The 229367-nt window shown below is 42.2% G+C and carries 196 protein-coding genes, 6 tRNA genes and 1 riboswitch (1 of these 203 only partly in view); of the genes, 87 read left to right on the forward strand and 115 right to left on the reverse strand.

Features of this window, described 5'->3' with window-relative positions:
• A protein-coding gene (locus ACS8FB_RS09040) for a SpoIIAA family protein (RefSeq protein ID WP_439262296.1) crosses the window boundary here: on the reverse strand, positions 1-383 show its 5' portion. It extends 19 nt beyond the left edge of the window; 383 of the gene's 402 nt are visible here — the first part of the coding sequence; its start codon is at positions 381-383; its stop codon lies off the left edge, out of view.
• Positions 384-628: 245 nt separating this feature from the next.
• Between ACS8FB_RS09040 and ACS8FB_RS09045 the strand changes: the two genes are divergently transcribed.
• The 7 genes from ACS8FB_RS09045 (at position 629) to ACS8FB_RS09075 (ending at position 5591) form a co-directional block, all read left to right on the forward strand.
• A tRNA-Gln gene (locus tag ACS8FB_RS09045) sits at positions 629-704 on the forward strand.
• A gap of 166 nt (positions 705-870) precedes the next feature.
• Positions 871-946, forward strand: a tRNA-Gln gene (locus tag ACS8FB_RS09050).
• A 110-nt stretch (positions 947-1056) separates the two neighbouring features.
• The gene (locus tag ACS8FB_RS09055; protein WP_173239542.1) at positions 1057-2004 is read left to right on the forward strand and encodes a ribose-phosphate pyrophosphokinase; all 948 of its coding nucleotides are present in this window, start codon (positions 1057-1059) and stop codon (positions 2002-2004) included.
• 344 nt (positions 2005-2348) lie between these two features.
• Positions 2349-3032, forward strand: coding sequence for a 50S ribosomal protein L25/general stress protein Ctc (locus tag ACS8FB_RS09060; RefSeq protein ID WP_299218529.1), 684 nt, complete (start codon positions 2349-2351; stop codon positions 3030-3032).
• A 210-nt stretch (positions 3033-3242) separates the two neighbouring features.
• On the forward strand, positions 3243-3824 hold the full coding sequence (pth, locus tag ACS8FB_RS09065; protein ID WP_299218531.1) for an aminoacyl-tRNA hydrolase: 582 nt from the start codon (positions 3243-3245) through the stop codon (positions 3822-3824).
• A 184-nt stretch (positions 3825-4008) separates the two neighbouring features.
• The gene (panD, locus tag ACS8FB_RS09070) at positions 4009-4389 is read left to right on the forward strand and encodes an aspartate 1-decarboxylase (protein ID WP_010196068.1); all 381 of its coding nucleotides are present in this window, start codon (positions 4009-4011) and stop codon (positions 4387-4389) included.
• Between the two features lie 161 nt (positions 4390-4550).
• Entirely contained in the window at positions 4551-5591 is a 1041-nt protein-coding gene (locus tag ACS8FB_RS09075) for a calcium/sodium antiporter (protein ID WP_439262300.1), read from the forward strand.
• 46 nt (positions 5592-5637) lie between these two features.
• Here the strand turns inward: ACS8FB_RS09075 and ACS8FB_RS09080 are convergent, their stop codons facing one another.
• From ACS8FB_RS09080 to ACS8FB_RS09090, 3 genes are all read right to left on the reverse strand, one after another.
• The gene (locus ACS8FB_RS09080; RefSeq protein WP_439262302.1) at positions 5638-6294 is read right to left on the reverse strand and encodes an RDD family protein; all 657 of its coding nucleotides are present in this window, start codon (positions 6292-6294) and stop codon (positions 5638-5640) included.
• A 275-nt stretch (positions 6295-6569) separates the two neighbouring features.
• A tRNA-Arg gene (locus tag ACS8FB_RS09085) sits at positions 6570-6646 on the reverse strand.
• Positions 6647-6830: 184 nt separating this feature from the next.
• Positions 6831-6920: transfer RNA gene (locus ACS8FB_RS09090), tRNA-Ser, on the reverse strand.
• 357 nt (positions 6921-7277) lie between these two features.
• Between ACS8FB_RS09090 and ACS8FB_RS09095 the strand changes: the two genes are divergently transcribed.
• On the forward strand, positions 7278-8075 hold the full coding sequence (locus ACS8FB_RS09095) for a hydroxymethylpyrimidine/phosphomethylpyrimidine kinase (protein WP_439262304.1): 798 nt from the start codon (positions 7278-7280) through the stop codon (positions 8073-8075).
• Between the two features lie 139 nt (positions 8076-8214).
• Here the strand turns inward: ACS8FB_RS09095 and ACS8FB_RS09100 are convergent, their stop codons facing one another.
• The 5 genes from ACS8FB_RS09100 to ppx all read right to left on the reverse strand — a co-directional run bounded on the left by ACS8FB_RS09100 (position 8215) and on the right by ppx (position 14123).
• Positions 8215-8784 carry a YggT family protein gene (locus ACS8FB_RS09100; RefSeq protein WP_439262306.1) on the reverse strand — a complete coding sequence of 190 codons (570 nt, stop codon included), beginning with the start codon at positions 8782-8784 and terminating at the stop codon, positions 8215-8217.
• Positions 8785-8869: 85 nt separating this feature from the next.
• Positions 8870-9700, reverse strand: a complete 831-nt coding sequence (gene proC, locus ACS8FB_RS09105) for a pyrroline-5-carboxylate reductase (RefSeq protein WP_439262308.1) — start codon at positions 9698-9700, stop codon at positions 8870-8872.
• A 172-nt stretch (positions 9701-9872) separates the two neighbouring features.
• Entirely contained in the window at positions 9873-11423 is a 1551-nt protein-coding gene (gene tilS, locus ACS8FB_RS09110) for a tRNA lysidine(34) synthetase TilS (protein ID WP_439262309.1), read from the reverse strand.
• A 159-nt stretch (positions 11424-11582) separates the two neighbouring features.
• Positions 11583-12386: an acetyl-CoA carboxylase carboxyltransferase subunit alpha gene (locus tag ACS8FB_RS09115; protein WP_439262310.1), complete on the reverse strand. Its 804-nt coding sequence runs from the start codon at positions 12384-12386 to the stop codon at positions 11583-11585.
• 186 nt (positions 12387-12572) lie between these two features.
• Positions 12573-14123 carry an exopolyphosphatase gene (ppx, locus tag ACS8FB_RS09120; protein ID WP_439262312.1) on the reverse strand — a complete coding sequence of 517 codons (1551 nt, stop codon included), beginning with the start codon at positions 14121-14123 and terminating at the stop codon, positions 12573-12575.
• A gap of 382 nt (positions 14124-14505) precedes the next feature.
• Here ppx and ACS8FB_RS09125 point away from each other — a divergent pair, with 382 nt between their 5' ends.
• The gene (locus tag ACS8FB_RS09125; protein WP_439262314.1) at positions 14506-14922 is read left to right on the forward strand and encodes an Mpo1-like protein; all 417 of its coding nucleotides are present in this window, start codon (positions 14506-14508) and stop codon (positions 14920-14922) included.
• Positions 14923-14935: 13 nt separating this feature from the next.
• Here ACS8FB_RS09125 and ACS8FB_RS09130 read toward each other — a convergent pair whose 3' ends face one another.
• From ACS8FB_RS09130 to ACS8FB_RS09140, 3 genes are all read right to left on the reverse strand, one after another.
• A complete protein-coding gene (locus ACS8FB_RS09130; protein WP_439262316.1) occupies positions 14936-16672 on the reverse strand; it encodes an AMP-binding protein in 1737 nt (578 codons plus the stop codon).
• Between the two features lie 230 nt (positions 16673-16902).
• On the reverse strand, positions 16903-18204 hold the full coding sequence (hemL, locus tag ACS8FB_RS09135; RefSeq protein ID WP_439262318.1) for a glutamate-1-semialdehyde 2,1-aminomutase: 1302 nt from the start codon (positions 18202-18204) through the stop codon (positions 16903-16905).
• A gap of 77 nt (positions 18205-18281) precedes the next feature.
• A complete protein-coding gene (locus ACS8FB_RS09140) occupies positions 18282-18635 on the reverse strand; it encodes a zinc ribbon domain-containing protein YjdM (RefSeq protein ID WP_299186065.1) in 354 nt (117 codons plus the stop codon).
• Positions 18636-18943: 308 nt separating this feature from the next.
• Between ACS8FB_RS09140 and ygfZ the strand changes: the two genes are divergently transcribed.
• Entirely contained in the window at positions 18944-19696 is a 753-nt protein-coding gene (gene ygfZ / locus ACS8FB_RS09145) for a CAF17-like 4Fe-4S cluster assembly/insertion protein YgfZ (protein WP_439262320.1), read from the forward strand.
• A gap of 64 nt (positions 19697-19760) precedes the next feature.
• Positions 19761-21089, forward strand: coding sequence for a D-amino acid dehydrogenase (locus tag ACS8FB_RS09150; protein ID WP_439262322.1), 1329 nt, complete (start codon positions 19761-19763; stop codon positions 21087-21089).
• A gap of 161 nt (positions 21090-21250) precedes the next feature.
• On the opposite strand, the gene ACS8FB_RS09155 is transcribed toward ACS8FB_RS09150, so the two are convergent.
• Positions 21251-23479: a molybdopterin oxidoreductase family protein gene (locus ACS8FB_RS09155; protein ID WP_439262324.1), complete on the reverse strand. Its 2229-nt coding sequence runs from the start codon at positions 23477-23479 to the stop codon at positions 21251-21253.
• A 608-nt stretch (positions 23480-24087) separates the two neighbouring features.
• Between ACS8FB_RS09155 and ACS8FB_RS09160 the strand changes: the two genes are divergently transcribed.
• A complete protein-coding gene (locus ACS8FB_RS09160; protein ID WP_299218560.1) occupies positions 24088-24291 on the forward strand; it encodes a CsbD family protein in 204 nt (67 codons plus the stop codon).
• A 693-nt stretch (positions 24292-24984) separates the two neighbouring features.
• Here ACS8FB_RS09160 and ACS8FB_RS09165 read toward each other — a convergent pair.
• Positions 24985-25692 carry a ZIP family metal transporter gene (locus tag ACS8FB_RS09165; RefSeq protein WP_439262326.1) on the reverse strand — a complete coding sequence of 236 codons (708 nt, stop codon included), beginning with the start codon at positions 25690-25692 and terminating at the stop codon, positions 24985-24987.
• Between the two features lie 368 nt (positions 25693-26060).
• Here ACS8FB_RS09165 and ACS8FB_RS09170 point away from each other — a divergent pair, with 368 nt between their 5' ends.
• Positions 26061-26666 (forward strand): hypothetical protein, encoded by a 606-nt coding sequence (locus ACS8FB_RS09170; protein ID WP_439262328.1) that lies wholly within the window; start codon positions 26061-26063, stop codon positions 26664-26666.
• A 310-nt stretch (positions 26667-26976) separates the two neighbouring features.
• Here the strand turns inward: ACS8FB_RS09170 and ACS8FB_RS09175 are convergent, their stop codons facing one another.
• The 7 genes from ACS8FB_RS09175 to ACS8FB_RS09205 all read right to left on the reverse strand — a co-directional run bounded on the left by ACS8FB_RS09175 (position 26977) and on the right by ACS8FB_RS09205 (position 34026).
• A complete protein-coding gene (locus tag ACS8FB_RS09175) occupies positions 26977-27288 on the reverse strand; it encodes a YqfO family protein (protein WP_439262330.1) in 312 nt (103 codons plus the stop codon).
• A 49-nt stretch (positions 27289-27337) separates the two neighbouring features.
• Positions 27338-27985 (reverse strand): DNA-3-methyladenine glycosylase, encoded by a 648-nt coding sequence (locus ACS8FB_RS09180; RefSeq protein WP_439262332.1) that lies wholly within the window; start codon positions 27983-27985, stop codon positions 27338-27340.
• Positions 27986-28792: 807 nt separating this feature from the next.
• On the reverse strand, positions 28793-29506 hold the full coding sequence (gene purC / locus ACS8FB_RS09185; RefSeq protein ID WP_439262334.1) for a phosphoribosylaminoimidazolesuccinocarboxamide synthase: 714 nt from the start codon (positions 29504-29506) through the stop codon (positions 28793-28795).
• A gap of 94 nt (positions 29507-29600) precedes the next feature.
• A complete protein-coding gene (locus tag ACS8FB_RS09190; protein WP_227511675.1) occupies positions 29601-29924 on the reverse strand; it encodes a hypothetical protein in 324 nt (107 codons plus the stop codon).
• Between the two features lie 90 nt (positions 29925-30014).
• Entirely contained in the window at positions 30015-30920 is a 906-nt protein-coding gene (gene dapA / locus ACS8FB_RS09195; RefSeq protein WP_439262336.1) for a 4-hydroxy-tetrahydrodipicolinate synthase, read from the reverse strand.
• 307 nt (positions 30921-31227) lie between these two features.
• Positions 31228-32502 carry a hypothetical protein gene (locus ACS8FB_RS09200; protein WP_439262338.1) on the reverse strand — a complete coding sequence of 425 codons (1275 nt, stop codon included), beginning with the start codon at positions 32500-32502 and terminating at the stop codon, positions 31228-31230.
• A 144-nt stretch (positions 32503-32646) separates the two neighbouring features.
• Entirely contained in the window at positions 32647-34026 is a 1380-nt protein-coding gene (locus ACS8FB_RS09205) for a Do family serine endopeptidase (RefSeq protein ID WP_439262608.1), read from the reverse strand.
• Positions 34027-34809: 783 nt separating this feature from the next.
• Here ACS8FB_RS09205 and ACS8FB_RS09210 point away from each other — a divergent pair.
• Positions 34810-37131 (forward strand): cation:proton antiporter, encoded by a 2322-nt coding sequence (locus ACS8FB_RS09210; RefSeq protein ID WP_439262340.1) that lies wholly within the window; start codon positions 34810-34812, stop codon positions 37129-37131.
• Positions 37132-37325: 194 nt separating this feature from the next.
• Here the strand turns inward: ACS8FB_RS09210 and tmk are convergent, their stop codons facing one another.
• Both tmk and mltG read right to left on the reverse strand, forming a co-directional pair.
• Positions 37326-38033 (reverse strand): dTMP kinase, encoded by a 708-nt coding sequence (gene tmk / locus ACS8FB_RS09215; protein ID WP_439262343.1) that lies wholly within the window; start codon positions 38031-38033, stop codon positions 37326-37328.
• Positions 38034-38131: 98 nt separating this feature from the next.
• A complete protein-coding gene (mltG, locus tag ACS8FB_RS09220) occupies positions 38132-39397 on the reverse strand; it encodes an endolytic transglycosylase MltG (RefSeq protein WP_439262346.1) in 1266 nt (421 codons plus the stop codon).
• A gap of 170 nt (positions 39398-39567) precedes the next feature.
• Here mltG and ACS8FB_RS09225 point away from each other — a divergent pair, with 170 nt between their 5' ends.
• Positions 39568-40332 (forward strand): DpnI domain-containing protein, encoded by a 765-nt coding sequence (locus ACS8FB_RS09225; RefSeq protein WP_439262348.1) that lies wholly within the window; start codon positions 39568-39570, stop codon positions 40330-40332.
• A gap of 30 nt (positions 40333-40362) precedes the next feature.
• Here the strand turns inward: ACS8FB_RS09225 and ACS8FB_RS09230 are convergent, their stop codons facing one another.
• On the reverse strand, positions 40363-40890 hold the full coding sequence (locus ACS8FB_RS09230) for a hypothetical protein (protein WP_439262351.1): 528 nt from the start codon (positions 40888-40890) through the stop codon (positions 40363-40365).
• A gap of 163 nt (positions 40891-41053) precedes the next feature.
• Between ACS8FB_RS09230 and ACS8FB_RS09235 the strand changes: the two genes are divergently transcribed.
• Entirely contained in the window at positions 41054-41236 is a 183-nt protein-coding gene (locus tag ACS8FB_RS09235; protein ID WP_439262353.1) for a DpnD/PcfM family protein, read from the forward strand.
• Here ACS8FB_RS09235 and ACS8FB_RS09240 read toward each other — a convergent pair.
• Positions 41226-42248: an aminotransferase class IV gene (locus ACS8FB_RS09240; RefSeq protein WP_439262356.1), complete on the reverse strand. Its 1023-nt coding sequence runs from the start codon at positions 42246-42248 to the stop codon at positions 41226-41228. The two genes, ACS8FB_RS09235 and ACS8FB_RS09240, sit on opposite strands and share 11 nt — an antisense overlap.
• Before the next feature lie 2 nt (positions 42249-42250).
• A complete protein-coding gene (locus ACS8FB_RS09245; RefSeq protein WP_439262358.1) occupies positions 42251-42916 on the reverse strand; it encodes a hypothetical protein in 666 nt (221 codons plus the stop codon).
• Positions 42917-43525: 609 nt separating this feature from the next.
• Here ACS8FB_RS09245 and aroE point away from each other — a divergent pair.
• Positions 43526-44383 (forward strand): shikimate dehydrogenase, encoded by an 858-nt coding sequence (gene aroE, locus ACS8FB_RS09250; RefSeq protein ID WP_439262360.1) that lies wholly within the window; start codon positions 43526-43528, stop codon positions 44381-44383.
• A 24-nt stretch (positions 44384-44407) separates the two neighbouring features.
• Here the strand turns inward: aroE and ACS8FB_RS09255 are convergent, their stop codons facing one another.
• Positions 44408-45496, reverse strand: coding sequence for an FUSC family protein (locus tag ACS8FB_RS09255; RefSeq protein WP_439262361.1), 1089 nt, complete (start codon positions 45494-45496; stop codon positions 44408-44410).
• Positions 45497-45915: 419 nt separating this feature from the next.
• Here ACS8FB_RS09255 and ACS8FB_RS09260 point away from each other — a divergent pair, with 419 nt between their 5' ends.
• Positions 45916-47736 carry an acyl-CoA dehydrogenase C-terminal domain-containing protein gene (locus tag ACS8FB_RS09260; protein WP_439262363.1) on the forward strand — a complete coding sequence of 607 codons (1821 nt, stop codon included), beginning with the start codon at positions 45916-45918 and terminating at the stop codon, positions 47734-47736.
• 170 nt (positions 47737-47906) lie between these two features.
• Here ACS8FB_RS09260 and ACS8FB_RS09265 read toward each other — a convergent pair whose 3' ends face one another.
• Positions 47907-48281, reverse strand: coding sequence for a 5-carboxymethyl-2-hydroxymuconate Delta-isomerase (locus ACS8FB_RS09265; RefSeq protein WP_439262365.1), 375 nt, complete (start codon positions 48279-48281; stop codon positions 47907-47909).
• Positions 48282-48369: 88 nt separating this feature from the next.
• Entirely contained in the window at positions 48370-48858 is a 489-nt protein-coding gene (ybaK, locus tag ACS8FB_RS09270; RefSeq protein WP_439262367.1) for a Cys-tRNA(Pro) deacylase, read from the reverse strand.
• A 205-nt stretch (positions 48859-49063) separates the two neighbouring features.
• On the opposite strand from ybaK, the gene plsB reads away from it, so the two are divergent.
• Positions 49064-51769 (forward strand): glycerol-3-phosphate 1-O-acyltransferase PlsB, encoded by a 2706-nt coding sequence (gene plsB / locus ACS8FB_RS09275; protein WP_439262369.1) that lies wholly within the window; start codon positions 49064-49066, stop codon positions 51767-51769.
• A 95-nt stretch (positions 51770-51864) separates the two neighbouring features.
• Here plsB and ettA read toward each other — a convergent pair whose 3' ends face one another.
• Positions 51865-53526, reverse strand: coding sequence for an energy-dependent translational throttle protein EttA (ettA, locus tag ACS8FB_RS09280; protein ID WP_299218593.1), 1662 nt, complete (start codon positions 53524-53526; stop codon positions 51865-51867).
• A gap of 424 nt (positions 53527-53950) precedes the next feature.
• Here ettA and ACS8FB_RS09285 point away from each other — a divergent pair, with 424 nt between their 5' ends.
• The 5 genes from ACS8FB_RS09285 to ACS8FB_RS09305 all read left to right on the forward strand — a co-directional run bounded on the left by ACS8FB_RS09285 (position 53951) and on the right by ACS8FB_RS09305 (position 57444).
• Entirely contained in the window at positions 53951-54910 is a 960-nt protein-coding gene (locus ACS8FB_RS09285; protein WP_439262371.1) for an FAD-binding oxidoreductase, read from the forward strand.
• Between the two features lie 40 nt (positions 54911-54950).
• On the forward strand, positions 54951-55088 hold the full coding sequence (locus tag ACS8FB_RS09290) for a hypothetical protein (RefSeq protein WP_439262609.1): 138 nt from the start codon (positions 54951-54953) through the stop codon (positions 55086-55088).
• 18 nt (positions 55089-55106) lie between these two features.
• Positions 55107-56450 (forward strand): fatty acid desaturase family protein, encoded by a 1344-nt coding sequence (locus tag ACS8FB_RS09295; RefSeq protein ID WP_439262373.1) that lies wholly within the window; start codon positions 55107-55109, stop codon positions 56448-56450.
• Between the two features lie 56 nt (positions 56451-56506).
• Entirely contained in the window at positions 56507-56791 is a 285-nt protein-coding gene (locus tag ACS8FB_RS09300) for a GNAT family N-acetyltransferase (RefSeq protein WP_439262375.1), read from the forward strand.
• Positions 56792-57150: 359 nt separating this feature from the next.
• Positions 57151-57444, forward strand: a complete 294-nt coding sequence (locus ACS8FB_RS09305) for a 4a-hydroxytetrahydrobiopterin dehydratase (RefSeq protein ID WP_299218597.1) — start codon at positions 57151-57153, stop codon at positions 57442-57444.
• Between the two features lie 127 nt (positions 57445-57571).
• Here the strand turns inward: ACS8FB_RS09305 and ACS8FB_RS09310 are convergent, their stop codons facing one another.
• Positions 57572-57727 (reverse strand): DUF1328 domain-containing protein, encoded by a 156-nt coding sequence (locus ACS8FB_RS09310; RefSeq protein WP_021814049.1) that lies wholly within the window; start codon positions 57725-57727, stop codon positions 57572-57574.
• Between the two features lie 465 nt (positions 57728-58192).
• Here ACS8FB_RS09310 and ACS8FB_RS09315 point away from each other — a divergent pair, with 465 nt between their 5' ends.
• The 3 genes from ACS8FB_RS09315 to ACS8FB_RS09325 all read left to right on the forward strand — a co-directional run bounded on the left by ACS8FB_RS09315 (position 58193) and on the right by ACS8FB_RS09325 (position 61842).
• Positions 58193-59488, forward strand: a complete 1296-nt coding sequence (locus ACS8FB_RS09315; RefSeq protein ID WP_439262378.1) for a saccharopine dehydrogenase family protein — start codon at positions 58193-58195, stop codon at positions 59486-59488.
• A 517-nt stretch (positions 59489-60005) separates the two neighbouring features.
• Positions 60006-60821: a hypothetical protein gene (locus ACS8FB_RS09320; protein WP_439262380.1), complete on the forward strand. Its 816-nt coding sequence runs from the start codon at positions 60006-60008 to the stop codon at positions 60819-60821.
• Positions 60822-61239: 418 nt separating this feature from the next.
• A complete protein-coding gene (locus ACS8FB_RS09325) occupies positions 61240-61842 on the forward strand; it encodes a hypothetical protein (RefSeq protein WP_439262382.1) in 603 nt (200 codons plus the stop codon).
• Between the two features lie 129 nt (positions 61843-61971).
• On the opposite strand, the gene ACS8FB_RS09330 is transcribed toward ACS8FB_RS09325, so the two are convergent.
• A complete protein-coding gene (locus tag ACS8FB_RS09330; protein ID WP_439262384.1) occupies positions 61972-64488 on the reverse strand; it encodes a Tex family protein in 2517 nt (838 codons plus the stop codon).
• 570 nt (positions 64489-65058) lie between these two features.
• Here ACS8FB_RS09330 and ompR point away from each other — a divergent pair.
• Positions 65059-65820, forward strand: a complete 762-nt coding sequence (gene ompR / locus ACS8FB_RS09335) for an osmolarity response regulator transcription factor OmpR (RefSeq protein WP_439262386.1) — start codon at positions 65059-65061, stop codon at positions 65818-65820.
• A gap of 23 nt (positions 65821-65843) precedes the next feature.
• On the forward strand, positions 65844-66542 hold the full coding sequence (locus ACS8FB_RS09340) for an exopolysaccharide biosynthesis protein (RefSeq protein ID WP_439262388.1): 699 nt from the start codon (positions 65844-65846) through the stop codon (positions 66540-66542).
• Positions 66543-66593: 51 nt separating this feature from the next.
• Here the strand turns inward: ACS8FB_RS09340 and ACS8FB_RS09345 are convergent, their stop codons facing one another.
• The 4 genes from ACS8FB_RS09345 to ubiG all read right to left on the reverse strand — a co-directional run bounded on the left by ACS8FB_RS09345 (position 66594) and on the right by ubiG (position 69408).
• Positions 66594-66860: a DksA/TraR family C4-type zinc finger protein gene (locus ACS8FB_RS09345; protein WP_299218605.1), complete on the reverse strand. Its 267-nt coding sequence runs from the start codon at positions 66858-66860 to the stop codon at positions 66594-66596.
• 103 nt (positions 66861-66963) lie between these two features.
• Entirely contained in the window at positions 66964-67752 is a 789-nt protein-coding gene (locus tag ACS8FB_RS09350; protein ID WP_439262390.1) for a YciK family oxidoreductase, read from the reverse strand.
• Positions 67753-67855: 103 nt separating this feature from the next.
• Positions 67856-68566: an HAD family hydrolase gene (locus ACS8FB_RS09355; protein ID WP_439262392.1), complete on the reverse strand. Its 711-nt coding sequence runs from the start codon at positions 68564-68566 to the stop codon at positions 67856-67858.
• 14 nt (positions 68567-68580) lie between these two features.
• Complete coding sequence (ubiG, locus tag ACS8FB_RS09360; RefSeq protein WP_439262611.1) at positions 68581-69408, reverse strand: bifunctional 2-polyprenyl-6-hydroxyphenol methylase/3-demethylubiquinol 3-O-methyltransferase UbiG; 828 nt, start codon at positions 69406-69408, stop codon at positions 68581-68583.
• A gap of 455 nt (positions 69409-69863) precedes the next feature.
• Between ubiG and ACS8FB_RS09365 the strand changes: the two genes are divergently transcribed.
• Positions 69864-70484, forward strand: a complete 621-nt coding sequence (locus tag ACS8FB_RS09365) for a thiol:disulfide interchange protein DsbA/DsbL (RefSeq protein WP_439262393.1) — start codon at positions 69864-69866, stop codon at positions 70482-70484.
• A 176-nt stretch (positions 70485-70660) separates the two neighbouring features.
• Here the strand turns inward: ACS8FB_RS09365 and ACS8FB_RS09370 are convergent, their stop codons facing one another.
• From ACS8FB_RS09370 to mazG, 10 genes are all read right to left on the reverse strand, one after another.
• Entirely contained in the window at positions 70661-72322 is a 1662-nt protein-coding gene (locus ACS8FB_RS09370) for a S8 family peptidase (protein ID WP_439262395.1), read from the reverse strand.
• Between the two features lie 44 nt (positions 72323-72366).
• Positions 72367-72639 carry a hypothetical protein gene (locus ACS8FB_RS09375; RefSeq protein WP_299218612.1) on the reverse strand — a complete coding sequence of 91 codons (273 nt, stop codon included), beginning with the start codon at positions 72637-72639 and terminating at the stop codon, positions 72367-72369.
• A gap of 318 nt (positions 72640-72957) precedes the next feature.
• Complete coding sequence (gene yjgA / locus ACS8FB_RS09380) at positions 72958-73470, reverse strand: ribosome biogenesis factor YjgA (RefSeq protein WP_439262397.1); 513 nt, start codon at positions 73468-73470, stop codon at positions 72958-72960.
• Between the two features lie 119 nt (positions 73471-73589).
• A complete protein-coding gene (gene rapZ, locus ACS8FB_RS09385) occupies positions 73590-74549 on the reverse strand; it encodes an RNase adapter RapZ (protein ID WP_439262613.1) in 960 nt (319 codons plus the stop codon).
• A 282-nt stretch (positions 74550-74831) separates the two neighbouring features.
• Positions 74832-75707 (reverse strand): pantoate--beta-alanine ligase, encoded by an 876-nt coding sequence (panC, locus tag ACS8FB_RS09390; protein WP_439262399.1) that lies wholly within the window; start codon positions 75705-75707, stop codon positions 74832-74834.
• 58 nt (positions 75708-75765) lie between these two features.
• Positions 75766-76566, reverse strand: coding sequence for a 3-methyl-2-oxobutanoate hydroxymethyltransferase (gene panB, locus ACS8FB_RS09395; protein WP_439262401.1), 801 nt, complete (start codon positions 76564-76566; stop codon positions 75766-75768).
• A gap of 242 nt (positions 76567-76808) precedes the next feature.
• Complete coding sequence (gene folK, locus ACS8FB_RS09400; RefSeq protein ID WP_439262403.1) at positions 76809-77330, reverse strand: 2-amino-4-hydroxy-6-hydroxymethyldihydropteridine diphosphokinase; 522 nt, start codon at positions 77328-77330, stop codon at positions 76809-76811.
• Entirely contained in the window at positions 77323-79569 is a 2247-nt protein-coding gene (gene pcnB / locus ACS8FB_RS09405) for a polynucleotide adenylyltransferase PcnB (protein WP_439262405.1), read from the reverse strand. Before pcnB ends, folK begins: the two co-directional genes overlap by 8 nt.
• 166 nt (positions 79570-79735) lie before the next feature.
• The gene (locus ACS8FB_RS09410; RefSeq protein ID WP_439262407.1) at positions 79736-80110 is read right to left on the reverse strand and encodes a ComEA family DNA-binding protein; all 375 of its coding nucleotides are present in this window, start codon (positions 80108-80110) and stop codon (positions 79736-79738) included.
• Positions 80107-81003 (reverse strand): nucleoside triphosphate pyrophosphohydrolase, encoded by an 897-nt coding sequence (gene mazG, locus ACS8FB_RS09415; protein WP_439262409.1) that lies wholly within the window; start codon positions 81001-81003, stop codon positions 80107-80109. Before mazG ends, ACS8FB_RS09410 begins: the two co-directional genes overlap by 4 nt.
• Before the next feature lie 300 nt (positions 81004-81303).
• Between mazG and ACS8FB_RS09420 the strand changes: the two genes are divergently transcribed.
• Positions 81304-82785, forward strand: a complete 1482-nt coding sequence (locus ACS8FB_RS09420; protein WP_439262410.1) for a phosphohexomutase domain-containing protein — start codon at positions 81304-81306, stop codon at positions 82783-82785.
• A 120-nt stretch (positions 82786-82905) separates the two neighbouring features.
• Here the strand turns inward: ACS8FB_RS09420 and ACS8FB_RS09425 are convergent, their stop codons facing one another.
• The 23 genes from ACS8FB_RS09425 to sdhC form a co-directional block, all read right to left on the reverse strand.
• On the reverse strand, positions 82906-84297 hold the full coding sequence (locus ACS8FB_RS09425; RefSeq protein ID WP_439262412.1) for a UDP-glucose/GDP-mannose dehydrogenase family protein: 1392 nt from the start codon (positions 84295-84297) through the stop codon (positions 82906-82908).
• A gap of 276 nt (positions 84298-84573) precedes the next feature.
• Positions 84574-86241: a glucose-6-phosphate isomerase gene (gene pgi, locus ACS8FB_RS09430; protein WP_439262414.1), complete on the reverse strand. Its 1668-nt coding sequence runs from the start codon at positions 86239-86241 to the stop codon at positions 84574-84576.
• A gap of 3 nt (positions 86242-86244) precedes the next feature.
• Entirely contained in the window at positions 86245-87129 is an 885-nt protein-coding gene (locus ACS8FB_RS09435; protein WP_439262416.1) for a UTP--glucose-1-phosphate uridylyltransferase, read from the reverse strand.
• Between the two features lie 69 nt (positions 87130-87198).
• The gene (locus ACS8FB_RS09440; protein WP_439262418.1) at positions 87199-88722 is read right to left on the reverse strand and encodes a glycosyltransferase family 2 protein; all 1524 of its coding nucleotides are present in this window, start codon (positions 88720-88722) and stop codon (positions 87199-87201) included.
• Between the two features lie 12 nt (positions 88723-88734).
• A complete protein-coding gene (locus ACS8FB_RS09445) occupies positions 88735-89904 on the reverse strand; it encodes a nucleotide sugar dehydrogenase (RefSeq protein WP_439262420.1) in 1170 nt (389 codons plus the stop codon).
• Between the two features lie 56 nt (positions 89905-89960).
• Entirely contained in the window at positions 89961-91379 is a 1419-nt protein-coding gene (locus ACS8FB_RS09450; RefSeq protein ID WP_439262615.1) for a mannose-1-phosphate guanylyltransferase/mannose-6-phosphate isomerase, read from the reverse strand.
• 30 nt (positions 91380-91409) lie between these two features.
• On the reverse strand, positions 91410-91853 hold the full coding sequence (locus ACS8FB_RS09455) for a GDP-mannose mannosyl hydrolase (protein ID WP_439262421.1): 444 nt from the start codon (positions 91851-91853) through the stop codon (positions 91410-91412).
• Between the two features lie 46 nt (positions 91854-91899).
• On the reverse strand, positions 91900-93069 hold the full coding sequence (locus tag ACS8FB_RS09460) for a DegT/DnrJ/EryC1/StrS family aminotransferase (RefSeq protein ID WP_439262423.1): 1170 nt from the start codon (positions 93067-93069) through the stop codon (positions 91900-91902).
• Positions 93070-93993, reverse strand: a complete 924-nt coding sequence (locus tag ACS8FB_RS09465) for a GDP-L-fucose synthase family protein (RefSeq protein WP_439262425.1) — start codon at positions 93991-93993, stop codon at positions 93070-93072.
• A gap of 14 nt (positions 93994-94007) precedes the next feature.
• Positions 94008-95123 (reverse strand): GDP-mannose 4,6-dehydratase, encoded by a 1116-nt coding sequence (gene gmd / locus ACS8FB_RS09470; protein WP_439262427.1) that lies wholly within the window; start codon positions 95121-95123, stop codon positions 94008-94010.
• Positions 95124-95176: 53 nt separating this feature from the next.
• Entirely contained in the window at positions 95177-97027 is a 1851-nt protein-coding gene (locus ACS8FB_RS09475; protein ID WP_439262428.1) for an O-fucosyltransferase family protein, read from the reverse strand.
• A gap of 41 nt (positions 97028-97068) precedes the next feature.
• A complete protein-coding gene (locus ACS8FB_RS09480; RefSeq protein WP_439262430.1) occupies positions 97069-99720 on the reverse strand; it encodes a glycosyltransferase in 2652 nt (883 codons plus the stop codon).
• A 54-nt stretch (positions 99721-99774) separates the two neighbouring features.
• Complete coding sequence (locus ACS8FB_RS09485; RefSeq protein WP_439262431.1) at positions 99775-101046, reverse strand: hypothetical protein; 1272 nt, start codon at positions 101044-101046, stop codon at positions 99775-99777.
• 65 nt (positions 101047-101111) lie between these two features.
• Positions 101112-102140, reverse strand: a complete 1029-nt coding sequence (gene galE, locus ACS8FB_RS09490; protein WP_439262433.1) for a UDP-glucose 4-epimerase GalE — start codon at positions 102138-102140, stop codon at positions 101112-101114.
• 420 nt (positions 102141-102560) lie between these two features.
• Positions 102561-103436 (reverse strand): succinate--CoA ligase subunit alpha, encoded by an 876-nt coding sequence (gene sucD / locus ACS8FB_RS09495; RefSeq protein ID WP_439262435.1) that lies wholly within the window; start codon positions 103434-103436, stop codon positions 102561-102563.
• A gap of 134 nt (positions 103437-103570) precedes the next feature.
• A complete protein-coding gene (gene sucC / locus ACS8FB_RS09500; RefSeq protein ID WP_439262437.1) occupies positions 103571-104737 on the reverse strand; it encodes an ADP-forming succinate--CoA ligase subunit beta in 1167 nt (388 codons plus the stop codon).
• A gap of 198 nt (positions 104738-104935) precedes the next feature.
• Complete coding sequence (gene lpdA, locus ACS8FB_RS09505; protein WP_439262439.1) at positions 104936-106387, reverse strand: dihydrolipoyl dehydrogenase; 1452 nt, start codon at positions 106385-106387, stop codon at positions 104936-104938.
• A gap of 332 nt (positions 106388-106719) precedes the next feature.
• A complete protein-coding gene (odhB, locus tag ACS8FB_RS09510) occupies positions 106720-107973 on the reverse strand; it encodes a 2-oxoglutarate dehydrogenase complex dihydrolipoyllysine-residue succinyltransferase (RefSeq protein ID WP_439262441.1) in 1254 nt (417 codons plus the stop codon).
• A gap of 184 nt (positions 107974-108157) precedes the next feature.
• Positions 108158-111043, reverse strand: coding sequence for a 2-oxoglutarate dehydrogenase E1 component (locus ACS8FB_RS09515; protein WP_439262443.1), 2886 nt, complete (start codon positions 111041-111043; stop codon positions 108158-108160).
• Between the two features lie 937 nt (positions 111044-111980).
• Complete coding sequence (locus tag ACS8FB_RS09520) at positions 111981-112691, reverse strand: succinate dehydrogenase iron-sulfur subunit (protein WP_439262445.1); 711 nt, start codon at positions 112689-112691, stop codon at positions 111981-111983.
• Between the two features lie 179 nt (positions 112692-112870).
• Complete coding sequence (sdhA, locus tag ACS8FB_RS09525) at positions 112871-114721, reverse strand: succinate dehydrogenase flavoprotein subunit (RefSeq protein WP_439262447.1); 1851 nt, start codon at positions 114719-114721, stop codon at positions 112871-112873.
• 381 nt (positions 114722-115102) lie between these two features.
• A complete protein-coding gene (sdhD, locus tag ACS8FB_RS09530) occupies positions 115103-115489 on the reverse strand; it encodes a succinate dehydrogenase, hydrophobic membrane anchor protein (protein WP_439262617.1) in 387 nt (128 codons plus the stop codon).
• A gap of 20 nt (positions 115490-115509) precedes the next feature.
• The gene (sdhC, locus tag ACS8FB_RS09535; RefSeq protein ID WP_075103328.1) at positions 115510-115896 is read right to left on the reverse strand and encodes a succinate dehydrogenase, cytochrome b556 subunit; all 387 of its coding nucleotides are present in this window, start codon (positions 115894-115896) and stop codon (positions 115510-115512) included.
• Between the two features lie 1171 nt (positions 115897-117067).
• On the opposite strand from sdhC, the gene gltA reads away from it, so the two are divergent.
• Positions 117068-118363: a citrate synthase gene (gltA, locus tag ACS8FB_RS09540; RefSeq protein ID WP_439262449.1), complete on the forward strand. Its 1296-nt coding sequence runs from the start codon at positions 117068-117070 to the stop codon at positions 118361-118363.
• 94 nt (positions 118364-118457) lie between these two features.
• On the opposite strand, the gene ACS8FB_RS09545 is transcribed toward gltA, so the two are convergent.
• Together ACS8FB_RS09545 and ACS8FB_RS09550 are read right to left on the reverse strand one after the other, a co-directional pair.
• Positions 118458-119408: a hypothetical protein gene (locus ACS8FB_RS09545; RefSeq protein ID WP_439262451.1), complete on the reverse strand. Its 951-nt coding sequence runs from the start codon at positions 119406-119408 to the stop codon at positions 118458-118460.
• Between the two features lie 124 nt (positions 119409-119532).
• Entirely contained in the window at positions 119533-120057 is a 525-nt protein-coding gene (locus ACS8FB_RS09550) for a type IV secretion protein Rhs (protein ID WP_439262453.1), read from the reverse strand.
• Positions 120058-120370: 313 nt separating this feature from the next.
• On the opposite strand from ACS8FB_RS09550, the gene ACS8FB_RS09555 reads away from it, so the two are divergent.
• Together ACS8FB_RS09555 and ribBA are read left to right on the forward strand one after the other, a co-directional pair.
• Positions 120371-121660 (forward strand): replication-associated recombination protein A, encoded by a 1290-nt coding sequence (locus tag ACS8FB_RS09555; RefSeq protein ID WP_439262454.1) that lies wholly within the window; start codon positions 120371-120373, stop codon positions 121658-121660.
• Between the two features lie 92 nt (positions 121661-121752).
• Entirely contained in the window at positions 121753-122880 is a 1128-nt protein-coding gene (gene ribBA, locus ACS8FB_RS09560) for a bifunctional 3,4-dihydroxy-2-butanone-4-phosphate synthase/GTP cyclohydrolase II (protein ID WP_439262456.1), read from the forward strand.
• A 145-nt stretch (positions 122881-123025) separates the two neighbouring features.
• Here the strand turns inward: ribBA and ACS8FB_RS09565 are convergent, their stop codons facing one another.
• The 6 genes from ACS8FB_RS09565 to ACS8FB_RS09590 all read right to left on the reverse strand — a co-directional run bounded on the left by ACS8FB_RS09565 (position 123026) and on the right by ACS8FB_RS09590 (position 129369).
• On the reverse strand, positions 123026-123517 hold the full coding sequence (locus ACS8FB_RS09565) for an acyl-CoA thioesterase (protein WP_439262458.1): 492 nt from the start codon (positions 123515-123517) through the stop codon (positions 123026-123028).
• Positions 123518-123687: 170 nt separating this feature from the next.
• On the reverse strand, positions 123688-124632 hold the full coding sequence (locus ACS8FB_RS09570) for a hypothetical protein (protein WP_439262460.1): 945 nt from the start codon (positions 124630-124632) through the stop codon (positions 123688-123690).
• 77 nt (positions 124633-124709) lie between these two features.
• Positions 124710-125663: a uroporphyrinogen-III synthase gene (locus ACS8FB_RS09575; protein ID WP_439262462.1), complete on the reverse strand. Its 954-nt coding sequence runs from the start codon at positions 125661-125663 to the stop codon at positions 124710-124712.
• A 173-nt stretch (positions 125664-125836) separates the two neighbouring features.
• Positions 125837-126862, reverse strand: coding sequence for a hydroxymethylbilane synthase (gene hemC / locus ACS8FB_RS09580; protein ID WP_439262464.1), 1026 nt, complete (start codon positions 126860-126862; stop codon positions 125837-125839).
• A gap of 264 nt (positions 126863-127126) precedes the next feature.
• Complete coding sequence (locus ACS8FB_RS09585) at positions 127127-127864, reverse strand: LytR/AlgR family response regulator transcription factor (protein ID WP_299218690.1); 738 nt, start codon at positions 127862-127864, stop codon at positions 127127-127129.
• A 458-nt stretch (positions 127865-128322) separates the two neighbouring features.
• Complete coding sequence (locus ACS8FB_RS09590) at positions 128323-129369, reverse strand: sensor histidine kinase (protein ID WP_439262467.1); 1047 nt, start codon at positions 129367-129369, stop codon at positions 128323-128325.
• Between the two features lie 227 nt (positions 129370-129596).
• Between ACS8FB_RS09590 and argH the strand changes: the two genes are divergently transcribed.
• From argH to thiC, 3 genes are all read left to right on the forward strand, one after another.
• Positions 129597-130970, forward strand: a complete 1374-nt coding sequence (gene argH / locus ACS8FB_RS09595) for an argininosuccinate lyase (protein WP_439262619.1) — start codon at positions 129597-129599, stop codon at positions 130968-130970.
• 234 nt (positions 130971-131204) lie between these two features.
• On the forward strand, positions 131205-131495 hold the full coding sequence (locus ACS8FB_RS09600; RefSeq protein ID WP_439262469.1) for an oxidative damage protection protein: 291 nt from the start codon (positions 131205-131207) through the stop codon (positions 131493-131495).
• A gap of 90 nt (positions 131496-131585) precedes the next feature.
• Positions 131586-131702, forward strand: a riboswitch (TPP riboswitch).
• Between the two features lie 232 nt (positions 131703-131934).
• The gene (thiC, locus tag ACS8FB_RS09605; protein ID WP_439262470.1) at positions 131935-133920 is read left to right on the forward strand and encodes a phosphomethylpyrimidine synthase ThiC; all 1986 of its coding nucleotides are present in this window, start codon (positions 131935-131937) and stop codon (positions 133918-133920) included.
• Between the two features lie 87 nt (positions 133921-134007).
• Here the strand turns inward: thiC and ACS8FB_RS09610 are convergent, their stop codons facing one another.
• Both ACS8FB_RS09610 and ACS8FB_RS09615 read right to left on the reverse strand, forming a co-directional pair.
• The gene (locus ACS8FB_RS09610; RefSeq protein ID WP_439262471.1) at positions 134008-134898 is read right to left on the reverse strand and encodes a fructose bisphosphate aldolase; all 891 of its coding nucleotides are present in this window, start codon (positions 134896-134898) and stop codon (positions 134008-134010) included.
• 322 nt (positions 134899-135220) lie between these two features.
• Entirely contained in the window at positions 135221-136111 is an 891-nt protein-coding gene (locus tag ACS8FB_RS09615) for an EamA/RhaT family transporter (RefSeq protein WP_439262473.1), read from the reverse strand.
• A gap of 336 nt (positions 136112-136447) precedes the next feature.
• On the opposite strand from ACS8FB_RS09615, the gene ACS8FB_RS09620 reads away from it, so the two are divergent.
• Genes ACS8FB_RS09620 through ACS8FB_RS09630 form a run of 3 tightly spaced genes read left to right on the forward strand, consistent with a single transcriptional unit; the run spans position 136448 to position 139908 of the window.
• Entirely contained in the window at positions 136448-138355 is a 1908-nt protein-coding gene (locus tag ACS8FB_RS09620; protein WP_439262621.1) for an ABC transporter ATP-binding protein, read from the forward strand.
• A 36-nt stretch (positions 138356-138391) separates the two neighbouring features.
• Complete coding sequence (locus ACS8FB_RS09625) at positions 138392-139282, forward strand: alpha/beta fold hydrolase (protein ID WP_439262475.1); 891 nt, start codon at positions 138392-138394, stop codon at positions 139280-139282.
• A gap of 8 nt (positions 139283-139290) precedes the next feature.
• On the forward strand, positions 139291-139908 hold the full coding sequence (locus ACS8FB_RS09630; protein ID WP_439262477.1) for an alpha-ketoglutarate-dependent dioxygenase AlkB family protein: 618 nt from the start codon (positions 139291-139293) through the stop codon (positions 139906-139908).
• Positions 139909-139920: 12 nt separating this feature from the next.
• Here ACS8FB_RS09630 and ACS8FB_RS09635 read toward each other — a convergent pair whose 3' ends face one another.
• From ACS8FB_RS09635 to ACS8FB_RS09645, 3 genes are all read right to left on the reverse strand, one after another.
• Positions 139921-141846, reverse strand: coding sequence for an EcsC family protein (locus ACS8FB_RS09635; RefSeq protein WP_439262479.1), 1926 nt, complete (start codon positions 141844-141846; stop codon positions 139921-139923).
• 70 nt (positions 141847-141916) lie between these two features.
• On the reverse strand, positions 141917-142672 hold the full coding sequence (locus ACS8FB_RS09640; RefSeq protein WP_439262622.1) for an endonuclease/exonuclease/phosphatase family protein: 756 nt from the start codon (positions 142670-142672) through the stop codon (positions 141917-141919).
• Positions 142673-142927: 255 nt separating this feature from the next.
• Positions 142928-144040, reverse strand: a complete 1113-nt coding sequence (locus tag ACS8FB_RS09645; protein ID WP_439262481.1) for an AOC03_06830 family ribosome hibernation factor — start codon at positions 144038-144040, stop codon at positions 142928-142930.
• A 551-nt stretch (positions 144041-144591) separates the two neighbouring features.
• Between ACS8FB_RS09645 and ACS8FB_RS09650 the strand changes: the two genes are divergently transcribed.
• The 5 genes from ACS8FB_RS09650 to ACS8FB_RS09670 all read left to right on the forward strand — a co-directional run bounded on the left by ACS8FB_RS09650 (position 144592) and on the right by ACS8FB_RS09670 (position 149195).
• Positions 144592-146808 carry a M3 family metallopeptidase gene (locus ACS8FB_RS09650; RefSeq protein WP_439262483.1) on the forward strand — a complete coding sequence of 739 codons (2217 nt, stop codon included), beginning with the start codon at positions 144592-144594 and terminating at the stop codon, positions 146806-146808.
• Positions 146808-147065, forward strand: a complete 258-nt coding sequence (locus ACS8FB_RS09655) for a YheV family putative zinc ribbon protein (protein ID WP_439262485.1) — start codon at positions 146808-146810, stop codon at positions 147063-147065. The genes ACS8FB_RS09650 and ACS8FB_RS09655 overlap by 1 nt, the downstream gene beginning before the upstream one ends.
• Before the next feature lie 157 nt (positions 147066-147222).
• On the forward strand, positions 147223-147744 hold the full coding sequence (locus tag ACS8FB_RS09660; protein ID WP_439262487.1) for a hypothetical protein: 522 nt from the start codon (positions 147223-147225) through the stop codon (positions 147742-147744).
• 118 nt (positions 147745-147862) lie between these two features.
• Positions 147863-148183, forward strand: coding sequence for a hypothetical protein (locus ACS8FB_RS09665; protein WP_439262489.1), 321 nt, complete (start codon positions 147863-147865; stop codon positions 148181-148183).
• Positions 148184-148343: 160 nt separating this feature from the next.
• Positions 148344-149195, forward strand: a complete 852-nt coding sequence (locus tag ACS8FB_RS09670) for a hypothetical protein (RefSeq protein WP_439262491.1) — start codon at positions 148344-148346, stop codon at positions 149193-149195.
• A gap of 156 nt (positions 149196-149351) precedes the next feature.
• On the opposite strand, the gene ACS8FB_RS09675 is transcribed toward ACS8FB_RS09670, so the two are convergent.
• Positions 149352-150275 (reverse strand): glutaminase, encoded by a 924-nt coding sequence (locus tag ACS8FB_RS09675; protein ID WP_439262493.1) that lies wholly within the window; start codon positions 150273-150275, stop codon positions 149352-149354.
• Positions 150276-150517: 242 nt separating this feature from the next.
• Between ACS8FB_RS09675 and ACS8FB_RS09680 the strand changes: the two genes are divergently transcribed.
• On the forward strand, positions 150518-151399 hold the full coding sequence (locus ACS8FB_RS09680; protein ID WP_439262495.1) for a hypothetical protein: 882 nt from the start codon (positions 150518-150520) through the stop codon (positions 151397-151399).
• Positions 151400-152219: 820 nt separating this feature from the next.
• Here the strand turns inward: ACS8FB_RS09680 and ACS8FB_RS09685 are convergent.
• The 15 genes from ACS8FB_RS09685 to tpiA form a co-directional block, all read right to left on the reverse strand.
• Positions 152220-153245, reverse strand: a complete 1026-nt coding sequence (locus ACS8FB_RS09685) for an ATP-grasp domain-containing protein (protein WP_439262497.1) — start codon at positions 153243-153245, stop codon at positions 152220-152222.
• 856 nt (positions 153246-154101) lie between these two features.
• Positions 154102-156216, reverse strand: coding sequence for a polyribonucleotide nucleotidyltransferase (gene pnp, locus ACS8FB_RS09690; protein ID WP_439262624.1), 2115 nt, complete (start codon positions 156214-156216; stop codon positions 154102-154104).
• A 641-nt stretch (positions 156217-156857) separates the two neighbouring features.
• The gene (gene rpsO, locus ACS8FB_RS09695) at positions 156858-157124 is read right to left on the reverse strand and encodes a 30S ribosomal protein S15 (protein WP_299218723.1); all 267 of its coding nucleotides are present in this window, start codon (positions 157122-157124) and stop codon (positions 156858-156860) included.
• A 370-nt stretch (positions 157125-157494) separates the two neighbouring features.
• A complete protein-coding gene (locus tag ACS8FB_RS09700) occupies positions 157495-157671 on the reverse strand; it encodes a hypothetical protein (RefSeq protein WP_439262499.1) in 177 nt (58 codons plus the stop codon).
• Between the two features lie 102 nt (positions 157672-157773).
• Positions 157774-157938: a hypothetical protein gene (locus ACS8FB_RS09705; RefSeq protein WP_439262500.1), complete on the reverse strand. Its 165-nt coding sequence runs from the start codon at positions 157936-157938 to the stop codon at positions 157774-157776.
• Positions 157939-158031: 93 nt separating this feature from the next.
• Positions 158032-158556 carry a type 1 glutamine amidotransferase domain-containing protein gene (locus ACS8FB_RS09710; protein ID WP_439262502.1) on the reverse strand — a complete coding sequence of 175 codons (525 nt, stop codon included), beginning with the start codon at positions 158554-158556 and terminating at the stop codon, positions 158032-158034.
• A gap of 411 nt (positions 158557-158967) precedes the next feature.
• Positions 158968-160038 (reverse strand): tRNA pseudouridine(55) synthase TruB, encoded by a 1071-nt coding sequence (gene truB, locus ACS8FB_RS09715; protein WP_439262504.1) that lies wholly within the window; start codon positions 160036-160038, stop codon positions 158968-158970.
• Between the two features lie 9 nt (positions 160039-160047).
• Entirely contained in the window at positions 160048-160437 is a 390-nt protein-coding gene (locus ACS8FB_RS09720; RefSeq protein ID WP_058367855.1) for a ribosome-binding factor A, read from the reverse strand.
• A 149-nt stretch (positions 160438-160586) separates the two neighbouring features.
• The gene (infB, locus tag ACS8FB_RS09725; RefSeq protein WP_439262506.1) at positions 160587-163319 is read right to left on the reverse strand and encodes a translation initiation factor IF-2; all 2733 of its coding nucleotides are present in this window, start codon (positions 163317-163319) and stop codon (positions 160587-160589) included.
• A 190-nt stretch (positions 163320-163509) separates the two neighbouring features.
• On the reverse strand, positions 163510-164994 hold the full coding sequence (gene nusA / locus ACS8FB_RS09730) for a transcription termination factor NusA (RefSeq protein WP_299218735.1): 1485 nt from the start codon (positions 164992-164994) through the stop codon (positions 163510-163512).
• Positions 164995-165088: 94 nt separating this feature from the next.
• Positions 165089-165589 carry a ribosome maturation factor RimP gene (rimP, locus tag ACS8FB_RS09735; RefSeq protein ID WP_299218737.1) on the reverse strand — a complete coding sequence of 167 codons (501 nt, stop codon included), beginning with the start codon at positions 165587-165589 and terminating at the stop codon, positions 165089-165091.
• A 443-nt stretch (positions 165590-166032) separates the two neighbouring features.
• Positions 166033-166109 (reverse strand) — tRNA-Met (locus tag ACS8FB_RS09740).
• A gap of 122 nt (positions 166110-166231) precedes the next feature.
• Positions 166232-166316: transfer RNA gene (locus ACS8FB_RS09745), tRNA-Leu, on the reverse strand.
• A gap of 208 nt (positions 166317-166524) precedes the next feature.
• Entirely contained in the window at positions 166525-166833 is a 309-nt protein-coding gene (gene secG, locus ACS8FB_RS09750; RefSeq protein WP_299218738.1) for a preprotein translocase subunit SecG, read from the reverse strand.
• A 207-nt stretch (positions 166834-167040) separates the two neighbouring features.
• Entirely contained in the window at positions 167041-167856 is an 816-nt protein-coding gene (gene tpiA / locus ACS8FB_RS09755; protein ID WP_439262509.1) for a triose-phosphate isomerase, read from the reverse strand.
• Between the two features lie 319 nt (positions 167857-168175).
• Here tpiA and pilB point away from each other — a divergent pair, with 319 nt between their 5' ends.
• The 4 genes from pilB to coaE all read left to right on the forward strand — a co-directional run bounded on the left by pilB (position 168176) and on the right by coaE (position 172974).
• Entirely contained in the window at positions 168176-169879 is a 1704-nt protein-coding gene (gene pilB / locus ACS8FB_RS09760) for a type IV-A pilus assembly ATPase PilB (RefSeq protein ID WP_439262511.1), read from the forward strand.
• Between the two features lie 120 nt (positions 169880-169999).
• A complete protein-coding gene (locus ACS8FB_RS09765) occupies positions 170000-171223 on the forward strand; it encodes a type II secretion system F family protein (RefSeq protein ID WP_299218744.1) in 1224 nt (407 codons plus the stop codon).
• A gap of 7 nt (positions 171224-171230) precedes the next feature.
• Positions 171231-172130 carry a prepilin peptidase gene (locus tag ACS8FB_RS09770; protein WP_439262513.1) on the forward strand — a complete coding sequence of 300 codons (900 nt, stop codon included), beginning with the start codon at positions 171231-171233 and terminating at the stop codon, positions 172128-172130.
• A gap of 160 nt (positions 172131-172290) precedes the next feature.
• Complete coding sequence (coaE, locus tag ACS8FB_RS09775; protein ID WP_439262515.1) at positions 172291-172974, forward strand: dephospho-CoA kinase; 684 nt, start codon at positions 172291-172293, stop codon at positions 172972-172974.
• Here coaE and rlmB read toward each other — a convergent pair.
• Both rlmB and ppnP read right to left on the reverse strand, forming a co-directional pair.
• Positions 172937-173707, reverse strand: coding sequence for a 23S rRNA (guanosine(2251)-2'-O)-methyltransferase RlmB (gene rlmB / locus ACS8FB_RS09780; RefSeq protein ID WP_439262517.1), 771 nt, complete (start codon positions 173705-173707; stop codon positions 172937-172939). The genes coaE and rlmB overlap by 38 nt on opposite strands.
• Positions 173708-173831: 124 nt before the next feature.
• On the reverse strand, positions 173832-174167 hold the full coding sequence (gene ppnP / locus ACS8FB_RS09785) for a pyrimidine/purine nucleoside phosphorylase (protein WP_299218752.1): 336 nt from the start codon (positions 174165-174167) through the stop codon (positions 173832-173834).
• A 510-nt stretch (positions 174168-174677) separates the two neighbouring features.
• Here ppnP and recN point away from each other — a divergent pair.
• From recN to ACS8FB_RS09840, 11 genes are all read left to right on the forward strand, one after another.
• Positions 174678-176357, forward strand: coding sequence for a DNA repair protein RecN (recN, locus tag ACS8FB_RS09790; RefSeq protein ID WP_439262519.1), 1680 nt, complete (start codon positions 174678-174680; stop codon positions 176355-176357).
• 168 nt (positions 176358-176525) lie between these two features.
• Positions 176526-177089 (forward strand): YqgE/AlgH family protein, encoded by a 564-nt coding sequence (locus tag ACS8FB_RS09795; RefSeq protein WP_439262521.1) that lies wholly within the window; start codon positions 176526-176528, stop codon positions 177087-177089.
• A 68-nt stretch (positions 177090-177157) separates the two neighbouring features.
• Positions 177158-177679 carry a Holliday junction resolvase RuvX gene (ruvX, locus tag ACS8FB_RS09800; RefSeq protein WP_439262626.1) on the forward strand — a complete coding sequence of 174 codons (522 nt, stop codon included), beginning with the start codon at positions 177158-177160 and terminating at the stop codon, positions 177677-177679.
• Between the two features lie 129 nt (positions 177680-177808).
• Entirely contained in the window at positions 177809-178339 is a 531-nt protein-coding gene (locus ACS8FB_RS09805) for a hypothetical protein (protein WP_439262523.1), read from the forward strand.
• Between the two features lie 29 nt (positions 178340-178368).
• Positions 178369-178695 carry a sulfurtransferase TusA gene (gene tusA, locus ACS8FB_RS09810; RefSeq protein WP_439262525.1) on the forward strand — a complete coding sequence of 109 codons (327 nt, stop codon included), beginning with the start codon at positions 178369-178371 and terminating at the stop codon, positions 178693-178695.
• Positions 178696-178761: 66 nt separating this feature from the next.
• Positions 178762-179700: a site-specific tyrosine recombinase XerD gene (xerD, locus tag ACS8FB_RS09815; protein ID WP_299218764.1), complete on the forward strand. Its 939-nt coding sequence runs from the start codon at positions 178762-178764 to the stop codon at positions 179698-179700.
• Between the two features lie 44 nt (positions 179701-179744).
• The gene (locus ACS8FB_RS09820; RefSeq protein WP_439262527.1) at positions 179745-180089 is read left to right on the forward strand and encodes a DUF3817 domain-containing protein; all 345 of its coding nucleotides are present in this window, start codon (positions 179745-179747) and stop codon (positions 180087-180089) included.
• A 98-nt stretch (positions 180090-180187) separates the two neighbouring features.
• The gene (locus ACS8FB_RS09825; protein ID WP_439262529.1) at positions 180188-180451 is read left to right on the forward strand and encodes a hypothetical protein; all 264 of its coding nucleotides are present in this window, start codon (positions 180188-180190) and stop codon (positions 180449-180451) included.
• Positions 180452-180455: 4 nt separating this feature from the next.
• Entirely contained in the window at positions 180456-180719 is a 264-nt protein-coding gene (locus ACS8FB_RS09830) for a hypothetical protein (protein ID WP_439262531.1), read from the forward strand.
• A gap of 13 nt (positions 180720-180732) precedes the next feature.
• Positions 180733-181113, forward strand: coding sequence for a hypothetical protein (locus tag ACS8FB_RS09835; protein WP_439262533.1), 381 nt, complete (start codon positions 180733-180735; stop codon positions 181111-181113).
• A 202-nt stretch (positions 181114-181315) separates the two neighbouring features.
• Entirely contained in the window at positions 181316-181924 is a 609-nt protein-coding gene (locus ACS8FB_RS09840; protein WP_439262535.1) for a class I SAM-dependent methyltransferase, read from the forward strand.
• 77 nt (positions 181925-182001) lie between these two features.
• On the opposite strand, the gene lptG is transcribed toward ACS8FB_RS09840, so the two are convergent.
• Positions 182002-183210 (reverse strand): LPS export ABC transporter permease LptG, encoded by a 1209-nt coding sequence (gene lptG, locus ACS8FB_RS09845; protein ID WP_439262537.1) that lies wholly within the window; start codon positions 183208-183210, stop codon positions 182002-182004.
• Positions 183210-184412, reverse strand: coding sequence for an LPS export ABC transporter permease LptF (gene lptF / locus ACS8FB_RS09850; RefSeq protein ID WP_439262539.1), 1203 nt, complete (start codon positions 184410-184412; stop codon positions 183210-183212). Before lptF ends, lptG begins: the two co-directional genes overlap by 1 nt.
• Positions 184413-184930: 518 nt before the next feature.
• On the opposite strand from lptF, the gene ACS8FB_RS09855 reads away from it, so the two are divergent.
• From ACS8FB_RS09855 to sstT, 4 genes are all read left to right on the forward strand, one after another.
• Positions 184931-185536, forward strand: a complete 606-nt coding sequence (locus ACS8FB_RS09855; RefSeq protein ID WP_439262540.1) for a cysteine hydrolase family protein — start codon at positions 184931-184933, stop codon at positions 185534-185536.
• Positions 185537-185852: 316 nt separating this feature from the next.
• Positions 185853-187523 (forward strand): leucyl aminopeptidase, encoded by a 1671-nt coding sequence (locus tag ACS8FB_RS09860; RefSeq protein WP_439262542.1) that lies wholly within the window; start codon positions 185853-185855, stop codon positions 187521-187523.
• 21 nt (positions 187524-187544) lie between these two features.
• A complete protein-coding gene (locus ACS8FB_RS09865; RefSeq protein ID WP_439262544.1) occupies positions 187545-188024 on the forward strand; it encodes a DNA polymerase III subunit chi in 480 nt (159 codons plus the stop codon).
• Between the two features lie 282 nt (positions 188025-188306).
• On the forward strand, positions 188307-189509 hold the full coding sequence (gene sstT, locus ACS8FB_RS09870) for a serine/threonine transporter SstT (protein WP_299218779.1): 1203 nt from the start codon (positions 188307-188309) through the stop codon (positions 189507-189509).
• A 92-nt stretch (positions 189510-189601) separates the two neighbouring features.
• Here sstT and ACS8FB_RS09875 read toward each other — a convergent pair whose 3' ends face one another.
• Together ACS8FB_RS09875 and ACS8FB_RS09880 are read right to left on the reverse strand one after the other, a co-directional pair.
• The gene (locus tag ACS8FB_RS09875) at positions 189602-189925 is read right to left on the reverse strand and encodes a chaperone modulator CbpM (RefSeq protein WP_439262546.1); all 324 of its coding nucleotides are present in this window, start codon (positions 189923-189925) and stop codon (positions 189602-189604) included.
• 104 nt (positions 189926-190029) lie between these two features.
• On the reverse strand, positions 190030-191061 hold the full coding sequence (locus ACS8FB_RS09880) for a DnaJ C-terminal domain-containing protein (RefSeq protein WP_439262548.1): 1032 nt from the start codon (positions 191059-191061) through the stop codon (positions 190030-190032).
• Between the two features lie 337 nt (positions 191062-191398).
• Here ACS8FB_RS09880 and ACS8FB_RS09885 point away from each other — a divergent pair, with 337 nt between their 5' ends.
• Complete coding sequence (locus ACS8FB_RS09885; RefSeq protein WP_439262550.1) at positions 191399-191761, forward strand: septal ring lytic transglycosylase RlpA family protein; 363 nt, start codon at positions 191399-191401, stop codon at positions 191759-191761.
• 112 nt (positions 191762-191873) lie between these two features.
• Here the strand turns inward: ACS8FB_RS09885 and ACS8FB_RS09890 are convergent, their stop codons facing one another.
• Positions 191874-193895, reverse strand: coding sequence for an ATP-binding cassette domain-containing protein (locus tag ACS8FB_RS09890; protein ID WP_439262552.1), 2022 nt, complete (start codon positions 193893-193895; stop codon positions 191874-191876).
• Between the two features lie 543 nt (positions 193896-194438).
• Here ACS8FB_RS09890 and erpA point away from each other — a divergent pair.
• The 8 genes from erpA (at position 194439) to ACS8FB_RS09930 (ending at position 203007) form a co-directional block, all read left to right on the forward strand.
• Positions 194439-194819: an iron-sulfur cluster insertion protein ErpA gene (gene erpA, locus ACS8FB_RS09895; protein ID WP_299218789.1), complete on the forward strand. Its 381-nt coding sequence runs from the start codon at positions 194439-194441 to the stop codon at positions 194817-194819.
• A gap of 402 nt (positions 194820-195221) precedes the next feature.
• On the forward strand, positions 195222-196796 hold the full coding sequence (gene gshA / locus ACS8FB_RS09900; protein ID WP_439262554.1) for a glutamate--cysteine ligase: 1575 nt from the start codon (positions 195222-195224) through the stop codon (positions 196794-196796).
• 66 nt (positions 196797-196862) lie between these two features.
• Positions 196863-197384: a disulfide bond formation protein B gene (locus ACS8FB_RS09905; RefSeq protein ID WP_439262555.1), complete on the forward strand. Its 522-nt coding sequence runs from the start codon at positions 196863-196865 to the stop codon at positions 197382-197384.
• 428 nt (positions 197385-197812) lie between these two features.
• A complete protein-coding gene (locus ACS8FB_RS09910) occupies positions 197813-198472 on the forward strand; it encodes a copper resistance protein NlpE (RefSeq protein WP_439262557.1) in 660 nt (219 codons plus the stop codon).
• A gap of 262 nt (positions 198473-198734) precedes the next feature.
• Complete coding sequence (gene mpl, locus ACS8FB_RS09915) at positions 198735-200267, forward strand: UDP-N-acetylmuramate:L-alanyl-gamma-D-glutamyl-meso-diaminopimelate ligase (RefSeq protein ID WP_439262559.1); 1533 nt, start codon at positions 198735-198737, stop codon at positions 200265-200267.
• Between the two features lie 386 nt (positions 200268-200653).
• Positions 200654-200908 carry a GlsB/YeaQ/YmgE family stress response membrane protein gene (locus ACS8FB_RS09920; protein ID WP_439262561.1) on the forward strand — a complete coding sequence of 85 codons (255 nt, stop codon included), beginning with the start codon at positions 200654-200656 and terminating at the stop codon, positions 200906-200908.
• A 228-nt stretch (positions 200909-201136) separates the two neighbouring features.
• Positions 201137-201691 carry a peptide deformylase gene (gene def, locus ACS8FB_RS09925; protein WP_439262563.1) on the forward strand — a complete coding sequence of 185 codons (555 nt, stop codon included), beginning with the start codon at positions 201137-201139 and terminating at the stop codon, positions 201689-201691.
• 140 nt (positions 201692-201831) lie between these two features.
• A complete protein-coding gene (locus ACS8FB_RS09930) occupies positions 201832-203007 on the forward strand; it encodes a type III PLP-dependent enzyme (RefSeq protein ID WP_439262628.1) in 1176 nt (391 codons plus the stop codon).
• Positions 203008-203201: 194 nt separating this feature from the next.
• On the opposite strand, the gene dapB is transcribed toward ACS8FB_RS09930, so the two are convergent.
• Positions 203202-204032 (reverse strand): 4-hydroxy-tetrahydrodipicolinate reductase, encoded by an 831-nt coding sequence (gene dapB, locus ACS8FB_RS09935; RefSeq protein WP_439262565.1) that lies wholly within the window; start codon positions 204030-204032, stop codon positions 203202-203204.
• A 328-nt stretch (positions 204033-204360) separates the two neighbouring features.
• The gene (gene dnaJ / locus ACS8FB_RS09940; RefSeq protein WP_439262567.1) at positions 204361-205497 is read right to left on the reverse strand and encodes a molecular chaperone DnaJ; all 1137 of its coding nucleotides are present in this window, start codon (positions 205495-205497) and stop codon (positions 204361-204363) included.
• A 395-nt stretch (positions 205498-205892) separates the two neighbouring features.
• Here dnaJ and ACS8FB_RS09945 point away from each other — a divergent pair, with 395 nt between their 5' ends.
• The gene (locus tag ACS8FB_RS09945; protein ID WP_439262569.1) at positions 205893-206552 is read left to right on the forward strand and encodes a DUF2939 domain-containing protein; all 660 of its coding nucleotides are present in this window, start codon (positions 205893-205895) and stop codon (positions 206550-206552) included.
• A 115-nt stretch (positions 206553-206667) separates the two neighbouring features.
• Here ACS8FB_RS09945 and ACS8FB_RS09950 read toward each other — a convergent pair whose 3' ends face one another.
• Positions 206668-207744 (reverse strand): disulfide isomerase DsbC N-terminal domain-containing protein, encoded by a 1077-nt coding sequence (locus ACS8FB_RS09950; protein WP_439262571.1) that lies wholly within the window; start codon positions 207742-207744, stop codon positions 206668-206670.
• Between the two features lie 399 nt (positions 207745-208143).
• The gene (locus ACS8FB_RS09955; protein WP_439262573.1) at positions 208144-208848 is read right to left on the reverse strand and encodes a pseudouridine synthase; all 705 of its coding nucleotides are present in this window, start codon (positions 208846-208848) and stop codon (positions 208144-208146) included.
• Between the two features lie 223 nt (positions 208849-209071).
• Here ACS8FB_RS09955 and ACS8FB_RS09960 point away from each other — a divergent pair, with 223 nt between their 5' ends.
• The 8 genes from ACS8FB_RS09960 to ACS8FB_RS09995 all read left to right on the forward strand — a co-directional run bounded on the left by ACS8FB_RS09960 (position 209072) and on the right by ACS8FB_RS09995 (position 216804).
• Positions 209072-209668, forward strand: a complete 597-nt coding sequence (locus ACS8FB_RS09960; protein WP_439262574.1) for a YigZ family protein — start codon at positions 209072-209074, stop codon at positions 209666-209668.
• A 70-nt stretch (positions 209669-209738) separates the two neighbouring features.
• Positions 209739-210770 (forward strand): YheT family hydrolase, encoded by a 1032-nt coding sequence (locus ACS8FB_RS09965; RefSeq protein WP_439262575.1) that lies wholly within the window; start codon positions 209739-209741, stop codon positions 210768-210770.
• A 186-nt stretch (positions 210771-210956) separates the two neighbouring features.
• Positions 210957-212129, forward strand: a complete 1173-nt coding sequence (locus tag ACS8FB_RS09970) for a YheT family hydrolase (protein WP_439262577.1) — start codon at positions 210957-210959, stop codon at positions 212127-212129.
• A 48-nt stretch (positions 212130-212177) separates the two neighbouring features.
• On the forward strand, positions 212178-212720 hold the full coding sequence (locus ACS8FB_RS09975; protein WP_439262578.1) for an acyl-CoA thioesterase: 543 nt from the start codon (positions 212178-212180) through the stop codon (positions 212718-212720).
• A gap of 153 nt (positions 212721-212873) precedes the next feature.
• Positions 212874-213251 (forward strand): DsrE family protein, encoded by a 378-nt coding sequence (locus ACS8FB_RS09980; RefSeq protein WP_439262580.1) that lies wholly within the window; start codon positions 212874-212876, stop codon positions 213249-213251.
• A 251-nt stretch (positions 213252-213502) separates the two neighbouring features.
• Positions 213503-214546: an NAD(P)H-dependent flavin oxidoreductase gene (locus ACS8FB_RS09985; RefSeq protein WP_439262582.1), complete on the forward strand. Its 1044-nt coding sequence runs from the start codon at positions 213503-213505 to the stop codon at positions 214544-214546.
• Positions 214547-214918: 372 nt separating this feature from the next.
• Positions 214919-216433, forward strand: a complete 1515-nt coding sequence (locus ACS8FB_RS09990; RefSeq protein WP_439262584.1) for an MATE family efflux transporter — start codon at positions 214919-214921, stop codon at positions 216431-216433.
• Positions 216434-216552: 119 nt separating this feature from the next.
• Entirely contained in the window at positions 216553-216804 is a 252-nt protein-coding gene (locus ACS8FB_RS09995; RefSeq protein WP_439262586.1) for a DUF2798 domain-containing protein, read from the forward strand.
• On the opposite strand, the gene oppF is transcribed toward ACS8FB_RS09995, so the two are convergent.
• The 5 genes from oppF to ACS8FB_RS10020 all read right to left on the reverse strand — a co-directional run bounded on the left by oppF (position 216798) and on the right by ACS8FB_RS10020 (position 222748).
• On the reverse strand, positions 216798-217853 hold the full coding sequence (gene oppF, locus ACS8FB_RS10000) for a murein tripeptide/oligopeptide ABC transporter ATP binding protein OppF (protein ID WP_299218832.1): 1056 nt from the start codon (positions 217851-217853) through the stop codon (positions 216798-216800). The genes ACS8FB_RS09995 and oppF overlap by 7 nt on opposite strands.
• A gap of 2 nt (positions 217854-217855) precedes the next feature.
• Positions 217856-219004, reverse strand: coding sequence for an oligopeptide ABC transporter ATP-binding protein OppD (gene oppD, locus ACS8FB_RS10005; protein WP_439262588.1), 1149 nt, complete (start codon positions 219002-219004; stop codon positions 217856-217858).
• 12 nt (positions 219005-219016) lie between these two features.
• Positions 219017-219922 carry an oligopeptide ABC transporter permease OppC gene (oppC, locus tag ACS8FB_RS10010; protein WP_439262590.1) on the reverse strand — a complete coding sequence of 302 codons (906 nt, stop codon included), beginning with the start codon at positions 219920-219922 and terminating at the stop codon, positions 219017-219019.
• A 78-nt stretch (positions 219923-220000) separates the two neighbouring features.
• Complete coding sequence (gene oppB, locus ACS8FB_RS10015; RefSeq protein ID WP_058369054.1) at positions 220001-220921, reverse strand: oligopeptide ABC transporter permease OppB; 921 nt, start codon at positions 220919-220921, stop codon at positions 220001-220003.
• A 153-nt stretch (positions 220922-221074) separates the two neighbouring features.
• The gene (locus tag ACS8FB_RS10020) at positions 221075-222748 is read right to left on the reverse strand and encodes an ABC transporter substrate-binding protein (protein ID WP_439262592.1); all 1674 of its coding nucleotides are present in this window, start codon (positions 222746-222748) and stop codon (positions 221075-221077) included.
• A gap of 611 nt (positions 222749-223359) precedes the next feature.
• On the opposite strand from ACS8FB_RS10020, the gene ACS8FB_RS10025 reads away from it, so the two are divergent.
• From ACS8FB_RS10025 to ACS8FB_RS10040, 4 genes are all read left to right on the forward strand, one after another.
• Complete coding sequence (locus ACS8FB_RS10025) at positions 223360-224337, forward strand: zinc-binding dehydrogenase (RefSeq protein ID WP_439262594.1); 978 nt, start codon at positions 223360-223362, stop codon at positions 224335-224337.
• Positions 224338-224740: 403 nt separating this feature from the next.
• Positions 224741-225721, forward strand: coding sequence for a zinc-binding dehydrogenase (locus ACS8FB_RS10030; protein ID WP_439262596.1), 981 nt, complete (start codon positions 224741-224743; stop codon positions 225719-225721).
• A 53-nt stretch (positions 225722-225774) separates the two neighbouring features.
• A complete protein-coding gene (locus tag ACS8FB_RS10035) occupies positions 225775-226794 on the forward strand; it encodes a YhdH/YhfP family quinone oxidoreductase (protein ID WP_439262598.1) in 1020 nt (339 codons plus the stop codon).
• Positions 226795-226923: 129 nt separating this feature from the next.
• Positions 226924-227871, forward strand: coding sequence for a DUF5996 family protein (locus tag ACS8FB_RS10040; RefSeq protein WP_439262600.1), 948 nt, complete (start codon positions 226924-226926; stop codon positions 227869-227871).
• A 312-nt stretch (positions 227872-228183) separates the two neighbouring features.
• Here the strand turns inward: ACS8FB_RS10040 and ACS8FB_RS10045 are convergent, their stop codons facing one another.
• Positions 228184-229092, reverse strand: a complete 909-nt coding sequence (locus ACS8FB_RS10045) for a viperin family antiviral radical SAM protein (protein WP_439262602.1) — start codon at positions 229090-229092, stop codon at positions 228184-228186.
• Between the last annotated feature and the right edge of the window lie 275 nt (positions 229093-229367).

Below are 229367 nucleotides of genomic sequence, written 5' to 3' on the forward strand. Positions count from 1 at the left end.
CAAACCTTAGCAGCTGACTCTTTGTCAGGGTTAAAGCCTTTGATATCCAAATTTGGTATCATCCAACCTTCAATTTCAGCAACCTTTTGTAGCCATTGCTGCTCACTGATAACTGCCATCTTGCCAAAATACTTCATGGTTGCCCATAACTCAGGCATACGTCTCATCTCATCCATTACTGCTGAAAAAGATGGCATGGCAAAGCTATCAATGCGATAGAGCAAAGTGGCGTTTTGTAGTTCAGTATTTGGGTCAGCCTGAACCATAGACACCGTTGCCTGCACCCATTCATCAAGTAGACGATTCATATCATCACTATGTATTTTGCCATTAATGGTTAATTCAATGTGATTGTTACTGTGCTTGGTTAGAAGATAAGTCATATCACTTTCCTTATTCCGTACGTGCTGGTAGTGCTATCTATATTACCTTATTTTCTTTATGGTATTGAGTAAGACATGTGTATGAATGCGGCTTTGTTAAAACAACTATGGACAACGACTATGATTGCTTTTCATTACTGAATTGCCAAAACTACCTTAGAGTTTACTTTTTACGAATAAAAGGCAGAAAAGAACATAAATGACTTGCAAAATCTCAAAATTTACTTATAATAGGTCGCCACAATAGGGGTATAGCCAAGTTGGTAAGGCATCAGGTTTTGATCCTGACATCCGTTGGTTCGAGTCCAGCTACCCCTGCCATTTTTTAGTTTGGATTGCTGATTTATAGCAATTGACAACACCTTCCCAGTTTCGGTATAGTTCGCAATGAACACCGCTCGGGAACACCGTCTTAGACGGTTGAATAGGTAACGACGTCAGTCTAATATTTTATCAATATTTAGCTTTCGTACTACCTAGACATTACAGGGGTATAGCCAAGTTGGTAAGGCATCAGGTTTTGATCCTGACATCCGTTGGTTCGAGTCCAGCTACCCCTGCCATTTTTTACTGTAAAAGTAGTCTTCAATTATTTTCACCACTCTTTTCTTTATTTGGGCAGTTAGACACTGCTTAGTGGTCGCTGCTTGAGTCAATAAATAGGACTTCAGTCATGCCTTATTTGGCAATTTTTACGGGCAATGCCCATCCAGAACTTGCGAAAACCGTCGCCGACCACCTACACATCCCTCTTGGTAAAGCTGACATCACCCGTTTTTCTGATGGCGAAATTGCTGTGGAAATCAAAGAACACGTACGCGGTAAAGACGTGTTTATTATGCAGCCGACTTGTGCACCGACCAACGATAATTTGATGGAAATCATGATGATGGCGGATGCGCTTCGTCGTTCTAGTGCTGGCCGTATTACAGCAGTTATGCCGTATTTTGGTTATGCGCGCCAAGACCGTCGTCCTCGTTCTGCTCGCGTGCCTATCTCGGCCAAAGTCGTCGCTGACATGCTAAATATCGTTAGCATTGATCGCGTCATGACGGTGGATCTACACTCAGATCAGATTCAAGGTTTCTTCGACATTCCTGTAGATAACATCTATGGCACACCCGTCCTTTTGAACGATTTGCAAAAGCAAGACTATGACAACATCATGGTGGTTTCACCTGACGTTGGTGGTGTGGTTCGTGCGCGCGCAATGGCCAAGCAATTAGGCGACACTGATATGGCGATTATCGATAAACGCCGTGCCCGTGCCAACGAGTCACAAGTCATGCACATCATCGGTGATGTTCGTGATCGTGACTGCGTTATCGTTGACGATATGGTTGATACGGCAGGTACGCTATGCAAAGCGGCTGAAGCCCTAAAAGAAAACGGCGCCCGTCGCGTACTCGCTTATATCACCCACCCTGTCCTATCAGGTAATGCCCTAAAAAATATCAGCGAGTCGGCATTGGACGAAGTGGTCGTCACTGACACCATTCCATTGTCTCCTGCTGCGCAAGCATGTAGCAAAATCCGTCAAGTCTCTATAGCTCCGATGCTGGCTGAAAGCTTACGCCGTATCAATAATGAAGAGTCAATCAGCGCTATGTTTGATGCTTAAAGATTATATTTTTATTATTTGATATTTATGATTCTGATTACTTAATGATTAGCGCTAAAGGTTAACTTTAGCGCTTTTTTTTGCTTTAATATTTTTGCTCATGGTCAACCGTCTATCATTTGTCACGTAAGAGCTTCTTAATCTTCATCAAATTATCTAAGCCTTTATTATTGCTGCAAAAACACGTATAATGCGCGCCTATATGCGTTATTCGTAAGTTTTAAGCATTTGAGGCTTAGCGGTGTGACTCATACTATTTAAGGTATCGATTATCCGGTAGAAGACTGGTCGCAAGTCTTAGGTTACTGGTAGATACTTCACATACACTCTATAGGATTATATCCATGACTATCGATCATTTTGCAATTAATGCGGTTGACCGCTCTGCTGAACAACAAGGTAAAGGTGCGAGCCGCCGCCTACGTAAGCAGAACTTAGTTCCTGCTATCATTTATGGTGGCGGTGAAGAACCAACGGCTATCTCAATTAAATTAAATGAGATGGTAAAGTCGCTTGAATACGAAGCCTTCTTTTCACAAATCTTGACGATCACGACTGATAAAGGTGAAGAACATCAAGTCGTTATTAAAGACTTACAGCGTCATCCTGCTAAAGGCTTTCCAATGCATGCTGACTTTCAGCGCATTATCAAAGGCCAAAAGATCAACATGAACGTTCCTGTGCATTTCGCTGGTCGTGAAGAAGCTCCTGGTACAAAAGCAGGCGGTATCCTATCTACGTTGGTTACTGAAGTTGAAATCGTTTGCCTACCATCACAGCTACCTGAGTATCTAGAAGTAGATGTATCAGGTATGGAAATCGGCGATCTATTCCGCTTATCAGACATCGACTTACCTGAAGGCGTGATTATCTTTGATCTTGATATGGAAGATGCGCACGACCGTACTATCGTTAACATGCAGCCACCAACGGTTGAAGAAGTTGACGAAGATGCTGAGGAAGTTGATGCTGACGAAGTACCAGCTACCGAGCAAGCTGACAAAGCTGACGACAAAGACGCTGAATAATTGATTATCAATCAGTAGACACTGCTCTACTGTATTTATAATAGTAGCGAGTTTGTTGATAAAGAAACAGCAGGTGATCATTGTCTCCTGCTGTTTTTGTTAGTATTATTTACAAAAATAGCTGACAGCGTTATTTTTGTAAATAATATTCATTTTAGGCTATTTTACTCTTTGTAGTTAGCTTAACCCTCATTTTAGGCAAGGTATGTTATGGCGATAAAACTCATTGTTGGTCTTGGTAATCCTGGTGAGCAATATATGTTCACTCGCCATAATGCAGGTTTTTGGTTTGTGCAGCATATCGCTCATCATTTTAATATTGCCTTAAGCCCTGATAAGAAGTTCCATGGCGTGACCGGACGCGGACAAGTATATGGTCATGATGTGCGCTTGCTACTACCCCTAACTTTTATGAATAAATCGGGACAGTCAGTCGTGCCGATGGTCAATTATTACAATATCGCCAATGATGAGCTACTGATCGCTCATGATGAGCTCGATATTGATGCCGGTAGCATCAAGCTAAAAACGGCGGGCGGTCATGGCGGTCATAATGGCCTGCGTGATATTACCCCGCATATTGGAAACGACTTTCATCGCTTGCGCGTCGGTATTGGGCATCCAGGACATAAGTCTAAAGTGAGCGGACATGTACTCTCTAAAGCATCGCCTGATGAACAAATTGCGATCGATAGTGCACTCACGACAGCTTTTGAAGCGCTACCTTTATTATTAGAGGGCGATATTGAACGCGCGCGTTCGCAAATTAATAGTTTTAAACTACCTGCCTAAACGGTATGATACTTTTGGTTCAGACCTTATGACTTTTGCTTAAGTTTGTCTAAAACTGCTAACGCTATTTTGTGTTTATCAGTAATTAGCTAGTACAAACTTTGTAAGGTCTTGATTTAACCTTTAATTTTTACGTATCTGCCCCCATTAACTGATTACTTTTGTTACGCTAAGGAAGCAATTCATGCTACTTAATATGCTTAAATGCAAATTGCACCGTGCCCGCGTCACGCATGCTGAGCTGCACTACGAAGGCTCATGCGGTATCGATGGCGACTTATTAGATCTTGCTGGATTACGCGAGAACGAATCTATCGACATCTATAATGTCACCAATGGTAAGCGCTTTCGCACCTACGCTATTCGCGCTGAAGCAGGCTCTGGTATCATCTCATTAAATGGTGCCGCCGCTCATATGGCAGACTTAGGTGATATCGTCATTATTTGCGCTTATGCTCATTTTGACGAAGTTGAAGCCTCGACCTACCAGCCAAAACTGGTTTATTGTAATGAAGATAATACAGTCAAAGACACTGCAAATATTATCCCTGTACAAGTGGCTTAATAGTTCCGATAAAGAGTCAAAAGTGCCCATCTTTATAGTTAGCCTGTATTAGAATTTGCAAAACTATTTATTTCAATACAAAAGCTGAATCCAAATTGTGGTTCGGCTTTTTTTATATCAATCCAGACTTAATAATTCATTATTTTTGAAGGAAAGTACCCATGTGGTTGGCAGGTGTTACGATACTGATTGGTTTAGCCATTCTGGTTTGGAGTGCTGATGTATTCATTGATGGCGCAACCGCATTAGCAAAGACATTAGGTGTACCTAGTTTTCTGATTGGGGTGTTGATCTTAGGATTGGGTACCTCCGCACCTGAGATGGTGGTATCGATATTAGCAGCGCTAGATGGTAGTCCTGAGCTTGCCTTAGGTAATGCTTACGGCTCAAACATCATCAACATTGCGTTAGTCTTGGGGGCGACAGTCCTTATCAGTCCTATTATTATTCATAAAAGCATTATAGCGCGTGACTTACCTATGCTATTACTCATTACTGCTCTAGCAGCGTGGCAATTGCGTGATGGCGTACTAAGCTTGAACGATGGTATCTCATTACTAACCTTATTAGTCATGGTCTTGAGCATCCAAATCGTGCTGAGCCTACGTGAGGGCAGCTCAAAGCCGAAAAACGATGTCATCGAAGACAGCGATACAGTAAAAATTGTTCCGGTCACAAACAATACAATAGAAAGCTTAGGGATAAAAAGCACTGATTCAGGTTATATAGAACCAAGTTTGGCACGGGGTTTGGGTAGCTTGTTTGTGGGTATGCTGATGCTGGTCTTAAGCTCACGAGCGATTGTTTGGGGTGCAGTTGAGATGGCGACATTTTGGGGATTAAGCGAGTTGATTATTGGTCTGACCATCGTCGCTGTTGGCACGTCCCTACCAGAGTTGGTGGCAAGCCTCGCTGCAGCGCGTCACGGTGAGCACGATATGGCACTTGGCAACATCATTGGCTCCAATATCTTTAATACGTTAGGAGTGGTAGGGCTAGCGGCTGTTATCGCACCGATTACAACCAACCCAATGATTTTATCTCGTGATGTATTGGTAATGGCACTGATTACCTCTCTACTCTTTATAATGTGTGCATTTGCTTTTATATCTAATCGAAGATTTGGTCGTACCTCTGGCGTTACAATGATACTACTTTTTACTGGCTATACGGTATGGCTGGTTCAAACGGCCATTGTATAACAGGTGGTATCATCATCGATGGGCTGATGATGCTGATGTCTTTTGATTATTTGCTCTGCTTGCGGTTCTTAAAGCCACGCCATAGACCTTCATGCGCTACTTTTGGCATCTTTAGGGTAATGGTGTTTGATAGCATATCTTGCACTGCTAGGCCCCGACGATTAAACAAGCAAAATACATAGTTAAATACCAAACCCAAAAAGGCACTGGTCAGCAGGACGGCACGCGAGCCTCCTATCAGACTGCCGATAATACCAAAAATTAACGGCATTAGTGCAGCTGCCATAATGCGCTTAAATGATTGGCCCCACGTTAGCAAATGCCCCGCATTATTGACGGTTTTTAGGCGCCATGTTTGCATGCCTAGCGTTTGACCACCGCGACGCCAAAACACGCCATAAAAGGCTACTAGCGTCAGTATAAAAGAAGGTGTCATAATGACGTTCTGATACCATCTGGGTAGCGACTGCGCCTCTTCAGACTGCGTCCCTGTTTCCATGGTCAATAGCGTACCAATCACTGTCAGCATCGTCCCCACCAAAAACAATAATGCCAAAATCAACATCCCATCATATAAGATAGCAACGACACGGGTCGTCGGTTTGGCAATAGTAGGCTCTTCAATATGAGGGACATGCTGTTGAGAGGTGTTCTTTTTTGGAGACTTTGACTTAAGGACAGTCTTCGGTGTACTTTTTGACATGATACAAGCTCATAGCAAGCGAAAATAATGACACTATTGTACCGTAATTTGGGTGCTTATCGTACACTTATACCAAGCCCCAGAAGTATACATATTATAAAAATGATGATGCGTCGAAAACGTGTTGTAATATTTAAAACTTGAAGTATATAAAGATAAGACAAACAACCCTTATTACAAAAACAGCAGACATAAAAAAATCGCCAAATTGTCATAAGACAGGCGATTGATTTAGTTTTTAGCTCGAAGCTTAATAAGACAAGCTATTATGCAAATGGTGCGCCTGGAGAGATTCGAACTCCCGACCCCTTAGTTCGTAGCCAAGTGCTCTATCCAACTGAGCTACAGGCGCGTATTTTGCACATCATCCACTGTATTTTAAATAACATTTACAGTAAATTAGGTTGGCTATTATATAGATAATCCAGCTGATGTCAATATTTTTTATTCATTAAAATAAAATTTTTTTCTATTCTAATTACAAATATATCTGACATCGACTTACTGCATTACAATCTAACAATAAACCGAATAAATGGCGGTGAAGGAGGGATTCGAACCCTCGATACGCTTACACGTATGGTTCCTTAGCAGGGAACTGGTTTCAGCCACTCACCCACTTCACCGAACGATTTAAGACACTTATCGAAATATTTATTAAAATTGTTTTAAAAAATATGTCTTTAAACTAAAGTATCAATGCTTGTTGATACGTCTTATGTCGTGGGCGAGTATTATAACAAAGCCAAAACGAATTGCAAGCATTACCCGCCATTTTCATGACACTTTCTTATAATTTTTAAATAATATACTCTTTCAGAATCAAATAAGCTCTATTTTTCAACAGATTAGCTTTACTCCTTAATTATTTAAATTAAGTGAGAGTCAAGCAGCAGCTTACTGCTGTGGCTTTTTCGGTTTGAGATGGCTATAGTAATTAACAAGCCGTTTTCAACCATCATAAAAACAAATAAAGGAAGGTTATGCGACCAATAGTGTTATGTTTTTCTGGCTTAGATCCCTCAGGGGGTGCAGGGTTACAAGCCGATATTGAAGCGATAGGGGCAGCAGGTGGACATGCAGCTGTCGCATGTACTGCCATCACTGTCCAAAGCTCACAGCAAGTATTCGGTTTTGAGGCCTGCGCGGCAACCTTAGTAAAAGATCAGGCCATAGCGGTACTTGAAGATTTACCGGTTCGCGCGATCAAATCAGGCATGCTTGGCACCACAGATAATATCGCCATGCTGACGCGCCTATTTGCAGAGCAGACAATTAGCAGTGATACGCCCTTTGTACTTGACCCTGTACTCGTTGCCAATAGCGGAGGGAGCTTGGGCGATGAGCAAACGCTGGTCGCAGCTTTTAGAGAGCTGCTTCCCTACGCCACGCTTGTTACGCCAAACACGCATGAGCTAAGGGCGTTAAGCGGAGAGCAGGACTTACATAGTGGTGCACAAAAACTATGTGCACAAGGCACACATGCCGTACTGGTCAAAACCTCACATGACTTTGACAGCGGTGATATCGAGCAATACTTATACGTTAAAGGTGACATGGTACACCAAAGTACGTTGCCGCGCCTAAACGGTGAATTTCATGGCTCTGGCTGCTCACTGGCCAGCTTTATCGCAGGACGCTTAGCTCTAGGTGATGAGCTGATTACAGCTATCAAAGCTGCTGATCGATGGATTACGCAGACATTGGTGGCAGCAGATCGTCCACATCCTGAAGACAGCAGTGCCCAACTGATACCGAATCGCTTTATAGCTTTTAAGTAAGGGTAAGCTAGAAGTAAGTTTATAAAAATAGCTTTAACTAAAAATAAAAAAGACGCCCTATGATGAGAGCGTCTTTTTTGTATTAAGTAGTCTTTAGAATATATTTTAAAATAGTACTCAATACTAAATTAAATACAGCTTAGCCTAACATCGGCATAAAGCTTGAGGCCAAACCGCCGATAAACATCTCGAGTAAAAGAAAGGCAATAAAGGCAACCATCGGTGATAAATCAAGCATGCCTAAATTTGGTGTAATGCGGCGAAACGGCGCTAAGATAGGTTCAGCTAAATTAATAATAATACCAATGATCGGGTGCTCAGATCGGGTAAATACCACAATCCAACTTACGATAATAGAACCAATGACCAAATAGCGACACATGCGCAAAAAGTCTAAAACCAAACTGGTGGTACCAGCAAAAAACAACGGCGCAGGTGCAATACCTTTATGCATCAGCGCCGCTTTGCCAGAGATATCAACGAGACGGATTAAAAACATCAATACGATGGCCGCAATACTGATACGCCCTTGCGCAACTGTCGGAAAAATACGCCCAAACGTATCTACAATGCGCGTGGCCTTATAAGCAGGCGCAATCATAGGGTTTCTCTCATCCATTCCAGCAAACTGCAGCATAAAACGGATAAATACTAGCATCATAGCGAAGGTAGTCACTAAGTCAAAAATTTGCAACAACGTGTTGTTCATAAAACGCTACTCAATGTGCCACGAATAAATATTTTTAAGATGGTGGCTTATTTGTATTAAAGGAGAATTTTACTGGGCTAAATTCTTATTTGTTTTCTGTACTAAGCGCTTGACTACGGTCGTAACAAGCTTGCATGGCCTCGCCGATTTGGCGACCAATCTCATTACTTTGCATAGATTCGATAGCGGCTTGTGTGGTGCCATTCGGTGACATGACTTTACGGCGTAGCTCACTTGGACTATCATCACTCTCGATAGTCATTTTAGCTGCACCTAGTACCGTCTGCATAGCTAGAGCTGAGGCTTGCTCTTTGTCCAGACCGAGCGCCACGGCGCCATCAATCATTGATTCAATAAAATAAAACACATAGGCTGGTGCAGAACCAGAAACGGCCGTTACAGCATGCATATGTGTCTCATCATCTACCCACATAGCCAGACCTGACGCTTCCATCACCGCCGTTGCCAACTGCTTTTGCGACTCGTCAAGGTCAGCGGATGCATACAACCCAGTTGCCCCCATCTGTATTTTGGAGGGCGTATTGGGCATGGCACGTACGACATTAGGGTAGCCACCAAGCATACTAGAGAGGTCATCAGTCGATAACCCTGCTGCCACTGATATCACTAATTGGTTGTCTAAGACATCAGCAAAAGCGCTGACAACTTTATTCATGACTTGAGGTTTTACCGCTAAGACGACGACGTCAGCATCAATGATCGCAGCCTTTGGGTCTACACTTGCATCAACCGTATTCATCTTTTGATCTTCAAACTGCTGACGTGTCTCAGCGCTAGGTGCTGATACGGTGATTAGCTCAGGTTTGACACCGCAGGCAATAAGCCCACTTATCAAAGCTTGCGCCATGTTTCCGCCACCGATAAAGCTGATTTTTTTATTGTCGAGTACTGACATTATTATTCCTCACTAACAAAACGCAAAGTATCCAAAGGTATAGTTTTCAAACGTATATCATGACATCTAAAATGACACTTAGTCTACCATACTGCCACGAGCATTAAAGAAATTTATCTGTAGTCCAATCACCTCAAAAACCGATTAACGTAACGATTTTATTGCATACTGGCTATATGCTTAAGATATTTTTGATAGCACTAGCTAAGAAACCACTATCATTTTTAACGTTTTCCAACGATTTATCAGTCCCTAGCACCCAACTTTCAAATGGCGATACTAGCAATAACGGCAACGCTTCATCTTTATGAGCGAAGACAATACTAACAACCACCAAGCTATCACGCAGCCAAACAGGCACGCCAAGTGTTTGATAGAGTTTTTTTCCTGCTTGTGGTCGAGTGACTAGAGCCGTTTGCACGCGCTGCTGCCGTCCTAATGGTGTACACGTTAGCTCAATCTTATCTTTATTACTTATAAGCTTATCGCTGATGAATCTATCATTTATAAAGTGTATCAACGTATTGAGCGCGATTTCTAATTGCCAATCAATACCTTTGCCTGTGCGTAACATCACCATCATCGCATGCTTTTGAGGCAAGCTTGAACAAGGTAACATTTGGGTGTGTGCAGTAAGTGGTAGCGCTAGCCATGCAAGCCAACTACTGCTAAGACGATACAGCTGCTGACGATAACGGCGGATAGTGTAAGTCTGCTTACTGCCTTGCCAGTCTAATTGGGTTTGATGGTTGTGATCATTACGTTCAGTTAAGCTTAAAACATCATCGACAAGCTGCTTGGACGGCGGCAATGGCTCTTCTTGCGTGAGCCAAGTATGTATGAGTTGGCGTTGACGATAGATAGGCAATGAGTGCAGTTTGTCGATATTTAGCACACGTTGCGCTGGTGGATAATTCAACAGAATAATAGCGGTCTGCTGCAAGTCTTGTACGGCTTGATCGCTCACGATAGCTTGAGCATCTGCGAGTAACTGCGCACTGCGAGCAATGTTATCAATAACATTCGAGTTATACGTAGCAAGTGCTGGCATGATATCGCGGCGCAGCCCACTACGCATATTATCGCCGCTGTCATTGGTAGGGTCATCGATATACGGCAGCTCTAACTGCTGAGCATAGTGACTAATGATAGAGCGGCGTACCGATAACCAAGGCCGCCACAGTATGTTGCGTTGTGCGCTTTGTGACTGCTCTCGCCACGCCTGCATACCTGACAAGCCATTCACCCCCGCCCCTTGAATCAAGCGCATGAGTACCGTCTCAGCTTGATCATCAGCATGATGGCCCAAGAGTAGCACATCGTCTTGGTTAATATGGGCACGCATCACATGATAACGTGCTAGTCGCGCTGCTTGCTCATCATGACCGTCTACTTTTGCCATTAATACCTGACACGGTAGCTGCTGAATGTGTGCCCAGCTAGCGACATGCTCTGACCAATAACTACTATCTGCTTGCAGTCCGTGATTGACATGCAACAATTGCGGCAAAAACGGCAATTTACCCTGTCGATATAACTGTACACATAGCGCGGCCAATGCCAACGAGTCTCGGCCACCACTACAAGCCAACCAAATACGCCGGCCATGTAATTGACCACCATATTCAGCCATGCTAACCAATAACGCTTCTGCTAGATTATCATCGATCGGCAATTGGTCTACTGGCTTGATAGGATACTGTAAAATGGCGCTACTAGTCATAATCAATCTTATATGAGTAAAGTTAAAAACGAAAAAACGCGCTATCAAGTAGCGCGTTTTTATTCTATCACTTTTTAGTCTATCGCTAAGAGTAACCGTCTAGGACCAAAAGCATGTCATCGAACAAGAGTAATATCAGATCAGCCTTATATTATATACCTAACAAGGCAACATGACTTCTGAATTGAAGGTCTTGAGCTTTTCATAGCGCTGCTCACAACGAGCGTCTGCATCCATGTCTTTGATCTCATTAAGCTGTTCAAGCAGTAGCGCTTTAAGAGAATTCATCACTGGCTGGGGATGAATGTGCGCGCCTTCCCCTTCTTCGATGACCGCATCAATCAGTCCCAGTTGATACAAGTTATCTGCATTCAACTTCAAAGCTTCACTGGCGTCTTTCGCTTTTTCTGCCGTTTTCCATAAGATTGAAGCACAGCCTTCAGGAGAAATAACGGAATAAATACTGTTTTGTAGCATATTTACTTTGTCACCGACCCCAATGGCCAATGCACCGCCTGAGCCGCCTTCACCGATGATAGTAACAATAATAGGCGCTTTTAAACTCGAAAATACAGCAATACTCTCTGCTATCGCTTGCGCTTGCCCACGCTCTTCGGCACCAATACCAGGGTATGCACCTTGCGTGTCGACAAAGGTCATTACGGGAATATTAAAACGCTCCGCCATCTTTACCAAACGTATGACTTTACGATAACCCTCAGGGTTTGCCATACCAAAGTTATGAGCAATGCGCTCACGCGTACTACGACCACGATGTTGTCCAATGACCATGACTGGCATACCATCCAAACGGGCCAATCCACCTACAATTGCTTTGTCATCGGCATAGGCACGATCACCATGCAATACATCAAACTCTGTAAACAGCTGATTAACATAGTCCATAAATAATGGACGTTTGGCATGCCGTGCAAGCTGAACGCTATCCCAGACGGTACTCATAGACGTTTCCTTTCTATCGTTTTGTATAATTTATATGATACTACGTGTCATGATTTATTTGAGGCTAAATAAAGTACAGTTGTAAACTCAATAAAACTTATAGTAGCACAATTTATATACCGTGGCATTTAACAATGCTTTTGTAATGTAAATATTTGGCTGACTGGCCTAACCAAAGCCTATCAGCTAAGCGGATGCCGTAGCTTCGATAACACTGAGCTTAATACCCCATTTTGCAAACTGCTCAATCTCTACATAAAGGTCTGAAAATAAAAATGCATAATGTTTTTTGTCGGTACTGACAGTAAGTTGCCAGCAGTTGGTATCAGTGATGACAAGGCGCATGTCGGGTAGATCATACTCACTACGGCTACGATGCGCTAAGACCGCAAGCCTTAGTAGTAAGCATAGATAGACCAAGTCATCACCGCCAATGTTACACGTTTGCTCAAGCATATCGCTCTTAAGCTTGCGTCTATGGTTGAGCATCAGCTGTGCCATACGCTTTTGGTCGACTTGCGAAAATCCCGGAATGTCAGAGTATTCAAGTAAGTAAGCGCTGTGCTTATGATAGCTGCTATGGCTAATCGCAAGACCGATCTCGTGCAGGTATGCTGCCCGTCTCAATACGTCAGCATCATCATTGGTCAATTGCAAGTCATCTTTAACTTGTTTGAACAGATGGCGACTGGTTCTAACCACTTGTCTGGCTTGTTTTTTGTCCACTGAATAGCGTTTGATTAATGCAAGCACACTACGGTCACGGACATCCTCACTAGCCAAGCGTCCAAGCATGTCATACATCACTCCTTCTCGTAGCGCGCCGTCAGAATAAACGATAGTCTCAATACCAAGCACTTTCATGGTAGCACGTAGTACGGCTACGCCTGCTGGAAATACTGCCTTACGGTGCTCTTTCACCCCTTCTAACTCGATGTCATTTACATCACCGATTTTGATGAGCAGTTTTTCTAATTTTTTGACCCCTTGATAAGTGACGCGCTCTTGCTCATCTGACCAACCTTTGGATACCAGCACATTACGCACTGCTTTAATCGTACCACTAGAGCCAACCACACTACTCCAGCCTGTCTTTTGATATTGGCCATTAATAGCCAGTACTTCTTTGCGAGCTGCGACGATAGCACGATTAAAATTCTCTTTAGTAATTTGCCCATCCGCAAAAAATCTCTTTGTGAAAGCCACACAACCCATCTGTAAGCTTTCAGTCAATAATGGATCAAATCCTTGTCCGATAATAAACTCAGTAGAGCCGCCACCGATATCAATAACCAAACGCTTATCACTACTAGCATTGGTGTGAGAAACACCAAGATATATCAGTCGCGCCTCTTCACGTCCAGAGATGATTTCAATCGGCTTAGGTAGTATCTCATTAGCGCGTTTTATAAACTCATTGGCATTCTTCGCTTGACGCAGAGCATTTGTCGCAACGACACGTATGCGCGAAGGAGAGACTGAGTCAAGGCGTGCAACGAAGCGGCTAAGACATTCTAGACCTCGCTTTTCAGCAGCAGCGCTTAAGATATTATGTTCATCTAATCCTGCTGCCAGCTGTACTTTTTCGGACATGGAGACTACTTTTCGCACTTCACCATGATCAAGACGAGCAATAGCTAAATGAAAGCTGTTCGAACCGATATCGATGGCCGCCATCAGTTCATCATCAGCGAGTGGCGAATCTATAATGTCATTATTGAGCATAGGATTGAGCATAGGAAAAATCGTTATCCTGTAGGATGGTGTATAAGAATATAGTCGTAACCGCAAGTGTTGTAATAAATAATACTTGCCTTGGATACTAAGTTTTCAAGCCTTAAATTTTATCGTAGTGTCGCAGACAAGTTTTGCTATTAAAGCATTTCTATTAAGGTACATTCAATGACTTGTGTTCATTATAACCCTTTGCTACATTCTAAATAAGTCATATTATTAACCAGTAACATTGATAATTTAGAATAATTATTAATAACTGTAACTTCTATCTTGGTGTCCAGTTCATTGTTGCATTGCATTATTGATCCTCCTCTATTGATGTAGTCACCAAGTATTGATAGTTCTCTGTTAGTCCAAATAATAAGCAAAGGAAGCTGCCAAAATGAATCAATCTACGCGTACTCAATCTCGGGCTACTGCCAACACACCGATAAAAACTGCAATTGTTGGTACGGATATCACCAAAGTAGACCCTGTCTCTGAGCAAGGATTTTACGATTTTTATTTAAATGAACATCAAAACGTTATGTGCCGACGTCTGCATTTTGCTGGTAGCAGTTTTGGTCTATTAGGACTGGCAAAATCGGTCAAGACGCGCTCGCCGAAACCATTACTCAAAGGTATTGCTGCAGGATATGCCTGCGCCTGGGTTGGACATTTTTTCTTTGAAAAAAATAAGCCCGCCTCTTTTAAATTCCCACTAAAAAGCTTCGTCAGCGACTTTCGTATGTATAGTGACGTTCTACGCGGCAACTTAAGCTTAAAAGATCGTAAATTTGATAAAATCGGACGAAAGTAGTTTATTCATACTACTAACGTAAAGACTTACGCAGTATCTTACCTACCGCCGTCTTAGGTAATTCATCGATAAACTCGTATGACTGCGGGCGTTTATAACCTGTCAGACGCTCGCCAGCGAAAGCCTGCAACTCCTCTACGCTCAAGCTTGCCTCTTTTTTGACCACAAAGGCTTTTGGCACCTCGCCACTATGCTCATCTGCAATACCAATCACCGCCACTTCAAGTACTTTTGGATGCTCAGTCAACGCAGCTTCTACTTCATTAGGATAAACATTAAATCCTGAAACCAGTATCATATCTTTTTTGCGATCGACCAGCGTCAAAAACCCTTCTTCATTCATTACCCCGATATCACCTGATTTAAAATAACCATCTTTGGTAAAGGTGTTGGTATTATCTTGTTGCCAATAGCCGCGCATCACTTGTGGGCCTTTTATGCCTACCTCTCCAGGCTCGCCAATTGCACATGCTGAGTCATTTTCATCAATGATTTTGATATCCATCATGGCTAATGGTAGCCCTACGCTACCATTAAAATGGCTAATACCAGGTGGGTTAAAAGAGATAACAGGAGAAGTCTCAGACATGCCGTACCCTTCATTAATTATCATGCCAGTGACTTGTTGCCATTGATCAGATACTGCTTTAATAATCGCTGTACCGCCACCGATAGATAGCGCCAAGCGACTAAAATCAAGGCTGGCAAACTTTGGATGATGCAGCATACCAATAAACAAGGTATTGACCGATGGAATGACATGCGGACGATGCTGCTCAATGGTCTTGACTAGGCCATCGATATCGCGTGGGTTGGTGACCAATACATCTTCCCAGCCGCCATAAATGCCCAGCAAGCCGCAAACGGTAAAGGAGAAGATATGATAAAGCGGCAGCGGATTGAGTATCTTAATCTGCTCACGACGTCCCGCTTCAATCGCATTGCCAAACATCGCATAGCATTGACACACATTGGCCATGACATTATAGTGGGTCAGCATAGCGCCTTTTGGCTTACCAGTCGTGCCCCCTGTATACTGTAATAATGCCAAATCTTCACGCTCGATAGTGACGTCTTTAAAGTCTTCTGCGCGCTGCGATTGTAAGATGTGCGCAAATTTTATATGGTCCTTTGAGTCTAACGTATTAGCCGCCGCTGATTTGGTTATAGATGAGTTATCGACTGGCTTGGCGCTAAGCTGACTTAATAACGTGATGTCATTGTCCGTAGATGTAGCATTGAGATCGACAGAACATCTCACAACCCATTGCAGCTGCGCTTTGATATCATCGTCCAACTGCTCATAAGCTGAGTCCATACCATCTAGGATGATAAGACCACAAGCTTGAGCATCTGTCAGCTGATGCGCCAACTCATAGTGGGTATACATAGGATTGACATTGACCAGTACCGCTCCTGCCCGCAAACAGCCGAGCAATACCACGGCATACTGTAATATATTGGGCAGTTGAACAGCGATACGATCGCCTTTATGGATGCCTTGTGCTTGTAAAAAGGCGGCAAAGCGGCGACTAGCGATATCTAATTGCGCAAAACTCAGCGTGGCAGGACCCATACTAAAAGCCACAGAATCGCTATGCTGCTCAATCTTTGGTTGTAACAAATCTAGTAGGTTATGCTTATCTTCTAACACATTTAGATTGTTTCTTAGTTCATATCTTTCATACGCGGCTTGCCATAATGGAGGGACGGTACTACTGGGGGCATTGTTTTCAGAACTGGTATTCATCAGTTAGCATCCTTGCTTGGTTGTCACTATTAGTCTCAGAATAGCACAGTTTATTCTCTGTTTTACAAATGAGTAGAGCATGATTTTCTCTGGCTTCTACTCACTTTTTATGGTGAACGCGACTTAAAGTAAGAGCCAATCATTCACAAAGTACAATAAAAATTAGCCACAAAAAAACCAGCGCGATGGCTGGTTTTCTATTTTAAATACTTAAAGCTAGAACTGTCTAATTACGCTTTAGCCATTTGGGCAAATATCTCATCGGCCGCTTTGATCGAGTCTTCGATATCTGTATCGCTATGCTTAATAGACATAAAACCTGCTTCATAAGCAGACGGTGCCAAATAAATACCGCGATCTAACATACCATGGAAAAAAGTGTTAAACACGTCCATATCGCACTCTGTCACATCATCAAAGTTCTGAGGTACAGTCGTCTCATTGTCTCGAACAAAGAACATACCAAACATGCCGCCCAATTTATTGGTACGCAGATTAATACCATGCTTGTCAGCTGCCGCTTGAAAGCCATCAACGAGCTTGTCTACTTTCGCTGATAATTCATCATAGAAGCCGTCTGCCGTTAAGTCTTCAAACATCGCGATACCAGCACGCATCGCTAGCGGATTGCCTGACAACGTACCCGCTTGATAGACACCGCCAAGTGGCGCGATACAAGACATGATTTCTTTTTTGCCACCAAAAGCACCAACGGGCAAGCCTGCACCGATGATTTTACCAAAACAAGTCAAGTCAGGATCGATACCGAAGTGCGCCTGGGCGCCACCAAGGCCAACGCGAAAGCCTGTCATCACCTCATCAAAGATAAGTACTGCGTCATTAGCGGTACACTCAGCACGCAAGGTATCATGGAACTCTTGGGTTGGGATAACCATGTTCATGTTGCCAGCGATTGGTTCTAGGATAACGCAAGCAATCTCATCACCCCATTTCTCAAAGCAGTCTTTAATCGCTTGTGGATCATTATAAGGAATGGTGATGGTATGCTTAGCGAAATCTGCTGGCACGCCTTTTGAGGTTGGCTCACCAATATCCAGCATTCCTGAGCCTGCCTTCACTAGCAGACTGTCTGAATGGCCATGGTAGCAGCCTTCAAACTTGACGATTTTGTCACGCTGCGTATAGCCACGCGCCAGACGAATCGCACTCATGGTCGCTTCTGTACCAGAGCTGGTCATACGAATCATCTCAACGCTGGGTACGATGTCACAAATCTTATCGGCAACCGTGGTTTCAAACGGTGTTGGTGTCCCAAAGCTTAACCCATCATCAGCGGCTTTTTTGACCGCATCGATCACTTTTGGGTGCGCATGACCCAAGATCATTGGCCCCCATGAGCCAACATAATCAATATAGGCATTGTCTTCGGTGTCGTAGATTTTGCTGCCATTAGCACGGTGCATAAAGATGGGCGTACCACCTACCCCTGCAAAAGCGCGGACGGGTGAGTTGACACCGCCTGGAATATGTTTGCGAGCTTGCGCAAATAGTTGTTCGTTTTTAGTGCTCATGGTTATTCTCTATTGTTTTATTAAAAGTAAAATCTTTCACTTAAATATTATTGAACTTGTTGGTTAAACTTATCGTCTCAAGCCTTTTTAACGACTGAGGATTTAAGCTTCATGGGGCCATAGCCATCAAGTTTACAGTCAATATCGTGGCCATCGCTCGCATCTGGCAACAAGCGAATGCTTTTTGCCTTGGTGCCTACTTTGATAACGATGGATGAGCCTTTAACTTTTAAGTCTTTGATGACGGTCACGGCATCGCCATCTTGTAGCTCGTTGCCGACAGCATCGCGAATGACCGCGTCTTGCGCCTCTGCCTCAGCCGCGTCAGTCTCAGCTGCCGTCCATTCATGAGCACACATAGGGCATACCAGTAACGCACCATCTTCGTACGTATATTCAGCATCACATTTTGGACAATTGGGTAAGCTCATTATTTCCTCGGCAGCCATCATCATGTAGGTTTATTCTAGACTTAGCCTAGACCCCAGACTAGAGATAACATTGTACCGTAACTCGCTTGCTTTAACCAATTTGTACGGTTGAAAATTGGGCACTGCGCCCAATCTAAACCTTAACCATAGCGTTTCTTATGACAGTGCTTTTTATGGTACTCTTCAACCTCATTTAATTTTGTATTCACTTGTCTAATAGGGGATAAAAGCGCCAATTTGCTTCTTTTGTTCCTTATATCTAAGACCCAGTTATTCATAAGTAAGCTCTTATTAGAAGGATAATAACAATGACTCAATCTACCGACGTCTCGACTTTGCCGCAGTTTTCTCAATTAACTATCCAAGGTGAAGATGCTGAAAAATTCTTACAAGGACAATTAACTTGTGATGTGACCAAGCTTGGTCTTAGCTATCAGCCAACTGCCCTTAGCAACTTAAAAGGGCGTATTGAATTTGGACTTTGGATTAAAAAACAAGACGAAAAACATTATGACGTGGTGACTAGCGCTGATTGTGTAGACGCTTTACAGGCACATTTAAAGAAATTTGGAGCGTTTTCGAAGTTTGAGACCAGTGCAGCAACAGCCATTTATCCTTGTGTGCTCGCTGATGAGCCAACCTTTAGCCATAAGGATGAGCATAATACAGCAGAAGATACTCAAGCTTGGATGCAGCGAAGTATTGCTACTGGCAACTATTGGATCGTGGCGGCAACGCAGGGTGAGTTTCAGCCGCAAGAGCTGCGTCTGCATCAGCGCGGTGGTATGGACTACGACAAAGGCTGCTATTTGGGTCAAGAGGTCATCGCTCGCATTTACTTTAAAGCGGCGCCCAAGGCGTTTTTGCACTATGTTAGCGGGACAGGTGACGCGCCAGCAGCAGGGGATAAGCTTGATAAGATCCAAGTGGTCAATGCCATTGCTACCAATGATGGCTTTGAAGCGCTAGTCGTTGCACGTCCAGCCCATCTTGATGATAGCGACCTCACCCTATTGGAGTTGCCAACAGCACTTCAAGCTGATGTCGCACGTCCAAAGTAGCGTGGTCCAAACCGCAGTAAACTGCCCAACAAGCAGCTAAAACAGTCACTAAGAGATTTTACTCATGACCCATATTGCGGTACTCGGAGCAGGCGTGGTGGGCGTGACCACCGCATGGTATCTTCGCCAAGCTGGCTATGATGTGACTGTCATCGAGCGTGAATCTGCAGCGGGAATGCAGACGTCGTTTGCCAATGGCGGGCAGATATCGGTTTCGCATGCGACCCCTTGGGCCAATCCTACTACTCCAATGAAAGCGCTTAAGTGGCTATTTAAAGAAGACGCGCCACTATTGTATCGTCTGCGAGCTGACAAAGCGCAGCTTAGGTGGGCGATGCAGTTTTTGCAAGAGTGCCGTGCAGATAGAGCCGATGCCAATCTGATACAGATGGTGCGTTTGGGACTATATTCACGAGAATCTTTGCAGCAGCTACGTGCTGATATTGGTATCGATTACGAGCAGCAAAAGCGCGGTATCATGCATTTTTATACCGATCAAGCTGAGTTTGACGCTGCTATTGCGCCAACAGAGCGTATGCAAGCGCTAGGCTGTGAGCGTCATATCATTGACATTAATAATGCGGCCAGTCTGGAGCCCGCGCTCTATCCTATTGCCCATAAGCTCAAAGGCGCTACTTATACCAGCCGCGATGAATCGGGTAATGCCCATCTATTTACCCAGCGCTTAGCTGAGCGCTGCGCTAATGCTGGCGTACAGTTTTTATATGACACCGAGGTATTGGCATTAAACGCTGACGCCCACTCTAGTCGCCCGCATATCCATAGCATCAATATTCGTCCCAAAGGCGAAAATGTACAAACTTTTAGTGCAGACAGCCATGTATTGGCACTTGGTAGCTATAGTATCGCCTTGATGAAGCCGCTTAATATTCATCTACCGATCTTCCCTGCTAAAGGCTACTCGGCCACTTATCAGGTCAATCCCCGCGCCCCCCACCTAGCACCTTTTGTCAGTCTCATTGATGATGAGTTTAAGCTGGTTACCTCACGCCTTGGCGATAAATTGCGCGTCGCGGGCACAGCAGAATTTAACGGCTATAATTTGGACTTAAACACTATACGCTGCCAAGCCATTACGCGCCGTGTACAGCAGTTATTCCCAAAAGGCATCATTGCAAGCTCTGTGCAATATTGGACGGGGCTGCGACCGATGACCCCATCAAACGTACCCTTAATAGGACGCGCGCATAAAGGTCACATCCGTCATGGTAGTCACAATACAAGCGCTAGTTTCGATAATTTATGGCTTAATACGGGTCATGGTACACTTGGCTGGACGCATGCTTGTGGTTCTGCCAAAGCGATTAGTTTATTAATACAGGGCGAGACACCGCCAGTCGATTTTGACTTTGTAGGTGTAAACGCTCAATAGAGAACACTTACACCAGCCATACATATTTACTTTTCGTATAGTTAATCTGCCATAAAATAAGCATAGTACTACTGGTAAAAATTTTGCGTAGCCTCTGTCTGCGTAGGCACATAAGCAAGGAAAATTTGTACCAGTAGCACGTTATAGTTTTTGTACTTATTTTATGCAGCACTTCCTGATTTGATTTCGGAAGATTCGCGGTTAGCATCAACGCTTGAATCGGTAGTGTCCAAATCAAACCCTTCAGGCTTAATTGCTTCTAACTGCACCGGTACGCCGTTGACCGCTGCGTTACCACTTAACTGATCGATTAACGTATCATCCGTCAAATCATTGACACTGACACCAGCATGCGCCTGCGCAATCTTTTGTTTGACGCCTTTACGGCCGTGACCCCAACCATGCGGGATGCTCACCACGCTTGGCATCAGCTCATTCGTGACTTCTGCGATGATATTCACACTGCCAACGCGCGAGGTAACTTTGACGTTTTGACCGTCCTCGATACCGTATTCTTTGGCCGTTTCTGGATGCAACATGAGCGTACAGCGCGGCTTACCTTTTACCAAGCGATAGCTATTATGCAGCCACGAATTGTTACTACGTACATGGCGACGACCGATCAATAAAACCTGCTCATCATCATAATCCTGCATCATCTCCTGTACGCGCTCTAAATCTGCTTGATAAAAGTCCACATTGAGATGTATTTGCTTGTCTTTATGTTTTAACGCTTCTGGCAACATCTTTTTAAGCGGCCCTAAATCAACCCCGTGCGGATTTTTCTTCAACTTTTTTAGATTAAGACCTTTATAAGGCCCACGCTTTAAACCCTGATTGAGCACAAATTTCGGACCCAAAACCTTTACTAACAGACGCTCAACTCTGGTTGTAAGCGGCGCTTTTTTATCTAAACGCTTTGCCAGCTCTAAATAGATTTGCCAATCATGTTTGGCACTTTTTTTCTTACGGAATAGGGCTTTTGAGTATTTAGCTACGTTATGCACAGCAAAATTGTTGAAAGTGACATCATAATGGTCACGCTCTAGCGGCGATACGGGTGGCAAAATAATATCGGCATGACGACTGGTTTCTGTGACAAAATAATCGATCACAACCATAAAATCCAAGCTGGCAAAAGCCTCATCTAATTTTTCACCATTGGGCGTGCTGAGTACAGGGTTGCCAGCGACAGTCATAAATCCTTTTAACTGCCCTGCGCCCTCTACCAGCATCTCATCCGCCATCGCCACCACTGGATAATCGCCATTAAAATCAGGCAAATTACTCACGCGGCTATGGCGTTTACCAAGATAGCCTGGGCCTGAGTTATTGACCACATCGACTGCAGGATTAGGGAACATCAAGCCACCCATTTCATCTAAGCGACCTGTGACAATATTAATGACCATAATGAGATACTGACTTAATAAGCCAAACGCTTGTACCGATACGCCCATACGCCCATAGCAGACCGAACTTTCGGCTTCACAAAACTCTTTGACGAGACGTTTAATCTCACTTGCAGCAATACCAGTAATATCAGCTACGGATTCGGCGCTATAGTCTTTAGCAAAGTCTGCGAGCCGCTCAATCTCTGGCGCGAGGGCCGCCGCTCTATTATTTTTAGCGCGCGCTTTGTCCGCATAACCTTGCAAATAAATTTCATTGAGCATGGCGAGCAAGAGTAAGACATCGGTCGCTGGGCGAATAAAATGATGCTCGCTCGCAATATCTGCTGTTTCGGTGCGTCTTGGATCTATTACCACCACTTTGCCATCACGGGCTTTGATGTCTTTGAGCTTTTGACGCATGTTTGGCGCGGTCATAATACTGCCGTTCGACGCCAGCGGATTGCCGCCGATAATGAGCATGTATTGGGTACGATTGACGTCGGGCACAGGAATGCGCAGCATATGCCCAAATAGATGCATACTGACGATGTGGTGTGGTAGTTGGTCGATGGAAGTCGCAGAAAAGCGACTGCGCGTCTTTATACTACTAAGTAAATGCTTAATGGTCAGCATGCCGCCTAGGTTATGGACGTTTGGATTGCCTAAATAAATACCAAGGGCGTTTTTACCATGTTTTTTCTGTACCGACTGAATGCCAGCAGCAACTTTATCTAGCGCCTCAGACCAGCCAATCTCTTTCCAACCGTGAGTAGTTCTCTCAACGGGCTGACGCAGACGATCATTGTCTTCATGCAAGTCTTGTAAGGCAGTCGCTTTTGGGCAAATATAACCTTGGGAGAATGGGTCGTCTTTATCGCCTTTAATCGATAACACTTTTTCACCATCGTGCTTAATGACGATACCGCACATCGCTTCGCATAAATTGCAGGTTCTAAAATGGGTTTGCTCATTCGTCTTGGTTTGCTCGTTACTCATGGCACGCTCCTTGTGATTTTCCTACCGTCAACTCTATACCTATAATCAACTCTATATAAGTCAAATACGATATCAGGTTTATTCAACGTACTTTTGTACACATTTTTTGTGTTTACGCTCTCTTGAACTGACTATATAAATTTCGTTCTATCATATTTATAGCTTCAATTATTTTTAACGCAAGAGCACACTCTAGTAGTTATTGTAGCTATTGTTATAACAATAAGATTATATCTATTTAAGCGGCAGCTCTATAAATGAATATTTAACAAAGCATATTTATTTGGCTAATATGTCTTTAATCAAATCGCATATCTCAGCTCATGCGTTTAAAAACTATTTATTGTACTTACGCAATCTAAAGAAAAATCATGAACTCTTTACATAGATAAGGGGCTTCTAACAAAGGTATGCAGACAACCATAATGAAGTAACACTCTAAACATTGCATATACAGACAATGCAATTGTTAGCACCTATATTAGATATCACCAGTTGGCTTGTTGGTATCTACCAATGACAACTGTACGACGAATAAAATATTAAATAAAGACAGATGGAATGATTGTCTCAAAAATTAATTCAACAACAACAGAAGGAATATAATAATGAATGAACATACTCTAAAAGGCGAATGGAACCAAATGAAAGGCGCTGTTAAGCAAAAATGGGGCGATTTGACTGATGACGATCTTACCCATATTGAAGGCAGCCGTGATAAATTGGTCGGCCGTGTACAAGAGCGCTATGGTCATAGTAAAGATGACGCTGAACGCGAAGTAGACGATTGGCGCCGCGAACACAAATACTAAGATATTTTTTTACTAAAGAGTAGATAAATAGTATTTAAAGTATCTTAATCAGAAAATAAAAAACCGCATCAACGTTATGCGGTTTTTTAATGGTCAATAGCTTATGTACTGTCCAACCAATCTGCTTAATAAACTCGTTGAGAGACGTACTTAATAGACCAGAAAAATAATTTCTGATTGTAGTTCTGTTTTGCTTTTAGCCCGTTTATCTCATTGCCCAGTAAGTTAAAAAATTCTTTACTATAGCTATACTCTAGTAAAATGGAATTTTCTTAACCGTTAGACACGATAAAACCGCATAGCAATTTATTGTTATGCGGTTTTATTGTTAACTATCCATGTTACCTATCACGACTGACTGTTATACATCCTTGCATAATATTCAGTATGTTGTGATACTAGGCATCCTGCCCTTTTTACTACGACTATCACAGCATATACTGCTGCTCTCAGCAAAGGTTATATATCCTTACTCCACTTATTATTATCTTCCTGATGCTAACAAGTGAATCATTATCCTTAATGCGGTCAACTCAATCCTTGAGTCATACTCCCTAATGCCGTGTGACTATAGTGTCAAATTATTGCTTTCATGTTAAGTCGCGTAAGCGTCATTGCTTGTAAGCATATGCTTACACAGCGATTCTGCATATTCCTTATAATAGCTCGCTATACCCTGCAGTATAACCAAGATTAAATCAGTATCTCACCGATGATGCCCACTAAAAACCCGAGACAAGCGCCCAATGATGTCAAATAATGATGATCAAGTTTACTCTCAGGAATAAGATCTTGAATGAGCAGATATAAAATACCGCCACTAGCAAATATCATCAGATGGGCAGTCAAATCTGGATATGAGCTCAGTAAATAGTGACCGATGAGCGCTGAGATAATACCAAAAAAGCTTAAACCAAAAAATATCAATAAGGTTTTTTTAACACTAAAGCCACTTTGAACCAAATCACGAAAAGAGTTGAACGATTCTGGTAAGTTTTGTAGACCAATAAAGACCGCTAGTAGCGCCGCCATCTGTGGCTCGATAGAAAATACCGCTCCAAGCGCAATCGACTCAGGTACAAAATCCATCATCATCGCAAGTAAGGTCGCCTGCTGACCACCCGACCTGGCCAGACGCCGATCGATGAGCATAAACAGTATGGCTCCCATTAAAAATGATCCTATTACACCCCAGACGTCAAGCGTCTCCATTCCTTTTGGTACTAGTACCAATGCTAGCGCCGATAAAATAATACCAGCACAAAACGACATGAGCGTATGAGTGATTTCATACTTAACTGGACTGTCTTTAACATGATGATTGAACACATTGGCCAAAAGACCACCAACAAATACGGTGATACCAGCAAACCCTGAGAACAAAATAAGTTTTAGCAGCATAACTTGTTCTTTTATTATTCTAAACAGTCTTAGCGTTAGCTTGATATCATAATATTTACAAGATTATGCTCACTAAACGCGTAGTATTCTTACGAAAGCATCAGAATTACTTACAACTTATTAACGAAAACGACATCTGCTATGAAGTTTTGGCGCCTACCATAGTGAATGTAAAAAAATATTTCAGAATATTTTTGTTGATTAGTATTAGCTTAATAGATTAGCTGAATAACAACGTTATAAATAAGGCTAAATCGGTGAATGCCAATGACTAAGAACGCTAACAACTAAAATTGTTTGGTAAATAAAATCAAAACGCCATGCAACTGACTAACTGAAAAATAGTAATAAAAAAGAAGATACCTATAATGAGTACAAAAAACCGCACTACCTTAAAAACGATGACCGCATCCCTTCTAGGTGCCGCCCTACTTAGCACCGCTCTTGGCGGTCCAGCGATGGCATACGACCATGATGGCAACCGCTATGAAGGCAGATATAACCATATCTATAAAGATAAGAATTTTGGCAAAAATATTGGTAAATTGCGCGCTGATTTGCGCCGAAGTGGCTACTATGTGATGGATGTCGAACCAGTATCAGACTCGCGTATCAACGTCTATGCTAAAAAGAACAATCAGCCTTATAAGCTTAAATATACTTATCCAGGCTTAAAGCTTATCAGCTCTGACAAAAGAGAGTGGTCCACTATCTGGGATGATAGAAAACATCACGGCGACCACCATGATAAAAATGACATCGAAGAAACTATTAAAAACGAGTCACGCTACCCTAAGATCAAACAGCGCGCTATAAAAAAGCTAAACAACATGGGCTATCAAGTCGAAGATATCGAGATCGATGAAAAAAATGGCAAAGGTGTCTTTGAGATTGAAGCTACCAATAGTGGTCAAGACTATGAAGTAATCTTAGGCTATCCTAACTTAAACGTCATTAAACTTGAGCGTGACTAACAAACGCCTTGTATGACTAAAGCTTGCAATGATTTTCATAAGCTTGGAGCATCCTTTCGATTTAGGTACCCACCCTTTGGTACCGCCGGTCAGATAAGCCACTTTGGTCTTATCTGGCCGTTTTTTTATGACCATCATCATAAGACGCTATTATCATCGGTTGCGCCATTCCTAGCTACATTGCTTACGGAGATATTGTTGATGACAATTTACCTCATCAACATCTATAAAAAACATAAAAAGACCCTCAAAACCAAAGACAGTTAGCTTTAAGAGGAACTAACCTCAAAAAGTACAAATCTTGCTCGTACTAAAAGTCTAGCACCTCTATCACATCATAGGCAGGCGTCTCATATGGGTGTGCCTGCTTTAATGCATTGATCACCTCTTTGATGATTGATGTTTTAACCACCATTTCAATGCGCCACTCACTCACCTGCTCTAACGTATCCTGTGCGCCAATGTGCGGATTGCTGCCAGCAGTCGGCATAAACTGCCCCATCCCTTGCACTTGCCAGCAGCACTGCTCATAATTACCAATAGTACCAGCACCGGCGGCAAATAGCGCCGCTTTAACTGATTCCAAAGCACTATCTGGAATAAAAACCGTTAGTTTATACATTTGTTAATCTCCGAGTGTTGATGTAGATAATACAAAGCGCTAGCATGCCTTACTTTTTTGATAATGACGGATGATCTGTCCACACGTAGCGCAGTAGCCAGTCTTTGGCCTCACCAGCATAATCAATACCAATACGAGGACGTAATGTTAATGGCGGCTGACAACCATCATCCTCAATCCAAACGCCAGACTCAAAGGCAATAGGCGCGCCGTACAAATCGCGATCAATTTGTAAGCGCTTAGTCAGCTTACCTGGCCCTGCTAACTGTTTGATATGGTTCAGCTGTTTGTCTTTACTGAGCGCTTGCTCCTCAATTAAGCGATCACTGTCCTCACATAAAAACCCAGCGCGAATCAATACCGATTCAGGTGACTCAGCAGATCCACTGATGAGATTGAGCATATGATGCACACCATACGTCAGATAAACGTAAAATACGCCCCCTTGCTCATACATAATCTTAGTACGTGAGGTACGAGTACCTGCATGCGAATGACAAGCAGGATCGTCTTCACCAATATAAGCTTCAGTTTCTGAAACACGCATACGCAGCGTTTTAACGTTGCCATCAGTGTCTGTCATCTGTCGACATAAAATTTTGCCAATCAAATCTGCTGCCACCACGCAGGTTGGGCGGGTAAACCAATCAGGCATTAATATGGTAGATTTAGTCATTTGTTCTTGAGTCGTGGGCATGGAGGTGACCTTTTTATTTTTATGAATAACTTAGCATAAAAACTAAAAGGTCGTTGTGCTGGGAATGTTTGTGCTGTGTTTGCATTGACGTGGATAAAAGCTGTGCGTTAGCGAAGTTTGATGGTTGGTACTGACTGGTTTGTCTTTAGCAGTTGGTTTTAAGTGGTCTATTTATGTGGCTTCTGTAGGTTATACATTGAAAACTAACTGTTTCAGCTGTATTGTATGAACTATTATCGATAAATAAGCTTTTTAGGCTAACATGAAAAAGATTATTTACCCTGTTCTTTTATCATTTGAAAAAATAATAAGATTATATTTTCAAACCCTAGTAAAGACAATGACATCTCATAGTTGTAAGGACTAATAGACGTCTGTCCGTTCTGCTCCCTATACAGCCTATACATATGATATATATACAAAAAGTGAGGTAGTAGAATGCTTATATGGATTATTCTTTATATTCTTATTTGTTTATTGTTCAGATGGCTCATATTCTCTAATGCTAGTATGGCAGAGAGACTTGGCTCTTGGGGTTGGACTCCAAACCAAAACAAACTTTATTTTTCAATTATGTGGTTGTTCTCAACCTTTATATTTTTATTCGGAATATTTAACAGCGATTTTCGTAACTCCTTTCTGTTAGAGTATTTATTTTAAACGCCATTATAATATTTGATCTAATAACGACTATTAATTATTGTCAACTATGTTGTAGATTATCAACAGTACTAATCAGTAAGCGTAAACAGTAAGCATAAAAAAACTGAGCACATGGCCCAGTTTTTATTGAACATATAGATACCTTTAATCCATCGGTACCCCAATACGGCGGGCGACCTCTTCATAGCCTTCGATCACATCACCTAAAGATTGACGGAAGCGGTCTTTATCAAGTTTTTTCTTGGTCGCTTTGTCCCAAATGCGACAACCATCTGGTGAGAATTCATCACCTAAAACGATGCGGTCATGAAAGACGCCAAACTCAAGTTTAAAGTCAACCAAAATCAAATCGCCCTTGTCAAACAAGTCTTTTAAGACCTCATTGACCTGATAACTGATTTCTTTCATTTTTGCCAGCTGATCATCGTTCGCCCAGCCTAAAGTTACGGCCAGTGTTTCGTTGACCATCGGGTCGCCTAGCGCGTCATCTTTATAAAACAGCTCAAAGGTTGGCGGCGTCAATACCTGCCCCTCTTCTAACCCTAAGCGGCGCACCAGACTGCCCGCGGCGTAGTTGCGCACCACGCATTCAACGGGCAACATATCCATACGCTTGACCAGCACTTCATCGCTAGAGAGCTGTTTTTCAAAATGCGTCTCAATGCCAGCTTCGCTAAGTTTTTGCATAATAAAAGTATTAAAGCGGTTATTAACCTCGCCCTTACGTGCCAATTGTTCGATGCGCTTGCCATCGAGCGCCGAGGTGTCATCGCGAAAGTGCAAAATTAAAAAATCGTTGTCCTCGGTTTCATAGACAGATTTGGCTTTGCCTTTATAGAGCAATTGTTGCTTTTGCATGGTAGAGGATCCTGTTCATTCAAACTTAGGTAATAAAAACGTGCAACCACGGCCAAAGTATTGGCTGCAATATAGTACGTAAAAAACTAGATTACTAATTAGCAGGGGCAGCAGTTACTGGAACCGCGCGTTCAGGCTTTGGTAGCCGATACTGCTTGCCTGATTCATTCTGTAGCTTGAGCGTGTTTGCTCCAAGATTTGGCGTAGGGTACAAAGGCACAAATGGTGCTGCTTCTTGGGAGACAGGCATCTCTAATGGCGCAAGCTTTTTACTATCTTGGTATTCTAAGCTGCCATTGTCACGCTTGCCAAGTAGCTCTTTGGTAGCCTGACAGCCACTTAATACTAAAGTGCTACTTAACACTAAAGTCACTATGGCGGTCAATCGTTTTGGGGTCGTTAATGATGCTTTCATCATATTATCTCTCAGAGTTAGCAATCGACACTTATTTAGATACGGTACGAATACTGTGCCTACCATATCTAATGATTGGTTTTTAGCCGATGTTTATAATAAACCTGCCTGTTCTAAGGCAGTATCAATCGTGGCATGATGTTCTTTGGCCAGCCATACTAGCGGTAAACGAATACCTGTATCTATCATACCCATTTTATGTAACGCATATTTTGCTGGAATAGGACTCGACTCAATAAATAAATCACGGTGCAAATGCTTAACGACATCATGTACTGCATACGCTGTATCAAAATCTCCACGTAGAGCAGCTGAGAAGGTTTCACTCATCGCTTTAGGCGCGACATTGGCAGTTACTGAAATATTTCCTTTGCCGCCCACTTTCATCAAATCAAGCGCAGTGCCATCATCACCAGATAGAACCACCATTCTATCACCGACTGCTTTAATCAACTGCTCTCCGCGTTCAACAGAGCCAGTCGCATCTTTAATCGCCACAATGTTATCAATATCCGCTAGACGCTCTACGGTTTCTTGGGCAATATCGACAACCGTACGACCTGGCACATTGTAGAGCATCTGCGGCATATCCACAGCTTCGGCAATAGCCTTGTAATGCTGATACAAGCCTTCTTGAGGTGGCTTGTTATAGTAGGGTGCAACCAATAAAGCACAGTCCGCTCCAGCTTCCTTAGCATCTTGAGTAAGCTTAATCGCCTCCATGGTATTATTAGCGCCCGTCCCAGCAATGACTGGTACGCGGCCATTAACATGTTTGACGAAGTAGCAAATAACATCACTATGCTCTTGCATGGATAAAGTCGCAGACTCACCTGTAGTTCCAACTGCAACGAGACAATGAGTGCCTTGCTCAATCTGCCAGTCTATAAGCTTGGCAAGACGTTTATAATCGACCGTACCGTCAGGATGCATGGGCGTCACTAGGGCTACCATTGAGCCTTGTAGTCGGGTTTTGATATCGTCGTATGCTGTACTCATAACTGTGCCTTACTGTATTGTCTTAGCTTTGATTAAAGCTATCACATGATAGGTCGTATGCAAGGACTACTGTCCTGCTTCATATTAATGCTGTTCGCTCAACACTCAATTGTGATGAATGTTTGGCTAAATAAATATTATTAACTACTGTTATAAATGCTCGATAGTGTAGCATATTTTGATTTAGTCACTCACTAACAATTGAGCGTCAATTGGCTATTATTTGTAGAGAATAAAAACTTAAATCTTTTAGTATAGAAGTATGTTTAACAACCAGTATCAATCTTGATAAAATTTTTACTTACTTTTAACGAATCGTCAATACATCAATGGTAGGACGACGGAGACGAAATGGCAACCCACGCGTACCGATGCCACTACTGACGAATACTTGAGCGCTTGCATGTTGATACAATCCGCGCGTATTATTGAAGCCTGCATAAGAAAAAATAGTAGATTTGATGCTAGCACCATTATTAGCGCGTTGCGGCTTGGGTAGGTTGCTTAGTTTTTCGCTAGACTTTGCAGATTTTGCCGCTGCAGCAATCAATAACGGCCTTGGCTTTAATGCTTTTGGTAAATCCGTAATACTATCAAAGCGTGACGCAAGAATAACAACTGGCAATACCGACTCTTCAATTTCAGTACACAGCTCCGCTTTGTTAGCTACCATGGTAATGTCGCTATCAGTAGCATCATTCTGAGTCGGTTTGGGTAACTGAGATGTTTTTGCGACGGGATTCTTACCAGATTGCTTGCCATCAACTTGTTGACTTTTGCCTTTATAAGATGACGGCATATCCTGCCAGCCGCACAGCATCGCAACCTGCGGTGTCAGATTTGAGTTTTTTGGTTGCGCACTTGGTGTGATGTTTTTAGCAAGGGAAGTAGCAATTGGCGGTAGCAACCGGCATTGCTGACCGATATAGGTAATGTCGAGTACATCAAAAGCGCATGCCAAAGTATCTTCTAATAAAGGTTGACCCTGCTTGGTCGTATTCATCGATTGATAACGTAAATCCGAGATGCTCATGACGGTATAAACAGGCTTATTGACGCCTTTAAAAAGCATCAATTGCCCAACCAAATCCGCTCCCGGATAATAAAGCCAATCGCCAGTAATCAATACCGCATCTACCGATAGCTCGTTAATTGTCGCCACAAGCTTGCGTATGTGTCGCGGTTTGCCACTATACAATCCAATACGTAAATCTGCTAATACAGCTACGGTCATGGCTGCTTTTAAGTCGATATCTACTGTCTGACGATGTATACGCAAGCGATTGGGCTGCACGATAACCGTATAAAAATACAATCCCATAGCTACTAATGCGATTAATACTAGCGATAATGGTAACTGCGCCACTACTGAAGTCACGATTTGTGTTCGATCGATGATTAATAGTAGTGCCCAGATCGGCATGGTGTAGGCGGCATAATATAATGCCAATTTTGGCCAAATGCGCATAAAGCGCTTACTGGGGTTGGCATTAAAGGTTTGTATTCCTGACCACAATACCACGTACGCTAACAGTGCTGTTGCGGTAAGCATACTTAGCGTATAGAGGGTGTGGTCAATCATGAATACCTAGCTGTAATATAGACGTACAAAAATAAAGAAATACTGATTCTGACTAAAATCAAAAAACCAGCCATTATAAAGGGCGACGTCGATGATAAACAAGTCTCTTTAGCGACCCTTTATGACCAGTTATTATCACTGGCCCTACTCGATACGCAGTCCGATAATCGCTGGTATTCCCTGACGCATCACTTCAATGGTCACCACCCCTTTAGTCGGTAGCGACGAGATGGCATCAGAGAAATCGCTTGCAGTGGCTATAGGCTTTTGATTCAAATTGGTGATGATATCCCCTGCCATGATACCTGAACGCGCAGCCAGTCCTGTCGGGTCAACAGCGGTAACGAGTACGCCAGTCTTATCATCGGTTGCAAGCTCCGCTTGCTCATCTGGCGTGAGGTTACGCAGACGCAGGCCTACGCGCACTTCGTTATTTTGCTGATCACGGCCCTGAGCTTGGACATCACTTGGAGCCTGACTAAGCTTACCGGATAGCGTCAACTGCTTACCGTTACGTTGTACTTGTGCGCGAAAAGCGTCATTGGGACGCGCGCGATTAATGAGGTTTAATAGGTCTGATGCTCGCATGATTTTGCTATCATTATACTGCAAAATAATATCACCTGTTTTAAGCCCCGCCTTCTGCGCAGGTGAATCTGGCGATACGCGGGTCAACAGCGCACCTTGTGGCCGTGCCAACTGATAGACCTCGGCCAAGTTACGGTCGATATCCTGCGGATAGATGCCCAGATAAGCACGCGCCACTTCACCGTTAGATTTGAGCTGCTCATAAATATCTATCGCCGCATCTATCGGGATGGAAAACGACAAACCCATATAGCCCCCTGTACCGCTAAAAATCCGTGAGTTGATACCGATGACTTCACCGCGCTGGTTAAATAGTGGCCCACCTGAGTTACCAGGATTGAGTGCCACATCTGTTTGGATAAAAGGGACACTGGTCTCGCGTGAGAAGCTGCGCGACTTAGCACTCACAATACCAGCGGATGCTGAGTAATCAAAGCCGAATGGTGAGCCAATCGCCAATACAGGCTCACCGACTTTTATAAGATTAGAGTCGCCAATAGGTAGCGCTGGAAACTGCCTACCCGATACCTTTAGTACCGCTACATCTGAGCGCTCATCACTCCCAATCAGCGTCGCATCAAGCTCTGTACGGTCATTTAAAGTGACAGTAATGTTATCTGCGCCTTCTACTACATGATGATTGGTAAGCATATAACCGTTAGAGGTCACAAAAAACGCAGTGCCATAAGCATGTTCAATTGCTGGTATCACCGCCTGTTCAGGGATACGTACGCGGTCACCAAAGAACTTGCGCAATAAGTCAGCAGTCTGGGCTTTTGCCAGCTCAGCCTCACTGACGGTCTTGGTTACATTGACCCGTGCCACGCCTGGTGTTACTTGCTGTACAAGATCGGAGAAATCAGTAGTAATGACGGCAGCTTGCGCACTAGAGACAGTCATAACACTGATAGCTAACGCGCTGACACTTGTGGTCATCGCTGTGCTTAAGATCGCTGTCAGTATTCTGCGTTGTAGTTTGCCCTGTAGCTGATGAAATTGTGATTGGCCCTTCATCTCATTACTCTCCCTTTTAGACGTTTAAACATTTTGTCTTCTATTTTCTTGATTTACTTATATAGCCTGTTTGACCCGTTTTCTCTAGACTACCCAAACCAATACGCACTATGATTGGATAAACGCCGTTTGTATTATGCAGGAGAACAGTTGTCATGGCTATGTGCCTACTGCTTTATACATAAACAAGATGCCTAAACGAGTATATAGAAAAATTCGTTTGTAAGGTGTTAACTCGTATCGACATTCTCTACTACCACTGATTGCTTGTTGTGTTTATACCTATAACACGTTTCGCACAAGCAAAATAAAATCATGGTATGATAACAAACCAAATAAATTCAATAATAAACAAAAGTTTATAAATAATACGCAGTCATTTTCTATGAAATTATCATGTGCTAGTCTTTGTTTCTATTGGTTTGCCCTGTCTGTTTGTGCATTATAAGATGACTTGTAACTGCTTTTGAACGCTTTTTCCTATTATATAGATTTCTACTACTATTTTTGCCGATTACGTTATATGGCATAACTACCCCTGTATGATAACCAATCGTCATAAAAAAAACCGTTGTTACCGTTTGCAATAACTATTTACTATCATAAAAGTTAGGGTCTATTTTACGCTTATCAAGAGTCGCTGTTAGATTGTAAGCGTCCCCCTAACGTATGTGCAGTATGACAAGCTTATAAAAGGATTAATTTATGGATACCGCCCTATTGTTATCCGGCGTGGTTGGGATCGGCATCGCGGCCCAATGGTTGGCTTGGTACTTAAAGCAACCGTCCATTTTGTTTTTGTTGCTGATCGGCATTATTGTCGGTCCAGTATTGGGTTACTTTGACCCTGATTTGGTTTTAGGCGAGCTTATGTTCCCTATTATCTCTTTAGGTGTGGCCATTATTTTGTTTGAAGGCTCGTTGACACTTGAGTTTGATGAAATCAAGCAGCATGGAACCGTGGTGCAGATGCTGGTGTCAATCGGGGTGGTCATTACCATCGCGGTAGTGGCGCTATCGACCTATTTATTGTTCGATGTCGACCCTTTGATTGCGTTATTATTTGGTGCGCTGGTTTGTGTGACTGGGCCAACGGTGATTATGCCGTTACTACGTAGTGTACGTCCAAATAAAACCATCTCTAATATCCTCAAGTGGGAAGGTATCATCATCGATCCTATCGGTGCGATTGCCGTGGTATTGGTGTATGAGTACATCATCTCAGGCGGTGAGGCCAGCAGTCTTTTGCTATTTGCTAAGATTGTGGTTTTAGCGACAGCGCTTGGTATGGCGGGCGCGTGGGTATTGGCGTTCTTAATGCGTCGTCATATGGTGCCTGAGTTTTTACGCAATGTCTTTACCCTCGCCTTTGTCTTAGTACTATTTTCGATATCGAACCATTTAGAGCACGAGTCTGGTCTTTTAACCGTGACTGTACTTGGCGTGGCACTGGCGAACTGGCCAAACTTCCCGCGCGATACGATTTTGGAATTTAACGAGTCGTTGACTGTTTTATTGATCTCCGTATTATTCATTATTCTTGCGGCTCGTGTAGAGCTGGCAAGTCTTATGAGTGTAGGTTTTGCAGGGATTATATTGCTGGCCATCGTGATGTTCATCGCGCGTCCGCTCTCTGTTTGGGCGTCTTCTATTGGCTCCAACTTAAAGACCAATGAAAAGCTGATGATTAGCTGGATTGGTCCGCGTGGTATCGTCGCCGCCGCCATCTCATCACTGTTTGCCATTCGTCTACAAGAGTATGATATTCAAGGTGTTGAGCTATTAGTACCGCTGGTCTTTATGGTCATCATTGGCACGGTTATGATCCAAGGCTTGGGCGCAAAAATGGTTGGTAATTTGCTGGGCGTGCGTGAGCCTGCTACCAACGGCATTTTGGTCGTCGGCTCAAACCCCATCGCGTTATTAGTAGCGACGTCTTTACGAGATCAGGGCTTTGATGTGATCGTAGCGCACAACAACTATACCAATATCGCCGGTGCTCGTATGAGTGGCCTACGCACTTATTTTGGTAATCCAGTCTCGGATCACGCTGACCATCATCTCGATCTGATCGGTATCGGTCATCTGTTTGCCATGAGTACAGATAAAGAGCTAAACACCTTATCTGAGATACATTATCGTCATGAATTCGGTGAACAAAAGATATTTCGTCTAAAGTTCAGCGACGAAAAAGTCAAAAATGAGCGCGATACCAAACAATCAAACTTCCATTCTCAGTGGCTGTTTGGCAAAGACGTTACTTACACCAAGCTTGCCAGCATGCTATCTAAAAAAGCGCGTATCAAGATTACCAATATCACTGACAGCTATAGCTTTGAGCAATACAAAGCGGATAACAAACAATTTGTCCCTTTATATACACTCGATAAAGAAGGCAAGCTGAGTGTGATTACGGACAAATTCGATGGTGTTGTGCCCCGTGATCGTAAGCTGGTCGCTTTGGTCGTCGATGACGATATACAACCAAAACCTGTAGACGTGACTGACAAACAAGTACAAGCACGTGCCGTCGCTGATGCACATTTTGAAGCCAACTCTAAAGCGCCTGAAAAACGCAAAGAAAAAGAGATGACTGAAGAGCTGGCCGATGAATCTGAACAAGATAACGCAACAGCAACGAAAGCTGATGTAGATGACCAGAGTCAAAGCCAACCGGCACAGTCAAACGCTACATCAGCAGCAGATTCGCTGACAGAGTCAAATAACGTGACTGCCAAAGAAAAATCGATCAGCCCTGTAACCAATAGTCAAGAGAATGCCATTGCATCCTCTAAAGCCGCTAATAAAGTTACTGAGACGACAAAGCCCGCGCAAAAAGTGTCAGGCTCAGTCGCTGCATTAAAAGCCAACGCTAATGGTAGTGGCAGTGCACCCAAAAACAAGAAAGGGTCGTTGGATCCAAACCGTCTACCTGACACGGATAAAAATACTACTGCTGATAAAGAGACTGCTGCTAAGACTGACACCGTCGAGATAAAAGCTGATGACAGTTCAGATAAGCAGTAAAAGCGTTTAGCTTAGTAAGAGTATTTTGTTCTAAGGCAATAGAAAAACCCCAGCTTATAATAGCTGGGGTTTTTTATATCTATTAGTTTAATAGTTGCTCGTTAACCGTTATTAATTAACAACTAAAGCATTTCGAACATCTACCAATCACGTTGAATCGTAAAGTTAAATCATAGCATCGAATAACAGCATCGTTAATTAAACTTAAACTGAGATTCGACCTCTTGCCATATACGTGCGCTAACCTCATCAGCAGTGCCTGACGCATCAATGCGACGAATACGCTCAGGATGTGCAGTAGCAAGCGTATCAAACCCTGTATATACTTGCGTAAAAAATGCTAGCGCCTGCTGCTCAAAGCGATCGGCTACGCTACGTTTACCTGCACGGCTCATACCCTCAAGTACAGGTAAATCCAGCCAAAGTGTCAGCTCAGGCAATTTTGGAACAAACTGTGCAATAAGCGTCTCTATTTTTGTCAATACTTCACTATTACCCTGCGCACGGCCAAAGCCTTGGTAGGCGATAGTAGAGTCTGTAAAGCGATCACAGATAACCCAAGTACCGCGTTGTAATGCTGGTACAATTACTTGCTGAATATGATCGCAGCGAGCGGCAAACAATAGCAATAGCTCCGTGTCATCGTTGATGTCGGTCGTAGGGTCTAATAAAATGGCACGCAGACGCTCAGCGAATGGACTACCGCCAGGCTCACGTGTCCGCAGATAGTCAATACCCGCCATCTCTAAACGCGTGCAAAGCTGCTCGATAGCTGTTGTTTTGCCCACACCTTCGGTACCCTCAAAGCTGATAAAGCGTCCATTCTTGCTTGGCGTTTCTACGTCAGACGCTCCTTTTTGAATAGCCAGTTGGGCCGCTTGTGTGTTTATGGATGCTGACATGAGCCTGCCTTTTTTATAGTTATTTCAAATATCTTTATGCAAAACAAAAATGGTTACCGAGCCTTTAACGCTCGTAACCAAGTCTCGTTGCTACTCTCTTACTCTGGCGGTGTTTGGGACTTTCTTTCACGCATGACCTTTAAGTAGTCTCTTACCGCTTGGTTATGTTCGTCTAAGCTATTGGTAAACTTATGACCTCCATTGCCTGTCGCCACAAAATATAAGGCTTCGCTATCAGCTGGATGCAATGTGGCTTCGATAGAAGCAGCAGATGGCAGTGCAATAGGCGTGGGCGGCAAACCATTAATTTGATAAGTGTTGTAAGATGTCTTTTCGTCGATGTCTTGTCGGCGGATATTGCCATCGTAGCGGCTACCCATACCATAAATAATGGTCGGATCCGTCTGTAGGCGCATCCCTTTATTCAATCGATTGGTGAATACGGCAGCTACCAGCTCGCGCTCTTCAGGCACACTGGTTTCTTTTTCGATAATCGACGCCATAATCAATGCTTCATAAGGCGTCTTATATGGCAAATCAGCTGCGCGGTTTTCCCAAGCTAGGGTCAATGCTTGCTGCTGGCGCTTATACAGATCCGTCAAGACCTGCTTGTCACTGGCATCTTCGCCATAATAATAGGTATCAGGAGTGAACCACCCTTCAAGGTTGTAGCTAACAATAGGATCGTCGCTATTGATCACCGAATCAGGCAGTATACCCACCAGATCCAGCGCTTTTGCGATACTAGCGTTATCACTATCAGCGGTCAGTACTTCTTTTTTGATGCCTGGGTTGTCGCGTAGATTTTGATATAGATCTTTAGCTGTCTTGCCTTCGATAATTTGTACTTTTACCATCGCCACCTTTGCGCCTTGTTGTAAGACATGCAATGCTTCTGCTATCGTCGGGTTTTCTGGTAATTGATAGATACCTGCATGTAGCGGTGCATCTACTTGCGACTTGATATAAAACTTAGCAATACTGGCAGAAAACAGCGGGATTTGCTGTTGCCATTGTGGAAGCAAGCCGTAATAAGTGTCGCCCTGCTCAATCGTCACCTTTTGCTCAGGCTGCTCGATACGACCAAACAACGTTTGATAGACCATCACCAATAAAAAGGCAGCAATCAGTCCCAATACCAATAAAATCTGATAACCACGCTGCATAAAAAACGACTGATTGTCTTTTTTGTACTCGCGCGGGGTGTTTTGACCATTGACCAAAGAAATATCCGTCGCTGGTGCTTTGTCGTCAGTCTCAATGTCTTGAGGCGTCTTAAGAGGGTCGTTAATAGTGCCGTCTCGCTTGTCTGATGCAGGATCATTTGGACGTTCAGGAGGTATTTCAGGTGTAGGCTTGCTCATGGCAACTCGCGAGGCAGATGTTTGCTAGAATTTAGCATTGAACCGTGTGCTTTTCAATGGTATTTGTTTAGCTTGGCGATTAACTTGGCATTTAGGCTAAGTTATATGGCTTAATACTAATGCCTTTTATTGGTATTTCTACGCTCACCTATTAATAACGAAAACTTATTATGAATCTACATTTCGATCAAAGCCTTGCTAAAAACTATAACTCTCAAGCTCAAAAAATTCGGGTACTTAGTGAGGCATGGGTGAAAAACAATGGTTACTGCCCCAACTGTAGCACTCAGCCGTTATTTGAATTTGCTAATGGCAGGCCGGTCGCTGATTTTTATTGTTCAAACTGTGACGAGCAATACGAGCTGAAAAGTAAAAAGGCAAAATTAAGCAATATCATCAATGATGGCGCTTATAAAACTATGATTGAACGTATCAACAGTGAAGATAACCCAAGTTTTTTCTTTTTGACTTACTCCAAAGAATGCACCGTTAATGATTTTTTGATCATTCCTAAGCATTTTTTTAAGCCGGATATGATTGTAAAACGTAAACCTTTATCAATAACTGCCAAACGCGCAGGTTGGGTTGGCTGCAATATCGACTTGCGTAAAGTGCCAGAATCAGGAAAAGTGTTTTTAGTCAAAGACCAACAAGTAATACTGCGCGAAAAAGTTACCCAGCAGTTTCAAAAGACCTTATTTTTACGTGAGCAAACACAGCAGACACGTGGTTGGACGTTAGATGTTTGGCAGTGTGTTGACAGACTGGATGACAAATTCACGCTACAGCAAGTTTATGCTTTTGCCAATGAGCTTCAGCTTAAGCATCCTAAAAATAAACATATCAATCCCAAAATCCGCCAGCAATTACAGGTGCTACGTGATAAAGGCATTATTGAGTTTGTAAGCCCCGGTCACTATCGGAAATTATACTAAGCGCGTCTCGTTATAACGCTCAGGTCTAGGCTATTCTTTTTTATCACGATAAACATCAGCAATTAGTTCATCTTTATCATCCCATAGTGGTAAACGCGCGGTGGCAACTAGGCGCTCATGAAACTTATGCGCTGGATATTCCCAATCAATCTCATCGTTAATTTTAAAGAAATGCTCTTCACGATAATCGATATAAGCATGCATCCTGTTTTTCACATAACTGTTCCACTGCCATAACAGTTGAAACGCATTGCGCGCTGGTTTAGTAAATGGTTTTAAGTTGACGGTTAATGCACACATAACCAGCTCATCGCTAGGAATTACATTGATACGTTGCTCAATGACTTCCTCACGTGTGTGCGCATACTCAAACACACCGCCAAAAGCTACGAACCTTTTAAAATCTCGTAAATACATGACGCCAAACGCTAATTGAGTATAAGGTGATAAATGCACTATTTCATCTGGTTTGCTTTTCGCTAATTGGCAAATTTCATCAAAAGCCATTAAGCGACGAACTTGTAGCGGGATTCTCTTTTCTTCATAAACTGGATACATCAACGTTTATCCTTTTGACATTCATTATTTAAAAAGGATCATTGATCGATTTACTTTATTGCACAAGTCCACGTAACAAAAGACGATCACTTCTTCTAAGACCTTTTGCTATGCAAAAAACCATAATATTGAATGTATTGACTTAAAATAGGAGAGGCAAACAATGTCAGATAAAAAAGGATTGAGAACTTATCAAATAGAGGTAATAGAAACGATGAGCGCTCTCATAGAAGTGACTGCCGAGGATGGCGAAACCGCTATACTAAAAGCGAGCGAAAAATATAGAAATGAAGATATTGTGTTATATCCTGATGATATGATAGATACTAAATTTATTATTTATTAGGCAGGGTAGAAGATAACTTAACCACTTCCCCACCCAACAACCTAAGCCCATCAATAGGCATCACCCCACGCAAAGCATTGCAAAAAAACAAACCACGTAAATTTGGCAAATCATCATCATTTAACGCGCGCATAATCACTGGCGTCTTAGTCTTAGCGAAAGCATCAATAATGACTTGGCGCATCACCCCAGCGACACCTGATTGTGTCAACGGCGGTGTAAACCACTGACCTGATAATAGAAAATCATCAGAATAATTGGCTTTGGCTTTATCGCTAGTGTCAGTCGATTGGGCGTTAGATAACTGATAAAAGACATTTCTCATCGTGCCCTCCACCCAGCTACCGCTCATATCACGTACCAATCCTTCACCAACGCCCAATTCTGCATCGGACTCTAATGATTTAGCTTTAAGACGTTGGAGCTCACCGCTCGCCAGTACATTATCAAGTCGGTTAAGGCTTTTGAGACCCGCTAACGGTGGCGGCAAGCAAGCAAGTTGCGTGGTTAGACATACCGCCGATGTAGTAGGTTGTATCAATACACTGTGACCATCTGGCAGCTGAGTATGCTGCGCGGTATCGATAGTCATAGCGGTTGCTTTTAACCAAACCTCACAAGAGCTAGCATCCATATCTGCTGCAAAACCATAACCACGCACAGCTTGTACAGCACGCGTGATGATGACTTTTATCACCCCTTGTTGTAGCTGCTGAGCGTGGGCTTGCAAAGTGGTGAGTAGCGAGTCGCTATCGACGTCTAATTGTAATGCATGAGCGTGAGAGAGCAGTCTTTGATAATGATACTCTGGCCATAATATCGAGCCTTCAATGACACCTATGGTAGTAAAGAATCCATCTCCATAAGCCAGCCCGCGGTTATCTGGGGTTATAACGGCGTTATCTACATTGGCAACCACATTATCAGACTGCGGATATAGGCGCTGCCATGTCGAGACATGGTTAATAAGCTGACTACTATTGGACTCACTGTTATTGAGCTTAGCTATCATACCTAGCTGTCTTTCGCTGGTTGCTCACCTGATTTATTTAGCACCAGCATGCAACTATAAAACTCGCATTTGCCAAGCTCTATCTTTTGTCCACCAATGGTTTTGTTTTTTATGATTTGACCTCTGAGCATATCTGAGATGACTTTTCCGCCATCATCATTCATAAGCTGACGCGCAAGCTGATAGGACTTTTTCGCATGGGCTTTACTCAGCTCTTTTTCTTTATCTGAGTCAGTAGGATTGGCGAAATACCAACCAAGCTCAAGATACTTTTCAGAGTCAATCAAGTCCAGATAAGGCGCATCTGTATCCATAAAACGGTACTTGACTGCCGGGTTACTGGCGTAGTCCAAGCTATTCTCATCAGTGGTGACGACCTTGCCAAACGTTGATTTTATTTGATCGACCTCTTGTACGCTTACAGGCTGGACTTGTTTGTCACCCCATGAAGAAACATCATATTTGACTGGCGTGCCTTGCTCAACTGTCGCACCATCCAAATCTGTCTCTGGCGTAGGATTTGCTTGTTCAGGTTTGGCCTGCTCAGCTGTACTATCAGACACTGCCTCAGAGGGGGTTTCTTGCGTTGGGGCATTACACGCGCTCAATGAGACACCAGCTGCTATCACTATACTGACCGCAAAGGTCTGTAGGCTGTTATTCCACATGGGCAATTTACTCACACTTTTTGGGTATAAATTATATTAACCAGCCGTTAATGGTGCGGCTTGCCAATAATGAAAAGAATAGTTATCTACACGGTGCATTATCAATACATATTGTTATTACTGTCATAGGCTATCGATATCATAAATGCGGTCAAGCAACGACCTATATGATAAATATTCTATGCTTCAGTTATACTTATACGACAACTTCTATAACAAGTGCGCTTGCAATAAATGCGCCATTTATTAGCTTAAGCTTGGCTCATTGTGCCGCTCTTTACTGTCATAATTATAATGCCATTATGCCAACAGTGTACCCAACTGCCCAGCGCTTGACTAGCCTTTACGTTACGGATAACAATCGTAGAAGGTGCAAATTTGTTAAAAACATTGTTATCCCCTATGATGAGTAAGCACTGTTTAATTTTCTCTCTTTTGCTGCTTATTATTTCTTTGTTATCATGAATACAATCTAAAAGACTTGCAGAGTTACTCAGATAAATTTTATGAATCCTCTGTCTGGCAAAGCGTACAATAAGCAAGACATTTTATAGCTACAGTGCACCGACTTTTATTATTTATATTGACTACAGCGCTAGTGGACCGTTTATGACCCAGCATTTTATCGTTATTGGCAATCCTATTGCTCATAGTAAATCCCCGGAGATTCATCAAGTATTTGCCGCGCAAGTGGGTATTGATATTAGCTATCAACGTCAATACTGTCCTGATGATGCCGCAAGCTTCAACGCAGTTGTTGAGGCGTTTTTTAATGGTGGCGGCGTGGGTGCCAATGTGACAGTACCTTTTAAACAACTCGCTTACGCATCTTGTCAATCTCAAGGCGGTCTATCTGAACATGCGCGTATCGCAGGCGCGGTCAATACGTTACTGTTAGTCAGTGATGATTCGTCAAAAGATAAGACGCTATATGGTGATAATACCGACGGTCAAGGTTTGGTCAATCATATGATGAGCTTAGATTGGCCGCTTACAAACGCTCGTGTCGCTATCATTGGCGCAGGCGGCGCAGCACGTGGGGTGATACTGCCACTGATTCAAGCAGGTATTGGACAACTGACCCTTGCGAATCGAACGTTGAGTAAAGCTGAAGTGTTGGTCGATGAGCTTAGCGCAGCCAGTGAGACGATTAACAATCACCCCATCGCCATGTGTGCAACGACTGAGCTGACAGGGCAGTTCGACTTGATTATCAACGCTACTTCCATTGGGCTAACAGGCGAGACTTTACCACTTCAGCAAAGTTTAGACTGCCACTATGCCTACGATATGATGTATGGACGCGCACTGCCCTTTTTACAGCATTTTGCCGCGCGCGGCGCGCAAACCTCAGACGGTTATGGGATGCTCATCGGCCAAGCTGCATTAAGCTTTGAGCGTTGGACCGCTCATAGTATCGACGTGACTCAAGCGACCACTGCGATTCAAGCAAATAAGAAGCAATAAGCGGCTCGTAACCATAAAGTGCTATTAGGGCGAAGATGAAAAACGTACTAATAGCCATTTTTCTATGCGCCGTAGCGGTACGCGTAGCTTGACTGAATGTATCGCCAGCCCTCCACTCAAGCCTACCGCGCAGCCTAGCGCAGTATCGAGCATTCGCGCCCGAATAATCTCTTGGACACTCGCCTGCGCAAGCGAGGTAACACTGCCATACTCAGCGATAAATATCGTTAACGGAGTGATCAGTATTACGGCCAGTCCGTAATGTCGATCAACCAGCGATTCAATACACAGCATCATAAGCAGTATTGCGAGCGCCACCTCCCACATTGATAGATTCCAAGACAACATCCAGCCGGCAACCACCATACCTACTAAGGTACCCAGCAGACGATGCAGCTGTTTAATCCATATCGTGCGCATTTGTATGCCTTGAATAATAATAAAACAACTGACCGCAGCCCAGTATGGATAAGGCATGTCTAGCAGCACTGCTATCGATAATGCCAAGCTAACAAAACTTGCAACGATGATACTGTCACTGATTATATCTGGCTCATAACGATACTCTGGCACAGCAGTAGAGGGGCGCGTCACTAATAAAAACAGCGTATATAAAAGTGCCATAAACATTGAAAAACCACTGCCCAACATCACAAGCCCAGTGGCTGATAATATCTGTTCAGCTGAAACAGGAATGAATAGAGCAATTGCACCCGCCATCATGACAAACAGTCCGGCAGGCGGCGGCTGACGATAATAGCGACCGAAAACAACAACGCTAAAGGCAATCAGCGCAAATACTGGTAGTTTTAGTAAGGGCACTTGCTGCGCAATCAGTCCGAGCGCAAAGCAAAGCGTCATCGCAAAGCTCCACGCCATCACCGTCACTAAACGATAAGGCAACCCGCCTACAAATGGTAAGTTTAATATAACCATGGCTCCTAAAGACGCCTTAATCCCTGCATGTAGTACCCCAAAATATGCGCCAACAAAGACTGGAAAACTGATGGCTATAGCAGCGATGATCGGCATATGCCATGGTCGGCGGCTTCGATTGACCGTGAGCAAATGATCAAGCTCTCCACGAATTAAATGCTTAATATAAGCGAGCATTTATTGTCCCTTCTGTTTTAGCGATGTGAAGAACCCATACACGTTCATAAATTATTACCCTCATACATTGTTTGTGCTTACTGTTCATAGCTTAAGTTAGACAGCCCTAACCATCGCAATCCTCTTCTATATTAAGAAACCTATTGCTATTTGATAAATTAAATTAATATCTAAACCATCAAGTCATGAAAATTAATTATGCATTGTATATTTGTCTCAAAAGAACATTTATACTAATCATATACATATGACCAGTATTCACATAGCTTGTCATTTTACTCAGTACATTGTGATTATAACGATAATAATCTAATAGCGATAACCAACCGTATTTATCCATTCTTATCTCTAATACGAATACAAGCTTATAAAAACCAGCCATCGGTCGTACTAGAGCAAACCAAATAAAGAGATCAACTATGTTAACTTACAAAGCTCCTTTACGTGATATTAAGTTTTTGATTAACGATGTATTTGACTTTCAAACGCATTATAAAGACTTAGACAATGGCGCAAATGCTGACCCTGAAACCATCGATATGATTTTACAGGGCATGGCTGATTTTTCAGAAAACGTCTTAGCCCCTCTTTATCAGCCTGCTGATGCAGAAGGTTGTCATTTTGAAAACGGCGTCGTGACAACTCCTAAAGGCTTTAAGGAAGCTTATAATCAGTTTGTTGAGGGCGGCTGGCAAGGCATTTCATACCCTGAAGAATACGGCGGTATGAACCTGCCCATGTCTATTAACCTGATTAAAGCTGAGATGATTGGTACAGCCAACTGGCCTTGGGCAATGTATCCTGGCCTCTCAACAGGTTGCATCAATACGCTAATGCAATATGGTACTGACGAGCAAAAAGAGACTTATTTACATAAATTGGTTGACGGCTCATGGGCAGGTACGATGTGCCTAACTGAGCCACAATGCGGTACAGATTTGGGACAAGTCAAATCAAAAGCAATCCCGCAAGAGGACGACAGTTATAAGATTAGCGGTACTAAAATTTTCATCTCAAGCGGTGAACACGATTTGACTGAAAACATCATTCATATCGTACTAGCACGCTTACCTGGCGCACCTGAAGGCACCCGCGGTATCTCATTATTCATCGTACCAAAATTCCTTCCTAATGATGATGGTGAAGTGGGCGAGCGCAATGGCGTCACTTGTGGTTCTATCGAACACAAAATGGGCATCAGCTCTTCATCAACTTGTGTATTGAACTTTGATGATGCTGTTGGCTATTTAATTGGTGAGCCAAATAAAGGCCTCAAAGCGATGTTTACCTTTATGAATACGGCCCGTATTGGTACGGGTATTCAAGGTCTGGCCCATACCGAGCTGTCATTTCAAAATGCCCTACCCTATGCCAAGGAGCGTCGCTCTATGCGTGCCCTATCAGGGACCAAAGACCCTGAAAAAGTAGCGGATGCCATCATTCACCATGCGGATGTACGCCGGATGCTGCTGACGCAAAAAGCCTTTGCCGAAGGTGGACGTTCGATGATTTATCACTCAGCGCGTTATGCGGATAAGATGGCACAAGGCGTTGCTAATGGTGATGATGATGAGTTTGAAAAATGGGACGATAAACTAGGCTTTTATACGCCAATCCTAAAAGGCTTTTTGACCGAACTAGGTATCGAAGCAGCTAAGCATGGTCAGCAAATCTACGGTGGTCACGGCTATATCAAAGAATGGGGTATGGAGCTCATCGCTCGTGATGCCCGTATCGCTACATTGTATGAAGGCACGACTGGCGTACAGGCGCTTGATTTGTTAGGCCGTAAGGTTATCTTGCAGTCTAAAGGCAAAATCATCCGTGACTATACGTCAAGCATTATGAAATGGTGTGGCGAGTATGCACTCGATAAAGACATGCGTAAGTTTGTTTGGGCATTGACTAAACTATGTGCCGAGTGGAACACGCTTACGGTACGTTTGATGCTCATGGCACGTAAAGACCGTGAAGTGATCTCAGCGGCCTCAGAAGACTTTTTGATGTATTCAGGCTACATAATGATGGGCTATCACTGGGCGCGTATGGCAGCAGTCGCTTATGACAAGCTTAAAAATGGGGGTACTGAGTCACCAGAGTTTTATAAAGCCAAAGTCCAAACGGCAGAGTTTTATTTTGACAAAATCTTGCCACGTACATCAGGACATGCTGAGAGTATGGTTGCACCAAGTGAAAGTATGACGGCGATGGATATCGAGAACTTTGCCTTTTTAGACTAATCTTAAGTAGCACCTAAGCTTAATTGAACTTAAGAAAAGTAAAAAGCGCCCAACTTTCAATAGCTGGGCGCTTTTTTTATAATTAAGTAATTAAATAAGCAAGTATGATTTCAAATGACATAAAGGTTAAAAAGCTTTCAGTTAAAAATACTTTCAGTTAAAAACCAATGCTAGCTACCGAGCAGCTTTTTTTGATAAATAGGACTGATCTCCTCCACTTCTACGCATACTTGTAGCGATGCTCGCCCCGATTGCTCCTCGCCTAATGTATCCTCTATCGTAGCCACCAATAGCTGTGCCAATTGCTCACGGACACCACTGTCACGACCTGGCATCAATTTTAAATGTGCATAGATAAAACCATATGCTTGCTCATCATTCTCAACTCCAACCAAAAACGTATCGATAGGGATTATTCGCGCTTTAATATCAGTTGGCTTACCAAAATGACCACTATCCCATAATACTTTATTTAAAGATTTGAGTAACGACTCTTCGTGAGAGATACTGACATTGGGAGATGCTTGGATAGTTAAATGCGGCATGAATACGTCCTTATAATGGGTTAAAAATTTACGTATGAAGACAAGATTAGTACGTCTGGTTATTTTATAGGACTCTTGAAAATAGCCATCATGTATCGGCAATATCTTCAAAAAGAGCGCCAAGCGTTTTAGCCAGTTGTAATGGCGGTAGCTCAATCTCAAGCCCGCGGCGTCCAGCACTGACATAGATGGTAGGCTGATCTTTAGCCGTTATATCGATTATCGTGATCAAACGCTTCTTTTGCCCCAGTGGGCTTACACCGCCGAGCACATAACCTGTACTACGTGCAACGCGCTTTGGATCGGCCATTTGCACTTTTTTACAGGGCAGCACTTTATTAGAAGAAAGGGCTTTAGCCATTTTTTTAAAGTTCAAGATGGTATCGACTGGTACAAGAGCAACAGCTAACGTGCCAGTATCTGTCTCTACCACCAATGTTTTGAAAACTTGCGCAGCTTTTATACCAAGCTTTTCAGCAGCCTCTAAACCAAAAGACGTCGCACTACTATCATGGACATACTCATGCAGCTGATAGTCAAGGCGACACTGCTTAGCAATCTTAATAGCAGGAGTCATAGGGCACTCTCATTAAACTTAAAATAAAAACGGATAATAGTGTTCAATTAACGCTATATCAAAACACTGGTATATAAAGGTACTGTTAACTTGGACACGTTAGCATTTATAATATATTCAGCACAGATACCGACACCATATATCGCTTTGACTACTTTTATGGCATCATAAGCGCATTACATTTTACAAAGTCTGACTTTTGATTATGATACCCAGTTTCCTAAAAAACAAGCTCTTAAAAAACCGAACGTCCAAAGCGCAAGCCAACTCTGAGGCTAGCAAGTCGTCAGCTGCGACGACTTATACCAATGCACCCATCAATCAGTTATACCGAAAAATATCGGGACAGGCACTTGATGTCGCAGTCAAAGCAAAGCTTTTAGGTGAGCTGCCAGTATTCGATAATGATGATCAAACGCTGACCTTTTATGTGCTACAGGATTATTCGCGCTCTAATAGTATTTTGATCGATCTACAAACTGGCGAGCATAAGCTACCACCTGCACTGATGAGCGTAAAAGACAGCATACATGATGTCAACGAAAATGCTGGCATCATATTTTTGCATCATCCTAAAGCCAAAGACAATCAATTATCGCCGCGCTTGTCACGTTTGGTCGCGGCCATTCTACAACATCCAGACTTACAAATACGCCTAGTACCAGTATCGATTCTTTGGGGCCGCGCGCCTGAAAAAGAGGACTCGTTGTTTAAGCTATTGATGGCAGATAACTGGCAAGATCCAAGTATTACCAAGCAATTATTTAATATTGGTGTGATGGGACGCGATACCTTTGTCCAGTTTCATGCGCCAAAAGACTTACGCACCATTATTTATAACCGTTTGCACGATGAGTCATCAGATAAGCTCGGAGTTGCAGACACTGCAGATAGCCGAGATGGACGTCACGCGTTAGTGCCAGTAGCAGATGCCAACCGTGAGTTGGTACGCGACTTACAGCAAGAGCTTCATACATATCTTGATAATCAGCGTACTACTATGCTCGGTCCTGACTTATCAGATCGGCGCAATTTGGTAGATAAGCTGATCTACTCACCTGCCATTCAACATGCCACACAGATCGAAGCGGATGAAAAAGACATTAGCGTCCGTGAAGCACGCGGGCTTGCTAGAAACTATGCAAATGAGATGGTCAATGATTACTCTCATTCTATCATTCGAGTCTTTGATAAATTTTTAACTTGGTTATGGACGCAACTGTATGACGGCGTCGACGTCCATCATTTTGAGCGCGTACGTGAGCTTGCAACCGATCATGAAATCATCTATGTGCCCTGTCATCGTAGCCATGTTGATTACTTGCTCTTATCCTACGTTATTTATAAGCGCGGTCTGAGCATTCCTTATGTGGCAGCGGGCGACAACTTAGATGTTCCAGTATTAGGACCTTTGTTACGCGGTGCTGTGGCTTTTTATATTCGTCGTAGTTTTCGTGGTAATGCGCTTTATACCGCAGTGTTACGTGAGTATATGCACACGCTTATTACTCGTAATACGCCGATTGAATACTTTATAGAAGGCGGACGCTCACGCTCAGGACGCTTGCTACCACCAAAGATGGGCATGCTAGCGATGACGATACATAGTCAGCTACGCCAAACCAATAAACCCGTAGTCTTTATTCCGACCTATATTGGTTATGAGCGCATTATGGAAGGTGGCACTTATATCGGCGAGCTAAAAGGCAAGCCAAAAGAGTCCGAATCCTTAATTGGGTTACTAAAAGTTGGACGCAAAATTGAGCGTATTTTTGGTAATGTACATTTAAGCTTTGGCACACCGCTGCACCTAAGCGACTTTATGCAAAAATTCGATGTGCCTGCTGATAGCTTACCCGCTGATCGTACCGATACGCCACTTGATGAAAAAGCCAGTGCCATGGTTGATAATATTGGTGTAAAGATCATGCAGCATATCAATAAAGCGGCGGTCGTCAATCCCGTATCATTACTGTCTCTAGTCTTACTATCAGCGCCAAAAGCGGCTCTTGATGAAGACATCTGCCGCGAACAAATCGCCCTATATCAAGGTATTGCGCGTCAAATACCCTACTCTGATGACACTATCGTCACAGATATGAGCCCGCAAAAAATCATCGACTATGGTATCAAGCTCAAACTTATTGAGCGTATACCGCATATTTTGGGTGATATCATTCAAGTCGCTGGCAAGCAAGCCGCGCTATTGAGCTATTTCCGTAATAACATTTTGCATGTATTTATCCTATTGTCTTTCTTAGCTGCACTGGTCGCACGCAATGGTCGCGTGAGTCGCAGCCGTCTTGATGATATCGTTACTCAGATGTATCCTTTCTTGCAAAGCGAGCTGTTTTTATACTATCCAGCGCACGGTCTGATGGATACGCTTAATCAAAAAATCGACAACCTGATCGATCATGGCCTAATTATCGACTTAGGTGATGGCATGCTCAGTGTGCCAGATGCTAATAGTAGCTGTTATCAGCAGCTAGAAGTCCTCGCCGCTCCTGTTGCCCAGAGTCTTGAGCGTTACTTTATGACCTTGGCGTTGTTGTCACAACAAGGCTCAGGAAACTTGACCACAGAAGAAGTAGTTGATCTTTGTCATCTGCTTGGTCAACGTTTATCAGTATTGTATGCTGATGATATTCCTGATTTCTTTGATCGCTCCTTGTTCTTAAGTTTTGTCACAGCACTGACTCGTCTGAACTACTTACAAGTAGATAAAGACACAGGCGTGCTAAACTTCGATCAGCGTATTGACGATATCGCTCATCATGCTAAATATGTACTAAGCCCTGACATGATGCAAATTTTGCAGCAAATCGCCAGTCTTGATGATGAAGAGATCGCCCATGCGATTACTGAGATTAGTAATAAAAAGCAGCGCAAATTTGGTCTTAAGCGTTAGGGCGTACTTGCTTCTTTATATGCTAATAAAAAAGACCTCTAATAATTAGAGGTCTTTTTTTATTGTATAAAACTTGAGGTTTTTAAGCCGACAAGCTAGGTAGAAATCTTTTTATACTTCATACGCTTAGGACCGGCATCGTCACCCATCGTTTTTTTGCGATACGCTTCAAATTCTGTGTAGTTACCGTCATACCAAATCGGCCCTTCTTCTTCAAAGGCTAGGATATGCGTGGCGATACGGTCAAGGAACCAGCGATCATGCGAGACCACCATGACCGTACCTGGGAATACTTGAATCGCATCCTCTAGCGCACGTAGGGTCTCAATATCCAAATCGTTTGAGGGTTCATCAAGAAGCAAAACGTTGGCACCCTGCTTCAAAGTTTTTGCCAATTGTAGACGGTTACGCTCACCACCGGATAGCTGCCCGACGTGCTTTTGCTGATCTGAGCCTTTAAAGTTAAAGCGACCAATATAAGCACGACTTGGCGTAGTATAGTCACCAACAGTAATGATATCTAAGCCGTCAGACACTTCTTCCCAGACTGTTTTATTGTCATCTAAGTTGTCACGTACCTGACCGACATAAGCGACTTTAACGCTTTCACCCAAGTCAACCGAGCCTGTATCTGGCGTATCTCGTTCGGTAATCATATTAAATAGCGTGGTTTTGCCCGCACCATTTGGACCGATGATACCGACGATAGCACCCGCTGGAACGTTAAAGCTTAAGTTTTCATAAAGCAAACGATCACCGAATGACTTAGAGATATCATTGACTTCAATGACTTTGTTACCCAAACGTGGACCAGGTGGAATATAAATCTCAGAGGTCTCGTTACGTTTTTGGAACTCTTGTGAGTTTAGCTCTTCAAAACGCTGTACACGAGATTTGGACTTGGCCTGCTGACCTTTTTGGTTTTTACGAATCCACTCAAGCTCTTTTTTGAGTGCTTTAGCAAATGATTCTTCTTGTTTATTTTGCTGTTCAAGACGGTTATTCTTTTGCTCAAGCCACTCTGTATAGTTGCCCTCATAAGGATAGCCATGACCACGGTCCAGCTCTAAGATCCACTGAGCAACGTTGTCCAAGAAATAACGATCATGGGTAATGGCCACGATAGTACCGCTATAGTTCTGTAAGAACAGCTCAAGCCAAGCGACAGATTCAGCGTCCAAATGGTTGGTCGGCTCATCAAGCAATAGCATATCAGGGCGCGACAGTAACAAACGACATAAGGCCACACGGCGTTTTTCACCGCCTGACAGTTTGCTAACATCAGCATCCCATGGCGGCAGACGTAGTGCATCAGCCGCTTTTTCTAGCTGAGTATTTAAGTTATGCGCATCCCAAGCTTGAATGATGTCTTCCATCTTGCCTTGTTCTTCAGCAAGCTTATCAAAATCGGCATCAGGTTCTGCGTATTCAGCATAAATTGCATCGAGACGGGCAAGCGCATCTAATGCTTCACGCATGCCATCTTCGACATTACCACGAACATCTTTGCTATCATCAAGCTGTGGCTCCTGCGGCAAGTAGCCAACCTTAGTACCCGTTTGTGCGCGTGCTTCACCGCTAAATTCAGTATCGACGCCTGCCATGATACGTAGCAAAGTCGATTTGCCAGAACCGTTGATACCGAGTACACCGATTTTGGCACCTGGGAAAAACGATAAATTGATATTTTTTAGAATTTCGCGCTTAGGCGGAACAAGTTTTGACACGTTGTTCATCGTGTAAATATATTGAGCCATTAACACTCCGATAGACTACATAGACGAGGACTGTCATCACAGTTAGCAATGATGCTAAGTGAACTGCGCCTCAAAAATCAGGGTTATAAATTGTCTGCTATTATCGCATTGTGGCGCATGCCCTGCAAGCTGACAGCTTGTTTTCTGGTATGTTTAGTCGTTTTTAATACTTCTGCTACTCATTTCTGATAAAAGATAAGAATAAACTTGTAGACGCTATAAAAAATAGTAATAGATAAAATTAACTGCTGATAGATTTTTGTTTTATAAAACCTACAAAATTTTGCATCAATCAAACTATAAAATTAATTAACAAGGGTTATTATATTAATATAACTTAATAAAACAATAATTTGGTCAAAGTGATTTTAAGCTTAATATTTACAATTCGCGTAGCAATTCTTAGCAAACAGGTGCTTTATTTATGATGACTGGCTACCACCCTGAGCGTATTCAGCGCGTTTTTGTGGACTTTGTCAGCACGCATATACATTCTTTTTGGTCATTGACTGCCCCTAAGCTACGATTGTTAGCCAAGCACACATTGAACGATGATCTGATAGCTCTACAGTTTGAAACCAACCATGCTTTTCGACAACAATCGAACAATCTCTGGCATGGCGGGCAGCACTTAAGCTTAATCGTACCAATAGACGGTATTCATCATCAGCGTCAGTATTCACTGCTTGGTTTACCTCGGCAAGCATTATGGTGGCAAAGTAAAAAACCGCACACGCTTACTATCGCTATTAAACCTCAAGGTTTGGTATCAAAATACTTGACTCAGCAAGCATTGCTTGGAGATGTTTTTGCGTGCAGTGTTCCAAACGGCAGTTTTGTCCTGTCACAGACGCTAGAGGAACCGACACCGATATTGTGTATCGCTAGTGGTAGCGGTATTACGCCGATGTTAGGCTTAGTCACGCAGGCGCTCAAGGATAAACAACCAGTCACTTTGCTTCACTATAATCAAACATCCATATTGACGTCTTTTTGGACAGCACTGGCCGCAACTTATCCTGCGTTTCGTTATCATCTGATTGCAACGCAAGATGTCAGCACTTATCTTGCAGACAATCGATACCTGACCAAGAATAGCCTACTTGCGCTTGGACTACCGCTCGCTCAAACGCAGATATATGCCTGCGGGTCACAGTCTTTGTTATCAAGCCTGTACCAATCAGTAAATGATTTGACTGTTGAAAATACAGCATCGCTACTCGATAACATCACGATAGAACGCTTTGGGACGAGTGCTAATCATCACGATCAGGAAGGAAGCGAGACTGATAGCATAGCGCGAACCGTACATTTACGCGGACGACAGCGGCAGTTTACTAGCCGTACTACTTTGCTCAAAAGCGCTGAAGCGCTGAAGCGCTGAAGCGGCGGGTATACGCCTGCCCTATGGTTGTCGTCAAGGCATTTGTCATCTGTGCCGCTGCCAAAAAATCAGCGGTCAAGTCAAAAACATCCAGACAGGGGTTGTCAGCGGTGAAGGTTTTGAGTCTATTCAGACTTGTATTAATGTACCTGTAACCGATGTTGTGCTCGATATTTAATATAATAAAGGACTTTTTATGCGTTTATTACCGCCTATGTTTAGTGCTCGATCCGCGCTCCCTACTACCCCTATTCAGTCTGTAGTAGATAAGCGATGGGTAGCGCAGACTCGTTACCCGACATTAAGCAGCGCGCCCCTATCAAAGGCACAAACTGAGACGATGGCTGCTGAGTTAGATGCGTTATATCAGAGTGTCATGGCATCGCTTGGTGCAGAGGATGCGCGCTATATTCAGCGCATTTATGCTGCTGTCGTTTATAGTGAAATACTAGCACGTGGTCTGCTTGCTGTTGCCGCATGTCCCTCTTCACGCCGTAAGCAATTGAGCATTTGGCTATTAGGTACTTCTTTACTAAGTTTTAGCAAGATATTAAACAACATGGAGCTTGGTCACAATGTCATGCACGGTCAGTATGATTGGATGCAGCATCCGCATCTGAACAGTCAAAAGTTCGATTGGGACATTGTCTGTCCTGCGCCGCTTTGGCAGCACTCGCACAATTACTTACACCATACCTTTACCAACATCGTTGGTCGTGACCACGATGTGGGGTATCATCTGATTCGAGTGACCGATGAGCAGCCTTGGACGCCAAGCGATAGTAATAATTTATTGATCACCATGATACTGGCATTAGGGTTTGAATGGGCAGTGGCCTTTCACGATATTCAGATCAGTGTTGATGAATATGCACATGACGCGCACTTGGTAGATGTCATGACACCCAAGTCACAAGCGCTATTTGACAAGATAAAGCGACAAATAGGCAAAGATTATCTGGTTCTGCCTATGTTTAGTGGGCTGGTATTTGGCGCGCGTAGTGCTATGACGACAGCCAGTGGCAACGTGACTGCCAATATCGTACGTAATGTTTGGACTTGGGCGGTGATATTTTGTGGTCATTTTACCGAGCAGGCACATATCTATACGCATTTAGATGACAATGAGAGTCGCGGCGACTGGTATACCAGACAGATATTAGGATCAAGCAACATCACAGGTCGCAAGTGGTTCCATATTTTGACCGGTCATTTGTCGCATCAAATTGAACATCATATTTATCCTGATATGCCAGCCAACCATTACACACGCGTGGCCCCGCAAGTACAAGAGATATGCAAAAAGTATGGCCTACCTTACAATACAGGCAGCTTTGGTGCGCAGCTTACCCAAGTCATTAAACGTATTTATCACTTTAGTAAACCAAGTAATGATAAGCGAGATTCATACTTGCAAACGCAAATGGTTATGGATAAAAATAATGAGACAAGCCAAGCAAAGACGTCCTTAACTGTTACGCAAGGTCTGAGTAAATATTTGCCACCCGTCGTGCGTCATGCTTTATTTTATTATAAATAATCTTTATTCTATGTTGAATCACATCAATAAAATATACCCAATAACTGGAGATTTATATGAGTAATCAACAACCGTTAGATATCACGCATAATGAAGATCGCAATCGCTTTGAGACTACGATAGAAGGTCAAACTGGCTATATTAGTTATCAAGAACGTGGTGATGCTTTGGTTTATGACCATACGATTGTACCGCCAGCGCTTGGCGGGCGCGGAGTGGGTTCAAAATTAGTCAAACATGCTCTAGACTATGCACGCGATCATGATAAAAAAGTCGTGCCACAATGCTCGTTTGTATCCTCTTATATTAGCAAGCATCCAGAATACAAAGACTTGGTGTAGTAGCTGTATGAGACAGTATCAATATGACAGCCTAAAATACCTGTCATAGTACGCCTAAGCATTTAAATGGGCTGCCTTAATCTTACCTAACAGAACCGACTAACCTCTTGCCTACCTATCTATTTAAGCTATCTCACTATATATTTATCCATGGATATATGGCAGGATATAAAGGATAGGTGGGTTTTTCGTTCTCTAGTAAGTAGCGACACGTAATACGCTTGAATATAAGTACAAAGTAGTAATAGTTAAAATAAAATACCAGTTTTAACAATAAAAAAGGTGCGATTATTGATAGCATTTTAATCAATGACGACAACACTCTTATTAACCACGACATAATAATAAAGGATATCGGTATGAGTAGTTTATCCGACAAACAAGTTGATATGCAGCTAGAAGACCTTACTGGTTGGCAGCGTGATGGGAACAGTATAGTAAAAACTTACCATTTTAGTAACTTCGTCGAAGCCATGAGTTTTATGAATCAAGCAGCATTCTATGCTGAAGCACTTGAGCATCATCCTGAATGGAAAAATATTTATAACATCGTCGAGGTACGTTTGACGACTAATGATACGGGCGGTATTACCAGCCATGATATTCGCTTAGCAAAACGTATGGAACATATTATTCAACCTAAACGTCTATAAGATTGTATTGCTCAATATTTTTAATTAATACCGACTTAGTGAAAACACAAATAAAAACGTCCTCACTTGAGGACGTTTTTTAATTTTAAATAAGCAGCATTTATCAATTATGAATATGTTGTGCTGTTTACATTTTACGGCTAACAAACGCCACGATAAACAAGATAACTGCTACTGCTAAGAAAATATAGGCCAAATTAGCAGATAGTCCAGCAACGCCGCCAAACCCTAACAAACTTGCTAATAGCGCAATAACAGCAAATATAATCGCCCAACGAAACATAATCCTTCTCCTTAAATAAAAAACATCCAGAATACGAATAAAGCAAACCAGCAAACCAGCAAACCAGCAAACCAGCAAACCAGCGCATATTAGCAATATGATCGGTTATCAACCTACAAACAATCAGTTCTATAAACGATCAATACTGTCAGGTTCGCTAAATTCGATTACTCTTAATGCTTATTGTTGTTAATATTATTTCTTATAAGGTGTAGTAGTAGATTAACAACCTTTTAGAGCAGATAAACGTTCAGTTTGGTAATGATCACGATATGTTATGTAACTTATGTATGCTCATTGCCCTGTTTTGGACAAAGTTGGGTTATTGGTCGTTTATCAAACTGATATATAACTGGTATGGTTCTAAGTTGACTTTGAGCTCATAACGCTATCAAACGTTTATATGACGTAAAAATATAAGCATTACTCTGCTCTCATTTATCTAAAAAATAGTAAGGAAAAAATATGAATAATGATATGGATACTCAACAACGTACATATGCTGTCGTTTTATACGGTGCAACGAGTTTTGTCGGTCAAATTACTGCGCACTATTTAGCGCAATTTTTGGCAGGTACCAGTAAGCAAAATGATGGAGATACGCAGTCCGTCACTTGGGCAATCGCTGGTCGCGACCAAGAAAAATTAGAAAAACTGCAATCTGAGCTCAGCTCAGCGCAGCAGAATGGAGATACTAAAGCGAAGATCGATATCATCGTCGCTAATAGTAATGATGATGCCAGTCTGGATAAGATGACCGAACAAACACAAGTTATTATCTCAACGGTTGGTCCCTACCTCAAATATGGCGAACCTTTGATTAAATCGTGTACCAAAAATGGTACCGACTATGTCGACCTTACAGGCGAAGCCATTTTTATTAAAGATATGATGGACAAATATCAAGACGCTGCGAAGCAAAGCGGCGCACGTATTGTTAATTCGTGCGGATTTGACTCTATCCCCTCAGACCTAGGTGTTTACTACACCCAGCAACAAGCTGAGAAGCAGTTTGATGAAGCCTGTACGGTCATCAATATGAGAGTAAAAGCGGCAAAAGGTGGTTTGTCGGGCGGTACAGTTGCTTCTATGGCCACTATATTTGAAGAAGTCGGTCAAGATAAAGAGCGCCGTAAGCAAGTTGCTAACCCCTACTTACTCAATGATGATAAAGACGCGCCTAGTGTGCGTCAAGAGAATGTCAGCCGACCTGAGTATGATGATGAACACAAGCGCTGGTTGGCGCCGTTTGTAATGGCAAGTATTAATACGCGCATCGTTCACCGCAGTAATCAGCTTTTGGGCTACGAATATGGTCGTGAGTTTAAATATGATGAAGCAATGTGGATGAAGGATGGGGTGAAAGGCAAGTTGATGAGTTATGGTATGAGTGCAGGATTATTGAGCTTTGCTACGGCAATGGTATTTAAGCCAAGTCGCGAGCTGCTCTCAAAACATATCTTACCAAAGTCAGGCTCTGGACCTTCTAAGTCTGAACAAGAAAACGGTTACTTTGACATTCGTTTTTTTGGTGAGACTGCTAACAAGGATAGTATCAATACTAAGGTCACAGGCGATAAAGACCCAGGCTATGGCAGCACCTCACGTATGCTTGCTCAATCAGCCTTATGTCTTGCTCAAGATATCGCTAAAGAGGATGTGTTAGGTGGTTTTTGGACACCCGCTTCTGCGATGGGTGATAAGCTGTTAACGCGCTTAGAGACTCACGCTGGTCTTAGCTTTGAAGTCGTTAACCAATAATAACCGTAAAATATATTGTTAATAATAGCCGCACTTTAATTATAGAGTGCGGCTTTTTTGTTGCTTTGGGCTTTACTGTCTTAGACTTTCAAACGACTGGGTAAATTAACAGAGTGACAGTCGGGTCAAAATAAAAGAAGTAGCACACGACTAAACTAATATTTAGTAAATGTGCTAAATAAGTATTAGGGTCAGCAATGTTAAAGAACGATAATTGTGTATTTCGTACGTAAGTATTATTACCAATTTATGGTTATGTGCCACATAACGACACACTTCGTTAATGCAATGAAACAGCGGCACTCATTTATATCACGTACCCTTAATAAAGTTATCAACCTGTGAAGATTGTGTCTATAAAACTGATTAAATAAGATACCAATAACCAGTTCAAATAGCTAAAAAACGATAAGTTAAGAGCAAGAAAATAACGCTCAAATAACTGTTCTTTAAACTAAAATCTTAAAATAACGGTTGAGTAACAACGACAACCAACAGTCATTGAGAGGAATCTATTATGAAATTGAATATATTAACGACAGCCATGTTAGCGTCAGGCCTAGCTATGTTTGCGCATTCTGCCAATGCAGCTATGGTTACTGATGAACATGGTAACGTAGGCTACGACAGCTATGAAGAATGTGTCACCGCGGTAAAAGACGGCTCTGCTACATTCTACACCCCTTACACCTATCAAAAGCCAAAACGCCGCGCTGATGAAGCTTCTGTCAAAACAATGCGTTTGTCCGAAGTTATGATTCCTCAAAATGTGGTTAGCGGCAATAATTTGCAAACGTCAGATTATGCAGCAGGTGCTTGTGATTTGGGTGTCGGTCAATCGGATGATCGTTATGGTGTTTCGGGTGCATTGGTCGGTAAATACGTGCCTATCGCCCCTGATATGCCAGTTAATGTCTACATGAATAAAAGTGGTGACCCTATACGTTTGAGCATGCAACAGTGCGACAATCATTTTAGTGATAAGTTTCCAACTCCTGTAGTAAGCGAAGTGACATCTCTTGAAGCGCAAGTGGCTGTGGCAGAAGCGCGTACTGTAGAGCCAGTCGTCGTTGCAACTAAGCGCGTTATTCGTCCTACTAAATATAGTGTGAAAGAGGTCATCTATGCTCCAGAAGACCAGATTAAACGTATCAAAACGGCGGAAGGTACAGCAGTAGCCATCGAAGATGGTACTGAGCGTGCTACGATTGTTGGTCAAGAAGCTGACGAGCAAATCGTTGATGAAATCGAAATCAATCAGACTTTTCCAGTTACTCGTGTACCTAACAATGATACATCATCACGTGTTGTGGACCCAGATACTGCCGAATAGCTCATTGTAGAATGTATAGTTGGCTTACCATCAAAGGATAACGTGTCATATTTTATTGATATTAAATCCTAAATTATCGGTCAAAATTTATACATATTTACAGACACAGCACTTGCATATCGTCACACGAATACATCAATCTGTTAGACCTTTAATGAGTTTACTACTGAAGTACCAGCATGAGAGCTGGTACTTTGCGTGTTGAGATTATAGCTATTTTATAAATCTTTTACTTATATGTGTCATGACAACCTATAACCCAGTTGTCATGATTTTGTTCTATCTACAGTTGACGTTTTAAATATATTAAACAGTTATATTTAAGACGTTAAGTAGATGGATAACTAAAGGAATAACGATCAAGCTTAAACATATTTTTAAGCTGATTAATAAAACTTGTGACTCAAGGAATTAACTGATGCAAAAACGTACTTTATCATTAATCATCGGCGCAGCTTTAGTAATGCCAAGTATCGCCATGGCTGCTCCTATGGATCAGGGCAATATTACACCAGCAGATATGCGCGATACTCCTGCACCTAATACTTTACAAGCTGAGATTGAAGGCCCAGATGGTGAGTTATTGGCTACTCAACCGGGTGAAGTAGAAAGTGATGTAAATATTACTGAAACGAACCCTGACGAGATGAACGATCCAAACATGATGGGTAACCCTGATGAGATGAACGACCCAAACATGATGAGTAACCCTGATGAGATGAACGACCCAAACATGATGGGTAACCCTGACGAGATGAACGACCCAAACATGATGGGCAATCCTGATGAGATGACCAATCTCGACTCTGAGCAGCAAGCTGCCCCTCAAGCCCTAAACCAACAACATAGCAATAATGAGTATCAGCCATTGATTGCAGGTGAAGTGCTTAACGATGACCCTAACAGCGCAAACGCAACAGTTACGCTGCAAGAGAAAACTAAAGATAACCGTGGTGAGTTACTAGCAACTCAGCCTGCTGAAGTTGAATTTAGCGAAAATCGCCGTGTTATGCCACGTTAATGTTGTTTAACTAACGATAATTCAGCGATGGCTGGTTAAAGATATATCACTACTGGAAACATATGTTGTATGCATAAAAAAGGCAGCCTAACGGCTGCCTTTTTATGTCTCTTTATCAATTACTTGCTATTATTTCTTAGTTTTTGTTACACCCGCTTCTTGTAGCAGTGCACCAAGTGTACCCATTTTGCTAGGCGCTTCAGCTTTATCAGCTCTAGGCGCTTTACTGCGGTTATTAGCGCTGTCTTTGTCTTGACGATTGCCACGTGGTTTTGATGGGCGTTTATCGGCGGCTGGGCGGTTGCTACGTGGGCGGCTGGCTTTGTCATCATTACCAGTGCTTGAAGTAGGCTTTGCTACTGAACGCGCTGGCTTTTCAGACTCAGGCTTCATACTAAAACCAATGCGGCCACGTTTTTCATCAATAGAAATGACGCGTACCGAAACAATGTCACCTGGTTTAACGCGGTTCATCGGATCTGCAACGAAGTCATTGGCCATCTGTGAGATATGTACTAAGCCGTCTTGATGTACGCCAACATCAACGAAACAACCAAAAGCGGTCACGTTGGTCACGACGCCTTCAAGCTGCATGCCTTCTTCTAAGTCCTTAATGCTATTGACGTCTTCACGGAAACTAGCAGTTTTGAACTCAGGACGTGGATCGCGTGCTGGTTTTGCCAGCTCTTCAATGATGGCTTTTACACTGATATTGTCATCATTTGCCGCGAGCGCATTGGTATCGATAGTATTTAGCACACCATCATTACCGAGCACCTCTGACAATACCTTGTCTGTTTGCGCCAATAAGCTGTCGACCAGCTCATAGCTTTCTGGATGCACGCCTGTGGCATCCAGCGGGTTGCTACCGTCATGAATACGTAGGAAGCCTGCCGCTTGCTCAAAGGTCTTAGCGCCTAAACGCGGAACGTTTTTGAGCGCTTCACGACTATCAAATGCGCCATGTTCTTTACGGTAAGTGACGATTTGCTGAGCGACATTTTTATTCAAACCTGCGATGTGCGCTAAGATAGCAGGACTTGCTGTATTGACATCAACACCAACCGCATTCACGCTATCTTGAGTCACTTTATCAAGACTATCAGCCAACTGACTTTGGTTCACATCATGCTGATATTGACCAACACCAATCGCTTTTGGATCAACCTTTACCAGCTCTGAGAGCGGATCTTGTAAGCGGCGAGCGATGGATACCGCGCCGCGTACAGATACATCTAAGTTGGCAAGCTCATCGCTGGCAAGCTCGCTTGCAGAATAGACTGATGCGCCAGACTCATTGACGATGACGGCTTTGGCTTTTAAAGCAGCATTCGCAGCCAAAATCTCTTTTACCATCGCATCTGTTTCGCGGCTAGCAGTCCCGTTACCGATAGCGACTAGATCAACATCATAAGTGCTTAGTAGCTCATTAATGACTTTTTTGGCCTCGACCATCTTATTGTCAGGCGCAAATGGATAAACTGTTGCCACGACAGGCTTGTCTTCGCCGTCTAACATGACATGACCTTGGGCATCGACAATCGCCATTTTGACGCCATGACGAATACCAGGATCGACACCTAAAATCACTTTACGACCAGCCGGTGCTGACATTAGTAAGTGCTGCAAATTATTGGCAAATACATCGATTGCATCAGCCTCAGCAGTCAGACGCTTTTCAGTCAACAAACGATGCTCAATATGCGGACGCCACTTATCTTTCCACAGACTAGTTGCTGCTTGTGCCAAAAACTCACGGCGCTCAGCAGGCGCTTTAGCATCGACATCGAAATGACTAATGATTTTTTCGATAAAAGGGGCATCTTCGCCTTCGATTTTGAGACCTAAGACGTTTTCTTGACGACCGCGTAACATCGCAAGCAAACGATGATTAGGTAGACGGGCAAGGCTTTCGCTATGCTCAAAATAGTCTTTGAATTTTTCACCGACTTCGCGTTTTTCATCACTTGCAACAGTGGAGACGATACTGGCCGTTTTTGCAAAACCATTACGCAAACCATCGAGTAGATTCAGTGCCTGTGTCCACTCATCGACGATGATGGCTTGTACACCAGCCAGTTGTTTGTCGATATCGCTAAAATCAACTTCGATCTCATTACCGCTATCATCAGACAGACTGCTTGGTGCTTGATAGTCAGCTAAAGCCTCTATCGGGGTAATCTCTTGCGTCAAGACCGCTTGTGCTACCACATCGAGACCAGCAGCGCGCGCCTTGGCGGCCGGTGAACGGCGACGCGGACGGTACGGCAAGTAGATGTCTTCAAGCTCAAGCTTAGACGTCGCATTATCAATACGGGTCTGTAACTCGTCTGTCAAATTGCCTTGTGTGCTCAGTAGCTCAGTAATTTTGAGGCGACGTGTTGCCATATCGCGCTCATAATTGAGCGATTTTTCTAGAGCACGCAGCTGTGCATCGTCTAGATTTTGCGTCTTTTCTTTGCGATAACGGGCAATAAATGGAACCGTTGCCCCTTCATCATAGAGTTTGACAAACGCATTGACTTGAGCAGTCTTAATGCCAAGCGCGCGAGCAAGTTTGTCGTGAATATTCGCGTGTGTGGTTGCATCCAGACCCTGTAAATTCGTCGAGGGTTGAGACGCCGTTAAGGTATCAGTGCTACTCATATCCGTATCAATCGTTGAGAAATGTAGTTTGGCATTATAGCAAAAGCTGCATGAATAAAAATCCTTTTTATATCTTCATTACTTATCATAGTCTTTATCGCTCAAATAATAGTCTTTATGGTTTAAGTTTTCATATAAACTAGCGTTAATCGCTACGTTAAACAAACGCATACAGCATTTATGTCTATGGATGATGCAATTGCCTGTCCAATCTTATACACTAAAGCTATAAGATTAAAAATATCAATCTTCCTCAAACCCTTCAATAAAGGTATGAATGGTCAGATTTGCTCTAAAAACGGTTTTTGTTACTATTACTTTTTTAGAATTTTTGACCGTAGCATTTTTGATTTTGTGTTATAAGTATTTAGTGGGATGGATACCACATAAATTGACTGTTAAATAGATTGATATGAACTCATAACAACCACTACCCTCAAGATGGTACTAGTATCTAATGTGTCGATTATCAATAACAATCATAATTTTTGACAATAGTAGCTCTTGGCAATGACAATCTTTGGTAACAACAGTTTTTGGTAACAACAATATTCATTAAAGGATATCTGCATGACTGATAATAAAAGCACCGATAGCATGACCCAACGTATTTTAGTCGTCGATGACGATGCACGCCTACGTTCTTTATTACAGCGTTTTCTAGAAGATGATGGCTTTGTAGTACGGACGGCTCACGATGCCAGTCAAATGGACAAACTAATGCAGCGTGAATTGTTTTCTTTAGTAGTATTGGATTTGATGCTACCAGGAGAAGACGGTATCAGTATTTGTAGACGTCTACGTGATGACAACGGTGATATTCCAATCATCATGCTGACCGCCAAAGGTGGCGATGCGGATCGTATTGCCGGTTTGGAGGCAGGCGCTGATGATTACTTGCCAAAGCCCTTTAACCCAAAAGAGCTATTAGCACGTATAAAAGCGGTATTGCGTCGTCAAAACCGCGAGCTGCCAGGTGCACCAAGCTATCAGCTAGAAGTGGTTGAGTTTGGACCATGGACGCTTGATTTATCGACGCGTACACTTAAACGTGACGGCAACGTCGTGACATTGACGACAGGAGAGTTTTCTGTCTTAAAGGCCCTAGTACAGCATCCGCGCGAACCATTGACGCGTGATAAGCTTATGAATCTTGCACGTGGCCGTGAATGGGGCGCAATGGAGCGCTCAATCGATGTTCAAGTATCACGCTTGCGCCGTCTAATAGAAGACAACCCATCACAGGCCCGTTATATTCAAACAGTTTGGGGTGTGGGCTATGTCTTTGTTCCTGATGAGTCAGAGTCGGATGCTGAAGCTGAAAACGGATAAAAGCTAAGCGCTTAGGAGCTATGATGACAGACGATAACTCTTCTCCTCATAAATCTGGCGTTCGTACAGACTACCATTCAGCTACTCTAGATAAGCATAAAAGTGCTCATCGTGATAAAGAAGATTCAGAGTCGAGTCATTCTTCATCAGAACACAGTCTGACTGCTGTACTTGAGCAATTAGACCCTGATAAAGATGCGGGCAAGGTAGATATCGGCGATATCATGGATACGCTTAACTCTAAAGGCTTTGGATCTTTAATATTTGCCCCCGCTCTCATTGCTATCATGCCAACAGGCGGCATCCCTGGGGTGCCGACAGTTTGCGGTGTTATAATTATTTTGATTAGTATTCAGATGCTCTTTGGTAAAGAGAGACCTTGGTTACCACAATTTGTTGATAATATCTCTTTTGATGAGGACAAACTGCACAAAGGTGTGAACATTGCATCAAAAGCCACAAGGTGGATCGACAAAGTCGTTAAACCCAGACTTAAGTCGCTAACCTCTAATAAGGCAAAAAAGGTAGCGGCAGCCCTTTGTATTTTTGCTGCCCTTGCTATGATTCCTCTTGAGCTCATGCCTTTCGCGGTTATGATACCTGCGGCTTCTGTCATTTTATTTGCCATCGCTTTGATTACAGAAGATGGGTATGTGTTTTTAGCTGGCTTACTGTTGAATCTGGCCACTATTTATTTTTTAGTTACTCAAGTACTTTTATAAAAAACCAACCGCATCGGGTTGGTTTTTTATGATAAACATAACATAAGATTATTAGCGCAATTGACTGTCTTTACTACCACGGCGATTAAATAGCTCTGCCGCTTTGGCATCTTGTTCAAGCTCCGTCTGACAGCCGACACAATGCTGAACACCAGGTACAGCTATACGCCGCGCTTGTGGAATTGGGTTACCACACTCATCACAAAACTCAGCGCTATCGCCTGTAGGTATAGCACTTCTGACACGATCTAATGCATCATTCACAGTTGCATCCATCTGTTCGTGCTCAGCACCATCTCTTGACCAGCCACCTGCCATAACTTATCCTTTCTTATTTAATAAAAGTCTTTAAGAACAAATAGATGGGGCTAAACAGCCTTGTTTTCAATGCTGAAGAAAATAAAGCCAGTTATTATGCGTTTCAATCTTTTGGTTGTAATGCCACAACTTGACCGCGTACACCAATGCTGTCATCGCTCATCAGACAGACATAACCTGCCATGATATCCTCAGGTGTTTTGAGACTCATCGGGTTTTCACCAGGGAATGCATGCGCGCGCATATTGGTACGCGTACCACCTGGATTGATACAGTTAAAGCGTAAACGAGTCGTATTTTGCGTTTCTTGAGTGAAGATATCACTCATGCCTTCTACAGCTTGTTTTGAGAGCGCATATGCACCCCAAAATGCGCGTGGATATGTACCGACAGTACTGGAGGTAAAGACAATAGAGCCATTAGCAGCGTCTTTAAGTAACGGTAATAGTGCTTGAGTGAGCATAAAGGTGGCGGTAAAGTTGACCTGCATCACCTTGGCAAAGGTATCGACATCGTACATCTCAAGCGGTGTCAGCTCGCCTAATATCCCTGCATTATGTAGTATGCCATCAAGTTGACCGATTTCTTTGACGATCAAGCCTTCTAATTGCTGCATTTCAGAATAAGTGGCTTTCTCTAAATCCATCGGTAGCATTGCAGGTTGTTTACCGCCCAAGCTCTCGATCTCATCATAGACAGTTTCAAGCTTACTGGTAGTACGACCAAGTAATAGTACCGTTGCGCCATAGCGCGCATAGGTCAAAGCAGCGATACGTCCGATACCATCCCCTGCCCCTGTCACTAAGATGGTTTTACCATTTAGACAATTATCCTGCGGCTCAAAAGTACGAATATCATCATGGCTTAGAGGTTGATTCACATTGTCGCTCATAGGTTCGTCCACTACTTATCTATTTATAATAAAGTTTATGTTTGGAATATCTCAGACTGGTTGGATATCACTGACCAGAAATATCCAAACCAATACGCTTAAATTATATATATTCAAACTTGCTGGGGGATAATAACAATTTGCTCAATTGCTTGGGCGTATCGATAATATGGTCTGCGCCCCAGCTTTTTAAGTTGTTTTGATCTTCAGGAGGGATATACCCATAAGCGGCCAAAATCGTCGACATACCAGCAGCCCTACCAGCGTCTATGTCACGTATATGATCGCCTACATAAACCACGCAACCAGCAGCGCCACGGGGTATTCCAAGCTTTTCTAGGGCCATATACATCGGCTCTGGATCCGGCTTACTGCGTGAGACGTCATCGGGACATACCAAAACAGCACAGCGCTCATCCAATTGCATTACTTTGAGCAGTTGCTCTGATAAGTAACGCGGTTTATTAGTTACAATACCCCAAGGCACGCCTTTTTCTTCAAGCGCTACTAATACCGTTTCCAACTCATCGAACACGCAGCTATCGACACAAATATCTGTCTCATAATCATCCAAAAACTGCTGACGAAAAGCCAGTAAGGCGTCTTCGCTCGTCTCGATTTGATCATTATAACGTAGCATCAGCTGCACCATGGCCGATGCACCAGCAGAAACTTGCTCACGAATCTGGGCCTCAGGCGGGGCTTGCCAATTGTTTTGGGCACTCATCTTACCAATAATACGTACAAAATCTGCTGCAGTATCAATGAGCGTACCGTCTAAATCAAATAAAACAGCTTTTACAAATTGAGTCATATCGTCTGCTCTTATTAAAATTTATCTTCAATCAGTGGCTTTTGAACAGCCAACATATAATTAACATCGACATTTTGTGCCAACCAATAGCGTTTGGTTAATGGATTATAATGTAACCCGATGATATCTTGACGACGAAAGCCTGAGTTTAATACCATTTTATCAAGCTCAGCTGGGGTAATAAATTTTGCATAGTCATGGGTGCCACGATCTAGCAGGCGCAATACATACTCTGCTCCAATGATCGCAAACAAGTAAGATTTTGGATTGCGATTGAGGGTAGAGAGCACACAGACACCGCCTGGGGCCAGCAGATCATAACATGCTTGTACAATTGCACTAGGATCTGGTACATGCTCGAGCATCTCCATGCAGGTCACGACATCGAACTGACCTGCATGAGTGGCTGCTAAGCTCTCAACGGGTACATGCTGATAACGTAAACAGTCTTCTAAATGGCTTTGCTCTGCATGTAAGCTGGCCGCTTTTAAGTTTTCAGTACCCAAATCGATACCAGTGACATCAGCGCCGCGACGTGCCATCGATTCGGCTAATATGCCGCCCCCGCAGCCAACATCCAATACTTTTTTACCACTCAGACCCATCTCAGCTGTTTTCTTTGCGTCATGACTTTGATTACCGTCTTGATTGCTATTTTGATAGCCACTTTTGACGTTTTCTTCTATCCAGTTAAGACGTAGCGGATTGATATGGTGCAAAGTTGCAAATGCACCCGTACTATCCCACCATTCATTAGCAAGTTTATTAAACTTATCGACTTCGCTTGGATCGACATTGGTAGACGCGTTCCTCTGTGTATGCGTGGCTTCTACTTCGGTCATATCCGTATTATCTGGGATGTCGTTTGTCATCGTATCTGACTGAAGATCGTTAGATGAAGGGGGAATGGCTGAGCTCATGAGGTTTCCTTTAGTGTCATTACTTATCTATTATGCATTACTTATCTGTTGTGCGTTATTACGCGCTGTCATGGGCTTTATGGTAGCATGAGCGCGCGCATTTTGCGTAAGGACATCGTGACCGATTATGAGGGGTATTGTTAACTTATGCCAAGTGAAATATGTCTCTCAATCATGGATTGACAGGTCAAAAACAACTGTTTAATTTGTTTATAGGTAAGGTTGCATAAATAATGTCTAACAGCTTTACAACGGTAGATTAAGAATCCGGTTCACAAACAGCCCTATTTTACGTTATGATAAGCAGCTTGCGCCTCGCGCTTTCTCAGCAAACATCGTCATTAAAAATTCAAACATTTATTCCCAAAGGAAGACGTATGAAACGTGTCATCACATTGACTGGTCTGGCTATTGCCATTGGAATCGCCAATATGGGCGCACAAGCAGCCGATTATGTCGCAGGAAAGGACTACCGTGTCCTAGATAACCCAGAGAAAATCAGCGGTGATGCTATTATCGTACGCGAATTCTTTTGGTATGGTTGCCCTCATTGTAACGTCCTTAATCCGCATATGGAAAAATGGGCTAAGACCAAAGACAAAGACGTGGCTTTCTTTAAGACGCCAGCTGCGCTAAACCCAGTTTGGGAAGCCAGTGCGCGCGGTTTTTATGCCGCTCAGCTATTGGGTTATGAAAATAAAACCCACGACGCTTTGTTTGACGCTGTCCACAAAGACGGCAAGCAGCTGTTTGATCAAGCTTCACTAAGCAAATGGTACGCCACAAAAGGGGTTGATCAAAAGAAGTTTAATAGCTTATATAACTCATTTGCAGTAGGCACCAAAATCGGCCGCTCACAAGCGGGTGCTAAGCGCTATCAACTCTCTGGTGTACCAGCAGTAGTTGTGCAAGGCAAATATGTGGTAACGGGTGAAGGTGCAACCGTTCCTAAAGTAGTCGATTATTTGGTAGATAAAGTTCGCGCTGAAAAAAAATAGTTTAGTGAGCACCAATTACTATTGACAATAAAAAAGCCAATCGTTAACGATTGGCTTTTTTATGTTTAGTTGTTTTGTCTTAAAGAATTAAGTTTACGAAAAAAGAGCTTGTTTATGGATAAGCTTGTAACGGTACAAGCTCTAGAAAGTTAGACTGCGTGTCGAGCAAGCTCTTATCAGGTGTCAGTCTCTTTTCCCACGTTTGTATCGAACGCTTCACGATCTTTTTCTTTGAACGCTTTGAATTCCTCAAACGCTCTGAATTGTTTGAAGCGTTCAAACCTTTCAAACGCTTTGAACGCTTCAAACTCTTGGAACGCTTTAATAGACTCTTCTTCTTTGCTTTTTTCAATTTCTATCATCGCTTGAGTGCCCTCAAAGGCATATTGGTATAATGCTTTTATATCGGGTCTATTGCCGATACGCTGTGTACGTGGACGTTCAGGTGCATCAGTTTGTTCAGCGCCTGTCGCACGTAAGCACTGGCGTATTTGGGTAGGTGTTAGGATTGCACTACCGCGGGCACGCGCCATACCTTGCAATGAGGCCACGGCTCCAACCACAATAGGTGATGCAGACGACGTGCCTGAAAAAGTATCTGTGTACCAAACGTCCTCGTCTAAACCGCTTTGTAGATCACCATAGCCACACGTCGTCACTTCACGACCCCAGCCTTGTGCATCGATCAGTGCGCCGTAGTTTGAAAAACCCAATCTTGATCTATCTGGTCCATGATCGCGTCCATGAGTACCAGGCGGCGGTGCTCCTGCGCCAACGAAAATAGCGCCAGAATCTCGATTTGATCGGCGAAAAGAATTACGCCAACTACTTGGAAAATTGTTTGGTCGCACCTCATAGATATCATCATCCAGATTTTCAGCACCATTGCCAGCCGCTTCGACCACGATGATGCCACGACGAGTTGCCGCTAAAATAGCAGCATAGTCATCCTCCCACCACTCAATGGCAATATATCCTTTTTGATCTTCTCGAGCTTGAAAGTCATAGCGTGGCCCTGGACGATGAAGCTCTAGCAACAACACGTCACCGCTTCGTAACCGCGCTGTTGCACTGCGGATCGCAGCTGCCGATCCCATACTACCAAAGATTGACACTGCTGATGCCATAGCCTGATCACTGATGCCAGATACCCCAAATCGATTGTGATCACCAGAATATATGCCTAACACTGCCGTACCGTGATTGCGCCAGCCAAGATCTGGTGATTGAGTGCCACCAACTACGCCGCCTTGGAGTTGGCGTAAGTCTTCGTGAGTGAAGCGCCATGCTCCTTCAATATCAATGATGCGAACATTCTGTCCTCGGCCACCTTCACGTGCGTGCGCCCATTGGGCATTCACCCCTACAGGGCTGGGTTCTAAATAAAGTTGGTGCGACACAAAGTCTGGGGTCACAAGAGCAGGTACTTCATCCTGTATAGCGGCATTTTGTTCATCTAGCATCACAGGAGGTTCAGCACCAGGTTTTACATAAGAGGCTTCAACTCGGCTCAAACTGGCCATTGCCTCAGCAGCTTCTTGCGCCCTTTCTTGATCCACTTCCAGCTTATAAAATCGACACAGATTCGGCATCGGTATATCTGCCACGCCTTCAGCAGACTCGGCCATCATCTGTTGCTCAACTCTCTCCTCTGTACTGCCAAACATAGGAACCATATTAGCTTGATATGTATCTAATACTTTTTTTATATCAGATACTGGTTCTGCTGTGGTGGTCTCAAGACGCCCATCGGAGGCACGCAGTCCCACATCAGGCTGCATAATAACAATCGTCTCACGTGGGGCTGCAAGCGCTTTTTTTCCTGAACTATTTATCATAATTATCACTCCTATTAAGACAAAAATTGCTTAGCAAGGACTACTTAGGGAGGAACGTCAGTTGGCTTTTTATAGCAGGTATCAACGAACGTTAGCTCTAAAAGCTCGACAATCAATGTATTTACCTGTTCCTTATCAGGAACCAGCAAAGCTGCATACCGTAAAGCTTCCGCATCAGTGTCTATAGGAGGTTGTACGGTTACGTTGTGATCAGCGGCCCATTCTTTTAGCATCACAAAGGCGTGATACATTGGCTCATCAAAAGATGGATCCGGTACTGGATTCAAAATCACAGTTACTATTATAGGTTCAGCCAATGATAATACTCCTACCTGATGTATAAGGAACGATTAATAAAAGAAACGATGTTAACGTAACTGTACTTATCCAAAAAATAAATACACCTTAATATCATATAGATAGCATAGAAAATACCATAAGGCGAGATATGACTTGTAAACAACTCATTAACCTACAATAAATATGTTTTTAGCAACGCCGATAATAGTTCTTAAATTGTCCGACATAAAACGTACGGTTTAATATTTTTCCTTTATAAAATTCATTTTATATAAACGATATATAGCAAAAAGCCGACTAAACTTAGTCGGCTTTTATATCTTATGATTAGATATTTAATATTTTAGCTGCGTTAAAATCGCAACTTCTCGGATGTAACTGGCCAGATCTTGTTCTGACTCTACTAGTAGCTCGTCATCTTGCATGTGTTTGGCGTACTCAATCCAAAGCAGTAGTTGATATAAGCTGTTGCGCTCTGAGGCTTTGTACTGTTTTACAAACTGCTTGAGCGTACCTTCGTCGTTAATATTAAGCCTACCCCGCCAGCTTTCAATTTTAGCAATCTGCTCATTAGGAAAAAAAGCATCAAACAATGCTTTTACCAGTTCATGGCGGTTTTCTTCGCTAATGAGTTTACCAACACGTTTGGTCTGGCGATTGCGGGCATTTGCACTGCTAATATCTGCCAATGCCATCAATTCAGCCATAAAGTAGTCACTAGCTGGTAGGTTTTTGAGTTGCTTTTTCGATAAGCTAGCAAGCGGTATTGATAATTCTTGCAAGCGTTCATGAGCTTTTTTAAGTTCAGTACGCGAGACGCGCATGTCCTGTTCTGACCAATCAATCATACAAGCTTTCCAAAATAATAAATAAAAATGAGAGATGGCTGGCAACCATTTGCACCAGCGAAATTTTTATACTACATCATATATATCGCCTATCTACTAATAGAACAGCGGCGATAAAGCTACCAACGGCGCTTTTCACGATGCTTGGCGGCCACTACCAAACCTTGAGGTAGACTCTTTGCAAGATAACGTTGCAGCTTATCGGTGATAAAAACAGACCGATGCTTGCCGCCCGTACAGCCAATAGCAACTGTCACCGTATGGCGATTGTTATGTAAAAAATCTGGCAGCCAACGATCTAAAAATTTTGCAATATCGTCAGTCATCTCGGCGACCTCTGGATAATCAGCGAAGAACTCATCAACCTCTGGATCAAGACCAGTTGCGGTACGCAGCTCAGGGTTCCAATGCGGGTTTGGTAAAATTCTCACATCAAATATAAAATCGGCATCGATAGGACTGCCATATTTAAAGCCAAAAGATAGCAGATTGATCACAATCTTATTGTCTGCACCAATATGATCTCGCAGACGCTCTTTTAGCTGATGAATGTTTAATTTACTCGTATCAATCTTTATATCAGCATAGCTGGCAATAGGCTCTAGTAACTCTTCTTCTTTTTTGATAGCAGCAGGCAGATTGTATGTCGGATAAGTAGAGCTTTCATACTCTTGTGCCATTAGAGGATGTACGCGGCGAGTGGCGTTAAAGCGTGCCACTAAAATAGTGTCCTGCGCGGTCACGTAGATTACTTTGACCGTCTGTTCGCCATAGGTTTGCTTAAGCATCTTATGAATAGAGGCAAAATTGCTTAAATCTGCGCGTGGAGTGCGGATATCGACACCAAGGGCAATACGGCGAATACTGCTCTCACCAACTAATTTATCGACGGCACTTGGTACCAAAGACAGGGGTAAATTGTCGATAGAATAATAGCCCAAATCTTCTAAAATATTTAATACCGAGGTCTTACCCGACCCTGAACGACCTGACACCACCAGAATACTGACGCTGTCATCTTGCGACTTGTCTGTTACTACTGGTCCTGACGTTACTTTGTTGTCTTGATTTGTCCCTATTGCTTCCATGATCCCACCATCCTAGTTTGTTCAATCACTGATGCATACGTTGTATAGTCGATACCAAATAAAATCGATACGTTGTAACATGATGCGTAACTGGTATAAATTTTTCTTGCTTGCTGTGTCTACGCTGACAGAGGCTGCAAAAAATTTATACCAGTCTCGCTGTATTGTTTTTATAGCGAATTGACCATATCTTATCGTCTACTTTGTCTACGAGCATGTTAAGCGTTTTCTGTCTTTTTGGTATTACCACACGTTGTGAATCCATCATTAAAACTACTCATTAATAGTGACAAACTCGTTATCTAATAGACGGGCTCTTCCCAACCAAGCGGCAACTAAAATAATAAACCGTTTTTCAACTATCTCGGAGCCTTCAGCAGTAGTTATTGAGACTAGCTGATCCGTTTTTATCTCTAGATAATCAATCGTGAATCCAGCATCAGTAAGGTACATGCGTGTCTCTGCCAATAATGCTTGCATCCTTTGTTGACTTAGCTTGCCAGTTGCTAGCTGCTGAGCCAAACGTTGAAGCGCTTGATGTAGTACCGACGCAATGTGACGCTCAGCGCTAGTTAAATACTGATTGCGCGAGGACAACGCCAAACCATCATCAGCACGGATAATGGGCGCGCCTATGATTTCGATCGGATAACTTAAGTCACGTACCAATTGCTTAATAATTGCCAACTGTTGATAGTCTTTTTGTCCAAATACTGCCAAATCGGGTTGGATAATATTAAACAGTTTAGATACCACAATCCCAACACCATCGAAGTGACCAGGACGCGACTGACCACACAATTGATTGGCAATAGCACCCGCAAGCACACAGGTCGGAGGCGGCAATACGGGATACATCTCATCAGTACTCGGCGCAAAGATATAATCAGCATCGACTGATGTCAGCTTGGCAACGTCACTATCAAGTGTGCGTGGATAACTGTCAAAATCCTCTCCTTCCCCAAACTGAGTAGGATTGACAAAGATACTCACGATTACAATATCAGCGTGCTGTTTAGCAAGCGTTACTAGCTCAAGATGACCTTTATGCAAATTGCCCATCGTTGGCACTAAAGCAATGCGCTGCTGCCCGCGATGGGTCTGTAAAGCAGTACGCATCGCTGAGATATGATGGTAAATGATTGGCATTATTAAATATTCTTCTTTATAAACATAAAAAGATGAGCGTAAAAAGCTGGAGCATACCTTAACTAAACTGGTGCTGCTCTGCTGGAAAACTGCTTTCGCGTACTGACTGCTGATAAAGCGCAAAAGCGCCTTCAATACTATGCGCCGTATTGCGCTCATCAGTCAAAAAGTCATGCACAAAACGCGGCACACGGCCATGTGCCATACCTAGCATGTCATGCATGACCAATACCTGACCGTCTGTATCTGCGCCTGCACCGATTCCGATCACCGGCACTGCAACCGCTTGGGTGACTGCTTTGGCAAGCTCAGCGGGAACACACTCTAGTACAAGTAGCGCTGCACCTGCAGCGACGACTGCTTTGGCATCAGACAACAGTTTATCGGCTGCTACATCACCGCGACCTTGGATTTTGTAGCCACCAAAAACATTGACTGATTGCGGGGTCAAACCAAGATGGACACAAGTGGGCGTACCTGCTTGCGCTAATGTGGCGACCAACTCACAAAGCTCATCGCCACCTTCAATCTTAATAACATGTGCCCCAGCTTGCATAAGTCTGCGACTATTGGCTACTGCGTCTGGCAGCGTTACATAGCTCATAAATGGCAAGTCAGCCAATATCAGGGCGCTATTGTTACTCCGCGCGACATTAGCCGTATGATATACCATATCGTCGACGGTAACTGGCAGTGTTGAGTCGTGACCTTGGATGACCATACCCAAACTATCTCCTATTAAGATAGTATCAATCTGCACCTTATCCATCATGCGTGCAAACATTGAGTCATAACACGTCAGACACGTGAACTTGGTACCGTCTTTTTTAAACTTATTTAACGTAGATAACGTCGTCATATGACCCTCGATTAATCTGCAATGCTTTTAACTTATTAGTAATTGTTATTCTGCTTGTGATCAAAAAACTTAGCAATTTCTTAATATATAGTCATCCTAAACAAAAAAAGCACAAAAATTGTGATGCGCTATTGGGATAATTTTTCCTTACTTGCTGTGCCTACGCAGACAGAGGCTGCGCAAAATTTATCCCAATAGCGCTATATTTACTTTATAGTTGATTCAATTCAATAATAAATTAACTATAGTAGCTTTAAATCTGTCCAATCTTTACTTTGTGGATAAACATCTATCGACTTGCCGGCAACTACTAGCTCTGGAGCTAGCTCTCGTAGCGGTATTAAGACAAAATTACGTTCAAGCAGTCCAGCATGCGGTATGGTTAATTGCGGCTCTGCAATTTGCGCTTCACCATATAATAAAATATCGACATCAAGGCTACGTTCACCCCAACGTCGTATGCGTGCACGCTTAGCTTGCTCTTCTAGCTGCTGGCAAAATGCAAGCAACGCAAAAGGGGTCAACATCGTCTCAAAACCCGCCACTGCATTGACAAAGTCGGGCTGATCTTGTGGTCCCATCGGCGCTGAGGCGTAGAATGAAGAAACACGAACGTCACGTACTTGCTCATGCTCTCGCATCACTGCAAGTGCTTGATGTAAATGCTCTATAGGTGAACCTAATTCATTAGCCAGATTGCCACCCAAGCCTACATAGGAAGTTACCCAATGGGCGTTGCCCGTATCGTTATTCATATTAGACATTATCGGTACTAGGCTGACGGCGGCGACGCTTCGATGGGACAGGCCCTTTATTATCAATCACTTTACCAGAATTAACCTTGCCGTTAGCAGCTTGACTGGTTTTATCAGACTTTGCTTCTGCAGTTTTAGCTGGTTTTCTCGCTTTCGCAGGCGTAGTTGCTTTATTAGTACTTGCCTTGTTTTCTGACTTGTTTCCTGCCGTAGCTTCGGCATGCTCTACCGTTTTCTCAACTTTAGTATTAGCTTTTCCATTAGACTGAGTTGCTGGCTTAGGCGCTTTTTTGGCGTACTTGGTAGCAGTTTTTGATGCAGGCTCATTACTAGCACTACTAGCAACACTGGGCGTACGGCGTCGACGCTTATGCGGTATTGGCTCGTTATTCATACTGACGAGCGCAGGTGTTCTTGCTATCGTTTGGGTGGTCTTTTCTTTTGTAGTAGATGACGATGGTTTGACTTCTTTTTGCATCGGTTGATGCGCTTCTTTATTGACCGATACATTTTTGGTGACGGTCTTTTTTTGCTCAGGCTGTTGATGATGCTTAGCCTTATCGCCATTTGACTTAGGCTTATCACTACCTGATAGCTGCTTTTGTAATGGCGGTACGACGCTTTGGTGTTCGATGACAAACAACGGCGCAGGTTGAGTGCTTTGCTGTTTATCCAAGGTTTGCTTATTACTATTAGCCAGAGACAGTTTTTGTAACTGAGCAAGCTCATCAGTGGCTTGCTTTAATGGCTGCGTAACATCAGTTTTACCTTTATGGCTATCAGACTGCGTAGCTTTAGCAGACTGACTTGTCGCACGGCGGCGACGTGCTGGAATAGTTGATGAATCATTTACCATTGTCTGGTCACTATTACGGTTTTCGGCACTGCTACTGGCTTTACCATTAGTCTTGCTGTCCGACACGCTTTTTTGATTGGACGTCCATTTGTCAGCGGTATCTGCTGCTGACTTTTGACGATTGCGCCCGCGACCACGCTGAGATTTTTTGTAAGCGCCGCGGCGAATACTTTCATCAAAGTCATCGATCGCTTGCTGCTGCTGACGCTCAGATAGAGTCTGATAAGTCTGCCACCAGTCGCCCATACCATTGGTCGACTCTGATAATGGATGCTCAGCATCCCCGCACTGCTCACGCAATAACAAAAAGTCAAAACCAGCACGAAAGCGTGGATGTTCAGAAAGCTGAACGATTTGCTTGTTGCGCGGAGCAGCAAGCTTTGGCTGCAATATCCAAATATCACGGATAAATTGCTCAGCAAACTTTGGAATCGCAGTCTTAATACGTTGGCGATCAATAACCTTACCAGCCGCATACATCTGTGCTTCTGCAAAAGGCATGTTACGCTTTTTGGCTTTTTCTAGCTGATGTAAGTAGTTTTCCCATAATAGAGCTGCATAGAAAAATGCGGGATTGATGCTTTTGCCCGCGGCAATGCGTTTATCCGTATTGATGGCGACTTGTTTGACTAAAGCGCTTGGCTCAGATGGCGGATAGATAACCAAGCTGTCAATCGCACCCGATTCAAACAATAGCGGCAACAATGGTACTAAATAGCCGCCAGTAAACATCTTCTGGGTTTCATCATAAAGGCGATGCGGCGATATTTGCTCAAGCAATGCCCAATTATCATCGTGAAACTGCTGAGACAACTCTTCGTCAAACTCAAAGCCCAATTTGGCTTTAAAACGCAGCGCCCGTAACAATCTTACTGGATCTTCTTCGATACGAACGGGTGCATGACCTAATAGGCGAATGATTTTATTATCAATGTCTTCAAGCGCCCCGCAAAAATCATGAACCACACCTTTGAGTGGCTGATAATAAAGTGCATTAATAGAAAAATCACGACGAGAGAAGTCTTGTTTGATATCGCCCCAGACATTGTCACGCAAGATCATACCATCCTGATTGGTATTGGCGTCACTCGTTGGTGGCCCGCGAAAAGTAGCCACTTCAATCAACTCGCGCCCGGAGTACACATGCGCCAACTGAAAGCGGCGACCGATAATGCGACAACGCTTACCAAAAACGTCTTTGATCTCATGCGGTTTGGCATCGGTGACCGCATCAAAGTCCTTTGGGCGCAGACCTAGCAAGGTATCGCGCACGCCGCCACCAACGATATAAGCATCGAACCCAGCTCGGGTCAATGTCGCGATCACTTCAGTAATGGAATTGGGTAATTCAGATTTATTTAGCTCTAATTGCTTGGCGGCACGCTCGGCCATGCATCTACTCCTCGCCGGTATTCTTTAACCACCCCTGACCAACACAGCGTTTATCAGGCGGATGTACTCACTAGTTTAACAAATTTTGCACGTGCTGGGTGCGTTATGACATTTAGTTACGTGCAATTTTGTCAATATTAGGGTTAATTAATGCCAAATAACCCTATTAATCTTGTACGCTTAGCCGTCCTCTATTTTTCTCAACCGTTTTTGCGCCGATACCTTTGACCTTTGCTAGCTCATCAACGCTTTTAAAATCGCCAAACATGTCACGATATAAAATAATCGCTTGGGCTTTACTACTACCGATACCGTTTAGTGAAACCAGCTCACCCTCAAAGGCACGATTGATATTCACTGTCGCTTGATCGCGCGCTTGTGTTTTAGCATTTTCCTGCGCTAAAAGGTACTTATAAGCGCTTTGTGGGTTATCAAAACAAGGCGCTGCATTTGCACTATTCGACATCATAATAAACAAAGCAAAGCCTAATGCAGCGATCATTACTAAATTGATGAGCAAGGCTTTATGATCAGCATTCATGACGATCTTTCATGTCGTTTCGCCGCGTCCCATAGAGCATCCATCTCTGTTATGTCGCTGTTCTCGACACGCTTGCCAGCAGCAGCCAGTTGTTCTTCAATATAACCAAAACGCGACTTAAATTTATGCACGCAAGTAAGGGTCGCTGTCTCAGCGTCAAGGTTTAATTTGCGCGCGACGTTGACCAGCGCAAACATGCAATCGCCCAGCTCTTTTTCAATCTCTCTAGTATTAGCTTGGATTTCAAATTTGGATTTCTCTGTCAGCTCAAACTTTAACTCACTAACTTCTTCTTCAAGTTTCTCAAAAGCTCCTGCTACGCCTTCCCAATCAAAGCCTAATTTTGATGCCTGCTTTTGTACATCTTGCGCTTGCATCAAAGCACTGCCCGCTTTGGTTTTATCTAAACGACGCTTTAATTTGCCCCGTGCCTCTCGTGCTTGCTGCTCCTCCGCTTTAATTTCGTCCCAGCGCGCTTTAACCGCCGCTTCGTCTGTTAGGGTTTCGGCCTCAAATACGTGCGGATGACGGCGAATCAGCTTCTCTTGTAGAGTGGTAATAACATCGCACATATCGAAACGCCCTTGCTCAGCATACATCTGACAATGAAAGACAACTTGTAGCAGCACATCACCAAGCTCACCTTTGATATCTTCATCGTCATCGCTTTGTACCGCCTCGCCTAACTCATAGGCTTCTTCAATGGCATAGGGAATGAGGCTATGATTGCTTTGTTTTTTATCCCACGGACAGTCAGCGCGTAGCCGCGCCATCAGTGCTAACAAGTCATCAAGTTGCCCACTCGCTTCTGGAGTGCCTTGCACAGGTTTGAGAGGCAGAACTTGAAGATTCTTATCTAAACTGTCTTGGGGTTTTATGTCTTGATGGCTCATAACAGATACTCTTATCTTTTTATTATTGCTTATATTTACTACTCATTATCTAATGGCTCAACCCATTAAATTTGTTAGCGTAGTTAGCGTAGGCTGGGTTTTTAACCCAGATTTGAGATTTTGCAAAATTACAATGCTGGGTTAAAAACCCAGCCTACAACTTTTAGTTATTATTGAATATAATCGCCTTAACTTCATAACGATTTTGTCATTAGTGTAGCATTGAATGCTTATTAGCTTATAATTGTGCTATCTACTTCATTATTTTACCACCGCTTTAGCGCAAGGAATCTTGTCATTATGTCTACTTCTGCGACCACTAGCTACAATCTAGCAACTGAATTTCATCCTATTACGATTAGCTCATTTAAAGCTTATGATATTCGCGGTGAGCTTGGGGTCAATCTTGATGAAGATATCGCTTACCGTATCGGGCGTGCCTTTGCGCAGATTTTATATCAGCGTTATAGCGCCGCTGATAGCTCAACTGAACTAAAAAACTTAAAACCTGCCGTCGTTATCGGTAGTGATATTCGCCATTCAAGCGAGCAATTAAAACAGGCGACCCTTAAAGGTATTATTGACTCGGGTGTTGATGTCATTGATTTGGGCATGAGCGGTACAGAAGAAGTGTATTTTGCCACCAGTCACTATCAGGCGTTAGGCGGTATCGAAGTCACTGCCAGTCATAATCCTATTAATTATAATGGCTTAAAATTGGTAAAAGAGCATTCAAAACCCATTAGCGCCGATGATGGCTTAGCAGAGATTCAAGCATTGGCAGAATCAGGGCAGTTTGCCGCTACTAATACTCTAGGAAAACTGCAATTATTAGACGATAAAAGTGCTTATGTTAACCACGTCATGAGCTTTATAGATACTGATAAGCTCACACCGCTTAAACTGGTTATTAACTCAGGTAATGGTAGTGCAGGCCCAGTCGTTGATTTATTAATTGACAAGCTTGCACAAGCGGGCGCACCCATTGAAGTGATTAAACTGCATCATACCCCTGATGGAAGCTTCCCCAATGGCATTCCCAATCCTATGATTGAAGCCAATAGAGTCTCTACCCAGCAAGCAGTATTGGAAAATAAAGCCGATTTGGGCATTGCCTTTGACGGAGATTTCGACCGCTGTTTTTTATTCGATGAAAGCGGCGAATTTATTGATGGTAGCTATGTGGTAGGGATGCTTGCACAAGCGTTTTTAAATAAATACCCAAATGAATCCATCGTCTATGATCCACGAGTAATTTACAATACCGAAGCAGTCATCGAAGAACATAATGGCAAAGCAGTCATTAGTAAGTCTGGGCACTCATTTATCAAGCAAGTCATGCGCGAGTCGGGAGCAGTCTATGGCGGTGAGATGTCTGCTCATCACTATTTCCGCGACTTTTTCTATTGCGACAGCGGGATGATTCCATGGCTATTAACTATCGAGCTATTATCCATTACTGGTAAGACGCTATCTGAGTTGGTCACTGGCTATATTAAAGCTTATCCTAGTTCAGGTGAGCTAAACTTTCATCTCACCACAAATGATGCACCAACTATCATCAGCGCTATCGAGGATAAGTTTAGCGTTGAGAGCCCAGCCAAATCGATGCTTGATGGCTTAAGTCTGAACTTTGGCGAGTGGCGTTTTAATTTACGCGCATCGAATACCGAGCCGCTGATCAGGCTTAATATCGAAACTCGTGGTGATGAGCAGTTATTAGCCGATAAGATACGAGGCATAAAGGAATGGCTTGAAGCACAAGGTGCTGTTTTGGCTTAAAATTTTTTTTGCGGAAAAGGTATGAACTTATAAAAAAATAGGCGCCTGTTAACATAGATATTAACAGGCGCTTTTTGTTGTTTAATAAAACTGTTTAATAAAGTTGTTTAATAAAGCACGTCACTTAGCACGACCAATACCCATGTAACCACCTACCAAACGCTCAATTTGCATGCAGGTTAGGGCATTTTGCGCATCAAAAATAGGTTGCGCCGTCTTATTAATTTGGTTCACATCCAAGTCGCTATCTAAAGGCCAGCTCATGATAAATAACGCTTGTGTATCAACCAATGGCGCATAAGCATCGTTAACCAACTCTAATAAAGGCTGCTGACCATATAGCGCCTGTAGCTCAGTCTGCGCTTTCTCACTATAGACCAACGTCTGAATATTATAAGACCATAGCAGCGCTAACAGGGGATGGATTGCAGACCCTACGGTACGCCCTGATCCTGACTTATAACTGCCGCCCCAAATCATTACCGTCTTATTATCAATAAAACCATCAAAATATTGCCAGAACTTACGAAATATCAGCTCTTTTTGGTCTTCATTGATATCGATCACTGACTGTAGCATCGGCATGTCTACGCGGCTCGCCTGCCCTGATTGCTGTAGCTGTAACAGCTCCGTCGGTAGCGTATTACCACCAAAGCCCCAGCCCGCTTGCAAATAGCTACTCCCAACGCGCTCATCTAATCCCATGATGTGACTGACTTGCTGGATATCGACATCGTGACTATCAGCAAGGCGCGACATCTCATTCATAAAGCTTACTCGCGTCGCAAGCATACTCATGATGCTACTGCGGGCAAACTCTATCGTTGCAATATCAGCACTATGACTGACACGAGCTTGTTGCGTTAAAGGCTGCAGCGCACTTAGATGCTGGCGGCTACTGTTCGCTGTCTTTTCGCCAAGCAGCCATAGTGACGGTGTCAACATCGAGCTGTACGCGGCGCCATCTTGTAAAAACACAAAGGGTATGTAATATACCCATGCACGTTGCAAGCGCTGGGCAAGCGCTGAGATATGCCCTAATTGCTCAATACTACTTATAATCACAGGCAACGTCTGCTGATGGCTATGATTGAAAGCGGTAATCCAGCTCTCCTCCAACCATACTGACTTTATGCTGTCCAGAAATAACCAATAAAGCGCCACTTCTGAGCTTTGTTCGCGGTCTCTATCATCATTATTATTATCATTATAATGAGATGTTTCACCTGTTATTTCATAGATTTGCAACAGCTTATCAGCACTATTTGGTAACGCTTGACTGATAATCTGCTCTTGCTGGTCATACATCTGCCATAATGCTTGCAAATGCCGCTCAAAGCCATATTGCTGCAACTGCTGCTCTAGCATCTTAGCGTCTGCATATAAGTGTACAGTCTGACCTAAGCTTGCTAGCACTACGGCACTGGTAATGGCCTCGATACCGTGACCAACGATAACGCAAACTTTTGATTTATTATTAATACTATCGGCATGGCTTAGATTAACAGGCATCTTATATCCTTTTAAATATAGTCAAAGCAATTATAAACGGGTACGGTGTTAACCTCGCTTGCTGTACTAGTGTACTATCTGCGCTCGGTTGCCTATTACTCATTTTGGACTACTTCGACTATACGATCGGCTTGCTTTACAAACAATACTGCTAGCGTAGGCGAGATTTTTGTGTAGTAGGCTGGGTTTTTAACCCAGCATTTTGCTTTTGCAAGATTTTAAAGCTGGGTTAAAAACCCAGCCTACGATAGCTTCATCATTAAACCTGAAACAACGTTAAGAGAAGCGCTTGATGTGCTGTAAGAGCTGATCGGTAGAGGTATCAAATTGACCACTGTCCTCTTGCTGCATCGCATGATGCACCGACTCAGCCATCTGCTTACCCATCTCAACGCCCCATTGGTCAAACGGGTTAATATCCCAAATACTGGCCATGACATATACTTTATGCTCATAGAGCGCAACCAGTGCCCCTAAGCTATGCGGGGTAAGCTCATCGATAAGTAATGTCGTTGACGGCTGATTGCCACGATAGTATTTATATTTATCGGCCTCAGAAACAGTCTGCGCGTCAGCACCTGCAATAGCGGCATTACCAAAGGCCAGCACTCGGCTTTGCGCTAGACAGTTCGCTAATGACAGCTCATGTTGCTGTTGCAAAGAAGCATTGTGTACCTTATCACTATAACGACGCACGCAAGCGATAAAGTCGCAAGAGACCTGCTGCGTCCCTTGGTGTAGCAACTGATAAAACGCATGTTGCGCATTGGAGCCAATCTCGCCCCACAGAATCGGACAGGTATCGTAATCAATATGATCACCATGCTGGGTGACCGACTTACCATTACTCTCCATCTCAAGCTGGGTCAAGTAGCTTGGCAGATAGCTGAGACGACCATCATAAGGCAGTACGGTATGAGCATTCACCTGTAAAAAGGTACTGTTCCAAACGGCAAGTAAGCCTAATAATACTGGCAAGTTTTCGGCAAAATCAGCCTGCGCAAAGTGCTCATCCATACTATGAGCGCCAGCCAATAGCGCTTTAAACCCCGCCATACCAATACGAATAGCAATCGCCAGTCCAATCGCCGACCATAAAGAAAATCGACCGCCGACCCATTCCCAAAGCTGCAGCTGATGCTCAGGATGAATACCCCAAGCGCTCATCTTCTCACCATTAGCCGATATACCAATAAAGTGGCGACGTAACACACTGTCTTCCGTACCAGCGCGCAGCTTGGCAGTGGCAAGCAGCCATGACAGTGCCGTCTTCGCGTTGGATAACGTATCAACGGTACCAAAAGATTTGGAGGAGATAATAAATAAGGTAGTTTCAGGATTTAAGTGCTTGAGCAAATTATCAAGCTGAGTACCATCCATATTAGAGACGAAGTGCACTTCAATGTCGGTATCTGCCCACTCATCAAGCGCGGTCGTCGCCATCAGTGGCCCAAGATCAGAACCACCTACTCCGATATTAACCACATCGGTGATAGCCTTGCCCGAAAATCCGCGCCATGTGCCACTACGGACACGCTCGGATAATCTGGCTACCTGCGCCAGACTACGATGCACATCGGCGACCACATTTTGGTCACCTACTTGTAGCGCTGCGGTCTCTGGCAGTCGTAGCGCCGTATGCAAGGCTGCACGCTCTTCACTGGTATTGACCATCGCCCCTTGTAAGAGCGCCTTAATACGAGCCGATAAATCACAGCTATCAGCCAAACTTAACAAATTAGATAGTACTGTCTCATCGATACACTGCTTGCTATAGTCCATATATAGCGCACCAGCTTGGGTACTGAAGCGCGCCGCCCGCTCATCATCTTGCGCGAACAATGTCGCAAGTGACCACTGCTGATCCGCTAGCGTTTGCAACTGCTGCCAGTACTTAGAGTGGCGAGCACCGCTATATTCCTTATTATTACTTATCTCATCCATCAGTTATTCATCTTCCGCTAATTGATGCTGAGCAAAATAGATAAACGCTTGCATATATGAGCGCATATCGCCCGCATCATAGCTATCGCCGCGCATAGTCGTCACATTGACCCCGTATTCGCTAATCAATGCATCAATAGCATCAGTCAGCTGAATCTCGCCACCGACAGAGGCTTTGGTATTGGCCAAATAATCAAAGATTTGATTGCTAAATACATAGCGACCAACCACTGCCAATTTTGAAGGCGCGTCTGCTAAGCTGGGCTTTTCTACAAAGCCCGCGACTTTAAAACTGGCGTTAACATCTGTTTTACTATCGACATTGCTCGTATTATTAAACGCTTCATTTAATTGAGCGATACCGTACTTATGCACATCTTCATCCGCGACCTTATCTACCAATATTTGTGAATGACTATCCTTAGCAAAGGCATCAATCATAAAGGCCAAATTATCGACAGTCATATCATTGGTAAATGGATCAAGTACGACATCTGGAAGCAAGACTGCAAAATCATGATCACCAATAATAGGTCTAGCTGCCAATACCGCATGACCCAACCCTAGCGGCTTACCCTGACGTATCATCGATACGGTCACATCATCTGGTAACCAGTTCAAGCTATCGGCTAGCTCATCTTTACCTTTATGACGCAATTGGTTATCCAGTTCGGCATTGATATCGAAGTAGTTTTCAATCGCGCTTTTTTGTGCATGGCCGACCAGTACAATGTGTTTGATACCAGCAGAAATCGCTTCTTCAACCACATAATGAATGGCTGGACGATTACCTAAAGGCAATAGCTCCTTTGGAACAGATTTAGATAGTGGCAGCATACGAGTGCCAAAGCCTGCCACAGGGATAACCGCATGAGTGATGTTTTTCATACCTCAACAATCCTATTAACTTAATATTTATCGTTAGTATTTAATAAAGAGCTTTGTCTAGAATTTACATCAAAGCTTACTCAATACTGTATGTGTGGCCAAGCTTTCTTTTAAGCTCAGCATATCTACTTTTATGCTATCTGGTATTCCGGTAAATAAAGCTTGTGTCGTATTTGCTTGTTTTTCGACACTAAGCATAACCAAACAGGCTTTTTGATAGAGTGTCTCTATATGCCATAGTCGCCATGCTTCCCAGTAATCTAAACGTGCTAAAGCCGCAGTGCTATTATAAATACCAAATTGCTCCGATGTCATTAGGGAGTTAGGACGATGACTGGCGATGGTTAACGGTTTTTTGATAACTGAAATTCTTTCATTACCATATACTAGCTTTAAACGTTCAAAAAACTCACTATCAGCGCCCGTTCTTACGATATGCCATAAACCAGTCTCTTGTTTAACTGTTTGCAAGCGAAACATAGGAGATGCGGGGTTTTGTCGCATAAACGGGTATATTTGACGAACGTAGTACTGACCGTCATGATCTAACCTCAGCCAATGTGATGTCGTCGCAATGATACTAGTGTCTTCTATCAATGGCTGCACTTGCTCTGCAACTTTTTGTGGATGCGCCCAATCGTCAGAATCTTGACAAGTTAAAAACTCACCTGTTGCATATTGCGCACCAATGCTTTTGGCAGCAAATGTCCCTACATTTTGCGGTAGAGCAATAACTTTCATAGCGGTATTGTGAGCACTTAGGTATTGCAAACGCAGTAAGGTATCATCGGTACTGGCATCATCGACTACTATTATTTCTAAGTTATGCCATGACTGCTGTAACAGGCTATTAATACAGCTATCTATCGTTTCGCTGGCATTGTATGTGGTGACCATAACGGTCACTTTATGCAGCTTACTATTACTTTGAGAGTCTTGGTCTTTATTTATTTGCTCTATTACTCGTAGATTGGTCACCGTGAATTGCTGTTGCTCATCGAACAGCTTTATTTGGCTAAGCTGATGATGAGTAAATATTTCATTTAAATTGGCAAGTTTAGTCAATGGCGTATTAAGCGCTATATTACTGTAGAGACATCTTTTATCTGCATACTCATCATCTACTGGGTATGATAAAAAACTAATTAAGTAATGATCAATGTGACTATCTAGTGGGCAGTACTGCTGCAAAAGCGCAATATATAGACCCTGATAATAGGAGCTATCTAACGTACCTGACTTTTCTTTCTGCGCTTTCAAGAAATTAAATATTACGTCAGGATAGAAAGAGATTACTTCTTTGATAAATTCATGATGAAATTGACGATACCGTTTGTAATATAAGATATGCTCTATATAGCTTTTGACTATATCGTCAGTTAAGTTTTGACGCTTAATATTGGCGATAGTAAAGACTACTATATGGCGTGGAGACTTTACTAGCAACCATGAGGAATGTTTTGAAACAGTACGATATAAGCCTAAGCGCGCTGCATACCAACGTCGCTTAGCACTAATATAGCGCATCCTAGGCTTTAACGCTGCTAGAGCATGAGTAAACTGCTTGTGCCTAACGTAGGTAAAGTATTTCAAATAAAGGCCTAATTAATAGTCTGAACCTGATAGATCTCGAGTATATATTTTATCCAAGCTGTCTTCTAACTCTTCTGAGAGTCGATTGGCTACGATAATATCTGATTTGCTCTTAAACGTATCTAAGTCATTTACAATCTCACAGCCTAAGAAACTAGCTTCATCAGACTTGGGTTCATAAACAATAACAGTCGTACCTAGTCGTTTTAAGTGTTTGATAATACCTTGAATCGCTGACGCACGGAAATTATCAGAGCCCGCTTTCATTATTAAACGATAAATACCAACGACCTTTGGATTACTCGACACTATATCATTAGCGATGAATTCTTTACGAGTATTGTTTGATGAAACCACTGCCTGTATTAAATTCTGCGGTACATTTTCATAATTAGCCAATAGCTGCTGGGTATCTTTAGGTAGGCAATAACCACCGTAACCAAAGGATGGATTGTTATAAAAGTTTCCCACCCTTGGGTCTAAACAAACGCCTTTAATGATTTGCTCAGTATCTAAACCATGCACGACTGCGTAAGTATCAAGCTCATTAAAGTAAGAGACGCGCAGCGCAAGATAAGTATTGGCAAATAACTTGATGGCTTCTGCTTCGGCGCTATTGGTCAATAAAATATCAATGTCTTCTTTAACCGCACAGGCTGCAACTATATTGGCATATACTGCAGCCCGCTCTGACTGCTCACCAACGATAATACGTGAGGGATATAGATTATCATACAGCGCTTTACCTTCTCGCAGAAACTCAGGAGCAAAGATAAGGTTATCAATGCCTAGCTTCTTTTTCGTTTTTTGCGTAAAGCCCACAGGAATGGTAGATTTTATGATAATAAGAGTATCAGCATTAACTGCCAATACATCGTTAATTACCGCCTCGACGCTACTGGTATCAAAAGAGTTGGTATCTGTATCATAGTTCGTAGGAGTTGCTATTAGTACATAATCAGCGTCTTTATAAGCCTGTAATTTATCTGTCGTCGCAAACAAATCCAGCTCTTTACGAGCTAGAAAGTTTTCTATTTCTTTATCATCAATAGGTGACTGACGCTGATTAATCTTATTGACTTTATTTTCGTCAATATCTAAGGCTGTCACTGTATGCTGTTGTGCAAGTAACACAGCGTTCGATAGACCAACATACCCTGTGCCTACGATAGTTATTTTCATAAAAAACCTATTTATTGTCTTTGGTTATATATATTAGAACCTGTTTAATTAAGATTTTACGCTCTACCATACCGATCTTCAAATCTGACGATATCATCTTCCCCCAAATACGATCCAACCTGCACTTCTATCATCTCAAGATCAACCTTACCAGGGTTTTCTAAACAATGCGTTGCACCTAATGGTATATAAACAGACTCATTTTCAGTCACTAGCTTTTCGTTACCATCAACGATAACTTTAGCGGTACCTGACACTACAATCCAGTGCTCAGCACGGTGATGGTGCATTTGCACAGAAAGCCTCTCACTAGGTTTGACCGTGATGCACTTAACTTGATAACGATGGCCACTATCGATAGAGTCATATTTACCCCAAGGTCGATAGACCTCACGATGGACACTATGTTCCTGACGTTTATCTGCTTTTAGTTGGTTGACAATATGCTTGACTTCTTGCGACTTATCTTTGGACGCGACTAGCACTGCATCTTTAGTTTGAACAACAATAATATTATCCAAACCCACCGTTGCCACTAATCCTGTTTCTGCAAATATATAGTTATTATGACTATCAACTGTCAGCACATCGCCTGTGATAACGTTGTCATCTTTATCTTTATCAGAAACTTCCCATAAAGACGACCAAGCACCTACATCGCTCCAACCAGCATCCATCGCAATGACAACTGCATTAGTCGTTTTTTCCATGACGCCATAATCTATTGACTCGGTAGGACAGTTAAAGAAATCTTCTTTATTGATACGTATAAAGTCCAAGTCAATATCAATACTTTGCATTGCATTACTACAAGCACTATAGATGTCCGGACGGTGACTTTTCAATTCATTTAAATAGTTTTGTGCTTTGAAGGCAAACATACCACTATTCCATAGGTAGTTCCCACTCTCTAGATATGCTTTAGCCGTAGCGACATCAGGCTTTTCAACAAACTGCTCGACTGTAAAGCCTGATTGCTCACGAGCATTGGGATTATACTTAATATAACCATAACCCGTCTCAGGAGACTGAGGCACAATACCAAAAGTAACAAGCTTATCTTGTTTTACAGGTATTTGCGCTTGTACAACCGCAGTACGAAACGCATCTTCATCCAAAACCACATGATCAGCCGCTAAAACCAATAACTCAGGATTGTCTTCGTACTTTGCTGCATAAATAGCGGCAAGCGCGATCGCTGGTGCAGTATTTTTTCCTATAGGCTCAAGAATAATATTATGATCTAATTGCCCGATTTGGCGTAGCTGTTCAGCGACGATGAAACGATGTTCTTCATTACATATAACCAATGGGGGTAAGCAGTCTAAACCTTGTAATCTTAGAATAGTAGCTTGCAACATCGTTGTCTGACCATATAGTTTTTGAAACTGCTTAGGAAAGAGCTCACGTGATAACGGCCATAAACGGCTTCCCGTTCCACCTGCCATAATTATCGGTAGAATCATAATACTTATCCTAAATTGATTGGAGCTTAGTTACTGATACTAAAAATACGCTTTGGTATTTTCATGTACATGAGCGTCACTGAGTAAGTCATTTATCGCAAACCATTGATATTGATGATGCTGATCTATAGGAAGCGTATCAAAGCTAACATTCACAATCAGCTGGTACCCTAGAGCTATATAGTGCGTTGATATTTCACTATCAAAAACACTGTCTACATACAGATGCTCAAACACGCCTAAAAAGCATGCCTCATCTAATGTAAATTCTTGATCTAGCTCAGCGCATGTCAAACGCTTGAATGCTTGAGCCAGAGTTTCATTCTTGTAAATACGACCACCAGGTACAAACCAATCTCCCTGCGCTGGACGATTGTTCCTTCTCCCTAATAATACCTGATCTTGAGCATTTTTAATGATTAGATCAATCGAGACTAGCGGCGTATTTTGGACAATGGTTTGAAATGTATTACGACTTAACATAGTAGACCTAATAGGTACAAAATGATAAAAAATAGGTCTTTGCTAATTACTTACTCAGCACTTCATGCAGCAGATTTAGCTGTTCGGTTAAATCAATCTGATGATTACCGACAAACAGACCGTTTTTATCTAGATATTCAGCGTTATCTACTGTACCTGACACTTCGTAATCAAAATACTCTAGTACTTCTTTATTCTTTAGGAAGTTTCCTGTCACGATCGGACGACATTCAATACCATTATCCACAAGCTTTTTAACCACTTCTTTACGAGTAATGCTAGCACCCTGACGGATAATAAAAGAGAACCCAAACCAGCTACTATTACCAATCTCTTTTTGAATCAGGAAATCTGGATGGTCGGCAAATAAAGATATGAAATATTCAGCATTTTTTCGACGCTGCGATATAAAGCTAGGCAATTTCTTTAACTGCTCTATACCAATTGCCCCACTCATCTCTAACGGGCGAACGTTATAACCGGGTAGTACGAACTTAAAAGATTCCTCAAATGGGTCATCTGATTTAGTACCAGTAAGACTATTCTCTTTAGGTAAGTTCCGTGTCCAGCCATGAGCACGTATACATAATAAGATATGATAAATCTCTTCATCATCTGTGACTACACAGCCTCCTTCCATCGTAGCAATATGATGAGAGAAGAATGAACTAAAGGTGCCCATTAAGCCAAATGTACCTGCTTGCTGTCCCTCAAAAGTCGCACCCATAGACTCGCAATTATCTTCTAGCAGAACAATATCTTTATCTGCTATCAGCGTATTAATTCTAGCAAAGTCATTTGGATTACCCAATAAATTCACCGTTAAAATGGCACGGGTTTTATCGGTAATGGCATTTTCAAGCTGATCTAAATCAATATTTAAGGTATCCAAGTCAACATCGACAAACTTAACTTTTAGACCATATTGCTGTAGTGGAAAATATGTAGTCGACCATGATACGGCTGGTACGATGACTTCATCACCACGCTTTAGAGGATTGTCTTTTTTGAAAAATAGCGCGGCTATCATCAGCAAGTTAGCCGTTGAGCCAGAGCTGGTCATCAATGCATACTTCGAACCGAAAAACGAGGCAAAGTCTTTTTCATATTGCGCTACTTGCGTATTCATCGAGTACATATCAGAATCTATAACACGTTGAATCGCGGCTAATTCTTTTTCATCCCAAGTGCTACTTGCTAACGAATAGTTAACCATTTAGTTTTTCTCCAAATAATATTGATAAGTTTTCTGTAAACCCTCTGTGAGTGAGTAACGGTGCTTCCAACCGAATTCTTCTAGCTTTTCTGTGCTTACCAGCTTTTGTTTCATACCGACAGGCTTGGTTAAGTCATGCGCAAAGCTTCCTTCAAAGCCGACTATAGTCGCCACAGCATCATAATACTCATTGATACTAAAATCATGACCAAGACCAATATTCAACATATCAGGCATACGCTCAAAATTATCAAACGCATAAAAGACAGCATCCGCTAGATCTTCAGCATACATAAACTCACGTCTTGCTGTTCCATCACCCCATATCTCGACTTCATTAGCATTTTGCAGTTTGGCCTGATGTAGTTTATACAGAGCCGCCGGAATCATGTGAGACTTCACACCATCGAACTTATCGTACTTACCATATAAATTACAGGGTATCAGGGTTTTATATTGCAATTGACCGCCAGACTCTAGTGAGCAATAGCTGCATAACTTAGCAATTACTATTTTAGCCAATGAATAACCTTCAGTATTAGAATCTAAGCTACCTGTTAGAACTTGCTCCTCCACTAATGGATTGGGTGCAGTTTTCGGATACATGTTAGCGCTACCTAGATTGATAAGATGCTTAACATTATACTGACGCGCTGCTAAGACAATATTCTGTCCTATCTGTATATTATCAGCCAAAAACTTAACTGGATTGTCGATATTTGACTGAATACCACCCACGATACCTGCAGCATGGATGATAAAGTCTGGTTGATGCTGTTTGAGATACGCTTTAACCGACTCAAAATCCAGCAAGTTCAGCTCACGACTGCTAGGATGTAAAACCTCGTCATCTCTATACAGTTGGGCGTAATCCTGAATATTACGCCCAACCATCCCTGAACCGCCTGTCAATAAAATCTTCATATCAGCTACTCTTATTACTCTTGCGACATCGGAACATCATAGTTATGTTGCTTGAGTAACGCATGACGTTTGGCTATTTTCAAGTCTTCTTGTACCATCTCCGCACACATTTCTTGTACGGTAATCTCTGGCGTCCAGCCAAGCTTTTTCTTAGCTTTACTTGGATCACCAAGCAAGGTCTCTACTTCAGCTGGTCGGAAATATATTGGATCAATCTTTAAAATAACATCACCTACTTTTAATGCCGGAGCATCATCGCCATCGATTGACTCCACTATACCAACTTCATCGACGCCTTCACCTTCAAACCTCAAGGTAATACCTAAATGCTTAGCAGACCAAACAATAAACTCACGTACACTATGTTGTACACCTGTGGCGATGACGAAGTCTTCTGCAACGTCTTGCTGTAGCATCATCCACTGCATACGTACGTAGTCTTTGGCATGTCCCCAGTCACGTAAGGCATCGATATTACCCATATATAGACAGCTATCTAGACCTTGAGCGATGTTGGCCAGTCCACGAGTAATCTTGCGAGTGACAAAAGTCTCACCGCGACGTGGAGACTCATGGTTAAACAAAATACCATTACAAGCGTACATACCATAAGCTTCACGATAGTTCACGGTAATCCAGTAGGCATAAATTTTTGCGACTGCATATGGAGAACGTGGGTGAAACGGTGTTGTCTCACTTTGAGGTACTTCTTGAACTAAACCGTAAAGCTCAGAGGTACTGGCTTGATAGAATTTAGTCTTCTTCTCCAACCCCAGAAAGCGAATGGCTTCTAGCAAACGTAATGTGCCCATGGCGTCGACATCAGCGGTATATTCTGGTGACTCAAAGCTCACCGCTACATGACTCTGGGCACCAAGGTTATAAACCTCATCTGGCTCTACTTCTGAAAGTATGCGTGTTAAGTTAGAAGAATCAGTAAGATCACCATAATGTAGATGAAAATTGATATTACGTTCATGTGGGTCTTGAAGTATATGATCCACTCGTTGAGTATTAAAAGATGAAGCTCGACGCTTAATGCCATGTACTTCATAGCCTTTTTCCAATAAAAACTCAGCTAAATAGCTACCATCTTGACCAGTTACACCAGTAATTAATGCTTTTTTCATAAGACACCTTCCTTAAAAATAGTATAATTAACACAAAGAATGAAAATAAAAACCTACCTATACCCTTTAACAGAAAAATCTCTAAGCTTTTTTTCCAAAAGACCATATCCTAAAGCATCTTGTCTACTGTTACTTAATATATTGGAAAAAAAATCAGTATCGACTTTTTTATTATAATAATCATTTAAAAAAACTACTAAAGACGCAGCTACGCTTCCTTGCTTAGCATAAACCTTAAAATCCTCAACGAAAGAAGATAAAATAGTTACTTTAGGAAACTTAGTTTTAGCAAGCCAATCTATATTGTAAATATTATTATAATTTATAGCTTCAATAAGTATTTTGTCCGCCTCCATAAACTCACCACTTTTATAATACACTAAAGACAACAACAGTCTATAAAAGTTATTTTCTCTATCAAGCATTATGCATTCTTTAATTAACCTTATCTGCTCATCTAAAGGCAATGAATCTTTAAAACTTCTAACATAATGAGAGATTGAAAACGCTTTCAGCAACGGATCTACACGATTAGAAGAAAGAATCCCATCTTTCTTCAATGACATATTGAAACAAGATTTAATATCTTTCTCAGAAATAAAGCTCTTATAACTACTAACTTTAACGCCACCTATCCAAGAAGATAATGTAGCAAAGCCTGAAGAACCACATATTATCTCTGTACAACGTGACATTAAAATTATATCGAACATTGCCCGCTGTATATCATTATAAGTATTATCAATTAAATCATTTGAAAACATAATGTTATGCCTATCTCGTACATATTCACAAGCATCGATATCTTGACCAAATAAAATAACATCATAACCCGATCTTTTGAAACTTTTTATTACTTGGTCAAGTACATACAATGGGACTACTTTCCCATAATAACGATCCATAAATCTATACTCACCATAAACTAAGTCACCCGATCTTAAATGTATAGCGAGCACATCATTTTTCAATACAACTGACTCAGCTAAACTGCGAGCCATTAATACATCTTCATTAAAACCGATTTCTTCAAATGCTTCCTTATATTCAGTTCTTAAATTACTAAACTGATATTCTTTATCTTTAATTTGATTTACAAGATATTGCTGTTGTACTAAGATACCATCATACTCGGTTAGAGAATCAGCGTTAAGTTTAGGTATTTCGTTTAACGCCTTCAAATTAGACCTATTTATAGCATCTCTCTCTATTAAATGCTCTTCTATAAAGCTCTTATTGAATATATTCTCAACCTTATCAATAGCATGAAAACTACTTTCTGAAAATGATAAAGGCCAAGAATAAAAGAATTTACCATTAGTTTTTCGAGCAAGTACTATACCGTTGAGTATTGCTTTCAACCTTTCACCTAACCCATCACCTCTGTTAACTATAAAAGCAAGTTGATTTTTATTTCCAAAACTACGTGACGGCTTGTCTAATATATGAATACTCCCTAAATGTAAGTAATTAGCTGACCAGTTAGAAACACTTATTATTAATTTTCTGATCTTAATTTTACTTGCTAGAGGGAGTATAAGTGGAAGCGAGTTGGGAAGAACACCAAAATATAGTAATCCTTTATGAATAACAATTTTTTGATTTTCATCATTAATAATAGAAACCTCGATTGTAGCAGCATGGTGACGCCATTTTTCGTGCTTTCTATTGTTAACGATAATATACTCTGGAATAACACATCTCTCAAACTCAACCTCCCACCAAGGAGACTTCTCTAGTCCAGTATGAAAAGCAAAATCATCAGTACTCGTTCCATCAATAGAACGTTGTGCATCATTGCCTTTAGAGTATTTCGAAACTGAGCTCTGAGTAGCTATCCCAAAGCTTGCTACATCTATTAAGTCTTCTTTATAGCATAATTCTTCAATTAGTTTTTCAAACATATTCGAATCCATATTTCGTTTGTTGTAAGTAAGTTCCCAACCTATTCAATAATTCTTAACAAATTATTTTTAACCACATCTAATGTACAGTTCTGCTTAACAAAATTATGACCCTGCTCAGCTTGCTTCAAATAGAGGTTTGGGTTTTGCCACATTTCTTGTATAGTTTGATAAACTTCATTTGGTTTCGCATAGACAGCTGAATTTCCAAATATTTCCTCAAACTCTGGCGGCAATATGACTACCTTACCTAGAGCCATCGCTTCCATAATATTTCGTCCGAACTCTTCAATATAGTCTTCATGGGTATAGTGGATGAAAAAATCTAACTTTGATATAAACTCTGTCACAGAAATAGCATCGAAATCAATAGCTTGCCAATTCTTAGGGAGTTTACCGATTTGCTTTTTAGGTGTTTGTACACCGCCCATCAACAGAACATTAATATCGCTTTTATCAGCAAGGTAGGCCTGCTTGATTTCATTTTTATCTTTAGGCCACTTAGTCCAATGATCTCTAGAATGTCGACCTACTATAATCTTTCTATTTGTACCAAATTCTAATGGTAAGCTTATGCTTGTATTATCTAGCTCATGGTTATATGGAGGAAACCAAGTGTCTTCGTATACATTATCAACTATGCCAGACTTATTTAATGTTTCTATTACTCTTGGTGATATTGGTATCCATAGTGGACTGACATTAAATAACTTCTTACATAATGCAGTTACTTCATTACTGTCATAGTAACTAGGTTCTTGCGACCATAACTGCATTGGAGACTGATTTACTAGTATACCTAGTTTATTGCACGTTATACTAGGAACAGCATCAATCTCAAAGTTCAAAATAGGGGGGTGATGTATTATAACTAGTTTAGCAGTGACCTCATCTTCGGGTACTAAAAAATCTATGTTTTCATTGTAGGAAAGCTTTGTATACTCATCAGCTATCTCTGCCGTTTTTAAATCGTATCTTGGCCAATGAAACAATCCTACTTTCCAGCCCAAGGCTTCAGCAGCTTTAATATAGCCTTCATTGCACCGTCTTGTCCCCCCCAAAAGGCTTAAATCTGATATTAGTATCAAGTCATAATGAATATTCTTCTCCCAGTGTTTAGGTGCTAAACCATGAGGTATAGGAAAGGGATATTTTTTACTAGTTCTAGTATAACTAAGTGGTTTATCCTTATTATTTTCACGCCAAAATTTCGCTTGTCTCGAATACTCATGACGTATTCCAAAAGTTAGGCTGTTTAGACTCGTACCAGCTTGTTGTGTCAGAGAGTTATCATGTACTAAAAAGAATGAGAAGGGAATGTTTTGCATGATATCTACTATAGAATCTTCACCCCATAATATGCGTGCTCGTTGTATAAACTCATCATCTGCATTAGCAGATACAGCGTCCCACTCACCTAGAGATTTTATATCTTCTGATCTTATTAGAAGAGAGGGGTAACTTCTATGTACATACTCAAGATTCCCTCTTTGTGGTCGTAAAATAAACTTAAAATCTGGAGTCACTCTTGTCATATAAGAGCAAGTAATCTTTATAGACTTATCGTTAAGCATTACCTCCATTTGTTTTTCAAGCATTTGGGGGTGCGACCAATCATCACTATCATGCACAGTGATGAAATCACCGCTTGCCAAGCTTAACGCTCTATTTCGAGTAGTATAAGCACCCCTGTTTCTTTCATTACGATATATTTTGAGTCGACTATCTTTAGCAGCTAATTCTTCCAAAATCTCCCAGCTTCTATCAGAGCTACAATCTTCTACAGCAATAATTTCTAAGTTCTGCCATGTCTGATTAAGCATTGAGTTTATTGACAGCTCAATAAATTCCTCAGCTTGATAAACAGGCATCAGTACACTAATTTTAAATTCACTTTCTTCAACATTATGTAAAACAGAACAACCTATATTACCAAATACAAACCCTTTATTTTCATCTAATAATGATAATGGGCTTATGTCATTACCTGTGTATATTTTATTTAGTTGGTCAATTCGCATTTCATCAAAATTTTCATTACTCTTTTCACTTTCGTTTATCAAATTACTTAGCGCACAAATAAAGTCAGAATCTAATTTTCCATCTAAAACATAGTCAATTAAACCTTTAGCTTTATCATACTCTTCTAAAGCAATCAAACTCTCAATCCATAGAAGCTTTAATTTTTTACTTCTATATAAGGATATATCATATTTTTTTATCTTATTAATACATTCTATTGCTTTACCCCATTGATTATTAACGAGATGCCATCTAGTTAAAGTAAAAGCCACTCTAGCTTTATCTTTATTCTTAACGTTATCCTTTCCAAAACAGTTATACAAACCAAGTAAAGCATAAGTGGAGAAACCTGACCATAGCTTTTTCTCTATATCTCTTGAAGGGAGGTTGACATTTTCGATTTTATCAACTAAGTCTAGTTTCAGTTCTTTGAAAACATAATTATGCTTTTTAATTATTTTTTTTGAAGATTTCGAAGATTTTTCCAGTGCTCCAACCATCATCTCTTTGGCTTTTTTGTATTCACCTATTTCAAAATATGCAATTGCTATGTTCTCATAATAGTAGCTAAAATTTGGGTTTTCTTTTATACATTTCTCATATAAATCAATTGCTTTATTAAAATTTTTGGATCTTAGAAAAGCATTAGCTGCCGAAAAATGATTACTCATACATAAACCTCTCAATAATTTAATAAAACTAGCATTTTAAACCGAATTATAAACCTAATCATTTTTAAACTTCAGCACCTCTTTACCTATACTTATAGGTAAAGATATAAAAGCATATGGACTACTAAACCCATCTGTTATAGTTTTACCTAATTTATAAGATAAATGCCTTTTCACTATTTCCGCTTCATAGAAATCATAATATTCTTCAATAGGAATGTTTTCCAATTTACTCTTTTCTTTACTTTTATAACTCTTATATTCTTCAAATAAAAAATAGGGTAACTCAGTTATTTTTCTTGGACTGCGTCCACTCTCTACTAGAATAGACCCTAACTTATACGAGAAGCTATCCTTTATTATTTTTTGCGCTCCATAATATACAGGTACTTTATAAATAGATTCTTTACAGCTAGGTATTTCAGCAGATTTTGACTTATTTTTTTTCAAAAAGTAGCATTCAAAATCCTCTTGAATGCTATGAATCTGCTCTCTTAACAATATATTTTCTTCTAGCAAGCTATCGTCATATTCAGTATTAAGGTGCTCAACGGACGGACTATTTATTGTTTGATGAAAGCCCTGCTGCTTAAAAATACCGAGTAAATCATTAATACTTAAGTTTATAGAGTCACCTATAGAATTACTTTGACTAATCAATGATTTCTCTAGCAGCTTATTAAATAGTAAAACAACTTCGGAGTATCTAATAATAATCTCATCTATAATAAATTTATACTCGATGTTTAATTCTTTTTTTTCTACAAAACCCGAACCCAAATTACTATCTAAAAATTCAACTCCAACTAAATTTTCTATCTCTTTTTTTACCGATTCTATATTATTCGCAGCGGCTAGCCCTTCTAATAATATACACCTACCATTATTTTCTTCTAAGAATACAATTAATTGGGTGTTATACCTCACCCACTCTTGCATTATATTATCTATAAAACTTAAGTTAATATCTTCTTTCTTTAAATCAAAGAACATATTTTTTGGATGATCGAACACTAAGATAAACTTACTTTGTAGCTCAAACTGCTCCCAATAGGATAACAACGGTAAATTATAAGGGCTTTCCCAACCCCATATATACTGATCGATATTAGCAAGTAGAAAGTCTACAGAGATACTATCAGCAAGCTTATTATGCTCTATATCTTTTGACTTTTTATTAATTTTATATAGATTTTTAGATACTTGTTCGGAAGTTAATTGTTGTAAATTGGAATCCTCTGCTTTCTTTAGTCCTCTATCGTATAACATTTCTATTAATAAAGAAGAATATGAAGAAGGATGCCCCGCTTGAATTATAACGCTCATGTATTATACCTCTAAATTTTTTGATTAAATAACATTTGATATATTACTATAATGAATTTAAGAGCCTATGATTCACAACCATTAGGGCTCATACGCTGCCAACGCCAAGTATCTTGACACATCTCAGTGATAGACAGTTTGGCTTCCCATCCTAATAAATCTTTCGCTTTATTAGCACTTGCATAGCAACTGGCTATGTCACCTACGCGACGGGCAACGAACTGATAAGGTATTGGTTGCTCAGATACTTCAGAAAAAGCAGATACCAGTTCTAATACAGATGTACCTTTCCCAGTACCTAAATTAATAGGTAAAAATCCAACAGGTAGATTTTTCTTCTGCAAATAGCTTAAGGCAGCAACATGGCCTTGTGCGAGGTCAGTAACATGAATAAAGTCACGTACGCCTGTACCATCTACCGTCGGGTAGTCATTACCAAAGATACTAAGCTTAGTAAGTTTGCCTACTGCTACCTGTGAAATATAAGGCATCAAGTTGTTTGGGATATCATTGGGATCTTCACCAATCTGTCCTGATGGATGTGCACCTACTGGGTTAAAGTACCGCAGTGTCACTAAGTTCAAGTTATCATTCGATACAGCTAAGTCTTCTAAAATGTACTCAACTGTAAGTTTACTTTGCCCATATGGGTTGGTACAAGATCTCGGAGAGTTTTCATCAATGGGCAGAGTCTTAGGGTCGCCATATACAGTAGCTGATGAAGAGAAGATGAAGTTACTGACGTTGTATTCTGCCATTACATTGAGTAAAGTAATCGTACCATTCACATTATTGTCATAGTACTTTAGAGGCTTAGCAACGGATTCACCCACGGCTTTTAAGCCTGCGAAGTGAATAACACCAAAGAACTTATGCTTATCGAATACTTCTCTAAGTAATTTAGCATTTCGGATATCACCTTTGATAAACTCAATTGGTTGTCCACTGAGCTTAGAGACCCGGTTGACAGACTCAAGGTTACTGTTTGACAAGTTATCATATACTACAATATCATAGCCCGCTTGATGCAGCGCAATACAAGTATGTGAGCCAATATAACCAGCGCCACCAGTTACTAAGATCTTGTTATTCATGACAATTCGCTACAATAAAAACACCCTATTGTAGGGCTGTAGCATAGTTTTTTCAAGGTGTTAAAACGGCTGATAAGACGGTACAAACACTTGTTATTTATGGATTTATCAGTTACTTAAAGCTCAAGCTTTAGTTAGCAAGCGTTACAGAATATTCATTTATGTAAATATATCTGCTTAACGTCGAAATTTAATTTAAGAAATCCCCTTATTATACTAAAAAATTCCCGTTTATCGCCGTTAATAGCTATTCTATCCAATTTACTATAGCAATATATGTATGATAATACCTGAGTGAGGTTTTTCTAAAGTTAGTTTAAGACGTACTAAGCACACTTTCTCCAACCAAAAAAAACACCCCAATGTAGGAGTGTTTCTTCTATTGACATTTTACGTCTATATATTAGAACTAGTTCTATATTACCAACCAGTAACTTCTTTAAGCTTATCACCGATTTTAGCTGGGTCACGAGTATACGCGATACCTGCATCTTCAAAGGCTTTGAATTTCTCTTCAGCAGTACCTTGACCACCAGAGATGATAGCGCCAGCATGACCCATACGCTTGCCTTCAGGAGCAGTGACACCAGCGATATAACCAACGACTGGCTTAGTCACGTGCTCTTTGATATAAGCGGCTGCTTCTTCTTCGGCAGTACCACCGATTTCACCGATTAGTACGATAGCTTCGGTTTGTGGATCGTCTTGGAACAGTTTTAGTGCGTCAATTTGGTTCATACCAGGGATAGGATCACCACCGATACCGATACAGGTTGACTGACCAAAGCCAAGCTTAGTGGTTTGCGCAACCGCTTCATAAGTTAGCGTACCAGAGCGTGAGATGATACCTACTTTACCTGGCAAATGGATATGACCTGGCATGATACCGATTTTGCACTGACCTGGAGTGATGACACCTGGGCAGTTAGGACCAACTAGACGCACATCGCCCGCTTCTTCTAGATAGCGTTTGGCTTTTAGCATATCGATAGTCGGTACGCCTTCAGTGATTACAACGATTAGCTTCACGCCTGCATCTACTGCTTCAACGATAGAATCTAGTACGAATGGCGCTGGTACATAGATTACTGATGCATCAGCTTGAGTTGCTTCCATCGCCTCTGCCATAGTGTTGAATACTGGTAGGCCTAGGTGCGTTTGACCGCCTTTACCTGGCGTTACGCCGCCAACGACTTTGGTGCCGTATTCGATAGCTTGTTCAGAGTGGAACGTACCGTTTTTACCAGTGAAGCCTTGTACCAATACTTTGGTATCTTTATCAATTAATACACTCATTATTTTTTCCTTGTATTCGGTTGTCTTGTAATAGCAGCTTGTAAGCTGATATATCGTTGAATATTAACGATTCATCATCACCAAAACTGCTATTACGCTTTGACTACTATGTTCAAGACTCTATATATAGAGAATTATGCTTGAACTGCGTCGACAATTTTTTGTGCTGCATCTGCAAGGCCCTGAGCTGACGTCAGCTTCAGACCAGACTCTTCTAGGATCTGCAAGCCTAATTCAGCGTTGTTACCTTCTAGACGTACCACGACTGGTACTTGTACATCAACTTCTTTGACTGCTGCGATGATCGCTTCTGCAATCATGTCACAGCGTACGATACCGCCAAAGATGTTGATCAAAACGCCTTCGACACTGCTGTCTTCTAGAATGATTTTGAACGCTTCTACCACGCGATCTTTAGTTGCGCCGCCGCCAACGTCCAAAAAGTTAGCAGGCTTGCCGCCATACAATTTGATGATATCCATCGTCGCCATGGCAAGACCAGCACCGTTAACCATACAACCGATGTTACCTTCTAGAGCAACATAGTTTAGATCAAATTCAGCCGCTTTTAGCTCACGCTCGTTTTCTTGCGTTTTGTCTTGTAGTGCGGCGATTTTTGGTAAGCGATATAGTGCGTTTGAGTCGATACCGATTTTGCCATCAACACAGACGATTTCGCCATTTTCACGTACTGCTAGTGGGTTTACTTCAAGGAGCGCAAAATCATTTTCGACAAACGCTTGATAAGCACCCGTCATGATTTTTACAAACTGGTTGATTTGTTTACCTTCTAAACCCAACTGAAACGCGACATCACGCGCTTGGTAAGGCATTAGACCTACCAATGGATCTACGCTCACTTTAAAGATTTTTTCTGGCGTCTCATTAGCTACTTCTTCGATATCGACACCGCCTTCAGTTGATGCCATAAAGGTAACGCGACGCGTAGAACGATCGACGACCGCACCAAGATATAGCTCAGTTTGTACTGGGTACATATCTTCTGCAACCAATACGAAGTTGACTGGTTGGCCATCAGCGTCAGTTTGGAATGTCACTAGATTAGTACCGATAAGCTCATCAGCGACTTGCTTAGCTTCTTCACGAGTCTTAACCAGCTTTACACCACCAGCTTTACCGCGACCACCAGCATGGACCTGTGCTTTAATAACAGCGATATCAGTTGGGGTTTTATCAAAGGCAGCTGCTGCTTCGTCACCACTATGAGCAATGATGCCTTCTTGAATTGGCAAACCGTAGCTTTTTAATAGCTCTTTTGCTTGATACTCATGTAAATTCATTGATTGTATCCTTTATTTTTTACAATTAATAAAAAGTGAAAATAAGCGCACAATAATATTTATATAGTGCACTTATAACCGTAGCTCCAGTGGTTATAACACTTATTGTTATAAACATCATCACAATCATCATAGTCATGATGCCTACTGCACTACGGTTAATTTATATCGTAATACCTACTCGGTAACCGTTAGTGACTACTTACGTTTTTTACGCTGAATGGCATGAATAGCACGGCCATCAGCTGATAGTGCCGCTTCGTGTACGGCTTCTGATACCGTTGGATGCGCAAACGTCATTAGCTGCAAGTCTTCAATACTAGAGACAAACTCCATCGCAATCATACCTTGATGGACGATATCGCCTGCACCAACAGAGATAGCGTGCATACCTAGCAAGCGATCGGTCTTAGCGTCAGCGACGACTTTGATAGAGCCTTGCGCTTCACTTTGTGCAAGAGCACGGCCGTTAGCCGCTAGATTAAATGAGCCTGTCTTGACTTCATAACCTGCTTCAGTCGCTTCTTGCTCAGTGAGACCAACCCATGCGATTTCTGGATGCGTATAAATAACGTTGATAATAGTATCATAGTTGACTTGTGCTTTTTCACCATGAATACGCTCAACCGCCATCATGCCCTCTTCCATGGCTTTATGCGCCAGCATAGGACCACGGACTAAATCACCAATGGCATATACGCCATCAAGATTGGTTTTACATTGTTCATTGACATCGATCAAACCACGTTCAGTCAAGGTAATACCGCTGTCATCACCCAGTAGTTTTTCAGAGTAAGCACGGCGACCGACACAAACGATGAGCTTATCAAAACGCTCCTCGCTCGATTCGCCTTTGTTTTCGCTTGTAACGACGACTTCATCACCTTGTACTTCAGCATTGGTTACTTTGGTATCGACACGGATATCAAGGCCTTGCTTCTTAAACATCTTACGAGATTCTTTAGCGATGTCTTTATCAGCAGCGGCTAAAAATTCAGGTAGCGCTTCGTATACAACCACTTCACTACCTAAGCGGCGCCATACAGAACCAAGCTCAAGACCGATAACACCAGCACCGATAACGCCTAAACGTTTAGGCACTTCAGTGAAATCAAGCGCGCCTGTTGAGTCAACGATACGATCGCCGTCAGTTTTGGCGACTGGAATCTCGATAGGCACAGAGCCTGCTGCCAAAATAACGTTTTTTGCAATGATGGTGGTCTCAGATTCATCTTCTAAAGCGACAAACTTAACTTTTTTGTCACCACCTTTACCGTCAACTAACGTGCCCCAGCCTTGTAGCCAGTCAACGCCGTTACCTTTTAATAATGCTGCTACACCGCCAGTCAACTGCTTAACAATACCTTCTTTACGCTCTATCATTTGCTCGATGTTGATAGAGACGTCGCCTGTACTAATGCCATGCTCATCAAGATCATGTTTAGTCGCTTCATAACGATGCGAGCTGTCAAGAAGTGCTTTTGATGGGATACAACCGACGTTTAAGCACGTACCGCCAAGAGCAGGCTCGCCTTTATAAACGCGTTTTTCGATACAAGCCACACTCATACCCAGCTGTCCTGCACGGATAGCTGCTTCATAACCACCGGGACCGCCGCCAATGACGACCAAATCATAATTGTCTTTCATAGTCCGTTCCTATTTCAAATTTTATACTATGCCTAAAAGCTTGAGTAACCAGAAAAACCGGTGCAAACGCTACCTATTAGTAGACTAAGCAAGTTTGACATGGCCAATCATATTTTTTAGGTTTGGTATTCGTTATCGTTTAAGCTATTAAGCAATTTATTAATAACAAACGTAATCAGCCAGCAGATAACCGTATAGTCAATACACTACTTCAGTATCTTATGCCGTATAACGCTGATGTGTAACCGTGAGAATTGCAGAATAACTGGGAGAGCTTTTGTCACAAAGCTAAAAAAGCTTGTATCGGTGATTACCAATACAAGCTTAAACACTTATAGATCTAATAGTAATAATGATGGATCTTCAACGAGCTCTTTGATAGTCACTAAGAACTGTACCGCTTCTTTACCATCAATCATACGATGGTCGTAAGACAGCGCCAGATACATCATCGGTAGGATTTCAACTTTGCCATCAACAGCCATTGGGCGATCATTGATAGCATGCATACCTAAAATAGCCGTTTGCGGCGGATTCAAGATAGGCGTTGACATCAGTGAGCCAAAGACACCGCCGTTTGAGATAGTGAACGTACCACCAGTCATCTCATCTAGACCTAATTTGCCTTCTTGTGCTTTACCGCCAAGCTCACGGATTTTGCTTTCGACATCTGCCATGCTCATGCGATCGGTATCACGCAATACTGGCACAACTAGGCCGCGATCTGATGAGACGGCAACACCGATATCATAAAAACCATGATAAACGATATCATCACCATCTAATGAAGCGTTAACCGCTGGGAAACGTTTTAGCGCTTCGGTAGCGGCGCGTACGAATAAAGACATAAAGCCTAGACGTACACCATGACGTTTTTCAAACTTCTCTTTATACTTAGTACGCATGTCCATCAACGGCTTCATGTTGACTTCGTTGAACGTCGTTAGCATCGCTGTATCTTGTGATGCTGACAGTAGACGCTCAGCAACACGCTTACGCAAACGTGTCATCGGTACACGTTTTTCAGTACGCTCACCTGTTGACTCAGCAACTGGACGACCGCTATCAGATTTAATAGAGCTATCAGCTTTTAGCGTAGGGCTTGCCATATCAGTCTTAGTTACTCGGCCGCCGCGACCACTGCCTTCGACTTCTTTAGGATCTACGCCACTTTCTTTGGCAGCTTTACGTACCGCTGGACTTTGATCTTTATGATCGGCTTCATCATGCGGCGCATCTGGACGACTTGGGGTATCGCCATAACCAGTTTCTTTTTGTTGTACTGGTGCAGCAGGTTGATCTGGATCTACGGCTGGCGCTTCATTAGAGCCAGCATCAGAACTGCCACTTGCGCCAGCTTCGAACTCTGCGATTAAGTCAGCTGATTCAACAGTATCATCGACTTGCTTGACGATTTTGGTCACTACACCGTCATCAGGTGCAACGACTTCTAATACTACTTTATCAGTTTCGATCTCTGCTAATAGGTCATCACGATTAACCTGTTGACCTTCAGTGACATGCCATTCAACAATCGTGCCGTCGGCAATCGATTCTGGAAAAACGGGGGCATTGATTTCAGCCATCGATATACTCCTTAGATTTAGATATTACTATTTATTATTACGTCGTGATAGACAGCTATTTCCTATTTAAGGATATGTCATTAATAAAAACATACCCTCATACCTCATTTACTTCTTGATCATATAACCATGTAATAGGAGCTAACTGCTATCGTCTCATTGATTAATCTTATGTTGGTTACACTTATTCAGCCAGTTTATCCACACTAACACCTAGACTCTCGGCAACCAGTGTTTGCTGCTGCTGAGCATGCAACTTTGGTGAACCAGTCGCTGGCGCTGCACTAGGAGGACGTGCTACTGGATCCATCACTTTCGCTTTAGTCGGATGCGGTACTACAATACGGAACATATGCGGCGCTAAATAATACCAAGCACCTTGGTTCAATGGTTCTTCTTGTGACCAAACGATCTCTTCTAGATTGCTGTATTTTTCTATCTCAGCAATCAAGCGTTTTTCTGGAAGTGGATATAACTGCTCAATACGAACGATGGCCACATGCTCCAGACCCAATGCGCGGCGCTGCTCAAGTAGGTCATAATAAACTTTACCACCGCACAGTACCAAACGTGTGATCTGATCGGCGTTTTGCTGATCAATCTCTGGTAGTACTGTCTCAAATTTGCCGTTAGCAAGCTCTTCTAATTGTGAAGTTGCAAGCTTATGACGTAATAAGCTTTTGGGTGACATCACGATCAAGGGTTTACGAATTGGACGTACTGCTTGACGACGTAGTGCATGATAGATTTGCGCTGGCGTAGTCGGAGTAATAACCTGCATATTGTCTTCAGCACATAACTGTAAAAAGCGCTCAAGACGTGCTGAAGAATGTTCAGGGCCTTGACCTTCATAACCATGTGGTAAGAGCATCGTTAGACCGCAAACACGCTGCCATTTGGTCTCACCACTAGAGATAAACTGGTCGATAACCACCTGCGCACCGTTAACGAAATCACCAAACTGCGCTTCCCACACAATCAACGCGTTGGGTACTGTCGTTGCATAGCCATACTCAAAGGCTAGTACCGCTTCTTCTGATAGCAATGAGTTGTAGGTGGCAAAACGCGCTTGGGTCTCGCTTATATGCGCAAGTGGCACATACATACTGCCATCGTTGACGTTATAAATTTCGCTATGGCGATGTGAGAAAGTACCGCGGCCAACATCTTCACCAGTGATACGTACTAATACATCATCATTGTCGACAAGAGAGGCATAAGCAAGCGTTTCTGCTGCGCCCCAGTTAAGAGGCTCTTCACCAGTTTGCATCGCTAAACGCTGATCAACAAGCTTTTGCACTTGACGCTGTAGCTTATAACCTTCTGGCATTTTCGCCATGCGGTGACCATACTCTTTTAACTTTTCGATATCGACACTGGTATCCCAATCGTCAACCAAGTCATGACCTAAATACGGTTTCCAGTTAACAAAAAGCGCTTCATCAGGATCGTTGACTAAAGAATTCACCACATAATCACCACGATCTAGCGACTCACGGTATAAGTCCTCGTAATTTTTGGCTTTTTCTTCATCGATCACACCAGCTTCTACTAATTGCTGTGCATAGAGTGCACGAGTCGTTGGTAACTTTTTGATAACGGAATACATCAATGGCTGAGTTGCAGAAGGCTCATCGGCTTCGTTGTGACCGTTACGGCGATAACAAAACAGATCGATAATAATATCTTTATCAAACTCATGACGGTAATCAAGTGCAAGCTGCGCGGCAAAAACAACCGATTCAGGATCATCACCGTTTACATGTAAAATAGGAGCATGAACCATTTTGGCGACATCGGTGCAGTATTCTGTCGAACGCAAATCTTCTTGACGACTGGTCGTAAAGCCAACTTGGTTGTTTATGACAATATGTACCGTACCACCCGTGGTATAAGCACGCGTCTGTGACATCTGAAAAGTCTCTTGCACCACGCCTTGACCAGCAAACGCTGCATCACCATGCACAACGATTGGCAATACTGAGTTGCCATCTTTGTCATTATGACGAGCTTGATCATTACGGCGTACTTGACGAGCGCGAACAGAGCCTTGTAGTACGGGGGCAACGATTTCAAGGTGGGATGGGTTAAAAGCCAATGCTAGATGAGCTTCACCGCCTGGTGTCATTACATTAGATGAATAACCATTGTGGTATTTGACATCGCCTGAGCCTTTTTCTGGCTGTACTTTCCCATCAAACTCGTCAAATAGATCAGCAGGATTTTTACCCAAGACGTTAACCAATAAGTTAAGACGTCCCCGGTGAGCCATACCGATAACCATCTCTTTGGTACCGTAACTACCAGCACGTTGAATGATTTCGTTAACCGCAGGAATAAAGCTTTCGCCGCCTTCTAAACCAAAACGTTTTACGCCCGTATATTTACGCGCTAAGTACTTCTCTAATCCTTCAGCAGCCGTCAAACGCTCTAAAATAGATAAGCGTTTTTCCTCGTCAAACTTGATATAACCTAGATTGGTCTCGAGATACTTTTCCATCCAACGTTTTTCGGTACTGGTGGTCACGTGCATGTACTCTACACCGATATGACGGCAATAGACGCGCTCCATAATTTCGATAATTTCACGCAATGGCGCTTCTTTTTTACCGATATTAAGATCGCTAGTAGGATATACAGTATCGAGATCGGCTTCTGATAAGCCATGGTAAGCGAGGGTCAAATCTTCGACTTCAGCGCGCGGATGCAGCTCTAAAGGATCAAGCTGTGCACGGCGATGACCACGACGACGATACGCCGAAATCAATTGCTGGACAGCCATCTGTTTAGGGTCTGCACAGTCTTCTGGGGTGCTTGTAGTTGTATTGTCAGAGGCGGGGCCAACTTTATTGGCTGTCTGATTACGGGCAAGCAATAAGAATTGATCTTTAATGGCATTATGCTTGGCATCGTTAGGAGATTGGTACTGCTTAAAATAATCTTGCCAATCCGTATCGACACTGTCTGGGTCGCTTAAAAACTGCTCATAAAGGGATTCGATATAAAGGGCATTGTCAGCGGCAAGTTCAGTATGTTCTACGCCAGCTGCTTCTTTCGTTATACTATTCATAATAATCGTCTATTTGATAGATAAATGAATGGAATCGTGCTTATTATTGTGTGTTCTATTATACGCTAAGCTTTTAAAAAAGTTGGTATACATCATGAAATACTATTTACTAGTTATTACTTATCGATAGTTACTGTTCTTGAGTAATAGTTTGTGAACAATGGTCATTGACTGATTACGCTAAGCGCTACTTATGATCGCTTGATATTATAAATGAGTATGAGCCACGATAATATCAAGTCCAAGCTTCACTGATGTTAGTCACTTAGATAAACAATTGCTTTGCAAAAAATGTTTAAAAACCATTTAAAGTGTCATCTATAACGAGCATACACTGCTGTATAAGGTAACATGCATAAATTACCTGACATAGTTTGTTTGTTCAATACTAAGTATTTACATATTAAATATTAACTATTACTTTTCGAATATTAGTCATCACTTTACGGACATCAGGCGTATATTATTAATGATGGCATGGCTAAAAGTTCGTAGAGAGTTAGTGTAAAGAGTCTATTTTTTAACGTTGTTTAGTAGCGCTATGATAACATTTTTATGAAGCAATATTTATCATAAGTTGCGAAACACCAACTTTATTTATAAGACAGTCTTGATTATGACAGACGTTACTTTCCTAAAAAACTCATAAAGAAACGATTTCTTCGCGCTAAACGAATCTTTAACTTTTACAATCGACAAAATTGTATGATGACCTATCAAATCAACAAGCTTTTTATCATGTATAAATTGTACAGGTAAATAATAGTCAATCTATAATCTCTTACATGCTACCAACGTACTGTACGCATAGACTTACATTAGTTAAGATAAATGACTCTCATCTTGCTAATCTAGCAATAGAGCATCTTGTGCAATAAAAAAACCGCCTGATTAACAGACGGTGTCTTTGTATGTATAAGAATACCTAGGTATTTGGTTAACCAGCTTGATCTAATAATAAATTACGTAGGTTGCCGATCGCTTTAGTAGGGTTTAGACCTTTTGGACAGACCGATACACAGTTCATAATACCGCGGCAACGGAATAGGCTGAACGGATCATCCAAGCGTGCTAGGCGAGCTTGGGTATCAGTATCACGGCTATCAACCACAAAGCGGTTGGCATTAAGTAGTGCTGCTGGTCCTAAGAACTTATCAGGGTTCCACCAAAATGACGGACAGCTGGTAGAACAGCAAGCACATAAGATGCATTCGTACAGACCATTCATCTTTTCACGCTGCTCAGGTGACTGCAAACGCTCGGTTGGCGGCGCTGGCTGCTCATTGATCAAGTACGGATGTACTTTTTCGTATTGCTCATAGAACTGGTTCATATCAACGACTAAGTCACGGACAACAGGTAAGCCTGGCAATGGACGAACAGTAACTTTTTCAGGCAATGTGTTCATGTTAATCAAACAGGCCAAACCATTTTTACCATTAATGTTTACGCCATCAGAACCACAGATGCCTTCGCGACATGAGCGGCGAAAGGTGATGGTTTCATCTTCCTTTTTGAGACGCAATAACACATCAAGCAACATACGATCTGAGTCTTGTAGCTCAATCGTATAAGTCTGCATGCGCGGCGCTGCGTCCACATCAGGATCGTAGCGATAGATTTCGATGGTGCGAGTACCTCGGCTCATAATGCTAAACTCCACACGTAGGTGATGGCGGGCATACAATATGTGCATCATACCAGCGCTATTGTTCAATTTATATCATAGCACTGGTATAAGCTTGTAGCTAGCGGTCACCTTTTTAATAAATTAATAAGGGATAAAACGTTAATTCTATTCATACACAAAAAATGCATAGGATAGAATTAATAAACGCGAACTTTTGGCTCAACATAATCGACAGTTAGTGGAACTTTACGAACTGGCTTGTAGATAATACGGTTGCCTTCAGAATACCATAGAGTATGCTTCATCCAGTCGTGATCATTACGACCGTTTGGTGCGTAATCATCGTCTTCTGGACGATCGTAGTCAGAGACACTGTGTGCACCGCGGCTCTCATGTCGACTCGCTGCTGATATCATCGTGGCTTTTGCAACTTCATACAGATTAGCGACTTCAAATGCTTCGATACGAGCTGTATTAAATACTTGTGATTTATCAGCCAAATGAATCTGATCAATCTTCTCGCCCAATGCTAGGATTTTCTCTACGCCTTCATCCATCAATGCTTGCGTACGGAATACACTTGCATGCTTTTGCATAGTTGCACGAATCTCATCTGCCACGTCTTGCGCATTGTAGCCTTCTGTAGATTGCTGCAATTTATCCAAACGACGTACCGTAAAGTCTAGTACATGCGGGTCGAGCGGCTTGTAGTTATGATCAGCATGATGATATTCATCAACGATATGCTTACCTGCTGCACGTCCAAATACTAATAAATCAAGCAATGAGTTGGTACCTAAACGGTTGGCACCGTGGACACTAACACACGCACACTCACCAATAGCATATAGACCTTTGACGACATCGCCTTTGGCATAAAGACCGTCTTCATCCTTACCCGCTTCTAAATCTGGTACAACCACTTGACCATGAATCGTAGTAGGAATACCGCCCATCATATAATGAATGGTAGGGATAACTGGAATAGGCTCTTTAGTGATATCAACGTTCGCAAAGTTTTTACCAATCTCAAATACCGATGGTAGGCGCTTCATGATGGTATCTACCCCTAAATGCGTCATATCCATAACGATATGATCTGCATTGGGACCACAACCACGACCTTCTTTGATCTCTTGGTCCATAGAGCGCGATACCAGATCACGGGGTGCTAAGTCTTTAACGGTTGGGGCATAACGCTCCATAAAGGCTTCACCGTCTTTATTACGTAAGATTGCCCCTTCACCGCGGCAACCTTCAGTCAACAGCACCCCTGCTCCGTGAACACCCGTTGGATGGAACTGCCAAAACTCCATATCTTGTAATGGAATGCCAGCGCGAACCGCCATACCAATACCGTCACCAGTGTTAATATAAGCGTTGGTAGAAGCGGCAAAAATACGACCAGCACCGCCTGTCGCTAACACCGTAATCGGTGACTGGAACACAGCTACCGCGCCTGTTTCTTGCTCAAGTGCTACCACACCATTGATGTTGCCAGCTTCGTCTTTGATCAAATCAAGTGCAATCCACTCGATAAAGAACTCAGTACCTTGCTGTAAGTTTTTCTGATACAAAGTGTGTAATAGTGCGTGACCAGTACGGTCAGCAGCAGCGCAAGCACGTTGAACCGCTTTTTCACCATAGTTCGACGTATGACCACCAAATGGACGCTGGTAAATCGTGCCATCTTCGTTACGGTCAAATGGCATACCCATGTGCTCAAGCTCATAGACGACTTTTGGCGCTTCACGGCACATATACTCGATAGCGTCTTGATCACCCAACCAATCTGAGCCTTTTACAGTATCATAAAAGTGAAAGTGCCAGTTGTCGTTACTCATGTTACCTAAGCTTGCCCCAATACCGCCCTGCGCTGCAACTGTGTGCGAACGGGTTGGGAATACTTTGGTCAAAACTGCAACCTTCATACCCGCTTCAGCCAAATGTAGTGAAGCACGCATACCTGAACCGCCACCACCGACGATGACTGCATCGTAATTTAAGGTTTTGATGTTACTAATGGTATTATCTTGTCTTGTTGCCATTACGGTTTTCCTAATGCTTGTGAAGTAAATATAAGGAAGTCCAATCAAATATCACGTCAGATTTTTAAGCGTCTTTTGACCATGCTCATCAATCTAGTAATATTTGTAGACCACCTTTAGCCACTTACTAAAATTTGCATATTCTTCATCATACTCAGCTTAGGATGTCTGTCGCTCAATAAGCTTTGTAACGGTGCTCACTACATGATGTCGCGTACTCTATAGTTATGAATACGCCTAATTGACACTGTAAATCCGCCCAATACAATATGATGAATCTAATATGGCCACTGACTGACTGCTTTTAAAGGCGTTAAAAGCAATTAAAGTTAACTATACAGTCTGTCATCGTAGCGTCTAAAAATGAGGGGTCTATAATAATTAAACAGCCACAACACCGAAGCCACTACCCCAAAAGATCATAACTCCCCAGAATAGATAAACTAAAATGGCGATAATCATTAAGGTTTGTAATACCATACGTAGTTTTGGCGCGCTTTCACCCATCTTACCAGAGGTAATATAGTCAGTGAATATGGTCCACATACCGACCCAAGCGTGGCCAGCAAGTGCAAGTACCGCAACCAAACTGAATAGACGCATAGGCAAACTGGTCATAAAGTCAGACCATTCGATAAAAGTCACATCACCATGCATCAAAAAGAAGCCAAGTAACACGACGCTATAGACTGCTAGGACAACGGCACTAATACGCTGGACTACCCAATCACGTGTGCCTGAGCCTGTCAGACCAGTGGCGCTTTTGATTCCTGAATCATTTTTTATCATTAGAACATCACCCATACAAATGACGCGACAATTAGAATCGCTGCAATCACTAAACTGACAACAGACACCATACGTGCTGATTTCAGCTCTTCGTTGTTACCGTTATCAGCAAATAAATGCTTGATACCCATTACAAAATGATATGCAATCGATGCAACGAATATCCATGCTAAAAAGCGAACAAAAACATTATCAAATACGGTTGCAAAGCTCTCAGGTGACGCAAGAGAGGTCTGTAACAACCAAAGCATGACAGGGATTAATAAGAATAGAACAATGCCAGATATACGATGTAGAATTGAAGCTATCGCAATCGGTGAGCGATTAACGGCCATCACTTGGCTCAAAGGCAGATCAATAGGTCGGTTGCTTTTCACAGCGGGCATCCTTTTTGCGGTTATACTCCTGTATCTACTATCAACGCTAAGCAGGAATCTATCCTACCAAACATTTAGCAACACATGAGACGAATAAAGTAAGGAAGAGCTAGCTGACTGTGCTAGTTTACGCTAGGCATTCATATGCATTCAACAGATAAAACATTCACGATTAACTGTCTATATTATTAATACAATGCTTGCTCATCGTCAGTAGTCATAGCACTCATACACGATACTTATATGACGATCACAATTTGCAAGTTGAACACATGGCTATGTTTTAATTAAGTCGATTGTTTTGCTTGAATCAACTATTCTGTCTGTCTAAATTTAAGATACTAAAGTTAAGGTACTAGATTCTTTAACCCTACGTATTTTTATTCATATTTTATAGTTGACTGTCTTTTAAGAGGTTCAGTTAACTGGTCTATTTTTAATTGATTTCTTAATAAAAACAGACATTGTCATTTGACTGCCTGCTAAGACACAAACGGTCTTAGAATCAATATAAAAATAGAACAAACAACGCCAATATAGACACTATAAACTATTGTTATAACTATAAATTTACGTATTCAATCAAAAAAAGCACCTTTCGATTCACGATTTAACAAACGCATGTATCTTACTTAACATTCATTAATATATAATCAGCATCAGTCAAATCACGCCATTATAAAATGGCTAGCCGACAATTACAAATTTATCCCTTAAATAGTGAATATAGTGGTTATGTTGACATAAAACCTATCAATGGTAATAAAATTGTCGCAACCTTACTATTTTAGAACCTGCAACAAGCAAGCTCAGATTTGACTACTGGTCATGCACTAGATGTTCTTCATCGTATTAATAAAAAACCTAAAACGGTAAAACAAATAAAAAGAGTCAATTTTTATCAAATTAACAGACCCCTTGATACTTTTATAAAAACCTTAAATATGCGCTAAATATGCTAACAGACATATTTTGATACAAAAATTACCTTATATAACTACCCTGAAACCACGTGAATTAGGGATATAGCTGCTAAAACTCTTTTCTAATTATGTCAAATTACTGGTAACATAGCCTCAATCTTAAATCAGTTAAATTCATATTTGTTCATGTAACGTCACAAAATTATGTGTCGTTTGTATTTTTACTCTAACAAGCTAAAACCAATGGAGAGGAAATTATGGCTGATAACATTAAGTCAAATAATGAAGCCACACTAGTAGTAGATGGTAAGGAATACCAACTTCCTATTATTCACGGTACTTTAGGTCGCCCAGTTGTCGATGTTGCTGCTTTACAAGAAGCCGGTTACTGGTCTTATGATCCAGGGTTTAAAGTCACAGCTCCTGTTGAATCAAAAATCACTTTTATTGACGGCGGCAAAGGTGAGTTACTACATCGTGGCTACCCTATTGATGAATTGGCGAACAACGCTGAGTATCTAGAAGTTGCTTATGCTCTTATTCATGGCGACCTACCTAATAAAGAACAAAAAGCAGACTTTTTTGGGAAAATTCGCAAGCATTCAGGTGTTCATGACCAGCTGCGTAAATTCTTTGAAGGCTTTCGCCGTGATGCTCACCCAATGGCAATCATGGTTGGGGTCGTGGGTGCGCTATCAGCGTTTTATCATGAAAGCTTGGATGTCAGTAACGAAGAACATCGTGAAATTACCGCTATTCGTCTGATTGCCAAAATGCCAGCGCTTGCTGCGATGAGTTATAAGTACTCGCAGGGCGAACCATTCATGTATCCACGCAATGACTTTAGCTATGCTGAAAACTTTTTATACATGATGTTTGCCACCCCTGGTGACGTTGACTATAAAGTAAACCCTGTTATTGCCGAAGCAATGGACAAGATCTTTACCTTACATGCTGATCACGAGCAAAACGCTTCAACGTCTACAGTACGCTTAGCAGGTTCTACTGGTGCTAACCCCTACGCTTGTATCGCTGCTGGTATCGCAGCGTTATGGGGCCCATCACATGGCGGCGCCAACGAAGCTGTCCTTGAGATGCTAGATGAGATCGGTACCGTTGAAAACGTACCTGCATTTATGGAAAAAGTAAAAAGCCGTGAAGTGAAGCTAATGGGCTTTGGTCACCGTGTCTATAAAAACTTTGACCCACGCGCTCAAGTACTTAAAAAGGCCTCTGATGAAGTATTAGAAGCTCTAGGTATCAATGATCCTAAGCTTGAATTGGCGATGGAACTTGAAAGAATTGCTCTAGAAGATCCGTTCTTCATCGAGCGTAACTTGTATCCAAACGTTGACTTCTACTCTGGCATTATTTTAAAAGCCATTGGTATTCCAACGTCAATGTTTACCGTGATTTTCTCATTGGCTCGTACTTCTGGTTGGATCAGCCATTGGTTAGAGATGCATAGTGCACCGTTCAAAATCGGTCGCCCACGTCAGTTATATACTGGCGAGACTAAGCGCGATTTTGTCAAAGTTGAAGATCGTAAGTAATCTCTAAGCGCTGCTATAAATAGTAGCGGTTACAGCCATAAAAAATCCCGCCATCGTGCGGGATTTTCTATGGTCATATAAATGATAAGGACAATTACTGAAACTCTTGCAAAGTTTGTTCGTATTTGGCGATTTGCTTATCGTAGTCTTCAATGGTCTCATTAAACTTTGTCATCAAACTTTCAAACTCTTGCTGCTGCGTTAGTTTCATTTGTTGCATGTCCTGAGCTTGCTGAGCTTCTATTTGCTGCCATACTTGATGCTGGATAATCAAGCGCGCGAGAGCGGGGCTCTTTACATTGACGCGTTCAGCGATTTCTGCATGCTCAAACAACTGCGGCACTAAAGTGACGATATTAAGTAAGGTATCTGAGTTTTGCGCACTAAGTGCAGTAGCTGCTGGCTGATACAATGCTTGCATGGCTTGCTGATAACGTTCGATGATTTGTTCTTCTGTCAGTACTTCAGGCTTACGCGGCTCAAGACTGATACGCTTTAGTACCTCTAAATCACGCTCTCCTACTTCCGTACTAACGTTTATTTCATTTTCAACATCGTTATTAGATTCATCAATTGCTGTGTCAGAGGCGGTACTAGCAGTAGTGTTGGCACTAGCGTTAGTGTCGTTTTGAGCCGTTGTATTTTCTACTGGTTCAGACGCGCCATCGAGTAATGATGGGCTGATACTGTCGGATGCATCAGCAGCTTGTAGCGCTTCATACTCTGCTTGCAAGCGTCGCTGCAACCCTTGCATTTGGGTAACATACAATGGCTGAAACTGCTCTATACGTGCTTTAGCAGAATCGCTTAATGGCGCAGGCTTGGTATTTTCAGTGTCGGTTTGAGCGTTTGTTTGACTGTCGTCATCCGTTATGGTGGGTTCTGACTGCTGTTGACAGCCAGTCAGTAATAGCGCGCCTGCCAGCATTGCTGCTGCTATACTGGTTGGTTGCAACGAATCTACCCTAGCATTCTTATATTTGGTACTTTTTTGACCAACTTTATCAACCGCTTTAGGCTTTGAATTCCAAGACTTAAATATCAAGGTACAGCTCCTTTGTTAAAAACAAATATAGCAGATACAACTTATTGTTTATTTCTATGTTGCTAATACTCATTGCCAAGACCATCATATTTTATAATAACCATTATAAGATCTGAGTGGTAGATTAAACTGTGAACGATTTATCATCTTTAATAACTGGATCTATTGTCAAAAAAGGAATACAAGCTTGTAAATCTTGACAGTCTTTGCCCAGCTGACGACGGACAAAATAGTCCTGTACCATACGTGCTTGTTGTTCGATACCATATTTGAAGAAAGGTTTACCAAGCTTTAAGTCGTACTCATAACGACGGTTTATAATAGCGCCGCGTACTACTTTTAAACCTTGTTGTAGCTGCCAGACGTGAGTCAGCTCATGAATAAGCCAGCTTTGTTTGCTGATGCTTGTATTACTAAAATCTGCTACCCAGTCCTCAGGGTGAAAGTATATATTTCCGTTGGGACTGACTGCATAATTTTTGAGTACCCACCATGCTGTCTTTAATTGGACTGAATCAAGGTCGATACTGTCACCAAAGACTGAACGTGCAAGCTTGACCTCTCCGCTGCTAAGTTTGCGGGATCGCTTGGCAAACCGACTTGATAAACGTCGCCTGCGACTCAATAACTGTTTTATGGAGTAGGTCATGATTATCTCCATGATTAAAATCTAGCATCTTTGGCCAATTAACCAATAGATGCATGTATAAGTCATACATAGAGCCTATGACTCTAAAATAAAAGCGTACACAACATAATCTATATGCTTTTATGACACAAGAACTATTAAAAACCCGTTGCAAACTGTTATTTAACTGACTTTAAATAATGACAGTATTATAACTTGGCTGCTACTTATATGCTGTAAAACGAGTATTACACAAACAGTAAATATGAGATAGCAAATGCTTGTCACTGTAGCGAATTTATAGGCAGTTACTTATAAAAATATAGAGAGTCTTATGGCCCTTAATTTTCATGCTGATACGCCACTTGCCCAGCGTATGCGTCCCGCCTCCCTTAATGCAATCATCGGTCAAGCACACTTGTTGGCAAAAGGCGCACCGCTACGGCGTTTGGTCGAGCAAAATCATCTGCCTTCGATTATATTGCATGGAGAGGCAGGTATAGGTAAGACGACGATTGCCATGCTACTAGCGGATACGGTTGGGCGTCCTTTTCACGCTCTCTCAGCGCTTAATACTGGCGTCAAGCAATTACGTGAAGTATTAGACAGTAAGGACTCCTTGAGTTTTGAGTCGCCAGTGGTGTTTATTGATGAGATTCATCGTTTTAATAAAGCTCAGCAAGATGCGTTGTTAGGCGCTGTCGAGTCTGGTGATATCACCTTAATTGGCGCAACGACAGAGAATCCATCATTTAGCGTCAATAATGCCCTACTTTCACGTTGCCAAGTATATCGCTTAGAACCACTTGATACAGAGCAAATCGCGACCGTACTAACGCGTGCTATCAAAGAAGATACGGTATTAAAAAACCTAGCTATTGATTTGCAAGCCCAGGATTTTATTAGCCAATTAGCGCATGGCGATGCACGTAAAGCATTGAACTTGTTGGAGCTTGCGGTACAAACTGCTGACCCACAGCAGTCGCCTATTATTGTTAATGATAAGCTGGTCAGCCGTGTGGCGCAAACGGCGTTAGTGCGCTACGACAAAGATGGCGAGCAGCATTATGATATTGTCTCAGCGATGATAAAATCCGTACGCGGCTCGGACCCTGATGCTGCGTTATACTGGATGGCGCGGATGCTAGTTGGCGGCGAGCCTGCTGACTTTATTGCCCGGCGTTTGGTCATTTTGGCCAGTGAGGATATTGGCAATGCCAATCCTAATGCGTTATTACTTGCTGATGCTGCGCTGCGTAGTGTGCAATCTATCGGCATGCCAGAAGCGCGCATTATCCTAGGACAGGTCGTGGTCTATCTGGCGACCAGTGCCAAAAGCAATAGTACCTACAATGCGATTAATGCGGCGATGGCGCTGGCAGAAAAAGACGCCTCTCCTGTACCGCTCCATCTACGTAATGGGGTGAGCAAACTTATGCGCGAACAAGGTTATGGTAAAGGTTATACTTATCCGCATAACTACTCCAATCATTACTATCCGCAGACTTACTTGCCTGATAATTTGGTGGGCACACGTTTTTATGAGTATGCAGACAACCAGCGTGAACAACACAGTAAGCAGTTTATGGATTGGCTTAAAAGCCAAGCACCAATGAGTAAGTAACGATAGTCACAGTTTTTGGCCTATCTGCTACAATAGGCAGATAAATCTTATCCCTCCACATATCTATAAATATTGAAGCATTGAGACATCTTATGAGTTTAAATACGATTCCTGAAATTATTGAAGACATCCGTGCTGGAAAAATGGTCATCTTGATGGATGATGAAGACCGCGAAAACGAAGGTGATATTATCATGGCGGCCACGCATGTCCGTCCTGAAGATGTTAACTTTATGATTACTCATGCCCGCGGCTTGGTATGCCTAACCTTGTCACAAGCGCGTTGTCAACAGCTTGCATTACCGCTTATGTCAGATCGTAACGAAGCAAAATTTAGTACCAACTTTACCGTTTCTATCGAAGCGGCGGAAGGCGTTACTACTGGTATTTCTGCAGCGGATCGTGCGCGTACTATTCAAGCAGCAGTGTCATCAGCGGCAAAGCCAGAAGACATCGTCCAGCCTGGACATATTTTCCCAATCATGGCACAAAATGGCGGCGTATTACACCGCGCTGGCCACACCGAAGCTGGCTGTGATTTGGCTCGCCTCGCAGGACTTGAACCTGCCGCCGTTATTGTAGAGGTTATCAACGCTGATGGTACGATGGCACGCCGTGATGATCTTGAGGTATTTGCCAAAGAACATGATATAAAAATCGGCACCATCGCTGATCTTATCAACTATCGCATCGCTAATGAGCAGACGGTAGAAGAAATTGAATCGCATCCATTTGAGACCGAATATGGCACGTTCACTCTACATCGTTTTCGTGAATTTGGTGCTGATGAGACCCATCTGGCCTTAGTAAAAGGCGATGTTAGCGAAGGCGTCAGTACGGTACGTGTACATGGCTTTCACCCGCTACGTGATTTATTTGCCGCTAAAAATGACACCACAGGACGTGGCGGCTGGAGCGTCCAATCCGCTTTAGAAGAAATCAGTGCTTCAGAGCGTGGGGTGTTGGTTTGGATTGGTAGTCATCAACCCGTCGACTTAGGAGATGCACTAGACAAAGCATCTGAAAATCAATCGCTCTCAACCATCGCTCAGCAGCCTTATCGCAGTATCGGTGTTGGTGCACAGATTTTACGCCATTTAGGTGTACGCGATATGCACCTCTTATCATCGCCGATGAAGTTCTATGCGTTATCAGGGTTTGAATTGAATGTCATCGACTTTATTCAAGCTCCCACGCAAGAGCTAAATAAAGATGGTTAGTAATAGAGCTACTTTTGTAATAGCCTTTCACTGAGACTAGGATAAGCTTTTACAAACATCATCCTAAACAGGCACCCTAATAAAGTTTATTAGGGTGCTTTTTTTCTGGTTATCTTATCAACTTATAAGTTAAAAAAAGCAAAGATTATAATTGAGGGGTGTGACCAACCTTTTTTTCGAGCGCTAATAAACGCGTGCGCTCCTCTTCCGTCCATGGCAGTTTGGTCTTGCCATCACTGTCCAATCGGACTATCACTGCTTCAGCAGTCGCGACTATGGTTTGCTGCGCACCGCTATAATAGCTATATTCTATTACGATACTGGTTGTGCCCAAACGTTGACAACGTACCCCTAATAATAAAGTATCCGGATAAAAAACTGGACGTAAATACTGACAGCTTGACTGAGCGAGTACAGTGACCATATTGCCATCAAACATCCCTAAAGTCTGCAAATAAGCAATGCGCGCTGACTCAGCATAACGATAAAACACCACGTTATTTAAATGATTGAAAGCATCCATCTCCCCCCAATGTATTGGCTGAGTATGTATGACTGGATAATGGGCCAGATCGACAGGATAGCTATCGTTTGGTATATCTGCTGTTAGGCGTGTAGAGTGATTAACGAGATCCATAATTTGCCTTAATTTTCGTTTACTATTTTTCGTTTACGGGATAGAAGTGCATCAAAGTATCAGTTTTTAAGAGTATCAGTGTTTAAGAGCACTAGTGTTTAAGAACATTAGTGTCTAAAAGTAATAACGCTTAACAAGCTTGAACACTCTGACAGGCTGCTACTCAAAGCTTACTTACGCTCAGACTTGTCCAACATTTGACTAGTTAATAATGTCTGTAGCTTTGGCACGTCAGCGATGAGCCTATCAAGCCATATAATGGCTTCTGTAATGTCATCTGGCGACTGCTTCGTCGTTGGGGTCTGTTGATGTTCAATCGTTGACTTGTTATCTATCGATGAAGATGATGGTGACTTACTAAGAGCAGCTTTTTGTCTACGAGACGTATCTTTAACTAAAGTCTGTAACTGTGCCCGTGCTTGGTTTAAATAACCAGTCAGCTGGTTTTGCTCACGCATATTACCGGCTTGAATGGCCAAATTTAAAGTCATAATGACTTCATAACCAGTTAACTGTTGACCAGTAAGTGCTGCGCTGTTGTTCTGATTACTGTTACGCGCATAACTGCGCAAAAATTCCTGAATAGTTTGAATGGCGAGATTCTGTAGCTGCCAAGGATTAGGCTGCGAGCTTTGTGCTTGTAGACGCTCGATATCTTTGGACAAACTTTGTTTGATAACCATAGTTAGTGCTGGTGATATCTCATTATTATCTTGCGATAACTGCCACAGTAGACCCTGTAACAAATCAATTGAGCCTTTATAATTGTTATCTGCTATTAATTTATCGACCGCCTTGATTTGAATACGTAATAGATCAAGTTGATTTTGTGCTTGGCTGTTTGTTGTTGTACTCGGCTCTGGTAAAGTTTGCTGACTGATGGCAAACAGACGGTCATCTATCTCATTTAAACGACTGACCATATGCTCGTTACTTTGTAGACGTTCATTGATTTGATTTTGAAAACGCTGCTGAGCAATATATAGCCAAACCAAAGCGATAACCAATAATAGAATAAACAACCATTGCAACCGTAATAGCAACATACTTGCCTGCCGCCGCTGTTGATTTACCGACAAGTCATTTGCTGTAGACTTTTTAAACTTGGTTGACATAAAGCGGTACCGTTATCAATAGTTTTTATGGCATTTATAGTTTTAAGAACATTTCAAAACAAAGGAATAAGACAAGTTTACGGTTTTATTTTTATCAACCGGCCCTGCTTAATAGCAGCCAAAATAGTCGTAGGGGATAAGTCTTCTACTTGCCAGTAGTGCAACTGTTTTTCTGCCACTATATTGGCTAGGCGCGCGCCCAAAACCACATAGTTAAAATCTGTCAGGGTCGGTAATATGTTACTTTTCGAGGCCATAGCTGAATTCGACTGCGCTTGCTCAACAATATCTGTCCAATGCTCAAACGCTGTGCCACTACTGATGACGACAATAGGCTTGGGTGCTTGTGACTGTGAAAATCGCGGCGATTGACTGATATTTTGCTTGATGAACTGCTCAGCCCATTGTTGATAATTTGCCTGTGCATCAGTAGGCTGAATACGCTCGTACCATGCAATACTGTCAATATGTACACCGCGCGCCTTTAATGTATCGACCAGTAACCGTCGCCCTCCCAAACCGCGCCAGATCAATAGTTTATTGCCAGCTTGCAAACGCTTAATCTCAGGCATGGCCAACATACCTTCATTATTGGCGACCATCGGCTGTAAAACTTGATAACTAAATGGCAATTTGGAATCTTGTAACACAGACGCTGTCGCCTCTCCTACTGCAATCAGATGACTTGGTGGCTGACTAGGGTAAAGTGTCCTTGATTCTGACAATAGATCATCAGTAGACCTTTCTGTGGTCTTTTTAAGGGCTTGCCAGACTGCTAGTCCTGACGCTGCTGCAGTAGGACTGACGATAACGAGTGCGTCATAACTACCTGACAGCCAGTCTTGCATCAATCCAATATCTGCCTCACTTACTATTCGCGGCTTTAGTGTGAGCATTGGCATATCGACAACACTAAATCCTGCCTCTTTTAAATGCGTTGACAATGGTGCTGCACGTTCTAGCGGGCGGGTATTAATGATGACTGTTGGTGATGAATCGTGAGTTGATTCGGACAAAAATGCGTGTGACATAGGCCTACCACTGCTTAAAGTATCATGTAGTTAGCTACAGCCAACATAGATATTAAAAAGTAGATATTAAAAAATGACTGTTAAGATCTTTACAGCTATGCGCTACATACATCAACGGTATATAGCACAGCTTACTGTTATTTATAGCAATAACAGTATTTACCAGTATGTATTTATGACTCAGGATGATAAATCGCTGACAAGATAGCGCCTGCACCATCAGCGAGTAATTTTTTGGCAACATCGATACCTAACTGATTGGCCTGTGCTTCTTTTTCCGCTTGTGAGCCCGTCAATACGATGCATTTTTCAGCTTTCAGTAATTCACTACCATCTGCTTGTCCAACACGGCCGCGCAACCACAAATGGCTACCGTTATCATTGTTGTCATAAACCGTAGTAGCTTCTGTAGCCTCATCCGTTTGCAATACAGCATAAGCGGCAATTGGAACTTGGCAACCCCCTTCCAAATGACGATTTAGAGCACGCTCAGCGATGAGACGAATACGCGCCTTGTCGTCGTTTAGGGGAGCAAGTAGCTCTAATACGTTTGTATCATCTTGACGACATTCAATCGCTAATGCCCCTTGACCGACAGCTGGTAGACAAGTATCAATAGCCAATTCACCGCGAATGCGCTCATCAAGCTCGATGCGTTGTAGGCCACTGGTAGCCAAGATAATGGCATCATAATCGCCTGCATCAAGCTTACCTAACCGCGTGCCGACGTTACCGCGCAACGTTTTGATTTGTAAATCTGGACGATAGGCTTTGATCTGACATTGACGACGCAAACTTGCAGTACCGACAATCGCGCCTTGTGGTAGCTCCTCAATACTATCATAAGTATTGGAAACAAAGGCATCGGTTGGGGCTTCACGTTTGCAATAAACGCCCAAGGTAAGTCCTTCAGGTAACTGCATAGGAACATCTTTTAATGAATGTACCGCAATATCTGCCTGCCCATCGTATAGGGCTTGTTCTAACTCTTTGACAAATAAGCCTTTACCGCCTATTTTTGCCAGTGGTGTATCTAAAATCTTGTCACCTTTAGTGACGATTTTTAGTAGATTAATAGTCAACTCTGGATAAAGCTTCAGCAATCGATCGCGTATATGCTCTGCTTGCCAGAGGGCAAGAGGGCTTTGGCGGGTAGCAATATTCAAGGTAGGTAAATCAGATAGCGGTGTGGTACTCATGATAAGCCTCAAAATTGTTAGTACTAGATTGTTGATACTAGGTCTGATGCGTCAGTAGGTCTGATGCTTGCAAGCCTTTAATAGGTAAGTATTTTTATCTGACGCAAAAAAAATACCCCTATTTAAGCATAAATAAGGGCATGAAGATATGACTGAGATATTTTGGTTGTTACTAACTATTTAGGACGTGCTCATTATAACGTAATGGGCCTTTAGCAATCGATAATGCATACATCCTAATCGTTTTATGATTAGCGCCAGCGATCACATACTTTGGATTTTTTCTCGTAGCGCTGGCAGATGTCGGCGGCTAACTGAGAGTGTCTCATCCAGCCCTTTGAAGCGTACTTGATATTGACCCGAATCTATTGTTTCTAAATAATCCAAAAATCCTAGATTAATGATCGCATTACGATGGACTCGAAAAAGTCGGCTTTCAAACTCTTGTTCAAGCTCTTTTAGCGTCTCATCGATGAGTACAGTTCCCTCTTTATGACGGACTTTGACATATTTTTGATCTGCCGTAAAATAATAGATATCTTTAAGCTTAATCAACTCAACGCCGCGATGCGTACGCGCTGCGATATGCTCGCGTACAGGACGAGCAGTGGGATCTTCAAGCTTACGAATCTCATTTAGCTGGGCGGCATTTAAGTTTTTTGCTTGACTCAAGGCTTCTATTAATTCGTCTTTATTGGCCGGCTTTAATAAATAGCCAATAGCATTTGCTTTAAATGCGGCGATGGCATAATGATCATAGGCAGTAACGAAAATGATAGCTGGCGGATGTTCAAGCTCATTTAACGCTTGTGCACAGCGTACTCCATCCATTTCTGGCATACGTATATCGAGCAATATTATATCAGGCTGCTGTACTTTCACTGCCGTTATGGCCTCAGCGCCTGTAGTTGCTTGGGCAACAACTTCATATCCTGTTTCTTGCACAATCCTAACCAAGCGCTCACGAGCAAGTGGTTCGTCATCACAAACTACAATCCGCATGTAGACTCCTCTCTTACAGCATAATAATTATACTATTAACTACTTTTAAGATTATATTTGTACAAACTCGTAGTAGCTCAGCATATAAAACGATTATTTAATGACTCTACAATTAATTAGTTAGAGACTGAGAACTGACCTTTATCATACTCTACTCAGGCGATAAAATTTGCATGATTTTTAGAGAGCGTTTGTCATTTATATGTTATTCGCACAGGCAAGGTGACGTAGTGCTTACGCAGCCTTGAACCTAAAATTCTTCGTTATCAGATAATTGACGAGTCAAAATATCTTTTACTGATTTATTTTTCAAAGTCAGGTCATATAAGATAAAGAGCAATAAATATGCCATGTTTATACTAACGGTAGTAGTATTTAAATAAAAGGTAGAAAGGTGGTCGATTTATATCATGTAATAGAGACTGGTTCAGATATCTTTTTGCTTGGTCAGGCGCCCACTAAATACTCACATCATATAAAGGGTAGTTAATAACAGTCACTATTTGCTCGTTGGTGACATCACTTTGTATGTCAGCACTTTGATCAAAATAAGCACGAAGACGCTCAGCTTGAATATAAAAATTTACATGTCGACGTAGGTCGTGGACAATCATCAAGGTTTTACTGGGCAATTGGACAGTAACGGTAATAGTAACTCGGTGCTGGTGCCACTCTATTGTGATATCAATAAAGATCGTTTCAGTCGTCATTTCAACGACATTGAGCAGCATTTTTTCAAGCACACTTTGCAAAGTTAACGCCGTAATTACCATATCATACATGACGTCGTCGTCAGGAAGGTTCCAATTGACGACCAGCTTATCGCCCAAACGACTCGATTCGATGGCTAAATAGTGCTCGCAAAGTGCCACTTCTTCTTCAAAGCTAATCTCACGCGCACCGTCAAAAGTGGCACGAAATAGAGCTGATACATGTTGCAGAAGATCAGCGGCCTTTGGAGGGTTGGATTCAATAAGAGATACTAGACTGTTGACGGTATTGAAAAAAAAGTGCGGGGCAATACGGGCTTTTATTAAATCGTTTTGAGCAGTCAGTTTATGCTCAAATGACTGTTTTAGGGCAATCAGCTCACGATAACGTCTGATAAAGTACAACATAAACACCAAAGTGAAGCCAACCGTGATTACGATATTGAATAATACATCTAAAACAAACGCTTTGCGCTCATAAACTAACCAGCCTGTATTAATCTTGACCAGCATAACTAGAGTTGCAGACACAGCAGATGTAATCGCAAACAAGAGCAGTATTTTCATACTGACATTGATAGGATTGTCGCGTTTAAAGATGGGTCGTAGGTAATCTATAAGATATAAAGATGGGATAATACTCAAAGTATATTGAACAATTCTACTTAGGAATTTAACGAAAAACTGAGGCCAAGTGGCTAGATCATGACGGTCAATCGACGTCACAAATAACGCCCAAAAAAAGATGTAGAGCATCCATTGCCAAGGCTTCATCATCTCTATGAGCTTGGGCATAAAAAACTCTAAGCGCTCAGCTAGTAAGGCAACCTCATCCTTTGCTATACTTGAGCTCTTATTTTCCTGACTTGTCTTAGACCAATATGAACGCCAATTCTTCAAATTTTAGTAATCCCAAGCAAGATAATAATTCACGTGCCTCTGCTGATTCTAACACAGATGCCTCTTATCAGGACAACCATATGCCAAGTAGCCAACCTGAAAACAGCGCACCAGGACAACAAATGTGGGGTGGGCGCTTTAGTGAAGCGACTGATAGCTTCGTTGCAGCATTCACAGCGTCAGTCGGTTTTGATCAGCGCTTTGCACGTCATGATATCGAAGGCTCGATTGCTCATGCAACCATGCTCAAAAAATGTGACATTTTGACAGCTGATGAAGTTGCAACCATCATTGAAGGTCTACAGCAGGTCTTACGCGAAATTGAAGCAGGAACGTTTAACTGGTCAATCACGCTCGAAGACGTACACATGAATGTTGAATCACGCTTGACGAATATCGTTGGAGCGGTCGGCAAAAAACTACATACAGGACGTAGCCGTAATGACCAGGTTGCAACCGATATACGCTTATGGCTACGCGAAGAGACTGACAATATTATCGCGCTGTTAGTACGTTTGCAAAGTGGCCTACTTAGCCTAGCTGAACAACATACTGATACGATCATGCCAGGCTTTACTCATTTGCAAACTGCACAGCCAGTAAGCTTCGGTCATCATGTGCTGGCGTGGTTTGAGATGCTCTACCGCGATACGGAACGTCTTGTCGATACGCGCCGCCGTATCAACCAGATGCCACTTGGTAGTGCTGCTCTTGCTGGTACCACCTTCCCAATTGATCGTACTATTACCGCTGAGCTGCTAGGTTTTGAAGGTATTTGTCAAAACTCATTAGATGCAGTGTCAGACCGTGATTTTGCGATTGAGTTTACCGCAAACGCTTCTATTTTAATGATGCATCTGTCACGTATGAGCGAAGAGATTATCTTATGGATGTCAGCGCAGTTTAACTTTGTGCAGATACCGGATCGTTTCTGTACTGGTTCATCTATTATGCCGCAAAAGAAAAATCCTGATGTACCAGAATTGGTACGCGGTAAAACAGCACGTGTTTATGGACAATTGATGACGCTACTTAGTCTGATGAAGAACCAGCCACTTGCCTATAATAAAGACAATCAAGAGGACAAAGAGCCACTATTTGACTGTGTCGATACCTTGACCGGCTCGCTCCTTGCCTTTGCCGATATGCTACCGAACATTACCCCGAATAAAGAAAATATGCGCGCTGCCACTATGAAAGGCTATGCCACTGCAACTGACCTAGCAGACTATCTGGTGCGCCGCGGTGTAGCATTCCGTGATGCGCACGAAGTCGTTGGCAATGCCGTTGCACTAGGTATTAAAGAAGGCGTTGATTTAAGTGATTTGTCGCTGACGCAGTTACAGCAGTTTAGTGATGCAATAGGTGATGATGTCTTTGATTTCTTAACCTTAGAAGGTTCATTGGCAGCTCGTGACCATTTAGGCGGCACTGCACCCAATCAAGTTAAGCAAGCGGTCATTAATGGTCGTGCGCGCTTAAAAGCGTTTGCTTAAACGCCTAATCTAAAAACCGCTTTAACTTTGTATATTTAACACTCACTTCTAATACGCATAAGTTAGGGCGAGTGTTTTTAGTTGTCATACCATTGCCAACATTTATATTAAGCGGGTTGACTGTTACCTTCTATACACTTGATACCCTTGGCTAAACGGTCTAAGACCGCTATCATAGATAGATATTAATATTCGACTTAATAAATAAATAACTTACTGAATAAGGAGCGCCCTGTGACTGAGAGTTTTAATCCGCAAGCCAATACCGTTTTTTGCCGTAAATATCAGCAAGAACTGCCAAAAATGCCGCATCCGCCTTTTCCTAATAAAAAAGGTCAAGAGCTACAAGAAACGGTCTCTGACAAAGCATGGCAAGAGTGGCTTGAGCAGCAGACGATGCTGATTAATGAGAACCACCTAAGTATGATAGACCCACAAGCTAAAAAGTTTTTAACTGAGCAACGTGAGAAATTTTTAGACAATGAAGATTATGAGCGTGCACAAGGCTGGACACCAGAGACTTAAAACTCAAACCAATAAAACTAATATCGGCAAGCTTGGTAAATAGCTATAATTTTCTATAAAACTTTGCTAATATAAAGTTGATTTACAACACTGACAGACTCGGGGTGCGGTGTATGAAAGGCTAACTGCCTTTGTACATTCGCTGAGAGATCACCCGCCGAACCTGATGCGGTTAGTACCGACGCAGGGAAGTCTTAAGCTTTAGTTATACCTAAAGGGCGCGCAGAAATGCCTTTTTATTACTGTCATTGTTCTTACTTGTTCAATTTTAGTATGACGGTCAATATTAAGTTGCGTTCACTGATTTTTAAAACTATCTTTATCTAGGTTTAGTAGTAGATAGTTTTTATAAGATCAACATTATAGGAATAAGTAATGCTATCCCCGCAGCTACTGGCGGTGTTGCTTTTGTTCAAAAACCAACACGCTAGGACAGCATATGACAACCTCAACCGTACCCCCCAAAACCCAGCAAAACGCCTCTAATAAAAAAGCCGACGCGTTAAAAACGCCTGCGCATCGCAACCAAAAAGATGTTCGTTTTGAAGAAGACGCGCGCGATCTACACCGTATCCTCCCTGCCTCCAAAAAAGTCTACATCGAAGGCTCAAGACCCGATATCCAAGTGCCCATGCGCGAGATTACGCTTGACCCCACCCCTATTCAGGGTGTTGATGAGTCTGACTGGGAGCAAAACCCGCCCTTTTATGTCTATGATACCTCAGGCGTCTATACCGACCCCGATGCCCAAATTGACCTAACCCGAGGCTTGCCAAAACTGCGCGAGGGCTGGATAGACGAACGAGGTGATACCGAACAATTAAGCGGTCTATCTAGCTCATACGGCCAAGCGCGCGCACGCGATATCACCACGGCAAATTTGCGTTTCGCCCATATCGATAAGCCGCGCCGTGCTAAAAATATTGATGGCAAATCAGGTAATGTCACCCAGATGCATTACGCGCGTCGCGGTATCATCACCCCTGAGATGGAGTATATCGCCATTCGCGAGACGCAAAAGCAGCATGAACTGACCGATATGCGCCAACATGATGGTGAAAGCTTCGGTGCCAATACGCCAAAAATTATCACACCTGAGTTTGTGCGTAGTGAGGTCGCGGCAGGTCGTGCGATTATTCCTAACAACATCAATCACCCTGAATCTGAGCCGATGATTATCGGACGTAACTTTTTGGTCAAGATTAACGCCAATATCGGTAATTCAGCGCTTGGATCCTCTATTGATGAAGAAGTCTCAAAAATGACATGGGCAACGCGCTGGGGTGCAGACACCATAATGGATTTGTCGACTGGTAACCATATTCATGAGACCCGTGAGTGGCTGATTCGTAACTCGCCTGTACCCATCGGTACGGTGCCGATTTATCAAGCACTAGAAAAAGTAGACGGTGTGGCAGAAGACCTAACATGGGAGATATTCCGCGATACGCTCATTGAGCAAGCCGAACAAGGTGTTGATTACTTTACCATCCACGCAGGCGTGCTGCTGCGTTATGTGCCACTGACTGCCAATCGTTTGACAGGTATCGTCTCACGCGGGGGCTCTATCATGGCGCAGTGGTGTCTTGCCCATCATAAGGAGAGCTTTTTATACACCCATTTTGAAGATATTTGCGAGATTATGAAGCAGTATGATGTTGCCTTTAGCTTAGGCGATGGTCTGCGTCCCGGCTGTCTGCAAGATGCTAATGATGCGGCGCAGTTCGGTGAATTGCGGACCCTTGGTGAGCTAACGCAAGTGGCATGGCAGCACGATGTACAAGTAATGATTGAAGGTCCTGGACATGTAGCGATGAACCGTATTAAAGAAAATATGGACTTGCAGCTTGAGCTATGTGCCGATGCGCCTTTTTATACGTTAGGACCGTTAACGACTGATATTGCTCCCGGTTATGACCATATCACTAGTGCCATTGGTGCTGCGATGATTGGCTGGTTTGGTACCGCCATGCTTTGTTATGTCACGCCCAAAGAACATCTCGGTCTGCCCAATAAAAAAGACGTTAAAGACGGTATCATCACTTATAAAATTGCTGCTCACGCTGCTGATCTGGCCAAAGGGCATCCAGGTGCACAAGCACGTGATAATGCCTTGTCCAAAGCGCGTTTTGAGTTCCGCTGGGATGATCAATTTAATCTAGCGCTTGACCCTGATACCGCCCGTGAATATCATGATGAAACGCTGCCTAAAGACGCGCACAAATCCGCCCACTTTTGCTCGATGTGTGGACCGAAGTTTTGCTCAATGAAAATCACTCAAAACGTGCGCGAGTATGCTAAGGGTTTGGATGCTAAAGAAAATCTAGGCGCAGACGCTATGAGCGCGGCTGAGATTGAGCAAGGCATGGCGGAAATGACTGAAAAATATCATAGTGAGGGTCGCCAGCTGTATAAAGAAATATGATAGTCAGAATTAACTTTTGTCCCATAAAAAAGCGCTACTAATCAGTAGCGCTTTTTTTGATCGCGAGTATCTTAGTAAGAGTCTTGGTTACACTTTCGACGCTTTATAAATCTCGTCAATAGAGGCATTAATGGTATCGGCAAACTCTTTATCGCTTTGCTGCTTACTCAGTCCTTCAGTAAAGGCACGTGAAAAACTGGCAATCATACCTGGATTTTTCTTAAGCTTTTCACAAGCGTCGCTACGGCTATAACCACCAGACAAGGCAACGACTCTTAACACTTTTGGATGATCGATTAGCTCTTGATAAAAACCTTCTACCTCTGGCAATGTCAGTTTGAGCATCACTTGGTGATCATCGTTTAAACGCTCAAGATTACGCAAGATATCAGCTTTCAATAGTAACTCGCAATCATGCTTATTAGCACTATCGATATTTACTTCTGGCTCAACAATTGGCATAAAGCCTTTAGAAATAATTTGCTTTGCAACATCAAACTGCTGCTGGACAACCAGTTCAATACCATCAGCACTTGGCTCATAAATAACTGAACGCATTTTGGTACCAAAGACTGGATAGTTTTGGGCTTTATCTAATAACGCCTCCAAATTAGGAATCGGACGCATCACTTGTACACCGCTCATTTGTTCTGCCAAGCCTTTATCGACCTTTAAAAACGGTACGATATTTTTGTCTTCCCATAGATAGTTAGCTGTTGGCTTACCGTTAACTTCACGATCCATTGTATCTTCGAATAAAATTGCCCCAAGTACCCGCTCATTATCAAAGCAGTCACAGGTCATGATTCGAGCACGCATTTCATGCACAAGGTCAAACATAGCCTCGTCGTTGTCATACGCATCACCAGTGACGCCATAGTTTTCAAGAGCCTTAGGAGTACTACCACCGCTTTGATCAAGCGCCGCGATGAATCCTGAACCTTCTTTTATTCGTTGAAGTTGCTTTTGATATTCCATTAATTATATATCCTCTAAACGTTGATAAGGGTCAAATTTTACTGTAGTAAATGATGCGTTATACGATAAGTTGAGTATGATTTAACTATAGTCTACCTTAGCATAGGACATAAGATGTGCCTATATTCGATACGTTAAGAATCAACGTATTTTAAGAACAGTTGTTGGACTTATATATGACGACATTATTTTTTATTATATATATTGAAATAAGAATATACAAACTTAACCTACTGTTTACCTACAAAATTCTGTCATCGTAAAAATTATTAGCTGGTTTTTTATTTTTGGTTGTATAATTTAATATACAAATGTAATTTCTTTAAGCTAAGAATAGGATGGCGACGCAGCTTACTGCTAATAACAAACCTAGCATATTGATACGATTGAGTGACTCTTTGAACACGCCTACCCCAATGATAGTCGCCACTGCAATGACTCCAACATTCATACCAGTAAATACGATGCTTGGTGATTCAGACAACATTTGATGCGCACGTACGTAAGCATAAATATTACCCATATTAAGCGCGCCCAGTAAAAGTCCTGCGCTAAGTGCGTTCCCTTGCCAGCGCACGCGAGTAACGAGCAAATACATAAATAACAATATCCCTGCCAGACCAAAACTGATAAATAAAGTCAGCGGGAATGCGGCTCCTTGTTTAGCAACTTGCTTGAATAAAATATCAATAACGCCATAGCCTGCCCACACGCCAAATAGCCATAACGGTGTTCGTAGTGTAGAAGGATTATTAGACCGCTTACCCGTTTTATTGTTGCTACTTACATGAGAGTTGCCGGTTTGTTTTGGGCGATAAATCAGTGCGCCAAGTGCTAAAAACCCTAAAGCCAGCCCGAATATACGAGTGCCAGTCAACACCTCCCCAAATAATAGAAACGCGGCAACAATAGGAATAATCAATGATAAGCGCTGAGCCGCATCGGTTGCCACTATTCCGACGGCTTCAATGGCACGTCCAAGAATCACGAATACGGCAGGCAGTAGCACTCCAAGCGCAACAACGATGCCCCATGCACTGCCAAGTTTACTAATACCACTCACTTCTGGCTTCAATAATAGCCAAGTAAGCAAAAAAGCAACTGGATAACCGGCGACGATCGTCTGACGTATATCTATATTTTTTTGTCGTAATACTTTGAGTAGCACCGAAACAGCGACACTACAAAGCACCGCAATCGTTAAATACATCATTGACTTCTACCTTGTTAAGTCGCAATTTTGCGTATTTTTCATTCGTATACTAGTACTAAAAATTTGGCACAGTTATCTTTACATACTTCAGTCTTCGATAAATGAAGTTACTGAATAACGCGAAACAATAAAAGGTAACAAAATACCTTTTGTACAGCAATTTATTTATAGTAGTTTTTAACACCTGATATTAAATACGACCTGCCGCGTTCAAATTACAATTAGCATGCAGGGGTGATTGCGAAGTTTTGCTAAAATAGCGCACAATCCTAACAACACAAGTAATTGTCCAAGATAGTGTCTAATACCACTTATCTTGGCGTATCGTCATTGCCTATGAATGCTCTATTCCGTTTTTTTGAAAATCGTCTTTCTGCCTTTCCTGATACGCCTATGCCGCTGCCATCACCGACTGATGGACTGTTAAAGTTTTTGTGGGCATGCACTAAAGGTCTACGTGGGTGGCTGCTGCTCTTTATGATTCTGTCTGCTGGTATCGGTGTTTATGAGGCTATGCTGTTTGCATGGATTGGTAACATAGTCGATTGGCTTGGTGTTTATACCCCGCAAAACCTATGGGCAGAAAAAGGCGATCTATTACTCCTTATGCTTGCAGTGATGATATTAAGTCCGTTATGGATTGCCTTGTCATCTTTTATACATTTTCAGACTCTGCAAGGTGTATTTCCCATGCAAATGCGCTGGCGTTTTCATCAGCGCATGCTAGGTCAGTCTATGCAGTTTTATCAGGATGAATTCTCTGGCCGAGTTTCAGCAAAAGTGATGCAAACGGCACTGGCAGTACGCGATACTGTCATGACTGTTACTGACATGTTTACCTACGTGACAGTATACTTTATTACTTCTGGTATTATCTTATTCAATCTTGACAGCTTATTACTAACCCCTTTTATCATCTGGTTTGTCTTAGTGGGCCTCACCATTTGGTTTTTCATTCCACGGTTAAAACGCACTGCTATTGTGCAAGCGGATGCTCGCGCTTTGATGGTTGGGCGTATTACTGATGCCTATGCCAATATTATGACGGTCAAGCTGTTTAGTCACTCGCGCCGTGAGTTGGGTTATGCCAAAAATGCGATGGGGCAGTTTTTGGGAACGGTACATGCTCAAATGCGCTGGGTCAGCTATCTTGAAGTATCAACGCATCTAATTAGCGTGATCTTAGTAAGCAGTACTGCTGGGATAGGATTATATTTATGGCAGCAAGGCGCAGTAGGTGTGGGCGCTATTGCCGCAGCGACTGCTATGGCGCTACGCCTTAATGGTCTCACTCGCTGGATTATGTGGCAGACGGCTACCTTGTTTGAGAGTATTGGTACTGTACAAGATGGCATGCGGACTTTATCAGCGCCTCAAACCATCATTGATGTACCGAATGCTTCTACTCTACAGGTTACTGATGGACAGATTGTATTTGACAACGTTGACTTTAGTTATGAAGATGAGAATGCTGTAAATACAGTGGTTGGTGAATCTGATGCTACCAGCCCTACTCTGACATCTGCGCCAATCAAACTACTTGATAGCTTTTATTTAGATATCAAACCCGGTGAGAAGATTGGTTTGGTGGGACGCTCAGGTGCTGGTAAGTCAACCTTGGTTAATTTACTCTTACGCTTTTTTGATGTCGATAGCGGTAAAATCTACATCGATGGTCAAGCGATTGACGAGGTCACGCAAGAGTCATTGCGTCAGCAGATTGGCATGGTCACTCAGGATACCTCACTCCTGCATCGTACTGTTCGTGAAAACATCGCTTACGGTCGCCCTGATGCCACTGATGAAGAGATTATTTTTGCGACCAAGCAAGCCCAAGCTTGGGACTTTATCAAAGACTTATATGATGACAAAGGCAACACCGGTCTTGATACCCAGGTCGGTGAGCGCGGTGTCAAACTCTCTGGTGGTCAGCGTCAGCGTATTGCCATTTCTCGTGTCATGTTAAAAAATGCTCCTATTCTGCTTTTAGATGAGGCAACCAGTGCGCTTGATTCTGAGATTGAATTTGCCATTACCGAAAGCTTAAATGACATTATGACTGGTAAAACCGTTATTGCGATCGCGCATCGTTTATCAACGATTGCCGCCCTAGATAGATTGGTCGTTATGGATAAGGGGCAGATTATCGAACAAGGTAGCCATGATGAATTATTGGCATTAAAAGGTGTTTATGCTGGTTTGTGGCAGCGTCAAAGCGGTGGTTTTTTGGGTGAAGACAATTGATCTTCATTCAAAAACAATAAAGGAGGAAGCCTTAACATGGAAGCATTTACAAATAGTATCGATATCAGCGGCAAACAAGCACGTTATTATGACCTGCATCAACTTAATAGATCGATAAATACTACGACCCAAAAACGTCCACCTGCCCATTTTTATGGTGGCAACAGCTTTACGGTTGGTACCTACTCTCCGCTACTGAATGATCTTGCAGATAACTTTGATCTCACCTCTCTGGCGCTGCGTGGCTATTGGTATGATAAGCCCAAAGCTCAATGCCTAACTCGTGAGCAAGATGCCGATATGCTTATCGAGTTTTTAGATAAGACTCAAGATAAGCCCATTATTGGTATTGGGCACTCACAAGGAGCGACTGCAACGGCGATGGCAGCCGCTGAGCGTCCTGATCTATTCTCGCAGTTGTATCTTATTGAGCCGGTCACCTTTACCAAAAAACAAACAGCGTTATATAACCTATTGCCACGTGCTTTTATGCTCAGCCGTGAACCGTTTAAAAGCACCTTGACCAAGCAAACCCAATGGTCAAGTATCAATGACTACTACGAGCATCTGCGCAAACAACGTGCCTACAGACGTATCAATGATGAGCATTTACTAGTGTTCGCTGAGCAAAGCCTCGTTGCCAATACTGACGGCAGCTACTCTTTAATCTTCGATCCAGAACAAGAACTTGCCAACTATTTTGGTACGCCGCATATTGATAGTGCCCTTAAAAAACTGCGTTGTCCTTATACACTGGTCACAGGCAAGCCGACTCTATTTATCAATCATAAAGTCCGTAAGCAATGGCAGAAATTTGTACCTGATGACAGCTTGATATCGCTGTCTGATTATGGGCATTTGTTACCGATGGAAGCGCCTGAACTATGTGCGCAGATCATAAATGAGCATTATAAAGGCGAAAGATAAACCAAACGATGACTGATCTTTTTGCGCCCATGCCTACTGATAACCTATTGCCTTATGATGGCAAAGTAAACGATTTAGGGGTTATTATTGATAATCCCAATAACCTCTACGACATTCTCTTAGCTGAGCTTCCTTGGCATTCGGACGTCGTGACTTTGTTTGGTAAAACTCATGTCACTGCGCGTCAGATTGTTTGGATGGGTAATAACAATACCAGCTATCACTATTCAGGACATACGCGCCAAAGTGTACCATGGTCAAATTCCGTGTTTCATGTGAAACACTGCATCGAAAAACAGCTGGCAAAGACAGGAATTGAAGCTGATTTCAATTCCTGCTTGCTTAACTATTACCCATCAGGTGCTGAGGGTATGGGCTATCATGCAGACGATGAAAAAGAGCTGGGTGTGCAGCCAGTTATCGCGTCTTTATCACTGGGTGCCACGCGCAAATTTGTCTTAAAGCATAAAAAAACTCACGATAAAGTCGAGCTTTATCTTGAGTCAGGCCAGCTTATCGTAATGCATGGTGATACCCAAACGTTCTGGAAACACAGTATCACCAAAACAACTAAGGCAAATGAAGGTCGTATTAGTTTGACCTTTCGACGTATGCTGACCGCTTGATGGTTCTAAACTCTATATCTCTTTACGGTTTAAAAAACGTTCGCGATAGCACTGATAAGCAGCTTCACATACGTTTGATGTGTAGCTGGCGTTAACCCCACCTGCTACCATAGCCCCTACTGCTGGAATGACTTGCGCAGCCTTGGTCTTGACCATATTAGTCGCCACCTTAGTTGCCGTTTGCCGCAAGACTCGTGAAGCTACTTTTTCGTTAACTTTATTAAAGGCCAGAACTTCTGGGTCTTTTACCGTGCTAAAAGTATCATCAAGCGCCGCTTTGCGCTCCTCAGCAGAAGCAGAGGTGGCTACCGCCAATAATGACATAGCAAATAACTGCTCATTTTTGTCACTCATGTCAAAACCGTAGTAAGTCGCATATTCACCAATAGCACGCAGATTAGCGATGATAAGACCTATTATATCTGCAGGAATACCTGCCCAACCTGTTATGCCTGTTGCTACTCCCTGAGCACTAGTTAGCGCCACATATTTACTTTTAAAAAGTTTAACCCGCTTATCAACGATGGCAATAGGTAGGTTTTCAATGTCTTTGAGCTTTTTGACCGCTGAGCCATCGATATCTGCTTCATTCTGATAAGCTTCAATAGTATCTTGCACATCTAATGTCCAATTTGCAGTATCACTTAACGTGATTATCATCTTTTCAGTAGCTTTTTTTAGGGTTTCACCGAATTGCGGTGCCGCCATAAGCGTCTCCCCAGCTTTATCGATAGGCATACTTAAGGTAGCAAAGGCTTTATCTAGTAAGCTTTTATCAGGATTCCTCCAAGCTTCTATTTCTTGACGAACTTGATCTTCGTAGGCTTTATTATCGGTAGTACTGGTATTAGTAGCACTACCTTGACTCGCTTTTTCATCAGCGATTGTTTTATTATCAGTAGTAGCTGTTTCGTTAGTACTTGTCTCTTCGTCATCAGAAACTTTTAAGACAATTTTACCAAAGGTATCGCCTTTTTGTAGCTCACTGTGCGCGGCAACGACTTCAGATAGCGGATAAGTCTGCTGAATTTGTAACTTCAACTTTCCATCTCCTACTTTCTGTAAGACCTGACCCATAACCTCTCCACTACGCTGAGCCTTAAAACCTGCCACATTTAGGTTGTCCTGGCTACCCGCCTCTTTAAGTTTATCGACCCAAATAGTAGGTAATACATTGACGCGTCCGCCAGATTTAAGCACATCAAGCGCGCGTACGCCAGCATCATCACCGACTAAGTCCAGTAGCACATCGGCTTGCAAATTAGGGAATGCATCTTCTTTAGTATAGTCAATCCAGCCTGCAAGCTTGCTCTTATCTACGAGAGTATCAAGCTTGCTATATTTTTCTGGTGAGCAGATAACAGTGACTTTAATGTCATCTTGATTGACCTTTTCCATCAATAACTGAATAAGTAGATGACCAACACCGCCTGCTGGGGCATTGATGACGACATGCTCGCCTTTTTTGATATCAGCAAACTTAACAAATTGTAGCGCTGTTTGTCCGATACAAGGCAGTGCTCCTGCTTGCTCTAGCGTTACTGATTCTGGGACTTTGGCAAGCAGATTAGCATCAACTGCAACGTACTCAGCATAACAGCCACCATCAAAGGTCAATGCCGCCACTTGTTCACCGACTATGAATCGATCGTTATTACTTTTGGCCACAACGCCAGCCACATCAAAACCTAAAATAGCAGGTTTGTCGTGATTAAATTTATCGTTACGGATATTTTCCGCACCCCAACCTTTGCCTTGACGAGTTTTATAGTCGACAGGATTAATACCTGCATACGCTACTTTGACCAACACTTGGTCATCTTTCAAGTCAGGAATAGCGACACCATCTTGGTAGTGCATGACCTCAGGCTCGCCAAACTCACGAATAAGGGCGGCATGTTGAGTGGTTGGTAACGAATCATTAGAAACGGTAGACATAATTATATATCCTTATATTTTATGTAGTTATGGTTGTTTGTCTCATTAATATATAGATTGAAAACCCACACTATATCAGAGCCAGTTCAGCACTGATAGGTAGATGATCTGAAAGCTTAGACCATGGTTTGCCATTATGCACCCAAGCACTTTTTATAGAAAGATTGCGAACATAAATACGATCTAAACTGAGCACCGGTAGCTTCGCTGGGAAGGTCGGTAGTAGCTTGCCATGACAGTGTTTAAAGGCCTCAGTCATCCCAAGGTCACTAGCGAGTGTGTCACAGGAGAGTTTTTTCCAGTCATTAAAGTCGCCTGCCAAAATAAGCGGTTGATCTGAGGCAATCTCATTACGCACGTAATCGCTAATTGCCTGATATTGTTTGATACGGTCGCGCTCGAACAAATTGAGATGAGCACATAGCACCACTACAGGTTTTTTCCAGCCAGCTGGCTGTACTTCACAATGCAACACCCCGCGTTGCTCTAGCTTATTTACAGTGATATTGACGTTATGTTTAGGGTCCAAGGGGAATCGACTCAGTACTGCATTTCCATGATGGCCGTCCTCGTATTCTGAGTTTTTGCCATAGCTATTTTGCAGCTGCAGATACTCACCAAACCATTCGTGCTGAGATTGATCAGGGTATTCGTTATAGTGCATGTTGCGCCTTAAGTGTTGACCTTGCACCTCTTGTAAACATAAGACATCAGACCCTACCTCTTCAAGCGCTTGAGCAATTCCTTGCATTTTGACTCGGCGATTAAGTGGCGACATACCTTTATGGATATTATAGCTGGTCACAACAAAAGAGTTTTTATTCATCATAAATTCAGTATTCATAGCATAATTGTTATAAGTAATTATAGGCGTTATCTATACTATAACAACATTGACGATAGTTTTAGCTTTATCGTTATCGCATTGAAGCGTATTAAGTACTTAACGGATAAAGGTTATTTGTGAATGCACAACACGTTTTAATGGTTGTAAACATAAAAGAGCATTGGCTCTGATCGAACCAATGCTCTTGTTTACTAATAATAAATTATCACTACTCAGTCAATTGGCCGTATAAAATCAGTAGCGTGTAACCAAAGCAATTGGCTGATCTTCGCTCATGATGTCTTGCGGCATAAATACCACTTCACCACCATTATGCATGACATGTTCTATAATCTCACCAACTGCGTCATCTGTTACGTCATTTGCAGCAGCATCATCTGCTAACATAAGGGTCTGAGCCTTTTCATCGATCTTGGCTGACTGCATATAGCCGCGACGTACATAAAGTGTCTCGCCTGCTCCTTGGAAGGCGCCGCGATAGACTTCTTGTAAATCGGTACGCAACATCTCTGCACCGCGTGCTTTGTCAATCTCACCAAGCGCGGCTTCGTGCAACGATGTACGATAGCCCTCTACCGCTTCTTGGACACCATCGATAATATGCTGAGCACTGCCATCTTCTAAATTGGTAACGTTCGAGACTTTGGCAATAATATTATCTGGACGATCACAGACGTCATTATAGTAGCTGATATTACGTGCATCACCGACCACAACCAGTGGCATTTTGTGTTCGCCCCATAGCTCTTGTACACTTTTATCAACTTGATTAAAGAACTCTTTTAAATAGTTATCTTCTTTGTTAGCTGAGCGGTCAGAGCCTGCATCACCAGTAGTATACAAACCATTATTTTCTATAGGAAACGGGATGTTTTCCATATTATTCTGGCGATCAGAATCATTATCGAATTCTTTGATAACGCGATCATTAGAAGCTTCAATTAAACGAGCCACATCGCGTGTGAGGACCACCGTATAGTAATGTACAGCGCTTGCCATATCGCGGACAAGGTCACGAGTTGCAAAACGATCTGATATTACAACGCGCTCTTTGGTATCAAGTGGCATACGGATAATTTGCACATCGTCAGTACTGGCAAAAATCGCTAACGTATCAAGGTTATAGTTATGATTGAGCTCGTCAGTTTTGGCATGAATATTTTCTAAAATAGTGGTCGCTGTTTGCTTGTCGTACTCATTGGTCAAGCGCTCCTCGACTACTTTTAGTTGATTCTTTAACGCAATAGGATCTTGTTCATTTCCTGGATGCTCACGGTGGGTCTTTACAAATATACTTACTGCAGGATCAGCTTTTGTTTCACGTAAACTCTTAAGGGTCGCTTTCATAAATACTTTTCCTTATGTTGTTGTTATAAATTCCAACCAATAAACTGTTTATATAGGTCAAATTACTTTGCTTAGTTTATATAGCTGTCTGATTTAGCTCAGTCTCATTAGCGTATTACAGTTACCTAATATTCATAATCGTTTTATAGTTTTTAATCGGTAAAACCTTGTTTAATACGTCTCATGTGCGGCATAAACGATAACCCGTACATAAGACCATAATTTTTATATTGGAACTACTATGATGCTATCAAGTTAATATGATGAGCTATAGGGTTAGTTTGCAAGCAAATGATAGCGCTTTGTAAGCATAAGTAAGAAAAATTTAATATTACAACTCCTAATACTCTCTATCAGCACATAATAGAATCGCTAATACAGAGTATTTACTTATTACCTTTCACAGTGAACTTGTATTCTAAGCAAAATAGACCCATCATTTAAGTAGCCTGTCAGTTGCTCTACTAAATATGCGCATGAAAACCCAAACCATTAAATATTAACGCACGTTTTCTTTACTGACTTGACCTTTATTGCTCTTGGATACTTCTATGACTACTACAACTACGATCGACCCAAATCTACACCTTGTTGACTTTGATGCAACCGACCCTGTCGACTTACAGGTAAAAGTCACGGATGCGATTCAACAAGGTAATGACTTTTTAGATAACATTGCAGCATCTACAGATAAAGACTCTAACGATATAAGTGCTAAACAAGCATTGACTGATGTCATGATGTTTGACCATATCAACTTAGCATTGGATCGGAGCTGGGGCGTTTTATCGCACCTTAATAGTGTGATGAGTAACGACAAGATTCGTCATATTCATCATGAGCTATTACCTAAACTCTCCGCCTACGGTACTCGCGTTGGTCAACATCAACCATTATTTAGCCGTTATCAGGCCATCGCTAACGATAAAGAGTTTTTTGCAACGCTTGATCCTGCTCGTGCACGCGCTATTGCACTTGCTCTGCAAAGCTTTGAGTTATCGGGTGTGGCGCTACCTAAAGACAAGCAAGATGAGTTTGCTGACATTCAAAGTAAATTATCTACCTTATCGGCAACTTTTTCTGACCATATTTTGGATGCCACCCAAGCCTTTGCATTGCCTTTACAACAAGAGCAATTAGCAGGCTTAACGGAAAATGGCTTGGCTTTACTTGCAGATGCCGGTGAGCAGCACAAAGCCCGTGAACTTGCCAGCGGTACGCTCACGCAAGCTGATATTGATGCGTTACCAACACCCTACTATGTCGCGACTTTGAATATTCCCGTATATCTTGCAGTCATGACCCATGCGGACAATCGCGAACTGCGTGAGACTTTGTATCGCGCTTATGTGACTCGAGCCTCTGAATATGACACTCATACCAATGCTAAAGGCGAGTCACTAAATAACGCTGATATCATGAGCCAAATTCTACAACTGCGTGAACAAAAAGCTCAGCTACTAGGCTTTGATAACTATGCTGAAGTTTCTTTATCGACTAAGATGGCGGAAAGCGTTGCAGAAGTTGAAACTTTTTTACGGAATTTGGCTACCAAGGCTAAGCCTACCGCTGAGCAAGACTTGGCCCAGCTGCAAGAATGTGCCCGTGACTATGACATCGCTAAGCTACAACCATGGGATAGCGCCTATATTGCTGAAAAGGTAAAACAAAATAAATTTAGTTTATCGCAAGAAGAGATTCGTCCGTACTTCCCCTTACCGAAAGTTATTGATGGTCTCTTTGCTATCGTTGAGCGCTTATACGGCATCAAAGTACAAGAACAAAATAGTGCGAATGATTCTACTAAAGCTGACAGCAACGCAGTTTCGCGCTGGCATGATGACGTACGCTTTTATCAATTATTCGATGCCGATAACAACTTACTTGGCGGCTTTTACTTTGATTTATTTGCGCGTAGTGGTAAGCGCGGCGGGGCCTGGATGAGTGGTTTTCAATCGCGCTACAGTAATGATGAGCAAGCATATCAGCAGCTACCAGTTTGCTTTATGGTCGGCAACTTTACCCCAGCGCTAGATGGTAAACCAAGTCTGCTCACTCATGATGAAGTATTGACCTTGTTCCATGAGTTTGGCCATGGTCTACATCATTTGTTGACGCAAGTAACGGTTGGTGATGTCGCGGGCGTGAATGGAGTTGAGTGGGATGCGGTCGAGCTGCCCAGCCAGTTTATGGAAAACTGGGCATGGGAGAGCGATGGCATTGCACTTATTAGCAGTCATGTCGAGACTGGTGAGCCATTACCAAAAGACAAGCTAGATGCTTTGTTGGCCGCCAAAAATTTCCAAAGTGGTATGCAGACCTTGCGTCAAATTGAGTTTGCATTGTTTGATTTACTGATTCATGCACATACCCCAGCGCTTGATTATGTAGGTATTCTTGCAACCCTTGATGACGTTCGCAATGACATTGCCATTATGGAAACGCCTAACTACAACCGCTTTGCCAACGGCTTTAGTCATATCTTTGCTGGCGGTTATGCAGCCGGCTATTACTCTTATAAATGGGCTGAGCTATTATCTGCTGATGCCTTTAGTAAGTTTGAAGAAGACGGTATCTTTAACCCAATCACTGGTAAAGCCTTCCGTGAGACCATCTTATCTGTGGGCGGCAGCTTGCCGGCAAAAACCAACTTTGAGAATTTCCGTGGTCGTAGTGCCAGTATCGATGCGTTATTGCGCCACAATGGCTTTGACGATAGAGGTATTAATACTGCGGCAAACGCTCAAACTACACGCGAGGTAGGCTAATGCGCTATCAATCAAGCCGTCCAAAAAGACAATTTTTAGCAGGGGTGCGTTGCCCCAAGTGTCAGGCGTTGGATGCAGTAGTGCAGATAAACGTCGTGACGCCAATACTTGACGAATATATTGAATGTACTCTGTGTGGGCATAGTGAGCATCGCCCTGACTCTGATGAGATTAGCGCTAAAAATCATCTTGAGGATCAGCTGATCCGTGATGCAACCGTCACAGGGACCAGCGGCACAGTCAAGTTTAAAAACTAGGCTTAGCGTCTTAAGACTTAATGGTTATCGCAAATTTTTAAATATTTGGGCTCATACCTGACAATTGTACTTACCACTAGCCTATCTATTGATAGGCTTTTGTTTTTTAGTTTGCTATAGTATGAAAACACTGTTATCGATATGCACTGGCCCTAGTATGACTTCTAAAAAATCGTCACCTACTCTCTCTAAAACATCTACTACTGGCGTTCGTTCAAAGAAACTCTTAATAATCGTCTTATTATTACTCGCTGTTGTTATTGCCTATTTTGTATGGTCACGTCCACTATCGAATACATCGACCCCTATAAAAGAGACAACAACAAAAACTGTATCTTCTCAAGCTGAGACATTGTCAGACAATGCAGACAGCGATCTAGCAGACCCAGTAGATACGATGAATAACAACGTGCCTTTATCTGATAAAAAGGCTGTGCCAATTGAGACGCAAGCATCTGATTCTGAAACTATTTTAAACGCCTCATTGCCAGAGACCGATAGTTTAGCCAAAGAAGAAGTTGATCGTTTAGAAGATGAGCATCAACGCTTAATAGACCAAGAAAAATTGGCGGCTGAACAAGTACAAATGAATAAAAAATTAACCGACATGAAAGCTGAGCAAATTAAACTGCTTGAACAGCAAGTCGCACAGCTAGAAGCTGCACAAACGGCTGAATAATAAAAAAAACTATTAAAATTATAAGTGGCTAACCGTACGTCAATATATACTGCTTATCATTAGACAATAGCTTGAGTACATACTACTTATCAAATCATTTGCTTATGGGGTATTCGTTATGACCACTTTGCGTTTGACCCATGACCCAATTTTAAATAGCAGCGCGCAGGTACTTATTTTACCAGTTAATAGTACGGGGATATTCTTAGATCCTATACTCATGCCGTTAATACGTTATAAAGGCCTGCGCACAATGGCCTTATTGACACGGCCACTCCTTTCTAACTCTCCAAAGAATAACCCAACCAAAAAGTCTCATACCTCAAATGTGACCTCTTTAGATTGGGATACGGTAACTTTATCCCTACTCGCTCAACATTTACAAGATATACCAAAAGCTCGTGTAGATATTCATCTGCATAAAAGTATAACTATCTAAACATGTTAAATTCTCTAGTAAAATGTTTTTTCCTGTAGGTCTTAATAAGTATATTTATGTCGTGATATTGATTAAAAGATCACTCCAGCATAATATCAACTGTGCATGCCTTTGAGCATAAATATTTTTTATTTAATATACCTAAACAGGAGAATTAATTATGTCAAATAATAATTCTAGCAAAAACAATACCAAAGACGAGAACAATAACGCGGTAACGGCTGTAGAGGTTGTAAAAGACGATACCGTAGTATTTGAAAATGGCAACTTTGAAGAATACAACGCTGAGCACGACTATCAAGAAGATAAAGATCAGGACAACAAGGCTCAAGACGATAAAACTAAAGACAAGAAAACTGATAATACTGCTAAAAATGATAAATCAGCAGATAACAAGTCTGAAAGCCAAGATAAATCTCAAAGCTCTAGTAAAGCCAAAGACGCTAATGCTAAGTCAGACAACCAAGGCAAAGCTGAAAGCGCTAGCAAAAATGAAAATGTTGAAAAAAATCAGAAATCTGATAAAAAAGAAGCATCTAAGAAAGACACTAAAGCTGAAAAAGATGATCAGTCTGACAAAGCTGGCGATACTAATAAAGAAAGTAAAACTAGCAAAGAAGACAAGACTCGCAAAAGTGACAAGTCCAACGATGCTAAAGAAAATAATGCCAAGCAGCAAGACGACACTGAACAAAATGACGCTGATGCAACAGAGCAGTCCAATGAGAACAGCGACTCTAGCATGTCGATGGCAGGTTTATTCCAATGGGCAAATAAGCTCAGAGAAGACTTTATGTCTGAAGCGATGGGCATGACTAATGGCGTTACCGGAAGAGCTACTGCTATGACGCTAGAGCGATTAATCGCTGTGGTAGATATGGAGCTTGCCGCTTTTGATAAAAGCGTTGACGTTGCCAAAAAACTCATCGCAAATGTAGAAGAAGAGCGCAGCAAAATTGCTAGTAGAAAAGAGAAGTACCAAAGTATGATTGATGATTTAAATCAAGAGTAAGCATTTTAAATTGTTAATTTAGAGTTTGATTAATCCAATGTTAAATGTTTAATTTAAGCGTTTAACATTGGATTTTTTTGGCTAAATAAACTGTCTTAGCAAATGCTTATACAGACATATTTGTACTTTTAATCTTGAATCTTGCTATAAGCTTTTTTATTTCGAAAACACCGACCAGCCTGTCCTCTCTCCCAGCAACTCTAATGCTTTAGTCCCAAGTTTTGAGTTACCGACCGAATTTAGGCCAGGTGACCATACTGCGATGGCACCCTTGCCTGGCGCTATCGCTAGAATACCGCCACCGACGCCGCTTTTGCCTGGTAGACCCACCTGATAGGCAAACTCTCCAGAGCCATCGTAGTGACCACACATCATCATTAACGAATTGATCCGCTTGGATTGCTGCGGGCTGATCACCTTTGCCCCTGTGGGTTGATTGATACCATTAGAGACCAAAAACAGGCCAGCACGGGCTAACTGCTCACAACTCATCGCAATCGAGCATTGATGAAAGTAAGTATTCAATATCTTATCAACATCATGCTGTAGATGTCCAAAAGACTTCATAAAGTGAGCGAGTGCAGCGTTTCTATCTTCGTGGTCAATCTCAGACCTTGCCACCTTATAATCAAAGCAGATCGACGCATCATCTGCTATAAAGTGCACAAACTGTATAATCTCATCCAATATCTCTTCTGGCTCGCGTCCCATCGTAATAGCATCCACTACCGCAATCGCGCCTGCATTGATAAAAGGATTACGCGGTCGGCCCGATTCGTATTCCAATATGGTAATGGAGTTAAAAGGGTCACCCGAGGGCTCACGGCCGACATGATCCCAAAGTGCACTGCCAAGCTTACTAAGACCAATAGTTAGCGTAAATACTTTGGAGATACTTTGTATGGAAAATGGTTTACTGGCATCTCCAGCTGAGTACACTTGCCCATCAGGGGTGGCAACACTGATGCCAAACTGGTTGGGATCAACATGTGCAAGCTGCGGAATATAATCTGCTACCTTTCCGCGGTCGGTCTCAAGTGCCATTTGGGCAGTGATGTCGTCTAGAATTTTTTGCATCATAAAGGGGTAACCGTGTTTTTATTGAGTTTTCTGAATAGGCATGATTTTAACTGAATTTGGCACGATAAGGCGGGGAAATTATATTTTGCTATTATTTATCACGACATATAAAGTCTGATATAAGTAACTCCATTCTAGTGTTCTGTTTTGGGTAATCTATTGATAGATTTAATAAGCAAAATAAATGGTTCCATTCGGGTATACTGAACCGAAAATATTTACTCTACTACTAGGGATAATACATGGAATATCTATTATTTAGTGCTGGCATTATTGTTGGTACATTGGCTCTAGTAGTGGTAGTTTTTTTGGTAAAAACCTTGCTACGCTTAGGTAGATACCTAAAAACAAAAAATACATTCATTTGGTATATTTACATCGGGTTTTGGACTACTTTATTACTAATTTTTCTGATTGCACTGCTAACTCTTATTTTTAGCACATATGAAAACATTAAAATAGATAAAGAAGAACGTAAGTTTTTAGCAAAAAACTCTAGCCTTATAGACAGCGTAGCGAGAGACTTTTTTGAAATCGAATACTCATCAGATGACAGTTTTTATTTCAGTCTTGACGTAAGTAATTTATCGCCTTGTCTCCCTAAATACAAAGAATTACAATCTAAATATGAACAGAACGGAAGTAAACGTTTTGATTTGGATTATGTGATAACTGAACGTGCTCAAGAATTAAAGGAAGAAGCATTACCTTGGAACAACTTACCTCAAGATGAGCAAAATATATTGATCTTAAAAAATATTGAATGTGATAAAACTCTAGGACTACTTACGGTTGATGAGTACGAGAGAAGGAAAAGGATAGCATCGATAAAGTTAGAAAAAGTGTCTAGAAGCAAAGTTGTTGAAGAAATCAACCGCTTAAAAAACTCAAATAAAAATGACTTAGAAATAGTAGAGGCTTTGCTTATCAACGAAGACTTTGGAGAAGACTTGCAAGCTATTGCTCAACGTTTGAGAGACACAGGATCAATAGACCCTTTATATGCGATTGGCAATCAGTTTGGCTTGAATACGAATGATAGAACATCGACAACTGGGCTAGATGATATTAAATCACACATCAAAGATCAGCAATTAAGTTCAGATGAACTGAGAGAAAATTGATATCCTTAATTTAAATACTGGTACCGACAGTAAATAAGTTAAAAGGCATGAACTAAATTATACTGCATTATCATCTGTGTAGAGTATTTCACATTCTATGTAACTGATGGAAAAACACTATGAAGTACATTGTAGCTATTTGAATAACTCGAACCTTTGACACCATTAGCCTATAGCCTAAAATCCAAGTCCTCTCTAGGGAATAGTCTACTGGCTCAGTAAAATTATGATAACCAACATTACAGTTTAAAAAAACTTTCCAATTATCCAAAAACAAAAAACCGCCCTGACTGCTATTACTAACAGTTCAGAGCGGTTTTTTATATCAAACTAAGCTGCTTATTCAGCAGTTGTCATTGTACCCTGTTCAATACCTTTCATGGTCAATTTGATACGACCAACATGAGATTACTCCAGTGCTTATCTTCTTTAACCAGTCCCATTAAGCTCAAATCAAATTCAAACATAGCTTATTGTGCTCTACAAAGTTGAATTGTAGCTATTTCATCACTTCAATGGATAAATTTTTGAATCCAATAAATACTACTCGTAGATCATCAACTGATAAGTTAGGCTCAACCAACTCCCTCCTTCCTATCTTTTCATTAATGGTCTATAAATAGTATTACGCGTTACGTATTACTGGTTTCATTTATGCACATCCTAATCATACGGATATACGTTTAGACAAGTGAACCTATAAGATACTTGGGCTATAACTTAGTAATTAACGCTTAACACAAAAGCCAACTACAAATTACTCTATAATGACTTCAATATGAAGAACTCATCTAAATTGATATCTGAGTAAAAAATACGTTTATTTATCTCTTAAAAGCCCTTCAATTATCCAATTTTGGAGGTTTAAATCGCTCTCATGCCAATTTATATTTTTATCCCAATACCCTTCAGAGCGTTCAAGAAAATTCAACATAGGAAAGCCATAACTTATCTCTACAACTTTAATTTCATCGTCTATACCGTGAATCAGGTCAATGGCTAATGACTGAGTTTCAAGTTTATCAGAAACATTAAAAGCTAACTCTATGTACCTTCTATCAATTTTATCATTATCAAAAACCAAATTTCCGCTTCCTGATGCTCTAAAATCATTCTCTCTAACCATTCTCTTTAAAGCTACTGCTTTATTATCAATCACGACAACTCTAACGTCAAAACCTTTGTTTTCTATAAAGTCTTGAAAATAAGCGTAATCACGTTCAGGACTTTGTTTTTTAGCAAACTCGCTATTAAAAACAAGTCTTGTAACACCTTTTAAAACATTTGTTAACGAATCTATACTTACTGTATCTTTTCCACTCTTTCTAAGCGCTTCTTTTAAATACCCAACCCTATCTAGCTGAGGGAATCCCTTTCCAAAAGACTTATCTATAAACTTAATTGCGTCTGACTTTGATCTAGCCAGCTTAACATTACTAGACCCTGCACCTCGAGTTAGTTTGAAAACTTTGGGATAGCTAGTATTCTTTGCCCATTTCTTCGCTTGTTTCTTATCATAAAAAATATAGCTAGGAACTACTGGTATACCAGCAGCTTCAAGAAGATACTTTTGAGCGACCTTGTTATCAAAATGCCAGCTTGTTTTAAAATCAGGAAAAACTCTTAATCCTGCATGTTCTATAGCAAAAAGGATATTTTTGGCAGCGAGAACATCCTTGATTTGTGAATGATGATGATGCCACATGAAAACATCATAACCTTTTAGTTGTTCTATAATATCAGTATCAAAAGCATTAACTAACTTATAATCAATATTTTTATTTTCGCAATATTCAATCCAACGATCGGAAAAGCTCCCTGGTCTATGATGAATAGCTACTTTCATTTATATTTTCCTCAAAAAAAATCATTGAATATTTTAAAAAAACGGAGTCAATAGATTCTGTTTTTCTTAAAAGAGAGATCATTAAAACACAAAATTAAATTAATAGCACAATCGATACCACATCAATAGAGCAAAATTTTTGGTATGACATGGTTGATGTGATAACCGAATTAATTGTATATCGTAAAATTAAATACATCTTAAATAGACACCAAAATGTAAGTTTCTTTAACACAATGCGGTACATTTCGAATACTAAAGTTCAATAGCTTTATTAGCTAGCAGTTTAACGGCCATTATGAAGCCCGTACTCAAAAATAAAGATAGCAACACCTTGATGTTATTAAAAATATTTTAAAAGAATAGCGAAAACTACTACAAAAAAATTGATAATTAACACACATTCTAATATTACGAGTAATCTATCTAACTATAAAACACTATATAGATAGAATCAAACAATATGTTGCAATCCGAATATAAGACAAAAATCTAGAAAAACACTTATTTATTACTTAGATAAAACCAATAAAATATTGAAATCAAAACTTATGATTCAACCAAAAAGTCCATAATCACTATTATAACGGTGCTGATGGCAAATTAAATAAGACTCAATCTACTTTAGAAAATATTACTACATGTGGACTACAAGGTATATTGTCATTATGTCAATAGCTAGATCTATTGTTACATATAGCGCACAGCCAGAGATTAATATCCTTACTAGGAAACTAAATGCATTTGATAAAAGTAATATTTAACTATTTAGTAACATTAAAGAGACAGACAAAAAAACCGCCCCGACTGCTATTACTAACAGTTCAGAGCGGTTTTTTATATCAAATTAAGCTACTTATTCAGCAGTTGTTGCTGTACCTTGCTCAATACCTTTCATAGTCAACTTAATGCGACCACGGTTATCAACGTCTTGAACCAAGACACTAACCGTCTGACCTTCTTTTAGATAATCTGATACATTCTCTACACGCTCTTCTGCAATTTGTGAGATATGCACGAGACCATCTGTGTTTGGCAAGACGTTAACGAACGCGCCGAAGTCAACGATACGAGCGACCGTACCTTCGTAAGTTTTACCAACTTCAACTTCAGCCGTCAATGCTTCGATTTTACCAATAGCAGCTTTAGTTGCCGCTTTATTCTCACCAAAAATACGAATCGTACCAGCATCATCAATATCGATAACCGCGCCAGTCTCTTCTGTGAGCTGGCGAATCATCGCGCCGCCTTTACCGATGACATCACGAATCTTATCAGGATTGATTTCGATAACCGCGTAGTTCGGTGCATGAGCGTTGATTTCAGTACGGCTCTCTGGCAATACTTGGTTCATGGCATCCAAGATATGGATACGACCAGCATGAGCTTGCTTTAGCGCTTGCTCCATGATGTCAGGCGTGATGCCTTCGATTTTGATGTCCATCTGTAGCGCAGTGATACCGTCTTTAGAACCAGCGACCTTAAAGTCCATATCGCCTAAATGATCTTCATCACCTAAGATGTCTGACAATACAGCAAAGCGCTCGCCTTCTTTAACCAGACCCATTGCAATACCAGCGACTGGCGCTTTTAATGGTACACCAGCATCCATTAATGCCAAGCTTGCACCGCAAACAGACGCCATAGAAGAAGAACCATTTGATTCAGTGATTTCTGATACCACACGGATGACATACGGGAAGCGTTCGCTGTCCGGTAGCATCGCTTGTACACCACGGCGCGCTAGACGACCATGACCGATTTCGCGACGTTTAGGGATACCTTCACGGCCAGTCTCACCCACTGAGAAATGCGGGAAGTTATAGTGCAGCATGAAATGGTCACGGATAGTGCCACCTAATGAATCAATCATGTTAACATCACGGCTATTGCCTAGCGTAGTGGTGACTAAGGCTTGCGTCTCACCGCGAGTAAATAATGCTGAACCATGCGTATATGGCAATACACCAACCTGCACGTCAAGCGCACGGACTGTTTCAGGATCACGGCCATCGATACGCGGCTTACCTGACAAGATATTGTCACGAACCGTACGATATTTAAGGTCGTTGTAGATTTCTTTTAGCTCAGATACCGTATCAGCATAAGTTTCTGACTCAGCATCACCAGCAAGCGCATCAATGATTGATTGCTTAATTTCATCGAGCTTGGTGTAACGCGCTTGCTTGTCAGTAATGGTATAAGCATCTGCAACTTGCTCACCGAACTGCTCTTTCATGCTGCTGGTAAGCGCTTGGTCACGCTCAGGGGCAACATACTGCTGCTTAGCGGTACCGATCTCTTCTGCCATTGAAGCAATGTTATCAATCACGATTTGCTGTTGCTGATGACCATATAATACCGCGCCTAACATCTGATCTTCTGACAGCTCTGCTGCTTCAGATTCAACCATTAATACTGCAGACTTGGTACCAGCTACGACTAGGTCAAGATCACTCTCTTTAAGCTGCTCAGTCGTTGGGTTTAGTACGTACTCACCACCGATAAAGCCAACACGTGCCGCAGCGACAGGACCATTAAATGGCGCATCAGAGATTGCTAATGCTGCTGAAGCACCGATTAATGCTGCAATGTCTGCAGACTGGGTTTTATCTGAGGATACAACTGTTGCTGTAATCTGAATCTCGTTGACATAGCCTTCAGGGAACAGTGGACGAATTGGACGATCAATAAGACGCGAGGTTAGAGTCTCAAACTCGCTCGCGCGGCCTTCACGTTTGCCGTATGCACCTGGAATTTTACCCGCTGCATACATTTTTTCTTGATAGTTTACAGTTAATGGAAAGAAGTTTTGACCTTCTTTAGCTTCAGACTTTACTACTGCTGCAACCAGTACTGATACACCGCCCATATGAACCATAATAGAGTTGGCTTGGCGGGCAACACGGCCAGTTTCAAGGACGACCTTTTGGTCGCCATATTGGAATTCACGTTTAATAGTATTAAACATTGTCGGATTTGTCATATATTTTTCCTAATGTTGAATGACGAAAACAATTTCAATTGCTTGCGCAATCTAATATCGGTCATTAAATGTTCTATCGTACTTTGATGTACTGATAAATCTTATTTGGTGGCCTTATTGCCAGGTCATATATTTACCAATGGTACTACTGTATTTTCTTTATTATTCAGATTCAGTTTTTATAGCCATCTACCATCATAAACTTTCTATCATCATGGATTTTAATAGTGTTCTACACCGTTTCCACACTTTTTTTATTATGTAAATTATTTATATAACATAACAATATATAGAGACAAACTACGAGATAGATACTGTGTTTTAACGCGCTATAAAATTACCCAATGCACCATTTTACAGTGATTTATAGGTGTTGACCAATTAAATACAAAACTGAGTGTTTTTATGGTCAAAAGTTGGGCTAAACGGCAACCAGACTACCTAATACTTACCAGATATCCATAAAAAAGCGGCGTGAAACTATTCCACACCGCTCTTTCATTACTTACATATTATATTGATAACAGTCAATTATTTTTTCAACACTTAAAAGAGAGTCTTTAGAGTCATATGACAAATAAGCACTACCTTTTTACTTAACTATTATTAATATTGCAGACGTCAAATTAACGACGTAGACCCAACTGCTTGATAACAGTTGTATAGCGACCAAGATCTTTACCTTTTAGGTAATCAAGCAATTTACGGCGCGTATTAACCATACGGATAAGGCCACGACGGCTATGGTGATCGGCTTTATGCTCTTTAAAATGATTCTGTAAATCATTGATACGAGCACTTAACAAAGCGATTTGAACTTCTGGTGAACCTGTGTCATTTTCGCCGCGCTGGTATTGAGCGATGATTTGTTCGCGATCGGTATTAGTTAGCATAAATATCTCCGGCAATGCTAAAAGCTCAAAGATGTACTCAGACTTAAGCCATCTTTTAAGCATTAGAATAGTAATTAAAGTAACTTTATCGTCATTCAGGACAACCCTGCATTACTAGAGTTGACCTAGTGTACGACAAGCTCAATGAGTAATAACAATTATTTAAAAATAGATTGGATAATGACGAAATACTGCATAAATCGACCTTATAATCGAGATAGTAAACAAAGTATTTTAACTTATCTAAAATCATATTTAAATGTGGTGGCAATTATAACAAAAAACTGCTGAACTCGCAGCAGTTTTTCATATTAGTTTTCTTGTTTAATCAAGGTTTCTTAGAAGCAATAAAATAACTGATCGTCTTAGACTATTTGTTTTTTATATCAGCTTCAGTAGCCTTGCCACCAAGCTCATCATCATCTAAAGGCACTGTCGTCGCTTCTGCTATGCTATCTGGAATAGCGTCTTTGCTAGGATTGATGTCTTCTGCAAGCTTTTCAATTTCTTGTTCTTGTTTATCCATATTTTGTTTTGATTTATCCATAATATTTCCTTAAAACTATTTAATAACTGTGAGTACTAACCATCACTTGATTAGTACTCACGGTAAAAATTCGTTTAACAAAAGCTTCTTGGACTCAAAGCACTACTTATCGTCGTCTTTAGCATTTTCTAAATTATCAGCGATACGCTCGGCTGCAGCTTCAGTATCTTCGGTATGGTTGTCTTCAGTTTGGCTCTTGAGCGCTGCAGTTGCAGACTCAGAACGTTGTTGCTCAACTTTAGTATCGTTTGGATTAGGGTTAGCCATAATAATTTCCTTAGTTAATATCAGTTAATATTGTTCTAGTTTAGAATAAAAATATAATGAGTTGTTTTACGTTTTGTAGAGTATTTGAACTAATTAAGACAATGCTTTATCAATAGCTTCAACAAAGTTATCAATGTCATCTGGGTTGCGAGAGGTAATTAAATTACCGTCGATCTGTACTGTTGTATCGATAAAATCTGCACCAGCATTTTCTAAATCTGTTTGCAATGAGTGATAAGCGGTCAACTTCTTACCCTTTGCGATACCTGTATTGATAAGCACCCAAGGCGCATGACAAATAACTGCCAGTGGTTTACCTGCTTTATAAACAGTATTGATGATACTGTGCGCCTCTGCATCGCCACGGATAGTGTCAGCATTGACAGTTCCGCCTGGCAGTACCAACGCATCGTAGTCAGCTGCATTTGCATCACTTGCAAAGATATCAGCGGTAAAAGTATCACCTTTGTTGACGTCCTGTTTCATTGCTTGAACGTCTTTATCTTTATTAGTTGTAATCAATATAGTTTTATAACCTTTGTCTTTCAACTGGTTATTTACGTCTTCATATTCTGCTTGCTCAAAATTATTGTGTAATAAAAAAGCGACGGTTTTCATATTATTCCTTATTTAACGATTGGGAATTTATGTGAATAAATTAACTAATAACTCTATTTATCATAATTTTTTATTATTATTAAGTATTTTCTATTATTCATCCTCAGTGATCTATTAGTCGTCCGTGCCCTGCTAAAGCTATTACCTGTTATATTTCTTATATGAAGCCCTTCCCATAAGATTTTTTTATTATCAAATTAAGTTTTTGTTTTTATAGATTAATTTTACCATTGAGCTTTGTTATTTTATTTATCCTTCCCTGTCACTTTCCTTAGCTGACTTAACTAATGTACAAAAAAAACAGGTTTCACCATAGGCGAAACCTGCAATAAAATGTGACGATATGTGATTAATGTAAACTGTTAGTAAGCTGCTCAGGAATTGTCTATAAGATAGTTTAGAAAAATAACCTTAACGTTGAATCAACTTCTTTGGTTGCAACCGTCCATTGAGACTAACGGCACCTAAACCCAAAAACTGACCTTGCTCATTTATTAAACGAATATCTATTGGTGTCTCGTACGTTAACAGTTGTGCGCTAGCAGTGTCTTTAGAGGTAGCAAAGTTACTTTTGTCGGTATGGATAGACGACTGGTTATCTATCCTATCTAAAATATAGCTCTTAATCTGGTCTGTCAATTGTTCAGATACGTTTAAGCGTTGACCCATATGGATACGCTTACACTGCTCAGTCGTCAATGTCAGCTTCATATCGATATCGATACATGCATCCACTGGCATTAACTGTGCTTGACGATTATCCAATGCTTGTTCTTCTAATGCGGTCAAGCTAAGCGCATTATCAATATCGAATTTACCGACTTGCAAGCGCCGCAGTGCTGTCAGATGCCCTAATGTACCTATCGTTTTAGCGATGTCTTCACCAAGCACGCGTACATAGGTGCCTTTGGTGCAAGTAACCGTCAACTGTATTTGTTCGTTATCAAGTGCTTTTAAATCAATTGACTTGATGACGATATTTCTTGGTAAACGCTCTACTTCAATACCAGCCCGTGCATACTCATAAAGTTTTTTGCCGTCCTTTTTTAGCGCCGAATACATGGGTGGTATTTGCTGCTGAGCGCCCAAAAACTGCTGGGCAATTTTTTCTAACTCTACCTCATCAAACTTTGGCACAGACATTGTTTTAACAATCTGACCCTCCGCATCACCAGTATCAGTCTGACTACCAAGCAAGATAGTCGCTTGATAAGTTTTATCGGCATCCAATTGATAGTGGCTAAATTTGGTAGCCTCACCCAGACAGATAGGTAACAAGCCAGTGGCCATGGGATCAAGCGTACCAGTATGACCCGCTTTTTTACTATTATGGTTTGGCGATTTAAAAAGATATTTCACTTTCGATACCACTTGCTGTGATGTCATACCGTAAGGCTTATCTATTAAAATAACCCCTGAGACTTTTATCTTATCAGGTACTATTTTAGCTTTTTTATCAGTTTGCTCAGGCGCTATAGACATAATAGTAATTTACTCGTCATTCTCGTTTTGTTCAGTTTTACTGACGGCTTGATTGATTAAATCCATCATATAATTGCCGCGCGCAGTGACTTCATCATAATGAAAACGCAAACGTGGCGTAGTACGCGTTTTTAAACTATGGCTAAGCTCAGTACGCAAAAACCCTGCCGCTTTATTAAGAACTTCTATGCTTTGCTCATGATTGGTTTTAGTCATGGCATCATTGAGCTCAGGCTCCATAATAGTGACGTATACATCAGCATAACCCAAATCTGGACTGACCTTCACACTAGAGATAGTTACAAAGCCCGTCAAACGCGGATCATTGACCTCATCACGAATTAGCACTGCAAGCTCACGCTGTATCTGATCTGATAAGCGTTGTAAACGTTGATTCATTTTATTATCCTACTTTTCAATAATATTTTAAAAATAGCTTTTAATAGCGGAAATATACGATAAAAAAGGCCTACCAGGATGATCCTGTTAGACCTTAATACATCGTTATATTAATACTCTAAGTTCTAACGAATAAAAATACAATATGGTTAAATTGTACGTTCAAACTGTTGAATCTCAAAGACTTCAATCTTATCACCAGCTTCGACATCATAACCACGAACGGCAAGACCACATTCCATGCCAGTACGCACTTCATTAACGTCTTCTTTGTAACGGCGTAGCGACTGTAACTGTCCAGTGAAGATAACTTTATCATCACGTAATACACGAATTGGCTTATTACGATAAATAGTCCCTTCAACCACCATACAACCAGCAGCAGCACCGAATTTGCTAGAACGGAATACTTCACGAACTTCTGCAATACCAAGAATCTTCTCACGATGTTCAGGGGCAAGCAAGCCACTCATCGCAGCTTTTACATCGTCAATCAAGCCATAGATTACGCTGTAGTAACGAATATCCATGTTGGCAGTATCTGCTTTACGGCGTGCAGTTGCATCTGCGCGAACATTGAAGCCCAATAATACAGCTTCACTTGATTCTGCAAGCGTGACATCAGACTCAGAAATTGGACCAACACCTGAGCTAATCACTCGTACTTTAACTTCATCGGTGGACAGCTCATTTAATGCAGCTAGTAAGGCTTCGAGTGAACCACGTACGTCAGTTTTTAGTACGATATTTAAGAATGACACATCGCCTTGTTCCATCTGATCAAACATGCTTTCTAAACGCATGGCATTTTGACGTTCAAGTTGACGCTCACGCTCACGGTTGGTTCTAAAATCTGCAACTTCACGTGCTTTTTTCTCGTCTGTTACGACTAAGAATTCGCTACCAGCTGCTGGCGTTTCAGGTAAGCCTAAGATTTCGACTGGTATAGAAGGACCTGCTGACTGTACACGTTTACCATGTTCATCCGTTATTGCACGCACTTTACCGTAATGCTCACCAGCTAGCACTAGATCACCCTGTTTAAGTGTGCCTTTCTTGACCAATACACTAACAACAGGACCACGACCTTTTTCAAGTTTTGATTCAATGACCACACCTTGTGCAGCACCATCTAGTGGTGCTTCTAGCTCCATTAGTTCAGCCTGTAAGCTAATATATTCTAAAAGATCATCAATGCCTTCACCGGTCTTGGCTGAAATACGAGCCATTGGTGTATCACCGCCCCAATCTTCTGAGACCACTTCTTTTGTAGTTAACTCATTAAGGACGCGATCAGGATCAGCACCTGGCTTATCCATTTTATTAATAGCTACGATTAAAGGTGTACCAGCAGCGCGCGCATGATCAATTGCTTCTTCTGTCTGCGGCATCATGCCATCATCCGCTGCCACAACCAATACTACAATATCAGTAGCTTGCGCACCACGTGATCGCATAGCGCTAAAGGCTGCGTGGCCTGGAGTATCGAGGAAAGTAATAACGCCGCGTTCCGTCTCTACATGATAAGCGCCAATATGTTGAGTAATACCACCTGCTTCACCTGTGGCGACCTTCGTTTCACGAATCTTATCAAGTAATGAGGTTTTACCATGGTCAACATGACCCATAATAGTAACCACTGGTGGACGCGTTTGTACATTACTGCTGCGCTCATCAACGGCATCGTGAAGATCATCTTCAACTTTAGTATCGCTAACAGGTACTGGATTATGTCCCATTTCTTCAACGATTAAGCTGGCTGTTGCTTGGTCAATCGTATCTGATTCTCGAGCCATTTCACCCATTTTCATCAGCAGTTTAGTGACTTCGCGTGCTTTGACCGCCATACGCTGAGCCAAGTCTGCGACAGTAATATGTTCACTAATCTCTACATCGTAGACAATCTTTTCGAGTGGCTTTTCAAACTTATGCTGCGACGCTTGAGAGGAACGTAGACCATTTTTGGTATTTTTGATTTCACGTTCGCTTTGGTTTTTACGGCGACGTCCACGAGTACCTGTACTATTCGCTCCTCGTTTGATCTCACGGCGCTCTTTTTCAAACGATTCTTCTAATGCGTCCCCAACCAACCCTTCGGCCAACGGCTCGTCCTTACGAACTTCAGTCGCAGGTTCACGGTCAGTATATTTACCAGCCATCTTACGCATCTGCTCAAGGGTACGCTTTTGCGCTTCTTCAGCTTGTACGCGACGTGTTTCGCTCTCGATTTGACGTAAACGCTCCTCTTCTTTCTCACGTGCTTCACGAACTTTACGTTCAGCAGCCGTTTCAGTCTTTGGCTTAGTAGCAGCAACTTTTCTCTTTTCTTTCTCTTTTTCTTTAGGTTTAACTTCAACGGTAGCTTTGCCGCCTTTTTTGACTACGACTGAGGTAGATACTTCCTCACCTTTGCCTTCTGAGCTTTTGCTTGAACCAAGACTTGCACGCATAGCAGCTAGGGTAGCCGCTTGACGCTCTTCTGACTTTTTCTTAGTGGCATCACGCTCTTCAGCTTCTTTAGCCGCACGTGCTTGTGCCTCAATCATCGCCTGTTCACGGGCAGCCAATTCTTCTGCCATTTTTTCTGGATTCGGCTTATCAAACACTTTCTTTTTACGTACTTCAACATTGACGCTCTTAGATTTACCCGAAGAGCCCGTCACGCGCGCAGTACTGGTCGTTTTAGATTTAAGACTAATACGACGTTTTTCTTGCTGTCCGTGACTTTGTTTTAAATACGTTACCAATTTTTCTTGCTCAAGTTCGGTGACTGAGTCATCCTCCCCGCGAGCAGGTAGCCCAGCATCCTGGAGTTGCTGCTGTACAGCACCGACGGTTTTGCCTACCATTTCTGCCAGTTCTTTGACGGTCTTATCTGCCATTTATTATCACCTACTGTCTATTATTTGCTATTTGTTCAATTCAGTTGTTGGCTACAAATGATTGCGTTTGACCAAAACAGAGATTATTTAATATAATTGGATGTTATATAAGTATATTAAATATTAATCTTTTATTAGCCTTTCATTATTAATAGCATACCACCAAAAGACAGCGATATGCAGTTAACACCTATTCATCGAACCAAGATTCCCGAGCCTTCATGATAAGCTTGCCTGCTGTTTCAGCATCTAAACCTTCAATATCTTCTAAATCAAAAACTGCTTGTTCAGCCAGATCGTCAACGGTAATAATGTCTTTTTGGGCCATTTTATAGGCCCAACTGACTGTCATACCCTCAAGATCCTGCAATTCTTGACTCGGCTCTTTCATGTTTTGCTGTTTAAATAATTCATCTGCAATGACTACTTCTTTAGCACGTTCTTGAATCATGTCAATTGCTTCATCGTCTAACCCTTCAATATCGTAGAAGGTCTCGACAGGTACATATGCTACTTCTTCAATACTCGTAAAGCCTATATCAACCAAAGCTTGGGCAAGGTCCTGATCTACTTCTAAACGCTCATAGAACAATTCAATAAATGCTTTGCTTTCGTTTTCTTGACGCTGTTGATACTCTTCTTCTAGCATCATGTTCAACTTATAACCAGTCAACTCTGAAGCCAAACGTACGTTTTGTCCTTGCGAACCAATGGCACGCGCAAGCTGATCATTGGTACTAAAGATAATATCTGCTGTCTGGGTGTCTTCATCTAAGATGATACTGCTGACGTCTGCAGGTTCAAGTGCACTGATAATATATTGTGCAGGATCGTCTGACCATACTACGACATCGATACGTTCTCCATCAAGCTCTTGCTGTACTGCTTGAATACGTGTACCACGCATACCAATACATGCACCCACCGGATCAATACGATGATCATTAGTCTTAACGGATATTTTAGCACGAGTACCTGGTAGGCGAGCGACATTACGAATCTCAATAATTTGCTCTGCGATTTCGGGTACTTCCTTTTGCATTAACGCTGAAAGCATTTCAGGATGCGTACGCGATAATAGTAGCTGTGCACCGCGATTTTCACGATTCACATGATACAAGATAGCATTAATACGTGATTTAACGCGTAGCTGCTCACGTGGCAACATATGATCTCGTGCTAAATAGCCTTCTGCATTGTCACCTAGATCGATAATATAACCATCACGCGTCTGCTTTTTAACTTCGCCATACATCATCTCACCAATACGTGGCTCAAAAGCATCTGCTACTAAGGCACGCTCAGCTTCACGAATTTTTTGGATGATTACCTGCTTTGCTTGAGTAGCTGCGATACGCCCAAATTCGATCGACTCAATCTGCTCTTCCTTTACATCCCCGATCGACCATTCTTCTTGATCAAGGTCAGTAATAGCAAGCTGACAAGCTGGCATTTCATGATCTTCATCAGCAACCACTGTCCAATAACGATAAGTATCATAATCGCCAGTAGTACGATCGATAGCCACTCGTACTGCTACTTCCGGTTGTTCGGTATATACTTTTTTCTTAGTCGATACTACTAAAGCGTCTTCTATGGCTTCAAATATATCTTCAGGGTTTAGGCCTTTTTCATTACTGACGGTTTCAACTACCGTTAAGATTTCACGACTCATGCTATACCAGTCCTATACTTACTTAAATTTCATAATTTGTGTATTGACGTTATGTTGCTAAAGTAAACCATACGTTATCTAAGTTTTTATAACATCAAGCGTCTTCAAAAACGAGATTGGCCTTGTCGATATTACTAAAAGTAATCTCGAACTGCTCATTATCAGTAGCAGTAAGAATCAACGAGGTAGCACCCATACTATCTAGGTTACCCGTTACTTTTCGTCGTTTTTTGTCCCCTTGCCCTATTGCTTGGATCAGACGCAAACTAACCGTTTGTCCGATGTAGTCTCGCATTTGCTCTTCTGAGAAGAACGCACGATCAAACCCTGGCGATGATACTTCTAAAATATACTCACCCGCAATAGGATCATGTACTTCAAGAATACCGCTCACTTGATGGTTGACTGCGGCACAGTCCTCAATAGTTACCTGTTTGTCTTGCGCTTGCTCTTCTGGTAGCGACTCGATATAAATACGCAATAAAGAACGACGTCCCTGTGGTACGAACTCTACGCCCCACAAAGCTACATCACATGCCGCTACTGCAGGAGCAATAATATTGGTCAATTCTTCAACTTTGGTAGAAAGTTTCATAATTTGTTTATAGTTTCCTATTTACTGGTGTACAGAACTTAAAGCGTTTTTTTATATTTTATGAGCAACGTTTAAGAATAACACTGTAATCGTTGTATCTTTTTGCAGCTAAACTAAAGTGTATGACTTTGCATATTAAGTCCAAGCCTCGTATCGTCTTATACTTATAGAATAATACAGATTATAGACGTTGGATTAAGGCTGTACATTCTAATAGAATACACAAAGCCAAAATATCACTGAGAGAGTATGAAATAAAAGGTATTGCCGCTTATGAAGCGCTGCACAATTAACCGATATTACTTCACTCTATAAAAATAGAGCTTAGCATAAGTAGGATAAATACCGTGATAACACAGACTCTCAGATACAAAAAAACCCACAAACATAATGGTGGGCTTATTGCAACTGACAATTTAGTGTACAAAAATCAGTATTGAAAGTGGTAGCGGGGGCTGGATTTGAACCAACGACCTTCGGGTTATGAGCCCGACGAGCTACCAGACTGCTCCACCCCGCATCAATTTAGAATGCACATTGTAGGCGAGTTTTATAAACTTGTCAATCTTTATTTAAAATAAATTTAAACTAAAAATCTTAACTCTATAACAATCCACTCAGCACTACGTGCTGCAAAAAAGTTGGTGCGATTGGGGGGACTTGAACCCCCACAGCTTGCGCTACCACCCCCTCAAGATGGCGTGTCTACCAATTCCACCACAATCGCTTATAGTCGTTTATAACTATAACTTTTTTACTTCTCTGTTTTTAAGCAGCTTTTTTCAAAGTCATGAGGATAACAATGAGGAGTAATACATGTAGCCGTACAAAAACAGACGAGCATTGTAAAACTAACCCAACGAAATAGCAAGGATGACTATAAAAAACTTGCCTACTACTACTCTTTGCAGGCTAGGTTGTTATAATTCAGCTCATTACTCAGGATTTTGCGTCAAAGGACGCGGCGTTTGCGGCGCTGAAACTGGAGCATCTAAACGAAACTGATCTTCAGCCTGCTCACGCGCGTTTACCGCAAGAACCATACTGGTTATAAAGAAAATAACAGTCAATACTGCAGTAGCACGTGTCAAAAAGTTTGCCGTGCCTGCTGCACCAAACACGGTACCAGAAGAGCCAGCACCAAAAGAGGCTCCAGCATCTGCTCCTTTGCCATGCTGTATCAAAATCAAGCCAATCATGGCAATCGCCACGATGATATGCAGGGCTAATATAAACGTAAACATGGTGGCCTCTTTTGCCGACAAATAACGAAAGTCAACTCTTAATATTTAGCACTATGATCATAGAACTATAGGAAGATTCAACTATAATAAGAATAAATAAGGCGCATTGTACACGATTGCAAGGGCACTGTTAAACCCACTTTTTATGACTCATAAACGCTTTTTGCTCAATACTTATTTTTAATAAGTAAACTTAGTAGTTAATTATTATAAAGTCTGTTTGTTTTTAGCTTGGTTAAAAGCGTGAGCAATCGCCAAAAAACTCTCTGCTTTTAGTGATGCACCGCCAACCAGTGCTCCATCTATCATAGGGCTGGCCGCAAAGCTATCAGCATTATCTTTGTTAACGCTGCCGCCATATAAAACCGTCGTTGCAGGTAGCGTTGTATCAAAGCTTGCGACTGTTTCTTTAATATGCTGATGAGTCGCGTCTACTTCCATCACTGTTGGGACCTTGCCTGTACCAATCGCCCAAACAGGTTCATAAGCGATAATCAAACGCTCCGCTAGTCTTTGAACAAGTTCAGGCGCTTGCTCTTTACTTTTAATAAGTAAGTCCTTTATTACAGCTAGTTGATCATCTAATACACTAAAGGTTTGCTGATTATCATATTGAGTTTGCGTTTCACCGATACAGTACACCACGCCTAAGCCTTGTGTAAAAGCATGACTCAGTTTTTCTAACAGACTCTCATGAGACTCTTGGTAATATTGGCGACGCTCAGAGTGCCCGAGTATCGTCCATGTCGCGCCTGCATCAGCGATTTGCTGTGCTGAACAATCACCAGTATATGCCCCGCTACTATCACTAAGCGCACTGATATCTTGAGCAGCAGTGAGTATAGCGGTGTTTTGCAAGCGTGCGCTCACATTTGCTAAGTGGATACAGCTAGGCGCTACCATTAACTGACAACCATTACTGACAGTATCATCAGCAGTCGTTAATAACGTGTCTAACAGTGCATTAACGTCTTTAGTCGTTGCTGGATTTTGTTTCCAATTGCCAATTACCCAAGCTTGCATGGTTTATCTACCTTCTATCATTCGTCGTTGTCGATGTGGCTGATACGCGCGTAAGTATAGCAAAAATTCATCTGCTACTGTTATAAGTGTCGTTATTGTTCTATAAGCTTTGACTTTTTACTGTCATAAAACTTTATATATTTTTAAAGCTGAAATGTAAATTGTCATGTTTCTTGCATATATTCACTATCGTTCTATTAAACCAGAGTATAAGTCACGATTTATAAGCTTGATTTGCTTATCGATATCGAAATAAAAAATAATTCTAAGACTAGCACTCATAGATTTGCCATATATGCAGTATTAAGGAGAAAGGGTCATGTCTACTACATTTGGTGGATTAGCACAGCAGCTAACTCATGCAGGGATTGTGAGTGAAGCAAACATGCAGACTGCTCAGACTGAATCAAAGCAGCAGCAACTCAGTCTCGTATCATATTTAGTAGAGCACAATATGGCCAATGCCTATCAGCTTGCTCAGTTGATGGCGCAGTCTTTTGGCGATCCGCTGTTTGATCTTAATGTCCTTAGTAATGATGTTATTCCAAAAGATCTGGTAGACGAGAAGATTGTACGTAAGTTTAATGCGCTGCCTATCTTTAATCGCGGACAGCGATTATTTGTGGCCTTAAGTGATCCTACTCGTATTGATGCTATTGATGCCATTGCCTTTAATTCTCGGCTGTCAGTTGAGACAGTAGTAGTCGAAGAAGACAAGCTTAAAAAACGTATCGATAGTATTTATGCAGACACCATGCAAAGTTTTGACAGTTTCGCTGATGGCGACTTGAGTGTCGACTTTGAAGATACAGAAGAAGGTGACAGCGGTGAAACCACACTTGCTGACGGTGTCGATGAAGCCCCTGTTGTGAAGTTTGTAAATAAAATGCTGGTCGATGCGATTCGTATGGGAGCGTCCGATTTGCATTTCGAGCCCTATGAGAAATCTTATCGGGTGCGCTTTCGAGTCGATGGTGTGATGGAAAAAATAGCAAATCCGCCCGTACAGCTGGCGGGTAAAATTGCAGCTCGCCTCAAAGTGATGTCACAAATGGATATCTCAGAGCGGCGCATACCACAAGACGGCCGTATTAAGCTTAAACTGTCCAAAAATAAAGCGATTGATTTTCGTGTGAACTCGTTGCCAACCTTATTTGGTGAAAAGGTGGTACTCCGTATTTTAGATCCTTCTGCTGCAAAGCTTGGTATCGATGCTTTGGGTTATGAGCCTGACCAAAAAGAGATGTTTTTAGAAGCGCTTCATAAGCCGCAAGGTATGCTATTGATTACTGGACCGACAGGCTCTGGTAAAACGGTATCGTTATACACCGGTATCAATATTTTGAATACCGGAGCGACCAACATCTCTACCGCTGAAGATCCTGTTGAGATTAACCTTGAGGGTATCAATCAGGTCAATGTGAATTCGAAAGTAGGTCTAACATTCTCTAATGCTCTAAAATCATTTTTGCGTCAAGATCCAGATATTGTCATGGTTGGTGAGATTCGCGATCTTGAAACGGCTGAAATTGCTATTAAGGCGGCTCAGACAGGGCATATGGTTCTCTCAACACTACACACCAATTCAGCGCCTGAAACCTTAACGCGTTTACGCAATATGGGCGTTGCCTCATTTAATATTGCCACCTCTGTCAACCTAGTCATTGCTCAGCGACTGGCGCGACGCTTATGCAAAAACTGTAAGACCGCTCTTAACGTACCAAGACAAAGCTTACTTGAGCTTGGCTTTACTGATGCTGACTTAGATGATCCAAACCACAGTATTTATGAGCCTGTTGGTTGTAACGAATGCCGCGAAGGCTATAAAGGCCGTGTTGGTATTTATGAAGTTATGAAAGTCGACCCAAATATCTCACGTATCATTATGGAGGACGGTAATGCAATCGATATTAAAGATGCCGCACTCAAAAACGGTTTTCGTGATTTGCGACGTTCGGGCATTTTAAAAGTACTTCAAGGTGTCACTAGTATACAAGAGATGATGCGAGTAACTTCTGAATGATAGTAAGTTAATGCTGGCCATTGTTTAAGACTTAAGAGCGACTAAATAACCATCTAAAAAACACTTATTAAATAACGCTGATTAGAGCATATAGATTACGAAAAACTTGAGGGTAAAGACATGGCACAAGCTAAGACTGATATGCTATTAGACTTTGTCTATGATGGAGTCAATCGGCGTGGACAAAAGATCAAAGGTGAAACCACAGGTCGCAGTTTAGAGATTGCAAAAGCGACGCTGCGTAAACAAGGTATCACAGTCAAAACAATCAAGAAAAAACCTAAGCCCTTATTTACCGTAAAAAAAGCCATCAAACCCATTGATATTGCCATCTTTGCGCGTCAATTAGCTACTATGATGAAGGCTGGTGTTCCCTTGACTCAGTCGTTTGAGATTGTCGCGGATTCGCTGGATAATCCAAGCATGAAAGACTTGGTCCTACAAATCAAAACCGATATTGAAGCTGGCGGCACCTTTGCCTCAGCGCTACGCAAGCATCCGCGCTATTTTGACGATCTGTTTTGCTCTCTTGTAGACTCTGGTGAGCAATCAGGCGCGCTTGAGACTATGCTTGAGCGTGTCGCTACCTACAAAGAAAAAAGCGAGCTTCTTAAAGCTAAAATCAAAAAAGCCATGAAATACCCTATCGCTGTAATTGTAGTAGCTATAATCGTCACCATCATCCTACTGATTAAGGTAGTTCCTGTTTTCTCGGGTCTATTTGAATCTTTTGGTGCAGAACTACCCGCTTTCACACAAATGGTTGTCGGTATGTCAGACTGGATGCAGGCATGGTGGTTTATTCTTATCATTGCCATTGGTGGTAGTATTGTTAGCTTTACAGAAGCCAAAAAACGCTCTAAAAAGTTTCGTGATTTTCTTGATCGTGCTACTTTAAAAGCACCTATATTTGGCAATATTGCTTACCAGGCTGTCATCGCCCGTTTCGCGCGCACGCTGTCTACTACCTTTGCGGCTGGTGTACCATTGATTGATGCTTTAGACTCTACTGCAGGTGCCGCCAATAATGTGGTGTTTTACGATGCTATTCAACAGATCAAAAACGATGTATCAACCGGTCAACAATTGCAGTTTTCGATACGCACGACTAACCTGTTCCCAAGCTTAGCGATCCAAATGGTCGGTATTGGTGAAGAATCAGGCAGCTTAGAAGAGATGCTTGACAAGGTAGCCGTATATTATGAAAACGAAGTCGATAATGCCGTTGATGGTTTGACCAGCTTGATGGAGCCATTGATCATGGCGGTACTAGGGGTTTTAGTAGGTGGTTTGGTCATTGCCATGTACTTACCAATCTTCCAGATGGGTTCAGTAGTAGGGTAGCAAATTGATGCAATTGTTAGAATTATTACAAAGTAATATGACCTTGGCGCTCGTTGTATTTGCAATATTAGGGCTATGTATAGGCAGTTTTTTGAATGTCGTGATTCATCGCATACCGCTGATGATGATTTATAGCTGGCGACAAGAATGCAGCCAGTTTATGTCTCAGCAAGTAGATATGCCGCATGAGCATACTAAGGCCTTAACGGACATTACGGCGACAGATACGCCCATTACTTTGAGTAGACCAGCATCGCGCTGTCCTCACTGTGCGCATCAAATAAAATGGTATGAGAATATACCCTTAGTAAGTTGGCTTGTACTACGTGGTCGTTGCTCTGATTGCAGCGCAGCGATTGGTATACGTTATCCTATTGTAGAGCTAGTCACTGCGCTACTATCAGCATTGGTTATCTATCAATTTGGCGTTACAGCTGCTGGCTTGTCTGCTCTCATTTTGGTATGGACATTGATTGCCTTAACTGGTATCGATTTTGATACGCAGCTATTACCTGATCGACTGACTTTTCCATTAGCAGGATTGGGCTTAGCAGTGAACTCTCAAGGCTGGTTTGTCTCCCCTACCCAATCGGTTTGGGGGTTATTGCTAGGATTTTTGTCTTTATGGATCGTCGTAAAAGTGTTTTATCTCATAACCAAAAAACATGGTATGGGACAAGGTGATTTTAAGCTACTAGCAGTATTGGGGGCTTGGCTTGGACCTATGATGTTGCCGTTGATCATTCTTCTATCTTCTTTACTAGGCTTAATTGTCGGTATTGTTTTGATGAAAAGGCACGGAGAGAGCCAGCCTTTTGCCTTTGGACCTTATATTGCGATCGCTGGAATAATTGCTCTCCTTTATGGCTCTGATATTGTTAATTGGTATTTAGATATGTATGTTTAATATAGAATTACAATATAACAAACGAATGCTTATATCTTTATCGGCGGTACGCGTTAAGCTAGTTGATTAATGACGATTGTTTGATAAGAACAAGCAATTCATTAGTACTAATATTCATAATTGTCTTTTCTACCAACTTACGAGCCAATAAGTCACCGCTATGTCAATATATTCTGAAACGCCTGTACATAAACGCCAACAAGCTAAAATACAGAACAAGACCTTAGTGGTTGGGCTAACAGGCGGTATCGGTAGTGGTAAGTCTGCCGCCAGCGATTGGTTTGCAGCACAGGGAATTGACATCATTGATGCCGATGTGATTGCTCATGAAGTAGTAAAGAAAGGCAGCCCTACTTTGCGTAAGATTCAAAAAAAGCTTGGAGAATGGGTAATTGATGCAGAAGGTCACATGGACCGTGCAGCAGTACGCACACACGTGTTTGCCAATCCTGCCGCGCTTATTGACCTTGAAGCCATTACCCACCCTGCTATTCGCGAGGCTGCAAAACAACAACTAGCAGCAAGCACTTCACCCTATGTTATATTGTCAGCCCCACTACTCATTGAGGCCGCAGAAGCAGGTCTTGCTAACTTATGCCAACGTATTTTAGTCATTGATGTAGATGAAGAGACGCAACTTGCGCGTGCCAGTCTGCGTGATGAACAAAGTGTAGTGAAAATAAAAGCCATCATGGCAAACCAACTTCACCGTACTGAACGTAATCACCATGCTGATGATTTGGTGGTAAACGAAGAAGACTTAGCAAGCTTACATCAACAGCTAGAGCCATTGCACCAAACGTACCTTAAGCTTGCCCAGCAGCTAAAGTACGCTGGCGATTGATTTCGTAAAGCGCCATACCAGTAGCCACACTCACATTAAGGCTTTGTAAGTTACCGTGCTCATTGCCTGACATAGGTATGTATACCAGCTCATCACAGCTTTCTGTGGTCAACCGACGCATGCCCTCACCTTCTGACCCCATAATTAAAGCTGTTTTTCCTGTCAAATCAGCAGCATGTATAGGCTTAGCTGTCTCATTTAATGCCGTACCGAATACAAAAACGCCTGCATCCTTAATACGCGTCAGTGTACGCGCTAGATTGGTTACACTAACAATAGGCATCATCTCAGCTGCGCCTACTGATACTTTAGCGACTGTCGGAGTCAAACTTGCTGCATGATGCTTTGGACATATCACTGCATCCACACCCATAGCGACTGCTGTACGTAAGCAGGCACCAAAGTTGTGCGCATCCGTAATCTGATCAAGTACCAATAATAAGCATTGATTGCGCCCAATAACGTTATCTAATAATCCTTCATCTGCAAATCCTAATGGACGAGCATGTAATACAACCCCTTGATGCTGAGGACTACCGCATAGTTGCGTCAGCTTATCTTTTTGCGTTGGCTGCATGCTAATGCCATTTGCCTGTGCTTGCGCGATAATGTCTCTTACATGACTGTCGTTTTCGCGCCCTTGTTGTACAAATAAGCTCAATGCATCAAGTGGACGATGCTCAAGCAAAGCTTCGATGGCGTGAATACCATAGAAATAACTGGGTTTTGCCATAATAGGCCTACTAAAAAATTGAATATCGCTAATATGATATAAGTTGGGATAACACGATGTCTATCTGTCTCTACAGAAATTTATCGAATATGATTACAGTAAAGCGGTACCTACCTTGTGAATACTACCCTTCTAAATGGCAGACATACTGTACAATCTCTTCAGTACGCAGATTGAAGCTGCTATTGCCTTCAACCACGAACGATTGACCAGCGCGGTAGTAGCTAAACTCCTCATCGCCCTCTATTTTGACTTCACATTCGCCGCTAATAATCTCAATACGCTCTGAGGTATTGGTACTAAAGTGGTATCGTTCAACGGTATTGTCACAAGGTAAAATGACACCCAATGTTTTATGCCGGCCATCTTCGAACATAATAGTATGACTTGAGCAGCGCCCATCATACGTTACTGTAGCCTGAGCATTGACCGTTACGTTAGTATATTGTGCCGCTGACATAGTGGCTTCCTTATCAAATAATTATAGCTAAACTAAAAAATAAGTGTCTTATGACATTACAGTTTACATCTTCATACTGAACATAGCTTATTTTAAAATAACTGCTTTTAATATAGTTATTATTAAATAAGCAGATTATATTACTGGTTTGATAACCTAACCGCTTATAGACTCAAGTTTTACCTAGGCACGTCCCATCTTTGACAGACTATTATGTGTACATACTGTGGCATAAGTTTATGATTGAGTGAGTTTATGCTACCACATTATCTCTAAAAAGTTTGTTACAGCGATGCTGAAAATATTATCTATTCACCAAACTGACCATCTTCTAGTACCCTTAAATAATTGCTATGTATACCAATATTGATATAATTTGCTAGGGTTATGACCATTAATTAAATCCTCATTTAGTTTAGAATAAGACACCAAACACAGTTGCTTTTCACAGACCTTATCGTTAGTCTAACTAAGATTACCAATGCCAATTGCCTACCATGAGAGACTTTAATGCTTTTATCGTTAACCTTATATCAGTTTGCGCTGATTGCTGAACATGAGCTGAGCATGGCTGAAGGCTTTAATGTCATTACTGGTGAAACAGGCGCAGGAAAATCGTTGCTACTGGATGCATTATCGCTTTGTATCGGTGAACGAGCAGACAGTGCCATGGTCAGACATGGTGCGGCTCACGCCGATATCTACGCGCAGTTTGATGTGACAAATAATGCTGTTGTGTCCGACTGGTTTACTGAGCATGAGCGCTCTTTAGATGAGCCTGAGATATTGATTCGTCGTCAGCTAAGTAACAGCGGGCGCTCAAAAGCTTGGTTGAACGGAACGCCTGTGAGCCTAGCTGAATTGAAAAGTTTGGGTGCATTGCTTGTCAACATTCATAGTCAGCATGCGCAGCAAGCGCTACTAAAGCCGCAATTTGTAGTGCAGTGGCTTGATGAGATGGCTCAGTTAACTCCTTTAGCAGCGCAGACGGCGAGCAGTTACCAGCACTATCAACAGCTAAAACGTCAAGCGGATGAAATTGCTAGCCGCGAAGCCCAGCGTCAAGACCGTATTCAACTGCTACAAAACCAATTGGCAGATATTGCACCGTTATTGGCTGTCGACTATCATGATGTCGAAGCTGAGCATGAAGAGCTGTCTAATATAGAGGCCTTAATGACAGAGGCCAGTCAGGGTTTGCACTTGCTCGATAATGATAGCGATGAGCCTGATGTCATGACCTTACTTGGTCAAGCGATTAAACTGTGTGACCATCAAATAGGGGTTAGCCAAACCTTTGGGCAAGCCTCAGAGCAACTACATCTTGCGCAGCAGCAGATCACTGAAGTGACTGCTCTACTTTCAGATTATGCCGAACAACAACTTCCTGATCCTGAACGCTTGCAAACCTTGGACAGCCTGATAAGTCTTGGCCATCGTCTATCGCGCAAACATAACTTACCGGCAAATGACTTAATTTCTGAAGCCCATGTGTGGCAGCAGCAGTTAGAACAGTTAGAAAACGAGCCTAGTAGTGATGTGTTGGCTGCACAAATCGAAGATGCTTGGCAAGTGTATCTGCAGCTCGCTACCAAGTTAAATGAGCAGCGTTCAAAAGCGGCACCCGTGATCAGTGAGCAACTTATTCAGCAACTACAGCCCCTTGCTTTGCCTAACGCTCGCTGTGAGTTTGTCTTTACTAAAAAGGCGAATCCCAGTCTTTATAATGCGCAAGGTTGTTACGATATTGACCTATTGTTTAGCGCCAACGTTGGTATGCCGATGCAGCCGCTACACAAAATTGCCTCAGGTGGTGAGCTGTCGCGCATGGCGCTGGTCATGCAAGTATTGCAAGCGACAAGTGCGGATAACAATGCTGCCAAACCGATGCTAGTCTTTGACGAGGTGGATGTCGGTATCAGTGGCGGTACTGCCCAGGTAGTAGGCGAATTACTGCGTAGCCTTGGACAGACACAGCAGCTGCTAGCAATTACTCATCAGGCTCAAGTCGCCGCCCAAGCACATCAGCATATTTTAGTGCAAAAGCATCACAATGAGCAGACGCAAAGTGAGCTTATTATTTTGACCAAAGATGCGCAGGTAAATGAGCTGGCACGTATGTCAGGCGGGGTTACTATTACTGATGTGACTCGTGACCATGCCCGTAGTTTGCTAACTGGTATCAAGTAAAGACATATTGCTAGTATGCATCCTTATTTTAAAAGTGGGATGGTAAAATAGCTCATACTTTACGTCTATTGCTTATGATAACGATGTCATTCCTATATTGCTTTTTTGTTTAGTATCACCATATAGTAGTGTCTCACCTTTTATATTACTTATATTATATTTGTCTTTATGTCCAAAGCTAATTTGACCCATCACTTCTTAATTGCCGCTCCTGACTTGTCAGACCCAAGGTTTGAGCGGGCGCTTATTTATATTTGTCGCCATGATAAACAAGGCGCTTTAGGGTTGATGGTGAACCGTCCCCTTGAGCAGGCGCGTGTGGGTAAACTGCTAGAAGATTTGAACATCGATGTGACCAATCCTCAAATTATGGAAGACTTAGCACTAGAAGGCGGCCCGATGTATCCTGAGGTAGGATTTGTATTACATACGGGTCAACCGGAGTGGGCATCGTCATTTGCCATCTCAGAGAACGTATGTATCACTACCAGTCAAGATGTTTTACAGCGTATCGCTGCAGGGCAAGGTATTGGGCACTACCACTTATGCTTAGGACATGCCAGCTGGAACAAAAAACAGCTCGAGCGTGAGCTTAAAGACGGCGACTGGTTAGTATGCCCTGCCGACTTAACATTATTATTTGATACGCCGTTTGAAGAGCGCTGGCAGCTCGCCGCTGAGAAAATCGGGATTAACTTTGATTATCTCAGTAGTGATATTGGTCATGCATAAGGTATTTGTCATGGTAGAGTCTCGTCCTATTAAATTGGGCCTCATAGAAATAGGAGATGCATAGAGTGATGGTAGATTCTGATCCTTCTCTTGAAGCTGTTGACACGGCTATATCGGAACCTGAGATTAAGCCGCATCTTATCTTGGCACTAGATTATGGTGTCAAAAAAATGGGAATGGCACTTGGCAATACTGTGACCGAGACTGCACGCGCATTTGATATCTTGGCCATGAATAATGGACAGCCAGACTGGGACAATCTATTGGGCATTATTAAGGTTTGGGGGGTTACCCAAGTGCTCGTCGGGCTCCCTTTAAATATGGACGGTAGTAGCTCTATGCTCTCAAAACGGGCGCACAAATTTGCGCGTCGCTTGGCTCATAGATTAATGGAGCAGCGCCTGCCTGCAAAAGTGACATTATGTGATGAGCGTCTAACTTCTATGGCTGCAAGAGAGATCGCTTGGGAAAACGGTTGGATTCGAAATGAGCGTGACCCAATCGACGACATCTCTGCCTGTATTTTATTATCAACGTACTTTATCGACCCAAATAGCAGCATGGCCATCAGTGCAATAAAACCTGATTAGTTGAATCATTAGACAGTCGAATGTTGCGCTCATTCAAAGACGATGTTCTGACCCAATTCTATGCTTTGTCTAAGCATACCGCCGTTAAATAAAGTATTATAAACCTTTACGAACAAATGACTGATCGTTATGACCAATGTTTCAGACCAACCAACGCAATACGGTTTTGCCCCGCTCGCTATCGCACGTATTAAAGGTGCACAGCGTGCCAATCAAATAGCGATTTATCTTATTTACGCTGCTATTATCGCGTTTATGGTCTTTGGCACTATTGCTAGTATTAAAGCATTCCATGACAATCAGCTACTTTATCGACTGTTTTTTAATTTGCCTTATGCGCTGATAGCATTGACCATACCTATCACTATTTATGATGGTTTTGTTATTTACCGTTATCGCTTAAACCAACCTTCAATGATTGCTTTAAGCATTGGTGTATCTACAGTCGTACTGGTCGGTGGGCTGTTATTTGCTGATACTGCCTGGTTGGGACTGGCATCGTGGCTTGGAGTGGCATTTTTATTTAAAGCAAACTTTAAGCGCTTTTTTAACTTTTTGGAAGCCGAAGCAGAAACTGAAGAAGAGTTTGGAAACGAACATGTAACTGATGAAAAGTTGCCACAAGCTCCTAAAGAGTCTTCAATCGACAGCAATTTCTAAATTTACTACTTATTTTTAATATAACGACTATGACTACTTCAATATCTGACATTGCGATCCATCATCATTTGGATACCCAAGGACTTATATGTCCGGAGCCGGTTATGATGCTGCATCGAACTATTCGTAAAGCCGATGGCGGCGATATCATTGAAATTCTTGCAACCGATCCTGCGACGACGCGTGATATTCCTAATTTTTGTCGTCATCTCGGTCATGAGCTTGTACATCAAGAAACACTGGCTGAAAACGTACACTTAAATGCTGATCCTGATGAAATCACCATTGATAGCGATGATGCTACGCCCACAAATATGACACTTTATCGATATTTGGTTAAGAAAAAAACGGCATAGCATTTCTAAGCGTGTCTGTGTGAGTATCTTTCATCGCTGTCTTCATTCTTACTTGAGCACTATTTTATGAGTCGTGATCGCGCCGTGCAACAACGCCAACCTAAAGCACTGGCAGTAGACGACGAGCCCAGTTATATGACTGAGTTTCGTCAAGCGATGCTGGCCCGTGGTCTGGCGACACGTACGCGTAACGCTTATGTCCGCGATTTGCGTACTTGCGAGCTGACCAATCCCCTTGCCTTGACGAAATGGCAAGCTGAAGATGTATTGCATTGTCTGTCACTTCTTGCTCAAGATGATAAAACGCCGCGCACTCAAGCACGTATGCTCTCAAGCCTACGTCAATTCTACTTATGGATGATCGCCAGCAACCTGCGCGAAGACAATCCTTGTGAGCGTATTAAAAGCCCTAAACTTGGACGTCCTTTACCAAAAGATTTAGCGGAAGCAGATGTCGATAACCTACTTGCTGCACCTGATACTAGCACCGCGCTGGGTCTACGTGATAAAGCTATGTTAGAAGTGTTGTATGCTTGCGGCCTACGGGTCAGTGAGCTGATTAATCTGGCGCTTGAACAAGTCAATCTTAATGCTGGCTGGTTACAGATTACGGGGAAAGGTAATAAAACGCGACTGGTACCGCTAGGTGAATATGCAGCGGACGCGCTGGACGATTATCTGTCTCATGGGCGTGGAGACTTGATTGCGCATTTGAAATCGGGCAATTGCCAAGCGGTATTTCTGACCGCACAAGGTGGTTATATGACGCGGCAGAACTTTTGGTATTTACTGAAGAAATACGCCAAAGTCGCCAGTATTGATAAAGAGCTATCACCGCATACGCTACGTCACGCCTTTGCGACTCACTTGCTCAATCATGGTGCGGATCTGCGTAGCGTACAGTTATTATTGGGTCATAGTGACTTATCGACCACACAGATTTATACCCATGTGGCGACGGCGAGATTGCAAAAATTGCATGCCGAGCATCATCCACGCGGTTAAAATTGAAATTGACTATTTATTGATAATAGTAAAAGGAATAAAACGTGTTGCAAGCTCAGCCATCTACTTTGCCTACCCTAACAAAAGAGCAAAATTCTGCACTCAAAAACCTTACCATTATGGGTTACTTAGAAGGTACGTCCTTTTTATTATTACTTGGTGTTGCAATGCCACTCAAATATATGTTGGGTATTCCTGAAGCGGTAAGATATATCGGTATGGCACACGGGGTACTATTTATCGCCTATATCTTGGTTCTACTGATTGCAACGAGCAAAATAAAAATGCCGCTATGGGTAATGCCTGCAGGTGTGCTTGGCTCGTTTTTACCATTTGGTCCGTTTATATTTGATCATTTATTAAAGAAGCGTTTGGGGAAGGGGTATTAAAAGTACTTTAATATCAGAGGTGATCCGAATACCTATACTTTTTTGACATAGCGACCTATCAACGACTCAAAATTAACAAGTAAATAAAGGGTTTTACTATGTATGTTGAGGTCAAAAAAATTAAAGAAGACGATGAAGAAGTAACATATGAATTTTTTAACGGTTCATGTGTCTCTAATGGAATTTTTTTACTATATAAGAATAGAATGGAGCCATTTACGTTTGATATGTCGTGTCGGTTGATTAAACCTATTGATGGTTATGCTCCTGAGGCACATTATCAAAGAGCAATGGTAGCCGTCATGAAAAGTTATAAGAAAAATGATGAACTACCTGAAAATGCTTTTTTTATGTCAGGATAATACAATGAATAGCGCTCACACTAACTCACTACTACGTGATATTCCAACAGGTGTTGATTACACGGAGTTACCTGAAGATATAGATCCTGAGGACATACCACCCGAACGTATTAAAGGTGCTGTTGATCTTTTGGCCCATGAAGATGATTATATCGTTTTTCAGGCAGCACGGTTATTGACCTCTTGGGGTATCGAAGAAGGTTTTGATACTCTAAAAAAACTGCTAGTAGAGAATGAGTTGCAAGGAATGATACAGCATCGCCTGTAATGAGTTGCAAGGAATGATACAGCATCGCCTGTATGGATATGATGAGACTTATAAACACGTTCTATATGCGTTTATTAGCTATTGGGCAAATCAGTCAGACGCAGGTAAAGGGGAACAAGCTAGAAAAGCGATATTTGAACCTGTATCTATTATAATTAAAGCATCTAATGCACAATTATTCCAGATCAAAGGGCTGTTTAGACTGGTAAGTAAAAAGGGTTTTGTTGAATATATTCCGCTATTAAAAGAGCATCTTCCGATTCTAATTAAGAACCCAGAAGATAACTATTGGAGAATTCATGATGTTATTGAGCTCTTCTTAAACGTTGATTCTAACTTCGTGCTACAGATCTTGAAGAAAAATGATAAAAAATTGTCTGATTTTGGATTTTAAGATTAATTTTTTATCTGGTCATAAGGTACCCTTCGTGTACTAATGTTAGACATTATCTTGATGAAAGTGCGTAAGGCATATTCTACTCTTGTTCAAACCTCACCACAATTCCATAATAGGATACTGCAAACCTGCCCTTTTCTCGTTACAATACCTGCCATAGTATATTAACCTTCTATTTATTAAATAATCCGAGAATCCCATGAGCCATAGACCCCCTGCTGACCTATTAAAAAACGCCGAACACTGGCGCGAAGATATTAACTTTCGCCAAGATGTGCTGGGCAAGCCGTTTGATTTTGCGACTACGTGGGGCATTTTTTCACCGCAAAAGCTTGATGAAGGTAGCCTCATGCTGCTTGATTATGTGGACTTTCAAGCGGATGATGATTCGATAGATTTGGGCTGCGGTTATGGCGTGCTCGGTATGACAGCAGCACGCGAATGTCCAAATGGTCAGCATACTTTGATTGATAAAGACTTTATGGCGGTAGAATATGCACGCCATAACTGCGTGCAAAATGGTCTAAACAATGTCGACGTGCATTTATCAAACGGCTTTAATCATGTGGCAAAAGACAAAGATTTTAGCCTTGTGATGTCAAACTTGCCAGCCAAGGTCGGTAAGGAGCAGCATTATCTATACTTCCTTGATGCCTATGCGCGCATGCGTGAAGGTGGACGATTTTATGTGGTCACTATCAATGGCTTGCGCCAGTTTATGAAGCGCTCGTTTACCGAAGTATTTGGCAATAGTGAAAAGGTCAAACAAGGCAAGACCTATACCATTACCATGGCAACCAAAGACTAAAACGATTTATATCTGCCATAAAAAAACACGCTAACGTTAGCGTGTTTTTTTATGCATGCTTTAGGATGCTCCCTAGGCTACATCTGCCGTTTTATCAGATAAAAACCTAAGGCAGCACTACCGATAATCGGTAACAGTACCATGAGCATGGGCGAAAACCCCGTCGCCAATGAGACAAAGCCGACCAAATCTTGCACATAGCTAAATAGCAAACCAAAAAGTAACGCGACCACAATACGCAGACCTAAGCTATGCGTGCGCAATGAGCCAAAAACGAATGAACAAGCAACAATCACCAGCGATAAGATGGACAGCGGTGATAACAGCTTTTGCCAAAATGCAAGCTCATGTGGCAACGAGCGCTTGCCTTGTTGTTGCATAAATTGACGATGTTCATAAAGCTGCGTCAGAGACAAATCCTCTGCTTTGCGAGTCAGTAAATAGACGGACTCAGGTGCAAAGGGCAGACTTAGAGTATCTAATGAGGCCTTAGATTGGCTACTCTCAAAGCCTTGATTGATGGACAGCTTAGTCATATTATTTAGCTGCCACTCGTACCGATATTGCTCGCTTAGCTTGCCAGTAGTGCCCAAAGATTGACGACCAATGTACTGCCCACCCATCGCATGAGTGGCTGTTTGTAAGTCACCATTATTGTCCAGATGCCAACGTTTGACTTCACCAATGTTACCTTGTACATCCGCATAATCGATATATAAAATATCACTGCCATCAGGCTGTACGTTACCATCCGTATTGCTTTCAGTTGTACTTTGAAAGCGCGGCTGCATCGTCCAGTAGCCACGTACTGAAGTGACTAGTGAGCTGCTGTCTTCGTTGTTTATTTCACGAGCCAGTTGGTTAGAGTTGGGCAGTACAAACTGATTCAGCATTAGTGCCAATAGTACAAACAATAACGCTGGTTGCAATACCCAGCCGACGATGCGATAGATACTGACGCCAGCGGCACGCATAACGACAAGCTCACTTTTACTAGCCAGCAACCCTAAGCCCACTACTGCGCCAAGTAGTGCACCTGTTGGCATAAATTGCTCTAAAAAGTAAGGCGAGCGGTAAAAAATATATCTGAGCGCATCAGACATGGTATAACTATCAGACAAATCTTCAAGCTCAGACAAGTAGGTAAACAAGACTTGTAGTGCCCATAACCCAACTACCGCCGCGATAATCGCTAAAAGCGCATTGGTTTTGACATAACGTCCAAGCACCTTTAAATTGGAGGAACGGCTTTGAGGGATCTGAGCTTTAGATAACAAGGCGCGCATTAGAGCTGACCTCCATTAGAGTCTTTTATTGAATTATCGACAGACCCCAATGACTTATCTTCAAAACGCACACGCAATCGGTGCTGAAAGCGACTGCCCCAATTCATATAAAGCGCCAATGCCATAAATCCTAGTACCAGCCATGCGTACGCCCAAACGCTCACGCTACCTTTACCCACAGCATTCTTCAAAGATATGATGCCAAGCGCACAACTGACAAACAATAAAATAGAGGGAAACAGTCGCAACCAGCGACCTTGACGCGGACGTACTTGTGCAAGCGGTACAGCAAGCATAGGAGCGATAATCATCAGCCAAGGTAGCGTAAAGCGGTAGCCAAGCTCACCTTGTGCTGCTCGTAGCGCATCAGCACTACCAACTTGTGCGCTACCTGTAGCGGCCTGCCATAAAGGTCCGATTTCTTGGGTTTCGATATTATTTTCAGTCACCACCTCTTTTGAGGATTCAGTTAACGTAATACGATAACGATCAAAGCCTACTTGATTGTACTTCAGGCTACCTGCGCCCACTTCATAACGTCGACCTTGGAATAGATCTAACTGCGTCACACCGCTACCAGCATTCTCTACTTGCTCAGCACGCTTAGCCAAGGTAATGGTGTCTTTATTAATAGAATGATCCGTATTGTCAGCTGACTTTTTGGATGGCTCAGATTGGATAAGTACCACATCTTGTAGCTGCGTTTTGTCATCGCTAAGACTGCCTACATACAAATGATAATTACCGCTACTAATAAACTCATTGGGACGAATTAAGTCAAAAGCACTTGTCAATGCTTGTTGCTGCCAAACCGCCTCAGATGAGCGCACCCCCCACGGCTTACCGACAATCGATAATGCCGCCTCCCCCACAAACAATGCCAAAATTAAGGGGGTCATCAATCGCGCAAGCTTACCGCGAGAGACGCCGCTGGCATTGATAACCGCCATTTCTTGATCGACATACAGACGTCCAAACACCAGCATCAACGCAATAAAAAACGCCAACGGTAAAATAAGCTCTAAAAAATACGGCAAGTTATAACCAATAATGACAAACAATAAGCCAATATCGAGATTCCCTTCAGCAGCAATTCCAAAGTAACGTATTAGGCGACCACCAAGCATCATCACTACCAAAAAGCCCAATACCAAAGCAGTGGTTGAGGCAACCTGACGGGTCATGTAGCGGCGTAATATCACAATAGGTACTCTTAAACAGTTGGTATTGGTGCGTTTCTTCGCAAACTTAATGACGGTTTTTAAGGTGTCGATTGGGTATTATAGAGATAGCATTGCTCAGGTAAATACTTAAATAAATATAAACATCATTGAACCACTGGTTAGCGACATCGTATAAAAATTAGTGACGACTAGCGAGCAAGACAACCGCTAATGCTAGCACGTTTTGGCAAAAAATAGCGGTGAAATGTGTTTGGAAACATTACCTAACCCTTGCCAATGGCTTATTTTTCATAACATAAAGTAGTCCGATACGATAAAGTCATATAGCTTAATAAAAACGATAGGTAGACTGGTTTAGTCATATAAAGGCTTTGGTTGATTTGGTTTGAAAAGATAAAAAGGTTTGTTTGTCATTCGTATCACTGATCGAATATTGCCGCTATTCATTGCTAAACTCATGTATTGTCAAAAATCACGATCAACATTTACTATACCAATAGCCCATTTCTTACTTATGCAGCCTAATGGAGAACAATATGTCTAATCCCTCTACCTTACTTGAATTAGCTGGTGGCGAATTTGATACGCTTGATTGGTCAAATTGCGCTATCGTCTTTATCGATTATCAAAACGAATATGTGGACGGTGCTATGCCACTAGGTCAATCGGGTAGTAAGGCGATTGACAATGCACGCCTACTGCTTGATAAGGCTCGCAAAAAAGACATTCCTATCTTTCATATCGCCCATCATGGTGAAGACAATGGCAACGTTTTTGATCCATTATCTTCTAATGTTGCTATTGTTGACGATTTAAAACCGATGAATGGCGAAAAAACCATTACCAAAAAGCATCCTAATGCGTTTTATAATACTGAGCTTAGTACACTTATCTCTGCTGCGCAAAAGCAGCAAATTATCTTTGCAGGTTTTATGAGTCATATGTGTGTCAGCTCAAGTGTCAGAGCTGCCTTTGACTTAGGCTTTACTAATTTTGTCTGTCATGATGCTTGTGCCACTCGCGACCTTCCCAACGCTAAAAAAGAGACGATAAGTGCTAACACTATGCACGATACGGCTATGGCAGCGTTGCAAGATAGGTTCGCTGCGTTAGTATCAACTGATGAGCTGATCAATGACTAATCAGTTGCAGATGGTGAGTGCGGGGGAATAGGGCAGAAAAACATATGGAAACATTCACTAACCCTTGCCCTCTGCGCACGAATTATTCAATATGCTACACTACAGCCATAATCAAATATACTAAAAATGTATCGCTGTTAATGCAGTCGCTGTCAAAGTGTAGAATTCATGATTTACTCATTTTAGGTTCAGAGTTTACCGATAAATGAATGATCAATAATCTGTCTTATTTGACTTTTTATTTTATAATTTTGATGTGAGTATCTGCATCATTTATCAACACTTTTTATATTACTACTCTAATAAGGATAACTATATGAATATCAAACTATCTCAGCATTTGCCAAAGACTCATACGCAAAAAATGCTCAAAAAAGAAGCAAAGAGTAAAGATGAAGCTTGCCTTGTGGTCTTGGTGGACGATAAAAAGAACATCCTTGCCAAATCGGCTTTAACTGACTATACCGCGCGTATCGAGCAGTTGATTGAGGTCTCACACTTTAACGGTAAAGCTTGCGAGACGGTGGCAGATTATGCTCTGGCAGGGGACAAAAAAACCACCAAGCAAAACCCTGTACAACTCCTATTAGTTGGCGCTGGTAATGTTGATAAACTGAACGAAACCGTTTTACAGAAGATTGCTAAAACCATCTATAGCAGCACTCAAAAACGTGTGGCATCGATTACTGTCGCATTGGGTGATACTCTAGAAGAAAACCATTTTGGTCAATTTGCCCTCAATCTATTGGCAGCGAGCTATCGTTTTGACAAATATAAGTCAGAGCAAACTACGCCAATATTGACCGATATCTATTTGGTGGCTGATGAGTCACTACAGCCTGCGCTAGATTTTGCCCAATCGGTATTTGCAGGTCAAAGTCTGACCCGTAATGTGGCCAATGAGCCAGGCAATATTTGCTTCCCAGCGTATATGGCAGAACAAGCCGAAGCGCTTGCCAAGACTTATCCTGACCTATTAAAAGTGAGCGTACTTGGTGAAGATGAGATGTCAGCGCTAGGTATGGAGTGCTTTTTAGCAGTGGCTAAGGGCTCTACCAAAGAAGGTAAGCTGGTACTTATGGAGTATCGCGGCAAATCTAATTTCAGTGCCGATGCTGACGCTAGCAAAGAGGCCACTAGTAGTGCGAAAGTTTCTGGCAGTTTAAAAGCATTGGCTGATAAATTACCAACCAAAACCTCTAATAAGAAAACGGCTAAAAATGCAGTTACCAGTAGCGATGATAATGCACAAGCTGTAAACGATGATGCTCCTATCGTGTTGGTCGGTAAAGGCATAACCTTTGACTCAGGTGGTATCTCAATCAAGCCTGGTGCGGCCATGGATGAGATGAAATTTGACATGGGCGGTTCAGCGTCTGTGCTTGGTACGCTCAAAGCCTTATGTGAAGCGCGTCTACCGATCAACGTTGTGGGCGCCCTCGCCTGCGCTGAAAATATGCCATCAGGCGATGCTACTCGCCCAGGGGATATCGTTAAAGCCATGAACGGTAAATCAGTTGAAGTCTTAAATACCGATGCTGAAGGCCGTTTAGTACTGGCAGATACCTTGTGCTACGTACAACGTTATCAGCCAAAAGCCATCATTGATGTCGCGACATTGACTGGTGCCTGTGTGGTCGCATTAGGTCATGTACGTTCAGCGGTCTTTAGTAATGATGAAGATGTGTTATTCGAATTAGAGAACGCCAGTAATCAGACAGGTGATCTTATCTGGCATATGCCAATGGATGATGCTTATCAAGCACAGCTTGACTCGCCTATCGCTGATATGCAAAATATCGGTGGCAAAGGTGCAGGCGCTGTGACCGCTGCTTGTTTCTTGTCACGCTTTGTGAAAGAAGGTCAAGCATGGGCGCATTTAGATATTGCTGGCACCGCGTGGAGCTCAGGTAAAGATAAAGCAGCAACGGGTCGCCCTGTGCCATTATTTATGCAATACTTGAAAAATAGCGCAAATATGGCCTAATTCATTGACGAAAACCCATTTATGAAAATTAGCTTTTATGTATTAAGTGAGAGTAAAGCCCAAGATTTCTTGGGCTTTATTTGTCAGTTGACTCAAACAGCACTCAACAAAAGTAATCAATCACTATTAATTCTTACTCAAGATAAAACCTTGTTGTCGACGCTTGATGAGGCACTATGGACTCAAGATGAGACAAGCTTTATCCCGCACCAATGCCTTGCAACTTTAACTAACGCTATTCCTGACGATAATGCTACTAAAGCAAATAATAAAATGTCAGCACCGGTTTTATTAGGTAGCTATATGCCTGCTGATTTTAACGGTATCGTACTTAATACCACGCTACATCCAGTCAACGACTTTATGGCAGTGACTAGCAACGCTAAGCCCACTCGGGTCCTTGAGTTGATCAAGCCTGATACAACCAGTGTGCAAGAAGGGCGTCATAAATATAAGCACTATAAACAGTTAGGCTATGAATTGACACACTTCAAAGTATAATTGACCAATCTTAAAGCTATAGAACACCCTCTCTTATTGTCTTCATTCTTGTGTAATAAATCTTCTAAATAGACTGATTGAGAAAAAATTAGTTTGCCTATACTTACCTGCTTATTTTCTCTTATTCATTGTATTTTTAACTTTGTATCATTGTTATTGTCGCTCTTATAGTCAACTAATAATCACTATTAGGTGAATAAGTTAAAAAATGCTACTATCTGTCGTCTCGTTTTTTATTGTTACTACAATTTATTTTTTACTGACGAATTTGAGGATAGATAGATGCGTTCATTGACTGCGATGTACAAGCGTATAGGGCTGGTACCGCTCATTATTATTGGTTTGATATTAGGGGTATTAATTGGTTGGCTGGCACCAAGTGTCGGTATTGCTTTGGGATTATTGGGAACGCTATTTGTCGGTGCGCTAAAAGCTGTGGCACCGATTTTGGTATTCGTCTTGGTCATGGCAGCAATTAGCCAACATCGTAGCGGTAACGAAGTCTATGTCAAACCTGTGCTTATCATGTATATTTTCGGCACTTTTCTGGCAGCACTAACTGCCGTAGGAGCGAGCTTCTTATTTCCGACTGAGTTGGTTCTCGTGAATGCAGATATTGAGCAGGTACCGCCAGCTAACCTCAAAGAGGTATTGACGAACCTACTCATGAATCTAGTCGCAAACCCTATCAGTGCGATTGCTGAAGCCAACTATATCGGTATCTTGGCATGGGCAATTATTATTGGCTTTGCGCTGCGTCAAGCCAGCGACACTGCTCGTACCATCGTTGGCGATTTTGCTGATGCCATCTCACAGGTCGTAAAGTGGGTCATCGCCCTAGCGCCTTTTGGTATCTTAGGTTTGGTTGCCAATACGGTCGCTGAGACCGGCTTTGCCTCTTTAGTAGGTTATGCTCGTATCCTAATGGTACTAGTCGGTTGTATGCTATTTATTGCGTTGATTGCCAATCCTCTTATTGTGCTTATCAAGACTGGCAAAAACCCTTATCCGCTCGTATTCACTTGTCTACGCGAATCAGGAATCACGGCATTTTTTACCCGTAGTTCGGCGGCCAATATTCCCGTTAACATGAACCTTGCAGGCAAACTGGGACTGCACGAAGATACATATTCAGTCACCATTCCACTAGGTGCGACCATTAATATGGCAGGCGCGGCGATTACGATCAACGTCTTAACACTTGCAGCAGCGCATACTTTAGGTATCGAAGTAAGCTTTGCTTCAGCCCTTTTATTGAGTTTGGTTGCCACAGTCAGTGCTTGCGGTGCCTCTGGGGTCGCTGGTGGTTCGCTACTGCTAATTCCATTGGCGGCCAGTTTGTTTAGCATTCCAAATGACATTGCCATGCAAGTGGTTGCAATCGGCTTTATCATTGGTGTCATTCAAGACTCAGCAGAAACAGCACTAAACTCTTCAACGGATGTTTTATTTACCGCTGCTGCTGATCCTAGGTATTCACGTTAATTTATGCACATTTATTATTACCGCTAACACTAATATGACAAAAGGGCTTTTAAAAGCCCTTTTTTCTGGTCTGTTATTTACGATTGACGTGGCTATTTTAGCTGCTCAATATCTACTTCAATGATCGGCGCTTGCCTATCTATCTGGCGCTTAAGCTGACGTAATTGCTCGACCTCATCTAATAGCTCAAGTATTAAACCAATCGCTGGTACACTGGCGTCAAAGTCGCGACTGAGACGTGAGGCACGGCGTACAGTTGTTAGCTGGTAACCCGTAAACTGCTCACGCTCCGGTACGTCATATTCGATGATGTTTTCTTCTATCAACTTGATGACCCATTGACGCTCTTGACCACAGGCAGTCACTAGCTCATCTAAACTCATAATAATATCGGTAAATTCAGGCGAGTGTTTCATAATTATTATCCTCGTTTGCTCTTTATGTCGTCGTTATCGTATTCATCTTTGCGCTTTATGACCTATAGCTTGTCACATTGATTGGCAGCTATAAATAACGACTTTTAACGATTAATAGCGGTATCGGCAAAAGCGTGTTTTAGTTGCTCATAAGCTTTAGTGGCAGCCTCGCTACTGATATCAGGATTAACGATGTTTAAGGTTAAGTATAAATCGCCCGCTTGTTTAGCAGGGATACCTTTACCTTTTAGACGCAAGTTACTACCTGATTTGCTGTTTTTAGGAATCGTGACACCAAGCGTACCTGCTGGCGTACTGACGTTTATTTTATCTCCTAATGCTGCTTCCCAAGGCGCAATATTGACCGTCTGATAGACATCTGCGCCTTCGATACGGATATTAGATGTGTGGCTGATTTTAACCTTTAAAAACAAATCGCCGTTTTTGCCGCCGCTCATGCCAGCCGCGCCTTGTCCCGCTAGGCGTATTTGCTTGCCATCTGTGATGCCTTTAGGAATCTTAATTTTGAGCGTTTTATTCTCATAACCTACGCTACCATTAGGCTGACGAACCGGCACATTTAACTTAATACTGTAGTCATCACCGCTATATACCGAGGCTAAATCCACCGTAATCTCTGCATGTTGGTCTTGACCCTTGTTATCTTGTGCGCCAAAACCGCCGCCAAATTGATCAAAGCCACTACTTTGCGTGCGACTGCCTGCCTGTCCACCAGCAGAGCCACGTGCCTCGCGACCAAATGCTGAAAATATATCGTCGAAGCGAAATCCGCCACCACCAAAAGCTTCACCATCGCCAAACTGATCTTTGATATCTTCCCAGCGAAAGCCGCCTTGCCCGCCGCTAGCTGATTGACCACCAAAACCGCCGAAACCTCCAGCACCGCCTTGACCAGCGAATGGATTGTCTAACATAGCGTCATATTCGCTACGTTTGTCTTTATCCCTAAGCGTCTCATAGGCGTTATTGATTTCAGCAATTTTATTATCAGCATCTGGATCATCACTCACATCGGGATGAAATTGACGTACAAGCTTACGGTATTTTTTTTTGATATCAGCGTCTGAGGCGTCTTTTTTGACCCCTAAAATGTCATAGTAGCTTTTTTCTGCCATGTGGTAGTTCCTTAAAACAAAAGCATGTTGATGATATTGGTATGCCAATTTTAAATAATATGGTATGAAATTTTGATGTCACTTAACGATGATGATAACAATAAAAGAAGCAAAGACCGTTATATAAATATTAAGAGTAATATTGCTATTAATAGTTTCACTATAAAAATAAACACATATGAACTGGACAAACTGTGAACTCGAGCGTTTTTTACAGTACAGTAAGGACTAAGAAAGCTTTTTATTGTAAAATACCCATATTATTCATACTCATAGGGACTATGAATAACATAGGCAAGAGTATCTGTCTATTTTATAAACTGCATATAGGTATTAAATGTCTTATTTGATCAAGTCTTTGATAGTCACGTTATCACTACTACTGACTACCACCGCATTTGCTGGTAATACCAGTTATTATGGTAGTAAGTTCCATGGCAAACGTACCGCTAGTGGTAGTATTTTTAATATGAATGCGATGACTGCCGCTCATAAAACGTTACCATTTGGTACAAAAGTAGAAGTGACCAATAAAAAGACGAAGCAAAGCGTCATAGTAAAAATTACGGATAGAGGACCTTTTACTCCGGGACGAATCCTTGATTTATCTAAAGGCGCTGCTGGTAAAATAAACTGTCAACTTTGTACCACCACTATGAAGATCTTATCTTATGGTGATGGTAAATACCGTAGACAATGATGTAGTAAAAAGGGAGAGCCGGCGCTCTCCCTTTTTTATGGCGACTACTATTTTATAGCTACTATAATGATTATTATAAGCGAACAACCATTTACTAAATCGTTAAAGCCACCTAGTCAAATTTTGCTTCCATTTCCTCTAATGTCGTCATTGATAGCAGCAACTTCTCTTCATTATCGCTATGCTGCTGCTGTAGCGCACTTTGCTCATCTAACAATCGTAACAAGTCTGACTTGCGGCTCTCTTCATAAAGATCAGTGTCAGCTAACTTTTCTTCCAACGTTATTAGTTGCTTATCCATCTTAGCTAAAGCCTTTTCTGTGTCTTCGATGTCACGGCGAATAGGCGCTGTTAGCTTACGTTGTTCAGCCGCCAGCTTACGCTGCTCATCTTTACTAAGAGCAGGTTGAGCAGTTTTATCTTTTATTGGTGCAGTAGATGTTTCACTATTTACTAAGCCAGTATCTGTTTCACGTGAAACAAACTTCTTACTCTCTTTTTTACTTTTCTTTTTGCCAGTATTCTTATCTGGCGCATTCTCTTGTTTACGTTTTTCTGCTAGCCACTTACCATAATCACTGATATCGCCATTGAACTCATCAATTTGGCCATCGTGCACCAAATATAACTCATCACAGACATTCGCAATCAGCTCACGATCATGCGAGACCAACACCACTGCCCCCTGAAACCCTTGCAACGCGATGGTCAACGCTTGGCGCATTTGTAAGTCTAAATGGTTGGTCGGCTCATCGAGGACAAGAACGTTTGGGCGCTGCCAGACAATCAAAGCCAGCGTCAAGCGCGCACGCTCCCCGCCAGAGAAAAGCTTACTTGGGGTGTCAATACGATCCCCGCGAAAGTCGAAGCTACCAAGGAACGAGCGCAGCTCAGCGTCAGAGGTTTTGCCTGCTAGGCGACGCAGCATTTGTAGAGGGGTGGCCGCTGCATCCAATGCATCCATCTGATGCTGGTTAAAATAGCCAAGCTTTAGGGTATCAGACACACGGTAAGTACCTGACAAAATCTTTAGCTCACCGACCAAGGCCTTAATTAGCGTTGATTTACCCGCACCATTCATACCGAGCAGGCCCAGACGGGTATCAGGTGTTACTTGTACGCTTGCGTTATACAAAAGCGGCGTATCGCTATAGCCAATATCAGCCTGCGTCATCTCAATCAGCGGTGAGCTCATATTGGCAGGCTCATAAAAACGGAACGAGAATGGGTTGTCCGCCATCATTGGTGATAGCTCTGCCATACGCTCAAGCTGCTTGATACGGCTCTGTGCTTGCTTGGCCTTACTGGCTTTGGCACGAAAGCGGCGAATAAAGTCATCTAAATGGGCTTTGGTTGCTTGCTGTTTTTCAAACGCTTGCTGCTGCTGCGCCATGCGCTCATGACGGGTACGAATAAACTGCTGATAGTTCCCTGTATAAAGGGTGATTTTTTGTTGTTCAACATGTAGAATATGACCGACGGTCGCATCTAAAAATGCTTGATCATGTGAGATGACAATAACTAGGCCAGTAAAGGCATTGATCCAAGTTTCAAGCCATAAAATAGCATCCAAGTCCAAATGGTTGGTCGGCTCATCGAGTAGCATCAAGTCCGCACGGCTCATCAAAGTTTTGGCAAGATTTAAGCGCATACGCCACCCACCTGAGAACCCTTCTACTGGCAGCTCATGCTGGCTTGTCTTAAAGCCTAGTCCTGCCATGATTTGCGCCGCTTTGGTCGGCGTACGATAGCCATCGATTTCATCGAACTGCTGATGCAACACGCCAATCTGCTCATCACTGACGGCGCTTAAGTCATTCAAAGCAGCATTAATCTCATACCACTGCTCGTCACCGCTCAAGACATAATCAATCGCTGTCTGCGTACTGGCACCGACTTCTTGCGCCATATGGGCAACCTGCCAGCTATCAGGAATACTCACCTCACCCCTATCAAGGGTAACCTCGGTATCGCCTGCGCCCATTTGCGTGAGTAACAAGGCAAACAAGGTAGATTTGCCAGTGCCGTTGTTGCCCGTCAAGCCTACTTTATGGCCCGGGTGGAGCTGGAAGCTTGCGCCTGCAAACAACTCACGACCATCACGGCGAACACCAACGTCTTTAAATTCGATCATAGGACTTCTTCATCTCAACAGTAATATAAAATATAAAGCAGCAATAAAAACACACTTAGGGCGTGCTAATTGGTGGCTATTATTTCAAACGCCTAGCCGATAGGCAAACGATTAAATAACTATTTCAAATTCAAACAAATTTATGCTAAAAAGCTTATAGAACGACATAACGCTTTTAATCGTATGCACAGGTTTTAGTATTCTTAGTGTCGTATCAATCTCATAATGATCAAAGCGTCAGTACAGTATTGGGAGTAGTTTCAATAATGACTACTTATCTTTGGGTCATTAAGTCAAGATATCCAGCATGACTCTTGACAAATCCAACGCTACCCCCAATATGATATACTGCAATAAGGCAGATGCCAGCAACCATCAAAGTGCTGTGATTATACAAATATAATATTTATAATACGCCAATAGTTTTGCCATAATGACAGCACTCAATCAAATCAAACGCCGTGTGTATCTTTTTTTGCAAGCTTTTAATGGCAAACCCAAACAGGACGACGACAGCATTTGATCCTAGCAACTGAGGTAGATATGAACGAATCAGCCAACCAATTTAGTCCAAGCTCAAGCCAGCCTGTAGACCCCACTATCTTAAGTCTAACGGATAGTGCCGCCCAAAAAGTACGTCGCCTACGTGAAGAGGAAGGTGACAGCAACTTGATGTTACGTGTCTATGTGACTGGTGGCGGCTGTTCTGGGTTTTCTTATGGTTTTAACTTTGCCAATGATCTAAACGAAGACGATGCTAACTTTGATAATGGCGATGTTACATTGGTTGTCGATTCAATGAGCTATCAGTACCTACAAGGCTCTACTGTGGACTATACTGAAGGCCTAGAAGGCGCACGCTTTATCGTGACAAATCCGAACGCGACCACGACTTGTGGTTGCGGTTCATCATTCTCTATCTAAATGGCTTCTTCTATATCGACAGCCAATTTAGCTATTGTTTAAATTATTTTTTCAAGCACCTATCTTATTGTTGGGTGCTTTTTAGTCTCAGACTTTATCTTAAGCATATAAGTACGCTGGAGTCGGCTGAAGCCTCTGAGAAAGTAATGCACATTTAATGAGAAAATACAGATAAAAAACAACTATTGAGTTTGGGTTTTTGCTATTATTTTTAACCTATTTTTTCGTCGGTATCCAGTCAGTTGGCCTTGGGTAAAGCTTATTGTATTTGTAATTGTCCGTGGTTTTCATAGCGGCTTTGAGCTAAACTGACGGAATTCTTCATCCTAATATTTACCTCTTTTATGGTCAAACGTCAGTTGCGTTTTGATCTGCCATAATAAATAACAATAGATGACTATTATGAGTAATTTTGCAAGCAGCTTTGTTAATTTTGACATCCCAAATTGGTTTGACACTCAGCATTTAGCGGGTATGCTCCGCGGTATCGAAAAAGAAGGTTTGCGCGTTAAGCCAGATGGTTTTTTGGCGCAAACACCGCACCCAACCAAACTTGGCTCAAAACTCACCCATCCGTTTATTACGACGGATTACTCAGAAAGTCTGCTTGAGCTCATCACTGATCCCAAGACCTCTCCTAAAGAGACGTTAAATATGCTGCGTCAGCTGCATGTGTTGGTCTATCAAGGTATCCCTGAAGGCGAGCTGATGTGGCCGCTATCCATGCCATGCATGCTGTCGTCTAAAGATGAAGATATTCCGCTGGCTGATTATGGTAGCTCTAATACCGGTAAGCTTAAAACTTTATACCGCAGTGGCCTTGGTATTCGTTATGGTCGCCGTATGCAGGCTATTGCAGGCTTACATTATAACTTATCTTTCGGTGATAATTTATTTGAAGCTTGGCAAGCTAAAATACCAACAGCACAAAGTCAAACGTTGACAGAGTTTAAGAATGAAAAATATCTGGGCCTTATCCGTAACTTTAAGCGCTTGACCAGTTTGGTACTATATCTACTGGGCGCCAGCCCAAGCGTTTGTCCTTGTTTTGTGGCCGGACGTGAACATGACTTAGAACTGCTAAATGAGTCAACTTATTATAGACCTGCTGCCACCAGCCTACGTATGGGCAAGCTTGGCTATACCAATAGTGTGCAAGAGCAGCTAGACATCCGCTATAACAACTTGCCTGAGTATATCAAAGGGTTACGCCGTGCTATTCAGACGCCGCATGAGAGTTTCAAGGCGTTGGGTTTAAATGATACTAATGGTAATCCTATTCAGATTAATGATCATATTTTGCAAATAGAAAACGAGTATTATAGCCCCATTCGCCCAAAACAAATTGCCATGAGTGGCGAGACACCAACCGAAGCGCTTGAGCGTCGCGGCATTGCCTACGTTGAGTTCCGCGCCATCGATCTCGACCCCTATAGTGATATTGGTATTCGTCTTTCTAGCGCCTGTTTCTTAGAAGTGATGGCGCTGTACTGTCTGTTAAGCGACTCCCCTGATCTGCTCCCTGACGAAGAAGAAGCACTGGCCATTAATCTTGAGCGCGTGGTAAATGAAGGCCGTCGTGAAGGCTTGCACATTATCAATGATGGTGAAGAGCAATTGCTTGAGAGCTGGATGCTGGTACATTTAGAACGTATGCAGCCACTGGCAGCATTGCTCGATGCACATTATGGCGGTAATGATTACCGTGCAGCTGTGGCGTTGATGCAAGGAAAGGCAGGGCATCCTGAGTCGACCATTTCTGCACAAGTAAACTCCGATAGCAAAAGACTTGGCAGTCTATGGCAGCTTGGTTTTACCTTGGCACAGCAGCATCGTGATTCATTGTTACAGCAGACGCTTAGTCCAAACACCCAAGCCAAATATGAGGTGCTGGCAGAAAAATCTATTTTGCAGCAAGCAGAAGTTGAAACAGCTGAGACTGAAAGTTTTATAGACTTTTTGCAGCAGTATCGTTAGTAAATAATTGACCACTATTAATACATCCTACTGATAAATAAACCATTTTATAAGAGTATGTCGCTCATGCAAAAACTGACCAATTATCGCAGTTTACAAGTATTTTTGGTCTTTATGACTGTGATTGGTATGAGTTACGCGTTGTTTTTTTTACAGCGTTATATGGGGTTATCTCCTTGTCCACTTTGTATCTTTCAACGTATTGGCTTAATGGTCATGGGCGCTTTTGCATTAGTAGCCGCTTTGTTTCACCCAAAGTCGATTGCGATACGCTTGCTATTATGGCTTGGTAGCTTGGTGGGTATTGGCTGGGCTACAATCGTAGCAGCACGTCATGTTTGGTTACAGCATTTACCTGCTGACCAAGTACCTTCATGCGGGCCAGGTTTAGACTACTGGCTCGATACCTTACCTATTTTACAGGTTTTTAAGGAGGTGTTTTCAGGCTCAGGTGAATGCGCAACTATTGATTGGACCTTTATGGGACTTAGTATTCCTGAGCAATCCTTAATATTTTTCAGCCTACTACTACTAGTACATATATTGATATTATGGCGTATCTTTCGTCCAGTGGAGACACTAGCCTGATTATAGTCATTTAACTATTATCACGCTTTTGTTATAGCCTACCTTTTATACCACCTTATATCGTGTCTACGATAAAGCCTCCTAAACGACTGGTTATTAGCAATATAACTCATTTAGGGTTACTTACTCTAACAGAACACCTACATAAGAGTAATATTCGTTTGTTAGAGTAGCCAGCGTTTATTCCTTTTATATAACCGTTCATTCTTCAACTTTGACTATCTCTAATCTAGCTTATCCTAAAAGTAGGATTTGTTACAGATGAGTGGTCGCTTAATAAGAACTAAATACAAAAATTGATAAAAACGCTTCATTGGAGTCGGTGACGTTTTTACAACGCTCCTATAACTTATTGACGTTACTATTGAGAAGTCTATCAGTGAATGTCTAATACACTTTTTTGCTATTAAAGAAGCATTTATTTTTATATGATGAAAAACTCTATTCCTACTCCGCTTGTTATGACCTCTTCTATCAAACGCTTTGGTAGTTTTGTGTTACCTCTGTCGCTTTGTATGGTTTTGGTTGGCTGTGACAGTCAGTCATCTACTACCGCTGCTGCTCATAATGCCTCTATTAAACAGTCTTTGACTGATAGCAAAGCTCGCCATAACAACAAGCATGACTCTATACAGGTAGACGACGATAGTGAAAGTGTTGCTGTAGCAGACAATATAACGAGTACCGATGACGGTAACTCTTTAATGATGGCGGCTAAACCTGATAGCCCTGACAACATACAGCATCGACGTACTCCGATGATTTCAGATGCCAATACGGATAGCGAGTTACAGGCGACTTTGATTGGCGATTATGTAGGTATATTGCCATGCTCATTTTGTTCTGGTATTACAGTGACCCTAAATTTGTTCGCTGATGGTTCAATCACCAAGACGAGCATCTACGAAAACCCAACTACTCCCAAAGTACCCCTGACTGAATATGGTATCTATCGTCAAGACAATGACACTATTACTATTGTTTATGAAAACGATCAAATTGAAAGCTATCGTATTGACAACAACCATCTCGTTATGCTCAATGATGACGATACCTTGAATACAGATTATACTTTATCACTTAAATAAGTAATTGTTTATAAAGTCAGCTACCATCATGCGTATATCAATATAGTTACAACTTTGTTAGCGCCTTTTAAATATACTATCTACGCCTACTTGTTGGGCGTTTTTTATTGGTTATCTATTGGTGTTTACTTTACAATAAGCGCTGCTAGCACTAATGAACAGTTTAGTAGCCGTTAGATACTGAACCTTTTTTAGTGTATTAAAGGTTCGTTTTTGCCAGTACAACTTCATTTAATTCTTATCATCATAGCGTGGAGCCTCTATGCACATTCATATTCTTGGTATTTGTGGCACTTTTATGGGCTCATTGGCTTTATTGGCGCGAGAGCTTGGACATAAGGTTACAGGCTCAGATGCTAGTGTCTATCCTCCTATGTCGACTCAGCTTCAAAACGCTGGGGTGACTATCCAAGAAGGCTACCTTATACAGCATTTGCAGCCAACGCCTGATTTGGTGGTGGTTGGTAATGCGATGAAGCGTGGTATGGATGTCGTCGAATATGTGCTGGATCAAGGCATGAAATATATTTCAGGACCGCAGTTTCTCTCTGAACAAGTATTGCAATCACGGCATGTTTTAGCAGTAGCAGGTACGCATGGTAAGACAACCACGACGACTATGCTGGCATGGATATTACATTATGCAGGTATCGATACTGGGTTTTTGATTGGCGGTGTGCCATTAGTGGATACGAGCGATACGCGCCTGCAAAATGTGTTTGCGCATAGCAGCTATTTAGGGGCAGACATTGATTCCAATGATGAAGCAAGCCCTACCAAAAAAGACAGTACAACATCCGCAGTATCGGGTTATTTTGTCATAGAAGCGGATGAATATGATTCTGCGTTTTTTGATAAACGCTCAAAATTCGTCCATTATCGACCTCGGACTGCTATCTTAAATAACCTAGAATTCGACCATGCCGATATTTTTGCTGATTTGAATGCTATCCAGACTCAATTCCATCATATGATACGTATGATTCCAAGTTCTGGTAAGATTATCATGCCAGCTACGACCAGCAGTTTAGAAGATACCTTGGCTAAAGGTGTATGGACGCCAGTTTGGCGCACTGCTGTGACGAATGAGAAGCTCACAAACGTACAAGCGGTAGACAAAAAAAGCGCTACCAATGAGACTATTGCAAGCGACTGGCAAGCGACACTGTTGACAGAAGATGGCAGTCAGTTCAAAGTTAGCTTTAACGCTGACCCATCAGTGAGCGCTATTGTTGATTGGTCGATGAGCGGTATACATAATGTCAATAATGCGCTAGTTGCAGTAGCCGCCGCTTATGATGTCGGAGTAGATATCTCGACCGCATGTGCAGCGCTTTCAGCTTTTGCAGGTATCAAGCGTCGGATGGAATTAATCGGAGATGTTAACGACATTTTAGTATTTGATGACTTTGCGCATCACCCTACCGCGATTACGACCACCTTAGATGGTGCTAAAAAGAAACTCACCAACAGACGGCTATGGGCGATTATTGAACCACGTAGTAATACCATGAAAATGGGTATTCATCAGGACAGTCTGGCCCAATCAGCAGCGCTAGCAGATCATACACTTTGGTATGAGCCTGCTGGTCTTGAATGGGGATTACGAGAAGTCATTGATCGGGCAAAACACAACAGCAATCAGCAGGTTATAAACAGTATAGAAGATATTATTAATCATGTTACGACGCATGCACAAGCGGGTGATGCGATTGTCATTATGTCGAATGGAGGCTTTGAAGGTATCCATCAGCGTTTATTGGCTTCATTGTATGAATTAAATGCTCAAACTTAGCCCTTCTTGTTGAGTTGTGACTCATTGCAACTAATTAACAGCATGTAGAATTGATTTGCATTTAAATGCGCTATTTTTATGATTAAAAATAGCGCTTTTTTATACCTTATTATAAGCTCCATTTTCTCTGTTTATTTTTTGAACAAAAGTATGATTCTACTTAGTAACGTTAATATCACTGAGATTACTTTTGTAACCTCTCATTTACCAATTTCATCTGCAAGATAGCAAATGGCTATCTTTTCTCACATAGTGCCTACACTGGTAACACTTTATGCTTATTTATACTGACGTTAAATGTTTACAATGCTGCTATCAACATTAGAAAAGTCTTAAGAAAAATTCATATAAAATTTTACTATTCGTAATACGTTAGGAGAACAATAATGAGCTTTATCTGGATGATCATCGTAGGTCTTGTTGCAGGACTATTGGCACGAGCTATCAAACCTGGCAGTGACCCTATGGGTTGGATTATGACTATCGTATTAGGTATCGTTGGTGCGATGCTAGGTGGCTTTATCGCTGGACTGATTGGTATTGATGCTGATGGCGGCTTTACTGGTCTATTGTTCTCAGTCATCGGTGCTATCATATTGCTATTTTTGTATGAGATGATCGTGAACAAGCGCCGTGTATAACAGGCTTAGATAAAATAGCATAATCTATCAGACACTATAAAAGACTTTACATATGTAAGGTCTTTTTTTATGCAAAATACTATTGCTATTTTTTAGATGCTATTAGTATCTTATGTGACACCTTAGTACATCCTTTTATATGCTCACCCGTTGATTATTATCACTTTTGCCCTTATTTAACTTATAATACATTGCCTATTCAATTCGCTATTATCGAGGTGCTCCGTCATGGCATTACTCCCTATCTTAAGTTATCCTGATCCACGTTTGCGTACTATCGCAAAGCCAGTTAAAGAAGTCGATGATGAGATCAAAACTTTAATCACTGATATGATCGAGACTATGTATGACGCAGAAGGAATCGGTCTAGCCGCGTCACAAGTTGATCAGCATGTTCAACTGATCGTTATGGATTTGTCTGAAAACAAAGACTCACCTATGGTGTTTATCAATCCAAAAGTAACACCGCTAGTAGAAGAAAAACAACCATATGAAGAAGGGTGTCTTTCTGTGCCTGATGTCTATGATAAGGTTGAACGTCCCAATAAAGTACGTATCGAGGCAATAGATGAAAATGGTCAAGTCATTGATAAAGAAGTAGAAGGGTTGTTGGCTGTCTGTATTCAGCACGAGATGGATCATTTAAATGGAGTCATCTTTGTCGATTATTTATCAAGATTAAAGCAGACTCGCGCACGTGACAAAGTCCGTAAAGTACTTAAAGTACGTGAGAAACAGGGCGAGAGACAAGTGAGTAAAGAGACGCAGACAACTAATGCTTAACTTATGACGCTTAGTTTATTGTTTTCTTTGTTATTTGATTCTTTCTAAAGGCTGTTTTCAAAAGCTATCTTTGTTCCTAGAGATTAGCTCTATTTATTGTCTCGTTATTCTATTTACCTTAAAGGCTTCTTCTCATGACCATGATCAAAATTGACCAATATTTTGACCCTACTGGCTGGAAAAAATTTACTAAAGCTGCTGAAGGTCGTGAGACGCCTTTGCTTGTGGTTGATTTGAGTCGGATTAAAACTAAATATGCTGAAATGGCAGATTTGTTCCCGACTGCTAAGATTCATTATGCAATGAAAGCCAGTCCTGCTGTGGAAGTGATCAACTTGCTGGCTGATCTTGGCTCAAACTTCGACTGTGCTTCTATCTATGAGCTTGATCGCGTTCTTGACTGCGGTGTCGATGCGTCCCGTATCTCTTATGGTAATACAATTAAAAAAGCGGCACATGTCAAATATGCTTTTGAAAAAGGTATTGATTTATATGCAACCGACTCAGAAGCTGACTTAAAAAATATCGCCGAACAGGCACCTGGCTCTAAAGTGTTTGTGCGTATCTTGGTACAAGGTTCAGATACCGCTGAATGGCCATTATCGCGCAAGTTCGGTTGCCATCCTAATATGGCGCTTGAACTACTGGTACAGGCACGTGATTTGGGCTTGGTACCTTATGGTATCTCATTCCATGTAGGTAGTCAGCAAAAAGACGTAGCAGCATGGGATGATGCACTTGCCAAGGTCAAATATATGTTTGACTGGATGAAAAATGAAGAAGATATTAAGCTACAAATGATCAATTTGGGTGGTGGTTTTCCAGCCAACTATATCAGTGAAGTCAATCCTGTAAAGGTCTATGCGGAAGAGATTACACGCTATTTAAGCGATGATTATAGTGCTGAGGACATGCCTGAGATTATCCTTGAGCCTGGACGCTCATTGGTTGGAGGTTCAGGGGTCTTAGTCAGTGACGTGGTACTCATCTCGCGTAAGTCGCATACTGATTTAGCCCGCTGGGTATACACTGATGTCGGCTTGTTTCAAGGTTTGATCGAAACCTTGGGTGAAGCGATAAAATATCCGGTCTATACGCCAAAAATGGAAACATCGACCAGTGAAGGCACAGTCGTACTGGCAGGCCCAACATGTGATTCGACTGATATCATGTATGAAGAAGCAGGTTATCAATTGCCAGAAGAGTTAGAAGTTGGTGATAAAATCTATTGGCTAACGACTGGTGCTTATACCAACTCATACTCGTCTGTTGAGTTTAATGGCTTTCCGCCGTTAGAAGTGGTCTATATTGACTGAGATTTCGTCGGTATTATTGATAGAAAAGGGCGGTACTGTGATGAACAGTACCGCCCTTTTTTATATAGCTTGTTTACTAACCTGAAAAACTCTGACCCTTATGGTCTACGCAGTGATGATAGATATGCAATGGCTATTCATTAAGGCTTAGGACTGGTTAATGTTTTAAATCATTTTTAAGTTACAGATGATAACTACTCATTTAAACCCAATACATCCTGCATATTGTATTGTCCAGCTTGCTGCTGAATAATCCAAGTCGCTGCGCGTACGGCTCCAGCGGCAAAGGTCATGCGTGCGCGGGCTCGATGGGTAATCTCAACCACTTCGCCATCCGCGATAAACATGACCGTATGATCACCAATTATCTCGCCGCCGCGAATAGCATGGATACCGATCGTACCTATTTCACGTGCCCCTGTTTGGCCTTCACGGCCATAGATAGCGACGTCTTTTAGATTCTGTCCACGTGCTTCTGCAACAGCCTCCGCCATCATATAAGCGGTGCCTGATGGAGCATCAATCTTATGCTTATGATGTGCTTCAATGATTTCAACATCAGCATCTGTACCAAATGCTTTTGCTGCCATGTTCAATAGCTTCAATGACAAATTAACACCAGTAGAGTAGTTGCCAGCATAGACAATGGCCGTATGCTTGCTGGCCTCGAACAACACTTGCTCTTGCTGTGTACTAAACCCCGTCGTACCAATAACCATCGCTACCTGATGCTCAGCACAAATTTGCATGTTTTGTTCGGTGGCATCGGGTAAGCTAAAGTCGATTAAGACATCTATGTCATCAATTACTGCACTCAAGTCATCGACAACTTTGATATCTAAACGTCCTATAGCGGCTACCTCTCCTGCATCAGCGCCAACTAAGCTGGAACCTTGACGCTCAATAGCTGCGCTTAATGACGTTTGCGGATTGTCTTGCACTGCTTCGATTAGCATACGCCCCATACGACCGCCAGCCCCGATAACGCCGACATTGATAAATTGTCCTTTCGCTTGTTGAGTCATATTCTTTCCTAAAGCCTTATTGTTTTATATGGTTATTTTTGAGGTTATATAGTTGATACTAAATTAAATGGATACACTAGATTATGACGCGAGACTGGGGAAAATTTTTCTTGCATGCTGTATCTACGCTGACAGAGGCTGCGCAAAATTTGTCCCAGTCTCACTGTATCTCTTTTATATTGACCTGACTATAGATAACCTATACTAAATATCATAGCATGAATTATTTTTTATACAGCCACTAAAAAGCCCAATAGTTTCACGTGAAACTATTGGGCTAAAATATTTAGATTGATTGATTAAGCCAAACGATCAGTTGCACAATCTATCAGTCGAACAATTCGCCAATTTTCTTAAAGAATGATTTTTTATGTGGCGACTGTTGATGTTTGCTATCATCATCGAGCGTATCTTGGAATTGGCGTAGCAAGTCCTTTTGCTCACGATTTAGGTTCACCGGCGTCTCGATGACCACTCGGCAAATCAAATCACCCTGCATCGTTGTACGTACAGGTGTGACACCTTTACCGCGCACGCGTAATAGCTTACCGCTTTGTGTCCCTTCAGCAACTTTGATTTTTACCTTACCATCTAAAGTGGGGATTTCGACCTCTTTACCAAGCGCTGCATCAGTAATGCTAACAGGCACATCCATATACAGATCCGCACCCTGACGAGTAAAGACGTTGTGCGGTTTGACGCGTACTTCAACATACAAGTCGCCGTTTTGCACGCCTGCCCCGCCCGCTTCGCCTTCACCAGCCAGACGTACGCGATCACCATCATCGACCCCTGCTGGAATAGAAACTTCTAGCGTACGTGACTTTTCTTTGACGCCATCACCATGACAGTCAGGACATGGGTTTTTAATCTGTTTACCCGTGCCACCGCAATGTGGACAAGCTTGCTGTACCGCAAAGAAACCTTGCTGCATACGAATCTGACCTTGACCATGACAGGTCTGACACGTAACCACATCAGAGGCGTCTTTTGCGCCTTTACCATCACAAGTATCACAAGGGGCTGGTGCAGTAAAGCTGATCTCTTTTTTGCAGCCACGTACTGCTTCTTCTAGTGTCAGCTCGATTACATAACGCAGATCAGAACCACGGCGTGAACGCCCGCCGCCGCCGCCGCGTGACTGACCAAAGATATCACCGAAGTTCCCAAAGATATCGCCAAAGATATCTTGGAAGTTACCTGCGCCTGCCCCGCCAAAGCCGCCACCGCCCATACCATTTTCAAAGGCAGCATGACCCATACGATCATAGGCTGAGCGTTTGTCTGCATCGCTCAAGACTTCATATGCCATGGACGCTTCTTTGAATTTTTCTTCAGCTTCAGGATCATCAGAATTACGATCGGGATGATACTTCATTGCCAGCTTGCGGTATGAACGTTTGATCTCTTTGCTATCTGCAGTCTTACTGACGCCTAATACTTCATAAAAATCACGCTTACTCATGGGCTCTCCTCTCGTCATTACAGTCACGCCAACGGGCAAATTCATCAACCACCATGTTAATTCTTACAATTAGGCATCTGCATATGTTTCACATGAAACATTAGCTATATGATAAAAATGTAGGAAGTATATGAAAATTGCGAGTTAAAATGGCGGTGTGCTGCTTTAACCAAATCAATTAATATATGTTTGCGCTATTAATGGAGACCCTAAGTTGATTTATCAAGTTACCAAATTATTAAATTATTAAATTATTGATTGCTGTATCAACGCTTATATAGTCATTACTCAGGCAGCAAACCTACGTAACATTTTCACACTTATATTGACCAAAGTCATGCTAGTATTTATCGCCATATTGATAATATCAAGTCCGCTAAAAGGTAGCCCAATCAATGAAAAAGCTTATAACACTGTTTACATTATTGGTCGTCATTATAGTCGCTATTTATGCAGGTTCGCCTTATTACAGCGCCTATCAGCTCAAAAATGCTTATGATGATAAAGATGGTGCGACTATTGCGGCTGCCATCAATTACGACCGAGTACGGCCCAATATAAAGACCCAACTGACCAGTAGATTTTCCAATACAATGAATCAGTACCCATTAGTTGCAGAGCTTGGCGGTGAGCCTCTGGCAAAAGCGGCTAATAGCTTTATTGTGCAGGCAGTAGATAGCGCAGTTACTCCGCAAAATATCGAGAGGCTGATCAATACTCAAGGACAAGCCAATACTGCGACCAAAGAGCTTGCCGCCGCTTGGGCAATCTCTAGCAATCAAATTGATCTTAAAAACCTTATCCAGGACTTGATTATTCATCGCGGTGATGTTGATATCGTAGTCAAACAACAAGTGCAGCAGATGATGAATCAGCAAGCCGCCCAATTAGAGCAGCAGGCAGCTCAAGGGACAGACAGCGATAAGCCGACCTTAAACTATTGTGGTCTTAATTGCTTTACCATTAGTGGTCAAGTCAAAGGCTACCCGATTACTATAAAGATGCAGCGTGAAGGCCTTATCGACTGGAAAATCGTAGATGTCGTGTTGCCGTAAGTTATTTAGTCCTGCCGTAAATCTTGAATAAAATACAATAAAAAACCGCCCTATAAACATAGTTTATAAGGCGGTTTTTATTGACGATCTTCTTTAAGAAGAATGACAGAGGTATCTACTTGACTCCCAAGAACTCTAAGAACTCAGGACTCTCAAAACTGGCTTGATAGAGCACCCCATCTTCACGGTAGATTGCAGGCGTGGCTATAACGGCCAGTCCAGCTGCCTTTTCACGGTTCGGTGTCACATAATCTGCGCTACAGCTAGCTGATGCAGGTGTCATCGCACCCGTTAGCATGGCTTTATCAAATGCCTTGCGACGACTGCTATCATCTGCCTGACACCAAATACCACGCATTTGCGCCGGTGACTGCTCATATATCGGATAGCCGATGACTTTTACGGTTACGCCCTTTGCATTGAGCATCGGTAGTTGTTGATGCAATCTGCGGCAATAAGGACAGTTGACATCGTCGGCTACATATATAACGGCTCTCTCAGCGCTCGTTGCTGGATAGGTTATTAGTTGTTTGTCATCTAAGGTTTTAAACACCGACTGGTTTTTACGCTTTTCAAACTCTTCATCCAGTCCGGTAAACTGACCATTCTCAATGACGGATATTTCACCATCTGTAATATATTGCGCGTCATCGGATAATAAAAACGGCACGCCCTCTAAAGTCGCGCCCCAAAGCACGCCCGGTACCGCGGTATAAAAGAACGGTGTTTTAGCGCTCATGTTTTTGAGCTCATTCATATTAGCAAGTACCGCAGATTTGACCGCAGCGCTTACTGGCATACCTATTTGCGCACTATTGCTACGCGCTGGGGTTTTGGTCACGACACGCTTGCTTGGGTTCTTTTGTAGCTCGCCTTGGATAACGTATTTGCCATCAGCAGTAATATGTAATGGCGTTTGACCAGCAAGATCAACTTGATACATGTTAGGTAAATTAGATGGTGAAATAGAAGTAATTTGCGTCTTAATACCAGCTTGGGTCAGCACTTGGCGTAGCTGACTATCGATAGCAGCACCAACTTCGCCAGTTGCTGTTGTATTCTTTGCGTTTTGGCTAGTGTTTTGACTCGTACTTTTACTTATGGAGTTCTTAACGGTTGGCTCAGCGCAGGCAGTCGTCACTAATAACATGGTACTAATAAGACTAGCAAATTTTAATACAGGTCGTTTCACAAGCGTTGTCCTATCAAGTTCGTAGTAGATTACTGAATCAAAACTTCTAAATTTTCTTCAATTAAGGTCTTTTAATTAAGAACTTTAATTCATGTTCTTTATTTCTTAATTTTAAAACAAGAAACTATATTTAGAAGATTATATTGAAAACAGCAACACTATGTAAAAAAGTAGATTAATTAAGCTGCTGAGACTGTAGCACATTGGCAGATTTTTATAAGCACTTGATAAGCGCTGAGTGCTTTATTTTGCAAAACTGCTACCCAGCTTTAAGAGACAGGCAACATCAGCAAACAGACGACCGATACGGTGCCTGCTGCTGATAGTTGTTTTGGGTAACTGGCTTTTTACGAGTGGATGTTGGAAAGAGTATGAGGCAACTTTTCTGCTACATAAAGTCTAGAATTTCGCGACTTCTTCTTCTGTCAAAAAGCGGCTATCCCCTTTATCCAAACCTTCTAATGTAATATGACCAATACTGGCGCGGTGTAGTTCAACGACCTTATTACCGAAATAACCCATCATACGTTTGACCTGATGATACTTGCCTTGCTCTAACGTCAGACGAGCATGAATCTCATCAATGAACTCGAGTGTCGCAGGTTTAGTCGGCTCGTAATCCCCTTCTAGCAAAATACCTTCAGCGACCTTTTTGATAGCTTTTTCTTGCGCCTCGCTGTCCATCGGATCTGCTAAGGTCAACTCGTAGACTTTTGCATGTTCGTGTTTAGGACTGGTCACCCGATGTAGCCAACCGCCATCATCACTCATCAGTAACGCCCCAGTAGTATCCACATCAAGGCGTCCAGCGATACGCAAACTGCCCAATTCTGGTACTGCGATCAGCTCGGTGACGATAGGGTATTCTTTAGCCTTTAACGTACATTCAAAGCCTTCTGGCTTATGCAATAGAATATAACGATTGCCTGTCGCCACTGACAGTGGTTCGCCTACCCACATGACATCATCGTTAATGATATCGACATGTACACCAGGATCTTTGATAACTTCGTCGTTGACGGTGACTTCGCCTGCGTGCAGAATTTTTTTGGATTCTTTGCGCGACAGTTCCGTGGCTTTACTAATAAATTTATCTAAACGCATACTATTTGCTACCATTAGTTTTGTTATAGTGAGGCAAGTTTAACATATCCCATCTAAACCTAGGTGTATCATCAAAACAATATAGACGCTAAAAACAAAACTGCGATATGGGCTAACGTGCTACTGAAAATATTTTTTCTTGCGTGCTGTGCCTACGCAGACAGAGGCTACGCAAAATTTATTTTTAGTGGCACTATGTCTAATTTCAGATTGGATTAATTATATGAGTTATCACACCCTGCAAAAAGCCATCACTGCTCGTCTTGAAATCAAGAAATCTGAATTCATTACTTACGCTTATCCGGTCACCACGCGAGAACAAGCCATGTTTCACGTGGAACAGCTGCGCGAACAATATCCTGATGCGCGGCATTGGTGCTGGGCTTATATCATCGGTGACCCTGATAATACAACGAGCGCAGGCTTTGATGATGATGGAGAGCCTAACGGTACAGCAGGACGGCCGATTCTAAACGTCCTACAACACAAGTCCATCGGTAACGTCATTATTATTGTGGTGCGTTATTTTGGTGGTATTAAACTGGGTGCTGGCGGCCTGACTCGTGCTTATGCAGGCTCTGCGCAAGCGGCAGTGGATGAGATGATACTGCACCCTTACGTACCAATGACGCAAGTACAGATACTAGCGGAGTTCGCGACTGAAGCGCAATGTCGTTATATAGTAGAAAGCCTAAACGGTAGTATTGATGACGTAAATTATAGCAAGCAGGTTACATTAACCGTGACTATTGCTGAACAAGATATTGAGCGTTTAAAAGAGCGTCTGGCAATGGATGGGCGGGTGCTAGAGGATAAGTAATTACCGCTACTTTTAAGAATAAACAGCAACAAAATGTGGACACGACCTACATCAAACCAAGAGAGTTGCCATGTCAATACATAACCTAGCAGAATTAAAAACCCCGCCTATTATTAATGGTAATACTTTTAACTTTGAGCCTTTTGAGCCGCCTTTTTGGCTCAGCAATGCCCACTTACAAACCATCCTGCCTACTGTTCTTGTCAAGCACAATCCTGCCTATCGTCGCGAGCTAATACTAGACTCTCATCAAATCAGCGAGGTGGCTTATGATTTCATCGATAATAGTGAGCCACAACCCAAACACAATCAACGTTATAAAACGCCATTGATAGTCTTATTTCATGGGATGGAGGGCAGTAGTGCCAGCCATTATGCTCGAACGTTAGCCACTTATGTCGAGCATAATGGCTGGCACTTTGTGGTAGGACATTTTCGTGGCTGCGGCGGCGTACCAATGTCTAATGAGGTGGTCTATCATGCTGGTGATAGCGAAGAGACCCATCATACGCTGGAAGTACTGGCCAAGCGTTACGAAACTATCTATGCGGTGGGCGTCTCGCTGGGGGGCAACTTATTGGCGCGTTATATGGCAGATTATGGTGATGATGCCATTTGTGCAGCCGCAGCAGTGGTATCGGCGCCCCTTGATTTGGCATCAGCAACTACGGCAATGGAAAATCTGATAGGTCGCAGGCTCTACACTCCCTATTTACTAAACCCCATGCTGACCAAAGTTTTGAGTCAACGGTTAGATGTTACAGAGCTCAATAAAATTACTGCCAGCGAGCGCATTCAGGAGTTTGATGAGGCCTTTACCGCGCCGCGCTTGGGTTACCGATCGCCTTATGATTACTATCGTCAAGCCTCGGCGATGCCGCACCTATATAAAATTAGCAAACCAACCCTGATTATCACGGCTAAAGACGACCCTTTTTTAGGTATTAACGCTACGGCAGGTGATGTCTCAAATAGCGTGATATTATACGAGCCGGCGCATGGTGGCCACATTGGCTTTGTACGTTGGAAAGACAAAGGGTTAGATACCAATTGGGTGCCAGAAATAGCGCTACAGTTTTTTAACGCTGCTGCGTCTGCGTAAAATAACTCCCCTTTACGGCAATCCTCTTCCTATTAATTTTACTCAGACCTTAACCATGTCATAAATATTAGACTAGTTAATACCATCTTTAAGTAACCATCCGTTCACTGAAAACCATTGGTTTTAACCCTGCCAGTCGGTATGATAAGTCACTGTTTTTGATAACAACTTATATAAGACTGACCTATGCAAACTTCAAAACCTTCAAAGCAAACTTCAAAACCTTCAAATACCGCAAAGCCATTCGCTCCTGCTCCTTTTAAGCCACCATTTTGGCTGACTAATCCTCATCTGCAAAGTATCTTGCCCAAGTTTTTTGCGCCAGAAGTGCCAAAGTATCGGCGAGTAGTCAAGCAAGACTCGTTGTGTGAGACTGACATTGCTTATGACTTCTACGATGCGCATCCAATAGAAGCAGCGAACGACGGTACACTTGAGCAAACACCTTTAGTCGTGCTATTTCACGGAATGGAAGGTAGTAGCGATAGCCATTATGCGCGCGCATTGGCCTATCAAATGCATAACGATGGCTGGCACTTTGTAGTGGCACACTTTCGCAGTTGTGGCGGTATTCCGGCCAACGGGCGCGTCTTTTATAATGCTGGAGACACTGAAGAGGTGCATCACATGCTGCAGAATTTACGTGAGCAATATGCCCATATCTATGCGGTAGGCGTCTCGCTAGGCGGTAATGCGCTGGCAAAATACATGGGTGAATATGGTGATGAAGCGCTATGCGAGGGTGCCGTGGTCATCTCCGCTCCTGTCGATATGTCGTCAGCTGCTCTAAGTATGCATAGTTTCTTGAGTCATCGTATTTATACGCCGTATTTACTCAATCCAATTATCAAGAAAGCACTGGCAAATGATATCACCGTAGAGGAAATTGCCTCTATCAAGTCGGTCAATCGTATCAGTGACTTTGATAATATCTTTACCGCGCCGCGTCATGGCTATCGCTCCAAAAACGACTATTACCACTCCTCATCAGCTCTACCCTACTTAATAAATGTTACCCATCCGCTACTGCTGATTAGTGCCAAAGATGATCCCTTTATTGGCTTTACCGCCACTCAAGGCGATGTCTCTGATAGCGTCACTATCCTTGATACCGAGCATGGTGGACATATTGGTTATCTGCGTTATCGCTCAGCTAGCAAACAGACTGACACGGTGAAATCAAGCTCTAAGCAATCGAAAAAGAATGGTAAAAAAACCAAGACCTCAAAATTCGATATCAATTGGATACCTGAAACCGTTAGCGCTTTTTTTCACTCAATTGGCATTCCGTCTAACGATATTTCACTTGATAATGTTTCACCTGAAAACGCTTCACCTAACAATGCTTCCAATGAATAATAATCTAATAAATCATAACCCTAATCCTTAAATTATTGAGAGTCTGTTATGTATCCATTTTTTCGTTATGCTAAATCTATCACTAAGGCTGTCATCGCTAACAAAAAAGGCGATCAACTAGACTTAGCAGATACCAGCGAGATTGAGATTCGTTGTAGCTTGACGGACATTGATAATTTTTTAGAGATGAATAATGGTCGCGTACTGACGTTGTTCGATTTGGGACGTACTGATTTTGCCATTCGTACTGGCCTTGGTAAACAATTACTGCATAAGCGCTGGGGGCTAGTTGTAGCTGGCAGCACCGTACAATATCGCAAACGCATTCGCGCTTTTGATAAGGTCACGATTAAGACGCACGTCGCTGCTATTGATGAGCGCTGGATTTACGTGGAACAATCAATGTGGGTGAAAGGCAAGCCCTGCTCGTCTGCCCTACTACGGACAGGCGTCACTAGCAAAGGGCGCGTGATTGAGACTCAAGAAGTGCTGGATGCGATGGGTAAATCTGATTGGGATATGCCGCCGACTGGCTATGTAGCCGAATGGGTTGAGAGTGATGATGACCGTCCATGGCCGCCTTTAGGTTAGGCTAACTGTAAATTTATTTTTGATAATCTTTCGCAGCCAGTTAACCTTAAGACTACTATTCCACAACATTACATTATACAAATACGTATAATAATTGTTAGGATATTAGTGAGTAGAACATTCCATTAAATACAGTCTAATAAGGAAAATAAAATGGTTAATAATACGGATTACGTTGGAACGCTATTTGATAATAGTGAGTCAAACCCAGGCAAAATTACTTTAGCCTTTACGATGGCAGGTGTCGCGCTTAAAAAAGGTCACTCTGCATCAGTGATACTGATGGTAGACGCGGTACACCTAGCATTGCCGAACGCTTTGGATAACGTCGATATTGGCGATCCGTTCGACCCTGCTAAGGATTTGCTAGAAGCGTTTGTAGAGAAAGGTGGTAACGTCTTAGTCTGCGGTGCCTGTATGAAACACGGCGGTGTGGAAGAGTCAGACATCGATAAGCGCTTTACCGTCATCAGCGGCGATGATGTGGTTGAGCTATTGATGAATGCGAAGGGGTCTTTGCAGTTGAACTAAAACTTAAGAATTGAAGTTGTGAAAATGGGCTGGTTTTCTTAACTGTCTTTTTGATGGTTTGGGGAACTGGCTTATTTTTTGACGTATCACTTAACTACAAAACCGTAGTCAACTATTTTAACTACAATCTTGTAGCCAAAATTTGCTCCTTTTATTGAACAACTAAATACACATTATCTAACATGCAAGCTGTCTGGCTTTGTTAAAGTAAGTCATGCAAATCTCATAATAAGATAACAAGGAAGCCCATCATGACCTTAATGAATACTCTTAATTTAGCCTGCCCTATCATTCAAGCACCGATGGCAGGAGCAACCACGCCCGAGCTGGCGGCGACAGTCAGTAACTTTGGCGGATTGGGATCATTGGGGTCTGGCACGACGGCGCCAGATGTTTTGGATAAGCAAATTGACACTATTAAATCGCTCACCGACCGCCCTTTTATGATCAATCTGATGGTGTTGTCTGAGCATGACTCCAGTACGTTAGATAGCGAGATTCCTGCTTGGCTAAGTAATTTCTATCAAGAAAAAAATATAGAAATGGCGTTACCTGAACGACCAGCGCTAAGCTTTGCAGATCAACTACAAGTGCTCTATGACAATCCCGTCCCTGTAGCCAGCTTTACCTTTGGTATTATCAGCGCCGAGCAAGTGCAGCATTTACAGAGTCTAGGCACACGCGTCATCGGTACCGCCAATCATCCATTGGAAGCAAAAGCATGGGCAGAGATTGGCGCTGACGCAGTATGCGTGCAGGGGGTAGAAGCTGGTGGACATCGCGGTGGTTGGTTGCCACAAAGCGCAAACGATCCAATGGGATTATTGACGCTGATTAGTCAAACGCGGGCTTGCACCGATATTCCGTTAATCGCTGCGGGTGGGATTATGACTGGGCAAGCCATCAAAGCAATTCAAACAGCAGGGGCTGAGCTGGCACAAATCGGTACGGCATTTTTGACCACAGATAAGTGCGGTATCAATGCTACCTATAAACAGGCGCTACTCGATGCCAGTCAAGATAATCGCAGTAGCGAAACACGCTTAACGCGGCTGTTTTCAGGTAAGCAGGCACGCGGCTTATTAAATGATTATTTACGTGATTTTGCGCAATTTGAAAACGCGCATGAGCTACCGCCTTACCCACAATTAAATGCCATGACCAAAGACTTGCGTGCCCATGCAAAAAAGACTCTTGATGCAGAACATCAGTCTTTATGGGCAGGACAAGGAGTCGCTTTGGTCAGACAAGAAGGCACGATTGAATTGCTAGAGCGACTGGTAAAAGAGTTGTAATTTAATTAGCGTAGGCCCAGTTTTTAACCCTGAGAAGCGTTAAAAAATTGTACTGTAATTTTAGCTTTGCAAGGAAAATGCTGGGTTAAAAACCCAGCCTACCATCTATACTTAAATAACTATTTAACTACCTCTTTGGCCCCTCCCGAAACGAATTATAATTCTTCAGCGTTTCTTTTACCGCTTCGCTCATCGGCATATAACTGACTTTTACCTTCCTCTGTAAACTGTATGACCATCTCATAAAAAATGACAGTCAAATGATCATAAAGCATGCCGCGGGTTTACAGCTCTAATAAAGACGGCATAAGCTTTCTCGTCTATGATAAGCGTTTCGTTTAGTCAGCCCCAGATAGCGCCAAAGGATAAACATTGAGTAATACAGACATATCTTCCAGTAAACAACGTGACCTTACCCAAGGGTCGATTGCCAAAACGATGCTCCTGTTTGCCTTGCCAACGCTTGGCTCATCGGCGCTGCAATCCTTAAATGGCTCAATCAATGCTATTTGGGTAGGACGGTTTTTGGGTGAAGAAGCGCTGGCGGCGACGGCAAACGGCAATATCTTGATGTTTATCCTGATATCCTTTGTGTTTGGCTTTGGTATGGCGTCAACGATCTTAATCGGTCAAGCCATGGGTCAGCGCAATGAGGATGTGGTCAAACGCACCATGGGTACAGCGCTTGGTAGTATTATTCCAATAAGTGTGTTGGTCGCGGCTGTAGGATGGATATTTGCGCCACTGCTGCTTGATTTATTAGGGACGCCGCCAAGTGCTGTGGATCTGGCTCTGAGTTATCTGCGCATGATATTCGTTGCTATGCCGGTTACCCTAACCTTTACGCTGATCATGATGGCGTTACGTGGTACGGGTGATTCTACGACGCCGCTTTGGTTCATATCGATGTCGGTCGCTATTGATTTGGTGTTGACCCCTACGCTTATTTTGGGCCTCGGACCCTTCCCTGAATGGGGTATCTTTGGTTCAGCATTTGCTACTGCCGTTGCCAATACATTGGCGCTGATTGGCATTCTTACCACTATGTATTTTCGTGGTTCTGTGCTGGCGCTTAGTAAGCCTGAGCTGCGGTTTTTGCGTGCAGATAGAGAAATTCTAAAATCAATGTTTTCAAAAGGGCTGCCGATGGGTCTTCAGATGATCGTCATCTCGTCAGCGGCACTGACGATGCTTTCTTTGATCAACCGCGAGGGAGTGCAGACGACAGCCGCTTATAGTGCCACGCAGCAGCTTTGGACCTATGTACAGATGCCTGCAATGGCGCTCAGTGCAGCAGCAAGCGCCATGGTGGCGCAAAACATCGGGGCAGGACAATGGAATAGGGTGGCAAAAATAACTCACTGGGGGCTTGTCTTTAATGTGGTGTTGACAGGCGCTGTCATCGTAGCGCTGACAATATTTGATGAAGCTGTCTTAAGCCTTTTCCTCGGTAGTGATAGTCCAGCGGTACCGATTGGGCGTCATATTCAACTGATGGCAACATGGGGCTTTGTGTTTTTTGGCATAGCGCAGGTATTTTTTGGTACCATGCGTGCCAATGGCTATGTAATCTGGCCACTGATTGTGATGGTAATTTCAATGTATCCTGTGCGGCTTGGCTTCGCGTTTGGATTTTATTCAACCCTTGGTAGTGACGCGCTTTGGCTATCGTTTCCAGCGGGAATGGTAGCGACCGCGCTTATGGGAGCAGGATTGTATCTGTATGGCGGCTGGCGTAAAGGTAAGCTGTTACCTGAAGAGGAAGCGGCACAAACAACCGAGGGTTATCGCGCCCATGCAGGCACTTGTTCGGCGTGCCGTGATGTGACACCGACGACGTCATGGGAGCAATCTGAAGATAAAAGAGCGGTTGCTCAGCGTTCATGATTACAAGGTTAATCAGGTAATTGTGATTACCGGTGTAACGTATTTACTAAGCCAAAATTGCGCTAGTGTATCATCAAAAATTTTCATTAAATGATGAAAAATTAAGGACTAAAATTATCATGGCTCTTCCCACCCTTAGAATACGCATGCGTCGCAAGTACTACCGCCTAGTCTTTACAGGACTCATGGCACTGATGATGTCGCTTATTATCTCGACTGCGTTGATACTGGTCAAAACAGGCTATAGTGATCATTTCTTCGCTGATCTACTGGGGTCATGGGGGCTGGCATTTATATTCGCTTGGCCAAGTGCTTATGTTTGCGCGTATCTGGTGCAGGAGCATATACTTAGTCGGATTGAATTTTATTGAGTAGTCTCAACCTTGTTTTTTAAACAAGCTACCCTATGATTGATCGTTCCCTCCAGTACTGGCTCGATCTGCGCGCACTCTGCGTCAGCGAGCGGACAACGGGTGCGAAACACACAGCCAGATGGCGGATGAATAGGACTGGGCAAGTCACCTTCTAACAGCTGAATGGTTTTGTTACGCTCAGCGATAGGGTCAGGTAATGGCACCGCTGACATCAGCGCTTGAGTATAAGGATGGGTTGGATTGCCGTAGACTGCTTTGTCCACCCCAAGCTCAACCGCGTGACCCAAATACATCACCAGCACTCGATCGGCAATATGTTTGACCACCGATAGATCATGAGCAATAAAAATGAGCGCCAGCCCCATCTCTTCTTGAATATCTTGCAATAAGTTAATAACCTGCGCTTGAATAGAGACATCAAGGGCGGAGACAGGTTCATCGCAGATAATGATTTTGGGCTTCAATATCAGTGCACGCGCGATACCAATACGCTGACACTGACCGCCTGAGAACTCGTGCGGATAGCGGTTGATTTGATTGGAGAGTAGGCCCACCTTTTTCATAATGGCGCGTACTTCGTCTTGCACTTCCGCCTTTTTCATCTTTGGATAATAAGTACGCAATGGCTCAGCGATGATATCGCCGACGGTCATGCGCGGATTCAAGGAAGCCAGCGGGTCTTGGAAGATCATCTGAATGTCTTTGCGCTTTATTCTCATAGTCTTTTTGGAGGCGCCCACGATCTCAGCATCATTGAACTTAATGCTACCCGAATTGGCACGTACCAGTCCGATGATCGTTCGAGCAAGTGTGGATTTACCGCAGCCTGACTCCCCAACCACGCCTAAGGTCTCGCCGGCAAACAACTCAAAAGATACGCCATCAACTGCTTTTAAGGTATCGGGCTTTTGCCAAAAGTACGAGCCTTTGCGCTTGATAGCGAAGCTTGTGCGCACATCTTGCACTTGTAATAGTGGGGTTTGGTTCAGCGTTGGATCAGGCGCTTGACTGGTCGTGTTAATGGTCTCTACATTCGCTGTGGTCATGCCTAACCCTCCAAATTCAATAGATTGGTATTGCTCTTTGCTGACGTATCCACTTGCATCTCAGGCTGCCAATAACAGGCGCGCTGACGCTCATGCGGTAAGAACTCAAGCGGCGGTGGCACATCGCGACAGATATCCATCGCGTGCGGACAACGCTCATGAAACGGACAGCCAGTCGGCAAGTTTAGCAAGTTCGGCGGACTGCCTGGAATGGTCGCAAGCTTACCACCTTTATCGTCAAGACGCGGAATGGCTTTGAGCAGGCCAATCGTATACGGATGCGTCGGCGTATAAAATATCTCCTCGGTCTCGCCATACGCCATGGTTCGCCCTGCATACATGACCAATACCCGATCGCAGATACCCGCGACCACGCCCAAATCATGAGTAATCATCACAATGGTCGTACCAAAGTCGCGCTTAAGCTCGTTGAGTAGCACCATAATCTGCGCTTGTACAGTGACATCAAGCGCTGTCGTTGGCTCATCAGCAATCAACAGTTTAGGGCGACATAAGAGCGCCATAGCGATCATCACGCGCTGACGCATACCACCTGAGAACTCATGTGGATACATACCGATACGTTTTTTGGCTTCTGGAATCTTAACTGCGTCGAGCATTTTTATCGATTCAGCCCAAGCCGCCTTTTTACTCATGCCTTTATGTAAAATCAAAACCTCGGCAAGCTGATCTCCTATTTTCATATAAGGGTTCAGGGAGGTCATCGGATCTTGAAAGATCATCGCGACTTGCTCAGCGCGGATTTTATTCAATGCCTTTTGCGGTAGTCCTAGCAGCTCCTGACCTTCAAAACGTACCGAACCTTGAGTGCGGCCATTTTTAGCCAACAGCCCCATAATGGCAAAGGCGGTTTGCGATTTACCAGAGCCGGATTCACCAACGATGCCTAAAGTCTCCCCTTCATTGAGGTTAAAATTTAGACCATTTACCGCGGTCACCAGACCGTCTTCTGTCGTAAACTGTACAGATAAATCTTTGACGGTCAGTAAGCTGTTTTTCTCAGAGCGGCTATCTACAGGCGCGTCCCTACTGTCATCACGAATGGTCGAAACTATTTTTTTAGGAGGACTGTTTTTAGTATCATTTTTAGCATGGTTTTGAGCGGCGGTATTGATATTTTGAGTTGTCATAGTGTCGACCTCCTAGCGATCTTTGGGATCAAACGCATCACGCAGACCATCGCCGATAAAGTTAAAGCAAAATAGAGTAATGACCAAAAATGCAGACGGAATCAAAATCTGCCAAGGCGCGACTTGCATCGTCTGTGAGCCTTCTTGTAGTAGCGCGCCCCAACTGGTCATTGGCTCTTGCACACCAAGTCCTAAAAAGCTCAAAAATGACTCAAATAAAATCATCGTCGGCACGAGTAAAGAGGCATAAACCACGACCACGCCCAGCACATTGGGTACGATATGACGAAGAATAATGTTAAAACCTGATACCCCGCCGACATGTGCGGCTTCAATAAACTCCTTACTTTTCAGACTCAGCGTCTGACCACGCACGATACGAGCGACATCAAGCCAAGACACCAAGCCAATAGCGACGAAAATTAAAATAAGGTTACGGCCAAAGATAGTCACTAGCAAAATCACGAAAAACATAAACGGAAAGGCGCTCAAAATCTCCAAAAAGCGCATCATGATCATATCGACTTTACCACCAAGATAGCCTGACGTTGCGCCATACACGGTACCAACCAATACTGCCACCGTTGCGCCTGCGATACCGACTAGTAAAGATATCCGTCCGCCCATTGCGGTGCGTACGAGCAAGTCGCGACCGAGCGAATCGGTGCCAAAATAATGCTGGTTTTCAATCGATGGCGCCGCTTGCATAAAGTTCCAATCGGTCTCAGCATACCCATAAGGTGCTAGCATCGGTACAAATATCACAAAAGCACCGACCAGCAATAAAATAAAAAAGCTGGCCACTGCGGCTTTGTTTTGATAAAAGCGTCGCCACGCATCTTGCCAAAGGCTACGGCCTTTAATCTCTTTGGTAGGCAAATCAGCCATGCCAATAGGTTGGTCTGCGATAAGGCTCATAGTCGTCCTTTTAATAATCTGTCATTTGAAGTGTTAAGCGGCAGTGCGCTCTAGATAACGGCTCGTTTTTGATCACAATCAATACTGAACTTTGGGATCAATAACGGCGTATAAAATATCGACAATAGCGTTAAAAGCAATGGTCAATACGCCAACCAAAATGGTCAGACTCAGCACCACACCATAATCGCGATTAAGCGCTCCATTGACAAATAACTGACCAATACCCGGTAGACCAAAGATGGTTTCGATAACAATAGAGCCTGTGATAATACCCACAAAAGCAGGGCCTAGATAAGAAATAACAGGTAGTGACGCTGGACGCAAAGCATGCTTTAACACAATCTGACGCATCGGTAACCCTTTAGATTTTGCGGTGCGTATATATTGGCTGTTCATCACCTCGATCATTGAGCCGCGCATAATCCGTGCAATACTTGCCACATAAGCCAGCGCTAACGCAGTCACGGGCAGGATAAGGTTTTGTAGCGCCCCATCATTCCAGCCACCTGCCGGTAACCACTGCAAAATGATGGCAAAAATAAGCACGAGTAGCGGCGCTTTGACAAAGCTTGGAATCACAACGCCGGTCATCGCAAAAGCCATGAGCACGTAATCAAGCCACGAGTTTTGTTTGAGTGCAGCGATAATACCAAGTGCCAAACCCAGTACCACCGCTACTACAAAGGCATAAAACCCAAGCTCTAACGAGACGGGTAGAGACTGGGATAACAGCTCATTGACCGTATAGTCTTTGTACTTAAAAGACGGCCCAAAGTCGCCTACTGCCAACTGTTTTAAGTAGTTGACATATTGTAGCCACATTGGGTCGTTAAGATTATATTTGGCTTCAATATTTGCCAATACCGCAGGTGATAAGTTGCGCTCTGTCGTAAAAGGACTACCAGGCGCTAGGCGCATCATAAAAAAGGACACGGTAATCAAAACAAACATAGTCGGAATGGCTTCTAAGATACGCCGAAAGATGAGCTTTAGCATAGAACCTCTTTATAGAACCTTTGTATAAAGGCTCCTATCTCTAAAATTTTTCTTGAAATAATGACCTTCAAGATTTATAAGTCCAAACAGACAAGCGCTATAAATCAGAACAAATCTTTTTTATAGCGCTCACTTATAAAGGTGATTTAATGACTAGTGTTTGGCAATAGAGATATTTTTGCCCTGCCAATTTCCCAAAGGATCATTCTCCGAAAATCCGATAACATAAGGCTTAACCATTCGCGGACTGACGTAGTGATAGATGTTTAACAGCCCCATATCGTCATCCAACTGAGCCTCTGCTTGCTGATACAAATCTGCACGCTGCGCATCGGTGACCCCAGGTTTTAGGGTTTGCGCCATCAGACTATCGAATTTGGGGCTATTGTATTTACCGTAGTTACCGCTATTGTCAGATTTTGCGATATTTAAAAAGGCTGAAGGCTCATTGTAATCCGCACACCAGCCGGCACGCGCAATTTCATAATTGCCGTTACGGCGCGTATCGAGGTAGGTTTTCCACTCTTTATTGACTAAATTGACATCGACAAACCCAAGTGCTTGCTTCCACAATGAAGTGGCAGCAACCGCGACCTTTTTATGGTTGTCATTGGTATTGTAGAGTAGCTCAAAGCTAAGCGGATTATTCTCATCATACCCTGCTTCATTAAGTAGTTTTTTGGCCTCAGCGATACGTTTGTCTTGATCCCAACTGGACCATTCTGGCGTGTTTGCCACATCACCATTGGTCACAGTAGGCGTCAGCTGATAAGCTGCTGTTTGGCCTTGGCCGATTACCTTATCAACAATAGTATCGCGATCTAAGGCTAGCGCCAAAGCGCGGCGTACTTTAGGATCATCGAAAGGCGGTTTTACGGTATTAAATTCATAATAGTAAGTACAAAGGTAAGGCGATACTCTCAGCTCTTTTCCATAATCTGTTTGCAAAGAGTTAAACTGCTCGGTTGGAATCTCATTATAGGTTACATCAACCTCACCTGCTTGATAGCGCGATACATCAGTCACGCTAGAGGGAATCGGTAACATAGTAATCGTATCAAGCGTAGTATTGGCGTCATCATAATACTCAGAATTACGCGACAGCACCAGCTCGTCATTGATCTGCCATTTACTGACTGTATAAGGACCATTGACTACGATATTAGTAGGGTCTGTCCACTTATCGCCAAACTCTTCGACGGTCTTTTGATGTACTGGTTTGACTGAGTTATGAATCAGCATATCGGGGAAGTACGGTACTGGTTCTGTTAGTGTCACTTGTAGCGTCTTATCGTCGATGGCTTCTACGCCTAGCGTCTCAGTACCAGCAGCGCCCGCGACGATTTGATCAGCGCCTTTTACTTTGGCATCAACCAAATAGCTTGAATAAGGGGACGCTGTATTTGGATCGACCAAACGACGCATACTATAAGCGAAATCCTCTGCGGTAACCGGATCACCATTTGACCAGTTGGCGTCACGCAGTTTAAACGTCCATACTTTGTTATCGTCGCTCTCCCAGCTGGTTGCCATTGCTGGGATAGTTTTGCCATCAGCATCGGTATTGGTCAGGCCCTCAAATATTTGACGACCAATATTAGATTCGGGTACGCCCGATACTTTATGCGGATCTAGCGACTCAGGCTCGGTGCCGTTATTGATGGTTAGCTCTTGCGTTTCAGCCAAGACATTGGGGTCAATGTCAGCTGCAGCATCGGCATTGCTGGTGTTGGCAGTATTGTCGCTACAGCCCGTCATAAACATAGCAAGTACAAGAGAGGTGGGTAAAAATACGGTAGTACGCAGGGAGGTAGGGTTGAAAGTCATATGATATCCTATCGGGCAGATGGCAAGCAGCTTGCCCAATCTTTTAGTAAATCCATTTAAGTTTAGTATCTATTATTTATGTCATTAAAGGTCATATTCCGACCTTTTACCTTGTAATTACAACGCTTCAACCAAACCTTGTTAGGTCCAAGTAAGCAGTTACTATTACCTATTGATAACACAAATTAGAAAACTATTGGTAACATTAATAATAAAAAAAGTTATGAATGTCAACAGCTTTTAAGACTTTGGAGAGAATATGAGGTAGGAAGAGTCTCTTAAGACGATGATGCTATTAGGTCAAAATGATAAAAAATCCTATCAATTTATGAGTTTTTGCACAAACTTTATCGCTTTTATCGCTTAAAACCGATCTTTCATCAAAAGACTGCTCTTCTGTTATGAATTGTAGTCAAAATTTTTCAATAGCCTACAATGCTTAGAGGGGTATTATTTGACTGTCTGGTCTGAATCTTAATAGAAGTGACGTTACCTTGTGATTGTAAGTCGATGACAACGTTCATTAACCAAACTGATATTGCGATAGACACGCGCGACTTGCTACTGTGGCTGGTAGTTTTTCACCAATCAAAAAAAATAAAGGATTTATTATGCGTAGCGCAACTTATGAGACTTTTGGCAAACCGACTGAGGTATTAAGCCTTGGCGACAGCCCTATTCCAGAGCCAAAGGCCAATGAAGTGCGAGTCAAAACCATACTCGCCTCGATTCATAACCATGACCTATTGACCATTCGCGGTAAATACGGCTTCAAACCTGAACTGCCAGCGATCGGTGGTTCTGAAGCCTTGGGGATCATCGATGCTGTCGGTAGTGACGTCAAAGACCTAAAAGTCGGTCAGCGTATTGCGGCAGCCAGCGTACAAGCGACATGGGCTGAATACTTTACCGCGCCTGCCAGCATGATATTCCCTATACCGGACAGCTTAAAAGACGAAATGGCGGCACAATTAATCGCTATGCCGCTCAGTGCCTTGATGTTGCTTGAGTTCTTAGAAGTAGAGAGTGGGCAATGGGTCATTCATAATGCTGCCAATGGTGCGGTTGGTAAATCGCTTGCGATGTTAGCTGCTGCGCGCGGGGTTAATACCATTAATGTGGTTCGCAGTAGCGATGCGTTAGAAGAATTGGACGCGCTCGGTATCAAAAACAATATCAATAATTCAGATGACGACTGGAAAGATCAAGTCCGTCGCATCATAGGCGATGACAGCATCAGCGCCGCAGTGGACTCGGTCGGCGGTGAGGCCAGTGGTGATTTACTGTCATTGCTAGGTCATTATGGTACGTTTGCTGTCTTTGGCGCAATGTCAGGCAAGCCAATGGCGCTCAATCCTACTGATATGATATTTAAGCAAGCAACGTTAAAAGGCTTTTGGGGCAGCAAAATCAGTCAAGAAATGAGTGTCGAAAACAAGCAGCGTTTAGTTGATGAGCTGATCGAGCGCGCCGTTGATGGCAAGTTAAAGCTGCCCGTTGAAGCAACTTTTGATCTGGCGGATATCATCAAAGCAGTCGATGGTAAATTGCAGTCTGAGAAAACAGGCAAAGTGCTTTTGAAGCCTTAGTCTTTAGTCAATACTAAAACTATTAGTGATGGCAGTGTTCTTCTTAGAATGCTGTCATTTTTTTATGCTTTTATGTTTTTATTTAATAATAGCAACCCATTCATCGAATTTACAATGATAAGCAAGTAACAACGTTAGGTAACCAAAATCAAGTTGAGAACGCTTAGTCTGAGTTGTTATCGTCTATAAATAGCAAATTATAGTCAGTACTAAATAAAATCAATACATTATTAGCTACGTGCTACTGGTATAAATTTTCCTCGCTTGCTGTGTGCTTCGCACTTCAGAGGCTTCGCAAAATTCATTCCAACAGCACTGTATCGGTTTTAAATGATTTGACTATGTTATCAAGCTTATATCTCTTTAAGTACTCAAACTTATAAATAATAAAAAGGATATTTCTATGCGCACTGCAACTTACAACGAATTTGGCAAACCCTCTGACGTGCTTAGCGTAACCGAAAGCCCTACTCCAGAACCTAATAATAACCAAGTCCGTATCAAAACCATCTTATCTTCTATCCATAACCATGATCTGGTTACCATCAAAGGCGAGTACGGTAATAAACCTGAACTGCCTGCCACGGGCGGTAGTGAGGCGGTAGGGGAAATCGATGCTTTGGGTGAAGACGTAAAAGGCTTTGAAAAGGGTCAGCGCGTCGTCGTATCAGGCGTACAAGGTACGTGGGCGGAGTACTTTATCGCGCCAGCTCAAAGCATCATTCCTATACCAGACGCTATCGATGATGAAATGGCCGCTCAGCTTATCGCCATGCCGATGAGTGCGCTGCTACTCATTGAGTTCTTAAACATCAAGCCGGGTCAATGGATCATCCAAAATGCTGCCAATGGCGCGGTTGGTGAATCTATGGCGATGCTCACCCCTAAGCGTAATATCAATACGATTAATTTGGTGCGCAGTACAGAGTCCGAGCAAGAGCTGATCGATCTTGGTATTACCAAAAACAACGTTGTCACCGACAACAATGACTGGAAAGAGCAAGTCAAAAATATCGTTGGTGACGACAAAATTAGTGGCGCTGTCGATGCGGTCGGCGGCAAGTCTGGTGGCGAGCTGGTATCTCTACTAGGTAAACACGGTGTGCTAGCATCTTTAGGTGCCATGTCTGGCAAACCGCTCACGCTTAACCCTAGTGACCTGATTTTTAATTTGGCGCAGGTAAAAGGCTTTTGGGCGAGCGATATGATGCAAGAGATTAGTAGCGATGATATGCAGCGCCTAACCCGTGAGCTGATTGAGCGCGCGGCAAGCGGTCAATTAAAACTCCCTACTGGCGGCATTTATCCTTTAGATGATATTCAAACAGCGGTCTCTGAAAAAGTACAGTCAGACAAAAAAGGTAAGATATTGATTAAGCCTTAATATATGTGTTTAAAACCTATTTAATCCAAAAGTAATAAAAAAGGAATAATATTATGTCCAATCAAACAAACGCTGATAATAAAACCTTTAAAGCCTTAGTTGTCGAAGAAACGAACGACGGTGAATTTAAAAAAAGTATTGAGCAGCGCAACGTCAGTGATTTGCCTGAGAACGATTTATTGATCGAAGTGCATTATTCATCATTGAATTTCAAAGACGCTATGTCGGCATCGGGCAATAAAAGAATCACTAGAAACTACCCGCACACCCCCGGTATCGATGCCGCTGGTATCGTCATCAGTGACAAGTCTGGCACCTTTTCAGAGGGTCAAGAAGTCGTCGTATTCGGTTATGATTTGGGTATGGATACCGATGGCGGCTTAAGCCAAATGATTTCTATCCCAGCCGATTGGGCGGTCGCCTGTCCAGACTCCTTATCGCTAAAAGAAGCCATGATTTACGGTACGGGCGGCCTAACCGCAGCCTTAAGTGTGCAAAAGCTTGAAAAAATGGGTGCAAAACCTGCAGACGGTCCCGTCGCGGTCACAGGTGCAACGGGAGGCGTCGGCAGTATCAGCATTGCGATTTTAAGTCAACTAGGCTATGAGATCATTGCCTTCTCTGGTAAGCCTGAACAAAGCGACTATCTAAAAGAGCTTGGCGCAAGCGAAGTCCGTCATCGCGATAGCATTAATGAGATTGGCGATAAACCTGTCGGTCGTGAGCTGTGGGCCAACGCCATTGATACCATCGGCGGCGACTATTTGGCAAACTTGCTCAAGCAAACCAAAGCTGGCGGCGCGGTTACTTCTTGCGGCTTGGCAGGCGGCGCTGAGTTTTCGATGACGGTCATACCTTTTATCACCCGCGCAGTGTCGCTACTCGGTATCGATTCGGTCTATATTCCACTGGACGATAAAAAGGCTATTTGGGAGCGCGTTTCTACCGATATGAAACTACCTAATTTAGAAAGTTATGCCGAAGAGATTACCCTAGAGCAAACGCCTGAGTACTTAGATCGCTTTATGGCGAGCAAGACGGTTGGACGTTATGTGGTAAATGTAAAGGGTTAGGTTTTTGGTTTAGAAGATAGGTAATAATTAATCCGCTAAATTTAATACTATTTTAGGATGAAGCTAGTTAAGGATCATTTTACGCTATACATTAAACTTAATGTTACGCCCTAAACGATGGAGCACTTTATGAAACAGACAGTTGATAGTTGGCCTGATATTCCTTATCAAGATTGGAAAGAGACCTGTACACTATTACATCTATGCTGCCAGATCGTTGGTAAATACCGATTATCGCATACCCCATGGATTAATCATGCATGGCATACAACATTGTATGTCACGCCGCAAGGTTTATCGACAGGAACCGTTCCAGATGGTGATCGCTATATCACTTTGACACTCGATTTTTGTGATCATAAATTACGTGCGATATCTGACGATGGACGCTCAGAGGAATTTGCTCTCAAAGACATGAGCGTAGCAGGCTTCTATGCCCAAACTAAAATGATCGTCGAAGCGGTAGGCGGAACTTTTAATATTCATGGACAGCCAAACGAGCTGGAAGATGCAACGCCTTTTATCAGAGACACTAAAACTCGACCTTATAAATCCAATGCCGTTGCCAACTTCCACACGGCCCTACTCCAGATTGACCGAGTGTTTACTCAGTTTCGCTCTGGATTTATCGGTAAGGTCTCACCATCGCATCTGTTCTGGGGATCGTTCGATCTGGCTGTCACACGGTTTTCAGGTCGTCTTGCACCTCTGCACCCGGCAGGTATTCCGAACTTGCCAGATAAAGTGGCGCAAGAGGCTTATAGCCATGAGGTATCCTCTGCAGGATTTTGGCCAGGTGGTAGCGGTGTGGATGAGCCGATGTTCTACTCCTACACCTATCCGGGACTAGACGGTTTTGCTGATCAAAAAGTAGAACCAGCAGAAGCAAGGTTTGATAAAGACCTTGGAGAGTTTTTGCTACCTTATGATGCTGTGCGAACGAGCGACGATCCAGATGCCACGCTTATGGCGTTTTTACAATCAACTTATGAGGCTGCTGCAAATCTCGGTGATTGGGATCGGGACGCGCTGGAATGTGCTCTTGGCAAACCTAAAGTTCCTCGCGCCATTCATTAAGTTTGCGATTTGTGCAATAGAATGCATCCAATCGGGGGATTACCTGACCCCTACTCAGTATCGATTCGGTCTATATTCCACTGGACGGTAAGAAAGCTATTTGGGAGCGCGTTTCAACCGATATGAAACTACATAATTTAGAGGGTTATGGCGAAGAGATTACCCTTGAGTAAACGCCTGAGTACTTAGATCGATTTATAGCGAGTAAGACGGTCGGGCGTTATGTGGTGGATGTACGGGGTTAGGTTTGGTTTAGAGGATAATTTTTAGATGATTGCGGTGCTCTTTTGGGGTACTGCCGGTTTCTAACCATTACATGACTTCTACCAATTTAATTTGTTTGTTTTCGTAGCGTTTATGAAACTTCTGAGCGTTAAACTCTATTTCTTTTAAAGCTTCATCGATACCAATTTCTATAATTGGTCGACTATAGTTATACTCTTCACCAAAGGAAGAGTTTTGAAAAAATCTTCCTACAGGATCAATCATGAGGTAAGAGTCAGTCATTTCATCGTTATCTTCTGAAGAGATAATATGTGCGAAATCTTTATGTCTATCTAAAAATTTTAAAAAATCACTTTCAGAAACATTATATTGTGACGTTTTAACTGGTAGAACTTTAAATACTTTCCATTTGTTAGGTTTTACTCTATCAATAAAACTTGATAAATTTTCTGATTTGTTCAAACTACTGACCACTGTATTAATTTTTATATCAATACTTGAGCTTAAATCTCTGATGCTGCCTATGTCGTCTAAAACCTTGCCGATGTTCATCGATTTGTTTTTTTCAATTCTGCCAACTTCCGTGTTTGTTTGCTCATTTAATGAATCGACGCTAAATCCGATGCTGTCGAAATTATCTGCAATAAGCTTGTTTAACTCTTCGTTCAATCTACTGCCGTTAGTGATTGCGGACAAACTGAATTTTCGTTGCTTAGCGTAGTGAATAATTTTTGTTACCTTGCTAGTATTTAAAAACACTTCGCCACCTACTAAATTAAGACGGATTTTATCAAACCTTGTTAAATAAAGCCTATTTAGAATACTTGGTAGTGTTTCAATTTCATCCAACAGTTTTTTGATTAATTTATCGTTATTCAATATCTCTTTTTTTTGTTTACCCCATTTAGCAAAGCAATAATAGCATTTGTAGTTACAAGCTTCTGTAATGTGCCAATTTACTACTAACTCATTTTCATTGTTTAGTTTAATTCCCATAAATCCTCTCACTTATAATCCATTATAATATTAGTCTATGAGTTCAACTGTAGACTTATAAATAATGCTTCAAGCAAGATTAGTGCCATTGTAGAGTTTAGCGAATTTCTTATAGGCAACATGAGTCTTTTATTAATGAACTCTTCAACCAAAAAAACACCCAACAAAGTTGAGTGTTTAAATTGATTATTTGCGTTCATTTGCGTTCATTTGCGTTCATTTGCGTTCATTTGCGTTCATTTGCGTTCATTTGCGTTCATTTGCGTTCATTTGCG

The sequence above is a fragment of the Psychrobacter sp. 1U1 genome, assembly GCF_051847535.1.
GTDB classification, from domain to species: Bacteria; Pseudomonadota; Gammaproteobacteria; order Pseudomonadales; family Moraxellaceae; genus Psychrobacter; species Psychrobacter saeujeotis.

Excerpts from the sequence above, each read along its gene's own strand:
- ACS8FB_RS09055 (WP_173239542.1), top strand. The coding sequence starts at position 1,057 with ATGCCTTATTTGGCAATTTTTACGGGCAATGCCCATCCAGAACTTGCG.
- ACS8FB_RS09060 (WP_299218529.1), top strand. The coding sequence starts at position 2,349 with ATGACTATCGATCATTTTGCAATTAATGCGGTTGACCGCTCTGCTGAA.
- pth (WP_299218531.1), top strand. The coding sequence starts at position 3,243 with ATGGCGATAAAACTCATTGTTGGTCTTGGTAATCCTGGTGAGCAATAT.
- panD (WP_010196068.1), top strand. The coding sequence starts at position 4,009 with ATGCTACTTAATATGCTTAAATGCAAATTGCACCGTGCCCGCGTCACG.
- ACS8FB_RS09075 (WP_439262300.1), top strand. The coding sequence starts at position 4,551 with ATGTGGTTGGCAGGTGTTACGATACTGATTGGTTTAGCCATTCTGGTT.
- ACS8FB_RS09080 (WP_439262302.1), bottom strand. The coding sequence starts at position 6,294 with ATGTCAAAAAGTACACCGAAGACTGTCCTTAAGTCAAAGTCTCCAAAA.
- ACS8FB_RS09095 (WP_439262304.1), top strand. The coding sequence starts at position 7,278 with ATGCGACCAATAGTGTTATGTTTTTCTGGCTTAGATCCCTCAGGGGGT.
- ACS8FB_RS09100 (WP_439262306.1), bottom strand. The coding sequence starts at position 8,784 with ATGAACAACACGTTGTTGCAAATTTTTGACTTAGTGACTACCTTCGCT.
- proC (WP_439262308.1), bottom strand. The coding sequence starts at position 9,700 with ATGTCAGTACTCGACAATAAAAAAATCAGCTTTATCGGTGGCGGAAAC.
- tilS (WP_439262309.1), bottom strand. The coding sequence starts at position 11,423 with ATGACTAGTAGCGCCATTTTACAGTATCCTATCAAGCCAGTAGACCAA.
- ACS8FB_RS09115 (WP_439262310.1), bottom strand. The coding sequence starts at position 12,386 with ATGAGTACCGTCTGGGATAGCGTTCAGCTTGCACGGCATGCCAAACGT.
- ppx (WP_439262312.1), bottom strand. The coding sequence starts at position 14,123 with ATGCTCAATCCTATGCTCAATAATGACATTATAGATTCGCCACTCGCT.
- ACS8FB_RS09125 (WP_439262314.1), top strand. The coding sequence starts at position 14,506 with ATGAATCAATCTACGCGTACTCAATCTCGGGCTACTGCCAACACACCG.
- ACS8FB_RS09130 (WP_439262316.1), bottom strand. The coding sequence starts at position 16,672 with ATGAATACCAGTTCTGAAAACAATGCCCCCAGTAGTACCGTCCCTCCA.
- hemL (WP_439262318.1), bottom strand. The coding sequence starts at position 18,204 with ATGAGCACTAAAAACGAACAACTATTTGCGCAAGCTCGCAAACATATT.
- ACS8FB_RS09140 (WP_299186065.1), bottom strand. The coding sequence starts at position 18,635 with ATGAGCTTACCCAATTGTCCAAAATGTGATGCTGAATATACGTACGAA.
- ygfZ (WP_439262320.1), top strand. The coding sequence starts at position 18,944 with ATGACTCAATCTACCGACGTCTCGACTTTGCCGCAGTTTTCTCAATTA.
- ACS8FB_RS09150 (WP_439262322.1), top strand. The coding sequence starts at position 19,761 with ATGACCCATATTGCGGTACTCGGAGCAGGCGTGGTGGGCGTGACCACC.
- ACS8FB_RS09155 (WP_439262324.1), bottom strand. The coding sequence starts at position 23,479 with ATGAGTAACGAGCAAACCAAGACGAATGAGCAAACCCATTTTAGAACC.
- ACS8FB_RS09160 (WP_299218560.1), top strand. The coding sequence starts at position 24,088 with ATGAATGAACATACTCTAAAAGGCGAATGGAACCAAATGAAAGGCGCT.
- ACS8FB_RS09165 (WP_439262326.1), bottom strand. The coding sequence starts at position 25,692 with ATGCTGCTAAAACTTATTTTGTTCTCAGGGTTTGCTGGTATCACCGTA.
- ACS8FB_RS09170 (WP_439262328.1), top strand. The coding sequence starts at position 26,061 with ATGAGTACAAAAAACCGCACTACCTTAAAAACGATGACCGCATCCCTT.
- ACS8FB_RS09175 (WP_439262330.1), bottom strand. The coding sequence starts at position 27,288 with ATGTATAAACTAACGGTTTTTATTCCAGATAGTGCTTTGGAATCAGTT.
- ACS8FB_RS09180 (WP_439262332.1), bottom strand. The coding sequence starts at position 27,985 with ATGCCCACGACTCAAGAACAAATGACTAAATCTACCATATTAATGCCT.
- purC (WP_439262334.1), bottom strand. The coding sequence starts at position 29,506 with ATGCAAAAGCAACAATTGCTCTATAAAGGCAAAGCCAAATCTGTCTAT.
- ACS8FB_RS09190 (WP_227511675.1), bottom strand. The coding sequence starts at position 29,924 with ATGATGAAAGCATCATTAACGACCCCAAAACGATTGACCGCCATAGTG.
- dapA (WP_439262336.1), bottom strand. The coding sequence starts at position 30,920 with ATGAGTACAGCATACGACGATATCAAAACCCGACTACAAGGCTCAATG.
- ACS8FB_RS09200 (WP_439262338.1), bottom strand. The coding sequence starts at position 32,502 with ATGATTGACCACACCCTCTATACGCTAAGTATGCTTACCGCAACAGCA.
- ACS8FB_RS09205 (WP_439262608.1), bottom strand. The coding sequence starts at position 34,026 with ATGACCACAAGTGTCAGCGCGTTAGCTATCAGTGTTATGACTGTCTCT.
- ACS8FB_RS09210 (WP_439262340.1), top strand. The coding sequence starts at position 34,810 with ATGGATACCGCCCTATTGTTATCCGGCGTGGTTGGGATCGGCATCGCG.
- tmk (WP_439262343.1), bottom strand. The coding sequence starts at position 38,033 with ATGTCAGCATCCATAAACACACAAGCGGCCCAACTGGCTATTCAAAAA.
- mltG (WP_439262346.1), bottom strand. The coding sequence starts at position 39,397 with ATGAGCAAGCCTACACCTGAAATACCTCCTGAACGTCCAAATGATCCT.
- ACS8FB_RS09225 (WP_439262348.1), top strand. The coding sequence starts at position 39,568 with ATGAATCTACATTTCGATCAAAGCCTTGCTAAAAACTATAACTCTCAA.
- ACS8FB_RS09230 (WP_439262351.1), bottom strand. The coding sequence starts at position 40,890 with ATGTATCCAGTTTATGAAGAAAAGAGAATCCCGCTACAAGTTCGTCGC.
- ACS8FB_RS09235 (WP_439262353.1), top strand. The coding sequence starts at position 41,054 with ATGTCAGATAAAAAAGGATTGAGAACTTATCAAATAGAGGTAATAGAA.
- ACS8FB_RS09240 (WP_439262356.1), bottom strand. The coding sequence starts at position 42,248 with ATGATAGCTAAGCTCAATAACAGTGAGTCCAATAGTAGTCAGCTTATT.
- ACS8FB_RS09245 (WP_439262358.1), bottom strand. The coding sequence starts at position 42,916 with ATGTGGAATAACAGCCTACAGACCTTTGCGGTCAGTATAGTGATAGCA.
- aroE (WP_439262360.1), top strand. The coding sequence starts at position 43,526 with ATGACCCAGCATTTTATCGTTATTGGCAATCCTATTGCTCATAGTAAA.
- ACS8FB_RS09255 (WP_439262361.1), bottom strand. The coding sequence starts at position 45,496 with ATGCTCGCTTATATTAAGCATTTAATTCGTGGAGAGCTTGATCATTTG.
- ACS8FB_RS09260 (WP_439262363.1), top strand. The coding sequence starts at position 45,916 with ATGTTAACTTACAAAGCTCCTTTACGTGATATTAAGTTTTTGATTAAC.
- ACS8FB_RS09265 (WP_439262365.1), bottom strand. The coding sequence starts at position 48,281 with ATGCCGCATTTAACTATCCAAGCATCTCCCAATGTCAGTATCTCTCAC.
- ybaK (WP_439262367.1), bottom strand. The coding sequence starts at position 48,858 with ATGACTCCTGCTATTAAGATTGCTAAGCAGTGTCGCCTTGACTATCAG.
- plsB (WP_439262369.1), top strand. The coding sequence starts at position 49,064 with ATGATACCCAGTTTCCTAAAAAACAAGCTCTTAAAAAACCGAACGTCC.
- ettA (WP_299218593.1), bottom strand. The coding sequence starts at position 53,526 with ATGGCTCAATATATTTACACGATGAACAACGTGTCAAAACTTGTTCCG.
- ACS8FB_RS09285 (WP_439262371.1), top strand. The coding sequence starts at position 53,951 with ATGATGACTGGCTACCACCCTGAGCGTATTCAGCGCGTTTTTGTGGAC.
- ACS8FB_RS09295 (WP_439262373.1), top strand. The coding sequence starts at position 55,107 with ATGCGTTTATTACCGCCTATGTTTAGTGCTCGATCCGCGCTCCCTACT.
- ACS8FB_RS09300 (WP_439262375.1), top strand. The coding sequence starts at position 56,507 with ATGAGTAATCAACAACCGTTAGATATCACGCATAATGAAGATCGCAAT.
- ACS8FB_RS09305 (WP_299218597.1), top strand. The coding sequence starts at position 57,151 with ATGAGTAGTTTATCCGACAAACAAGTTGATATGCAGCTAGAAGACCTT.
- ACS8FB_RS09310 (WP_021814049.1), bottom strand. The coding sequence starts at position 57,727 with ATGTTTCGTTGGGCGATTATATTTGCTGTTATTGCGCTATTAGCAAGT.
- ACS8FB_RS09315 (WP_439262378.1), top strand. The coding sequence starts at position 58,193 with ATGAATAATGATATGGATACTCAACAACGTACATATGCTGTCGTTTTA.
- ACS8FB_RS09320 (WP_439262380.1), top strand. The coding sequence starts at position 60,006 with ATGAAATTGAATATATTAACGACAGCCATGTTAGCGTCAGGCCTAGCT.
- ACS8FB_RS09325 (WP_439262382.1), top strand. The coding sequence starts at position 61,240 with ATGCAAAAACGTACTTTATCATTAATCATCGGCGCAGCTTTAGTAATG.
- ACS8FB_RS09330 (WP_439262384.1), bottom strand. The coding sequence starts at position 64,488 with ATGAGTAGCACTGATACCTTAACGGCGTCTCAACCCTCGACGAATTTA.
- ompR (WP_439262386.1), top strand. The coding sequence starts at position 65,059 with ATGACTGATAATAAAAGCACCGATAGCATGACCCAACGTATTTTAGTC.
- ACS8FB_RS09340 (WP_439262388.1), top strand. The coding sequence starts at position 65,844 with ATGACAGACGATAACTCTTCTCCTCATAAATCTGGCGTTCGTACAGAC.
- ACS8FB_RS09345 (WP_299218605.1), bottom strand. The coding sequence starts at position 66,860 with ATGGCAGGTGGCTGGTCAAGAGATGGTGCTGAGCACGAACAGATGGAT.
- ACS8FB_RS09350 (WP_439262390.1), bottom strand. The coding sequence starts at position 67,752 with ATGAGCGACAATGTGAATCAACCTCTAAGCCATGATGATATTCGTACT.
- ACS8FB_RS09355 (WP_439262392.1), bottom strand. The coding sequence starts at position 68,566 with ATGACTCAATTTGTAAAAGCTGTTTTATTTGATTTAGACGGTACGCTC.
- ubiG (WP_439262611.1), bottom strand. The coding sequence starts at position 69,408 with ATGACCGAAGTAGAAGCCACGCATACACAGAGGAACGCGTCTACCAAT.
- ACS8FB_RS09365 (WP_439262393.1), top strand. The coding sequence starts at position 69,864 with ATGAAACGTGTCATCACATTGACTGGTCTGGCTATTGCCATTGGAATC.
- ACS8FB_RS09370 (WP_439262395.1), bottom strand. The coding sequence starts at position 72,322 with ATGATAAATAGTTCAGGAAAAAAAGCGCTTGCAGCCCCACGTGAGACG.
- yjgA (WP_439262397.1), bottom strand. The coding sequence starts at position 73,470 with ATGATTGATTGGTCAGAACAGGACATGCGCGTCTCGCGTACTGAACTT.
- panC (WP_439262399.1), bottom strand. The coding sequence starts at position 75,707 with ATGCCAATCATTTACCATCATATCTCAGCGATGCGTACTGCTTTACAG.
- panB (WP_439262401.1), bottom strand. The coding sequence starts at position 76,566 with ATGACGACGTTATCTACGTTAAATAAGTTTAAAAAAGACGGTACCAAG.
- folK (WP_439262403.1), bottom strand. The coding sequence starts at position 77,330 with ATGTCTAATATGAATAACGATACGGGCAACGCCCATTGGGTAACTTCC.
- pcnB (WP_439262405.1), bottom strand. The coding sequence starts at position 79,569 with ATGGCCGAGCGTGCCGCCAAGCAATTAGAGCTAAATAAATCTGAATTA.
- ACS8FB_RS09410 (WP_439262407.1), bottom strand. The coding sequence starts at position 80,110 with ATGAATGCTGATCATAAAGCCTTGCTCATCAATTTAGTAATGATCGCT.
- mazG (WP_439262409.1), bottom strand. The coding sequence starts at position 81,003 with ATGAGCCATCAAGACATAAAACCCCAAGACAGTTTAGATAAGAATCTT.
- ACS8FB_RS09420 (WP_439262410.1), top strand. The coding sequence starts at position 81,304 with ATGTCTACTTCTGCGACCACTAGCTACAATCTAGCAACTGAATTTCAT.
- ACS8FB_RS09425 (WP_439262412.1), bottom strand. The coding sequence starts at position 84,297 with ATGCCTGTTAATCTAAGCCATGCCGATAGTATTAATAATAAATCAAAA.
- pgi (WP_439262414.1), bottom strand. The coding sequence starts at position 86,241 with ATGGATGAGATAAGTAATAATAAGGAATATAGCGGTGCTCGCCACTCT.
- ACS8FB_RS09435 (WP_439262416.1), bottom strand. The coding sequence starts at position 87,129 with ATGAAAAACATCACTCATGCGGTTATCCCTGTGGCAGGCTTTGGCACT.
- ACS8FB_RS09445 (WP_439262420.1), bottom strand. The coding sequence starts at position 89,904 with ATGAAAATAACTATCGTAGGCACAGGGTATGTTGGTCTATCGAACGCT.
- ACS8FB_RS09455 (WP_439262421.1), bottom strand. The coding sequence starts at position 91,853 with ATGTTAAGTCGTAATACATTTCAAACCATTGTCCAAAATACGCCGCTA.
- ACS8FB_RS09460 (WP_439262423.1), bottom strand. The coding sequence starts at position 93,069 with ATGGTTAACTATTCGTTAGCAAGTAGCACTTGGGATGAAAAAGAATTA.
- ACS8FB_RS09465 (WP_439262425.1), bottom strand. The coding sequence starts at position 93,993 with ATGAAGATTTTATTGACAGGCGGTTCAGGGATGGTTGGGCGTAATATT.
- gmd (WP_439262427.1), bottom strand. The coding sequence starts at position 95,123 with ATGAAAAAAGCATTAATTACTGGTGTAACTGGTCAAGATGGTAGCTAT.
- ACS8FB_RS09475 (WP_439262428.1), bottom strand. The coding sequence starts at position 97,027 with ATGTTTGAAAAACTAATTGAAGAATTATGCTATAAAGAAGACTTAATA.
- ACS8FB_RS09480 (WP_439262430.1), bottom strand. The coding sequence starts at position 99,720 with ATGAGTAATCATTTTTCGGCAGCTAATGCTTTTCTAAGATCCAAAAAT.
- ACS8FB_RS09485 (WP_439262431.1), bottom strand. The coding sequence starts at position 101,046 with ATGAGCGTTATAATTCAAGCGGGGCATCCTTCTTCATATTCTTCTTTA.
- galE (WP_439262433.1), bottom strand. The coding sequence starts at position 102,140 with ATGAATAACAAGATCTTAGTAACTGGTGGCGCTGGTTATATTGGCTCA.
- sucD (WP_439262435.1), bottom strand. The coding sequence starts at position 103,436 with ATGAGTGTATTAATTGATAAAGATACCAAAGTATTGGTACAAGGCTTC.
- sucC (WP_439262437.1), bottom strand. The coding sequence starts at position 104,737 with ATGAATTTACATGAGTATCAAGCAAAAGAGCTATTAAAAAGCTACGGT.
- lpdA (WP_439262439.1), bottom strand. The coding sequence starts at position 106,387 with ATGAAAGACAATTATGATTTGGTCGTCATTGGCGGCGGTCCCGGTGGT.
- odhB (WP_439262441.1), bottom strand. The coding sequence starts at position 107,973 with ATGGCTGAAATCAATGCCCCCGTTTTTCCAGAATCGATTGCCGACGGC.
- ACS8FB_RS09515 (WP_439262443.1), bottom strand. The coding sequence starts at position 111,043 with ATGAATAGTATAACGAAAGAAGCAGCTGGCGTAGAACATACTGAACTT.
- ACS8FB_RS09520 (WP_439262445.1), bottom strand. The coding sequence starts at position 112,691 with ATGAGCCGAGGTACTCGCACCATCGAAATCTATCGCTACGATCCTGAT.
- sdhA (WP_439262447.1), bottom strand. The coding sequence starts at position 114,721 with ATGGCAACAAGACAAGATAATACCATTAGTAACATCAAAACCTTAAAT.
- sdhC (WP_075103328.1), bottom strand. The coding sequence starts at position 115,896 with ATGCCCGCTGTGAAAAGCAACCGACCTATTGATCTGCCTTTGAGCCAA.
- gltA (WP_439262449.1), top strand. The coding sequence starts at position 117,068 with ATGGCTGATAACATTAAGTCAAATAATGAAGCCACACTAGTAGTAGAT.
- ACS8FB_RS09550 (WP_439262453.1), bottom strand. The coding sequence starts at position 120,057 with ATGACCTACTCCATAAAACAGTTATTGAGTCGCAGGCGACGTTTATCA.
- ACS8FB_RS09555 (WP_439262454.1), top strand. The coding sequence starts at position 120,371 with ATGGCCCTTAATTTTCATGCTGATACGCCACTTGCCCAGCGTATGCGT.
- ribBA (WP_439262456.1), top strand. The coding sequence starts at position 121,753 with ATGAGTTTAAATACGATTCCTGAAATTATTGAAGACATCCGTGCTGGA.
- ACS8FB_RS09565 (WP_439262458.1), bottom strand. The coding sequence starts at position 123,517 with ATGGATCTCGTTAATCACTCTACACGCCTAACAGCAGATATACCAAAC.
- ACS8FB_RS09570 (WP_439262460.1), bottom strand. The coding sequence starts at position 124,632 with ATGTCAACCAAGTTTAAAAAGTCTACAGCAAATGACTTGTCGGTAAAT.
- ACS8FB_RS09575 (WP_439262462.1), bottom strand. The coding sequence starts at position 125,663 with ATGTCACACGCATTTTTGTCCGAATCAACTCACGATTCATCACCAACA.
- hemC (WP_439262464.1), bottom strand. The coding sequence starts at position 126,862 with ATGAGTACCACACCGCTATCTGATTTACCTACCTTGAATATTGCTACC.
- ACS8FB_RS09585 (WP_299218690.1), bottom strand. The coding sequence starts at position 127,864 with ATGCGGATTGTAGTTTGTGATGACGAACCACTTGCTCGTGAGCGCTTG.
- ACS8FB_RS09590 (WP_439262467.1), bottom strand. The coding sequence starts at position 129,369 with ATGCCCAAGCTCATAGAGATGATGAAGCCTTGGCAATGGATGCTCTAC.
- argH (WP_439262619.1), top strand. The coding sequence starts at position 129,597 with ATGTGGGGTGGGCGCTTTAGTGAAGCGACTGATAGCTTCGTTGCAGCA.
- thiC (WP_439262470.1), top strand. The coding sequence starts at position 131,935 with ATGACAACCTCAACCGTACCCCCCAAAACCCAGCAAAACGCCTCTAAT.
- ACS8FB_RS09610 (WP_439262471.1), bottom strand. The coding sequence starts at position 134,898 with ATGGAATATCAAAAGCAACTTCAACGAATAAAAGAAGGTTCAGGATTC.
- ACS8FB_RS09615 (WP_439262473.1), bottom strand. The coding sequence starts at position 136,111 with ATGATGTATTTAACGATTGCGGTGCTTTGTAGTGTCGCTGTTTCGGTG.
- ACS8FB_RS09620 (WP_439262621.1), top strand. The coding sequence starts at position 136,448 with ATGAATGCTCTATTCCGTTTTTTTGAAAATCGTCTTTCTGCCTTTCCT.
- ACS8FB_RS09625 (WP_439262475.1), top strand. The coding sequence starts at position 138,392 with ATGGAAGCATTTACAAATAGTATCGATATCAGCGGCAAACAAGCACGT.
- ACS8FB_RS09630 (WP_439262477.1), top strand. The coding sequence starts at position 139,291 with ATGACTGATCTTTTTGCGCCCATGCCTACTGATAACCTATTGCCTTAT.
- ACS8FB_RS09635 (WP_439262479.1), bottom strand. The coding sequence starts at position 141,846 with ATGTCTACCGTTTCTAATGATTCGTTACCAACCACTCAACATGCCGCC.
- ACS8FB_RS09640 (WP_439262622.1), bottom strand. The coding sequence starts at position 142,672 with ATGAATAAAAACTCTTTTGTTGTGACCAGCTATAATATCCATAAAGGT.
- ACS8FB_RS09645 (WP_439262481.1), bottom strand. The coding sequence starts at position 144,040 with ATGAAAGCGACCCTTAAGAGTTTACGTGAAACAAAAGCTGATCCTGCA.
- ACS8FB_RS09650 (WP_439262483.1), top strand. The coding sequence starts at position 144,592 with ATGACTACTACAACTACGATCGACCCAAATCTACACCTTGTTGACTTT.
- ACS8FB_RS09655 (WP_439262485.1), top strand. The coding sequence starts at position 146,808 with ATGCGCTATCAATCAAGCCGTCCAAAAAGACAATTTTTAGCAGGGGTG.
- ACS8FB_RS09660 (WP_439262487.1), top strand. The coding sequence starts at position 147,223 with ATGACTTCTAAAAAATCGTCACCTACTCTCTCTAAAACATCTACTACT.
- ACS8FB_RS09665 (WP_439262489.1), top strand. The coding sequence starts at position 147,863 with ATGACCACTTTGCGTTTGACCCATGACCCAATTTTAAATAGCAGCGCG.
- ACS8FB_RS09670 (WP_439262491.1), top strand. The coding sequence starts at position 148,344 with ATGTCAAATAATAATTCTAGCAAAAACAATACCAAAGACGAGAACAAT.
- ACS8FB_RS09675 (WP_439262493.1), bottom strand. The coding sequence starts at position 150,275 with ATGATGCAAAAAATTCTAGACGACATCACTGCCCAAATGGCACTTGAG.
- ACS8FB_RS09680 (WP_439262495.1), top strand. The coding sequence starts at position 150,518 with ATGGAATATCTATTATTTAGTGCTGGCATTATTGTTGGTACATTGGCT.
- ACS8FB_RS09685 (WP_439262497.1), bottom strand. The coding sequence starts at position 153,245 with ATGAAAGTAGCTATTCATCATAGACCAGGGAGCTTTTCCGATCGTTGG.
- pnp (WP_439262624.1), bottom strand. The coding sequence starts at position 156,216 with ATGTTTAATACTATTAAACGTGAATTCCAATATGGCGACCAAAAGGTC.
- rpsO (WP_299218723.1), bottom strand. The coding sequence starts at position 157,124 with ATGCTAACTAATACCGATCGCGAACAAATCATCGCTCAATACCAGCGC.
- ACS8FB_RS09700 (WP_439262499.1), bottom strand. The coding sequence starts at position 157,671 with ATGGATAAATCAAAACAAAATATGGATAAACAAGAACAAGAAATTGAA.
- ACS8FB_RS09705 (WP_439262500.1), bottom strand. The coding sequence starts at position 157,938 with ATGGCTAACCCTAATCCAAACGATACTAAAGTTGAGCAACAACGTTCT.
- ACS8FB_RS09710 (WP_439262502.1), bottom strand. The coding sequence starts at position 158,556 with ATGAAAACCGTCGCTTTTTTATTACACAATAATTTTGAGCAAGCAGAA.
- truB (WP_439262504.1), bottom strand. The coding sequence starts at position 160,038 with ATGTCTATAGCGCCTGAGCAAACTGATAAAAAAGCTAAAATAGTACCT.
- ACS8FB_RS09720 (WP_058367855.1), bottom strand. The coding sequence starts at position 160,437 with ATGAATCAACGTTTACAACGCTTATCAGATCAGATACAGCGTGAGCTT.
- infB (WP_439262506.1), bottom strand. The coding sequence starts at position 163,319 with ATGGCAGATAAGACCGTCAAAGAACTGGCAGAAATGGTAGGCAAAACC.
- nusA (WP_299218735.1), bottom strand. The coding sequence starts at position 164,994 with ATGAGTCGTGAAATCTTAACGGTAGTTGAAACCGTCAGTAATGAAAAA.
- rimP (WP_299218737.1), bottom strand. The coding sequence starts at position 165,589 with ATGAAACTTTCTACCAAAGTTGAAGAATTGACCAATATTATTGCTCCT.
- secG (WP_299218738.1), bottom strand. The coding sequence starts at position 166,833 with ATGTTTACGTTTATATTAGCCCTGCATATCATCGTGGCGATTGCCATG.
- tpiA (WP_439262509.1), bottom strand. The coding sequence starts at position 167,856 with ATGCAAGCTTGGGTAATTGGCAATTGGAAACAAAATCCAGCAACGACT.
- pilB (WP_439262511.1), top strand. The coding sequence starts at position 168,176 with ATGTCTACTACATTTGGTGGATTAGCACAGCAGCTAACTCATGCAGGG.
- ACS8FB_RS09765 (WP_299218744.1), top strand. The coding sequence starts at position 170,000 with ATGGCACAAGCTAAGACTGATATGCTATTAGACTTTGTCTATGATGGA.
- ACS8FB_RS09770 (WP_439262513.1), top strand. The coding sequence starts at position 171,231 with ATGCAATTGTTAGAATTATTACAAAGTAATATGACCTTGGCGCTCGTT.
- coaE (WP_439262515.1), top strand. The coding sequence starts at position 172,291 with ATGTCAATATATTCTGAAACGCCTGTACATAAACGCCAACAAGCTAAA.
- rlmB (WP_439262517.1), bottom strand. The coding sequence starts at position 173,707 with ATGGCAAAACCCAGTTATTTCTATGGTATTCACGCCATCGAAGCTTTG.
- ppnP (WP_299218752.1), bottom strand. The coding sequence starts at position 174,167 with ATGTCAGCGGCACAATATACTAACGTAACGGTCAATGCTCAGGCTACA.
- recN (WP_439262519.1), top strand. The coding sequence starts at position 174,678 with ATGCTTTTATCGTTAACCTTATATCAGTTTGCGCTGATTGCTGAACAT.
- ACS8FB_RS09795 (WP_439262521.1), top strand. The coding sequence starts at position 176,526 with ATGTCCAAAGCTAATTTGACCCATCACTTCTTAATTGCCGCTCCTGAC.
- ruvX (WP_439262626.1), top strand. The coding sequence starts at position 177,158 with ATGGTAGATTCTGATCCTTCTCTTGAAGCTGTTGACACGGCTATATCG.
- ACS8FB_RS09805 (WP_439262523.1), top strand. The coding sequence starts at position 177,809 with ATGACCAATGTTTCAGACCAACCAACGCAATACGGTTTTGCCCCGCTC.
- tusA (WP_439262525.1), top strand. The coding sequence starts at position 178,369 with ATGACTACTTCAATATCTGACATTGCGATCCATCATCATTTGGATACC.
- xerD (WP_299218764.1), top strand. The coding sequence starts at position 178,762 with ATGAGTCGTGATCGCGCCGTGCAACAACGCCAACCTAAAGCACTGGCA.
- ACS8FB_RS09825 (WP_439262529.1), top strand. The coding sequence starts at position 180,188 with ATGTATGTTGAGGTCAAAAAAATTAAAGAAGACGATGAAGAAGTAACA.
- ACS8FB_RS09830 (WP_439262531.1), top strand. The coding sequence starts at position 180,456 with ATGAATAGCGCTCACACTAACTCACTACTACGTGATATTCCAACAGGT.
- ACS8FB_RS09835 (WP_439262533.1), top strand. The coding sequence starts at position 180,733 with ATGATACAGCATCGCCTGTATGGATATGATGAGACTTATAAACACGTT.
- ACS8FB_RS09840 (WP_439262535.1), top strand. The coding sequence starts at position 181,316 with ATGAGCCATAGACCCCCTGCTGACCTATTAAAAAACGCCGAACACTGG.
- lptG (WP_439262537.1), bottom strand. The coding sequence starts at position 183,210 with ATGCGCGCCTTGTTATCTAAAGCTCAGATCCCTCAAAGCCGTTCCTCC.
- ACS8FB_RS09855 (WP_439262540.1), top strand. The coding sequence starts at position 184,931 with ATGTCTAATCCCTCTACCTTACTTGAATTAGCTGGTGGCGAATTTGAT.
- ACS8FB_RS09860 (WP_439262542.1), top strand. The coding sequence starts at position 185,853 with ATGAATATCAAACTATCTCAGCATTTGCCAAAGACTCATACGCAAAAA.
- ACS8FB_RS09865 (WP_439262544.1), top strand. The coding sequence starts at position 187,545 with ATGAAAATTAGCTTTTATGTATTAAGTGAGAGTAAAGCCCAAGATTTC.
- sstT (WP_299218779.1), top strand. The coding sequence starts at position 188,307 with ATGCGTTCATTGACTGCGATGTACAAGCGTATAGGGCTGGTACCGCTC.
- ACS8FB_RS09875 (WP_439262546.1), bottom strand. The coding sequence starts at position 189,925 with ATGAAACACTCGCCTGAATTTACCGATATTATTATGAGTTTAGATGAG.
- ACS8FB_RS09880 (WP_439262548.1), bottom strand. The coding sequence starts at position 191,061 with ATGGCAGAAAAAAGCTACTATGACATTTTAGGGGTCAAAAAAGACGCC.
- ACS8FB_RS09885 (WP_439262550.1), top strand. The coding sequence starts at position 191,399 with ATGTCTTATTTGATCAAGTCTTTGATAGTCACGTTATCACTACTACTG.
- ACS8FB_RS09890 (WP_439262552.1), bottom strand. The coding sequence starts at position 193,895 with ATGATCGAATTTAAAGACGTTGGTGTTCGCCGTGATGGTCGTGAGTTG.
- erpA (WP_299218789.1), top strand. The coding sequence starts at position 194,439 with ATGAACGAATCAGCCAACCAATTTAGTCCAAGCTCAAGCCAGCCTGTA.
- gshA (WP_439262554.1), top strand. The coding sequence starts at position 195,222 with ATGAGTAATTTTGCAAGCAGCTTTGTTAATTTTGACATCCCAAATTGG.
- ACS8FB_RS09905 (WP_439262555.1), top strand. The coding sequence starts at position 196,863 with ATGCAAAAACTGACCAATTATCGCAGTTTACAAGTATTTTTGGTCTTT.
- ACS8FB_RS09910 (WP_439262557.1), top strand. The coding sequence starts at position 197,813 with ATGATGAAAAACTCTATTCCTACTCCGCTTGTTATGACCTCTTCTATC.
- mpl (WP_439262559.1), top strand. The coding sequence starts at position 198,735 with ATGCACATTCATATTCTTGGTATTTGTGGCACTTTTATGGGCTCATTG.
- ACS8FB_RS09920 (WP_439262561.1), top strand. The coding sequence starts at position 200,654 with ATGAGCTTTATCTGGATGATCATCGTAGGTCTTGTTGCAGGACTATTG.
- def (WP_439262563.1), top strand. The coding sequence starts at position 201,137 with ATGGCATTACTCCCTATCTTAAGTTATCCTGATCCACGTTTGCGTACT.
- ACS8FB_RS09930 (WP_439262628.1), top strand. The coding sequence starts at position 201,832 with ATGATCAAAATTGACCAATATTTTGACCCTACTGGCTGGAAAAAATTT.
- dapB (WP_439262565.1), bottom strand. The coding sequence starts at position 204,032 with ATGACTCAACAAGCGAAAGGACAATTTATCAATGTCGGCGTTATCGGG.
- dnaJ (WP_439262567.1), bottom strand. The coding sequence starts at position 205,497 with ATGAGTAAGCGTGATTTTTATGAAGTATTAGGCGTCAGTAAGACTGCA.
- ACS8FB_RS09945 (WP_439262569.1), top strand. The coding sequence starts at position 205,893 with ATGAAAAAGCTTATAACACTGTTTACATTATTGGTCGTCATTATAGTC.
- ACS8FB_RS09955 (WP_439262573.1), bottom strand. The coding sequence starts at position 208,848 with ATGCGTTTAGATAAATTTATTAGTAAAGCCACGGAACTGTCGCGCAAA.
- ACS8FB_RS09960 (WP_439262574.1), top strand. The coding sequence starts at position 209,072 with ATGAGTTATCACACCCTGCAAAAAGCCATCACTGCTCGTCTTGAAATC.
- ACS8FB_RS09965 (WP_439262575.1), top strand. The coding sequence starts at position 209,739 with ATGTCAATACATAACCTAGCAGAATTAAAAACCCCGCCTATTATTAAT.
- ACS8FB_RS09970 (WP_439262577.1), top strand. The coding sequence starts at position 210,957 with ATGCAAACTTCAAAACCTTCAAAGCAAACTTCAAAACCTTCAAATACC.
- ACS8FB_RS09975 (WP_439262578.1), top strand. The coding sequence starts at position 212,178 with ATGTATCCATTTTTTCGTTATGCTAAATCTATCACTAAGGCTGTCATC.
- ACS8FB_RS09980 (WP_439262580.1), top strand. The coding sequence starts at position 212,874 with ATGGTTAATAATACGGATTACGTTGGAACGCTATTTGATAATAGTGAG.
- ACS8FB_RS09985 (WP_439262582.1), top strand. The coding sequence starts at position 213,503 with ATGACCTTAATGAATACTCTTAATTTAGCCTGCCCTATCATTCAAGCA.
- ACS8FB_RS09995 (WP_439262586.1), top strand. The coding sequence starts at position 216,553 with ATGGCTCTTCCCACCCTTAGAATACGCATGCGTCGCAAGTACTACCGC.
- oppF (WP_299218832.1), bottom strand. The coding sequence starts at position 217,853 with ATGACCACAGCGAATGTAGAGACCATTAACACGACCAGTCAAGCGCCT.
- oppD (WP_439262588.1), bottom strand. The coding sequence starts at position 219,004 with ATGACAACTCAAAATATCAATACCGCCGCTCAAAACCATGCTAAAAAT.
- oppC (WP_439262590.1), bottom strand. The coding sequence starts at position 219,922 with ATGAGCCTTATCGCAGACCAACCTATTGGCATGGCTGATTTGCCTACC.
- oppB (WP_058369054.1), bottom strand. The coding sequence starts at position 220,921 with ATGCTAAAGCTCATCTTTCGGCGTATCTTAGAAGCCATTCCGACTATG.
- ACS8FB_RS10020 (WP_439262592.1), bottom strand. The coding sequence starts at position 222,748 with ATGACTTTCAACCCTACCTCCCTGCGTACTACCGTATTTTTACCCACC.
- ACS8FB_RS10025 (WP_439262594.1), top strand. The coding sequence starts at position 223,360 with ATGCGTAGCGCAACTTATGAGACTTTTGGCAAACCGACTGAGGTATTA.
- ACS8FB_RS10030 (WP_439262596.1), top strand. The coding sequence starts at position 224,741 with ATGCGCACTGCAACTTACAACGAATTTGGCAAACCCTCTGACGTGCTT.
- ACS8FB_RS10035 (WP_439262598.1), top strand. The coding sequence starts at position 225,775 with ATGTCCAATCAAACAAACGCTGATAATAAAACCTTTAAAGCCTTAGTT.
- ACS8FB_RS10040 (WP_439262600.1), top strand. The coding sequence starts at position 226,924 with ATGAAACAGACAGTTGATAGTTGGCCTGATATTCCTTATCAAGATTGG.
- ACS8FB_RS10045 (WP_439262602.1), bottom strand. The coding sequence starts at position 229,092 with ATGGGAATTAAACTAAACAATGAAAATGAGTTAGTAGTAAATTGGCAC.